At 62.7% G+C, this 230686-nt stretch carries 184 protein-coding genes and 1 pseudogene (2 of these 185 only partly in view); 84 read left to right on the top strand and 101 right to left on the bottom strand.

The annotated features are described in order from the left end of the window. The 5 genes from R4P64_RS22560 to R4P64_RS22540 form a co-directional block, all read left to right on the top strand. Positions 1-349: the 3' portion of an ABC transporter permease subunit gene (locus tag R4P64_RS22560; RefSeq protein WP_033231764.1), read on the top strand. It extends 1775 nt beyond the left edge of the window; the window shows 349 of its 2124 coding nt (coding positions 1776-2124); its start codon lies beyond the left edge, outside the window; the stop codon is at positions 347-349. After that, a complete protein-coding gene (locus R4P64_RS22555) occupies positions 327-1040 on the top strand; it encodes an ABC transporter ATP-binding protein (RefSeq protein WP_230590008.1) in 714 nt (237 codons plus the stop codon). Before R4P64_RS22560 ends, R4P64_RS22555 begins: the two co-directional genes overlap by 23 nt. Continuing rightward, the gene (locus R4P64_RS22550) at positions 1037-1744 is read left to right on the top strand and encodes an ABC transporter ATP-binding protein (protein ID WP_033231763.1); all 708 of its coding nucleotides are present in this window, start codon (positions 1037-1039) and stop codon (positions 1742-1744) included. Before R4P64_RS22555 ends, R4P64_RS22550 begins: the two co-directional genes overlap by 4 nt. Next, complete coding sequence (locus R4P64_RS22545; protein ID WP_317822794.1) at positions 1741-2094, top strand: hypothetical protein; 354 nt, start codon at positions 1741-1743, stop codon at positions 2092-2094. The genes R4P64_RS22550 and R4P64_RS22545 overlap by 4 nt, the downstream gene beginning before the upstream one ends. A gap of 152 nt (positions 2095-2246) precedes the next feature. Further along, positions 2247-2777 carry a hypothetical protein gene (locus tag R4P64_RS22540; protein ID WP_317822793.1) on the top strand — a complete coding sequence of 177 codons (531 nt, stop codon included), beginning with the start codon at positions 2247-2249 and terminating at the stop codon, positions 2775-2777. A gap of 74 nt (positions 2778-2851) precedes the next feature. Here R4P64_RS22540 and R4P64_RS22535 read toward each other — a convergent pair whose 3' ends face one another. From R4P64_RS22535 to R4P64_RS22515, 5 genes are read right to left on the bottom strand one after another with little or no spacing between them, the layout of a single operon-like run. Beyond that, positions 2852-3328 carry a MaoC family dehydratase gene (locus R4P64_RS22535; protein ID WP_033231760.1) on the bottom strand — a complete coding sequence of 159 codons (477 nt, stop codon included), beginning with the start codon at positions 3326-3328 and terminating at the stop codon, positions 2852-2854. Then, complete coding sequence (locus tag R4P64_RS22530) at positions 3325-3558, bottom strand: hypothetical protein (RefSeq protein WP_033231759.1); 234 nt, start codon at positions 3556-3558, stop codon at positions 3325-3327. Before R4P64_RS22530 ends, R4P64_RS22535 begins: the two co-directional genes overlap by 4 nt. A 32-nt stretch (positions 3559-3590) precedes the next feature. Beyond that, positions 3591-5018 carry a FadD3 family acyl-CoA ligase gene (locus R4P64_RS22525; RefSeq protein ID WP_317822792.1) on the bottom strand — a complete coding sequence of 476 codons (1428 nt, stop codon included), beginning with the start codon at positions 5016-5018 and terminating at the stop codon, positions 3591-3593. Then, complete coding sequence (locus R4P64_RS22520) at positions 5015-6196, bottom strand: amidohydrolase family protein (RefSeq protein WP_033231757.1); 1182 nt, start codon at positions 6194-6196, stop codon at positions 5015-5017. The genes R4P64_RS22525 and R4P64_RS22520 overlap by 4 nt, the downstream gene beginning before the upstream one ends. Before the next feature lie 41 nt (positions 6197-6237). Next, positions 6238-7770, bottom strand: coding sequence for an AMP-binding protein (locus R4P64_RS22515; RefSeq protein ID WP_033231756.1), 1533 nt, complete (start codon positions 7768-7770; stop codon positions 6238-6240). Positions 7771-7860: 90 nt separating this feature from the next. Here R4P64_RS22515 and R4P64_RS22510 point away from each other — a divergent pair, with 90 nt between their 5' ends. Then, positions 7861-8625, top strand: a complete 765-nt coding sequence (locus tag R4P64_RS22510; RefSeq protein WP_045064706.1) for an enoyl-CoA hydratase/isomerase family protein — start codon at positions 7861-7863, stop codon at positions 8623-8625. A gap of 62 nt (positions 8626-8687) precedes the next feature. Continuing rightward, positions 8688-10322, top strand: coding sequence for an FAD-dependent oxidoreductase (locus R4P64_RS22505; RefSeq protein ID WP_033231857.1), 1635 nt, complete (start codon positions 8688-8690; stop codon positions 10320-10322). A gap of 6 nt (positions 10323-10328) precedes the next feature. Here the strand turns inward: R4P64_RS22505 and R4P64_RS22500 are convergent, their stop codons facing one another. The 3 genes from R4P64_RS22500 to R4P64_RS22490 all read right to left on the bottom strand — a co-directional run bounded on the left by R4P64_RS22500 (position 10329) and on the right by R4P64_RS22490 (position 12458). Continuing rightward, on the bottom strand, positions 10329-10949 hold the full coding sequence (locus R4P64_RS22500) for a superoxide dismutase (protein ID WP_033231754.1): 621 nt from the start codon (positions 10947-10949) through the stop codon (positions 10329-10331). Beyond that, entirely contained in the window at positions 10946-11503 is a 558-nt protein-coding gene (locus R4P64_RS22495) for a flavin reductase family protein (RefSeq protein WP_317822790.1), read from the bottom strand. Before R4P64_RS22495 ends, R4P64_RS22500 begins: the two co-directional genes overlap by 4 nt. A 109-nt stretch (positions 11504-11612) precedes the next feature. Next, complete coding sequence (locus R4P64_RS22490) at positions 11613-12458, bottom strand: LLM class F420-dependent oxidoreductase (RefSeq protein ID WP_033231753.1); 846 nt, start codon at positions 12456-12458, stop codon at positions 11613-11615. A gap of 212 nt (positions 12459-12670) precedes the next feature. Between R4P64_RS22490 and R4P64_RS22485 the strand changes: the two genes are divergently transcribed. Then, positions 12671-12898, top strand: coding sequence for a hypothetical protein (locus R4P64_RS22485; RefSeq protein WP_033231855.1), 228 nt, complete (start codon positions 12671-12673; stop codon positions 12896-12898). A gap of 3 nt (positions 12899-12901) precedes the next feature. On the opposite strand, the gene R4P64_RS22480 is transcribed toward R4P64_RS22485, so the two are convergent. The 3 genes from R4P64_RS22480 to R4P64_RS22470 form a co-directional block, all read right to left on the bottom strand. Beyond that, positions 12902-13420, bottom strand: a complete 519-nt coding sequence (locus tag R4P64_RS22480) for an N-acetyltransferase (RefSeq protein ID WP_317822789.1) — start codon at positions 13418-13420, stop codon at positions 12902-12904. A 107-nt stretch (positions 13421-13527) separates the two neighbouring features. Next, positions 13528-14499 carry a hypothetical protein gene (locus tag R4P64_RS22475; protein WP_317822788.1) on the bottom strand — a complete coding sequence of 324 codons (972 nt, stop codon included), beginning with the start codon at positions 14497-14499 and terminating at the stop codon, positions 13528-13530. 2 nt (positions 14500-14501) lie between these two features. After that, on the bottom strand, positions 14502-15113 hold the full coding sequence (locus R4P64_RS22470) for a hypothetical protein (RefSeq protein WP_317822787.1): 612 nt from the start codon (positions 15111-15113) through the stop codon (positions 14502-14504). A gap of 110 nt (positions 15114-15223) precedes the next feature. Between R4P64_RS22470 and R4P64_RS22465 the strand changes: the two genes are divergently transcribed. Beyond that, positions 15224-15604 carry a DUF1801 domain-containing protein gene (locus R4P64_RS22465; RefSeq protein ID WP_033231749.1) on the top strand — a complete coding sequence of 127 codons (381 nt, stop codon included), beginning with the start codon at positions 15224-15226 and terminating at the stop codon, positions 15602-15604. 5 nt (positions 15605-15609) lie between these two features. On the opposite strand, the gene R4P64_RS22460 is transcribed toward R4P64_RS22465, so the two are convergent. Continuing rightward, entirely contained in the window at positions 15610-16677 is a 1068-nt protein-coding gene (locus R4P64_RS22460; protein WP_239654623.1) for an alpha/beta hydrolase, read from the bottom strand. Positions 16678-16696: 19 nt separating this feature from the next. On the opposite strand from R4P64_RS22460, the gene R4P64_RS22455 reads away from it, so the two are divergent. From R4P64_RS22455 to R4P64_RS22445, 3 genes are read left to right on the top strand one after another with little or no spacing between them, the layout of a single operon-like run. After that, positions 16697-17461: an MBL fold metallo-hydrolase gene (locus R4P64_RS22455; protein WP_045064689.1), complete on the top strand. Its 765-nt coding sequence runs from the start codon at positions 16697-16699 to the stop codon at positions 17459-17461. Beyond that, positions 17458-18114, top strand: coding sequence for an alpha/beta fold hydrolase (locus R4P64_RS22450; protein WP_172936598.1), 657 nt, complete (start codon positions 17458-17460; stop codon positions 18112-18114). The genes R4P64_RS22455 and R4P64_RS22450 overlap by 4 nt, the downstream gene beginning before the upstream one ends. Positions 18115-18155: 41 nt before the next feature. Further along, positions 18156-18707 carry an SRPBCC family protein gene (locus tag R4P64_RS22445; protein WP_033231745.1) on the top strand — a complete coding sequence of 184 codons (552 nt, stop codon included), beginning with the start codon at positions 18156-18158 and terminating at the stop codon, positions 18705-18707. On the opposite strand, the gene R4P64_RS22440 is transcribed toward R4P64_RS22445, so the two are convergent. Then, complete coding sequence (locus tag R4P64_RS22440) at positions 18674-19732, bottom strand: LacI family DNA-binding transcriptional regulator (RefSeq protein WP_317822785.1); 1059 nt, start codon at positions 19730-19732, stop codon at positions 18674-18676. The two genes, R4P64_RS22445 and R4P64_RS22440, sit on opposite strands and share 34 nt — an antisense overlap. A gap of 135 nt (positions 19733-19867) precedes the next feature. On the opposite strand from R4P64_RS22440, the gene R4P64_RS22435 reads away from it, so the two are divergent. Both R4P64_RS22435 and R4P64_RS22430 read left to right on the top strand, forming a co-directional pair. Continuing rightward, on the top strand, positions 19868-21040 hold the full coding sequence (locus tag R4P64_RS22435) for an acyl-CoA dehydrogenase family protein (protein ID WP_141485072.1): 1173 nt from the start codon (positions 19868-19870) through the stop codon (positions 21038-21040). Further along, positions 21037-22185 (top strand): CoA transferase, encoded by a 1149-nt coding sequence (locus R4P64_RS22430; RefSeq protein ID WP_317822783.1) that lies wholly within the window; start codon positions 21037-21039, stop codon positions 22183-22185. The genes R4P64_RS22435 and R4P64_RS22430 overlap by 4 nt, the downstream gene beginning before the upstream one ends. Here R4P64_RS22430 and R4P64_RS22425 read toward each other — a convergent pair. After that, positions 22154-23152: an NADP-dependent oxidoreductase gene (locus R4P64_RS22425; protein WP_317822782.1), complete on the bottom strand. Its 999-nt coding sequence runs from the start codon at positions 23150-23152 to the stop codon at positions 22154-22156. The two genes, R4P64_RS22430 and R4P64_RS22425, sit on opposite strands and share 32 nt — an antisense overlap. A gap of 112 nt (positions 23153-23264) precedes the next feature. Here R4P64_RS22425 and R4P64_RS22420 point away from each other — a divergent pair, with 112 nt between their 5' ends. Beyond that, entirely contained in the window at positions 23265-24167 is a 903-nt protein-coding gene (locus R4P64_RS22420; RefSeq protein WP_317822781.1) for an alpha/beta hydrolase, read from the top strand. Here the strand turns inward: R4P64_RS22420 and R4P64_RS22415 are convergent. Continuing rightward, the gene (locus R4P64_RS22415; RefSeq protein WP_317822780.1) at positions 24164-24760 is read right to left on the bottom strand and encodes a phosphoribosylanthranilate isomerase; all 597 of its coding nucleotides are present in this window, start codon (positions 24758-24760) and stop codon (positions 24164-24166) included. The two genes, R4P64_RS22420 and R4P64_RS22415, sit on opposite strands and share 4 nt — an antisense overlap. A 109-nt stretch (positions 24761-24869) precedes the next feature. Here R4P64_RS22415 and R4P64_RS22410 point away from each other — a divergent pair, with 109 nt between their 5' ends. Beyond that, on the top strand, positions 24870-26171 hold the full coding sequence (locus tag R4P64_RS22410; protein WP_317822779.1) for an alpha/beta hydrolase: 1302 nt from the start codon (positions 24870-24872) through the stop codon (positions 26169-26171). A gap of 103 nt (positions 26172-26274) precedes the next feature. Continuing rightward, positions 26275-27504, top strand: coding sequence for an acyl-CoA dehydrogenase family protein (locus R4P64_RS22405; RefSeq protein WP_317822778.1), 1230 nt, complete (start codon positions 26275-26277; stop codon positions 27502-27504). Here the strand turns inward: R4P64_RS22405 and R4P64_RS22400 are convergent. From R4P64_RS22400 to R4P64_RS22390, 3 genes are all read right to left on the bottom strand, one after another. After that, positions 27501-28292 carry an alpha/beta fold hydrolase gene (locus R4P64_RS22400; RefSeq protein WP_317822776.1) on the bottom strand — a complete coding sequence of 264 codons (792 nt, stop codon included), beginning with the start codon at positions 28290-28292 and terminating at the stop codon, positions 27501-27503. The genes R4P64_RS22405 and R4P64_RS22400 overlap by 4 nt on opposite strands. Before the next feature lie 30 nt (positions 28293-28322). After that, entirely contained in the window at positions 28323-29930 is a 1608-nt protein-coding gene (locus tag R4P64_RS22395; protein ID WP_317822775.1) for an ABC-F family ATP-binding cassette domain-containing protein, read from the bottom strand. Positions 29931-30111: 181 nt separating this feature from the next. Beyond that, positions 30112-30666, bottom strand: coding sequence for a hypothetical protein (locus R4P64_RS22390; RefSeq protein ID WP_033231734.1), 555 nt, complete (start codon positions 30664-30666; stop codon positions 30112-30114). An 86-nt stretch (positions 30667-30752) separates the two neighbouring features. Between R4P64_RS22390 and R4P64_RS22385 the strand changes: the two genes are divergently transcribed. From R4P64_RS22385 to R4P64_RS22365, 5 genes are all read left to right on the top strand, one after another. Then, positions 30753-32558, top strand: a complete 1806-nt coding sequence (locus R4P64_RS22385; RefSeq protein ID WP_317822774.1) for a penicillin-binding transpeptidase domain-containing protein — start codon at positions 30753-30755, stop codon at positions 32556-32558. A 107-nt stretch (positions 32559-32665) separates the two neighbouring features. Further along, a complete protein-coding gene (locus R4P64_RS22380) occupies positions 32666-34345 on the top strand; it encodes an NTF2-like N-terminal transpeptidase domain-containing protein (protein ID WP_317822773.1) in 1680 nt (559 codons plus the stop codon). 81 nt (positions 34346-34426) lie between these two features. Further along, positions 34427-35329, top strand: a complete 903-nt coding sequence (locus R4P64_RS22375; protein ID WP_172936662.1) for an LLM class F420-dependent oxidoreductase — start codon at positions 34427-34429, stop codon at positions 35327-35329. Beyond that, the gene (locus R4P64_RS22370; protein ID WP_233365091.1) at positions 35326-36186 is read left to right on the top strand and encodes an SDR family NAD(P)-dependent oxidoreductase; all 861 of its coding nucleotides are present in this window, start codon (positions 35326-35328) and stop codon (positions 36184-36186) included. The genes R4P64_RS22375 and R4P64_RS22370 overlap by 4 nt, the downstream gene beginning before the upstream one ends. Before the next feature lie 45 nt (positions 36187-36231). Next, a complete protein-coding gene (locus tag R4P64_RS22365; RefSeq protein ID WP_033231729.1) occupies positions 36232-36969 on the top strand; it encodes a sulfite exporter TauE/SafE family protein in 738 nt (245 codons plus the stop codon). Positions 36970-36989: 20 nt separating this feature from the next. Here the strand turns inward: R4P64_RS22365 and R4P64_RS22360 are convergent, their stop codons facing one another. From R4P64_RS22360 to R4P64_RS22345, 4 genes are all read right to left on the bottom strand, one after another. Next, positions 36990-38462, bottom strand: a complete 1473-nt coding sequence (locus tag R4P64_RS22360) for a peptide MFS transporter (protein WP_033231728.1) — start codon at positions 38460-38462, stop codon at positions 36990-36992. 57 nt (positions 38463-38519) lie between these two features. Next, positions 38520-38897: a DUF3054 domain-containing protein gene (locus tag R4P64_RS22355; RefSeq protein WP_317822772.1), complete on the bottom strand. Its 378-nt coding sequence runs from the start codon at positions 38895-38897 to the stop codon at positions 38520-38522. Between the two features lie 71 nt (positions 38898-38968). Beyond that, positions 38969-39523, bottom strand: a complete 555-nt coding sequence (locus tag R4P64_RS22350; RefSeq protein ID WP_033231726.1) for a YceI family protein — start codon at positions 39521-39523, stop codon at positions 38969-38971. Positions 39524-39551: 28 nt separating this feature from the next. Then, positions 39552-41348, bottom strand: coding sequence for a 2-isopropylmalate synthase (locus R4P64_RS22345; protein WP_317822771.1), 1797 nt, complete (start codon positions 41346-41348; stop codon positions 39552-39554). Between the two features lie 165 nt (positions 41349-41513). On the opposite strand from R4P64_RS22345, the gene R4P64_RS22340 reads away from it, so the two are divergent. Further along, the gene (locus tag R4P64_RS22340; RefSeq protein WP_172936586.1) at positions 41514-42194 is read left to right on the top strand and encodes a FadR/GntR family transcriptional regulator; all 681 of its coding nucleotides are present in this window, start codon (positions 41514-41516) and stop codon (positions 42192-42194) included. Here the strand turns inward: R4P64_RS22340 and R4P64_RS22335 are convergent. Beyond that, the gene (locus R4P64_RS22335; protein ID WP_051730285.1) at positions 42191-43297 is read right to left on the bottom strand and encodes a TIGR00374 family protein; all 1107 of its coding nucleotides are present in this window, start codon (positions 43295-43297) and stop codon (positions 42191-42193) included. The genes R4P64_RS22340 and R4P64_RS22335 overlap by 4 nt on opposite strands. A 9-nt stretch (positions 43298-43306) precedes the next feature. Then, a complete protein-coding gene (locus R4P64_RS22330; RefSeq protein ID WP_033231724.1) occupies positions 43307-44785 on the bottom strand; it encodes an adenylate/guanylate cyclase domain-containing protein in 1479 nt (492 codons plus the stop codon). A 224-nt stretch (positions 44786-45009) separates the two neighbouring features. On the opposite strand from R4P64_RS22330, the gene R4P64_RS22325 reads away from it, so the two are divergent. From R4P64_RS22325 to R4P64_RS22305, 5 genes are all read left to right on the top strand, one after another. Continuing rightward, complete coding sequence (locus R4P64_RS22325; protein ID WP_317822770.1) at positions 45010-46203, top strand: AI-2E family transporter; 1194 nt, start codon at positions 45010-45012, stop codon at positions 46201-46203. Continuing rightward, a complete protein-coding gene (gene macS / locus R4P64_RS22320) occupies positions 46196-47401 on the top strand; it encodes a MacS family sensor histidine kinase (RefSeq protein WP_033231722.1) in 1206 nt (401 codons plus the stop codon). The genes R4P64_RS22325 and macS overlap by 8 nt, the downstream gene beginning before the upstream one ends. A 28-nt stretch (positions 47402-47429) precedes the next feature. Next, a complete protein-coding gene (locus tag R4P64_RS22315) occupies positions 47430-48062 on the top strand; it encodes a response regulator (RefSeq protein ID WP_045066679.1) in 633 nt (210 codons plus the stop codon). Positions 48063-48101: 39 nt separating this feature from the next. Then, a complete protein-coding gene (locus R4P64_RS22310) occupies positions 48102-48833 on the top strand; it encodes a DUF1707 domain-containing protein (protein ID WP_287161345.1) in 732 nt (243 codons plus the stop codon). Between the two features lie 86 nt (positions 48834-48919). Then, a complete protein-coding gene (locus R4P64_RS22305) occupies positions 48920-50800 on the top strand; it encodes a DUF2339 domain-containing protein (RefSeq protein WP_317822769.1) in 1881 nt (626 codons plus the stop codon). Here the strand turns inward: R4P64_RS22305 and R4P64_RS22300 are convergent. From R4P64_RS22300 to trmB, 3 genes are read right to left on the bottom strand one after another with little or no spacing between them, the layout of a single operon-like run. Next, entirely contained in the window at positions 50775-53681 is a 2907-nt protein-coding gene (locus R4P64_RS22300) for an MMPL family transporter (RefSeq protein ID WP_317822768.1), read from the bottom strand. The two genes, R4P64_RS22305 and R4P64_RS22300, sit on opposite strands and share 26 nt — an antisense overlap. Positions 53682-53691: 10 nt before the next feature. Beyond that, positions 53692-54399, bottom strand: coding sequence for an NYN domain-containing protein (locus tag R4P64_RS22295; RefSeq protein WP_033231717.1), 708 nt, complete (start codon positions 54397-54399; stop codon positions 53692-53694). Further along, a complete protein-coding gene (trmB, locus tag R4P64_RS22290) occupies positions 54396-55154 on the bottom strand; it encodes a tRNA (guanosine(46)-N7)-methyltransferase TrmB (protein WP_394855571.1) in 759 nt (252 codons plus the stop codon). The genes R4P64_RS22295 and trmB overlap by 4 nt, the downstream gene beginning before the upstream one ends. 172 nt (positions 55155-55326) lie before the next feature. On the opposite strand from trmB, the gene R4P64_RS22285 reads away from it, so the two are divergent. From R4P64_RS22285 to R4P64_RS22270, 4 genes are all read left to right on the top strand, one after another. Beyond that, positions 55327-56271, top strand: coding sequence for a hypothetical protein (locus R4P64_RS22285; RefSeq protein ID WP_317541140.1), 945 nt, complete (start codon positions 55327-55329; stop codon positions 56269-56271). Positions 56272-56447: 176 nt separating this feature from the next. Continuing rightward, positions 56448-57623, top strand: coding sequence for a hypothetical protein (locus tag R4P64_RS22280; protein ID WP_317822766.1), 1176 nt, complete (start codon positions 56448-56450; stop codon positions 57621-57623). Between the two features lie 122 nt (positions 57624-57745). Then, positions 57746-58111 (top strand): DUF6802 family protein, encoded by a 366-nt coding sequence (locus tag R4P64_RS22275; RefSeq protein WP_051730283.1) that lies wholly within the window; start codon positions 57746-57748, stop codon positions 58109-58111. Positions 58112-58440: 329 nt separating this feature from the next. Next, entirely contained in the window at positions 58441-60270 is a 1830-nt protein-coding gene (locus tag R4P64_RS22270; RefSeq protein ID WP_033231714.1) for a phosphoenolpyruvate carboxykinase (GTP), read from the top strand. An 81-nt stretch (positions 60271-60351) separates the two neighbouring features. Here R4P64_RS22270 and R4P64_RS22265 read toward each other — a convergent pair whose 3' ends face one another. Beyond that, positions 60352-62139 carry an AAA family ATPase gene (locus R4P64_RS22265; protein ID WP_317822765.1) on the bottom strand — a complete coding sequence of 596 codons (1788 nt, stop codon included), beginning with the start codon at positions 62137-62139 and terminating at the stop codon, positions 60352-60354. 188 nt (positions 62140-62327) lie between these two features. Here R4P64_RS22265 and cysK point away from each other — a divergent pair, with 188 nt between their 5' ends. Continuing rightward, positions 62328-63263 (top strand): cysteine synthase A, encoded by a 936-nt coding sequence (cysK, locus tag R4P64_RS22260; protein ID WP_317822764.1) that lies wholly within the window; start codon positions 62328-62330, stop codon positions 63261-63263. A 5-nt stretch (positions 63264-63268) separates the two neighbouring features. Next, the gene (gene epsC, locus R4P64_RS22255; protein WP_095887015.1) at positions 63269-63847 is read left to right on the top strand and encodes a serine O-acetyltransferase EpsC; all 579 of its coding nucleotides are present in this window, start codon (positions 63269-63271) and stop codon (positions 63845-63847) included. Between the two features lie 58 nt (positions 63848-63905). Here epsC and R4P64_RS22250 read toward each other — a convergent pair whose 3' ends face one another. The 7 genes from R4P64_RS22250 to R4P64_RS22220 form a co-directional block, all read right to left on the bottom strand. After that, the gene (locus R4P64_RS22250; RefSeq protein ID WP_317822762.1) at positions 63906-64214 is read right to left on the bottom strand and encodes a hypothetical protein; all 309 of its coding nucleotides are present in this window, start codon (positions 64212-64214) and stop codon (positions 63906-63908) included. 16 nt (positions 64215-64230) lie between these two features. Next, positions 64231-65178 (bottom strand): cation diffusion facilitator family transporter, encoded by a 948-nt coding sequence (locus R4P64_RS22245; RefSeq protein ID WP_317541136.1) that lies wholly within the window; start codon positions 65176-65178, stop codon positions 64231-64233. Positions 65179-65297: 119 nt separating this feature from the next. Then, the gene (locus R4P64_RS22240; RefSeq protein WP_033231709.1) at positions 65298-66746 is read right to left on the bottom strand and encodes an aldehyde dehydrogenase; all 1449 of its coding nucleotides are present in this window, start codon (positions 66744-66746) and stop codon (positions 65298-65300) included. Further along, positions 66746-67903, bottom strand: coding sequence for a hypothetical protein (locus R4P64_RS22235; RefSeq protein WP_317822761.1), 1158 nt, complete (start codon positions 67901-67903; stop codon positions 66746-66748). The genes R4P64_RS22240 and R4P64_RS22235 overlap by 1 nt, the downstream gene beginning before the upstream one ends. 2 nt (positions 67904-67905) lie before the next feature. After that, positions 67906-69069, bottom strand: coding sequence for a phosphotransferase family protein (locus tag R4P64_RS22230; protein ID WP_045064638.1), 1164 nt, complete (start codon positions 69067-69069; stop codon positions 67906-67908). Positions 69070-69202: 133 nt separating this feature from the next. Next, positions 69203-70093, bottom strand: coding sequence for an ROK family protein (locus tag R4P64_RS22225; RefSeq protein WP_317822760.1), 891 nt, complete (start codon positions 70091-70093; stop codon positions 69203-69205). Then, on the bottom strand, positions 70090-70920 hold the full coding sequence (locus R4P64_RS22220) for a class I SAM-dependent methyltransferase (protein WP_317541194.1): 831 nt from the start codon (positions 70918-70920) through the stop codon (positions 70090-70092). Before R4P64_RS22220 ends, R4P64_RS22225 begins: the two co-directional genes overlap by 4 nt. Before the next feature lie 153 nt (positions 70921-71073). On the opposite strand from R4P64_RS22220, the gene R4P64_RS22215 reads away from it, so the two are divergent. Further along, a complete protein-coding gene (locus R4P64_RS22215) occupies positions 71074-72294 on the top strand; it encodes a glycosyltransferase family 4 protein (RefSeq protein ID WP_045064630.1) in 1221 nt (406 codons plus the stop codon). On the opposite strand, the gene R4P64_RS22210 is transcribed toward R4P64_RS22215, so the two are convergent. After that, positions 72235-73968 (bottom strand): hypothetical protein, encoded by a 1734-nt coding sequence (locus tag R4P64_RS22210; protein WP_317541133.1) that lies wholly within the window; start codon positions 73966-73968, stop codon positions 72235-72237. The two genes, R4P64_RS22215 and R4P64_RS22210, sit on opposite strands and share 60 nt — an antisense overlap. A 33-nt stretch (positions 73969-74001) precedes the next feature. Between R4P64_RS22210 and R4P64_RS22205 the strand changes: the two genes are divergently transcribed. Beyond that, positions 74002-75198, top strand: coding sequence for a polysaccharide biosynthesis protein (locus R4P64_RS22205; RefSeq protein WP_219112536.1), 1197 nt, complete (start codon positions 74002-74004; stop codon positions 75196-75198). Between the two features lie 120 nt (positions 75199-75318). Here R4P64_RS22205 and R4P64_RS22200 read toward each other — a convergent pair whose 3' ends face one another. Beyond that, positions 75319-76443 (bottom strand): DUF3068 domain-containing protein, encoded by a 1125-nt coding sequence (locus R4P64_RS22200; protein WP_172936575.1) that lies wholly within the window; start codon positions 76441-76443, stop codon positions 75319-75321. A 216-nt stretch (positions 76444-76659) separates the two neighbouring features. Here R4P64_RS22200 and R4P64_RS22195 point away from each other — a divergent pair. Beyond that, positions 76660-77709, top strand: a pseudogene (locus tag R4P64_RS22195) (acyltransferase family protein); the annotation flags it as partial. A 23-nt stretch (positions 77710-77732) separates the two neighbouring features. On the opposite strand, the gene R4P64_RS22190 reads toward R4P64_RS22195, so the two are convergent. From R4P64_RS22190 to R4P64_RS22175, 4 genes are all read right to left on the bottom strand, one after another. Continuing rightward, complete coding sequence (locus tag R4P64_RS22190; RefSeq protein WP_317541132.1) at positions 77733-82031, bottom strand: alpha-(1->3)-arabinofuranosyltransferase; 4299 nt, start codon at positions 82029-82031, stop codon at positions 77733-77735. Positions 82032-82077: 46 nt separating this feature from the next. After that, positions 82078-82251, bottom strand: a complete 174-nt coding sequence (locus R4P64_RS22185) for a DUF2613 domain-containing protein (protein WP_072782243.1) — start codon at positions 82249-82251, stop codon at positions 82078-82080. 118 nt (positions 82252-82369) lie between these two features. Beyond that, the gene (locus tag R4P64_RS22180) at positions 82370-83458 is read right to left on the bottom strand and encodes an isochorismate synthase (protein WP_317822756.1); all 1089 of its coding nucleotides are present in this window, start codon (positions 83456-83458) and stop codon (positions 82370-82372) included. A 34-nt stretch (positions 83459-83492) separates the two neighbouring features. Continuing rightward, the gene (locus R4P64_RS22175; protein WP_033231847.1) at positions 83493-83960 is read right to left on the bottom strand and encodes a universal stress protein; all 468 of its coding nucleotides are present in this window, start codon (positions 83958-83960) and stop codon (positions 83493-83495) included. A 102-nt stretch (positions 83961-84062) separates the two neighbouring features. Here R4P64_RS22175 and R4P64_RS22170 point away from each other — a divergent pair, with 102 nt between their 5' ends. Together R4P64_RS22170 and R4P64_RS22165 are read left to right on the top strand one after the other, a co-directional pair. Then, entirely contained in the window at positions 84063-85244 is a 1182-nt protein-coding gene (locus tag R4P64_RS22170; protein ID WP_045066676.1) for a glycoside hydrolase family 3 N-terminal domain-containing protein, read from the top strand. 71 nt (positions 85245-85315) lie between these two features. Beyond that, positions 85316-85915: a TetR/AcrR family transcriptional regulator gene (locus tag R4P64_RS22165; protein ID WP_033231699.1), complete on the top strand. Its 600-nt coding sequence runs from the start codon at positions 85316-85318 to the stop codon at positions 85913-85915. Positions 85916-86004: 89 nt separating this feature from the next. Here the strand turns inward: R4P64_RS22165 and R4P64_RS22160 are convergent, their stop codons facing one another. Together R4P64_RS22160 and R4P64_RS22155 are read right to left on the bottom strand one after the other, a co-directional pair. Beyond that, positions 86005-86868, bottom strand: coding sequence for a MaoC/PaaZ C-terminal domain-containing protein (locus R4P64_RS22160; RefSeq protein ID WP_317822754.1), 864 nt, complete (start codon positions 86866-86868; stop codon positions 86005-86007). Continuing rightward, positions 86868-88214, bottom strand: a complete 1347-nt coding sequence (locus R4P64_RS22155) for a 3-oxoacyl-ACP reductase (RefSeq protein WP_317822753.1) — start codon at positions 88212-88214, stop codon at positions 86868-86870. The genes R4P64_RS22160 and R4P64_RS22155 overlap by 1 nt, the downstream gene beginning before the upstream one ends. Before the next feature lie 131 nt (positions 88215-88345). On the opposite strand from R4P64_RS22155, the gene R4P64_RS22150 reads away from it, so the two are divergent. Together R4P64_RS22150 and R4P64_RS22145 are read left to right on the top strand one after the other, a co-directional pair. Continuing rightward, positions 88346-89689 carry an acetyl-CoA C-acetyltransferase gene (locus R4P64_RS22150; protein ID WP_219112526.1) on the top strand — a complete coding sequence of 448 codons (1344 nt, stop codon included), beginning with the start codon at positions 88346-88348 and terminating at the stop codon, positions 89687-89689. Positions 89690-89973: 284 nt separating this feature from the next. Further along, positions 89974-92034 carry a VanW family protein gene (locus tag R4P64_RS22145; RefSeq protein WP_317822752.1) on the top strand — a complete coding sequence of 687 codons (2061 nt, stop codon included), beginning with the start codon at positions 89974-89976 and terminating at the stop codon, positions 92032-92034. Between the two features lie 7 nt (positions 92035-92041). On the opposite strand, the gene R4P64_RS22140 is transcribed toward R4P64_RS22145, so the two are convergent. Continuing rightward, positions 92042-93025 carry an LLM class F420-dependent oxidoreductase gene (locus R4P64_RS22140; RefSeq protein ID WP_033231695.1) on the bottom strand — a complete coding sequence of 328 codons (984 nt, stop codon included), beginning with the start codon at positions 93023-93025 and terminating at the stop codon, positions 92042-92044. A gap of 93 nt (positions 93026-93118) precedes the next feature. Here R4P64_RS22140 and R4P64_RS22135 point away from each other — a divergent pair, with 93 nt between their 5' ends. The 3 genes from R4P64_RS22135 to R4P64_RS22125 are packed head-to-tail and all read left to right on the top strand — an operon-like array spanning position 93119 to position 97496. Further along, complete coding sequence (locus tag R4P64_RS22135; protein ID WP_317822751.1) at positions 93119-95677, top strand: AMP-binding protein; 2559 nt, start codon at positions 93119-93121, stop codon at positions 95675-95677. Beyond that, complete coding sequence (locus R4P64_RS22130; RefSeq protein WP_045064603.1) at positions 95674-96606, top strand: glycosyltransferase; 933 nt, start codon at positions 95674-95676, stop codon at positions 96604-96606. The genes R4P64_RS22135 and R4P64_RS22130 overlap by 4 nt, the downstream gene beginning before the upstream one ends. Then, positions 96603-97496, top strand: a complete 894-nt coding sequence (locus R4P64_RS22125; RefSeq protein ID WP_317822750.1) for a glycosyltransferase — start codon at positions 96603-96605, stop codon at positions 97494-97496. Before R4P64_RS22130 ends, R4P64_RS22125 begins: the two co-directional genes overlap by 4 nt. Before the next feature lies 1 nt (position 97497). Here the strand turns inward: R4P64_RS22125 and R4P64_RS22120 are convergent, their stop codons facing one another. Genes R4P64_RS22120 through R4P64_RS22110 form a run of 3 tightly spaced genes read right to left on the bottom strand, consistent with a single transcriptional unit; the run spans position 97498 to position 100143 of the window. Beyond that, positions 97498-98373 (bottom strand): ABC transporter permease, encoded by an 876-nt coding sequence (locus tag R4P64_RS22120; RefSeq protein WP_033231844.1) that lies wholly within the window; start codon positions 98371-98373, stop codon positions 97498-97500. After that, the gene (locus tag R4P64_RS22115) at positions 98370-99185 is read right to left on the bottom strand and encodes an ABC transporter permease (RefSeq protein ID WP_411742698.1); all 816 of its coding nucleotides are present in this window, start codon (positions 99183-99185) and stop codon (positions 98370-98372) included. The genes R4P64_RS22120 and R4P64_RS22115 overlap by 4 nt, the downstream gene beginning before the upstream one ends. After that, on the bottom strand, positions 99178-100143 hold the full coding sequence (locus tag R4P64_RS22110) for a daunorubicin resistance protein DrrA family ABC transporter ATP-binding protein (protein ID WP_045064598.1): 966 nt from the start codon (positions 100141-100143) through the stop codon (positions 99178-99180). The genes R4P64_RS22115 and R4P64_RS22110 overlap by 8 nt, the downstream gene beginning before the upstream one ends. Positions 100144-100401: 258 nt before the next feature. Here R4P64_RS22110 and R4P64_RS22105 point away from each other — a divergent pair, with 258 nt between their 5' ends. Then, a complete protein-coding gene (locus tag R4P64_RS22105; RefSeq protein ID WP_317822749.1) occupies positions 100402-117669 on the top strand; it encodes a non-ribosomal peptide synthetase in 17268 nt (5755 codons plus the stop codon). Then, positions 117666-118577 (top strand): glycosyltransferase family 2 protein, encoded by a 912-nt coding sequence (locus R4P64_RS22100; protein WP_317822748.1) that lies wholly within the window; start codon positions 117666-117668, stop codon positions 118575-118577. Before R4P64_RS22105 ends, R4P64_RS22100 begins: the two co-directional genes overlap by 4 nt. 3 nt (positions 118578-118580) lie before the next feature. Here R4P64_RS22100 and R4P64_RS22095 read toward each other — a convergent pair whose 3' ends face one another. The 9 genes from R4P64_RS22095 to R4P64_RS22055 form a co-directional block, all read right to left on the bottom strand. Further along, a complete protein-coding gene (locus R4P64_RS22095; protein ID WP_317822747.1) occupies positions 118581-119471 on the bottom strand; it encodes a glycosyltransferase in 891 nt (296 codons plus the stop codon). Between the two features lie 117 nt (positions 119472-119588). After that, a complete protein-coding gene (locus R4P64_RS22090; protein WP_317541122.1) occupies positions 119589-120077 on the bottom strand; it encodes a hypothetical protein in 489 nt (162 codons plus the stop codon). After that, positions 120074-120301, bottom strand: a complete 228-nt coding sequence (locus R4P64_RS22085) for a helix-turn-helix transcriptional regulator (RefSeq protein WP_095886997.1) — start codon at positions 120299-120301, stop codon at positions 120074-120076. Before R4P64_RS22085 ends, R4P64_RS22090 begins: the two co-directional genes overlap by 4 nt. 52 nt (positions 120302-120353) lie before the next feature. Then, complete coding sequence (locus R4P64_RS22080) at positions 120354-122366, bottom strand: YhgE/Pip domain-containing protein (RefSeq protein WP_317822746.1); 2013 nt, start codon at positions 122364-122366, stop codon at positions 120354-120356. Between the two features lie 5 nt (positions 122367-122371). Then, the gene (locus R4P64_RS22075) at positions 122372-123103 is read right to left on the bottom strand and encodes an ATP-binding cassette domain-containing protein (protein WP_411742697.1); all 732 of its coding nucleotides are present in this window, start codon (positions 123101-123103) and stop codon (positions 122372-122374) included. Between the two features lie 186 nt (positions 123104-123289). Continuing rightward, on the bottom strand, positions 123290-125125 hold the full coding sequence (locus tag R4P64_RS22070) for an acyl-CoA dehydrogenase (RefSeq protein ID WP_033231684.1): 1836 nt from the start codon (positions 125123-125125) through the stop codon (positions 123290-123292). Positions 125126-125223: 98 nt separating this feature from the next. Continuing rightward, complete coding sequence (locus R4P64_RS22065; protein ID WP_317822744.1) at positions 125224-125832, bottom strand: class I SAM-dependent methyltransferase; 609 nt, start codon at positions 125830-125832, stop codon at positions 125224-125226. 21 nt (positions 125833-125853) lie between these two features. Continuing rightward, complete coding sequence (locus R4P64_RS22060) at positions 125854-128310, bottom strand: ABC transporter permease (RefSeq protein ID WP_317822742.1); 2457 nt, start codon at positions 128308-128310, stop codon at positions 125854-125856. Positions 128311-128312: 2 nt separating this feature from the next. Then, complete coding sequence (locus R4P64_RS22055) at positions 128313-129095, bottom strand: ABC transporter ATP-binding protein (protein ID WP_317822740.1); 783 nt, start codon at positions 129093-129095, stop codon at positions 128313-128315. 109 nt (positions 129096-129204) lie between these two features. Between R4P64_RS22055 and R4P64_RS22050 the strand changes: the two genes are divergently transcribed. The 3 genes from R4P64_RS22050 (at position 129205) to R4P64_RS22040 (ending at position 132250) form a co-directional block, all read left to right on the top strand. Next, positions 129205-130431, top strand: a complete 1227-nt coding sequence (locus R4P64_RS22050) for a sensor histidine kinase (protein WP_317822738.1) — start codon at positions 129205-129207, stop codon at positions 130429-130431. Further along, entirely contained in the window at positions 130419-131060 is a 642-nt protein-coding gene (locus R4P64_RS22045; protein WP_141485034.1) for a response regulator transcription factor, read from the top strand. Before R4P64_RS22050 ends, R4P64_RS22045 begins: the two co-directional genes overlap by 13 nt. A gap of 161 nt (positions 131061-131221) precedes the next feature. Then, positions 131222-132250 (top strand): beta-ketoacyl-ACP synthase III, encoded by a 1029-nt coding sequence (locus tag R4P64_RS22040; protein WP_033231678.1) that lies wholly within the window; start codon positions 131222-131224, stop codon positions 132248-132250. 66 nt (positions 132251-132316) lie between these two features. On the opposite strand, the gene R4P64_RS22035 is transcribed toward R4P64_RS22040, so the two are convergent. The 3 genes from R4P64_RS22035 to R4P64_RS22025 all read right to left on the bottom strand — a co-directional run bounded on the left by R4P64_RS22035 (position 132317) and on the right by R4P64_RS22025 (position 135561). Further along, on the bottom strand, positions 132317-133471 hold the full coding sequence (locus R4P64_RS22035) for an alkaline phosphatase family protein (protein WP_033231677.1): 1155 nt from the start codon (positions 133469-133471) through the stop codon (positions 132317-132319). A gap of 129 nt (positions 133472-133600) precedes the next feature. Further along, on the bottom strand, positions 133601-134359 hold the full coding sequence (locus R4P64_RS22030) for a VOC family protein (RefSeq protein ID WP_033231841.1): 759 nt from the start codon (positions 134357-134359) through the stop codon (positions 133601-133603). A 47-nt stretch (positions 134360-134406) separates the two neighbouring features. After that, positions 134407-135561, bottom strand: coding sequence for a M20 family metallopeptidase (locus R4P64_RS22025; protein WP_033231676.1), 1155 nt, complete (start codon positions 135559-135561; stop codon positions 134407-134409). A gap of 70 nt (positions 135562-135631) precedes the next feature. On the opposite strand from R4P64_RS22025, the gene R4P64_RS22020 reads away from it, so the two are divergent. After that, positions 135632-136642, top strand: coding sequence for an Lrp/AsnC family transcriptional regulator (locus R4P64_RS22020; RefSeq protein WP_317822736.1), 1011 nt, complete (start codon positions 135632-135634; stop codon positions 136640-136642). On the opposite strand, the gene R4P64_RS22015 is transcribed toward R4P64_RS22020, so the two are convergent. Both R4P64_RS22015 and R4P64_RS22010 read right to left on the bottom strand, forming a co-directional pair. After that, on the bottom strand, positions 136632-137576 hold the full coding sequence (locus R4P64_RS22015) for an alpha/beta hydrolase (RefSeq protein WP_317822735.1): 945 nt from the start codon (positions 137574-137576) through the stop codon (positions 136632-136634). The genes R4P64_RS22020 and R4P64_RS22015 overlap by 11 nt on opposite strands. Before the next feature lie 365 nt (positions 137577-137941). Continuing rightward, positions 137942-138703, bottom strand: a complete 762-nt coding sequence (locus R4P64_RS22010) for an SDR family NAD(P)-dependent oxidoreductase (RefSeq protein WP_045064572.1) — start codon at positions 138701-138703, stop codon at positions 137942-137944. 205 nt (positions 138704-138908) lie between these two features. Here R4P64_RS22010 and R4P64_RS22005 point away from each other — a divergent pair, with 205 nt between their 5' ends. Beyond that, positions 138909-139055, top strand: coding sequence for a hypothetical protein (locus R4P64_RS22005; RefSeq protein ID WP_155276676.1), 147 nt, complete (start codon positions 138909-138911; stop codon positions 139053-139055). Between the two features lie 96 nt (positions 139056-139151). Here the strand turns inward: R4P64_RS22005 and R4P64_RS22000 are convergent, their stop codons facing one another. After that, a complete protein-coding gene (locus R4P64_RS22000) occupies positions 139152-139973 on the bottom strand; it encodes a glycosyltransferase family 92 protein (protein WP_317822734.1) in 822 nt (273 codons plus the stop codon). A 93-nt stretch (positions 139974-140066) separates the two neighbouring features. Between R4P64_RS22000 and R4P64_RS21995 the strand changes: the two genes are divergently transcribed. Both R4P64_RS21995 and R4P64_RS21990 read left to right on the top strand, forming a co-directional pair. Beyond that, positions 140067-141299, top strand: a complete 1233-nt coding sequence (locus R4P64_RS21995; RefSeq protein WP_219112499.1) for a cytochrome P450 — start codon at positions 140067-140069, stop codon at positions 141297-141299. Continuing rightward, positions 141296-141844: a TetR/AcrR family transcriptional regulator gene (locus tag R4P64_RS21990; RefSeq protein ID WP_317822733.1), complete on the top strand. Its 549-nt coding sequence runs from the start codon at positions 141296-141298 to the stop codon at positions 141842-141844. The genes R4P64_RS21995 and R4P64_RS21990 overlap by 4 nt, the downstream gene beginning before the upstream one ends. A gap of 10 nt (positions 141845-141854) precedes the next feature. Here R4P64_RS21990 and R4P64_RS21985 read toward each other — a convergent pair whose 3' ends face one another. The 4 genes from R4P64_RS21985 to R4P64_RS21970 are packed head-to-tail and all read right to left on the bottom strand — an operon-like array spanning position 141855 to position 144801. Then, a complete protein-coding gene (locus R4P64_RS21985; protein ID WP_317822731.1) occupies positions 141855-142235 on the bottom strand; it encodes an SdpI family protein in 381 nt (126 codons plus the stop codon). Positions 142236-142248: 13 nt separating this feature from the next. Beyond that, entirely contained in the window at positions 142249-142869 is a 621-nt protein-coding gene (locus R4P64_RS21980) for an L-threonylcarbamoyladenylate synthase (RefSeq protein WP_033231670.1), read from the bottom strand. 14 nt (positions 142870-142883) lie between these two features. Next, on the bottom strand, positions 142884-143282 hold the full coding sequence (locus tag R4P64_RS21975) for a MerR family transcriptional regulator (protein WP_033231837.1): 399 nt from the start codon (positions 143280-143282) through the stop codon (positions 142884-142886). Between the two features lie 16 nt (positions 143283-143298). Continuing rightward, positions 143299-144801 (bottom strand): SulP family inorganic anion transporter, encoded by a 1503-nt coding sequence (locus R4P64_RS21970; RefSeq protein WP_033231669.1) that lies wholly within the window; start codon positions 144799-144801, stop codon positions 143299-143301. A 100-nt stretch (positions 144802-144901) separates the two neighbouring features. On the opposite strand from R4P64_RS21970, the gene R4P64_RS21965 reads away from it, so the two are divergent. Beyond that, entirely contained in the window at positions 144902-145198 is a 297-nt protein-coding gene (locus R4P64_RS21965) for a hypothetical protein (RefSeq protein WP_317822730.1), read from the top strand. A 20-nt stretch (positions 145199-145218) separates the two neighbouring features. Here the strand turns inward: R4P64_RS21965 and R4P64_RS21960 are convergent, their stop codons facing one another. Both R4P64_RS21960 and R4P64_RS21955 read right to left on the bottom strand, forming a co-directional pair. Beyond that, entirely contained in the window at positions 145219-146169 is a 951-nt protein-coding gene (locus R4P64_RS21960) for a DUF1524 domain-containing protein (RefSeq protein WP_317822729.1), read from the bottom strand. Between the two features lie 229 nt (positions 146170-146398). Continuing rightward, complete coding sequence (locus tag R4P64_RS21955) at positions 146399-146767, bottom strand: hypothetical protein (RefSeq protein WP_204368951.1); 369 nt, start codon at positions 146765-146767, stop codon at positions 146399-146401. A gap of 636 nt (positions 146768-147403) precedes the next feature. Here R4P64_RS21955 and R4P64_RS21950 point away from each other — a divergent pair. Then, positions 147404-147793 carry a hypothetical protein gene (locus R4P64_RS21950; protein WP_317822727.1) on the top strand — a complete coding sequence of 130 codons (390 nt, stop codon included), beginning with the start codon at positions 147404-147406 and terminating at the stop codon, positions 147791-147793. Between the two features lie 20 nt (positions 147794-147813). Here R4P64_RS21950 and R4P64_RS21945 read toward each other — a convergent pair whose 3' ends face one another. Then, positions 147814-148737, bottom strand: coding sequence for a DUF2797 domain-containing protein (locus R4P64_RS21945; protein ID WP_317822726.1), 924 nt, complete (start codon positions 148735-148737; stop codon positions 147814-147816). Positions 148738-148808: 71 nt separating this feature from the next. Then, positions 148809-149573, bottom strand: a complete 765-nt coding sequence (locus R4P64_RS21940) for a glucose 1-dehydrogenase (protein ID WP_317822725.1) — start codon at positions 149571-149573, stop codon at positions 148809-148811. A gap of 115 nt (positions 149574-149688) precedes the next feature. Between R4P64_RS21940 and R4P64_RS21935 the strand changes: the two genes are divergently transcribed. Continuing rightward, positions 149689-150816, top strand: a complete 1128-nt coding sequence (locus tag R4P64_RS21935; RefSeq protein WP_095886984.1) for a GIY-YIG nuclease family protein — start codon at positions 149689-149691, stop codon at positions 150814-150816. Between the two features lie 43 nt (positions 150817-150859). Here R4P64_RS21935 and R4P64_RS21930 read toward each other — a convergent pair whose 3' ends face one another. From R4P64_RS21930 to R4P64_RS21915, 4 genes are all read right to left on the bottom strand, one after another. After that, positions 150860-152062: a Dyp-type peroxidase gene (locus tag R4P64_RS21930; protein WP_317822723.1), complete on the bottom strand. Its 1203-nt coding sequence runs from the start codon at positions 152060-152062 to the stop codon at positions 150860-150862. After that, positions 152055-152555 (bottom strand): copper chaperone PCu(A)C, encoded by a 501-nt coding sequence (locus R4P64_RS21925; RefSeq protein ID WP_317822721.1) that lies wholly within the window; start codon positions 152553-152555, stop codon positions 152055-152057. The genes R4P64_RS21930 and R4P64_RS21925 overlap by 8 nt, the downstream gene beginning before the upstream one ends. 22 nt (positions 152556-152577) lie before the next feature. Beyond that, positions 152578-154008: a PepSY domain-containing protein gene (locus tag R4P64_RS21920; RefSeq protein WP_317822719.1), complete on the bottom strand. Its 1431-nt coding sequence runs from the start codon at positions 154006-154008 to the stop codon at positions 152578-152580. A 114-nt stretch (positions 154009-154122) separates the two neighbouring features. After that, positions 154123-154653 carry a hypothetical protein gene (locus tag R4P64_RS21915; protein ID WP_317822717.1) on the bottom strand — a complete coding sequence of 177 codons (531 nt, stop codon included), beginning with the start codon at positions 154651-154653 and terminating at the stop codon, positions 154123-154125. 322 nt (positions 154654-154975) lie between these two features. On the opposite strand from R4P64_RS21915, the gene R4P64_RS21910 reads away from it, so the two are divergent. After that, a complete protein-coding gene (locus R4P64_RS21910; RefSeq protein ID WP_033231658.1) occupies positions 154976-156157 on the top strand; it encodes a MinD/ParA family protein in 1182 nt (393 codons plus the stop codon). Between the two features lie 9 nt (positions 156158-156166). Here the strand turns inward: R4P64_RS21910 and R4P64_RS21905 are convergent, their stop codons facing one another. Beyond that, a complete protein-coding gene (locus tag R4P64_RS21905) occupies positions 156167-157201 on the bottom strand; it encodes a hypothetical protein (protein WP_317822716.1) in 1035 nt (344 codons plus the stop codon). A 147-nt stretch (positions 157202-157348) separates the two neighbouring features. Here R4P64_RS21905 and R4P64_RS21900 point away from each other — a divergent pair, with 147 nt between their 5' ends. Next, positions 157349-157690, top strand: coding sequence for a hypothetical protein (locus R4P64_RS21900; protein ID WP_052683353.1), 342 nt, complete (start codon positions 157349-157351; stop codon positions 157688-157690). A gap of 174 nt (positions 157691-157864) precedes the next feature. Here the strand turns inward: R4P64_RS21900 and R4P64_RS21895 are convergent, their stop codons facing one another. Then, positions 157865-158068 (bottom strand): hypothetical protein, encoded by a 204-nt coding sequence (locus tag R4P64_RS21895; RefSeq protein ID WP_317822715.1) that lies wholly within the window; start codon positions 158066-158068, stop codon positions 157865-157867. A 151-nt stretch (positions 158069-158219) separates the two neighbouring features. Here R4P64_RS21895 and R4P64_RS21890 point away from each other — a divergent pair, with 151 nt between their 5' ends. After that, positions 158220-158375: a DUF6131 family protein gene (locus tag R4P64_RS21890; protein WP_092803415.1), complete on the top strand. Its 156-nt coding sequence runs from the start codon at positions 158220-158222 to the stop codon at positions 158373-158375. Between the two features lie 350 nt (positions 158376-158725). Continuing rightward, complete coding sequence (locus R4P64_RS21885) at positions 158726-159508, top strand: SDR family NAD(P)-dependent oxidoreductase (protein ID WP_317822714.1); 783 nt, start codon at positions 158726-158728, stop codon at positions 159506-159508. A 7-nt stretch (positions 159509-159515) separates the two neighbouring features. Here the strand turns inward: R4P64_RS21885 and R4P64_RS21880 are convergent, their stop codons facing one another. Then, on the bottom strand, positions 159516-160412 hold the full coding sequence (locus tag R4P64_RS21880; protein WP_317822713.1) for a class I SAM-dependent methyltransferase: 897 nt from the start codon (positions 160410-160412) through the stop codon (positions 159516-159518). Positions 160413-160615: 203 nt separating this feature from the next. Between R4P64_RS21880 and R4P64_RS21875 the strand changes: the two genes are divergently transcribed. Continuing rightward, the gene (locus tag R4P64_RS21875; RefSeq protein WP_317822712.1) at positions 160616-161086 is read left to right on the top strand and encodes a sigma factor-like helix-turn-helix DNA-binding protein; all 471 of its coding nucleotides are present in this window, start codon (positions 160616-160618) and stop codon (positions 161084-161086) included. 6 nt (positions 161087-161092) lie between these two features. Here the strand turns inward: R4P64_RS21875 and R4P64_RS21870 are convergent, their stop codons facing one another. Then, entirely contained in the window at positions 161093-162736 is a 1644-nt protein-coding gene (locus tag R4P64_RS21870; RefSeq protein ID WP_317822711.1) for a (2,3-dihydroxybenzoyl)adenylate synthase, read from the bottom strand. 62 nt (positions 162737-162798) lie between these two features. On the opposite strand from R4P64_RS21870, the gene R4P64_RS21865 reads away from it, so the two are divergent. The 3 genes from R4P64_RS21865 to panD are packed head-to-tail and all read left to right on the top strand — an operon-like array spanning position 162799 to position 164673. After that, the gene (locus tag R4P64_RS21865) at positions 162799-163554 is read left to right on the top strand and encodes an SDR family oxidoreductase (protein ID WP_095886982.1); all 756 of its coding nucleotides are present in this window, start codon (positions 162799-162801) and stop codon (positions 163552-163554) included. 41 nt (positions 163555-163595) lie between these two features. Further along, a complete protein-coding gene (locus R4P64_RS21860) occupies positions 163596-164261 on the top strand; it encodes an isochorismatase family protein (protein WP_092803024.1) in 666 nt (221 codons plus the stop codon). 4 nt (positions 164262-164265) lie between these two features. After that, positions 164266-164673, top strand: a complete 408-nt coding sequence (gene panD / locus R4P64_RS21855; protein ID WP_033231649.1) for an aspartate 1-decarboxylase — start codon at positions 164266-164268, stop codon at positions 164671-164673. A gap of 13 nt (positions 164674-164686) precedes the next feature. Here panD and R4P64_RS21850 read toward each other — a convergent pair whose 3' ends face one another. After that, positions 164687-165562: a siderophore-interacting protein gene (locus tag R4P64_RS21850; RefSeq protein ID WP_317541096.1), complete on the bottom strand. Its 876-nt coding sequence runs from the start codon at positions 165560-165562 to the stop codon at positions 164687-164689. Positions 165563-165706: 144 nt separating this feature from the next. On the opposite strand from R4P64_RS21850, the gene R4P64_RS21845 reads away from it, so the two are divergent. The 8 genes from R4P64_RS21845 to R4P64_RS21810 all read left to right on the top strand — a co-directional run bounded on the left by R4P64_RS21845 (position 165707) and on the right by R4P64_RS21810 (position 194059). Further along, complete coding sequence (locus R4P64_RS21845) at positions 165707-176371, top strand: non-ribosomal peptide synthetase (protein WP_317822709.1); 10665 nt, start codon at positions 165707-165709, stop codon at positions 176369-176371. A gap of 73 nt (positions 176372-176444) precedes the next feature. Beyond that, on the top strand, positions 176445-188534 hold the full coding sequence (locus tag R4P64_RS21840) for a non-ribosomal peptide synthetase (protein ID WP_317822708.1): 12090 nt from the start codon (positions 176445-176447) through the stop codon (positions 188532-188534). Then, positions 188531-189583 (top strand): ABC transporter substrate-binding protein, encoded by a 1053-nt coding sequence (locus R4P64_RS21835; RefSeq protein ID WP_317822707.1) that lies wholly within the window; start codon positions 188531-188533, stop codon positions 189581-189583. Before R4P64_RS21840 ends, R4P64_RS21835 begins: the two co-directional genes overlap by 4 nt. A 2-nt stretch (positions 189584-189585) precedes the next feature. Further along, positions 189586-190869, top strand: coding sequence for an enterobactin transporter EntS (entS, locus tag R4P64_RS21830; RefSeq protein WP_317822706.1), 1284 nt, complete (start codon positions 189586-189588; stop codon positions 190867-190869). Then, on the top strand, positions 190866-191096 hold the full coding sequence (locus R4P64_RS21825; RefSeq protein WP_317822705.1) for a phosphopantetheine-binding protein: 231 nt from the start codon (positions 190866-190868) through the stop codon (positions 191094-191096). Before entS ends, R4P64_RS21825 begins: the two co-directional genes overlap by 4 nt. Then, positions 191086-192108: an endonuclease/exonuclease/phosphatase family protein gene (locus R4P64_RS21820; RefSeq protein ID WP_317822704.1), complete on the top strand. Its 1023-nt coding sequence runs from the start codon at positions 191086-191088 to the stop codon at positions 192106-192108. The genes R4P64_RS21825 and R4P64_RS21820 overlap by 11 nt, the downstream gene beginning before the upstream one ends. A gap of 71 nt (positions 192109-192179) precedes the next feature. Then, positions 192180-193154 (top strand): glycosyltransferase family 2 protein, encoded by a 975-nt coding sequence (locus R4P64_RS21815; RefSeq protein WP_317822703.1) that lies wholly within the window; start codon positions 192180-192182, stop codon positions 193152-193154. Between the two features lie 8 nt (positions 193155-193162). Further along, the gene (locus R4P64_RS21810; protein WP_317822702.1) at positions 193163-194059 is read left to right on the top strand and encodes a glycosyltransferase family A protein; all 897 of its coding nucleotides are present in this window, start codon (positions 193163-193165) and stop codon (positions 194057-194059) included. On the opposite strand, the gene R4P64_RS21805 is transcribed toward R4P64_RS21810, so the two are convergent. The 6 genes from R4P64_RS21805 to R4P64_RS21780 all read right to left on the bottom strand — a co-directional run bounded on the left by R4P64_RS21805 (position 194056) and on the right by R4P64_RS21780 (position 202036). Beyond that, positions 194056-195396, bottom strand: coding sequence for a polysaccharide biosynthesis protein (locus R4P64_RS21805; RefSeq protein WP_317541091.1), 1341 nt, complete (start codon positions 195394-195396; stop codon positions 194056-194058). The two genes, R4P64_RS21810 and R4P64_RS21805, sit on opposite strands and share 4 nt — an antisense overlap. Continuing rightward, positions 195393-196283: a beta-1,6-N-acetylglucosaminyltransferase gene (locus R4P64_RS21800; RefSeq protein ID WP_317822701.1), complete on the bottom strand. Its 891-nt coding sequence runs from the start codon at positions 196281-196283 to the stop codon at positions 195393-195395. Before R4P64_RS21800 ends, R4P64_RS21805 begins: the two co-directional genes overlap by 4 nt. Further along, positions 196280-198808, bottom strand: a complete 2529-nt coding sequence (locus R4P64_RS21795) for a non-ribosomal peptide synthetase (protein ID WP_317822700.1) — start codon at positions 198806-198808, stop codon at positions 196280-196282. The genes R4P64_RS21800 and R4P64_RS21795 overlap by 4 nt, the downstream gene beginning before the upstream one ends. Then, positions 198801-199943 (bottom strand): LLM class flavin-dependent oxidoreductase, encoded by a 1143-nt coding sequence (locus R4P64_RS21790; protein ID WP_116103552.1) that lies wholly within the window; start codon positions 199941-199943, stop codon positions 198801-198803. The genes R4P64_RS21795 and R4P64_RS21790 overlap by 8 nt, the downstream gene beginning before the upstream one ends. 5 nt (positions 199944-199948) lie before the next feature. Further along, positions 199949-201133 carry a 3-dehydroquinate synthase II family protein gene (locus R4P64_RS21785; protein WP_317822699.1) on the bottom strand — a complete coding sequence of 395 codons (1185 nt, stop codon included), beginning with the start codon at positions 201131-201133 and terminating at the stop codon, positions 199949-199951. A gap of 66 nt (positions 201134-201199) precedes the next feature. Beyond that, on the bottom strand, positions 201200-202036 hold the full coding sequence (locus R4P64_RS21780) for a 2-amino-3,7-dideoxy-D-threo-hept-6-ulosonate synthase (RefSeq protein ID WP_033231827.1): 837 nt from the start codon (positions 202034-202036) through the stop codon (positions 201200-201202). A gap of 77 nt (positions 202037-202113) precedes the next feature. Between R4P64_RS21780 and R4P64_RS21775 the strand changes: the two genes are divergently transcribed. Then, positions 202114-202956, top strand: a complete 843-nt coding sequence (locus R4P64_RS21775) for an arylamine N-acetyltransferase family protein (protein WP_317822698.1) — start codon at positions 202114-202116, stop codon at positions 202954-202956. Positions 202957-202997: 41 nt separating this feature from the next. On the opposite strand, the gene R4P64_RS21770 is transcribed toward R4P64_RS21775, so the two are convergent. Beyond that, positions 202998-204185 (bottom strand): 4-hydroxybenzoate 3-monooxygenase, encoded by a 1188-nt coding sequence (locus tag R4P64_RS21770; RefSeq protein ID WP_033231640.1) that lies wholly within the window; start codon positions 204183-204185, stop codon positions 202998-203000. A gap of 309 nt (positions 204186-204494) precedes the next feature. Between R4P64_RS21770 and R4P64_RS21765 the strand changes: the two genes are divergently transcribed. Both R4P64_RS21765 and R4P64_RS21760 read left to right on the top strand, forming a co-directional pair. Then, positions 204495-205301 (top strand): glycosyltransferase family 2 protein, encoded by an 807-nt coding sequence (locus R4P64_RS21765; protein ID WP_230590013.1) that lies wholly within the window; start codon positions 204495-204497, stop codon positions 205299-205301. Further along, on the top strand, positions 205298-206641 hold the full coding sequence (locus R4P64_RS21760) for a lipopolysaccharide biosynthesis protein (RefSeq protein WP_317822697.1): 1344 nt from the start codon (positions 205298-205300) through the stop codon (positions 206639-206641). The genes R4P64_RS21765 and R4P64_RS21760 overlap by 4 nt, the downstream gene beginning before the upstream one ends. Here the strand turns inward: R4P64_RS21760 and R4P64_RS21755 are convergent. From R4P64_RS21755 to R4P64_RS21720, 8 genes are all read right to left on the bottom strand, one after another. Then, positions 206626-207531, bottom strand: a complete 906-nt coding sequence (locus tag R4P64_RS21755) for a glycoside hydrolase family 16 protein (protein WP_317822696.1) — start codon at positions 207529-207531, stop codon at positions 206626-206628. The genes R4P64_RS21760 and R4P64_RS21755 overlap by 16 nt on opposite strands. Next, positions 207528-207725 (bottom strand): hypothetical protein, encoded by a 198-nt coding sequence (locus R4P64_RS21750; protein ID WP_033231638.1) that lies wholly within the window; start codon positions 207723-207725, stop codon positions 207528-207530. The genes R4P64_RS21755 and R4P64_RS21750 overlap by 4 nt, the downstream gene beginning before the upstream one ends. Beyond that, a complete protein-coding gene (locus R4P64_RS21745; protein WP_317822695.1) occupies positions 207722-210007 on the bottom strand; it encodes a hypothetical protein in 2286 nt (761 codons plus the stop codon). Before R4P64_RS21745 ends, R4P64_RS21750 begins: the two co-directional genes overlap by 4 nt. Continuing rightward, the gene (locus R4P64_RS21740; protein WP_317822694.1) at positions 210004-212019 is read right to left on the bottom strand and encodes a glycosyltransferase family 2 protein; all 2016 of its coding nucleotides are present in this window, start codon (positions 212017-212019) and stop codon (positions 210004-210006) included. The genes R4P64_RS21745 and R4P64_RS21740 overlap by 4 nt, the downstream gene beginning before the upstream one ends. Positions 212020-212117: 98 nt before the next feature. Then, a complete protein-coding gene (locus tag R4P64_RS21735; protein WP_317822692.1) occupies positions 212118-213359 on the bottom strand; it encodes a hypothetical protein in 1242 nt (413 codons plus the stop codon). 3 nt (positions 213360-213362) lie between these two features. Continuing rightward, positions 213363-214355, bottom strand: coding sequence for an NAD-dependent epimerase/dehydratase family protein (locus R4P64_RS21730; RefSeq protein WP_317822690.1), 993 nt, complete (start codon positions 214353-214355; stop codon positions 213363-213365). A gap of 125 nt (positions 214356-214480) precedes the next feature. Beyond that, positions 214481-215377, bottom strand: a complete 897-nt coding sequence (locus R4P64_RS21725) for a glycoside hydrolase family 16 protein (protein ID WP_080711608.1) — start codon at positions 215375-215377, stop codon at positions 214481-214483. 322 nt (positions 215378-215699) lie between these two features. Next, positions 215700-217160, bottom strand: coding sequence for an MFS transporter (locus R4P64_RS21720; protein WP_317822687.1), 1461 nt, complete (start codon positions 217158-217160; stop codon positions 215700-215702). A gap of 160 nt (positions 217161-217320) precedes the next feature. Here R4P64_RS21720 and R4P64_RS21715 point away from each other — a divergent pair, with 160 nt between their 5' ends. The 3 genes from R4P64_RS21715 (at position 217321) to R4P64_RS21705 (ending at position 220486) form a co-directional block, all read left to right on the top strand. Continuing rightward, positions 217321-217995, top strand: coding sequence for a TetR/AcrR family transcriptional regulator (locus tag R4P64_RS21715; protein ID WP_317822685.1), 675 nt, complete (start codon positions 217321-217323; stop codon positions 217993-217995). A 164-nt stretch (positions 217996-218159) separates the two neighbouring features. Continuing rightward, positions 218160-219548 (top strand): HNH endonuclease signature motif containing protein, encoded by a 1389-nt coding sequence (locus R4P64_RS21710; protein WP_317822684.1) that lies wholly within the window; start codon positions 218160-218162, stop codon positions 219546-219548. Positions 219549-219712: 164 nt separating this feature from the next. Beyond that, positions 219713-220486: a class I SAM-dependent methyltransferase gene (locus R4P64_RS21705; protein WP_317822682.1), complete on the top strand. Its 774-nt coding sequence runs from the start codon at positions 219713-219715 to the stop codon at positions 220484-220486. A gap of 4 nt (positions 220487-220490) precedes the next feature. Here the strand turns inward: R4P64_RS21705 and R4P64_RS21700 are convergent, their stop codons facing one another. Continuing rightward, positions 220491-220817, bottom strand: a complete 327-nt coding sequence (locus R4P64_RS21700; RefSeq protein WP_317822680.1) for a gas vesicle protein K — start codon at positions 220815-220817, stop codon at positions 220491-220493. Between the two features lie 119 nt (positions 220818-220936). Here R4P64_RS21700 and R4P64_RS21695 point away from each other — a divergent pair, with 119 nt between their 5' ends. Then, positions 220937-222550 (top strand): amidohydrolase, encoded by a 1614-nt coding sequence (locus R4P64_RS21695; RefSeq protein ID WP_317822679.1) that lies wholly within the window; start codon positions 220937-220939, stop codon positions 222548-222550. A 42-nt stretch (positions 222551-222592) separates the two neighbouring features. Here the strand turns inward: R4P64_RS21695 and R4P64_RS21690 are convergent, their stop codons facing one another. Beyond that, complete coding sequence (locus tag R4P64_RS21690; protein ID WP_116103540.1) at positions 222593-223240, bottom strand: TetR/AcrR family transcriptional regulator; 648 nt, start codon at positions 223238-223240, stop codon at positions 222593-222595. 158 nt (positions 223241-223398) lie between these two features. Here R4P64_RS21690 and R4P64_RS21685 point away from each other — a divergent pair, with 158 nt between their 5' ends. The 5 genes from R4P64_RS21685 to R4P64_RS21665 all read left to right on the top strand — a co-directional run bounded on the left by R4P64_RS21685 (position 223399) and on the right by R4P64_RS21665 (position 228060). Further along, positions 223399-224898 carry an APC family permease gene (locus tag R4P64_RS21685; protein WP_317822676.1) on the top strand — a complete coding sequence of 500 codons (1500 nt, stop codon included), beginning with the start codon at positions 223399-223401 and terminating at the stop codon, positions 224896-224898. Positions 224899-225034: 136 nt separating this feature from the next. Beyond that, entirely contained in the window at positions 225035-225544 is a 510-nt protein-coding gene (locus R4P64_RS21680; RefSeq protein ID WP_317822674.1) for a putative immunity protein, read from the top strand. A gap of 85 nt (positions 225545-225629) precedes the next feature. Further along, entirely contained in the window at positions 225630-226826 is a 1197-nt protein-coding gene (locus tag R4P64_RS21675) for a DUF6745 domain-containing protein (protein ID WP_317822672.1), read from the top strand. Between the two features lie 70 nt (positions 226827-226896). Beyond that, on the top strand, positions 226897-227352 hold the full coding sequence (locus tag R4P64_RS21670) for a hypothetical protein (protein WP_317822670.1): 456 nt from the start codon (positions 226897-226899) through the stop codon (positions 227350-227352). Positions 227353-227385: 33 nt separating this feature from the next. Next, a complete protein-coding gene (locus tag R4P64_RS21665; protein WP_317822669.1) occupies positions 227386-228060 on the top strand; it encodes a dihydrofolate reductase family protein in 675 nt (224 codons plus the stop codon). 25 nt (positions 228061-228085) lie between these two features. On the opposite strand, the gene R4P64_RS21660 is transcribed toward R4P64_RS21665, so the two are convergent. From R4P64_RS21660 to R4P64_RS21640, 5 genes are all read right to left on the bottom strand, one after another. Beyond that, the gene (locus tag R4P64_RS21660; RefSeq protein WP_317822667.1) at positions 228086-228703 is read right to left on the bottom strand and encodes a maleylpyruvate isomerase family mycothiol-dependent enzyme; all 618 of its coding nucleotides are present in this window, start codon (positions 228701-228703) and stop codon (positions 228086-228088) included. 104 nt (positions 228704-228807) lie between these two features. Next, complete coding sequence (locus R4P64_RS21655; RefSeq protein WP_233364604.1) at positions 228808-229470, bottom strand: isochorismatase family protein; 663 nt, start codon at positions 229468-229470, stop codon at positions 228808-228810. Beyond that, positions 229467-229772, bottom strand: coding sequence for a Dabb family protein (locus R4P64_RS21650; RefSeq protein WP_045064484.1), 306 nt, complete (start codon positions 229770-229772; stop codon positions 229467-229469). Before R4P64_RS21650 ends, R4P64_RS21655 begins: the two co-directional genes overlap by 4 nt. A 35-nt stretch (positions 229773-229807) precedes the next feature. Further along, positions 229808-230569, bottom strand: a complete 762-nt coding sequence (locus tag R4P64_RS21645; RefSeq protein WP_116103535.1) for an aspartate/glutamate racemase family protein — start codon at positions 230567-230569, stop codon at positions 229808-229810. Beyond that, positions 230566-230686, bottom strand: partial view of an FAD-dependent monooxygenase gene (locus tag R4P64_RS21640; protein ID WP_317822664.1) — the 3' end only. 2033 nt of this gene lie beyond the right edge of the window; the window shows 121 of its 2154 coding nt (coding positions 2034-2154); its start codon lies off the right edge, out of view; the stop codon is at positions 230566-230568. Before R4P64_RS21640 ends, R4P64_RS21645 begins: the two co-directional genes overlap by 4 nt.

The raw sequence follows: 230686 nt of genomic DNA, 5'->3' as shown, positions 1-230686 counted from the left end.
GCTGCCCGCTGCTGCCGGCCTCGCTTACAGTTCCGGAGCGGTCGACGACGGAGTTGTGCCGAGCTTGCGCCGGCGCTGGGAATCGGCTCTCCGGGACCGCCTTGTAATGGCGGTCTTGCTGGGTTGGATTGCAGCGCTGTGGGTTTTGCGTGTCAATGACGTCGTCAACGGGTACGTACTCGTGGTGGGCGTAGTGATCGGGGCATTGGCCGCCCGCAGTTGGGCCGAAGCGCGGCATCGTCAGGTTCCGGCGGAGCCGGAAATTCCGGTGGAGTTGTGGGGCATATCGCGCCCATGGACCGCCGAAGACGGGGAGGTGCTCAGTCGTGAAGTCGCAGCTCGAAGTTGAGGACATCACGGTGATGTTCGGCGGTCAACGCGCGCTCTCCGGGGTCTCGCTGAAGGCGGAGCGTGGTCACGTGACCGGACTGATCGGACCGAACGGGGCAGGCAAGAGCACGCTGTTCGACGTCATTTCCGGGCTCCGCAAGCCGGCCACGGGAAAGGTGTTTCTCGGTGGCCGCGACGTGACCAGAGCCGGGCCGTCCCGGCGTGCGAAACACGGTCTGGCGCGGACGTTTCAACGACTGGAACTCTTCGGCCGACTCAGCGTCCGCGACAACCTCCTGGTTGCCGCGGAACTGGGGTCGCAGCGACGCAAGGCCGGATCCGTCGCCGACGACATCATCGATCGACTCGGATTAGGACTGGTTGCCACGACAACCGCGGACTCCTTGTCCACCGGCATGGGTCGCCTCGTCGAGGTGGCCAGAGCAATGGCCGTGAATCCCACCACCCTTTTGCTCGACGAGCCCGCCGCAGGTCAGGACCGCGAAGAAACAGAGCGGTTCTCGCTGATTTTGCGCTCTCTGGCGGAGGAGGGGATGGCTGTCCTGCTTGTCGAACATGACATGGAATTGGTGATGAACGTGTGCGACCAGGTGTATGTACTCGATCTCGGGAAGATCATCTCCGTCGGCCCGCCCGAACTGATCCGCCGCGACGACGCTGTTCTGGCAGCGTATCTGGGGGGATCATGAATCCGATCCTCGAATTGCGGCGTGTACGAGCGCGTTACGACGAGATCACGGTTCTGCACGGGATCGACCTCAGTGTGGCGCCAGGTCAGATAACTGCCTTGCTGGGGCCCAACGGTGCCGGGAAGACGACGACTCTCCGAGTCGCTGCCGGAGTTCATCCGATCACCTCGGGGCAACTCGTGGTTGGAGGGCGCGATGTCAGTGGGATTCGTCCTCGGGATCTGGCCAGATCCGGTGTCTGCCTGATCCCGGAAGGCCGTGGTGTGTTTCCCAACCTGAGCGTCCGGGACAACTTGCTCATGATGACGTTCACCGGTCGCACGCGCGAGGAAATCGAGGAGATCGCGTTTGCTCGGTTTCCGATCCTCGCCCAGCGCGCATCGCAGACGGCAGGCACACTGTCCGGCGGTGAGCAGCAGATGCTCGCGCTCGCCCGCGGTCTCGCGACGGACCCCGCTGTCCTTCTCCTCGACGAGTTGTCGATGGGGCTCGCGCCGTTGATCGTCGGCCAACTCTACGAGCAGGTCGCCCTGATTGCCAGAGCGGGTGTCGCCGTACTGGTGGTCGAGCAGTTCGCGAACACCGTGCTCGAATTTGCCGATCACGCAGCAGTTCTGGTGCGTGGCCGGATCCAGAAGCAGGGCAGCCCAGATGGCTCACTGCGTTCCGAACTAGCTGCCCTCTACCTTGGGAGTGTCACATGACCGCGACTGAAACCCGCGCCGACCGCTTCACTCGCGAGTTGGCCGAACAGAAAATTCCCGATCCCTCCGCCGGCCGATCCGCCCTTTGGCTCAGGTTGGGACTGGTGCTGATGGTGATCGGTCCGGCCTTGGGTATCGCGTCGTACTTTCTCTCGCACAACACTTCCGATCCCTTGGTGCAGCGCGACGCGATCATTCTTGCCCTCGTCGGGATTTCACTCGGCGTGAGCGGGTCGGCACTGTACATCCGCTATTCCATTACCGGATTCCTCAGGTTCTGGATGGCCAGGCAGTCATACGACCTGAGCCTGGTGGGAGATCGACTCTCCGAGAACGATATTCAACCCTGACAGCCGCAGCTGCCGATGTTCCTCGCGGCGGTTCGGTGCGGACGGGCGCGTCCGTGAGCTGGTGAAAGTTTTTGCAACCACGGTGTTCCGAAACATCGTGGTGGAAAGCCCATGGTGGGTGGAACCCGTCCGCCCATCGGAGAGGATCCGTCATGCGCAATTCGGTAATTCGTCGAGTCGTGGCCGCAGCCGGTTTTGTTGCCGTCGTGGCCGCCACGGTCACAGGCTGCAGCAGTGATTCCGACAGCGACACCACAGACACCACAACAACATCGGCGGCCTCGAAGGCTTCGGGCACGTCGTCTGCGGGGACCACCGCGGCGGCTGCGGCCGACGACGCGACGACAAAGGAGATCACGGACGTCTTTGTCACCTTCTTCAACGGAACTACTCCGCCCGCGGATCGTGCCGCACTGGTCGAAAACGGTGACGTGTTCCTGCCGACTCTCGAAGCGCTGACGGCCAATCCGCAGGCCACGGCAACCACTGCAACGGTGCAAGGCGTCGAGGCCACCGGTACGAACGCTGCCGTCAAGTGGACGCTTCTGATGAACGGGGCTCCGGTTCTGCCGGACCAGTCCGGTGAAGCGCTAGAGCAGGCCGGTGAGTGGAAGGTGTCGGCCGCGACGTTCTGCACGCTGTTGGCGATTCAGGGCGGCGGGGCGCCGGTTCCCGGTTGCTGATCGCCCACAACGATGCGACGTCGACGCCGGTAGCACCGGCGCCGACGTCGCATGCACGTGCACGCCAACAGATGTCAGCTCAAGTATCGAACCAGATTTTGTGCGACACAGGCGGGCCGCTCGGACCCTTCGGCGGTGATCGTGACGGTGCGCTCCACTTGGATTCCGCCGTCGATGTCGGTGACGGAAGTGAGCTCCACTGTTCCCCGCACCCGGCTGTCCACCAAGACCGGGCTGATGAACCGCACTTTCCCCAGTCCGTAGTTGAGCGCCATGCGGGCGCAACTGACGGCCATCACTGTCTGAACTATCGGTGCCAGCAACGACAGTGTCAGGAATCCATGTGCGATGGTGGCGCCGTACGGTCCGTCTGCAGCACGGTCCGTATCGACATGTATCCACTGGTCGTCGTCGGTGGCTGCCGCGAAGAGATCGATCCGTTTCTGATCGATCGTGATCCAATCGCTGGTGCCGATCGTTGTCCCGACAGCGGCTCGGATATCGTCGAAGGTGGTGAAATCAGTCTGGTCCAAACCACTCTGGGTGCTCAACCGGCCAGCCTGAGTTCAACGGGGTTCAGTCGCAGATCGCAGATGTACGCGAGTTCTGCCGCGATCTCGGGTGAGAGGTCGCTCTGCTCTCCGACCTCCAGGATGCTGTGGAGGCGACGGAAGAATTGATCAGGCGTGATCCCGAATTGGACAAAAATGTCTTCGGCGGGTCCGCCGTTCCAATGTCGCCACTTCAGGGCGAACGTCAATATCGCATCATGGTCGTTCATTACACGCCTCCTCAATTCAAACGTGAGTTCGGTTATCTCAATTGGTCTTTCATGACTTTGCCAGTCGCATTGAGTGGCAGTGCGTCGAGGAACTCGACAGTGCGAGGAGCTTTGAACCCGGCCATCCGCTCGCGGCTCCAGGAGAGTAGGTCTTGTTCTGTCACTGTATGTTTGGTGACCACAAACGCTTTGCCGACCTGCCCCATTCGTTCGTCGGGAACGCCGATCACGGCAACCTGATCGACCGCCGGGTGTTCGAGGAGGAAACCTTCGATCTCGGCTGGATATGCGTTGAACCCGCCGACGATGAACATGTCCTTCTTGCGGCCGACGATACTGAGCCGTCCCTCGTCGTCAAGCTTTCCGAGATCGCCGGTGTGCAGCCAACCGTCCGTGTCGATCGCTTCGGCGGTTGCCTGCGGATCGTCAAGGTATCCCTGCATGACGTTGTATCCGCGAATCAGTACCTCGGAATCATCTGCGATTCGCAATTCGATTCCGTCACATGGTGTACCGACGGTAGTTGCTATCTGCTCGAACGAGTCGCCGGGGCGCGACGCGGTTGCCGTTCCCCCTTCGCTCAAGCCGTAACCCGTCATGATGGTCTGGAACGGAAGTTCCTTTGCGACCTGGCGGATGAGTTCTACCGGAATGTCCGCCGATCCGGTGACCGCAGCACGTAGTGACGACAGATCTCGGGTGTTGGGAGCGGACAGCAGTGACTGGTAGAGCGTCGGCGGTCCCGGGAGCATGGTGATCTTCTCGGTCTCGACCAGTTCCAGTACCTGATCCACGTCGAGAACGGCTACGGGCAGAATGGTGGCGCCGCGAATCAACGACGCGACAACGCCTGCTTTGTAGCCGAACATGTGGAAGAACGGGTTGACGACCAGGTAGCGATCGCCTTCCCTCAGGTCTGCGAGATCGCACCACTCCGAGAACATTCGCAGTGTCTGGTGATGGTTCATCATGACGCCCTTGGGGCGGCCGGTCGTTCCCGACGTGTACATGATGTCGGCGATGTCGTCGCCGCTGATCTCGCATTCGAAAGGTGCACCGCTGGAAAGGAAATCCGACTTCAAGTCGATGACCGGTACGTCATCGGGTGCACTGTACTCGAGGCCCAGGAACCCCTTCTGGACGAGTACGGCTTTGGCGCCGCTCCGTCGGATGATGTCGGCGGCCTCGTCGGCCTTGTACCGCGTGTTGACGGGAACCAGCACTCCGCCGGCGGTCAAGATGCCGAATGCGGCGATGATCCATTCGGCGGAGTTGGGCGCCCAGATCGCCACTCGATCGCCCTTGTCCACGCCGATCGCGGCCAGAGCGCCAGCGGCCCGGCGGACCCGATCAGCGAGTTCGACGAAGGTGATCCGGACGGGCCCGTCGACGACCGCTTCGGCAGTGCCGAAGCGGTCGGCCGCACTCAGGACCATCTCAGGGATGGTCTGCCACTTCACAGCGAAAGGAGCCCTGCAAGGTTGCCGCCCATGATCTTTGCCTGATCCTTCTCGTCCAGGTGCCCGAGCATGTCCGCGAAGTGCCGCGGCTCTGCCAAGCCCTCCGGATGCGGGTAGTCCGAGCCGAAGAGCACTCGGTCGACTCCGACGAGATCGATCAGATCGGTCACGCCCTCCTCGTAGAACGGGCTGACGTGGACCTGGCGCTTGATCGCAGCGACGGGATCCTGCATACCGAAGCCTTCAGGTGCCTTCTTGAAGGTGTCGGCGAGGCTGTCCAGAAGTGGCCGCAGCCAGGCAGATCCACTTTCGATGACCGCAAGCTTGAGGTCAGGGAAGCGGAACAGTGCGCCGTGGCAGACCCACGATGCCACGGTGTCCTGTACGGGACGCCACTCGTTGACCATGCGGAACGTGTTGGTCTGGAACGGCAGCATCTCGCCGTCCGTGCCTTCCCACTCGGCGTCGAAGCGCGCGTATCCGCTGTCCGACGAGTGCATCGCGACGAGGAGGTCGAGCTCAACGACGCGCTTCCAGAAGGGGTCGAACTCCGGCATGGCAAACGAACGAGGGCCCTTGAATCCGGGGACGGGTGCTGGGCGCACGAGAATAGCCCTTGCGCCGCGCTCGGCAACCCACTCGAGTTCTTCGAGTGCCTTGTCGAGGATCGGCAGGCTGATCACCGGGGTGGTGAAGATGCGGTCCTTGTAGTTGAACTGCCATGTCTCGTACAGCCACTCGTTGAGTGCGTGCACAACAGCGTGAATCAGGTCCGGATCGTCACGCATCCGCTCTTCGACCAGGCTGGCGAGGGTCGGGAACATCAGCGTGCGGTCGACGCCCAACTCGTCCATGAGTTCCAGGCGCGGGCCCGGCTCGCTGAAGGCGGGGATTGCCTTCATGGACTTACCGAAGATCTCGCGACGGCTCTTGCCTTCGGGGTTTCCGTTCTTGAAGTACTCCTCCATGGAACCCGGGCGTGCAACGACGCTGAACGTGGGGTTGGGGATGTACTCACTGATCTGTCCGCGAATGGCGATCTTGGTGCGTCCGTCGACCTCGACGTACTTGATGGCGTCCTTGTACTTCGCCGGGAGGTACTTGGTGAGGGCCTCGGCAGTCTCGTACAGATGGTTGTCTGCGTCGAACAGCGGGTAAGGCAGGTCCTTCGGGGGCATGAGATTCTCCTTTGCGTTTGATGAGAACACTATTCTCTTTTTTAAACGGTCGCAATATCCTGGCGGACCAAAAACTTCTGAATCTTGCCGCTGGCCGTCCGGTGGAAGTCGTCCACCTGGTGCAATTCCTCCGGCCACTTCTGTTTTGCGACGCCGGCTCGGTCGAAGTGAGCGCGGAGTTCGTCCATCGTCGGCAAGCTGTGGCCGGGCAGCAGGCGCAGCACCGCGGCAACGTGTTCGCCGAGGCGCTCGTCCGGGGCGGATACCGCTGCGGCTTCGGCGACTCCCGGCATCGAGAGAAGGATTTCCTCGACCTCGAGTGCGCTCACGTTCTCGCCGCCGCGAATGATGATGTCGGACTTGCGGTCCGTGATCGTCAGGTAGCCGTCCTCGTCGATTTCACCGATGTCCCCGGTGTGGTACCAACCGTCGGCGTCGAATGTCGCGTCGGTGAGCGCCTGGTCGGTGTACCCGATGCAGAGATCGGGTCCACGGCTGAGGATTTCTCCGTCATCGGCAAGCCGGATCTCCGCGCCCTCCATGACATTTCCGTCGGTGAACAACCGCTTGTCTTCCGGGGCAAGGTGGCTCGATCCCGTGATCGACGGATGTTCGGTGCTCCCGTACGAGCGGAAGACGGTGATGCCGAAGTCGGCCAGTCTTCTCGTGACCGCCGCGGGGACGGACGAGCCGCCGAGTCCCGCATATTTCATGCACGCGAGATGTTCCGGCGTGAACTTCGGATGATCGAGCAGGCTGGTGAGGAAGTAGGTTGCGCCGCCGCCGACGGTGAGTTGATCGCTGGTCATCAACTCCAGTGCCTGTTCCGGATCCCACGCATCGGTGAGGTTGATCGGGGAGCCGTCGACGACTGGAATGAGGAAGGCATTGACCATGCCGATGAAGTGACCGACCGGGGCCGACGTGAGTTGCTTGCCACGGTCTTTCGGGTACAGACCCAAGAGCTGACGGGTTTCGTGCCCGAGTGTCTGATGACTGTGGATGACGCCCTTGGGGGCGCGCGTCGTGCCGGAGGTGAAAGCGATGAGCACGGCGGAAGTGGGGTCTGTGTCGATGTTCTCCGCCAGTGGTACGTCGCTGAGCAGATCTTCGAAATCACGTCCGACAACTCCGACGACGGGGATGTTCGCGCACAGATCCGGCTGGTACTCGGTGCGTCCGAACTTCTCGGCCGTGATGAAGACCTTCGGCTTCGTCTCGTCGAGGATGTAGGCAACTTCCTTGCGGCCGTAGAAGTGAACGATGGGAACAACCGTTGCGCCGAGGAAGGTCGAGGCCCAGAAGACCGCTGCTGCTTCCATCCAGTTCGGAAGCTGGAACGCGACGACATCACCCGCGCCGACGCCCCGTTCGCGCAGGCCGCCGGCCAACCTGCGTGCCACCAGGTCCACGTCGGCAAAAGTTCCGGTCCACGGACGGATCTTCGAGTGGATACGAAATTCGGTGTCGGGGGCGGCAGCGAGGCCTCGGGTGAGCATCGTGCCGATCGTGTCCTGAGTCCACCAACCCTCTTCGAGGTACCGGGTGGCAAGCGTGGTGGGAATGTGCCGCATATGAGCTCCAATGCAGGTAACCGGGCCGCTCCTAGGCCGAACTGCGGCACGAGACGGGAGCGGTCGAACTGGCTTCTGCCAGTCGTGAATATGTTATTCTCACAAAACAAGAATGCCAATATCGTAACGGAGAACATCTTGGTTATCGTTGAAATGGACGGCGAGTTGGCGATCATCACCATCGACCGTCCACAAGCACGCAATGCCATCGCGCCGGAAACGATGGACCAATTGGACGAGGCACTCGACTCGGTTCGCGGGGCCCGCGCCCTGGTGATCACCGGCGCTGGTGATCGTGCGTTTGTCTCCGGTGGCGATCTCAAGGAACTGGCCAAACTTCGGACGCTGGAACAGGCGGCGGACATGGCCCGGCGGATGCGGTCGATCTGTGACCGCATCGCACAATTCCCCGGACCCGTCATCGCTGCCTTGAACGGGCATGCGCTCGGCGGCGGCGCCGAAGTTGCCGTGGCGGCAGATATTCGAATTGCCGCGCACGACATCAAGATCGGCTTCAATCAGGTGAGTCTCGGAATCATGCCCGCGTGGGGTGGAGCCGAGCGGCTTGCCGCACTTGTCGGGCGCGGTCGGGCATTGATGCTGGCCGGTTCCGGAACGATCATGGGTGCTGCTGACGCGGAATCGCTCGGACTCGTCGATCGCGTCCTGCCCCGAGAATCCTTCGACGAGGGCTGGCGCTCACTGGCGAAGTCTCTTGCCAACGCTCCGGCCGAGAGCATCAAACGGGTGATGTCCGGGGTTGCTCCTCCCGAAGCCATCGACGCTTTTGCGCGCTTGTGGATTACCGACGAACACTGGGCAGCAGCAGACCGGGTTATGAACCGCAACAAGTGAACTGAAATCCTACGAGTGCGTGCGAATCGGTGCCGCACTTTCCGACCAGTTACGGACTCCACATGACTTTTGTGATCACTCAACGATGCTGCAACGACACCAGTTGCGTAGCGGTGTGCCCGGTCGACTGCATCCGTCCGCGGCCCGGAGACCCCGGATACACCACCGCTGAGATGCTGTACATCGATCCGGACACCTGCATCGACTGCGGGGCATGCGTCGACGCGTGTCCGGTGGATGCGATCTACTCCGAATACGATCTCAGTGAGTCGATGAGTCGGTACACGGAGATCAATGCGGCGTACTTCGAGCAGAATCCATTGGACACCGATGACGTTGCATTCCCCACTCCGCCGAAACGCCCGTCAGCGGATCTGCCTCGAATACGTGTTGCGATAGTCGGATCCGGTCCGGCAGCGTGCTACTGCGCTGCCGAACTGCTGGCGCGGGGATCAGTGGAGGTCGAGATGTTCGACCGCTTGCCCTCGCCTTGGGGGTTGGTGCGCAGTGGAGTTGCGCCGGATCATCAGGAAACCAAAGGCGTCGTGAGTGTCTTCGGGTCTTCGTTCAAATCGGAGTCGTTTCAGTTCTACCTCGACGTCGAAGTGGGCAAGCATATTTCGCACGACGAGCTACTGCGGCACCATGATGCCGTGATCTATGCCGTTGGCGCCGCAACCGATCGCAAACTGGGCATCCCCGGAGAATCATTGCCCGGCAGTCATTCCGCGACGGAATTCGTGTCCTGGTACAACGGGCATCCGGACTTTTCGGATCGTGAATTCGACCTTTCGGGGGAGCGCGCGGTTATCGTCGGAAACGGCAACGTGGCACTCGATGTCGCGCGTGTTCTCACGTGCGATGTCGACGAACTCGCAAGAACCGACATTGCTGACCACACGTTGGACGCCCTGCGCAACAGCAATATCCGTGAGGTTGTTGTTCTCGGACGACGGGGCCCACTCCAGGCCGCGTACTCCGCCCCGGAGTTTCTCGCGCTGGGTCACCTGAACGGTGTCGACGTCGTGATCGACCAACAGGACGTCGTGCTGGACGCGGCAAGCGCAGCAGCCCTGGATGATCCCGATGCGCTGCTGTCCGACAAACTCAAAGTTGACCTTGCACGTGAGTACGCACAGAAGCCGGCGGACGGAGGCAACAAGCGAATCGTCTTCCGGTATCTCGTCGCGCCCACCGAACTGCAGGGCACCGACCGCGTCGAATCGGTGACGTTGGTGCACAACACACTTGACGACGACCTTGCGGCATCGGCGACCGAGAAGGTCGAGACACTGGAAGCGTCGCTTGTTCTGCGGTCGGTGGGTTATCGCGGCGAACCAGTCGCTGACGTTCCGTTCGACGAAGCACGGGGAATCATTCCCAACCATCAGGGCCGGGTGGACGGCGCGGTCGGCGTCTACACCAGCGGCTGGATCAAGCGGGGCCCGCGCGGTGTGATCGGCACCAACCGAGTCGACGCGAAGGAAACCGTCGCGCAACTACTGGCAGACTTCGACGCCGGATTGCTGACCGCGCCTGAACTCGACCGGACATCCTTGGTCGAACTGGTGACGGAACGTCAACCCGACATGATCGACAAGGCGGGGTGGGCGGCCCGGGACGCACAAGAGAAGGCGGCCGGTAAAGCTGCCGGCCGCCCTCGCATCAAGATCACTGCACGGACTGTAAGTCGTTAAGGGGGGTTACTTTCCGGAACCCAGGACCGACGTGGCGTCGGCGTAGCGCTGCGCCACGTCGTCCCAGTTGATGACATTCCAGTATGCCTTCACGTAGTCGGCCTTGACGTTCTTGTACTGAAGATAGAAGGCGTGCTCCCACATGTCGAGCATCAGGAGCGGGACAATGCCGATGCTGATGTTTCCCTGCTGATCTGTGAGCTGCTCGATGATCAGACGCTGACCGATCGTGTCGTAGGCCAGTACGGCCCAGCCGGAGCCCTGCAAAGTGGTTGCGACCGCGGAGAAGTGCGTCACGAACGCGTCGAATGACCCGAAATGTTCGTCGATGGCAGCAGCCAGTTCTCCTTCAGGTCGCTCACCACCGTTGGGGGAGAGATTCTTCCAGAAGATCGAGTGATTGGTGTGGCCGCCGAGGTGGAAGGCGAGGTTCTTACTGAGTTGCGGAGCCTTGGCTGCGATCGTGCCGTCTTCTCGTGCGGCGGCCAACTGCTCGATTGCACTGTTTGCGCCGGCGACGTAGGTCGCGTGATGCTTGCTGTGGTGCAGCTCCATAATCTCGCCTGAGATGTGAGGTTCGAGGGCTGCGTAATCGTAATCGAGCTGGGGCAAGACGTATTCGGTCATTGTGGTGTGCCTTTCGATCGGTGATGAGTCGCTGGGGTGAGATGGTGGTACGCCCGGTTGTGGTAGACGAGTGGGGAGAGAACACGCGTCGGCGCGATGACCTCGACAACTTCTGCCATGACAACGAGCGCCGAACCACAAGCGGTGGCGCCGAGTGGGACCGCGCGGAGAGCATGCGCCGTTCCGTGGAGGAACGGTTCACCGGTCGACAGAAACGACCAGTCCATGTCCGCGCCGAAGCGGACGGCGCCACGCGTGGCAAATGTTTCTGCCAGCTCGACATTGTCGGAATGCGCAAGGTGAACAAGGAAACTGGACGCGGCCGCGATCGCTGCAGCAGATCCTCGTAGGGATTGTAGTGAGAACGCGAGTACAGCGGGGTCGGCACTGATCGACATCACCGACGACGACGTTATCCCGACCGGGCCGTCTTCGCCGGCGGCAGTGATAATGGCGACGCCCGCAGGATGTCGACGGAAGGCATCGACAAAAGATTCACGGATCGACGGTTCCGGTATCGAATCGGTATGCGGTCCACTTAGTTCCGTCGTCACGTGAGAGTTCACCTTCCGCTACTCGGGTAATTCCGCCGATGCACGTGGCCTGTGCTGTATTGACGGTAAAACCTCGAGCGCGCTTGAGATCAAGGTGATGTGACGGGGTTCACCGTCCTAGCTTGGCGGCCAATCTCTTGATGTATTCCACAACGTCGGTGGGAGCGGCGTCCGGCGTGCCGAACATTGCCTCGGTAACTCCGATGCTCTCCCAGTGAGCGAGCTTGTCCGCCTCGGGCTTTCCGGCGAGGACGGTGATTTCAGGTTCGCCGACTCGACCGGCTTCGGACCAGATCTTGCGAAACAGCTCTACGTTTTCCTCGATCTCTTGCTGGATCGGCGTCGTGATCCAGCCGTCGGCGGACTGTGCGATCCACTTGAAGGTCTTTTCGCTCGCACCGGCGCCGAGGAGGATGGGTGGACGCGGTTTCTGTACGGGCTTGGGCCATGCCCAACTGGCCCCGTACTTCACGAACTGGCCCTCGTAGGATGCCTCGTCCTTCGACCAGAGTTCACCCATTGCTTCGAGGTATTCGCGCAGAGCCGTACGACGTTTGTTCGGGGGTACCCCGTGATCGGCGAGTTCCTCTGCATTCCAGCCGAATCCGACACCGAAGACAACACGTCCATCGGACAGGTGATCCAGCGAGGCGATGGTTTTTGCCAGAGTAATCGGATCATGTTCGAGGGGGAGTGCCACCGACGTGCCCAGGCGAATGGTGCTGGTGACCGATGCGGCAGTGCCGAGCGCAACCCAGGGGTCGAGGGTGCGCATGTAGCGGTCGTCCGGAAGTTCCGCGGATTTGGTCCCCGGATGATCCGACGCCCGTGATGCCGGGATGTGCGTGTGCTCGGGAACGTAGAAGGCGTCGAACCCGGCAGCTTCGGCGGCAACGGCCGCATCAGCAGGGCGAATGCCGCGGTCGCTGGTGAACAAGCTGACTCCGTAGCGCACAGGCTTCTCCTTCGATGGTCCGTCGAAAAACTGTAACTTGTTGCAGGTTCGTTCGGGGTGGTTTTGGGCCTTCGGACCTGTGCGCCTTTCTGGCAGTCGGCGCTACCGAAAAGGCGCACGGGGCGAAGCCCTACCCTGCGCGTCTGCCGCTACATGGTCACGTCGATAATGTGAAGGAGAACGTGCAGGACACGAGGAACTAAGGAGTGGTCATGGCAACTGAGGTGGAGTCCGGTGACCTCGTACAGGCGGCCGACCATGCGGGTCCGTGGACGGTAGTCGAAGTCCGGCAGGGTATGGCGTTGCTCGAACACGGTGACGGGCACAGGCTGTCGCTACGGACGACCAGTCTGACTGTCGTGCGTAAGGGTGGCGGCAAGAAGATCGCCCCCGCCGAAGGTGCTTCCGACGAGGGCGTGTCACCGACACTGTTCGACTGACGGTCAGGGCATATTGAACGGTGCCGCGTATTTGAACGTGCCAACCTGATCTGGGGTGTGCGCAGACAGGGTGCGAATCTGGAAATGGGCACCCCATTCGGCTTCCGGTGATTCGACGCCCACTTTCGTGCTGGTCACAAACCCGAACCGTGGGTAGTACTCAGTGCTGCCCAGTAGTGCGAGCAACGGCACGTCCAGAGCGTCCGCCGCGCCGATGACCGCGTGCATCAACGCAGAGCCGACGCCGGACCGTTGGTTTTCGGGTGTCACTGCCAGCGGGCCTAGGCCCACAGCCTCCACCTCGCCGACCCATCCCCGGGTTCCGATGACGAAGCCGAGAATCTCGCCGTCTGCCTCGGCCACCAGGGACAACTTCGGCAGGTACTCGTCGGACGCAAAGAGTTGGCGCGTCAGTTCGATTTCGTACGGCGTTTCGCCCGGCGGTGCCTGATCCGCAAATGCAGCGTCGAGAAGTGAGTAGACGGCGTCACGGTCGGACGGGCATTCGCGGCGGATGTACATGGAGTACGAAGCTACCCGAGGTAGCTGCCGTCGTGCGACTCTATATTCCGCGTTCACCAACTCTTTGGCTCGAAATACTCAGTGATGCAATGGCTTTCTCAATGGCATCATCGCGACAGCAGTTCGGTGATCGATGTGGGTATCTGGCGGTATCCGCCGAATCTGATGCGTTGGCAACCGTCGAGTTCGGCAAGAACTTGGGTTCCCCCGGAGCCGTCAGCTCGACGGAGATCGATCGACGCCACCTGTTGCGCGATCTGATCGCAGGGTGGGGCGATGGGTGCTGTGGACGCTGCGTGCATCAGGTCAACACTGTCTGCCAATGTCAGGCGGATATGCGAGGACCCCTGGCCCAGGTTGTAGCGGCATACCTGCAGTCGGCCGACGTCGTCGACGGGTGTGGCCAACGGACTGTCGAGAGGTGAGTATCCGGTGTTCTCGGAACGCACTGATCGCTCGACGTCGTCGGGGGTGGTGAGATCGAACAACGATCCGATCGACGTTGTGCAGATTCCCGGTTCGTCCGCCGATATGGCGTCGATCGGGTGCTGCTGACGGCTGACCTCATGCAAGGTGTCCAGCGTTTCGAGAGGTGCGTCCTGGAATCCGCACGGCGCTGACGGCCAAGCTGGACGAAATGCGTTACCCGACGCGTCGACGAACCACAGGCCGACGGGGACGATTTCCCGTATCGCGCAGTCAGCAGAGATGTTGTCGCGGAACCGGTGCGAGTCGGTTCGGAATGCTTGGACTACTGCAGATACGTCGCCTTCAAGGTGAACCGCGTCGATAGTCAACCCGCCGGCGGCGTTTTCCCCGCGTTCGCACCGGATGAGCGCTACCGGTTCGAAATCCGATGGCGGATAGCCGGGTTCGGTTGTTGGCGGGAATTGTGAATCCATCTGAGCGAGCCCGCTGAGTGGTCCGGAGATATCGGGCGTAGTGCATTCCGCATGGTCGACTACGGACGCCACCGCAGGAGTGAACGAGACGCTATCGCCGCGCACGGAAAGGTACATCGCTGCCACTGCGAACACGCTCAGCGCGATGATGAACGTGACAGCCAGGAATTTGCGCATTCTCAGATCAGCCCGGCGCGTTCGAGGAATACCTTGGCCGCTGCGGCATTCGGAAAAACGGCACTCGAGGTGATGTGGAGCCCGCCGTCGGAGTTGGCGTACTCCGTGGTGCTGACGGCGTCTCGATACTCGATGCGGGCGGCTGCGGTACGCGAGCGGTTCTCTGTGATGAGTTCGGGCCGCTCGTTCTCGCGCCAGTCGACGAGTGTTTTACCAGCTTCGGTCTGGTTCACCCAGGTGATGAATGTGATGTTGTAGTCGGTCGAGACGCTCTGGGCGAGAGCTGACCCGGAGTCGACCGTGCAGAGTAGGTACAAGTCGCCGGTCGAGTTGAGCGAGCCCGGCGAGCAGATGCTCTCCTCGGCAAGGGCCGGCGGGAACGTCCCGACGATGGCTTCGGCGCTGTTGTGGGTTCCACCATTCGTAGCGGTGGGTGATCCTGATGCGGTGCCGGCTTCACGGTTGTCACCGCCGAGTGAGAGGACCGCGGAGATGACTACGCCGACGGTGGCGACTCCCATGAGTGTGGACCGGACCAACAACCCGCTTCGCGTTTCCGCCGACAGGGTAGTTGCTACTCGCGTTCCGAGTGATGCCATCGCTGCATTATTCATCACGAAATTCTGGATGCGGGCACACGCAACATATTTGCCGCACGGTGCAAAGACGATCGGGCATACTCGAGTGACTTGGAGCGAGTCGATCGTGGAGAGGGTGACCGACCATGAAGAAGGACGCAGCAGGGGGTACCCCCTCGGAATTGATCGACGCGAGGATCGAGGAACTCGGTGACTGGCGAGGGGAGATGCTCGCTCGGATCCGGACTTTGGTCAAGGAAGCCGACCCCGATGTGGTCGAAGAGTGGAAATGGCGTGGAGTTCCGGTGTGGGAACACGACGGCATTCTCTGCACCGGTGAGACGTACAAGAAGGCTGTGAAGGTGACGTTCTTCAAGGGGGCCGCATTGGATGACCCGACGGGAATGTTCAACTCCAGCCTCGAAGGCAACACCAGGCGCGCTATCGACTTCAACGAAGGCGACACCATCGACGAGAAAGCCTTCACGGCCCTCATTCACGCCGCGATTGCGCTCAATACGGCATAGGTGCTCTAGCTCAACAGTGCTCGGAGCATTCCGCCTATTTCGACAACCGCCGCACGCGATCGGGCACTGGGGCCGAGAACATTCACGAACCCGTGGATGAATCCGGGATAGCGCCGCGCGACAACGCGAACTCCGTTGTCGCGCAGCAGCTGTGCGTATGCTTCACCTTCGTCGCGCAGTGGATCGAATCCAGCTGTCACCACAATTGCCGGTGGAAGATCGTTGTGGCTTTGGGCACGCAATGGAGACACCCACGGGTCCAGCCGATCCGAGTTCTCGCCGAGGAAACTGCGCTCGTAGAAGTTCATATTTGCCTCGGTCAGAAAGAATCCTTCGCCGAACGTCGTTCGGGACGGCCTTCTCTCGTGAAAGTCGGTGGCCGGATAGATCAGCAACTGGGCTGCCGGTGACGGATATCCGTCATCGCGGGCGCGGAGTGAAACAACAGCCGACAGGTGCCCACCCGCGCTGTCGCCACCCACCGCAATGCGAGCAGGGTCGACGGCGAACTCGGTTGCCCGAGAAACAATGTCGAGGTACGACGCATAGGCATCGTGTACCGGTGTGGGGAAAGGGAATTCGGGTGCAAGTCGATATTCGACAGCGACGATTCTGGCCCCTGAGGTTTCAGCCAACAGTCGGCACGGTGCGTCATGTGATTCGAGATCGCCCTGAACCCAGCCGCCGCCGTGGAAGAACACCAGCAGTGCCCCGGACTCGTGGGTGGGCACGTAGAGGCGAGCGCGAAGTGGGCCGTCGGCGCCTTGTACGGAGATGTCTTCCGTGTGCGCCGACGCCGGTCGGCCGGCCATCAACATCGCCGTTCGCGTCAATTCGGCGCGCGCGGCGGAAAGTACATGTGGCTCCGACGACAGTGCGGGCCGTGGGCGTGCCTTGGCGAGAGTCAACAACATGTGCGCGTCGGCGTCGAGAGTGTGCCCGTCTCTGTGCACCGGCGGTCCGGTGATGCGGCGTTTTACCGCTGCAGGCAGCGCGAATGCTGCTGCAACCAGGCCTGCCTCGGCGAGGCCCCGAACTGTGCGATCACTGGCGCTGTTCCACGATTCCGGCACGTGGCGCACACTACCAATCATGAGTACAAAGGCACTGTCGATCACGCAGATCGACAACACACACCTCGTTCGATGTGGGCACGCAAATTGGGTTCTCGTCGAGGAAGGCTCCGATCTCACTCTGATCGACGGTGGGTATCCCGCCAACGGCGGTGACGTTGAACGGTCGATCGAGCAGATCGGTCACAGCATCGGCGATGTGCGCGCCGTGCTTGTCACTCACGCCCATATCGATCACATCGGCGGGATCGCGGACATACTGACCCGCCACGACCTACCGGTATTGATGGACCCGTTGGAAGTACCGCATGCGCGACGCGAATACCTGCAGCAACTCGGGCCGGTCAAAGTTCCGTTACTGCTGTGGCGCCGGGGCGCGCCGAAGTGGCTGTTCGACGTGATCGGCGCCGGCGCGCTGAAGGGAGCGAAACTGCCTCAGGCACAGGCTTTTGCGGAGGGTAGCGCCTTGGATGTTCCCGGCCGTATCGTGCCGATTCCCACGCATGGGCATACCGATGGACACAGTGCGTACCTGATTCCCGGTGCCGGCGTCGTTGCTTCGGGTGACGCTCTGGTGACTGGCCATGCCACGTCCCGGCAGACGGGGCCGCAGTTCCTGGTGTGCCCGTTCAATCACCACCGGGAAGCAACGGACGAGGCGTTGGACGCCATTGCGGAAACCCCGGCCGGTGTCATTTTCCCGGGGCACGGGCCCGCGTACGAGGGGACGATGACGGCGGCAGTCGAGCAGGCCCGCGCGGGCCGGACAAGGATGCGACCATGACCACCTTCGAGACCGTCGACCGCGGTGAGCTGCAAGGATTCCTGCATCGGCCGGATACGGACCCGATCGCGACCGTGGCTCTGACACACGGTGCCGGAAGCAACTGCGACACCGTGCTGCTTCGCGCTGTTGCCGAGGGTTTTGCCGAAGCCGGAGTACAGGTTCTACGATTTGATCTTGCCTACCGTGTTCGTCGGCCGAAGGGGCCACCGCACCCGTCCCGTGCCGCCGAAGACCGATCGGGAATCGCTGATGTTGTTGCGACACTGCGTAAGGACTACCCGAGCGATGGACCTCTACTTCTCGGTGGACATTCGTACGGTGGACGCCAGTCCTCGATGGCGGCGGCCGAGAACCCTGGTTTGGTGGATGGGCTGATCTTGCTGTCCTACCCATTGCATCCGCCGAAGAAGCCGGAGAAACTGCGCACCGAGCACCTTCCGGCACTGACCACCCCCACGGTGGTGGTCCACGGTTCGAAGGACGAATTCGCGACGACGGACGAGATGCAGTCGGCACTTGACTTGATCCCCGCAGCAACGACGTTGGTGGAGTTCGACGGCGCCAAACACGACCTCGGGGTAACCAAGTTTCCCGTGGTCGAACAGACTGTCGCGGCGGCATTCGGGCTCTTCGGAATCAGGCCACGCTGACGCCGGTTGCTCCTGTCGGTGGCACCTGGTGAGATCGAACTATGAGTGCCCAGCAATATCAGCCCAGTGCCCTGTCCGACGTGACGGTCACCGTCGACGGCGACGACACGGTTGTCACCTTCCCGAGAACGTTGCCTTATCCCGTGGATCAGGTGTGGGCGGCGGTGACCGATCCGGAAATGTTGGCCCAGTGGACTCCGTACACGGCTGATCGCAACTTGGGCAGCGTCGGCGAAGTGGTCATCGCCATGCTGTCTGAGGAAGGCGATCCGGAGATGTCGTTTCCGGCGTCCGTCCGCGTGGTCGACGAAGCTCGTCGACTCGAACACGAATGGGGCCCGGACGAATTGATCTGGGAGCTCACTCCGGTCGAGGGCGGAACCAGGGTGGTTCTGACGCAGCGTTCGCGCGCCGAGGGAATGGCATCCGCGTTGGCGGCGGGGTGGCACCTGTGTTTCGACGTTCTCGACGGGCTGCTTGCCGGTTCGCCGTTCGGCCCGATCGTGGGAGCAAAGGCACGCGAGTACGGCTGGGACGATCTCAACTCGCGCTACGCCCGTCAGTTGGGGATCGAGGAATCCGAAGTCTGGTAGCGCGTCGATGCCCGCACGATCAGTTCGATCGGCAGCTTTACAGATTCGACGCTCCGTCCTGCCATGAGGGCGAGCAGATTCTGCACCCCGGTTGCGCCGATCTTGCGGGCGGGTGAGCGAACCGTAGTCAGTGGAACCGGAAGTTGCGAGACCACGGGAATGTCGTTGTAGCCCACCAGCGCAAGGTCGTCCGGAATGCTCAGGCCCATATCGCGGGCAACACCGAGAACGCCGATGGCGATGGTGTCGCTGACTGTGAAGATGGCGTCGGGACGCGTCGGGGTGCTCAGCAGTTGTGTTGCTGCTCGAACGCCGCCCTCCACTTCGAAATCGGAGGCAACGATCCGGTGCGGCGGTAATTCCAGGCCTGCTTCGGCGAGTGCGTCGCGGAATCCGGCGACGCGTTCGCGCGAGGTGCTGGCGTGATCCGGCCCCGCGATCACGCCGAGGTCGCGGTAGCCGCAATCCAGCAGGTGTCTGCCTGCGAGGTATCCGCCGCGTCGGTCGTCGCCGCTGACATAGGGGAGCCCGACGTCGATGTGGCGGTTGAGGAGCAGAACCGGGAGCGAACGGATGGGGAGCGAACTGACAAAATCGGTGCCGGGCAGGTGGATGCTGCTGAGCATGAGGCCGTCGACCTGACGGCTGATCAGGAATTCGACGGCTTTGCGCTGGGCATCAAGATCGTCGGGCGGGCTGGACAGCAGAACCGAATAACCGGCTGCCGTCGCGGCTTCCTCGATGCCGCCGAACATGGTGGCGACGACGCCATCGGTGAGTCTCGGCATGACCACACCGATCGTTGTGGTCTTGCGCGTTCGTAGACTTGCTGCCCACAGATTTGGCTGGTAGCCGAGTTCTTCGGCGACCTGGCGCACACGCTGAGCCGAGTCCGACCAGCCGTCGACGGGTTCGGGTTGGCGCAGGACGCGCGATGCCGTCGAGATGTGGACGCCCGCCTTGTCTGCGATCTCACGCAGCGTCGGTGGGCGTCCGCTGCTGCGGGTCGACGGGTCCGGCGACATCAACTCGGGGGCTCCTGAGACTCATTTTGGGGATTGACGTGATGCTAGGTCGGTCCCTACTCTAGGTGATGCAAACGATTGCACAATCGTTCTCGCATACCTGATGAATCCCGTACGTACATCCTTGGAGGCAACGTGAACACGCCGCAGTCCCTGTCCGAACTGTTTTCCATCGACACGCTGCTCGACGCCGAGGAAATCGCGATCCGCGACACGGTGCGCGCGATGGTCGACAGCCGTATCCGCCCGAACATCGGTCAGTGGTTCGAGGACGCGGCACTGCCGGTGCGCGAGTTGGCTCAGGAACTCGGATCGTTGGGTGTGCTGGGAATGCACCTCGAGGGATATGGCTGCGCCGGAACGAGTGCAACCGCCTACGGTCTGGCGTGCCAAGAACTCGAAGCCGTCGATTCAGGTATCCGCAGTCTGGTTTCCGTTCAGGGTTCGCTGGCGATGTTCGCGATTCACCACAATGGCAGCGAAGAGCAAAAGGAAGAGTGGCTTCCGCGGATGGCGGCGGGCACGGCCCTCGGCTGCTTCGGTCTCACGGAACCCGACTTCGGTTCCAATCCCGGCGGTATGCGCACCAACGCCAAGCGCGACGGTGACGACTGGATTCTGAACGGCACCAAGATGTGGATCACCAACGGATCCGTCGCTGACGTCGCCGTGGTCTGGGCGCGAACCGAGGACGGTGTGCGCGGATTTGTAGTTCCGACAAACACTCCCGGGTTCTCGGCCCCCGAAATCAAGAACAAGATGTCGCTGCGTGCGTCCGTTACCTCCGAACTCGTGCTCGAGGATGTACGACTGCCCGCGTCTGCGATGCTACCCAAGGCCCGCGGACTGTCCGGGCCGCTCGGTTGCCTCAACGAGGCCAGGTTCGGCATCATCTTCGGCTCGATGGGCGCTGCCCGCGACTGCCTCGAAACTGCCATCGCCTACGCCCGTGATCGACAGGTTTTCGACAAGTCACTGGCGGCTTACCAGCTCACGCAGGCCAAGATCGCCGACATGGCAGTCGAATTGGGTAAGGGGCAGTTGCTCGCGATTCATCTCGGACGCCTCAAGGATGCCGACACGGTACGTCCCGAGCAGGTCAGTACCGGCAAACTGAACAACGTGCGTGAAGCCATCAAGATTGCCCGACAGTGCCGAACGATCTTGGGCGCCAACGGCATCACCTTGGAGTATCCGGTCATCCGTCACGCCAACAATCTCGAATCCGTGCTCACGTACGAAGGCACCTCCGAGGTTCACCAGTTGGTGATCGGCCGGGCACTGACGGGTGAGGAAGCATTCCGGTGACAACGCCTGGCGCACTGGACGGACTGGTGATCGCCGACTTCGGCCGGGTACTCGCCGGACCGTACGCCACCATGATCCTGGCGGATCTCGGCGCCGAGGTGATCAAGATCGAGCGTCCCGGTGTTGGTGACGACACCCGCAGTTGGGGTCCACCGTGGGTGGGTGAGGAGTCGAGTTACTTTCTCTCCGTAAACCGCAACAAGAAGTCGGTAACCTTGGACTTGCGCGACGCTCAGGACCTGGAGGTTGCACAGGATCTGGTGCGCACGGCGGATGTTGTGGTGCAGAACTTCCTTCCCGGGACCATGGACCGGCTCGGATTGGGTTACGACGCTGCGCGAGAGATGAATCCGTCGATCGTGTACTGCTCGATCAGCGGATTCGGTGGAAACAACTCACTACCGGGATACGATTTGTTGATTCAGGCGGTCGGTGGGCTGATGAGCATCACCGGGCCGGACCCGCGCTCGCCTACCAAGGTCGGTGTTGCGGTGGTGGACGTCATCACCGGACTGCATGCCAGTGTCGGAATCCTTGCCGCGCTGCGTCATCGGGACCGGACGGGTGAAGGTCAACACGTCGAGGTCAATCTGTTGTCCTCGTTGCTGTCGGCACTGGTCAATCAGTCGTCCGGCTACGTCGCTGCCGGGGTGGTTCCGCAGGCGATGGGTAACCGTCACCCCAGTATTGCGCCCTACGAACTGTTCGACACGGCCGATCGGCAGCTCGTCTTGGCGGTGGGAAACGATCGTCAATTCGCTTCTCTGGTAGACGTTCTGGGAATGCCTTCACTGGCGACCGACGCACGTTTCGCGACGAACCGTGAGCGGGTTGCGCATCGCGAGGAACTGTTCGACGCGTTGACACTCGCGTTGGCGTCTCACACCGCCGACTACTGGTTCGAGAAATTGACGGCGCGCGGTGTTCCGTGCGGTCCGCTCAACAACATCGCCGACGCGATGGCGCTGGCCGAACGCCTGAACCTCGATCCGGTTGCCACTATCGATGATCCGCGCCGTGCGGCACCGATCCGGCAGGTGGCCAATCCGATTCGGCTCAGCGCCACTCCGGCCACCTACCGCACCGCGCCGCCGCGCCTGGGGGAGGATTCGGCTACACCTGCAGAACCAGCTTTCCCGTGTTAGCCCCTGCGAAGAGGAGATTGAGGCTGTCACCAAATGCATCGATGCCGCCGTCGACGATGTGTTCGCGAGCCGTCAACTGACCGCTCTTGATCCACTTCCCGATCTGTTCCTGCGCTTCGGAGTACCGATCGAGATAATCGAAAACCACGAATCCGGCCATGGTTGCCCGGTTTACGAGAAGCGACAGATAGTGCGACGGGCCCGGCTGCGGCTCGGTGGCGTTGTAGCCGGCAATAGCGCCGCAGATGACAACGCGAGCGCCCAGGCGCAGGCGGGAGAGTGCGGCGTCGAGGATTTCACCGCCGACGTTGTCGAAGTACACGTCGATTCCGTCGGGCGCCGCAGCGCGTAGGGCCTTGTAGACGGATTCGTTCTTGTAGTCGATCGAGACGTCGAATCCGAGTTCGTCGGTGAGCCAGGCGCACTTCTCGGGGCCACCGGCGATGCCGATCACCTTGCAGCCGTGGATCTTTGCTATCTGACCGACGAGGCTGCCAACGGCACCAGCGGCGCCGGAAACGACCACGGTGTCGCCGTCTTTCAGCTTTCCGACCTCGAGGAGGCCGAAATAGGCTGTCACACCCGGGAATCCGAGTGCGCCGAGCCAGGTGGGCATGGGTGCGATCGATTCGTCGACCCGCGTGACGTCGGTACCGTCGGAGAGCCCGTACTCGGCTGCGCCGAAAGCTCCGGCGACAACATCTCCGACCTTGAACTCGGGATGCTGAGTTTGCGTGACGTGGCCGACGCCATGAGCGCGCATGACGGAACCGAGTTTCACCGGCGGAACATACGACTTGACGTCGTTGAGCCAACCACGCATAGCGGGGTCGAGCGAGAGGTATTCGACCTTGACGACAAACTCGCCCGGCCCGGCAACGGGGATGTCGGAATCGACGTATTCCCAGGTGGAAGCGTCAGGGAGTCCGGTCGGTCGGGCGGCGAGGCGTACTTGGCGGTTCGGCATGTGTCCCTCTCGGTTGAACAATTGAACTTGAGACCGGATTCAATATAGGCGATGTTGTGGTTACAGGGGAAGGGCTCCGAAGGGATCGAGACGGGTGGGTTATGTTCAGGAAATGAGCAACACGAGCGTCGAAGAGGCGCAGCAGGCGCCGGAGTGGTTCACGAAGGCGTTGTCGACGCCCGCCGAAACAGGCTTGGTTGATGTCGAGGGTGTAGCCGTACGATTCCGCGCCTGGGGGCCAGTCGGGCCGGGAATCGTGCTGGTTCACGGCGGCGCCGCCCACAGTCGGTGGTGGGATCACATCGGCCCGCAGCTGGCTGCCGATCGCCGAGTTGTCGCACTCGACCTGACCGGGCACGGAGACAGCGGTACTCGGGAGAGTTACGGACTGGCGATGTGGGCGCGCGAGATTGTCGAGGCTGCGCGAGCCGGCGGGATCGAGGGAAAGCCGATCCTGGTGGGGCACAGCATGGGCGGGATCATCTCGTTCGTGGCCGCGGACCTGAACGGCGACGAACTGGGTGGTGTCGTCATCATCGATTCGCCGGTGCGGGCATTGACCCCGGAAGAAGAAGCCAGCCGAAAAGAAAACGCCTTCGGTCCGAAGAAGGTTTATCCGACTCGTGAGGACGCGAAGGCGCGCTTCCGCTTTGTTCCGGCACAGGACACCGGATTGCCATGCATTCGAGACCACGTTGCCGAGACCTCGATGGAAGCCGTCGACGGTGGTTGGTCGTGGAAGTTCGATCCGAGAGTGTTTGTGCGCGAGGGTACGGGCAACGTCACCGATCACCGTCCACGTTGTCGCACAGCATATTTCCGAGCGGAGAACGGAATTGTCTCCGAGGAACTGATGGCCGACATCCGAATCCTGTTGGGACCGGAATCCATCGTCGCGGAGATTCCCGAGGCCGGCCACCATGTGATGATCGATCAGCCACTTCCGTTGGTAACCGGAGTGCGGACCGTGCTCGGTGCGTGGGCTGCGGCCGACAGATCGACAGCTCCGATCTAGGCCCGCGCGGCTGCTACGAATCTCTCGATCAACGCGTGGTCTTTGACCCCGCGCGAGGACTCGACGCCACTGGACACGTCGACACCCCAGGCTCCAGTGGCGTCCAGCGCGGCACGGACGTTGTCGGGGCCGAGACCGCCGGCCAGAATCCACTGACCAGCGGGCCTGGACTGCTGCTGCGCCCAATCCCAGGCCACTCCGGAACCGGCATCGGCTCCGTCGATGAGGAGTTCGTCCTCGCCCAGGTCGAGGCTGTAGCCGTCGCGAACCCGGCCGGAGACGACGGCACGAATCACGGTGAGCCCCGCGCCGTGTAGTTGCTTCACCTGCTCAGATGACTCGAGATCATGGACCTGGACAGCCTTCAGCCGCGTGGACTTGGCGATCTCGAGGATCTGGTCGAGCGGGTTACCGAGAAACACGCCGACAGCTCTGATGGTGTCGGGAACTCGGGCAATGAGGTCGGCGGCAAGCTCGGTGTCGACTTTGCGGACGCTCTCGGCAAAGACAAAACCAATGGCATCGACGCCGAGTCGGACGGCGAGGTCGACGGTATCGGCGTCGCGGAGGCCACAGATCTTGATGAAAGTCACCTGCTTCAGGGTACTAGCCGTACCCGAGAACCCCTCGATCGTGGCGAACCCTCGATTGCGGCTCTAGGCTTTCGACGGACAGGCGTAGCGGCATTACGAGAGGCGACACGTGGACTGGCTCTACCGGACGAGTGTGATCTCTGGACCCGTGCCTGTGGTCCTGACGATTCTGGGCGTACTCGGCGGAGTGTGGTTGCTCAGCGGGAAGCCTCGGTGGTTCTACCGCTACGCGATCCCGGTGTGCGGTGTTGCCGCGCTGGTGATCATGGTGGCGGCATGGATTCTGGTGGAGAAGGTGATCGTGCCTTTCCCTGATCCGATTGCGATGTCGATCTACGTGTGGATCGGTTTTGCCGTGTACGGGCTGTTGCTTCTCGGCCCGCGCATCAAAGCCGGGGGCAGTATCGCTAGCGCAGTGCTGTCCGTGGTGGCAGCGCTGCTGATGGTGCTTACGGCCGCGGTACAGATCAACCTCGAATTCTCCGCATATCCGACCGTGGGAATTGTGTTGGGCCACGACGATTTCGACCGGATCGAGCTCGCGGACGTACCCGGTCCGACCGATCCTGTTATCAGCGGTGATCCCACGGATTCGGTCTGGAAAGCCCCGGAAGACATGCCGAATCGTGGCCGGGTGACGACTCTGCCTGTCCCCGGCACGATTTCGGGATTCAGTGCGCGCGACGCCGAGGTGTATCTGCCACCGTCGTACTTCACGAATCCTCGTCCGCTGCTTCCCGTTCTGGTTCTGATGGCCGGGCAACCCGGAAGCCCGCAGGACTGGCTGCAAGGCGGGAAGATCACCGCCACAATGGATTCCTTTGCCCGCGAGCATTCCGGGCTGTCGCCGATCGTCGTGATGGCGGACGCCACCGGGACGCAGTTCGCCAATCCTTTGTGCACCGACTCGCCGGCAGGAAATGTGGCGACGTATCTCGCCAAGGATCTGCCCGCGGCAGTGACCTCGGCATTCCAGGTCGATACCGATCCCAAAGCCTGGGCCATCGGCGGACTCTCGTACGGCGGGACATGCTCGCTCCAGATGGCGACCAATTTCCCGGAAATCTACCCGACGTTCCTGGACTTCTCCGGGCAGGTCGAGCCATCGCTCGGTGATCGGCAAAGGACAGTCGATCAGATCTTCGGCGGCAACGAGGCCGCGTTCGAGAAGGTCAATCCGATGGACATCATGGCGAACCGGAAGTTCCCCGATTCTGCCGGGATCGTGGTGGTCGGAACCGACGACAACGACTTCAAGTCCGGGCAGCAGAAGATCTACGACGCGGCCAAGGCAGCGGGAATGAACGTCAAGTATCTGGAACTGCCCGGAGCCCACAGTTTTGTCGTGTGGTCGGCCGCTATGAAGCAGGAATTGGAGTGGCTATCGCAGCGGATGGGACTGATCGGCTGAGTTTCATCCACTCAGTTCTACCCCACCAATTGGAACGTGTTCTATATTCGGAGTGAGGCTGCTTTTCCGGCAGCCAACCGTTCAGCGAGTGGAGTGCACGCACATGTACGAGTGGTCCGACACCGACCTGATGTTCCGCGACGCCTTGCGGGGCTTTATCGACAAGGAGGTGCGGCCTCACGTCGACGAACTCGAAAGCGGAGCGCTCCCGCCCTTCGACATCATCCGCAAGCTGTACTCGACATTCGGTTTGGCCGATATGGCACGCGAGGGCCTCGAGAAATCACTTGCTCGCGAGCGCGGCGACGCACCAGCCGGTGACGGTGAGAAGGGCAGTGCCTTCAGCGGGGCCGGGAGCATGGGCGTCGTGCTCAACAGTGAACTGGCCGGGGTGAGCCTCGGCCTGGTCGCGTCGCTTGGCGTCAGCCTCGGGCTCGCGGCCGGAACGATCCGCAGCCGCGGCACCCTCGCTCAGAAGGAACGTTGGCTGCCCGGACTGGTCACCTTCGAGACCGTCGGCGCCTGGGCGATCACCGAACCCGACTCGGGATCCGACGCTTTCGGCGGCATGAAATCCTACGTTCGCCGCGATGGCGACGACTACATCCTCAACGGCAACAAGACGTTCATCACCAACGGACCGTACGCCGACGTCACCATCGTCTACGCCAAACTCGACGAAGGTGACGCCTCCGTCGACCGTCGTGACCGCAAGGTGCTCGCGTTCATCCTCGACAAGGGCATGGAAGGGTTCACCCAGAGCCCGCCCTTCAAGAAGATGGGCATGAACTCCTCACCCACCGGCGAGCTGTTCTTCGACAACGTCCGCATCACCAAGGACCGCCTGCTCGGCGAAACGGAAGACAGCGGAAAATCCGACGGAAAGTCCAGTGCCAAGGAAAGCTTTGCCGCCGAACGCATCGGCATTGCATCCCTGTCCCTCGGAATCATCAACGAATGCCACCGGCTCTGCATCGACTACGCGAAGTCCCGCAAACTGTGGGGCCGCGAAATCGGACAGTTCCAGCTCATCCAACTCAAGCTCGCCGAGATGGAAGTAGCTCGAATCAATGTGCAGAACATGGTCTTCAACGCGATCGAGCGCACCGCGGCCGGAGACAAAGTGAGCCTGGCGGAGGCGTCGGCGATGAAGCTGTACTCCTCGCGCGCGGCAACCGAAGTTGCCATGGAGGCCGTCCAGTTGTTCGGCGGAAACGGCTACATGGCCGAGTATCGCGTCGAGCAGTTGGCTCGCGACGCGAAGTCGCTCATGATCTACGCCGGCAGCAACGAAATCCAGGTAACGCACATCGCAAAGGGACTGCTCGGCTAGTGCAGGCGCAGAAACGGAATCAACGACGCTAGAACGGCGTCAGAGGCCACGACGGCGCTGGCGTGGTCGGTGCCGTCGATGACAGTCAACGAACAATCCGGAATCAGGGATGCGGCGTGCTCGGTATCGGGCCGCCGCTCCCGGTCTTTGGACCCGACGAACATCAATGTCGGAGTGATCATCTCGCGAAGCACGGTGTCGTCGATACCTGGTTCGACGTCGGACCGTCGCATGTACGCGGCCAAGGCGAGCGGATCGTTCCGACGAAATGCTGCCGCGGTCTGCGGATCAACCGGCTTGCCGCGCCTAGCGCCCCATCCGTCGAGAAAGCCCTCGATCCCGCCTTGCTCGAGGGCGTCGACGCAGCCTGGGAAGAACAGTGCGTCGAACGCGCCGGTCATGGGCCGGCTGCTCCCACCGCCGACGGTCAACGACCGCACCCGTTCGGAGTGCTCGATTGCCAACGACAGTGTCGCGCGCCCGCCGAACGAATACCCCAGGACGTGGGCGGGTTCGAACGGCGACTCGGTGTCGAGGATCTCGAGGAGATCGCCGACCACCAGATCCATCGCGTACGAATCGGGCGTGTGCGGCTTCTCGCTGCGACCGTGCCCGCGCATGTCGACCAGGATCATCCGGTACCGATCCTGCAGGGCTTTGACATAACCGAAGCCGCGCCAGATCGAATGTGACAGAGCACTGCCGTGAACCATCAGCAGGGGGATGCCCGTCCCCACAACCTGATACGCGATCCGGGTTCCGTCAACGGGGTTTCTCGCGTCCTGCATCACCGATCCATTATGGACGTGTGAATGGCGTCATTGCCATTCGGGATCGATTTCCTGAATTCCGTTCTCGTCCATCCTGATCCACCGGGTGATGTTGATCTCCCGCAGAAACGGCAGATCGTGACTGACAACAACGAGTGCACCCCGGAAATCGTGAAGCGCTTGCGTGAGATGGGCAAGGCTGGGGAGATCCAGATTGTTGGTCGGCTCGTCCAGGATCAGGAGTTTGGGTGCGGGCTGCGCGAGGAGGATGGTCGCCAGCGCTGCCCGGAGACGTTCGCCGCCGGACAGGGCGGAGGCTGTCACGTCGGAATCCGTTCCACGAAAAAGGAATCGAGCCAGTTGGCCACGAATTTCCTCGCTGGTTGCGTGTGGCGCCGCCAGTGCAACGTTGTCCGCCACCGACAGATTTTCGTCGAACACGTCCAACCGCTGACGCAGTGCGCGGCAGGGAACAAATGGCTTTTTCTCCACCAGGGCGTCGAGAAGGGTTGTCTTCCCAATTCCGTTGGGTCCCACAATCGCGATCCGTTCGGGACCGGTGACATGCAGCGACACAATCTGGCCGCTGCGCAGCACAACCTCCTCGAGCGTCACTACCTGCTGGCCCGGATGTACCTGTGTATCAGGAAGATCCAATCGTATTTCGCGATCGTCGCGAAGCAGCTTCTCCGCATCGGCAAGAGCGGACTTCGCGTCGTCGACCTTGCCGATATGGTTGACCGACAGTTTTCCCGCCGAAACTTCGGCTTTTCGCTTGCGGGTCTGCGCCAGGATCGGCGGTAGCCGCTTCTCGTCTTGAATCTTCTGGCCGTATCGCTTGCGCCGATCCAGTTTTGTTCGCGCCTCGATCAATTCGCGGTTCTGCTTTGCCAGATCGGTTTTGGCGTCGCGAACCGCAGCCAATGCGTTTTCCTGTTCCGCCGTTGTCGCCTCCTGGTACAGCGAGTAGTTGCCGCCGAATGTCCGAAGATTGCCGCGACGCAGTTCCACGGTGGATTCCATGCTGTTCAACAACTCCCGGTCGTGGCTCACCACCACGACGGTGCCGGGGAACTGTTGGACAGCGGCATGAACCCGGGCGCGCGCCAACCGGTCCAGATTGTTGGTCGGCTCGTCCAGTAGCAGTACCTGCGGATTTTTCAACAGGGTCGCGGTGAGGCCGAGTAGTACCGTCTCGCCACCGGACAGCGTGCCGACGGTGCGTCCCAAGGCTTCGATGTCGGGCACAACGCGTTCGAGTCCAAGGCGGTGCAGCGTCGAAATCGCGCGTTCCTCGATGTCCCAGTTGCCTTCGGCCACAGCGAAGTCTTTCTCTGTGCCGTCACCGGATTCTATGCGGTGCAAGGCAATACGTAGATCGCCGATCTCCAGGATGTCGTCGACTCGAACATTCGGGTCGAGGGTGATGTCCTGGCGCAGATAGCCGATCTCGCCGGAAGCGTGGACGGAACCGGCATCGGGTGTCAATCGACCGGCGATCAGGCGCAACAGCGTGGACTTCCCGGATCCGTTCAGTCCCACCAGACCGATTCGGCCGCTGGGGAACACAAAGCTCAGACCGGAGAAGACAGGCTCGCCGTCGGGCCAGGTGAACGTGAGGTCGGACAGAGACAGAGAGGAATGAGAGTGGGTCATGTGAACTCCAGAGGGTGCGGGGACCACCCGGCTCAGCCGCAACTGATGGGTGTGGATGCCTTCGCGTAATGAACCTCTAGATGAGCAACGGCCCGTTTCCTGTTCGTCGGGGATGATTCGACGTCGACGCTACTCGATGACCGTTGACGTAGGCAATCGAATTAACGTGTGATGTGCATCGTCAGATCTTCGGTCCCTCCGTCCGCAGATCGTCGACCTTCTTCATCGCGTCCCGCAGTTCCGCGAGCCACTGTTCGCTGTGCTGACCGGCCAGGCGGACTGTCCACTTGAGTGCGTCGGCCCGCGACCTGGCAACACCCGCATCCACCAACGTATCGAGTACCTTGCGCTCTGGTTGACGCAACCGCGTCATCACCGGAACCGCGAGATGTGTGAACAGGACCGTCTTTTCGTCGAGTTTCACACCCCATGCCACCTTCCGGCCGTATCGGGCCTCGGCCTCGTCGGCGATGCGCATGCGATCGGCGCGCGTGGTTTCACGAAAGCGTGAGATACGACCTTCCGCTGCCGCAGACCCACCCTCGACGGGTGGTAGTTCCCCGATGACAACGATCTCCTCGCGGTCCACCTGGACGTCGGCCGGGCCGGTGAACCAGGTGTCGGGGAGCCTGCCGGCAAACCAGTCGCCGGCATCACCCGCGTCGGGAACCGATGCTTGTTGCCAACCTCCGGGGCGTCCGAATCCGCGCTCGCCGGGGCCGTGTGAGTTTTTCATGACGTTCTCCTGAAAGTCGTCGGGAGCATTTATTGCTCTGATTACATGATTACACCGATATTCCGGCGTTCGCCACAATTTCGGGCATGATCGAGAAGGTGCGCCCATCGAGAGTTGATATTCGCCACCCGTTGATCCGAAGAATCACCGTGTTCACGGTGATGGGAGTAGCCGCCGCGAGCAGTATCGTCGCGTGCAGTAGTGGCCCTGACCAGCCGCGATCAGTGGCTGAGCAGTTCGCAACTGCCCTCACCGACGACGATGTGTCGGCGGCGGCAAACCTCACTACCGATCCCGCGGCGGCTTCCACCGCGATCACCGCCATGATCGACGGACTGGGGAAGGACGAGGGAACGTTCACGGTTTCCGAAGCCGAACAATCCGGCGATGACGCCGGCACCTTCACTCTCGATGCGGCCTGGAACTTCGGAGAAGGCCAGGACTGGACGTACTCGACACACGGGAACGCATCGGCCAGTGGTGATCAGTGGTTGATCGAGTGGGATCCGGCATTGCTCGCACCGGATCTGAGGGCGTCGACCACCCTGCGGTACACACCCACTACCGGTGCGCCGCCTGCGGTTCTCGATACGGCCGGGCAGCCCGTCATGGAGCAGCAGGTGGTGGCACTGGTCAATCTCGAGCCCACAGCTGATGCCGCTGCCGTGGCGGCGCTCATCTCCCCGGTTGCCCCGACAATTACGGCAGATTCGTTGCGCAGTGATCTCGCCGCGGCTGCCGGAAAGTCGATCACTGCCATCACGCTTCGTGCGGAAGACCTTGCGCCCATTGAAGATCGGTTGGCTTCCCTGTCCGGAGTGACGCTTGCGCCACAGGCCCGGTTGCTGTCCGTCGACAAGGCTTTGACGTCGCCGACCTTCACCGGACTGAGCGACCTGTGGCAGGAAGGGCAGGACAAATCCGCCGGATGGGCGGTGCAGATGGTGAAGGAGAACGGGTCGGCGACCACTATCGCCGGACAGGACGGCCCGGTTGCGCCGAATATCGCGACAACAATCGACCGCAACCTTCAACTGGGCGCGGAGAACGCACTCGCCGGGGTGACACAGCCTGCGGTGATCGTGGCGCTGCAACCGTCGTCCGGCGCTGTTCTGGCCGTGGCCCAGAACTCGGCCGCCGATGCTGAGGGGCCGATCGCGCTCACAGGTCTGTATCCGCCCGGTTCGACATTCAAAACCGTGACAACGTCGGCGGCGCTGCAAGCCGGGGTGGCGACCCCCGACACAATTCTGCCGTGTCCTGGCACCGAGAACGTCGAGGGACGACAGATCCCCAACGACGACGAATTCGATCTCGGCTCGGTGCCCCTGCACACCGCATTCGCGCATTCGTGCAACACGACGATGGCGCGCCTAGCCGTCGGTCTGCCTGCGGACGCACTGCACAATGCGGGACTGCAATTCGGATTGGGCGTGGACTACGTCACTCCGGGCCTGACGACGGTGACCGGAAACGTACCGGACGCGAACACTCCGGCCGAACGCGTCGAATCGGCGATCGGGCAGGGAACTGTCACTGCCACGCCGTTCGGGATGGCGTTGGTCGCGGCGTCGATCGCACACGGTGAAACGCCGACCCCGATGCTCGTGAAAGGGCAGCCAGGGGTTGCCGATCAGACCGCGGCGCCCACTCCCGCGGTGGTGACCGAACAGTTGCGGACCATGATGCGTGAGACCGTCACCGGTGGAACCGCGACGACTCTCGCTGACATCGACGGACTGTTGGGCAAGACCGGAACAGCCGAAGTTGACGGCGGTCCAGCGCATGGATGGTTTGTCGGAATCAAGGGAGATCTGGCGTTTGTGGTTTTTATCGCCGGGGCAGACAGCTCCGCTCCTGCAGTGCAGGTCGCGGGCACTTTTCTGCGGTGAAACCTGTTTTCGATTGCAGTTCGATGACACCGCCGTGGCTCAACCGTGACACGTTCGTAGGCATCCCGTGCTTGTTACGGCTGTGACAGAAGTGAAGAGTTGCACCAATGGGGCCCGGAGCACAGAAAAGCAGCCGTGGAAAATACGTCATTGCTTCGATAGCTGCTGTTGTCATGACAGTGGCACTCGCGTCGTGCGTCGTCGGGGGAGAAGAGGAAACTGACGCCGCGACGGTCGTCGAAGACTTTGTCACCGCACTCAACAATCACGACGTCGACGGAGCCGCCAACCTCACGTCGTACCCCAATGCCGCACGCGCATCCATTTCGCAGATGTTCGACGGATTGGAAGCACGTTCCACCGACTTCGACGTCGCCCAGGTCATCGACCTCGGTAGTGACTCCGGATTCTTCACTCTCGACGCGGCCTGGAACTTCGGCGAAGGCAAGGACTGGACATACCAGTCACAAGGTGAGGTCCGAGACCTCTCCGTCGGTTGGCGAGTGTCCTGGGATCCGTCGGTCATCGTCCCCGGCCTCGGCAGCGGACGCACCGTCGACTACTCCCGGACCGACGCCGCCCCGCCCAAGGTGGTCGATGCAGGCGGGACTCTGCTCATGAACGAGCAGACCATCAATGCCATCACTCTCGACCCGGCATCCATGCCCGATCCAGTCGACTCGACGCGCCGGCTCGCGAAAGTCATCGAACCCGTCGCTCCGCTGGTGACCAGCGAATCGATGCTCGCTGATCTCGCGGCGCACCCGGGGCAGTCGATTACAGCAGTTCTCCTGCGCGACCCCGACTATCTGTACCTCGAAAGCGACTTCGCCATCCCCGGAGTTGTTGTCGTGAAGACGCCCAAGCTCATTGCGTCGGATCGCCGGATCAATTCGCCGCTCCTGGACCCGTTGCGTACCGCGTGGCAGGCAAACCGCGACGCCACCGCAGGTTGGGCGGTCAATCTTGTCGACCAAAACGGAGCAGCAGTCAAACAAGCCGGTTTCCAGGGACCTTCAGGACCCGACGTTGCCGCGACCATGGACTCGCACACACAACTCGCGGCAATCGAAGCTGTGGTGAGCGCTGGAACGCCGGCGGCGATAGTCGCGATCCGACCCTCGGACGGCGCGATTCTTGCTGCTGCACAGAACAATCAGGCCATCGAGCAGGGGCCGATCGCCTTCACCGGGCTTCGTCCGGCAGGCGGCGCGCTGGACCTCGTGCGGTTGGCTTCGTCGATGCAGAACGGCGTCGAGCCGCGTGCCGTGTCCGGCGAACAGCTGGCCGACACGGCGCGGCAACTCGGTCTGGGCAACGGATTCCACATCCCCAGCCTCGAGCAGCAGACGGCCACGTTTGCGTCGGATGGTTCCGGCGGAAACGAGTCGGTGAACAATATCGTGGCTAATCGGACATCCTCCGGTGCCGGTGAACCTCAGGTCACGCCATTCGGTATGGCTATGCTCGCGGCGTCCATTGCCCGCGGCAGTGCGCCGACGCCGATGATGGTGTTCGGTCAGCCCGCGACCGCCGATACCGCGGCGTCAGCGCTGCCGGAGGACGTGACCAACCGACTCCGTGATTCCATGCGCGGCGCGGGCGGCTTGGTCGGATACCCGGATCTGATCGCTGCCGGTGCGGCAAGTGGTGACGATCGCTGGTTCTTCGGATCACGTGGTGACCTGGCCTTTGCGGTCTTCGTCGCTGATGCCGACGGCAATGATCGGGCACAGCAGATGACGGAGAAGTTGTTCCAGGAGCTGGCAAAGCCTGCCGACAAATAGATGAGAGCGTGACTTTCAAATATGTAATCGCTATTCTCATCTCTGGAAGAGTATCTGCCAGAGAGGGCGCACTCGGTGACAATGCGATTCATCTACCACTACCCGGAAATAAGTGGTCTGGACGGAGACGTCCTCGATCCAGGGCCGTTGCGGGACGTGGCCGTCGCCGCCGAGCGGGCAGGATTCGACACGCTGTCTCTCAGCGAACACCCGATACCCGGCGCAAAATGGCTGGCCTCCGGCGGGCACCAGACGCTCGATCCATTTGTTGCGCTCGGCTACGTCGCCGCCGCAACCGAACGGTTGCGGTTGCTCACGTATCTGGCGGTGGCGCCGTACCGAAACCCCTTCCTGCTGGCAAAATCCGCGTCGACCCTCGACAAACTGTCGGGTGGCCGCCTCACGCTCGGGCTCGGAACGGGATATCAGAAGAGTGAGTTCCATGCTCTCGGAATCGATTTCGACGAGCGCAACGAACTCTTCGACGAGGCGCTCGATGTGCTTCCACTGCATTGGAGCGGTGAACCGTTCACGTATCGCGGCAAGCACTTCAGTGCCCTCGACGTCATCGCCCGGCCGAGGCCGATCCAGAATCCGATCCCCATCTGGATTGGCGGCAACTCCAAGCTGACTCGTCGCCGAGTAGCCGAGCGCGCACAGGGCTGGATGCCGATGTCCGGTGGGGCAGAGTTGAGCGCTACCGCGCGAACACCCACGCTCGGATCGGTTGATCAGATCGGCGGCCACATCACCGAACTGCGAAATGCGGCGCTCGCCGCCGGACGCGCCGAGCCCATCGACGTTGTGTACTCCTATCACGGCGACGGGATACACACCCCGACAGTCGAATCTGACCGGCACCGCGAAGTATTCTCCGACCTCGAAAAATCAGGCGTCACCGCAGTGGTGGTTTCCGGTCCCATCGACGGTTTGGCCGCCACCGTCGAATTCCTCGAAGCGTTCGGGTCCACGTACCTGTCATGAGCACACGATGGTTCGAAGATCGGGCCGGGTTCGACGGATGCGTAGCCGTCATCACCGGCGGCGCCGGTGGGCTCGGCAGTGCGATTGCCGCTGATCTTGCCGCGAACGGAGTGCGGCTTGCCGTCGTCGACATCGATGCAGAGGCCGTCGAGCGTCTGCGTCGTGAGTTGGCGGAGGGCGGATGCGACGCCGTCGTACATCACGGTGACGCGCGTGATCCGGACGAGTTGAACGTGTTGTTCGAGGCTGCTCACGAGCGGTGGGGCAGGCTCGACATCCTGGTCAACGTTGTCGGTGGCACCTTCCGAACACCATTTGCGGAATCGACACCGAAAGGGTGGGACGCGCTTTTGCGCACGAACTTCCACCACGTCCTACACGCGTGCTCCCTCGCGGTGCCGATGATGAAAAGCGGTGGGCGAGGCGGCAGCATCATCAACGTGACAACCATCGAAGCGCACCGCGCGGCGCCCGGTTTTGCCGTCTACTCTGCGGCAAAGGCTGCCGTCGAGCAGTTTTCGCGGACACTGGCCGTCGAACTGGCCCCGGACCGGATTCGCGTGAACAACGTTGCACCGGACTTCGTCCCGACGCCAAATCTTGCCCGATTCGGCAGTGGGGACCATTCGATGGCAACCCCGGTGGGGGCTCGGGTGGCCATACCGATGGGACGAGTCGGGCATGTCTCCGATGTCTCGAACAGCGTCGTCTTTCTTGCTTCCGGACTATCCACCTTCATCACCGGGACAACACTCCATCCTGACGGCGGAACATTGGCGTCGTCCGGGTGGTTCAACTGGCCGGACACGGGTTGGGCGAACTACGCACCGACGCGGTTTCTGGAGGGGCACGCGTAGGCGCGTGGCGCGGGTGAGAATCCGCGCCCGGTAGGTTCATGAGCTGTGAACCTGCTCGATTTCCTCTTTCTTGTCGTAGCGGGATTCTTCAGCGGTCTAGTCGGCTTTGTCACCGGACTGGCGTCCATCGTGTCGTACCCGGCGCTGCTCAGTGTCGGGTTGTCGCCTGTCAGCGCCAATATGACCAACACCGTGGCACTGGTGGCCGTCGGAGTCGGCGCATTGGCGAACTCATCGCGCGAAGTTGCCGACACGGGACCCAAACTTGTTCGCTGGTCTCTGTATTCGGCCGCAGGCGGCATCATCGGTGCGTTGATTCTGTGGCTCGCACCGGAGGGTTCGTTCGAATCGGTTGTGCCGGCGATGGTTGCGTTTGCGGCGCTGGCACTGCTCCTTCAACCGAAGATTCGTGAACTCTCCGGCGGCGGCGACCGTCCGGGAATCTACTCGGCCGCCCTGTTTGCCGTGGCCGTGTACGGCGGGTATTTCGGCGCGGGTGCCGGCGTCATCTTTCTGGCGGCAACCCTCATCCTCACATCCGAAACGGTGTGGCGGGCCACAATTCTGAAGAGCTTCTTCCTCGGCATTGCGAATCTGGTTGCCGCCCTCATCTTCGCTTTTTCCGGGCAAGTGCACTGGGTGGCCGCGCTGGCCATGGCTCTCGGCGCATTGGTGGGTGGCTGGTGCGGGCCACCCGTCGTGAAGAAAATCCCGCCATCGGTACTGCGGGTGGCAGTAGCGATAGCGGGATTCGCTTTGGCGCTGTGGCTGTGGGTCAAATAGCGGGCTGGGTCAAATAGCGTTTACTGCACGCCTTGCATCAGCTTCTTGATCCACGGCGACGCGGCAGCAAGCACAACGCCGATTCCGATCGACGAGAATCCGATGATCAGGAAGAACGGCTTGCTGTCGTCGATGTCGAAATGACCGGCAAGGGTTCCGGCCATCGAGGATCCCAACGCGACGGACAGGAAGAACAACGCGACCATCTGCGTGTGGAAACGCTCCGGCGCCAGTTTGGTTGCGAGCGACAATCCGACGGGGGAGAGGAACAGCTCCGCAAACGTGAACAGCAGAAGGACTCCGGCCAGCCCGAGGAGCGGTGCACTGTTCGGACCGCCGCCGGTGATCGGAATGAAGGCGAGGAAAGCCAAGCCCATGATCCCGGTGCCGATGGCGAACTTGATGGGCGACGACGGCTGCCGTGGGCCGAGTTTGGTCCACATCGCCGCGAACACGCCTGCGAAGACGATGATGAACACGGGGTTGATGGACTGAACCCAGCTCGGCGGGAAGTCCCAGCCGAAGAGGTTGCGGTCCAGAAGCTTGTCCGAGATCAGCGGAACCGTCGTGAATTGCTGCTGGAACAGCGACCAGAAGGCAGCGCTGGCAATGAACATCGGGATGAACGCAAACACACGACTGCGTTCGACCTTCGTGATCTGCTTGCTGGTCAGCATCAGAAGGAAATATCCGACCGATGCAATGACAGTCAGACCGACCACAACGTCGGACATGTTGTCCGCGGTGATCAAACCGGTAATCGATGCGATGGCGACCACAACGATCGCAGCAACACCGATTCCGATGTAGAGGGTGCGCTTGTCCGCGGGAAGCGGGTTGCCCGGTGCGGCGCCGATTCCGTGAAGGTGCTTGCGGCCCAACGTGTACTGGATAAGGCCGAGCGCCATGCCGACGGCCGCCAGAGCAAATCCGGCATGGAATCCCCAGGCATCCTGCACTGCGCCGGTCAGCAGCGGACCGACCAAACCGCCGATGTTGATGCCCATGTAGAAGATCGAGAAACCGGCGTCGCGGCGCTCGTCCGTCGGCGAATACAGATCGCCGACCAACGACGTGGCGTTGGCCTTGAGGCCACCACTGCCGAAGGCCACCATGACAAGACCGATGCCAACGCCCCACAGACCGGGGAACACGGCCAACGCGATGTGGCCGGCCATGACCAGCGAAGCACTGTAGAAGAGCGTCCGTTCCGACCCGAGAAGGCGGTCGGCCACCCACGCACCGAGGATCGTGGACAGGTACACGGTGCCGCCGTACGCGCCGACAATGCTCGTCGCGGCGGCCTGGCTGATACCGAGACCACCGTCGGCGACGGTGTAGTACAAGTAATAAATCAGGATGCCTTGCATCCCGTAGAAGGAGAACCTCTCCCACATTTCCACGCCGAACAGATTGGCCAATGCAAACGGTTGGCCGAAGAAGCCCTTGTCTTCTTTCTCGGTCCGTTCGGCAGGCTCCGTAGTGTTACTCATCCGAGAAGTGTCCTACTTCGTAGCGCAATTCGGGTAGTTCCGGACCGCTCGACACGGTTACGACCTGGCACGGATTTTTGCGATGACCGGGACGAGTGCGCGCCACCCGAGTAGGAATGCGCCGAGGACAAGTGTGGCGACCACGATGAAACTGAACTGCGTACCTTGACCGCTGAGCACTCGCAGGACCATGCCGATGACGACGGTGGAGAGCCATGCGACTATGCCGGTGGGGAGTAGGAGAACGGCGTTGAACTTGTCGCGGTACAGCGCGAACGTGGCAGACCATCCGATTACCAGGCCGGTCAGGAACGGCCATGATGTCTTCGCCAGTCCGGCGAGCGCATTGGCTTCTTCGTGTGTACGGCGCCCTATCGCGCAAAAGATAATGACAAGAACGGCGTCGATCAGCAGGAATGGTGCGTACTTCTTCACCTGGTCACCATACGACTGTGCGCCTTTCCGGTAGTTGGCACTACCGGAAAGGCGCACGTGGCCGAAGGCCCTTATGCCTGCAGACCAGCCTCGATCTCGAGGGTGATGGTGATCTTGTCGCCGACAACTGCTCCGCCGCCTTCGAGGGGCATCTCGATGGAGATGTCGAAGTCCTTGCGGTTGATGACTGTGGTGGCTTCGAATCCGGCAACCGGGCCGTTGCCCATACCGGGGTTGACGCCGTTGAACTCGAGGTTCAGCTCGACCTCGCGGGTGACACCGTGGAGGGTGAAGTCGCCTGCGAGTACGAAGTCGCTGCCCTTGGCGCGCACTGCGGTGGACTTGAAGGTAGCCGTCGGGTACTTCTCGACGTCGAAGAAGTCAGCGGACTTGATGTGGCCGTCACGCTGCTCGTTCTTGGTGTTGATGGAGGCGACCGAGATTTCGGCTTCGACGGCCGGGGTTCCGTCCTCGGCAACCGTGATGGCGCCCGAGAACTCGTCGAACGTGCCGCGAACCTTGGACACCATGAGGTGGCGAACCGAGAAGCCGACGGTCGAGTGGACCGTGTCGATAACCCAGGTTCCGGCGGTCAATGCGGGCAATGTGGTGGTAGCGGCGGTCATCGAAGCTCCTTGATAAGTAGTTGAATGTTCAATTGCTTGTAGGTTCAACTATGAACCCTCGAGAATCCTTCCGCAAGTTCGTGTGACTGTCATCACATGTGCGGGATGCGGCCGCGTAGACGGCATGAAGCGCCGACGCCGTGACGGACTGATGAACAGCCACTCCCCAGTGCTGGACTCCGTTGACCAGGGCTTCTGTGATGGTGACTGCCGAAGTTGCACTGGCCGGAGAATCCGAGTGGCCGGGAAGTGAATGCTGCGTGAGTGACAGAACTTCGACGCCGGTGCCGTTCTCGGTCAGGATCCTGGCCAGCGCCTCGACGGGCCCGGACGCGCTGGCCTGTGCGGTAATTTCCTTGCCGTCGCGATCGAGGACGACAAACAGATGATCACCACCGGAGTCGTGTTCCACCGAATATCGGCGCATTCCTCCGTTGTACCCGTACTCGCGCAGCAGGAGGTTCCACAGCTGGTCGGCGGTTATCTCGAGTCCGGAGCCATCGGTTTCACGTTGAACGCGCGCCGCAAAATCGATTTGCAGGCGTCGAGGGAGTTCGATGCCGTATTCCGATGCCAGTAAGTAGGCGATGCCTCCCTTGCCGGACTGGCTGTTTACCCGGATCACGGCCTGGTAGTCACGACCGACGTCAGCGGGATCGATCGGCAGGTACGGCACTTCCCACGGTGCCTGCGACGGATCGATGCCAAGGATTTCGGCGCGCTCGTAATGATGGGCAAAGCCCTTCTTGATTGCGTCCTGGTGGGTTCCCGAGAACGCGGTGTACACCAGATCGCCGCCGTACGGGTGGCGCTCGTGCACCGGAATTCTGTTGCAGTACTCCACTGTTCGACGGATTTCGTCGATGTCGGTGAAGTCGATTCGCGGGTCGACGCCCTGCGCGTGGAGGTTCAGTCCGAGCGTCACCAGATCGACATTGCCGGTGCGCTCACCGTTACCGAACAGGCAGCCTTCGACCCGCTGAGCGCCGGCGAGTACTGCCAGTTCGGCGCACGCCACTCCGGTGCCACGATCGTTGTGCGGATGTACGGACAGGATTACCGAATCGCGTCGAGCGAGATTGTGGTGCATGTATTCGATCTGGTCCGCGTAGATGTTAGGAGTGGCGATTTCCACTGTGGCAGGCAGATTGTGGATGACCGGGCGATCTGGGCTCGCATCCCAGAGTTCGCTGAGGCTGTTGCAGATCTGCAGCACGTAGTCCGGTTCCGTCAGGTTGAAGACCTCGGGTGAGAACTCGAACCGCCACCCGTCGTGAGCGTCACCGCCGCGAGCGACATCCTCGGCGGCGCGAAAGATCATGCCGTGCAGTTCGTCTCGTTCCTTCCCCAGGACCACATCGCGCCATGTCGGTGCGGTAGCGGTGTACATGTGAACTACCGCGTTCGGCAGTCCGGCGATGGATTGGTAGGTTCGCTCGATCAAATCTGTTCGGGCTGCGGTGAATACAACGATCGTGACATCGTCGGGAACCAGGTCGAGGTGCACCAGGTCGCGAACGAAGTCGAAGTCCGTCGCACTGGCGGAAGGGTAGCCGACCTCGATTTCCTTGTAGCCGATCGCCACCATCAGTTCGAACATTCGGCGTTTGCGGGCCGGGTCCATCGGTTCGGCTAGGGCCTGGTTGCCGTCGCGCAGATCCACGGGAACCCACAGGGGTGCTTCGGTGGTGCGATTGGCCGGCCAGGTTCGATCGAATGCCGGAATGTCGACTCGATCCCACGCGGCGCGATAACGCGCGGACGGCATGGGGGAGGGTTTCTGGTTGTTCCAGGTGGTGCTCTGGTTGTTCCAGGTGGTGCTCATCGGGGGTTCTCCTGCGGGTCTTGGTGAGAGACCGGCCATGGCGGAACCCCGCGGAGGGGTGCCGGTCTTTTCAGGCCCCGCCGCGGCAGTCGAGAAGGAGTCCTCGGTAAGCCATGAGGGCTACACTAGAACGAAATCACTTATCAGACAACCTGAGGAGTTTCCGTGCCGCCGATGGTCGAACGCCGTCTACTCACCGATCAAGCCGCTGAGCTTCTTCGTGCTCGTATCATCGGTGGCGAATGGGCAGTCGGTGACAAACTTCCAGGTGAAACCACTCTGGCGGCGGAATTGGGTATCGGCCGTTCCACGATCCGCGAAGCCGTTCGCACCCTCGCCGGACTCGGCATGCTGGAATCGCGTCAGGGCGCCGGAGTGTTCTTGCGCAGTACAACTCCACCCGACCAGTGGCCTCGGGTCCTCGAATCAGAAGCCATTCTGCATGTAGTCGAAGTGCGCAACGCCGTCGAGGTGGAGGCAGCTGGATTGGCAGCCAAACGACGCGACGACACCGACATCGCAGAACTCAGGCGTGCGCTCGACGGTAGGGCCGCGGCCGCGAATTCCGGTGATGCCGCCTTTGTCGACGCCGACATCGCGGTGCACCGCGCGGTGGTCGAGGCGGCGCACAATCCGGTTCTGTCTGAGTTGTTCGAAACGTTTGTCCCACGACTTCGGACTGCGTTGATCGAGCTGATCGGCGTCCTCGATCTCAATCCGCACAGCCAACCCGACGCAGACGAGCATCGAATGTTGGTGGACGCCATCGAAGCCGGTGACTCGGAGGCTGCCGTGCGAATCAGCCGTGCCCATCTGGATGACATGGCAGCAGCGTTGCGACGCTAAACGCCGGGTTGTTCGCCGCGTTCGAAGTCGATGGTCATGTCGGCGTCGTCGCGATGCGTCGCTCGGAACGAGATGAGGAAGACGACCCACCCCACGAGCGCCACGAGTACAAGACTCACCATTCGGTAGACGAAGACCGCCGCGAGAGCTTGTGCGCCGGTCGCTCCGGCGATGGTGAGCGCAGTGATCAGTGCTGTGTCCACGTATCCCAAACCACCGGGCATCAGAGGAATACTCCCGACGGCCTTGGCTGCGGTGAACGCGATCAGCAAACCGGCAAACGAGGGGTGCGCACCTACAGCCCAACAGGCAAACCCGAGACAGGCGACGTCGGCAACACGATGGATCGCCGACCAGCCGAAAGCGATGACGGTATCGGTGCGCCCGAGTTCCACGGAATCGAGTTGAGTGAGAATCTCGGACCAGCGTGACACTCCACGGTCTGGATGATTACCGCGAAAGCTGTTGTACCGAGCAAGGACCCAGTGTCCTAGGCGTTCGAGGCTACCGGGGTTCTGGGCGATATATCGCAGGCCGACGAATAGAAGCGCCACGCAGATAATCGAGATGGTCAGCGTAACTGGACTGACCTTGGTGCCGAAAGCCAAAGCGCCGGTTGCGCCGAGAAGTGCCAGCGTTGCTGCGGCGATCACACCGCACATAGCCAATTGCCACGACGCGACAATGGGCGTCGCACCCCACTTGCGGGTCTGCTTGTATGTGAACGCAGTGGAGAACACCTGCCCCGCAGGCAATGTGAGCGCCATCGCGGTACTTGCGTAGATCACGGAGAGATTTTTCAGGTGGCCGGCCACCACACCGGCAGCATTGAGAAGCCGCTGCTGAACCGACGCGTATCCGCTGAGTGAGACGGCCTGGGCGGCGATGCAGGCCGCAACCCAACCCCAGTGGATTTCCGTCAGTGCCTGCCATGACTCATTGAGCTTTGGCCAAAGCAGTGTCCCCTCGACAACCAGCAGAGTGATCAGCGCGAGCCCGAGAACATACTTCAGCCACCAGAATCGCCCACGAACCCGACCGGGCTCGGCGACGGACGGCGGGGGCCGTCTCAGTCGCCACGGGGTCTTTCCAGGCAGTGCCATCGATTCAGACTAACCAATCTGTTCTGGATCTACCTCGGGATATTTCTGTGGCCAGGCTAGATGAGTGAGCCGCCTGCGCCCACGAAGTTGAACCTGCTCGCCCAGTTCCCACTCGGCCTGCTCCTCCTCGTCCGCAAAATACAGCGCACTCGTCGACGCGAGGACTCTGCTGGGACGGAACTTCGCGAGCTCCGTCAAACGCGAGGCCTCGTTGACCGGGTCGCCGATCACGGTGTACTCGAAACGTTCCGCCGCACCGATATTTCCCGCGACCGCCAAACCTGCGCTCACACCGATACCGATGTCGAGGCCGGTGATCGCGTCGAGCTTGAACCGCAACTCGCGCGCAGCAGCCAGCGCAGCCGTCGGTGCGTCGGGTCGATCGAGGGGAGCGCCAAAGATCGCGAGCGCCGCATCGCCCATGAACTTGTTGACAAAGCCGTGGTGACGGTCGATCACGTCCACGACGATGCGGAAGAATTCGTTGAGCAATTCGACGACCTCGCCAGGCGGACGTTCAGCCGCAGCGCCCGTCGACCCGACCATGTCCACGAACAGAACCGCGACAAAGCGTGTTTCACCGCCCAGTTCCGTACCGAACTGCAAAGCGCGTCGAGCGACGTCCTCGCCGACATGTTGGCCGAACAACTGGCGCAGCAGACGACGTTCGTCCGACTCCTTCATCATGCGGTTGAACCCGACCTGCAGACGCCCGATCTCACTGCCGTCGAACACCTCGACACGAACGTCCGTCGCACCGCGCTGGACCCGCTCGATGGCGCGTCGAAGTTGGCGGATGGGGTCGGAGATCTGGCTGGCCGTCAGCATCGACAGCGCAAATGCCTGCACGATCGCCATGATCGAGATCAACAAGATCGCCCACGCCAACGAGTTGGGTGAGAACTCGAGATCAGTGGTGAGTTGGGTGGCGCACAGCAAGATGATGCCGGCGACGGGCATGAGCGTGCCCAATCCCCACGTCATTGCCAAACGGGTGCCGACGCCTGGAGCCATGGTCCGATCGAATTCGCCCTCGCTCAGTGCGAGTGCAGCGACGGGACGCAGGATTCGCTCGCCGAGCATGTACGTGAACCCGAACGTCGTGGTCGCGGCCATGCAGACGGTGACAATCACCGCGATAGCCAACCCGGGCATCTCGTTGATCGTCAGAATGACGAAGATGATGCCGCCGAGGAACCATAGAACAAGGTGGACGATCGCTTGGCGCAGCGGCGCATGCAGCGCTGCCATCTGCTCACTGCGCGTCGGGGGACCGCCGCGCAATCTCCACCGGATGACCTTGCGGAGCATCATGGCTGCCGCCGTCAGACTGACAACACCGGCAAACGCGAGGTAGATGCCGAACACCGCGAAGTTCCGGACATGATCGGCAACGATCGCGTCGGATTCCTCGATGGGGACGCCGTACCGCACAAAGGCAAAGACCAGCACCGCGCCGATCAGGTTGGCTGCGAGCATCGAAACCATATAGATGGGCCATCGACTGCGGATCGTCACCGCTATCGCTCTGTATGAAGCCCGCACAGCGTTCAATTTAGCTGGCCAGGGTCGAAGTACTGGTATGCGCGTCCCATTTGCGTCTGCCCACGGTTGTCGGCTCCGGCGGTTAGGCTCCCGAAGGGAACGCAGGATAAGGGGAATGCGGAGGGGATTCGGCCCATGAATGAGTTCGAGAATGAGTTCGAGCGGGAATGAACAAGCCCATCACGTCCGACGCGAAGTCGGTTCATCTCGGCGTGCGGATCGCAGCCGAGTGGTCGTGGCGCCTGATCGTGATCTTTGCCGGCTTGGCGGTCCTCGGATACGTCGTGCTGCGGCTCGAGACGGTGCTGATTCCCGTCGGCTTGGCGCTCCTGGCGTCGGCGCTGCTCATTCCGTTCGTAGACCGGATGCAAACGTGGGGCGTGCCGCGATCAGCTGCCGTTGTAGTGGTGTTGCTCGGTGCCCTCGGCATCGTTGCCGGAATCATGACGTTTGTGGTCGAGCAGTTCATCGACGGTCTTCCAGAGCTCACCGATCAATTTGCTGCCAGCGTCACACAAATCCAGAACTGGTTGACCAGCGGCCCGTTCCATTTCAGTGAGGACCAGATTCGCCAAGCGGGCGATTCCGTCGTCAAATCGGTGCAGTCCAATCGCGAAGAACTGACCAGTGGCGCACTGACCACCGCGGCGGTTGTCACCGAGATCTTCACCGGCGCGCTGTTGACCTTCTTCACCCTGATCTTCTTCCTGTACGGCGGAGACCAGATCTGGGAGTTCGTCACCCGGATCGTTCCGCGCGATTCGAGGCGTCGGATCCGGATCGCGGGCGCCGCCGGCTTCGGTTCACTCATCGGATACGTACGTGCAACGGTTGCCGTCGCCGCAGCGGACGCCATCGGTATCGGCGCTGGCCTCGCGATTCTGGGAGTCCCGCTGGCGTTGCCCCTGGCATCGCTGGTGTTCATCGGCGCGTTCATCCCGATCGTCGGTGCTTTTCTCACGGGTTTTCTTGCAGTCCTCGTCGCCCTGGTCACCAAGGGATTCCTGACCGCCCTGATCGTGCTAGGCATCATCATCGGCGTCATGCAGCTCGAAGCGCACGTCATGCAGCCCCTGCTGCTCGGCCGCGCAGTCAGGCTTCACCCGCTGGCCGTGGTTCTCGCGATCACCGCGGGCATCGTCCTTGCCGGGATAGTCGGCGGGCTCCTCGCCGTACCGATCGTCGCGGTCCTCAACACGGCCATCCGCTCACTGCTCGCCGACGATCCCGACGCCGTGTACGCCCAACTGCACGTCGAAGATCCGGAGACACCGCTCTATCCGGCGGAACCCGACGAACCACGAACCGAACCGCGCATCGAAAATCCGATCCCACCCGACCAGGCCACCCACGATGACTGACCCGACCCGCCGACGCCGATTGCACTACCGGCCCACCGTCCGCGAAGCATCCGGAATAGACACCGACCCTGACGCACCGCTGTGGCGGGCCGCGCAGGCCTTTCGGCTGGTCACTCTGGTGTACGCGATCAGCTACCAGTTCGCTTCGGCGTCGGACTACACCAACGCACGTCTGAGTTGGTTCTTCGTCGCGCTCATGGCGGTGTGGTCCGGTGCCTCCGCAGTCATGTTGGCCGCTGAAACGGTCCCACGAAAATATGTCGTACTGGCAGATCAGCTGATCGTCATCGCGCTCATGGCGTCGACGAGGCTTGTGTCAGATCACGAGTGGTACCAAAATCACCAGACCCTACCGACGACGCTCTGGGCCACCAACGCCGTCATCTCGGCGGCGATCCTCGGCGGGCCGTGGCTCGGAATCGCATCAGGCGTTGTCATCTCCTCGGCCAGCGCGATCATCCGGGACCAGATCAATCTTGATCTCTGGCGCGACGCCACAGCCCCCGTCCTCGTATCAGTCGGCTTGGCGCTGGGCCTCGCCACCACCACCGCACGGCGCGCACATCGCCAACTCGAACAAGCCGTGCGCCTCGCCGCAGCCACCGAAGAACGCGAAAGACTCGCCCGTGAAGTCCACGACGGAGTACTCCAAGTTCTTGCGATGGTCCGAAGACGAGGCGCAGCCCTAGGCGGTGAAGCGGCCGAACTCGCAGAACTGGCCGGAGAGCAGGAAGTGGCACTGCGCATGCTCATCTCCGAACAGGGCTCAGGCGCAACCGCCGACACGGGAGGTCAGAGCGTCGACCTGTGCCCACTGCTGACCACTGGGGCGAGTGCGACGGTATCCGTCTCGACACCCGCCGACCCTGTCATCCTCGACCGAGACCGCGCCATCGAACTGGCCGCCATCGTCGACAACGCCCTGTCCAACGCAGCCCTCCACGCCGGCTCAGGCGCCAAGGTGTTCGTACTGCTCGAAGATCTACCGGGCGAGGTCATCGTCAGCATCCGCGACGACGGAGTCGGTATCCCCGACGGCCGGTTGGCCGAAGCCGAAGCCGAAGGCCGCATGGGAGTATCGAAGTCCATTCTCGGACGCGTCGCGCTGCTCGGCGGTACCGCGAGCCTGCACACCGGACCCGGAGAGGGCACAGAATGGGAAATCACGGTGCCGAAGGAAAGTAGTGGAAGTGACTGAGCAACAAGGTGTAGCAGGGGTGTCCGTCATGGTGGTCGACGATCACCCGATGTGGCGAGACGGAGTGTCCCGCGACCTCGAAGCAGCCGGATTCATCGTCGCAGCCACCGCAGACGGCGTCGAGCGTGCCCGAAACCGCGCCGCTGCAGTGACACCGGACGTTGTTCTCATGGACATGCACCTCCCCGACGGAAATGGCGCAGACGCAACCGCAGCCGTGCTCGAAGTTTCGCCCCACAGCAAGATCCTTGTGCTGTCGGCGTCGTCGGAACGCGACGACGTACTGGACGCGATCAAGGCGGGAGCGTCCGGTTACCTGGTCAAGAGTGCTTCCGTCGACGAACTCCTGGGAGCCGTACGCGCAACCTACGACGGGCAAGCCGTCTTCACCCCTGGCCTTGCCGGACTGGTACTCGGTGAATACCGACGCATGTCCACGGCTCCCGCCGACGACCGTGCACCCGAGGTCCCGAAGCTCACCGAACGGGAGACCGAAGTGCTGCGACTGGTCGCGAAAGGGCTCAGCGCCAAGCAGATTGCGACCAGGCTCTCGCTGAGCCACCGAACCGTCGAAAACCACGTACAAGCCACGCTACGCAAACTTCAATTGGCCAACCGCGTCGAGTTGACGCGTTACGCAATCGAGCAGGGTCTTGATTGATATCCGGGAAAGTCTCGATTAACGCTTATCCTGGAAACCATGGAGGCCAGGAATCTACGCGTATCGGATGCAGAACGAGAGCATGTCGGCGAATTGCTGCAGAAAGCCGTCGGTCAGGGGATGCTCTCACTCGGTGAGTTCACCGAACGTATGGACACCGCGCTGGCAGCAAAGACCAGGGGTGAACTCAACGTCGTACTCGCCGATCTCCCGGGCATCACCTTGATCTCGGACTACGAGCCTCCCGCGTATCCCGCGTCGGCCGGCCAGTCCGGTTATCAGTATCCGGCCCCGGGTTACCAGCAGCCGCCGGTTCATCAGCAGGTTCAGTATCCGCAGCCGCAGTCGCAGCCCTATACCGGACAGAGTGGGCCTCCGGCGGCCGGTGCCTACGGCGCAGCCAATGCCGCGATCATCCGCGGACGGATGTCGACAGTGACGCGTAACGGCGCGTGGATCGTCCCGCCGGCCGTTGTGATCGACACTCGAATGTCCAGTGTCACCGTAGATTTCACGCGTGCGGTCATGCAAACACAGATCGTGCATGTCTCGATCAACGACTATGCAAGCTCGATCTCGCTGATCGTCCCCGAAGAAGCCACGGTGGACATGAACGATGTCGAAGCCATCGGTGGCAGCGCTTCCAACAAGGTGCGGTCCGGGCCTCAGATGGGCCCGCTTCACGTAGTGGTGCACGGCAAGGTGCGCTTCGGTAGCGTCACCGCAAAGCATCCCTTCGGAACCACCTTTCGCAAGTTCCTTGGGTCCTAGATCGCCGGCGTGCTCACCGAAAGCCCCTATGCCGGTCGAGTAGTACTACTCATTCAATCGAGGATTGACTGAAGCAAGCTCGGTGTATGACCACACCAAGTTCTCCTGCCGTCGATCCGCGACTGGTGACCGCTCTGTCGGACGAATGCGAAAGCATCGGACGGCAGTTGCGCCACATGGGGCAGAACCTGTCGATTCTGCAGACGCAGCTGACCACGATGCGGCCTGCAGCGCCGGCTGCGGCGCCCGTTCAGGTTCCCGCGTACGTTCCACAGCCGGCCCCGCAGCACGTTGCCCCGCAACCGCAGTACCTGCGCCCGCCAAGTCCGCCGCAGCAACCCAGTGTGCCGTGGCAACCGAGTCCTCCGAAGCAGCCCAGTGTGCCGTGGTGGCAACGTGACGGCGTGATCAGCCGACTCCTCGCGATTGCCGGGGTGGCAGTCACCTTGATCGGTGTTGTCATGCTGTTGGTTCTGGCAGCCCAGGCCGGTTTCTTCGGACCGCCGCTTCGAGTGATCGGCGGAGCAGCCCTGTCCGGTGCCCTGATCTTCGCAGGGTTCCGGGTGTACGGACGCCCGGGCGGCCGGGTGGGAGCAATCGCGCTGGCGGCCACCGGATTTGCCGGTCTCTACCTCGATGTGATGGCAGCGTCGGTCCTGTACGGCTGGATCGTCTCGCCGCTGTCGATGGTGATTGCCTTCGGTATCGCTGCTGCCGGAGTCTCGGTGGCGGTCAGGTGGAACTCCGAACCTCTTGCGCTGCTGATCGTGCTCGGCGCGGCATTGGCAGCCCCCGCCTTGGCCGGCGCACTGACGTTGTCGCTCATCGGTTTTCTTGTTGCTCTCCAAGTGGCAGGGTTCTCCGCTCAACTCGGTCGCGACTGGAAATATCTTGGCATGGCTCGGACAGCGCCGGTTGTGATCGTATTGATCGCAGCAATCATCGGAGTGTCCCTCTTCGATGGAATGCAGGTTGATTCATCGGCATTGACGATCAGTGCTGTTGTTGTCTCCCTGATCGGACTGAGCGGCGCAGTTGCCTTGCAGTGGAAGGGATCACCGTCGCGTGACGGTGTTGGGGGCGCCTGGTCGAGTGCGACGTTCATTGTCGCAACGCTCCCACTGCTGGGAGTCGACGTACTCCTCGGCGATCAGATGGCCGCCCTGCTCTACGGAGTCATGGCTCTGGTCTTCCTGTCCGGTGCTGCAGTCGGCGCGGCATTGTCGACTCACCTGCGCATGGGTATCGCCGGTACCGGTGCAGTGGCTCTGCTGCTGTGCTGTGTTGCCGGGTCGCCGCAGTCGTTGACTGCTGCAGTTCTGCTTGCCATCGCCACCGTCTTCATCGTGATCGCAGGTTCGACCGGATCACGTTTCGTCTGTGCGCTCGGATCCGTCTTTGCCGCAATCGGATTGATCGGATTCCTGGAATCCGCGTCGCCGTCCATGTTGATGACGTCCCGTGCCGCGTCTGCCCATCTCGATGCGCTGACGGCACTCACGAGCCTGACGGCGATCGGAGTGCTCGTGGCATTCGTGTGGGTCATGAGTCGATTGGCATTGGTCTCGGAGAACAACATCGCCGTCGCCTGGGCCATCAGCGGAATGGGTATCCTCTACGCCGCTACCTGCGCACTGGTTGCTTCGGGCATCGAGATATGGGGCGGCACAACAGGGTTTGTGTTCGGCCACAGTGCAGCAACGGTCGTATGGATGCTGGCCGCCACATCCGCACTCGTATTCGGACTGAACAATCGCGAGCACGCACACACGATGCTGGGAACCGGTCTGACGCTGACCTGCGCAGCGCTGGCAAAACTCTTCCTGTTCGATCTCGCCACCTTGAGCGGACTGGTTCGCGGTGTCGCGTTCCTGGTGGTCGGGCTACTGCTCCTGCTTGTCGGGACGCGCTATGCACGCGCCTTCGGCAAGGCGGACCAGATCAACTCCGCTTCTGCCGCGCGATGAGCTCGCTGACGCTCACGGCATTACCGTCGTCGGGGCGGTGGCGTCCGCTGACTGCGTTGCCGGACGACGGACCGTTGGGAGTGGATTCAGACGCCGCGCCGGTGGTGGCCGCTCCGTTACTGCCCGCTCCGTTACTGCCTGCGCCGTTGGTTGAAGCACCATTGGTGCCGGCACCGTTTGTTGCTGCACCGTTTGTTGCTGCACCGTTTGTGGCTGCACCGTTTGTGGCTGCACCGTTGGTCGGTGCCGAAGTGCGGACGGCCGGCAATGGCCTCGATGCAGGTTGCGCCTCACCCGGGGTGCGCAGGTCCGACAACCAGCTTTCGATCGGTCGTTCAGTGGAAGCTGGTGTAGCGGGGGAGGTGCGGCGAGCGGTCGGAGCCGGTGTCGGTGTTGCCGTTGGTTCCGGCTTGGCCGCCTTGTACGTCGGGTTGGGGACCGGTGCTTCGATCAGGTCCTGCGGCGCACCGGCCGGTCGGTCGGTACTGCGGCGGCGGGGTGTCTCGCCGGGCGCGTATGTCCTGGGCGTTGGCGCCTTGACCGACATCTCGCTGAGGGGGATGGGCTCGGTGAGGGGATCGGGTTCGCGCTTGCCCCCGACCGTTGCTGGGGGCGGGAGTACCCGCGACGGCGTCGCAGCTTTTGCCTGCGCTGACTCGGTGATTTTTGCCTGGCCGGGTCCGGCGATCGCGCCGACGGGCGTGAGCTGGGGGACATCGACGAGCGCAAGTTCGTTGTCGAGGATCGGCTCGCCCAGTCCGATCTTCTCCTGGATTCGTTTCATCCAGGCCGGGGCCCACCAGCAGTCGTCGCCGAGCAGTTTCATCGTGGCGGGCACGAGGAACATGCGGATGAGCGTGGCGTCGATGACCAGGGCCGCGATCATGCCGTACGAGATGTACTTCATCATCACCAGTTCGGACAGGCCGAACGCGCCGGTCACCACGATGAGGATCAACGCCGCCGCGGTGATGATGCGGCCGGTGTGCGCTGTTCCGATGCGGATGGATTCGGTGGTGCTCGCACCCTGCGCGCGCGCTTCCACCATTCGTGAGAGCAGGAAGACTTCGTAGTCGGTGGAAAGCCCGTAGACGATCGCGATGATCAACACCAGAACTGGCGACATGATCGGGCCGGGTGTGAAGTTGAGCAGTTCGCTGCCGTGGCCGTCGATGAAGATCCACGTCAAAATGCCCAGCGTCGAACCCAGTCCGAGAGCGCTCATCAGAGCTGCCTTGATCGGCAGGACCAACGATCCGAAGGTCAGGAACATGAGCAGTGTGGTCAGCAAAATGACCGTGACGACCATCAGCGGTAGACGGTCGAGTAGAGCGTCGACGCTGTCCTGCTCGATGGCGGGGGTGCCGCCGACAAGGACCGTCGTGCCTTCCGGCCAGTCCGCGGCGCGGAGGTAGTCGATGGTGGGGCGAGCTTCGTTGCGCTCGGTCAGGCCGGCTTTGAGGACGTTGACGCCGTCCTTGGTGGCCACTTCGGGGGTGAACTTCTCGACCAGGCCCGGTGCGTTGTTGGCGGTCTTCGCTATCTGGCCGAGCGCGGTGTTGTCTGCGCCCTGGATGACCAGACGGACAGGTTCGGTGCGGTTACCCGGGAAGAGTTCGTCGAACTCGGCTTGAGCTACGCGCGTGGGGCTGTCGGGCGGCAGGTACGTCTCGTTGATGCCACCGAACTTGATGCCGGTGAGCGGAATGATCATCAGAAGCAGTGCGGCCACGATCGGAACGGCAACCTTGAGCGGATGCCGCATCACGAACCTGGTGAGGTTGCCCCAGAAGCCGTTTTCGATTTCCTCGTTGGTCTTGGTCTGGCGAAGCCTCTTGAACGTCAACGCATCGATCCGTTTGCCCAGGATTCCGAGGATGGCAGGCAGGATCGTGACGGACGAAATGGCCGCAAGCATGACGGCCGCGATTGCGCCGTACGCAACGGATTTCAGGAAGCCCTGGGGGAACAGCAGAAGGCCGCCGAGGCTGACGGCAACCATGGTCGCCGAGAACATGACAGTGCGGCCTGCGGTCATGACCGTTCTGCGGACCGCCGTCGGCGTCTCGTGCCCTTCGGCGATTTCTTCACGGAAACGACTGACGATGAACAGCCCGTAGTCGATGGCCAGACCCAGCCCGACCAAGGACACCACGGGCGCGACAAACGCGTTGACCTCGGTGAAATTGGTGATCAGACGGATGATGCCGTTGGCACCGATGACGGTCAGGCCGCCCACGATCAGGGGCAGGGCAGCAGCGACGACGCCACCGAACACGAAGAAGAGCAGCACACCGACAGCAGGAATTGCGAGCATTTCCATGCGCTTGATGTCGTTGGCCATCGTGTCGTTCAACGAGTTCGCGACCGGTTGCAGACCGGCCAACTGCACGTTGACACCGTCGATGTAGAACTCGCTCTCGACATCGCGGAAGTTGTTGGACACCGCGGTGTCGTTGTCGCCGGCAATGGCCACGCTGGCAACGGCATGTTGCTTCGTCGGGTCTGCCAAGGCGGCGACGGAAAGTCCGTCACCGACCTTGAAGTACGAACCGTTGATCTTCATGATCTGATCCGGATGGTCCGAGACCAGTCGTTGCAGGCTGTCGATGACCTTCGCTTGGAACTCCGGGTCGTCGACGGTTTTTCCTTCTGGCGCTGTGTACAGCGCCAGAACGTCGCCGGCGGTGCTACGTCCGAACGTGCCGTCGGCGAGCTTTGCAGCCTCGACCGATTGTGACCCCGGATCGTCCCAGCCGCTCTGGCTGAGATGGTCCTGCAGGCTCATGCCGTACGCGGCAAGCCCGAGGAGTCCCGCCACCATGACAGCGATGACGGTGAAGCGGGCACGATAGACGATGCTTCCCCAGCTGGCGAACACTGATCAACTCCTACTCGGCAACACTTTTTCGCCCGATGAGCAGGGCGGAAAGCGGTCGGAACGGCTGCAACCAGGCGCCCTCGTCGGGCAAAGTATCCAGGCTTACCCGCGGCAGAGGCTCGCGGAAGACACCGGGAATGTCCTCGAGATCGACGAAGTCCAGGATGTCGGACGACACAGCCCAGCTGGCGTGCTCGCGGAATCCGAGTACCTGAACCGGAATGCCGGTCGCTGCGATGTCTTCCAACGGTTCGCGGAATGCTTGACCGTCGGCGGACGCGACCATGATTCCGGCCAGTCCCTCGCCGTACCGCAGAGCGATGTGCTCGAGCATGTCTGAATCGACATCGCTGTCCTCATCGACCTTCGGCTTGGCGAACACCGCAAAACCCACGTTACGCAACGCTTCGACCCATGGGCGCACAACGTCGGCGCTGCCCGTGGCGATGTTGGTGAAGACCGTTGCTTCGGGTTCGAGGTTGCCGGATTCACGCGCGGACAGTTCAGCGGTCCGTGACAGCAACCAACGTCCGAGTGCGTCGAATCGTGGCCGGTAGGCAGCGGTAGGTCGGCCGCCGAGGATGGCGCCGAGGCCCATGTCCAGGTTGGGGGCGTCCCACACCAGGAGAACCCGCTTGGGGTGGCGGGAGTCACGACCGAGGTCGAGGGGAGATCCTGACGACTCGAGGTCGTCGGATAACTGTTCGCTGACGCTCATGCTCTGATCTTCCCCCATATAAGCTCGGTAATTGCGCTTCCGACCTTATGGGCCTTGTCTTCGAACTTCGTGACTGGGCGCTCGTGGGTCATCGGTGATTCCCAGTCGAGAGCGCTCAAGAGCGGTTCGGCGTTTCCGGTTTCCTCGATCCACTCCGCGTATTCGGCGTGGTCGGTGGCAACGTGGAGGACTCCGCCTGGCTTGAGGCGATTGGCGATCAACGAGAACGTCGGGGCCTGCAACAGGCGACGCTTGTGATGGCGAGCCTTGGGCCACGGATCCGGGAAGAACACCCGAACACCCGTCAGCGACTCCGGGGCAATCATGTTTTCCAGTACGTCCATCGCGTCACCGCGCAGGACGCGGACGTTCGGGATCTCTTCGCGTTCGACCTGCTGAAGGAGTTGCGCGAGCCCGGGACGGTAGACCTCGATGGCAATGAGATTGACGTGCGGTTCGGCTTTGGCCATCGCAGCGGTCGCGGTTCCGGTGCCCGATCCGATCTCGATGATCAGTGGGGCATCGCGTCCGAACCAGGCGGTCGCGTCGAGGGGAATGTCGGACACATCGGCGCCGATAAGGGGCCACTGGCGGTCCCAGGACTTCTGCTGTGCGTCGGTCAGCGCACCCCTGCGCGAACGGAAACTTGTCACGCGCGGATGGAGACGGGAACCCTTGGAGTCTTCCGTCTCGCCCGCGTTCGGGGTTGGCAGTGCGTGCTGATCGGCTTCGTTCACGCGTCCATTGTCACGCATGACTGCCGTATAGCGCAGACGGGTCTGAAGTTCGAGTTGAGACTTTCTGGGAAAATTCCGGAGAACAGCCCGCGAAATCGGACAGCTGAACGTGAGATGACCTGCCGGGAACAGCCGTGTCGTCGTAAACCTGACAGAATCTGCCCATCACGAAGGGGAACGTGGGGTGGGGATGAACACAGGGGAAAATGTGAAGGTGTGGGCTCGAATTGTGCCCGCAGTCTCACTCGACGACGCTTGCGCGCCGCCGATGGACGAGTTGCGACGGCTTGCCTACCGGTTGATGTCGATCGATCAGCACGCCGCGGAGGCGGTGCATTCGATAGTCGGATCGTTGACAGCACCGCTGCAGGTACTGGTTGCCGGTCGTAGCGGAGTCGGCCGGTCCGCGGTGACCGCGTTGCTCGAGAGTGATGTCTTCGCGAGCCATCGAGTGGGAGGCGCGCCGGTTATTCCGACGGAGACGAGGGCGTTCGACGTGCCCGGTGCGATAGATCCGGATCTGAGTAGTCACTGCGTTGTGGTCGTCGTGGTCGACGCACTCCGAGACGCAGATCGACGCGCGGTCGGCCGCACGTCCGATCACTGCCTTGCCGTTCTGAACAAAGCCGACCACATCGGTGACGGATGGGAGGATGCGCTCACGCGTGCAGCCGAGATTTCCGGTGAGCTCTCCGCCGTCACCGTTCCTCTGGTCGCGTTGACCGGACAAGGTCGAGAGGCGTTCTTCGGTGAGTTGTCGCCGCTACTCGAGATGTGGTGGTGGCGCAGAGTCGACGGAATTCGATCGATACTGGAGCGCGTTGCTGCCGGCGCCGAGGCGGCGGAGGTCGCCGGTGCCCGAGATGAGATCGAACAGTATCTACGGACCGATTCCGGTCTGATCTTTGCCGCGACGGGTGCGCTGGTGCGTCCGGAACTGCGTGGGTTTGTGGCAAGCGCACCGCCTGCGCCGACAACGGTCGAGGAAGCGCGCAGATGCGCTCAGTGGTGGGGCGGGCCGACGCAACGTGAACATCGCGCATGGGCCGACGCGATTTCGCTGGTCCACCGGGCGTACGTCAGGCGGTGGGTGCTTCTCGGCGGTGAGCGAGAGCGGTCGGAGATGAGCGCGTGAGCGATGTAGCTTCCGTGCTGCCGGCGGCGGTCCATCCTGTGGTTCGGAGATGGAACCCAGCTGGGCTCTCTGGTGATGTCGATGTCGCTTGGGCTGATGAATCATCAAGTAATGCAAGTGTTTTCGTTCTCGGTCTGCCGCGATGTGGTCGCGAAGAGGTCGAAAGGCTCCTGAGCGTGGCGGGCCGATACACGAGCGTCGATCATGCAAGCGACGCCATCATCGTGCTGCTGGTGGTCGACGCGGCAAGTGTGATCGGGCGGGAAGAGTTGGAACTGCTCGACGAGTCCGGAGTGGGAGGCTTGCCGTTTGTGGTTGTGATGACCAAGACGGATGTGAACCCGGACTGGGAATCGGTTCGCGACCGCGATCAGCGCATTCTTGCAGATCACAGTGATGTTTACGGTGGGGCGGCAATCATCGTCCTGTCCGAGCATGGCGGTGTCGCACCGTTGTTCCACGCCGTCGACGCAGTTCGTCGACGCGCCGTATCTCAGCCTGGCGGCGGTGTGATCGCGGAAACCCGACGGATGATCGACCTCGAGGTCCGAAACCTGCGCGAGAGCGATCCCGGCGGCGAACTGCGTGCGGAGCGCAGCGAATTACTCACCGACCGTGACGGTCGACGTAGTGAACGACTTGCTCAGATGAGGACCAGGCTCCAGCGCGCGCGAGCCGAACTTTCGCAGCAGATCGCGGACACCACTCGAACGACAGTGGCGTCGGCGCGCCTGTGGATCGACGAGTCCACCCGAAGCGAACTCGACAGTTTGCCGGCACGTCTGCAACACGAAGTCGAGAGCAACACAGTGGCTTTCGACGCTGCGATCACCACAGCAGTCGGAATCGGCGAAACGGGTGTAAGCGTCGCACTCCCACATTTTCCCGACGACCCCGCGACACGGCCGCGTGGTAACGAAGAGCGCATCACCGTGTTGGTCGGTGCCTCGGCGGGGCTCGGTTTGGGGCGGATCGCGGTCATTCCACTGGAGATGGTGCCGGCCCTGGACATCGCGAGCATTCCGGTAACTCTGGTGCTTGGCGCAACTGCGGCGTGGTGGTTGAGCCGCACGAGAGGAGTTGCGGCAGATCGGGCGCACGCTCGTGCGTGGCTGGCGGAAACGATGGCCACCGTCAGAGCGCAATGGGAGCAGCGCGTGCTGAACCGACTCCTTGACGCGGAAGTGGATCTCGGCAGCGCGATCCTGGCGGAGAGCCGAGAGCTGGTTGCGTCGGCGCAAGCGCGAATTGCGGAGATCGATGTCGAGCTCCGAGCACTGGGACAGGCACGTTCCGGACAATTGGCCGCCTGTGAACGTGACCTGGCAATTCTGAACGGTGCCGGGGCCTGAACGAGTTGTCCACAGGCCCGGATTTTTGTCGGTGACTGTCGACGGAAATCTGGTAGTACTGATGCATCTCGGTAGGGGTTGCCGGGAGAAGACACCAGCAAGATCAAGCACAGGGGGAAGTAATGGACGGATTTCTGATCACCGCCGACGTCGTCGACATGGGACGGTTCGACGTGCCGGCAGATCATCTACCGGCAGAGGGCATCGACCCGGCAACGTTCGGACCGGGTACGGGGACTGTCGACGTCGGTGATCTGACGACGACATTCGACGCATTCGATCTCGATGGCGACGGGATCGTCGACAGTCGCGTCGTGTCGCCGGACAACGATGCCGCTGCCATCGTCGTGGTGTCGGATTTCGATCGTGACGGCGCTGCCGACCGCGTGACGATGGTGGAGTCGGACGGAGACTTCGCGGCGTGGGAATGCCACCGAGACACGCACGGTGCGTTGGTGTGGGATCGCATCGATTCTGGCACTGTGTGACACCGAAAATAGGCACTGAGTGACGTACCTGGAGGACTGTTCGCCTTGCGATCCGGGACCGTTTGCCTCTATTCGAAGCCGGGTACGCGTTGTGGATACACCATCTGAATCGTTTCTGTGACATTTCTGACCGCACCCGATTACCTGCAGGTGAACAGCCAGCGTTAACCTCAGTACATAGGACACCCGGCGTCCGTGAAATCCACGTGAGTGGATGACGCGGCTGGACCCCGTCGAGAGGGGGACACCGGGATCAACTGGTATCGGGGAGCTGCAGTTTGCATCCGGTGTCACGAGAACCCGGTTCCGGCTCACCCCAGGAGAGTTTGATGACCTCAGCGACCATTCCCGGTCTCAACGGAACTGACGGCACGCCCCCCACGCAGCACAAGGAACTGCTTGCATGGGTGCAAGAGGTTGCCGAACTCACCCAGCCCGCTCGCGTCGTCTTTGCGGACGGCTCGGACGAAGAGTGGGACCGGCTGACCGACAAGCTGGTCGAGGCAGGCACGTTCACGCGCCTCAACGACGAGAAGAAGCCGAACTCGTTCCTCGGTAATTCCGATCCTTCCGATGTGGCTCGCGTCGAATCGCGCACCTACATCTGCTCGAAGGAAGAAATCGACGCAGGCCCCACCAACAACTGGATGGACCCGTCGGAGATGCGCACCCTCATGGGTGACCTGTACCGCGGTTCCATGCGTGGACGCACCATGTACGTCGTGCCGTTCTGCATGGGTCCCCTCGACGCCGAGGATCCGAAGCTGGGTGTCGAGCTCACGGACTCCGAGTACGTCGTCGTCTCCATGCGCGTCATGACCCGCATGGGCAGCAAGGTTCTCGACAAGCTCGGCACCGACGGATTCTTCGTCAAGGCGCTGCACTCGTTGGGCGCTCCGCTCGCCGATGGCGAAGCCGACGTCGCGTGGCCATGCAACGACACCAAGTACATCACTCACTTCCCCGAGGATCGTGAGATCTGGAGCTTCGGTTCCGGCTACGGCGGAAACGCTCTCCTCGGCAAGAAGTGCTACTCGCTGCGTATCGCTTCGGCAATGGCGCACGACGAGGGCTGGCTGGCCGAGCACATGCTCATCCTCAAGCTGATCTCCCCCGAGGACAAGGCCTACTACATCGCGGCGGCATTCCCGTCCGCCTGTGGCAAGACCAACCTCGCGATGATCCAGCCGACCATCCCCGGATGGCGTGCCGAGACTCTCGGTGACGACATCGCGTGGATGCGTTTCGGTGACGACGGACAGCTGTATGCCGTCAACCCCGAATTCGGTTTCTTCGGCGTGGCACCGGGCACCAACTGGTCCTCGAACCCCAACGCGATGCGCACCATCGACCAGGGCAACACGGTGTTCACCAACGTTGCACTGACCGACGACGGCGACGTCTGGTGGGAAGGCCTCGAAGGCGACCCGCAGCACCTCATCGACTGGAAGGGCAACGAGTGGACGCCTGAATCCGGTACACAGGCCGCTCACCCCAACTCGCGTTACTGCACCCCGATGTCGCAGTGCCCGATCATGGCTCCCGAGTGGGACGACCCGAAGGGCGTGCCGATCTCGGCAATCCTGTTCGGTGGGCGTCGTAAGACGACGGTTCCGCTGGTCACCGAGGCCCGCGACTGGCAGCACGGTGTCTTCATGGGTGCCACGGTCGGCTCTGAGCAGACCGCAGCAGCCGAAGGCCAGGTCGGTACGGTTCGCCGCGACCCGATGGCAATGCTTCCGTTCCTCGGCTACAACGTGGGCGACTACTTCCAGCACTGGATCGACCTCGGCAAGTCTGCCGACGAGTCCAAGCTGCCCAAGGTCTTCTACGTGAACTGGTTCCGCCGCGGCGACGACGGACGCTTCCTGTGGCCAGGCTTCGGCGAGAACTCTCGCGTCCTGAAGTGGATCGTCGAGCGTATCGAGCACAAGGCTGCCGGTATCGACACCCCGATCGGCGTCGTTCCCACGGGATCGGCTCTCGACATCGACGGCTTGGACGTGTCGGACGCCGACATCACCGAGGCCCTCGCCGTGAACATCGACGAGTGGAAGGCCGAGATCCCGCTGATCGAGGAGTGGTTCGACTTCGTCGGCGAGAAGCTGCCCACCGGTATCCGTGACGAGTTCGAAGCTCTGAAGCAGCGTCTGGGCTGATCGAAGACATTTGGACAAAGCGAGCCGCCAACCGGATTATCCGGTTGGCGGCTCGCTTTAATTGCGCGGCCTACAAGTCAGTCAGGCGATTTCGACAGGGATATACGGGTGACGCTCTGCGATGGTCAGCGCGACATCGTCTCGTTCGATCAACGCTCGCGCTGCAGCCGGGATCGCGCTGATGTCGCTCGTCGACGAGACAATCCGAAGGTCGCGTTCTTCGATGGCGCCTTCGATGAGGTTTCGCATGAAGCGGCCGTTGCCTTCCCGGTCGATCAGCGAGCGGGTAGTTCCGTCTGGTGCAGTTTCCGTCGCCGAGCACAGGTGAACTGCGGCTCGACCGAATTCTGTTGTGGCTCCTTGCGACAGTGTGGCGCGGTATTTGGTTCGGGCCATCTTCTCGGCTATCAGAACGAGTTCGTCAGGCGTATACGAGGGGAATCGAATCTGCTTGGCGAATCTGCTTCGTAGACCGGCATTTCGCTCGAGAAATGCATCCATTTCCGCTTCGTATCCGGCAACGATGACAACCAGTCGGTCGCGATGGTTTTCCATGGTTGCAAGTAGAGCGTTGATGACCTTGGTGCCATTCGCGTCGCCACCGATGATGCCATCGTGATAGAGGGAATACGCCTCGTCGATGAAGAGAACGCCGTCGAGCGCCCGTTCGAAGATGTCGCGGGAGCGTTCTTCCGGAGTGCCGTAGCCCGGGGCGAAGAAATCACCTGGTGCAACTTCCACGACCTTGTCGGTTTCGAGGATCCCCAGTCCGAAGTACATTCTGGCGAGGATGCGGGCCACTTCGGTTTTGCCGACCCCGGGTGGGCCGGTGAACACGAGGTGCCGAGATTTTGCGGTGGCAGAGCTCTCCGATTCTCCGGACGAGCGCGCCAGCACTGCTGCTGCCGTGAGTTTATCGACCTCGCGCTTGACTGACGTCAATCCGATCATCGCGTCGAGGTCACGCTTGGACGCTGCAAGTGCGGCCTCCCCGCGCTGTTGTCGGTCGGTGTTGCGCTTGGTGCTTGCGCTGGGTGCGCTCGACGGGTCCCACGGGTCCGTTCGGGCGTCGATCTGTTCGGCTGTGACACGCGTCAGGCGGTAGTCGTTCTTTTGGAGTGCGAGGTTGTTTCCGGCGTCGCCAGGTGATGCCACGTATACCCGTTCGAAAAGTGATCGCGCCGTTGCCTCGTCGCCGAGTTCGCGGGCAATGAGGCCACGAAGGTGACGTGCGTGCTGGGTGGCAACTGGAATAGGTCCGTGCTCGACCAGTCCGAGTTTGCGTTGCGCCTCGTCGAACAGTCCGAGATGCGCGCAGGCCCGCCCGGCCATCAGATTAGCGCCGGCTCTGAGAAAATTATCCGACCACTGTTCGGATCGGGACAGCGTCTGGAGAACCTGTGGCCAACGGTCAGTTGTCGTGAACAGTACGGCGCGAACGTAATTGGTCAGTTCTGTCGGAGTAGGCACGCTGTTCAAGATCGCCAGAGCAGAGTCGTACCTTTTCGCGGTGATGTGATCGGTTGCTGCGCCGGCCCAAATCTCGGTGCCGTTGGAGAGTACGTGGGTGACGTATGTGCCGACGCTGAAACGTGCCTTCAAGCTGCCGGGAGGCGCGCCCACTCGGCGCTGTTCCTGGAACAGACTGGTGTTCGCGGTGCGGAAGAGATTTGCGATCACATGAGAATCGACAAGTCCGGTCGCGGCCAGACCTAACCACCCGTCGCACATGTCCGGATCGATCTCGACTGCATTCTGGAACGCCGCTCGTGCTGCACGCGGATCGACGACTGCACCGCGGACCTGTGCGTATCCGAGCGCGATCATTCCCGCGTCGAACTGTTTACGCGCACGTGCCTGTTCGAACATGTAATTCCCACCCCGTACTCGTCGGTACCGATCTGCACGACGATGCTATCGGGCACCGAGCGAGGTCAATTCACCCCCGACAAGGGTCGGGTAACCAGGCCGGTTTCGGGTGAGATCGGCGACAGTGATGGAATTGCACCTGAGGAATGCGACATGTGAAGTATTTGCGCCCAGGAAGAGGACCAGAAATGACCGGAATTTACAACGACGTCACCGAATTGGTCGGGCGCACCCCGCTGGTGCGACTCAACCGCCTGACCGAGGGTCTGGACGCACAGGTTGTAGTGAAGCTCGAGTTCTACAATCCGGCCAACAGCGTCAAGGACCGGATCGGTGTTGCGATCATCGACGCTGCCGAGAAGTCCGGAGCACTCAAGCCCGGCGGAACCATCGTCGAGGGCACCAGTGGTAACACCGGTATCGCACTTGCCATGGTCGGTGCTGCTCGTGGCTACAAGGTCATCCTGACCATGCCGGAGACGATGTCCACCGAGCGTCGCGTCATGCTGCGTGCGTACGGCGCCGAGATCGTGCTGACCCCGGGCTCCGAGGGCATGGCCGGCGCAGTCGCCAAGGCCAAGGAAATTGTCGAGCAGACTGAAAACGCTGTCTCGGCCAGCCAGTTCGCAAACCCCGCCAACCCGGCCATCCACGAGGTGACGACCGGTGAAGAGGTCTGGGCCGACACTGACGGCGCCGTCGACATCTTCGTTTCCGGTATCGGCACCGGCGGCACCATCACCGGCGTCGGACGCACTCTCAAGAAGTACAAGCCCGAGGTCAAGATCGTTGGCGTCGAGCCCATCGATTCGCCGATCCTCAACGGTGGCCAGCCCGGCCCCCACAAAATCCAGGGAATCGGTGCGAACTTCGTACCCGAGATCCTCGATCGTGAAATCTACGACGAGATCATCGACGTCTCGTTCCCCGATTCCATCGAGGTCGCTCGCGCTCTCGGAACTCAGGAAGGCATTCTGGGTGGCATCTCGTCCGGCGCCATCGTGTGGGCCGCCCTCGAGTTGGCAAAGCGCCCCGAGAATGCGGGCAAGCTGATCGTGGCGGTTGTTTGCGACTTCGGTGAGCGTTACATCTCCACCCCACTGTTCGAACACATCCGGGACTGAGATACGTGAGTATCCTCGGCGTCATTCGCGAGGACCTACAGGCTGCGCGCGGTCAGGATCCTGCCGCGCGCAGCAATGTGGAGAATGCCCTCGTTTACTCAGGGCTGCATGCCATCTGGTCGCATCGGATCGCACACAAGTTGTGGGCTGTGCCCGCTCTGCGCGGTCCCGCTCGGGTGTTGTCGCAGCTGACACGTTTTGCCACGGGCATCGAGATTCATCCCGGCGCGACCATCGGTCGACGGTTTTTCATCGACCACGGCATGGGCGTCGTGATCGGTGAGACGGCTGAGATCGGCAACGACGTCATGCTTTATCACGGTGTCACGCTCGGCGGCCGTTCGCTCGAGCAGGTCAAGCGCCATCCGACGCTCGGCGATCGGGTCACCGTGGGTGCGGGTGCCAAGATCCTGGGGCCTGTTCTCATCGGCGAAGGTAGCGCTATCGGCGCCAATGCTGTTGTGACGCGTGATGTTCCGGCCGATTCCATTGCAACGGGTATTCCGGCAGTGGCGCGGCCGCGGACCGCCAAGGAGAAGTTGGTGGATCCGAACAGCTACATCGATCCTGCGATGTACATCTGACTCTGTTCTGACGGTGGCCGCCCCTCGTTTCGACGGTGGGGCGGCCACCGGCGTCTTTTCAGGCTCGCGTCAGGTGCCACCCGCGGCGCCCCATCAGCGCAGCCGTCAGAGCGCCCAAACCTGCTCCGAGGAATGGGAAACTGGCGAGGATGAACCAATTCCTCGACGCATTGGATCGAGAATCGAAGTAGAGGTTCAGCGACGATTCGTAATCCCGGCTCATCTGCACGCCCGTTAGCGGTGCGTACCCTCCCTGGTACACGATCTCCCGGTCCGAACTGGTCATCACGTCGATCAAAACGCCCAACAAGGGAATTCCCCCGACGACAAGACCTAGGACCATCAGTACAACGACCAGAGCGCGCATCAAATGAGCGTATCGCTCAGGCGGTGATCGACGGTTCTTCTGGTGTCGAGAGCGTCAGGATCGCCCGTACGACGCGTGGGCTCTGCTCGATTGTGCGCTCGAGGTCGCGCAGTGTGTGGGCTACTCGAGATTCGGCGTAGTCCCCGACGACATCGATGCTGGCAACCAGGTAGACCTGCCGTGGCCCGAGGTATTCCATGCGCAGGAACGTGATTCGGTTGACGTCGGGTAGCTGTGTCAGTGCTTCGATGCCGGCGGCGCGCAGGGTCGGGGACGCTTCCTCGCCGACCAGAAATCGTCGGTTGCGGTCGATCAGAATCACCGCGATGACACCGAGCAGGATGCCCACGCAGATGGATCCGAGGGCGTCGGGGATCGGTGAACCAGTGATCTGGTGAAGCAGGACGCCCGCGAACGCGATGATTAAACCGATCAGTGCCGCAGCATCTTCGGCGAACACAGCCCGCGTGGTGGGGTCGGAAGTATTGAGAGCTTGCGTGAGAACATCGCTGTTGACGGCCGAAGCTTCTGCCCGCAATTGTTTGTAGGCCTGGCGGAACGAGATGCCTTCGAGGATGAAGGAGACGCCGAGGACTGCGTAGGCAACTCCGAAATCGGTGGCCGGTTCCGAATGGAACAGTTCCTGGATTCCGTGGGTGATCGACACTCCGGCACCAAGCGCAAAGAGTCCGAGGGCCGCGAACATCGACCAGATGTAGGCTTCGCGGCCGTAGCCGAGGGGTTGATCGCGATCGGGCACGCGCTTGGATCGTCGGTTGGCGATGAGGAGCAGGATCTCGTTGCCGGTGTCGGCCCACGAGTGTGTGGCTTCGGCAACCATCGACGCCGATCCGGTGACGATCGCGGCCGCTGTTTTTGCTCCGGCGATCAGCGCGTTTGCGGCAAAGGCCAGGACAACGGTGGTGGTGCTCTCGTCAGCCGATGCTTCCGTTTCGGTGGTCACGGAGCTAAGGCTAAGCCCGCTCGGACGGTTATGTCTGGGGAGTGAGCACAGCTTCTGTGAAGTGAGCACCCCTTCCGTCGGGCTGGAAGGGGTGCTCACTGTGCACAACGGGTGCTAACTCAGCTCGTGTATCCGGGTGGCATGAGCACGGACTTGGTCTCGCAGAAGGCTTCGAGGCCCTCAGGTCCGTTCTCGCGACCGATTCCGGAGTTCTTGTAACCGCCGAACGGTGAACCGGCGTCGAAGGCGTACCAGTTGATCGCGTAGGTGCCGGTGCGGATCTGCGCCGCGATCTCGAGGCCGTGATCGATATCGGTGGTCCAGACGGATCCGGCGAGGCCGTAGTCGGAATCGTTGGCGATCTTGACCGCCTCGTCCTCGGAGTCGTACGGAATCACCGACAGCACGGGTCCGAAGATCTCTTCGCGGGCAATGGTCATGGAGTTGTCGACGTCGGCGAAGATGGTCGGCTCGACGTACCAGCCCTTGTCGAGTCCGGCGGGACGACCGCCGCCGAGGACCAGTCGAGCGCCCTCTTCCTTGCCCTTGGCGATGTAGCCCTCGACGCGCTCGCGCTGCTTCTCGGAGATCAGCGGGCCGAGCTGCGCGGCCGGATCGGACGGATCGCCGACGGTCATGTAACCGGCCGCGGTCTTGAGTCCCTCGATGACCTCGTCGTAACGTGAACGGGGAGCGAGGATTCGGGTCTGCGCGACGCACGCCTGACCGGTGTTCATCAGGCCCGACATGACAAGCATCGGCATTCCGGCAGCGAGATCGGCGTCCTCGAGGATGATGGCGGCGGACTTGCCACCGAGTTCGAGAGAGCAGCGCTTGAGGTTCTGGGCGGCGATGGCGCCGATCTTGCGCCCGACCGCACTCGAGCCGGTGAAGGTGATCTTGTCGATGTCAGGATGCGAGACCAGGTATTCGCCGGTCTCGGCGCCGCCGGGGAGCACGGAGATGACGCCGGCGGGAACGCCTGCCTCAGCGAAGATCTCCGCGATCACATGGACCGAGAGCGGTGACTCGGGGGCCGGCTTGAGCAGGACGGTGCAGCCGGCGAGCAGGGCGGGAGCCAGCTTGTTGATCGCGAGGAACAGCGGAACATTCCACGCGAGAACGGCAGCGACAACGCCGACGGGCTCGCGGGTGACCTTGGTCTGCCCGAAGACGCCGGTGCGCTTCTCTTCCCACGCGAACTTGTCGGCCAGTTCGGAGTAGAAACCGAGCGTCGCCATCGACGGGGTCTGCTGCATCATGCCGACCATGGCGGGCGGCTGGCCCATCTCGTTGGAGATGAGCTGGTTGAGATCTGCGCTGCGCTCTTCGAGGAGCTTGGCGGCCTTCGCGAGGATCGCACCGCGCTCGGAAGGGGTCGTCTTGGCCCATGGTCCGTTGTCGAAAGCGTTGCGCGCAGCGGAGACTGCGGCGTCGATGTCTGCCGGAGCGGCGACGGGACAGCTTCCGACGCGCTCCTCCGTTGCCGGTGAGAACACCTCGAGTACCTGGTCGGTGGCGGGGGCTACCCACTCGCCGCCGATGTAGAGCTTGTCGTAGTTCGTCATCACAATCTTTCCTCGGTGTTGTCGGTCTCGCGCTCTGGTGCCATATCGATGAAACTGGTGAAGCCGTAACGCTCGTGGGGTCCGATGGCAGCGACTTCGAAAAGGCCGGTGCCGTCGAAGGTCTGATCACCCTCGGTGAGATGGAATTTGCTGAGATTGTCCACGGGGGAGAACATGCGCTGCATGGGTTCGAATTCGTGGACCTTGTGCCGCAGGCCTTGGACAACCAGCTCGCCTTGCCACATGCCGTGGCGCCAGTCCTGTTCGAGCCCGTACCCGGTGCCGATGCCGATGTGGTTGGCCAGCAACAGTTCACAGTCGACGGTCAGAACCTCACCGCTGGGCCGGTGGAAGGTGAGGGTAGCTCCGGTGACGTCGCGGGTGGCGGGGCAGAAGATCAGGTCGTGCTCGGGCCGGCCGAGCCATTCCGGATCGCGTCCTTCTTCCGGCCAGATTCGCATCGCTTCCTCGACGATGCGACGGCCTTGCTCGTCTTCCTGCATGATGACCGAGATGGTGAACTCGTCGAACTGCATGACGGAGTAGATCCAGAAGAAGTTCTGGATACCGTCGACGGCGCGTCGGCCGGGTGGCTCGGCTTCACCGACCGGCCGTACGCCCCAGGAGCGGTCACGATTTCCGCGCCAGGTATCGGGGTCGATCGAGATTTTTTCCCCGTCGACGGTGAGGTTGCCGGTCCACGTTCCGGTCTGCAGGAAGCGGGACGTGTCGAAGGTGACGCGTTCGAGTTGGCGTCGAAAGTGCTTGGGCTCGAGCGCTGCCGGGATGGTGGCGTCGAAGGTGATGTCGAAGGAGAGATCGTATTCGCTGTTGGGTTCGAGGACGACACGAAGTTTCTGCAGGCCCTCCAGCACTTCGATGCGCAGTGGTCCGACCGTGGTGTCGGTGCGATCGGCGCCCAGGGCTTTCGACATGCGGGCCACGATGTGGTGATCCCCGTGGCGTAGGACGGCAAAACCGTCCATGACACCGAGATTGGGGTACTGGCCCAGACCGACGATGAGGAAGGTGTCGTTGTTGCCGGTGGGGTAGCAGTTGAAGTAGTAGCGGTCGTAGAAGTTTCGGTCCGAGGTGGCGACGTGGCGGACCGGTTCCGCGATCTGGTGAATGGGGTAATCGTCCATCGGCGACAACATGGTCAGTTCAACCTCTCCCAGTAGGTGCCGTCGAGCATCGCGGTGAGCGATGCGCGGTGCATGATCATGTCGTCGGGGTCTGCGGGTTGCTCAGCTTGACCGAAAGCTATGGCACGGGCCTGAATTCGCCACATGATGACGGCCTGGCGCAGCGCTGCGTACGTAACGTAGAACTCCAGATCGTGTGGTGTGTGACCGGTGATGTCAGCGTAGGTTGCAGCGATGTCCGGCAGTCGCAGGAAGTCGGGAAGACCGGGCAGGTTTGCCAACCCGGCAATGTCCTCGAAGAACCTGTGCAGGAAGGCCATCCAGCCCAGGTCCATCTCACGCGGGCCGAGAGTTGCCATTTCCCAGTCGAGTACGGCAACTGGTGCAAAGTCCTGGTACATGACGTTGCCGATGCGTGAGTCGCCCCAACAGAGCACGGCCGGTGAATCGTCGGCGGGATTGTGTGCTTCGACCCAGTCGAGTGCCCGCTCGATGAGTGGCGATCGGACGCCATCCTTGACGACCCACTCGTAGTATGCGCGCTGCTCGGCGATGTGCGCCGAGAATGCCTCTCGCGCAGTCGGTCCCGAACCAGGCAGTTGGAGGAAATCGAAGCGCTCGATCGGATTGTCGATGGCGTGCAATTGCGCCAGGACGTCGACCGAGTTCTGCTGGAGGGTCTTTCGCTGCGCCGGGGACGCTTCGGTGACCCACGATCCGAAGTTGTACGGCATGACGTCGGGAGGTACGTCACCGGAGATGCGCTCCATGACGAAGAACGGCGCACCCAACGCATCCGGGTCGGATTCGGACCAGTACACCGTCGGCACGGGCACCGCGGAGTGCTCGTGCACCTGCGCCATGGTGCGGAACTGGGATTCGAGGTCGTAGGTCGGAAACACCGGCATGGTGGTCTCTGCCGGGGCGACACGGGCGACCAGCGGATGATGATCGCCGTCCCAGGTCGCGTCGAAGAGGATGGTTTCGCTGGACATGCCGTTGGCTGCGGGCAGGGTGACATCGGCGACGGTCACGGTGGATCCGGCCGGCACCTTCCCGGCCATCCAGCGTTCCAGGCGTTCGCGGAGGTCTTCGGTGTCGCGGAGGGAATCACTTGGTCGGGCGACCTGTGCGTGATGCTCGGCTTCTGTCGAGGAAACATCGGGGCTCACGGTCACCTCCTTCCCGCTTGTGTCACGCGCAATGCCCGTAACGGTGTGAGTCAGAACACTAAAACACGTTACAGAAATTGGGAACAGGTGGCACCCGTTTAGTGGGACTCCCTGCGGATTTCTCGGAGAAGAACGCGTGTCAGATGGCGGCGACGAGCGACAGGAGCCCCGCGCCGGTCAGAGTTCCACGCTCACCCAACTCGGCGGAGACGATTCGTAGGTCCTTGATGAACGACAAACGGGCATGTCGGGCAGCCGATTCGCGGAGAGGTTCCCACAAGGCTGAGCCGGACTGGGAAAATCCGCCGCCCACCACCGCAAGATTTACATCCAGGAGTGCCGCAGCCGACGCGATGGCAACACCCAGCGCGGTTCCGGCACGGTGAAGGGCTGCCCGGGCGAGGGCGTCGCCGCGGTGGGCGTCGTCGGCAAGCTCGAGGCCGGTGGTGCCGGTCCACCCCTGACTGCGAGCCCAACGAACTGCTGTCGGACCACTCGCGACCGTCTCGAGGCAGCCGACGCCACCGCAGGAGCAGGGGTCGTCGGCTCCAGGGACAACAAGGTGCCCGATGTGGCCGGCATTTCCCGTACGACCAGGTGCGATGCGACCGCCAAGGACAACTCCGCCGCCGACGCCGGTGGAGACGACCAGACTCAACAGGTCCAGGGTTCCGCGTCCGGCGCCGTGGTGATGTTCGGCCAGTGCGGCGGCAGCCCCGTCCATGGCCAGAGCGGTTCGAGCGCCCGGGAAAACCCTGCGTACCGCGTCCTGCAGGGGGAAGCCGCCAGCCCACTCGGAGATGTTGATGGGTGCCACAACACCGCCGACGGTATCGACCGGGCCGGAGCAGGCGATTCCGACGGCGTCAACCGCGCATCCGTCGGCAACGTTCTGAAGTAATGCCGCGCAGGCTGCCCACGTATCCGTTTTCGGTGTGGGAACCGTGCGGAATTCGGGAACGCGCCCGTCCTCGGAAGCCAAACCGGCAGCCATCTTGGTGCCGCCGATGTCGAGGGCGAGGCGAATCATGTCAACGCTTCTCGAGGACCACAACGCTTCTCCAGAACCACTACGAGGTTGCTCACGAGGAATTCGCGAAGGCCGGGAACCCGAACCATCCACCACGCCCAGGACGGGTGATATCGGGGGATCGCGGCGAGTAGTTCACCTTGGTCTGTTCCGCGGGCCCAGCGCAAACCGTCGGTGGCACCCACTTTGAACAGGGACTCTCCGTACTTGTTCTTCGGTTCGCGGCCGGTTGTGCGGCGGTACCGCTTGGCTGCGTATTCACCACCGAAAGCGTGCCACGGACCGGTCTCGTGCCCTCCGAACGGACCCCACCACAGGGTGTACGAGAGGACCATCAGTCCGCCGGGTTTGGTGACGCGCAGCATTTCCTCCGCCATGAGCCACGGCTCGCTGACGTGTTCCGCCACGTTCGAGGAGAAGCAGATATCGACCGACGAATCCCGAAAGGGCAACGCCAGGCCTGATCCGCGCACCGCGCCGCCGACGGTCAGGCCCGCGGCATGCATTTCCGACGGATCGGGTTCGACCGGGATGTAGCGGGCACCGGCAGCTTGGAATACTTCCGCGAAGTAGCCCGGTCCGCCGCCGACGTCGAGGACGGTGAGGCCGTCGAGCGTGTGACCGGTGTGACCTTCATGCAGGTCGGAGATCAATTCGACGGAATCGCGAGCGAGCGCGCCGTAGAAGATGTCAGGCGCGGTCTGCTCGTGGCGGAAGTCGCTGAGCAAGCCGACGGATCGTTTGAGGGTTGCCCGTCGGCCGAAAATGCGGGTCACTGCGGGCTTGGTCACGAGAATCAACTTTAGCGACTGCGACTTCTGCTCCATGAACACCGTCAATTTCACTGTGAGGAGCGCGGCAATACGGACGCGGAAACAGTTAGGGTGTTCCGCAGGGTTACCGACCGGTCAGGGTGGGCATCCCCCGCAGGACCACTCGCATCCGCGCCGGTCACCGACGAGCTCTAGGGAGTAACGCACGTGCACGAGGTTCTGTTGCTCTGTTGGCGTGACACCGGGCATCCGCAGGGCGGCGGAAGTGAGCGGTACCTCGAGCAGGTCGGAACCCAGTTGGCGGCGCGCGGCATCAAGGTGACTCTGCGGACGGCGTCGTACCCGGGTGCGCCCGCCACCGAGTATCGAGACGGCATCACCATCAGTCGTTCCGGCGGACGTTTCAGCGTGTACCCGCGGGCACTGGCCGCGATTGCGGCCGGACGCCTCGGGTTCGGTTCCCTGAAAGGCCTTCACCCCGACGCCGTGGTCGACACGCAGAACGGGATTCCCTTCTTCTCGAAGATGGTGGCCGGTGCGCCGGTCACGCTGCTCGTGCACCATTGCCACCGCGAACAGTGGCCGGTGGCAGGCACACTCGTCGGACGGATCGGGTGGTGGGTGGAATCGCGCCTGTCGCCGAAGCGTCACAGCGACAACCAGTACTTGACGGTGTCACTACCCTCGGCAGAGGAACTGGTGGATCTGGGCGTCGACCGCGATCGAATTGCCGTGGTGCGCAACGGAGCTGATCGTCTTCCGATGGGCGTCGACGCGGGTGGTTCGATCACCCGGGCGATCCGGCCTACCATGTCGGTGCTCTCGCGGTTGGTGCCGCACAAGCAGATCGAAGACGCGCTCGAAGCGGTTGCGACACTTCGCCCGACGCAGCCCGAACTTCACCTCGACGTCATCGGCGGCGGTTGGTGGGAGCAGAACCTGCGTGATCGCGCTGCCGAACTCGGGATCGGCGACGCGGTGACATTCCACGGGCACGTCGACGAGTCCCGCAAACATGAACTGTTGGCGCAGTCCTGGATTCACCTCATGCCGTCCCGCAAGGAAGGGTGGGGCCTCGCCGTCATCGAGGCCGCGCAACACGGAGTTCCGACTGTTGGTTACCGCAGTTCCAAGGGGTTGACCGATTCCATCGTCGACGGCGTGACGGGTCTTCTGGTAGGCGGCGAAAGTGTCGGCGACGGCGATGTGGCGGAATTGACGCAGGCTGCAGGCACCCTGTTGCAGGATCACGAACTGCGGACGGTGCTCGGTGAGAAAGCTCGGGTGTGGTCGAGCGAATTCTCGTGGGAACAAACGGGAACCGGTGTTTTCGAGGTTTTGTCGGCGACGACGGTCGGACAGCGCGTTTCAGGTCTTGTCACGTCGCGCGAGTCGAATCCGGTTCTGGTTCAGTCCGAGCACGAGTAGAGCCGCAACGCCCGTCATCACCCAGGCGATGTGGGCGAGCGCGACGATGATCCGGGCAGATGCCGAAGCCTGGTGCAGTGCAACATCTCCGGGCACCTGGTACAGCTCGAGATAGTTGTCTGCGAACACTCTCTCGAGGTTGCGCAGCGCCGCGTCGTCGGATCGGCCAGGAGTGTCGAGTTCCACCAGCACCCAGCCGACGCCAAGGGCCGCGAGTTCGATGCTGCTTCCGCCCGTGAGGAGGAGTTCCTCGACCTGGGCGGCGCGTGTTCCCTCGCCGCCGACAGAGCCACCGGCCACGATCAGTTCGCCGGTCTGCAGTACATCGAGCGGGAGAAATCGCGGAGCCGGATCGAGAACCGGAGCGTCACCGGTGTAGGAGAAGGCTCGGAACATTCCGGTGGGAAGCACTGCCACATCACCGGTTTCGCCTCGCAACTGCTCGGCGACAACGGTCCAGGACTGCGGATACTGCACCGGTTTCAGAGCCCCGCCGACGCCCCAAGCGAGGTCGGGCAGAGCCATGACCGTCACGACAACAGCGGCGATCGACCACGTAGGGCGCGGAAGAGTGAAGCGTCGCTGTGCCCACATCACGCCCGCTGCCGCGGACAGTGCGTAGAACGGCGCCGCCAGCGCCACCCATTTCTGGGAATCGCGGAGCAGGCCTGCGCCGGAGAAGTATTCGACCGACCAGCGACCAACAACCAGGCCCCACGGTGTCGCGCCGAGTGCCGGGGCCAGGACCGCGACGAGTGCCAGCACTCCCAGGGCGGTGACCACAGGATTGCGACGCCGTCGCCACAGCGCGGGGATACCGCTGAGCACCACGATCAGCAGAAGTAGCGTCCCTACCGCCGCGAAGAGTGTTGTGCGAGAGTCCGGAACGGCAGCGGAGTTCCAGACGCCGCCCAGTCCGGCGAGGCTGCCGAGCGTTCCGAGGCCCGGTTCCGCGCGGGCGGCAAAGGCTGCCACACCGGCGGGATCGGAACCGTCGGCGGCGCCGCTCGACAGAAGTGTTGCCGCGAGCCACGGCGAGGCAGTGATCAGGAAGAGTGCGAAGACGCCGCTGACGCGTCGTAGAACCGACGTTCGCCCGCCTGGGGAGGCTACGGCCACCAACGCGATGGTCAATCCCAGGAGCGCGCCGGTAGGTGTCAGACCCGCGAATGCCAGCGATGCGGCCAATGCCCACCAGGCGCCGGGCTGAGCGCGTCGAACCCCGATGCCCGCGATCACGATCCACGGCAAAGCGCCGTACCCGGCCAACAGGCTCCAATGTCCTTGCAGCAGACGCTCGGCCACGTACGGGTTCCACAGCATGACCGTTGACGCCACCAACTGCGGCCCGAGCCCGGCTGTCGGCAGCAGGGCTCGGACCAAGCGGGCAGCGCCCAACCCCGCCAGCCACAGTGCGGCGAGGAGTAGCGCCTTCACCACCAACCCACCGTCGACAACCGTGCTCACTGCCGCGATCAGCGCATCCTGCGGCACGGCCCGGGCGGCGGCGTCGGTGAGTCCGAGGGCGGAGTCGGTGAGGTACGACCGGGGAGTGCTGACAGCGTCGCGCAGCAGTAGATAACCGGGACCGAGCAGTGGTCCGAGGATCAACAATGTCAACGCCAGGCTGTACACCGCGGCCACGACGCTGTGGTGTTTCGGCCGCACTGTCATGACGGGCACGATACGTGGTGCATCATTGGTCGCATGGCCCGCCAACCTCTTGATCGTTCCGCTGCGGCCGGGGTCAGTATGGTGTTGGCCGGTTCGATGACGGCAAATGTTGCGTCCTATCTGCTGGCCTGGTTGGCAAGTCGCTGGTTGGGTCCGGCGGGCTACGGAGAATTCGCCAGTCTTCTCGCCGCGCAGTTGGTGCTGGCCGTGCCGGCGTTGGCGCTGCAAACAGTGGTCGCCCGAGAGGCTGTGCGCGGCAAGAGCGCTGACACATTGCGATCGCTCGGGTACAGATGCGCAGCGATCGTGGCTGTTCTGGCGGTGGTGCTGACCCCGGCGATGGCGTGGCTACTCGACACCGGAATAGTCGCAGCGTTCTCGGCTCTTGTGACGGCGCCGATGCTGGTGCTGCTGGCGACGGAGCAGGGATTGTTGCAGGGGCACGGCCGGTTTGGCGTGCTCAGCGCAGTCCTGGCCGGTGCGGGTGTGATGAAAGTTCTTCCCGCAGTGGCAGTCCTGGCGCTGGGCGGAGGTGCGGCCGCAGCGTTGGTGGCGAGCGCGGCCGGAACGGCGGTTCTGGTCGCGGTTGTCCGGGTGCTGGACCGCACGGCGCCGGTGAGCGAGAACAAAGCAGTGCGGATCGGTGTTGTATCCGTGCTCGCCGCCTCCCAGGTTCAGCTCGCCCTGATTGCGTTGTCGTCGCTGGACCTGCTTGTCGTGCGCGTGGTTCTGAGCGAATACGACGCGGGTGTGTACGCACTGGGCGCCGTCGCGACCAAAGCCGCGTTCTGGCTGCCACAAGCGGTTGGTGTTGTCCTGTACCCGAAGATGGCCAATCCAGCCCAATCGGCGCAGGCCGTTCGCACAGCTTTGGCTGTGTTGGTGGGAATCGGGGCTGTGCTGGTGCTCGGCGCGGCCCTCGCCGGTCCGTTGGTACCGATCCTGGTGGGCGACGCCTACGCTGCCGTGGCACCGATGCTGTGGGCCTTTGCATTGCACGGTGCCGTCCTTGCAGTGCTGCAGTGCGCCCTGCTGTCCGCAATCGCGTCGGAACGCACGAGAGTCGCCGTGCTGGCCTGGATCGGATTGGCCGTCGAGGCCGTCGTGATGCTCCTGTGGGCAACGACGCCGGGGCAGTTGATCGGGACAGCGGTTGTCGTGGCGTCGGTGACGGCGGTGGCGGTCTCTGTTGCTGCTGTGCGCAGTGCGGACCGGGCAAGCGCGAGCTAGCAACCCCTGTAGCTAGCAACCCCTGTAGCTAGCAACCCCTGTATGAAGCGAGCACCCCTTCCGACTAGCTGGAAGGGGTGCTCGCTTCACAAAACCTGTGCCAGGTTCACTGGCGACGTGCTATTCCTTGCGCAGATCCGGGCGCGGGATCACCTGGGTGTCGTCGTTGGTCCAGTCGTGTTCGCCGGGAGCAGGGGTACCTGCTCCGCTCGGAGACTGGCCACCGCCGCCGTGTGCAGGCGCCGGGGTTCCGCCCTTGCCTCCGCGTACACCGAGGAAGATGCCGGCGATCAGAGCGATCACGCCGAGGACGCCGGCGACGATCGGAACGGTGCGGCCGACAAGGTTGAGCGTGTCCATGCCGTCCTGCGCCTGTTGGATCTGGTACTCGATGGTCTCTTCGTCGAACGGCAGCGTGACGTTGAGGACGTCGACGTCGACGGAGTTCTTGTTGCGGCCGTAGTACTGGTGCAGCTGCTCCTGGCCCTTGATGACAACACCGGTCTTGGGCTCGACCCACAGGTCACGGACGTTGGTGTACCAGCGTGTCATCGTGACGGGGGTGGTGCCGCCGGGAACGCCCCAGGTGTCGGCAGGCAAGGTGAGCTTGTTCGTGGGGGAGTTGACGACCTTGGACAGGTCGACGGGCTCGATGGTCTGGTTGAAGTGGTAGACCTTCATGCCGTTGATCTCGGTCTCTTCGACGAAGTTGATGTCGTAGTTCGCGCGAGCGTTGAGATCGAAGTAGGGGTAGGTCTGCTGCTCCGTGTTGAACGGGAACTTGTACTGCAGACCCTCGCGGGAAACTTCTTCCGCCGGCTGATCAGCTGACGTCTGGATCGTTCCGACCGGATCGTTGGTCGGCATCGAGCTGACGCGGTCCAGGGTGACGGTGTCGACGGTTGCCGTCAGCAGGCCGCTCTCACCCTGCTTGTCGGTGCGGATGACAGTCTGGCCGGCCTGGACGGTGATGTCGTCGGCGTTGGACGGTTCCTGCGTCGTGACGTAGCGCTGAGCAACGATCGGGACGTTCTTGTCGACCTGAGCTTTGCCGGCAAGTAGCGCGGCAGAGTTGAGGACGCTGCCGTTGCCCGTGGCGATCGTGGTGACCTCGAGGTCGAGCGGCGTCTTCTCCAACTTGCCGACCATGTAGGTGGGAATGAGAACAGCGATGGCCAAGAGGAAGGCGCCGAGACCTACCAGAATGCAAGGAAGTATCCGGCTCGACCCTGAGCGTTCCGCCATGCTGGGACTCCTACCCGTTAGTAGTTTAGACGTGGTGCAACCTGCACAATATGAGTTGCGCTGGCCGTATGGGGTCACAGTAGAACCCATGTGTGGCAGAACACTAACAGTCCAGCGGCCCGGTTTGTCGCATGAGGTGGCGATTTGGCCTCGCATTTTTTTACAGGGCGTCCGGATGGTTTAAGGCGAACGTGCCCCGGTGCACACTTATCCGTGATGATGAGTCCCGTGAATTCTTCCGCAGCCGTCCCGCCGCAGGCCCGTGGCTTCGTTCCGGCCTTGGACGGTATGCGAGGTTTGGCAGCGCTCGGGGTTCTGGTGACCCACGTCGCGTTCCAGACGGGCGAGGCTCAGTCGGGCGCGATCGGTCGGGCTTTCGGGCGGCTCGACCTGGCCGTTGCAGTGTTCTTTGCGCTGTCCGGGTTTCTGTTGTGGCGTCCGCATGCGGCCGCTGCCCGCGGAATCGGTCGGCCACAGGCCACCGTGCGGTACTGGATATCCCGAGCGACGCGCATTCTTCCCGCGTACTGGGTGGCAGTGACGCTGATTCTCCTGTTCCTGCCAGGTGCCGGCGGTGGTTATCAGGTGTGGCTGGCGAACCTCGGCCTGGTGCAGGTCTTTGTTCCGCTCACCCTCACCGAGGGGCTCACTCAGATGTGGAGCCTGTCGGTCGAGGTGATGTTCTATCTGTTGCTGCCGTTGTTCGCGGTTCTCCTGGTACGCCTGCGCGGGAGCAGTGCCCGGTTCCGGATCCCACTTCTCACCGTTGTCTCGCTGATTGCTCTCAGTTGGGCGTTCCTGCCGATTCCCGCGCCGGATTTCATCCACCACGACAATTGGTTGCCGGGATACCTGCCGTGGTTCGGGGTCGGCATGGTGTTGGCCGAACTCGCCGTCGGAGATTCGACGTGGGTTCACCGTCTGGCGCATCGCCGGCTTCTGCTGACCGGTGTGGCGTTGGTGGCGTTTGTTCTCTCGTGCACCGACCTCGCCGGCCCGGAAGGTCTGGTACGCCCAGAGCCTTGGCAGTTCGCCGTCAAGATCGCGCTCGGAGCAATCATCAGCTTTTCGCTGATCGCACCGTTGGTTCTGCGGGACGAGGCGCAGCACCGATTCCTGGCAAGTCCGTTTGCCTTGGCGATCGGTCGCTGGTCGTACGGAATCTTCATCTGGCATCTGGCGGTGCTCAATGCGGTGTTCCCGGTGTTCGGCATCGCGCCGTTCTCCGGCAGCTTCTTCTACGTGCTTGCCTTGACGCTTGTTCTGAGTGTGGCTGTCGCGTCGGCCAGCTACGCCTTGGTGGAGGAACCTGCTCGTTTGGCAGTCAAGCGCTGGGAGAACCGTCGCCACATCGGTGAACCCGCAAATGGCAACGCCGCCAACCCCGTGACCACCAATGCCAGCAACATCACGAACTGAATCAGGAACGAATCGCCCACGTATCCACCGGGTGCTCGCCATGGTCCTGTGGAAAGAAGCGTGATTCCGGCAATTGCTGCCACGCCGGCGGTGCCGACCAGAATTCGGGCTGTGCGATCCGGGCCGACTGCTCGCACGAGCGCAAGCGCGACGAGTGAGCACGCCACGAAGATCCCGGTTCCCACGACGCCGCCGATCACGGTGGCAGCCACAGCCACACCCAGCCACCCCGCTACGACGCTGTGCCACGGGCGCGGCGGCTCGGTGGGCTTCGGTACACGCCGCACCGGAATCAGGGCAGCGAGGAACAGAGGGATCAGCAGCACCAGGCCGCCGAAGATGCCCAGGCGGTACCAGCGGTCACTGGGGAAATCGAGGGTGATCGTTCCGGACGTGCCTGCGGGCACTATCCAGCCTTGCTGCCAACCGTTCACCACTATCGGAGTCAGCTCGGAACCGTCGGGCGCGGTAGCGATCCAGCCGATGCTGGTGCTTTCGGGGTTCACGATCAACTGATCGGTCGCCGATGCGGTGACGGCAAGTTCGCGATGGTTTTCTGTCCATGCTGTCGAGGTGAGAGTGCTCTGGCTCTGTAGTGGGAGCGGACCGGAGCCAACTGTCGTGAGATCCAGGTTGTCGACGGAGAACGCCGCTCCCGGCTCGACCGAGACCTCCGGCTGACCCGCTGGTAACAGTGCCGTTCCGGTGGGGCCGCACACGCTCACCACGATGGGAGCGCCGGTACGGAGCTCATGCGCCGTGGTCTCGATCGACGTCGGGAACTGTTGCCCGGCAATGGTGATCGTGGGACCGATACCGCAGGGGACGGTGATCTGACGGTTATCGAGCCTGTTGTCGGTCTGTACGCCGGAATCGGCGACGACTGTGCCGTCCGCACCGATCACGCCGACTTCCGCAAACCCGGTGGGCTGTACCTGAGCGAAGCCGAGCGCGTTCTGATCGAGAACGGGATCCCAATCGGTGATGCTCAGGACGATTGTGTCGGTGACAAAGGGGGACAGGGGCACTCGCGTGTCGCCCTCCGGCAACTCGCGAACCTGAGGCCCGTTCCCGAGGTTGACGGCAACACTGGTGGGCGGTGACGGCAGGATTCCGACGCTGGGGGTGATATCCAGTGCTGTCACCAGTGTCGGTTCCGGAAGAGTCAGCGTGAGAGTCGGTTTCGGGCCACCCGGCTCGGTGGTGCTCTGCGGTGCCGACCACGTTGTCCGCGCGTCGCCGTCGGTGGCGGCAAAGGCTGAACCACGGGTGTCGCCGATGTCGCTCGAGCCTGATGCGGTGATGCGGCCGGGGACGGTGAGAAGTGAGTCCAGCTCGCTGCCCTGTCGGGACCGAACCGTCAGTTCGGCTGTGACAGAAGTATTTTCCGGGACACTCAGAGTGCGCTGGAATCGACTCGGCTCCTCGGCAATCGCCATGAAGGCGTTGCTGCAGCGCACTCGATCGGCGCTGTCGGCGCAGGAATCTCGGCCCGGGAACTCCTGCGTCAGATTCCAGGACGTCACCGACGCGTCGTTGGGAACCGCTGGCAGCACGGTGTCGAACGTGATGGGCACGAATGTGGGCGCACTGCGGTCGGAGAAGTCCTCCACCGACAGTTCGCTGATGCCGAACTGTGTTCCCGCCGAGCCATTTTCGGTGTGCGTCGCTGTTACTCGCACCCAAGGTGTGGTGCCGCCCGGAATCGATACCGCGACGGGTTCACCCGGCCGGTCGACCTTGACAGCCTTGGTTCCGTTGGGAGTGGATATCTCGAGCCACTTGACCGGAGCGCCGATCGCAGCTGCACTGGTGGTCAGATGCAGTAGACCGCTCGAGATGGGAGTGTCGAAGTCGATCTGCAGCCACTGCCCCAACGCGCGCTCGATTCCGTTGCTGAACCATCCGGTGCCCGGATCGCCGTCAACCGTTGCGGCAGGGCTACTCGACGGCGAGGTCCCGCCAAGCTGGGTGGCGTCGGAGGCGCTACTGGAGACTGTGATCTCGGCGCCGTTCCAACGGCCTTGCACCAGCGGCGTATCGGTGACGGGGTAGTCGGGAACCAGGTTGTACGTGCGTCGCTCGCTGTCCGGTGTCCGCAGAGCCGAACTGTGATTGTCGACCTGTCCGAAATCGGTTTCACGGTCACGCGGTGTGTCGGTGACGGTGAGCGCATCGACCGGTAGTCCGGCCGCCGCGGCGTCGGCGGCAAAAACGACGGGACCGGTGCCGGGAAGTGTTCCACTTTCATGAAGGCGGAGAACGGCTTCCGGTCCGCCCTGAACCACGGGAACCTGATCGAGATCCACCGAGTACGGGCCGCTGAGCGCAGTGCTTCCGTCAGGCGGCGTGACCGCGAAGATCTCGATCGGTGAGTAGTCGGGTCGCAGGTCGCTGTCGGCCACCAGCCCGTCGATGGGCTCCGGGTGGACGTTCTCACCGAACTCGGCGACCTTCGTGATGCCGGGGGAACCGTCGACGGCTTGGTGAACGAGGAGCGGGCGGGCTGAGCGTGAGGTGTCGCCGTCGAGGTCGTTGCGCATCACGAGGTAGTGAATGCCCTGGCCGAGCAGAGTCTGCGCGAGACCGTCGGAGGGGCGACCGTCGGCGATCAGGCGCTGTACCGAATCGAGGGCGCGGATGGCGCCGGGCGGTGTCAGCGGGACGGAGTCTCGCACGGCCCACGGTGTGGTGGCCAGTGCTTGCAGCGGCTCGTCTCGGGTCAGTCCCCACACCTGGCTGCCGAACGGTGCTCCCGGGATGACAAGGGCGCGCTCGGCTTCGGAGCCGGGTGCGGTGTTGTCCTCGAGCCACTGCGCGGCTTCGGTCCAGTACGACGGCACCTCGGGGTACGCGCCGCGCGGTGCGAGTTTTCCGGTCCACGCCAAGGCGGTCGAGAGGGTGAGAGCAACCAGGATCAGGGACGTCAGCGCCACCATCGGTTCGCGCTCGGGATGAGCGAAGGCGCGTCGCCACCGCGGGATCGGAACCGAACCCGGCAAGGGAACTTTGGCCAGGAGATGCGCGAGGCCGAGAACCAACGGGAGACGCACGAGTGGTTCGAGTTTGTGGACGTTGCGCAGCGGTGCGCCCGCGGAGTCCAGGAACAGGCGCACTTGATCGGAGATCGGGGAGCTGAGTTCGCCGACGTATCCCGCAGCCAAACCGGTGATGCCGACAAACAAGATGAGCGTCAGGCGTCCGCGGGCGGGCATCGACCGCATGCAGAGTCCGGCGAGTCCGGCGGCGGCAACCAGTCCGGTGGCGACAACGGCCGCCGGTTGGGTTACGAGGACCGCGCCTGCGATGCGTTCGGGTGAGACGAAGGGCGTCCAACTGTCCGTGCCGCGCAGGATCTCCGCGAGTGACGCCCATTGCGTCGTGACGCCGGCCGATTCGATGTAGTCGAGGAACGGTGGGCTGACCTTGCCGAGCAGCAGGAGCGGGACGATCCACCACAGGGTGCCCATCGCAACAAACAGGGCCCACCACGCGGTGAAGGTCAGCCACGCCCGGTTGGGTTTGTGCGAGAGCCACCAGATGACGGCTACGAGGCAGGCCGCTGCGGTAGCGATGGCATTGATCGAACCCATGAGCGCAACGGCGAGGCCGGACTGGGCGGCCAATTTCCACTGTGCGCGTTTGTGGTAGTCCGGGCTACCGGAAAGGCGCACAGGGCGGAACGCCCAAATCACCGGCAACAGCACCCACGGCGCCAACATCATCGGCAGGGTTTCCGAGGAAATCGATCCGAGAGTTGTCAGAACGCGCGGAGAGAGCGCAAACGCAACTGCGGCGATGACACGAGAACTGCGGCTACCGACACCCAGCGCCTCGGCGACGCGGACGATGCCCCAGAACCCGGCAATCAGCAGCAGCGCCCACCAGATGCGCTGCGTGATCCACGGCGGAATGTGGGCGAGTTCGCCCAACGCAAAAAACGGCCCGTGCGGGAAAAAGTAACCGTAGGCCTGATTTTGCACCTGGCCAAGCGGGGCCTGACTACTCCACTGATGCGAAGCACGTTCGAGGAAGCCGAACGGATTCTGCGTCAGGTCGTACTTTGTATCAGCGGTGATCAGCCCTGGCGACTGGAAAAAGGTGAGAAGAAACGCTACGACGGAGGCGCCGAACAGCCACCGCTTCGACAGAGGCTCTGCCGAAGGCACAATGGTGCCTTCGGCGGAAGAACGGGAACTCGCGAGGCCTGCGCTCTCAGCGGCTGCCGTACTCAACCTGGTTCAGGACGGAAGAATCGGCATTTCCGCTGCGGTCGATGTCGGGACGAGTGTTGTCCGCAGCTACAGCCGTGGCACCGAAGATTGCAGCAGCGCCCAGAACGACGCCGACGACAGCGCTGGCCACACCGGGGACAAGGAACTTCGTCATCGTGGATCTCCCAATAGGTCGTGTCGGTCGGCCGGGACTTACCGGTCCGTACGAACTGTTCGCGTCAAGGTATCACTCGCCGCCGAGAATTCGGACGATTGGCCCCGCAGCGGACTGATTAGTTTGTGTCAGAGACGCCCAGTGCTGTGAGCAATGTCCGTAATTTGGTGGTTGTCTCGTCCAATTCATCCTGTGGGTCCGAATCTGCGACGATCCCGCCCCCTGCGCTTGCCCAGGCAGTTCGACCGTCGGCGCTGATTTCGGCGCAGCGAATCGCGACCACCCAGTCGCCGTCGCCGACGTTGTTGCACCACCCCACTGCGCCGCCGTAGAAGCGCCGCGGCTCCTCGGTGTCGCGGATGACGTTCAAAGCCGCGATAGTGGGTGTTCCGCACAGCGCGGGCGTCGGGTGGAGCGCGATTGCCAACTCGAGGGCAGTGGTGGGGTCACGCAGAATGCCGCGGATCGGGCTGGCCAGGTGCCAGACCTCATGGGTACTGGTCAATTCTGGCGTCGACGGGATCGACAACTCACTGCACAGCGGGCCGAGGACGTCCCGAATCCAGTCGGTGACAAAGGCATGCTCGGCAAGATTCTTCGTCGAACTCAGAAGGCTGTCGCCCGCAACCCGATCCGCCTCGGTCTCAGCTGTCCGACGCGCGGATCCCGCGAGCGGACGGCAGGTCACGACATTTCCGCGTCGGCTCACCAGAACCTCGGGTGTCGCGCCGACCAGAGAGTGGCCGACGAAATCGGTTCCGGCAGCGCTGAGGTCGACGGCAAATGTATTTGCCGCGGGATTGAGCGTAGCCATCCGAGCCGCGAGTGCTGTTGGTGAGATGGGAGATTCGGCGCGAAGTTCGACGGTCCGAGCCGAGACCACCTTGCCCAGGTCGCCGTCACGCAGACGGGTGACCAGTTTTTCTACTCGTCGAAGATGATCTGCCGGTGACGGAATTTCTCGCACTGCATGCGTGTGCGGCAAGTCCACGGAAGTGTCCGAACGCCACACGCTGCCGGTAACGGTTACTTCGGCCGGTTCGTACAACGCCGTCGCTCCAGACGGGTCGAAGGGGAGAGCACCGACGATCAGAGTCGCCGAACCTTCCGACAATGCATGCGTCGCCGCGCCCGCGTCGTCGAAACTGCGTCGTACGCCGCGGGTGAGCACGCTGTGATCAGGCCGAGAGAGAACAAAACCGTCCATGGTGACTAGAACACTAGTCGCCTGGGACCGACGCTCACTTGCCAGGAGGGACGATCAACACCGGCCGATGACTGTGACGCAGAACATGATCCGCCACGCTGCTCTGCAACAACGAACGCAAACCGGTTGTGCCGCGAGTGCCGGTGACGATGATGTCGACGTCCAATTCGTCAGCAGTCTCCACGATCGCGGACCAGATGGCCGACCGGCATTCGGCACTACGGCCTTCGACGGTCAAACCGGCGGCCTCGGCCAATGCGACGCCTTCCGCGAGAGTTGCCTTGGCATCGGTGTACGCGATGTCCTCGACATCGTCGTCGGGAATCCACTCGGGCTGCATGACACCGGAGAGCCCGGACATCCGGGCGGCTTGGCGAACCATCGGCTCCCAGGCGGTGACAAGAATCGCGCGATTGGCGGACAGGAAACGTCCTGCGTACTCGACGGCACGCCGGGCGTTCTCGGAACCGTCGTACGCGATGAGCATCAGTCCTTGTGGCATCACGACCTCCTCGTCAGCGGGGAATCGGTTCACGTCCAGGTTACCTTCCTGCCGTGCCGGTGAGGGGAGTGTATGGGTACGGAGTCCGATACCGTCGTAGGAATGCGGATCAAGTTTGTGAAAACGGCAACCACTCTTGCCCTGTGTGGCGGATTGGTGGCGGGATGCTCGGGCGACGGAGGGGACGTGGCAGCGCCATCGACGTCAGCTGCGGCGAGTGTCACGTCCGACATCACGACAACATCGGAGACGTCCACCGCCCTCCCCGCACCTACCGTCTGCGGCAGCGATCTCCTGGCGTCGTTGTCCACCAGGCAGAAACTTGCCCAGCTCCTCAACGTCGGCGTGACCGGTACCGACGACGCGTTGGCGATTGTTGCGAGCGAGCAGATCGGTGGCATCTTTGTCGGCAGCTGGACCGATCAGTCGATGCTGACCAATCGTGAAGTGCCGCAAGTGGCTTCGGCGTCGAAGATTCCGTTGATGGTGACAATCGACGAGGAAGGTGGCCGGGTGTCCCGCGTCGAGGACATTCTCGGGCCCGATCCGTCGGCGCGTGAGACTGCCGAGACGATGACAGTGGAACAGACGTACCAGATGGCGCTCGAGCGGGGCCGGGGTCTGAAGGACCTCGGGATCACGGTCAACTACGCACCGGACGTCGATGTCAGCTCGCAGCCTGATAATTCGGTAATCGGTGACCGCTCGTACTCGGATGATCCTGCAACAGTGATCGCCTATGCCGGCGCCTATGCCCAGGGAATGCGCGACGCCGGAATCTTCCCGGTGATCAAACATTTCCCCGGACACGGGAGCGCGTCCGGAGACTCGCACACCGGGGCGGTGACGACGCCTCCTCTGGAAGACCTGATGAACTCGGATCTTGTTCCCTTCCGGGAGTTGGTGAACACCGGTGTCGGCGTCATGATCGGTCACCTCGAGGTTCCTGGCCTGACAGAACCGGGTGTCCCGGCAAGTATCAGTCCGGCCGCGGTGTCGCTGCTTCGCGACGGAGTAGGTTACGGCGCAGCGCCGTTCACGGGGCCGATCTTCACCGACGACCTCAGCGGTATGCAGGCGATTACCGACCGCTACGATATTGCCGACGCGGTGCAGGCTGCACTGGTGGCAGGCGTGGACCAGGCTTTGTGGCTCACAACCGATGACGTACCGCGGGTGCTCGATCAGCTCGAAGGTGCCGTTGCGTCCGGTGCTTTGCCCCAGGCCCGCGTGGACCAGGCGGTAGTGACGGTCGCGCAGGCGAAGGGTGCTCTCACCTGCTGAGTCGAAGTGCGATTCGACGCCGGATCTTACCGTAGAGTAAGATAGATACTTACCCTGTGGTTGGAGGATACATGGCCGGTGGCACGAAGAGACTGCCACGCGCGGTACGCGAGCAGCAGATGCTCGACGCGGCCGTGGACGTGTTCTCCGACAGAGGTTTTCACGAAACCTCGATGGACGCCATTGCGGCAAAAGCAGAGATTTCCAAGCCGATGCTGTACCTGTACTACGGCTCCAAGGAAGAACTGTTTGCCGCGTGCATTCATCGTGAAGGTCTGCGTTTTGTCGAAGCCTTGGCTCCTGCAGGCGCACCTGATCTGTCGCCTCGTGAGCAATTGCGTGCTGCTCTGGAAGGTTTTCTCGGATTTGTGGGGGCCAACCGAAAGTCGTGGATGGTGCTCTACCGTCAGGCCGTCGGGCAGCAGGCTTTTGCGGGCACCGTGCAGACAAGTCGCGACCGGTTGATCGAACTGACAGCGCATCTGCTCGAGTCCAGCACCAAGGATCCGGATGCGTCTCACGACTTCGGGATCATCGCAATCGCCTTGGTCGGTGCCGGTGAGGCCGTGGCCGATCGCGTGGCCGGTGGAGAAATCGAAGTGGACGAGGCAGCCGATCTTCTCGAGTCCTTGGCGTGGCGCGGATTGTCGGGCAAGAAGAAGTCGGAATAGTCCCCAGCCACATCGAGCGAACGTACCTTTCAGCGCCTTGGATGCGCCGAAAGGTACGTTCGCTCAAATGGGGTGGGTGAAAACCAGGCTCAGCGCAGCGTCGCTGTAACGTGCGGGTAGCCCTTCTTCGGGTGCAGTAGCGCCAGATCCCAACCGTCGCCGACGCGATCGGCGTACGCGTTCAGTGTTGCCGGCAGCAGAATCGGCTTACCGAATCGCACGCTGTACGTGACCGTGTCGGCCACATCGCCTTCGACGGTCCGCAGCAGTGCCGCGGCGCTCCACATTCCGTGAGCGATGGTTTTCGGGAATCCGAAAGCCTTGGCGCCCAGGGACGAGACGTGGATGGGGTTGCGGTCCCCGGAAATGGATGCGTACTTGCTGATCGTGGTCTGGTCGACGCGGATGGTGGTCATCGGTACCGGCGGAACCTCGTCGGCTTTCGGTTCCGGTCGGGCTTCGCCGGACAGTGAGGTCTTCTGCTGATTGAGGAACGACGACGTCTGACGCCACACCAGTTCCCGCCCCACCCGAATTTCGGTGATCACGTCGATCAGCAGACCCTTGCGATGCTCGCGCAGGTTCTCGGCGTGCACCGAGAGATCAAGCGGTTCGCTCACGGAGATGGGGCGCAGTGATTCGATGACGTTCTCGGCGTGCACGGAACCGACTGCGGGGAAGGGGAATTCCTTCGACACCATCAGTTTCATCACCGTCGGGAATGCCAAGGTGAATGGGTAGGTGATCGGCAGTGAATCGCCGAATCTCAGACCCGTGACTCGGCAGTACGCGGCCAGATTGTCGGTGTCGACCTTCAACCCGGTGAGGGTGATTCTCTGCTGCGGCACCGAGCGCGAGTCCGACTTGTTCCACGGCATCAACCCGAGCACTGCGCGGGAGTAGATGTCGAGGGTTTTGGGTTGCTCGGTGAGTGCGACGGTCTTGGCTGCCATCATGCTCCCAGGAGGCTCTGGCCGCACACGCGAACAACCTGTCCCGTAACGGCATTGGATGCCGGGCTGGCGAAGTAGGCGACCGTCTCGGCGACGTCGACGGTTTCGCCGCCCTGCAGCAGGGAGCTCATGCGGCGGCCGGCTTCGCGGGTCGCGAAGGGGATGGCTGCGGTCATGGCGGTTTCGATGAAGCCGGGTGCTACCGCGTTGATGGTGATGTTCTTCTGTGCCAGGACCGGAGCTTCGGCGTGGACGAGGCCGATGACGCCGGCCTTGGAGGTTCCGTAGTTGGTCTGGCCGCGGTTGCCGGCGATACCGGCGATGGAGGACACGTCGACGACGCGTCCGCCTTCCTTGAGTGCGCCCTTCGCGACAAGGTGCTCGGTGATCTTCTGCGGTGCAAGAAGATTGACGCCGATAACCATGTTCCAGCGGCCTTCGTCCATGTTGGCGAGGGTTTTGTCGCGGGTGATTCCGGCGTTGTGGACGATGATGTCGGCGCCGCCGTGACGCTCCAGCAGATGCGCCGCGAGGACCTCGGCTGCGTCGTCTGCCGTGACGTCGAGTGCGAGGGAGGTTCCGCCGACCTTGTTGGCGGTGGCCGAAAGTGCTTCTCCCGCAGCGGGGATGTCGGCGCAGATCACGTGCGCGCCGTCGCGGGCGAGGACCTCGGCGATGGTGGCGCCGATGCCGCGGGCCGCGCCGGTGACAACGGCTACCTTGCCGTCGAGCGGCTTGTCCCAGTCGGCCGGCGCAACGGAATCTTCATCTCCGACGACGATGACCTGGCCGTCGACAAATGCGGACTTGGCCGAAAGCAGAAAGCGCAGAGTCGATTCGACGCCCGAAAGGCCGGTGGATGCCTTGGGGGAGACGTAGACGAGCTGCGCGGTGGAGCCGCGCTTGATCTCCTTGCCGACGCTGCGGGTGAAGCCTTCGAGAGCTCGCTGCGCGACATGCTCGTCGACGCTCGACGTCTCTTCGGGCGTCGTGCCCAGTACAACAACGCGAGCGCATGATGCGAGATTGCGGATCACTGGCTGGAAGAACTCGAACAGCTGCTCGAGTTCGGTGACCTGCGTGATGCCGGTGGCGTCGAATACCAGCGCGCCGAAGGTGGTGTCGTGGGCCTGCGCGGCGGGGTAATCGGAGAGCAAGACGCGCAGAGGTTCTACGAGTCGGCCTTTACCGCCGATGAGGACCGGTCCGGCCAACGGCGGTTCCCCGGCTTTGTAGCGGCGCAGGTTCTCGGGCCTTGGCAGGCCTGCCTTCGACGCGATGAACGCGCCGGGGCCGGACGAGAGGAACTGTGAATAGAGGTCGGGAGCTCCCTTGCTGGCTGCCACGGTCCTACCTTCTGTCGTGTTTCGGTGTGCCTTGCGCCGTGTATCCGAATCGGATGTGGCGATAGACAAGTAACTTACTACTGAGTAAGAATAGTCTTCAACAGGTAATCGCACCATCCTTGGAGACGCAAGTGACCAGCAAAGCCCGTTCGAACGCACAATCCGCAGCCAAAACGACGCCGGCCGCAAAGCCTGCAGGTCAGCGCCGCCGCGTTGCCATCGTCGGTGGCAATCGCATTCCTTTCGCCCGTTCGGACAAGGCCTACGCGCAGGCGTCCAATCAGGACATGTTCACCGCCACGCTCGACGGACTGGTGAGCCGTTTCAGCCTGCAGGGTGAGCAACTCGGCATGGTCGTCGGCGGCGCGGTCCTCAAGCACAGCCGTGATTTCAATCTCATCCGTGAGTCGGTTCTCGGGAGTGCGCTGAGCCCGTACACACCCGCGTACGACCTTCAGCAGGCCTGTGGCACCGGCCTGCAGTCGATCGTCGCAGTCGGCGACGCCATCTCGGCCGGGCGTATCGACTCCGGCATCGGCGGCGGTACTGACACCACGTCCGACGCTCCGATCGGCGTCAACGATCAGGCTCGAGAGTTCCTGCTGTCCCTCAACCGCGCGAAGTCGACGGGCGACCGCATCAAGCTTCTCGGCAACGTACGCGCCGGCATGCTCGGTCTCGAGATCCCGCGTAACGGCGAGCCGCGCACCGGAAAGTCGATGGGCGACCACGCTGCCATCACCGCCAAGGAATTCGGCGTAAAGCGCGAGGACCAGGACGAACTGGCCGCCGCCAGCCACAAGAACATGGCAGCCGCATACGACCGCGGATTCTTCGACGACCTTGTCACCCCGTTCCTGGGTCTGACCCGCGACGACAACCTCCGTCCCGGTTCGACCGTCGAGAAGCTGTCGACGCTCAAGCCCGTATTCGGCACCAAGCTCGGCGACGCCACCATGACGGCAGGCAACTCCACGCCGCTCACCGACGGCGCGTCGGCTGTGCTCCTCTCCACCGACGAGTGGGCAGCCGAGCGCAACCTCCCCGTCCTCGCGCATCTCGTCGACTCCGAGACAGCAGCCGTCGATTACGTCCACGGCAAGGACGGCCTGCTGATGGCGCCGACGTACGCGATCCCGCGACTGTTGGCCCGCAACGGACTCACCTTGCAGGACTTCGACTACTACGAAATCCACGAGGCATTTGCCTCTGTTGTTCTCGCGACCCTGCAGGCTTTCGAGTCCGACGAGTACTGCAAGGAACGCCTGGGCCTCGACGGCGCATTGGGCTCGATCGATCGCAGCAAACTCAACGTCAACGGTTCGTCTTTGGCCGCCGGACACCCGTTTGCTGCGACTGGCGGACGCATTGTGGCGACTCTCGCAAAAATGCTTGCGGAGAAGGGTTCAGGGCGCGGTCTTATCTCGATTTGTGCAGCGGGCGGACAGGGCGTCACCGCAATCATCGAGCGGTAGTCCCGTGACTGGCAATTGCTGCGCTCACCTGCGGTAACAGCCGGTCTGGGGTGGTGGAGAAGGAGATCCGGTCGCGAGGGGTGACCGGATCTCCTTTTCTTTTTCGGACAAATTTCCGTGGCCTTGTAACGCTGACGGATAGCTACCGATATTCAAGACAGCCCCGTGCTGCTGCCTGACCCCCGACCTGGCAGCAACGCGGGGCTCTTGTATGTCCAGATACCCTGTTGAGTAGTGCTGGGTACGCGCCGCAGCCCCGGTCGATGCAGCGAGGAGTCAAACGAGTGAGTGACGCAGACGGTTCACCCCCGGAGAAAAACAACGGTGTGGACGGCTCCGACACTCCCGAGCGCTCCGCGTCGGATTCGGAAGGATCAACGCCCGACCAAACAGCGCCCGACCAAACAGCGTCGGATCAACCAGCTTCGGATCAAGCACCTCAGGATCAATCGGTTCCAGAGGAGCAAGCCCTAGACGAGCCGGCTCCGGATGAATCGGCCAACGAGATCACGACCGTCATTCCGGTAGTTCCAGCTAACTCCGAGATTCCGACTGGCCCGGCTGTTCCAACCAATGCAGGGGTTCCGGCCGGCGCAGCGGAGCCGACCCAACAGTTCGAACCGGTTCTTCCGGCAGTAGCGCCCGAGCCTGTGGCAGTTGATCAGCCGCCCGCGTCGAAGAAGTGGGTCAAGCCCGCTCTGATTGTCGGCGGGATTTTTGCGGTCGCAGTTCTTGCATACGGAGTGGACGTGTTCACGTCGTCCGGAAACACGCCGCGGGGAACTCAGGTTGCCGGGATCGACATCGGTAACCGCTCGCCGGCTGACGCGGAGACAGTCCTGCGCGCGGAGTTGGCTCCGAAGCTTGTCGAACCCGTCACGGTGAGGGCGGACGATGTGGAATCCACGATCATTCCCGCGTCAGCCGGTATCGATGTGGACTGGTCGGCGACGTTGGCGGGCGTGAATGAGCAACCGCTCAATCCGATCACCCGGATCACCTCGTTCTTCAGCTCGCGTGAGGTGCCGGTGGTGTCGACGGTAGATCAGGCGGCATTGGACGCGTCGATGACGGTTGTCGCGGCCACCAGTGATCGCGCGCCGGTCGAAGGTGCTGTTGTCATTTCCGGTGGTGAAGCGTCTGGTGTGTCGCCGGTGGTTGGCCGCGCCCTCGATCTGCCCGGTGCGGCAGCAACATTCAGTGACGAGTGGTCCTCGGGCGACGTTGTCGACTTGCCTGTGGAAGACACCCCCGTGACGGTGACGCAGGCCGGTGTCGATCGTGCGTTTCAGGACGTTGCGCAGCCCGCTGTGTCCGGTGAGGTTGTAGTCAACGGCCGCGACGGCAAGGAAGCGACCATCGGCGTCGACCAGATCGGTGAGATTCTGACGTTTGCTCCCGACGGTTCGGGCGGATTGGCGCCGCAGTACAACACAGAAGCTGCAGTGAAGATCTTGGCACCGCAATTGGTGTCGACGGAGGTTCAGGCCAAGGACGCGTCGATCACGTTGGCCGGCGGCGCACCGACTGTGGTTCCGGGTGTGGTCGGCGACCTGATCAACTGGCCGGAAACTGTGAAGGATCTGCCGGTTCTGCTGACTAGCACGGGTTCTCGGGCAACTCCGGCGGTGTATGCGCCGGTTCCACCGGCACTCACCACCGAGGGGGCCGAGGCTCTCGGCATCAAGGAAGTGATCGGTGAGTTCACCACCGGCGGCTTCGAGTACGCGTCCGGTGTGAACATCGCGTTGGCGGCGTCGGTGCTCGACGGTGCGATAGTCAAACCGGGAGAAACGTTCTCGTTCAACGAGTACACCGGACCTCGGGGCGCTGCCCAGGGGTATGTGGAATCGGGAATCATCAACAACGGTCGACCGGACAAAGCCGTCGGCGGCGGCATCAGCCAGCTGGCGACGACGCTCTACAACGCAACGTACTTCGCGGGGATGGAAGACGTCGCGCACACCGAGCACAGTTATTACATCTCGCGGTACCCGGAGGCCCGTGAGGCCACGATCTTCGACGGGGCGATCGACCTGCAGTTCCGCAACCCGTCGAAGACCGGTGTGATGATCCAGACGATCACGACGTCATCGAATGTGACAGTGAAGATCTGGGGAACGAAGACCGTCGACGTGGAGTCGATCACCGGTCCGCGTACGTCTCCTACATCGCCTAATACCGTGGTCCTCCCCAAGGGCGACGGATGTATCGCGTCCAGTGGCGCGCCCGGCTTCACGGCGAGTGATACCCGCGTGATCACCGATCACGCCACCGGCGCGCAGGTTTCCTCGAATACTCGCACCGTGAAATACGATCCGGTTCCGATCGTGAAGTGCGAGTAGGAAACTACTACTTACCGACCAGCGGGCCGAGTGTCCGCCCGGCCAGGTCGACGATTCCTGGCTCGTTGCCGTTGGTGATGAGGTTGATGACTACGCCGTCGATCCCGTGGTCGAGGATGCGCGTCTGAACCTGCTCGGCGACGTCGTCTGGGTTGCCGACGAAGTGACGCTCGGTGGCCTTGGCGACCACGTCGTCCGGCGCCGTGGTGATGTCGAGCCCGCGCTCGGCAAGGAATGTTCGCTGATGCGCGCGAGCCTTGTCGCCGTCCTCGTCGATCATCATGAACGTGAGGAAGCTGGTTTCGAGTGTGGTGCGGTCGCGTCCTTCTTCATCGCATCGGGCCGCAATGGCATCCATCTTGCGCGGCAGTTCGGACGGGTCGCAGATGATGTTGAGGTGGTCGGCGAAGCGCGCGGCGAGGGCAAACGTCTTTTTCTCGCCGCCGCCACCGAGCAGGATCGGCAGGTCGTCGCGGACGCGGGGTTCATTGATGGCTTCCTTGACGTGGTACCAGGTGCCGTCGAAGGTGGGGCGTTTGCCGCGGAGCATCGGTTCGATGATCTGCAGAGCCTCGTCGAGTTTCTGGAACCGTTCCGTGAAGGTGCCGAACTCGTAGCCGAAAGAATCGTGTTCGAGTTCGAACCAACCCGCTCCGATACCGAGGATGGCGCGACCACCACTCACTACATCGAGTGTGGTGACGGTCTTGGCGAGCATCGGCGGGTTTCGGTACGTATTGCCGGTAACGAGGGCGGACAGCTGAATGGTGTCGGTGGCTGTCGCCAGCCCGGAGAGCGCTGAATACGCCTCGAGCATGGGCGCATCGGGGTCTCCGATGCCGGGCAGTTGGTAGAAGTGATCCATCACGAACGCGGTGTCGAAGCCGGCGGCTTCGGCTTCACGAGCTTGCGCGATGACGGTGGGGAAGAGGTCCTTGACCGGGCCACCGTAGCTGAAATTGGGCATTTGGTATCCGAGGCGAGTACTCACTCCTGCGACGCTACTCGCTGGGCCGCCGACATGAACTGCGAAAATGCTGTGAAAATTTCAGTAGGTTAGCCTTGCCTGGTGCATGCCGAGACGATGACTGCCAGATGGAACGCCGTCTGTGGCGATACCCCCGAGGCGGTTGCTGTGCGTACCCGTGATCGTGAGTTCACGTTTGCGCAGGCGCACGCGCTCTCGACAGCATGGGCACGCGCGTTGGTCGATTGTGAACCGGACACATCGCGTGCGATAGCGCTCGAGCCCGGCGCCGGCGCGGAATCTGTTGTCGCTGCGCTAGCGGTCATCGCTTCCGGACACCCGCTGATCATGCTCGATCCTCTACTGCCCGAGCAACGACGCACACATATCCTCTCGCTGACCGGCGCACTGCGCGTTGACGTGCCGATGCTGACCGAACTCCCGCAGGCTTCGCACGTCACACTGCCCGAGTCGAATGCGCAGGACACAGCGATTATCGTGTTCACGTCCGGTTCGACGGGGCAGCCGAAGGGCGTTCTGCACAGTCACGAGAATTGGATAAACCAGGCCTTCGAAGCGAAGGAAGCACTCGAGATCGGACCGGGTGATCGCGTCGGAATGCTGTTGCCGATGAGTTTCGGTGCCGGACTGGACGTGATCGTGATGTCGCTACTCAACGGCGCCGGCCTGTACTACTGGGATCCGCGCACCGAGTCGACAACCGGGCTGGCCGAGTGGTTGTCCGAGTGCGGCGTCAGCACCGCACATTGCACTCCGTCGTTCCTGAGATCCTGGCTACCGGAGCTCACCTCCGTAGACGCTCCGGCGCTGTCCTCGCTACGCGTTCTGACAACGTGCGGCGAGTCGATTCACAGCTCTGACGTGTCAGCTCTGCGGCCACACTTACGGCCGGATGCGTTGTACTGCAGCTGGTCCGGATCTTCCGAGACCGGGCACCTCGCGTTCAATCCGTACCCGAGTGATCGAGAGCTTCCAGGCGGTGTGGTCCCGGTCGGCCGTCCTGCGGCCAACAAGGACGTTCTGATTCTCGATGCGGATCAGAACCCCGTCGAGGTCGGGTGTATTGGCGAAATTTACGTTGTATCAAGGTATTTGGCTAACGGATACTACGGCGAAGACCAGTCTGGGGTGTCGAAATTTGCGGTGCAGGCCGACGGTTCGACGCGCTACCGGATGGGAGATCTCGGACGCTTCGACGAACACGGTGATCTGCATCTGTCCGGTCGCAGCGACGACGCGGTGAAGATCCGTGGCTACCTCGTCGAACCTGCCGAAGTGGAAGCGGCGTTGCGCTCCCTCGAATGGGTGTCCGACGCAGTCGTTGTCGCAGACAAGACTGTGCCACAACCGATTCTGATCGGCTACGTGGCAGTCGGTGGATCGGAGTGGACGCCGTCTGCCGCCGAGGTGCGCAGCGCGCTTGGGCAGCGAATCCCGACGTGGATGGTGCCACGCGATATCGTGATTCTTGCGGCGTTGCCTCGCAACGAACGGGGAAAGGTGGATCGCGCCGGCCTTCCTCCCGTTCCGGTGCGCGGCGAACCGGTCCCGTTGCGCGGCCCCACCGAGACGCTCCTCTCGTTCATCTGGCAACCGATTCTCGGCATCGAAGCGGTTGGACGAGACGAGGATTTCACGGCGCTCGGTGGTGATTCGCTTGCTGCGGCAAAGATGCTCGGGGAAGTGGCTGAACAGTTCTACATTCAGATCTCGTCGGCTGAGTTCTCGCAGGCGCCGACCATCGAGGGTTTGGCAAAACTGGTCGATTCCGCAGGCCGTCGCCGTTCGCCGGTTTCGGATTCCTCGTTGGTGCCGCTGCGAACCGACGGCAGCGAGCCGGCGCTCTTCCTTGTTGCCGGTGGTGGAGCACCCGCTGCGGTCTTTTCTCACCTTGTGCGGGAAATGCGCAGTGGCGTACAGGTATACGGAATCCAATCTCACGGACTCGAGCACCGTGGTCGCGCGGATCGGACGATTGCTGCCGCTGCCGCCCGAGCCCTGCGTTCGATTCGGACGGTTCAACCACACGGTCCGTATCGGCTGGGGGGATACTCATTCGGTGGATTTGTCGCTCTCGAAATTGCGTCGTTACTCGAGCGCGCGGGCGAGCACGTCGAAATAGTTGTGCTGCTGGATGCGGTGCTCGACGGCGACGTGGCAGCGAAGGTGGGAGCACTCGGTAGCGCGCGCCTGCCGATCAGCAAGAGAGCGAAGTCCCGCACTGCGGCCGAACTGCCGCAGCGTGAGACACCGCAGGAGTACGTGCCGCAGAACGTGTTTGCTCGACTGTGGAGCAAGGTGTTGATGAATTCGTTGGTCGCGACTGCAGGCTTGTTCCGACTGCGAGCGTCGGCGCAATGGATCGTCTACTACGAGCTGAGCCGGCGCATGCTGGCGAAATACGAGCCGAGTCGGCACGTGGGCCGCGTTCAGGTGATCACCGCATCCGAACCGGGTGACATCGGGGACAGAGACGTGGCCGCCGAGTCGAAGCTATGGGCAGTCCTCGCGCCGGACGACCTGCACATCGAGAGTGTTCCCGGTGATCATCAGTCAATTCTGCGGCAGCCGTTTGTCATTCGCACGGCGGCAGTGGTGGACGCAGCTGTGTCCGGCCGGCAAGGCGCGAGCAATCTGGGGAACGAGAGGTCATGACAACAGCGGCTGTGGTCAGCAGTTTCAATCCGGCGGAAGGTTTGCTCGATACGTGCAGGGCTGTGCGTGAGCAAGTTGATGTTGTTGTCGTCGTGGACGACGGGTCCACAAAGGACGTGTCCGGTGTTCTCGGGCAGTGCCGCGCAGCGGGCTACGAAGTGATCGAGTTGGGCACCAATCGTGGGATTGCGCACGCCCTCAATCGTGGCATCGAGCGGGCTTTGGCCGGTGGCGCCGACCACGTGTTGACGCTGGATCAGGACACCGTTCTTTCGGACGGATATCTGCGTCGCATGTCCGAGCATCTCGAGTTGGCTCGGTCTCTCGGTCTGGATCGAACGATACTGGCTACCAGCACGATCAACGGCGAGGTGGCTCCGTTCTGGCATGCGGAACGGGGACTGACGCTGGCCTTCGAGCCCATCCAGTCCGGCATGCTGTTGCCCCGGGAAGTGCTCGAGCACGTCGGACTGTTCGAAGAAGAACTGTTCATCGATTGTGTCGAGACCGAGTTCTATTTGCGGGCGCGCGCCAAGGGCGTCCATTCCTTGATCACGCCGGGCACCGACATCGAGCACGGCTTCGGGTCGCCGACCACCTGGGTTCCACCACGACCACTGCGCTTGGTGCTCGGTTCGGGACGTGGCGGGTTTACGTTCACGGAGGATGCGCCGTTCCGGCACTACTACATCGCGCGAAACCGCGCGATCATGTACGCGCGGTACTGGCGAACGGAACCGCTGTGGTGCATGGTTTCTGTGGCCAAGGACGTTCTCAGCCGTGGACGGGCAATGCTGTTCGGTACCGAGAGAATGGCCCGTACGTATCTGACTGTGCGCGGATTCTGGGGCGCCGCTCGCGGTGAACGAGGAAAGGTCCCCGGCGCTGTGTTGCGCCGTGCGGCAGTTCTGTCGAGATCTCGCTCGTGAGTGCACCGAAGAAACCCGAGTCGGTGGCCGTGATCATTCCGGTCCGCAACGGACGCGCGATGATCGACGTTCAACTCGATGCGTTGGCGGCACAGGATTACTCGGGTTCCTTCGAGGTGATCGTTGCCGACAACGGTTCCACCGACGGGCTTGCCGAGTATCTCACCGGGCATCCGAGAACCGAGGAGTTGGCACTGCGGCGGGTTGATGCCTCGGATCGCCCTGGCGCCGCGCACGCCCGCAATGTCGGCGCGCGTAGCACCTCTGCACAGTTTCTGGCGTTCTGCGACGGCGACGACCGGGTGCATTCGAACTGGCTGTCGGAGTTGGTCAGGGTAGCGGCCGAACATGACGCGGTAACCGGCACTGCCGAGATCGAGTCCATCAACAGCGAATTGGTGCAGTCCTGGCGGCAGATGCCGGATCGTCACGAGGGTTATTCGTTGTACCGATTCCTGCCGGTTGGCCTCAGCGGAAGCTTCGGGATCTGGCGAGAAGCCTTCGAAGAGGTCGGCGGCTGGGATGAAACCTTCACCAGAGGCGGCGAAGACAGCGACATGTGCCTGCGGATCCAGTTGGCGGGCATGTCCTTCGGTCATTCCCCCGACGCGCAGATTGCCTATCGCCAGCGCGACACGTTGGCCGGGATCTGGCAGCAATCGGTGATGTGCGGTGAGGGCGATGTTCGGTTGTACGCCGAGTACCGCGGTTACGGGATGCCCAGGCGCAGTCAGCTCGCGCTGGCAGACACCGTTGCCTATCTGATCCTGCGTAACCCGCTACTGCCACAGTTCATCTCGCGGGTACCCACCGGCCGTTGGCTCTTCCATGCCGGGAATCTGTGGGGGCGGGTTGTCGGAAGTGTGCGCCACCGCGTGTACTACCTCTGAACTACTTGCGGGACGCTTTGCGGTAACCGATGACGGCAGGACGCAGAAACACCGCGAGGATACCGACGGACCACGCGCAGGTCAGGAACATCGGGCGGGCGATCTCGCCGTTCAGCGCGAGGCCACGGATGGCATCGACTGCGCAGCTGAGTGGTTGGTACTCCACGACGGGCTGGAGCCACGTCGGGTAGGCGTCCACCGGAACGAATCCCGAGTTGAAGAACATCAGCAGATTGGTCGTGATCGCGATCCATTCGGTGATGGTCGACTTGTTCGTCAGCAGCGTGATCGCGGTGACCATGATCGAGAACGAGATACCGAAGAGCACCGCGACGCCCAGCATTCCGAGCAGACCGGGTATCCCGGTCTCGATGCGGAAGCCGATGAACGTTCCGACGACGAAGATCAGCACGGTGGTGACGAGGATCCGCACGACCTCGGCGCACAGACGCCCGAGCAGTGCCGACGACCGATGCACCGGCATCGTCCAGAACTTGTGGAGCATTCCGCCCGCCAGCTCGCGGCGCAGGCCGATTCCGCTGACGGAGGCACCGGCCATGGCTCCCACCAACGCAACCATCGGGACCATTCCGTACGAGCTGCTCACTCCGGTTCGTTCGGAGATCGATTCGCCCAGTACGAGTCGGAACATCAACACCATGAGCGCGGGATACAACAGCGACTGCGCCAAGGTGACCGGATCGCGTGACCACTTGATCAGGATCCGCTTGCACTGTTGTCCGCTCTGGACCGACAACGCTCGCAATGAGGTCTCGTGATGGGCTTGATCACGCGGGCGAAAACCGAAGGGCGTCGCCGCGGTGTTCGACGGCGGTGCCGGTGGGGTGGAAGCTTCCGTCGCTGTGGAATCGGTCATGATCGACGTGCCCCTGCCCATAGTGCCAACGGAACGAATACGGCAGCCAACCCTGCGGCCCACAGCAACGCGGGCGCCAGAGTCGGCCAGGTGAGTGTTCCGGTTGCCATGTCACGCATGGCAGCAGAGAAGTGCGAGATCGGCTGGTTGCGAGCGAATGGTCGGGCCCATTCGGGAAAACCGGATTCGGGAACAAAGCCGGTGGACAGCATTCCGAGGATCATCTGTGGCAGAACCAACGCCTGCCCTGATGCCTCCGGACTTTTCGAGAGCAATCCGATGGCGTCGGTGCCGAGCGAGAGAACGAGGCTGAACACCAAGGCAAACGCGCAGAAGTACAGGATATTTGCGCTTGGACCGACAAATCGGAAGCCGAGTACGTAGCCGTAGACGATCGAGGCGAACAGCGAGACTGCCGAGCGCACCAGAGCGACGCTCATTCGTGCAGCCAGGGGGGTAAGAGGTCCGACCGGCATGGTCTGCAGTCGCTTACTCATACCTCGAACTGAGTCCATCGCCGAGCGTTGTGCCGCTGAGAGCGCGGTGAACGTCATTGCCTGCAGAACAATGATCGGCATGAGGAACTGTGCGTAGTCGAGACCGCGGTCCTCCATCACGATCCGCAGGGGCAGGTAGAAACCCAGTGCGAACACCAAAGGCGCGACGACAGCCGAGACGAATTCGCCTTCCGCCACCATCGATCGCAGTGATCGCTCGGTCAGGGTGAGCCATTGGGGGAGAAACGCCGGCCGGATGGGTGTGCGGGCGGCGAATTCGGTTTCGGGAACTCGCAGTTCGGATCGGTCAACCACGGCTGCTGTTTTCGTGATCGGTGAGCGTCATGAACACATCGTCGAGTGACGGCTTTCGCAATCCGATGTCGGCGAGTCGTATACCGGCGTGGCGAGTGCGAGCGATGACTTCGGCCATCAGGTCGACTCCGGACTCGGCAGGAATGGACAGCGTGCCGGCAGCCGTCGACGGATCGAACTCGTAAGACGGGGGAAGTAGATCGCCCAGCAGTTCGATGATGGCGGGTATCGCGCCCGGATCGACCGGCACGATTTCGCAATAGCGATCACCGATCTCGGCTTTGAGGCTGTCCGAGGTGCCTTCGGCGATGACGCGTCCCTTGTCGATCACGATGATGTTGTCGCTGAGAACGTCGGCTTCTTCGAGATACTGGGTGGTGAGGAGAGTGGTGATCCCAAGATCTTTGAGTGAGCCGATGAGCGACCACAGACCTTGTCGGCTGCGCGGATCGAGGCCTGTGGTGGGCTCGTCGAGAAAGACCACCAGGGGTTCTACGACAAGTCCGCAGGCGATGTCGAGTCGTCGGCGCATGCCACCCGAGTAGCCGTCGACCGTGCGCACGCCGGCTTCGGTCAGTTCGAATCGCTCGAGTAGATCGTCCGCACGTAGTTTTGCGGTGCGGCGACCGAGCCCCATCATCCTGCCGAAGAACATCAGGTTCTCGCGGCCGGTGAGAGTGGGGTCGATGGCTGCGTACTGGCCGGTCATCATGATCAGCCCGCGCACCTGAGCGGCATCTGCCACGACGTCGAAGCCGGCGACAGTGGCGCGTCCGGAATCCGGAGTGAGCAGTGTGGACAGGACGTCGACGGTTGTGGTCTTGCCTGCGCCGTTGGGGCCCAGTATCCCGAGGATGCTGCCTCGTTCGACTTCGAAGGAGATTCCACGGAGTGCTTCGACGTCGCCGAATGACTTGGTGATGCCCTCGACGACGACGGCTTTGGGCTCTTCGGGCATTTGCTCTCCATGCGCTGTCGGTGGATCGAACCGACCTAGCACTTTGTCGATATCGGGTAAGTCCGGTGGCGTGCCGGCTCGCCGTGAACGAGCGTACAGACCAGGTTTCGCGCGGGATCCATCGAGTTGAGAGGATGTCACCTGATCTGTGCCGATCGCCACCGGGTCGATTCGCGAACGAAGCTATAGGTTAGCCTAAGCTTTTCTGCTTGCGTGTACAGCGTGGTTCGTGGATGTGTGAATTGGGGATGACGAGCGATGTCGGTAGTTGTTGGTGGCGCTCGGGATTTCTCGAATCTGCCGGCCGGGGCGTTCGAGCTGTCCGCAGCGCAGAAGAGTATCTGGTTCGCACAACATGCGGCCGGCTCCGTTCCGATCACGATTGCTCAGTACGTCGCGATCGACGGGGATCTCGACGCCGATCTGCTCACCGAGGCAGCCAGACACACCGCCCGTGAACTCGGAACGGCGATGATTCGTTTTGTCGCGGCTGAGCCGGTGCCGTATCAAGTCGTCGACGACACTCAGCGTGACGAACTGATCAGACTCGACTTGCGTTCCGAATTCGATCCCGAGGCCGCCGCTCAGGAGTGGATGCAGGACGAGTACAGCACGCCCATCGACATCGTTCGGGATCGATCGATCGAGGTGGCGCTGATTCGTGTCGCCGATCGCAGGCACTTCCTGTACGCCCGCATCCATCACATCGCGCTCGACGGTTTCGGCGCGAAGACACTTGTCGACAGAGTTGCCGAGCGCTACACAGCGGCGGTGGCCGGTCGTGAACCCAGGCCGAGCAAGGCGGTGCCGTTGCCGGAAATTGTCTCCGATGAACAGAAGTATCGACAGTCGAGCAGATTCCAGCTGGACGCGAAGCACTGGGCAGAGCGGCTACGCGACCTACCCGATCCGATCAGTCTGGCCGATCGAAGCGGGACGCTCGACACCCACTCGAAGGTGGTCAGCGGAGCATTGCCCGCGCAGACGGCCACCGCGATCGACAGCGCAGCAGTGCGTCTGACGGCCACGTTTTCATCGATAGCCGTCGCATCCACAGCGCTCTACTTCGCAAAGATGACCGGCAGCTCCGATGTAGTACTGAGCTTGCCGGTCTCGTCGCGAGTGAATGCTCTGTTGCGCAACTCGGGCGGGATGGTCTCCAACGTCGTTCCGATCCGATTGTCGGTCACCGCAACAACAACGGTTGCCGATCTGGTGGCGGATGCGTCGTTGGAGCTGACCGGTGCACTCCGTCATCAGCGGTACCGATTCGAAGATATGAGGCGGGACGCAGCCGATCGCGGGGAGATTCAATCCTCCGGCCGGCGTGGGCTTTTCGGACCGGCCGTCAACATCATGATGTTCGGTAACGAACTCACTTTCGGATCGATGACCGGACGATTGCACATTCTGTCGACCGGGCCGGTCGAGGACCTGTCGATCAACGTTTATCCCAGCGTCGCGGACCAGGAATCGCGCGTGGACCTCGAGGCCAACCCATCGTTGTACAGCCGCGCTGAGCTCGCGAATCACCACAGTCGCTTCCTGCAGTTACTGGATCGATTTGTCAACGCGCCCAGTGATCGGCGCGTCGCCGAGATTTCGCTTGTCGGAGAAGACGATCGGCGTGACCTGGTGCCTGCGTACGGTCGACCCGCCCCGGAGCCCACTCTGATGCAGAACGTCCTCACGGGCGCCGTCAGCCGTCATCCGGACAGCCCCGCGATAGTTCACGGGGACGAGGTTCTGACCTACCGCGAAGTCGGCGCCCGCGCGAACAAGCTCACCCGGATGTTGCTGGCCCGCGGTGTCGGACCGGGAAGTTTTGTGCCAGTGGTGCTGCCGAGAGGGCCGCGACTGGTTGTCGCAGAACTGGCAGTGCTCCAGTCCGGAAGCGCATTCGTCCCCATCGATCCGGACCTTCCGGCGGCCAGGATCGAAGCGACGATCGCCGATTGTGGCGCTGCCGTGGTGATCGCAGCCGGTCGGAACTGGCCGTATCACCCGATCACTGTGGATTTCGACGACGAGCTCGCGCGATCCGAATTCGCTTCCACCTCTGCGGCTCCGATCACCGACGCTGAGCGTCCTCGCATTCGGATCAGCGATGTGGCATACCTGATCTACACCTCCGGTTCGACCGGAAAGCCCAAAGGTGTGGCGATTACCCATTCCGGGATCGCGTCGTTCGCGGCCGAGCAACAGCATCGCTACGGTGTGAAACCGCACTCTCGCACATTGCAATTCGCGTCTCCCGGATTCGACGCGTCCATCCTCGAGCTGATTCTCGCATTTGGAGCCGGGGCGGCAATGGTGATTGCACCCCCGTATCTCTACGGCGGTGAACAGCTCACCGATTTCCTGCGTGCCGAGCGAATCACGCACGCGTTCTTGACGCCTTCAGCGCTGGCCTCGGTGGAGCCCGAACAACTCCCGGACCTTGCTGTGGTCATTGTCGGTGGTGAAGCGTGTCCGCCGGAACTGGCAGCAAAATGGGCGCGCGGGCGCGCGATGTTCAACGCGTACGGACCGACCGAGTCGACAATCATGGCGACGGTTGCGGGACCGTTGGATCCTGGTGCACCCGTAGATATCGGTTATCCGATCACCGGTACGTCAGTGGTGGTGCTTGACAAGTTCCTGCAGCCGGTTCCTCGGGGCGTCACCGGCGAGCTGTATGTCAGTGGCAGGGGACTCGCCCGTGGTTACCATCGGAGACTATCCCTGACTGCCGCAACTTTTGTAGCAAACCCACTGGCGGCCAACGGTTCCCGGATCTATCGGACCGGAGACCTGGTGCAGTGGACACCCGAGGGTATGTTGCGTTATCTCGGGCGCGCCGACTTCCAGGTGAAAATCCGTGGTTTTCGCATCGAGTTGGGTGAGATCGACGCGGCGCTTACCAGCCACCGCGACGTGGAGTCGGCAATCACGATCACCTACGAAGGTGGGCCGTCCGGTGATTCCGCGTCGCTGGTCTCGTATCTGCTTCCGGTCTCCGGTCGGGCGATCGACACTGCCGGTGTCCTCGCACACGTGCAACCGCTCCTGGCGTCGCACATGATTCCCTCTGCGCTCATGGTGATCGATCGGATACCGCTCACCTCCGCCGGCAAGCTCGATCGGACGGCTCTGCCGGCGCCGGTGTGGAACCGGGCCCCGTATATCGAACCCGCACCTGGTTTGGAATCACTGGTTGCTGCAACCTATTCCGAGTCAACCGGAGCAGACACCGTCGGAGCGCACGACGAATTTTTTGCGTTGGGTGGAAACTCACTGACAGCTACTCGGGTGGCGAGTGTGCTCGGGCGAGCGCTTGGCACCACAGTGGCTGTGCGATCGATTTTCGAAGCACCGTCGGTGCGTGCGCTTGCCGACAAGCTCGCCGGTCTCACGCCGGAGGCCGGCCGACCCGCACTACGGCCCATGCCTCGAACCAGCCCGATCGGTGTTTCGCCCGCACAACACCGCATGTGGTTTCTCAATCAATTCGACACCGGCTCAGCTGCATACAACATTCCGGTGGCAGTTCGACTGTCGGGTGAACTCGATCATGTGGCTCTTGCCGGCGCATTCGGCGACGTGGTCGATCGACACGAGGTGCTGCGCACGAGCTATCCGGATTCACCGGACGGACCGATTCAGCGCATCGCTCCGATCAGCGACCAGGCGACGGGGCTACCGTTGCGGGAGGTCTCACGGGAAGATCTGGCTGGCGAACTCGAACGCTTCGCGCGCCAAGGGTTTGACGTATCTTCCGAGATTCCCTTTCGCGCCGCCTTGTTCAAGGTCGGGCCGAGCGAACATGTGCTGATCCTCGTCATCCACCACATCAGTGCCGACGGGTCCTCGACGGCGCCCCTGGCGCGCGATATCGCTCAGGCGTACCTGGCTCGGCTCGAGAACCGAGATCCAGGCTTTGAACCCTTGCCGGTTCAGTACGCGGATTACACTCTCTGGCATCGAGAGTTGATGGGCAGCGAACTCGATCCGCATTCGTTGTCGAGGACACAGACCGAGTACTGGTCACGGCAACTGGGCGGCCTTCCGGTTCGGTTGGATCTGCCAAGCGACCGTGCTCGCCCAGCGCTTGTGTCGACCAGCGGGCAGGCGTTCTCCGGCTCGATCGACGCCGATCTGTTCGCACGGGTCTCGGCGCTGGCAGTACGCTCCGGTGCAACGGCTTTCATGGTCATGCACGCGGCGTTGGCCGTGCTGCTGGCCAGACTCAGTGCCACGTCCGACATCTCGGTGGGCACTCCCGTTGCAGGACGCGGCGATCCGGCTCTCGACGATCTTGTCGGCATGTTCGTCGGCACGGTGGTCTTACGTACCAAGGTGCATGCGCACGAGACGTTCTCGGCACTCCTCGACCAGGTTCGAGACGTAGACCTCGGGGCGTTCGCGAATGCCGACATACCGTTCGAGCGTTTGGTGGAACTACTCAACCCGGAGCGTTCGGCCGCACATCATCCACTTTTCCAAGTTGGATTCTCCTATCAGAATCTCAATTCCGGATCGTTGGTGCTCGACGGTCTCGAGGCCGAGATCATCGATCTGCAGCTGGGTATTTCGAAGTTCGACCTGCACTTGACGTTGTCCGAGAAGACCAGCCCGACTGCGCCGACCGAGGTGCACATGCAGTGGGACTATGCCGACGCACTCTTCGACGAAGAAACTGTCGCCCGGTTCGCTCACAAGTTCGTGCACATCCTGGAAGCCGTAGTCGCGCAGTCGGATCGGGTGATCGGCGATATCGATCTGACCACCGATCGATCGACGACCGTGATCGGTGCGCTCAACAACACGCGCCATGCTCTGCCGCCCGCGACCCTTGCCGACCTGCTGTCCGCTCAGGCAGGCGCCACCCCCGACGCGATTGCTCTTGTCACGGACACGATGTCGATGTCCTACGGCGAGTTCGCTTGCCAGGTCGGAGATCTGGCCAGGACGCTGATCTCGAAGGGGATCGGAACCGAGGATCGTGTTGCCGTCGCCATCGAGCGTTCGCCGGCCATGATGGTGGCACTGTGCGCGGTACTGCAAGCGGGTGCCGCGTACGTACCCGTCGACCCGAGTGCTCCCACCGAACGGATTGCGCGGATTCTGTCCTCCGCGTCGCCCGTCTTGATGCTGACCGTAGAAGCGGTCCGTACCCAGTGTGAGGCTGCGGCCCGAGTCAGCCCGGTTGACGTGTTTGTGGTGGATCGCCAAGGCGTGCCGGCCGAGTTGTCGGGTCCGATCACGGACCGAGACAGGATTCGCCCCCTGCGACCGGACAACGCGGCGTACGTGATCTACACGTCGGGATCGACGGGAATACCGAAGGGCGTCGCGGTTTCGCATTCGGCGGTAGTGAATCAACTGCTCTGGAAGCAGGATCGGTACCCGCTCGGCGGCACAGACACCGTGCTTCAGAAGACGCCGATCACGTTCGACCTGTCGGTGTGGGAACTGTTCTGGCCGTTGATCAGCGGCGCGCGGTTGGCGCTCGCCCGGCCGGACGGACATCGTGATCCGGAGTATGTCGCCACGGCGATGCGTGACTTCGAGGTCACGACAGCACATTTTGTTCCCTCGCTCCTCGACGCGTTTCTCGAATCCGGTGGCGGAGTGGATCAGCCGTCGCTGCGCCGTGTTCTGTGCATCGGTGAAGCGTTGCGTCCGCACACTGTTGCAGAACTTCGACGCAATCTCGACGTAGAGATTCACAACCTCTACGGACCGACCGAGGCAGCGGTGAGCGTCACTGCGTTCGACTGCGACGACGTGCAGGACGCCACCGTCCCGATCGGCACACCGGTGTGGAATACACAGCTGCTGGTGCTGGATTCGCGTCTGAAGCAGGTCCCGCTCGGCGTTCCCGGCGAGTTGTATCTCGGTGGTGCGCAGTTGGCGTCGTGGTACGAGGGTCGGGCGGATCTGACCGCCGAACGATTTGTGGCGGGACCGTGGTCCGGAGAAGGACGACGGATGTACCGCACCGGTGACCTGGTTCGCCATCGCAAGAACGGTGTGCTGGAGTACCTGGGCCGTAATGATTCCCAGATCAAACTGCGGGGCCAGCGCATCGAACTGGGGGAGATCGAAGCGGCGCTCGGCCGAGATCGGCGTGTGCGTGCGTGCGCGGTCATCGTCCACGAGTGGCGGTCGGCTCCGGAATCGGCGTCCTTGGTGGCGTACATAGTTCCCGCAGAGGGCGCCACCTTCGACGGATCAGCCGTTCTTGCCGATCTCAAGGGCGTGCTGCCCGGCTACATGGTGCCCACTGTTCTCGAGGTTCTCGACTCGATCCCACTGAATGCGAACGGCAAAATCGATCGGCGGACTTTGCCGGAACCGACTCCGGTGCTTCGTGAATACCGCTCGCCGCAAGGGCACGTCGAACAGCAGGTTGCCGACATCATCGAGGAGATCCTCGGGATCGAGAACGTCGGACGAGCCGACAATTTCTTCGAGATCGGTGGAAACTCACTGGTCGCAACGAGGGTGACACACAAGCTGACGGGAGTGTTCTCCCGGGAGGTTCCGATCCGGGCGCTTTTCGACGCTCCGACCGTTGCCGAGTTGGCCCATTGGATCGAGAGTGCGCCCCGCAGCTCGGCCGCCTTCGGTGTTCCGCCGCTGCCGCCACCGCCGCGTCCGGACATTGTGCCGCTGTCCGTAGCGCAGGAACGTATGTGGTTTCTCGGCCGGCTCGATCCGCAGTCGCCGGTGTACAACCTTCCGGTTGCCCTCGGTCTGGACGGCGATCTCGACCCCTCGGCCTTGGCGACGGCGATGTCGGACATCATCGACCGGCACGAGGTACTGCGGACCTACTACCCGGAGTTCGATGGTGTTGCCCGCCAGTATGTTCTCGATGCGCCGTCGTGGATTTTGCAGCCGGCAGCCGACGTCGAACCGGAGAACGTGGGCGAGCTGATCGCGAAACTCGCCGGTCGGGGCTTCGATCTGACCCGCGAGGTACCGCTCCGCGGGGTCCTGCTCCGGATCGGTGACCATGCGCACGTTCTGGTGCTTGTGGTGCATCATATTGCGGCGGACGGTCTGTCGATGGGCCCCTTGATCCGTGATCTGATGATCGCGTACTCGGCACGGGCCAACGGCAACGCGCCGGCTTGGTCGCCGCTTCCGTTGCAGTATGCAGATTTTGCACTATGGCAGCGGAGTCTTGTATCCGATACCGCGACCGCTACCGGGCGCTTCGACGGACAACTCGAATACTGGCAGTCGACGTTGGCCGACCTACCAGCGGTGCTTGATCTGCCAACAGATAGGCCCCGCGGTCAGGTGCGCTCTGCCGAGGGCGCCACAGTGCGGTTCCAGGTGAGCGGCGACGTGCACCAACTGTTGCGAGGGTTTGCTCGTTCGCGCCGCACAACTCTGTTTGCCGTAGTCCACTCTGTCGTCGCGGTTCTGTTGGCACGGTTGTCCGGTCAGGGCGACGTCGCGGTCGGTACGCCCGTTGCCGGACGTACCCATGAGTCGGTGGACAACCTCGTCGGAATGTTTGTCGGCACAGTGGTTCTGCGTACTGCCGTCGATCCGGACCTCTCGTTCGACGACCTCGTGGCGCAGGTGAGTCGCTCGGACATCGAGGCGATGAGTAACAGCGATGTTCCGTTCGAACAGGTTGTGGCCGCACTCGATCCACCGCGCTCGGGTTCATTTCACCCGCTTTTCCAGGTGATGCTGGCTTTTCAGGATGCGGTTCCCACAGAGATCGAATTGGCCGGGGTGAGAGCGCGTCCCATCCCGATCGATCTACCGGTGTCGCGTTTCGATCTGCATCTGACTGTTGCGACAGATCCGGATCCGGAGCAGGCGCTCGACGTCCTGCTGACCTACGCCGTTGATATCTTCGACCGGGCGACGGCAGTGTCCATTGCGCAGCGATTCACCGGGTTGCTTGCGACGTTGGTCGCTGATCCCGCCGCCGGGATCGGCTCGGCGGATATTCTCGGGCGCACCGAGCGAGAGCTGATCCTCGACAATTGGGGCAGTGGTCCCAAAACTGTTGTCGGAGTGCCCTGCACGTACTCCGAGTTGCTCGCCGAGCGAGCTGCACCGAGCAGCGACGCCGTGGCGTTGAGATCGGCGGATCAGGTACTGACCGAAGACGAATTCCGATCTCGGGTGAACAGGTTGGCCAGGCTGCTGATCGATCACGGAATTGGTCCGGAAAAGATAGTGGCACTGGAACTTCCGCGCGGAATCGACCTTGTCGTGTCAGTGCACGCCGTGCTGGCCGCTGGTGGAGCCTATCTACCGGTGGATCCCGGCCTGCCTCGACCGAGGATCGACGCGATGATGTCAGCTGCCGGTGCGACGCTGACGATCACCGAGGCGGTACTGGCTGAATTCGACACTGCGCATTACTCGTCCGATCCGATCGAGGATTGCGACCGCATGCGCCCGCTGCTCGGTGGACATCCGGCATACGTGATCTTCACGTCTGGTTCCACCGGTGAGCCGAAGGGCGTTGTGGTGTCGCATGAGAGTCTGGTCAACCGTCTGACGTGGATGAGAGATGATTACTCCCTCGACCGAGAAGACGTGTTCCTGCTCAAGACACCGGCGACGTTCGACGTGTCGGTGTGGGAGCTGTTACTGCCTGCGGTGATCGGGGCAATGCTGGTGATCGCCTCGCCGGACGGCCACCGCGATCCGCGATATCTGGGGGAGTTGATCGACCGGTCACAGGTGACGGTGGTTCACTTCGTTCCTTCGATGCTGGATGCATTTGTCGGCTCTCATGTCGAGAGCGCACCCATGTTCCAGAGCCTGCGCATCGTATTCACCAGTGGCGAGGCACTGTCACTGACGAGTGCTGCCGCGCTTCACCGTTTGGCGCAGGTCGAGATGCACAACCTCTACGGCCCCACCGAGGCCGCTGTGGACGTCACCGCAGTCGAGGTGCCTCGCTCGGTGGCTCTGGGCGGGCCGGAGATCTCGATAGGCTCCCCGGTAAGCGGCACCGCTGTTTACGTCCTGGATTCGCGATTGAATCCCGTCCCTGTCGGCGTGCGTGGAGAGTTGTATCTGGCGGGCGTTCAGTTGGCGCGGGGCTATGTCGGGCGGAGCGATCTGTCGGCCGGTCGCTTCCTCGCGAACCCGTTCGCCCCGGGCAGCCGGATGTACCGAACAGGCGACGTGGTCGCGTGGCGTGCTGACGGGACCCTCGAGTATCTGGGGCGCAGTGACTTCCAGGTGAAGCTGCGAGGTCAGCGACTGGAGCTGGGGGACATCGAGGCAGCCTTCGTCGGACTGCCGGGTGTTGCCGGTGCGGTGGCAACGGTCTACGAAAATCCGGCGACCGGTGCCGAAATCGCAACCTACGTGGTGCTTACGGATGACATCGTTCCCGACACGGCACAACTACTGTCGGATGTGCGGCAGACTTTGCCTGCGTACATGGTGCCCAGCTCGGTCACAGTGCTGAGCGAACTCCCGCTCGGTTCTACCGGCAAGCTCGATCGCCGAGCCCTGCCGACGCCGGAACGGCCGATCGACCGAGTGGTTCTCGCACCGCGAAACGCGGCCGAAGCCGAGATCGCCGAGGTGTTCCGCGCGGTGCTGGGCCACGACGAGGTGAGCGTCGACCGGGACTTCTTCGATCTCGGCGGAAATTCGCTGGTGGCCAATCGCATAATCGGTGAGGTCAACGCGCGGATGGGCGCAGACCTCCGATTGCGCGATATTTTCGACAATCCGACAGTGGCCGGGCTGGCAGATGCACTCGCGCAGTTGCCTCGCCGCGTCGAGGAGTCCGCGCGTCTGGGGGAGCTGGCTCGGCCGGAGCGGCTGCCGCTCTCGCCGGCTCAACAGAGAATGTGGGTTCTGAACCGACTCGATCCCTCGTCGGCTGCCTACAACATCGCTGGGGCAGTAACGGTGAACAACGACCTGAACGCCGCGGCACTTGTTGCGGCGGTAGGGGATCTGGTGATCCGGCACGAGGTTTTGCGCACGGTGTATGTCGAGAGCGGCGACGGCGTCGCACAGGTCGTCCAGGAAGCGGACGCGCCAGGTACCGACAGTGCGGCAGTCACTTTCGAGGACTTGAGCGGTACCGGTTCCGAACAGCGCACCGCGCGGATGCGTGAGTTGATCTCGGGCAGCTTCGATATCACCGCTCGTGGGCCATTGCGGGTGCACTGCCTCCGTGTCGGTGCAGACCGCCACACGCTGGTTCTGGTGCTGCACCATATTGCCGGAGACGGCGCATCGATACCGATCCTGTTGCGGGAACTGGTGCAGGCGTACGTTGCTCGAGTTTCGGGAGGTAGACCGCAGTGGGTTCCACTGGTGTACCAGTACGTCGACTACGTGTTGTGGAATCGTGCTGCTGTCGGCGACCCGGGGGATCCGCAGTCTGTTGCGGGGCAGCAGCTTGCATACTGGCGAGAAGAGCTTGCCGACGCTCCGGCCCTGCTCGAACTTCCGTGGGACAGGCCACGAACCGATCAGCCCACTCAGCGCGGAGCGCGGGTCAGTTGCCCCCTGACGCCGGCTGTCCGTCAAGGCTTGGCAGATCTCGCCCGAGCGCAGCAGGTTTCGATGTTCATGGTCGTGCACGCCGGTGTGGTGGCCTTGCTGTCCCAACTGGGCGCGGGGTCGGACATCGTTGTGGGGACACCGGTTTCGGGCCGAAACGACCCGCGTTTGGCCGATACGATCGGCATGTTCGTGGGAACGGTGGCGTTGCGTACGGCAGTTGATCCCGTTGCCTCGTTCGGCGAGCTTCTTGCCGTGGTGCGCGCACAAGATCTCGCGGCGCTGGCAAATGCAGACGTCGCGTTCGAGCACGTCGTGGAGGCCGTCGGGGTGTTGCCGATGCGAAGCCACCACCCGGTGTTCCAGAGCACGGTCACGGTCGCCGAATCGGCTGCAGACCTGGTGCAGATTGCGGCCGGCGATCTCGGCGGCGTCGAGGTGGAACCAATCGACACCGGTTCGGTGCGCTTCGACCTCGAGTGGAGCGCAACGTCAACGCTGGGTGTTTCGGGTGAACCTTCCGGGCTGGATCTGGAATTGGCCTATGCCACAGACCTGTTCGACGAGTCGACGGCTCAGAGCCTGGTAGATCGGCTCGCCCGCGTGTTGAACGTGGTTGCGGCCGATGCAACGATTGCCGTGCGTTCGATCGATCTGCGACTTGCCACGGATCAATTTCCGGAGGCTGTGCCGTTCGACGGAACGAGGCTGACGTTGCCCGAGATCCTGGAGGGTGGGGTTTCGCTCGGCACGACGGCACTGATCGATCCTGACCGCGGCGACCAGTTGTCCTACGTCGAGTTGGACCGAGCGTCGAATATTCTGGCGCGCACATTGATTCGACGCGGTTTCGGGCCGGAATCCGTTGTCGCGATTTGTGTACCCCGCTCGTTCGACTACGTGATTGCGGTGTGGGCAGTAGCAAAGTCCGGGGCCGCGTTCCTTCCCGTCGATCCGAATTACCCGGCCGATCGCATCGTGCACATGCTCGAGGATTCAGGTACGACGCTAGTTATAGGGTCTGACGTGGAACGGGTTCTGCCGGCGAATCTTTCTGCTCGGATCGAGGTGTTGGACCTCGGTGATCTGCGGAGCCGGAGTGAGCCGGATGGTGCCCCGATCGTGGACAGCGACCGAGGCTCCCCGATCCGTTTGTCCAACGTCGCATATCTGATCTACACGTCAGGCTCGACCGGCACGCCGAAAGCAGTAGCGGTCACTCACGGCGGCCTGTCCGCATTTGTGGAGGCGCAGAAGCACTACGGAGTCGATGCCCGTTCACGCACTATGCAATTCGCGTCGACGAGCTTCGATGCCTCGGTACTCGAGTTGCTCTTGGCGTTCGGTGTGGGTGCGGCGATGGTTGTCGTCCCCGACGACGTGTACGGCGGCACAGAGCTGACGCAGCTCCTTCGTGAACAGCACGTCACTCATGCTTTTGTAACCCCGTCGGCGTTGGAGTCGATGGATGCGCAACACCTACCGGAACTGTCGGTGGTCATCGTCGGCGGTGACCAATGCTCCGAGGCTCTGGTTCGGACGTGGGGCGACGGTCGACGGATGTACAACGCGTACGGACCCACCGAATCCACGGTGATGGCAACACAATGCGGTCCGATGGATCCGTCAGTGCCGGTGTCGATCGGCACTCCCGTAGTAGGTACAACGGCCGTGGTGCGTGGGGACGGGCTTGTGCCGGTTCCCCCGGGTATCGAGGGTGAGCTGTATCTGTCGGGCGCTGCGTTGGCTAGGGGTTATCACGAAAAACCCGGCCTGACGGCGTCGCGCTTCGTCGCGGACCCGGACGGCGCTCCGGGTTCTCGCACCTATCGAACGGGCGACCGGGTACGTCTGACGGGTCCGAACGCCGCTACTCGAGAGCTCCGCTATTGCGGGCGCGGCGACGATCAGGTGAAGATCCGGGGTTACCGGATCGAATTGGGTGAGGTGGAGTCGGCCGTAGCGACTTATCCGAATGTCGCTGCTGCGGTGGCGATCGCCTACCGTGGTCCGCAATCGTCCGAGCCGGTGCTGGTGGCGTATGTGCTCGCTCACCGAGGTGTCGAGATTGAACGTGCAGGATTGCGCGCACACCTCGCGTCACATCTGCCGACGTACATGCGTCCGGCATCAATCACGTTCATCGATTCGCTGCCTGTGACGCCGGCCGGAAAACTGGATCGAAAAGCCCTGCCTGAACCTGTTTTCGAGCAACGTGTGTACGTGGCGCCGCGAACCGATGACGAAGTGGCGCTGGCCGGCATCTTCGAAACAGTGACCGGCTCGGAAACTGTGGGTATTCACGACGGATTCTTCGAGATCGGCGGCAATTCCTTGCTTGCCACTCGATTGGTAGCCCGTGCAAACGAGGCATTCGACGCAGGGTTGAGTGTGCGTGATCTTTTCGACGCACCCACAGTGGCGGAGTTGGCACCACGAATCACTCGAGGTGCTTCGACGCGTCCACCGCTGCGCGCGCTTGCACGTCCCGAACGCGTCCCGTTGTCGCTTGCGCAGCAGAGGATGTGGTTCCTCAATCGTTTCGATCCGACGTCGGCTACGGAGAACATTCCGATTGTGCTGCGTGTGACGGGTGACCTTGACGTGGTAGCGCTCGGGTCGGCGATCACAGATGTCGTAACACGGCACGAGGTGCTGCGGACGGTGTACCCGGATGCAGTGGCCGGTCCGTATCAGGACGTGCTGCCGCCGTCATCGCTCGACGCGGAGTTGCAAGCCGAGTGGACTCCGGAAACTTCCCTGCACGAGCGTATTCTGGCGTCGGCGAGAACACCCTTCGACGTCACCGCGAGGGTTCCGATCCATGTCGACCTGCTCCGGGTGGGTGGCCGAGTTGCGGATGCAGTTCCCGTCCATGTACTGGTGCTGGTGGTTCACCACATCAGTGCCGACGGCTATTCGATGGCGCAGCTGGCGGCAGACACGATGACTGCGTACGCGGCTCGCATCAGCGGCTTCGCACCTACGTGGGCGCCACTCGAGATCCAGTACGCCGACTTCGCGATCTGGCAGCGAACGGTGCTCGGTGACGAGAAGGAATCGGGTTCGGTTGCTGCGCAACAACTCGGCTACTGGCGCGGGCAACTGAGCGGTGCCCCAGAAGTGCTCGATCTTCCCTGTGATCGTCCTCGGCCTGCACGGCAGTCGTTTGTGGGTGCCAGATATCAGTTCGAGGTGAACGCAGAACTGCACACTTCGCTGCGCGATCTTGCCGCTGCTCGAGGCGTTACGGTATTCATGCTCATGCACACCGCTTTGGCGGTGCTCCTCGGGCGACTTGCCGGCACCGATGACGTCACGATCGGAACTCCCGTCGCCGGCCGCGGCGAGCAGGCTCTTGATCCGGTGGTCGGTATGTTCGTCAATACCCTTGCGCTGCGGACGGTTTTGCCGCCGTCAACGAGTTTTTCCGATGCGGTCGACATGGTGCGAGAAGTGGATCTCGGTGCATTTGCCAACGCGGATATCCCCTTCGAACGGCTGGTGGAGGTACTGGAGCCGACAAGGACACAGGCTCATCATCCCCTGTTCCAGGTCGCACTCTCGTTCCAGAACCTTGGCGATATGACCTTTGCCTTGCCGGGACTGGAGGTGTCCGTCGTCGATCCGGATATCGAACTGGCGGAATTCGATCTCCATCTGACCCTGGTTCCCGGCGCAGACGGCGAATCGGGACCCATGGCGGCGCAAATTGTCTACGCCACCGACCTTTTCGATTCCGATACCATCGCCGACTTTGCCGATCGCTACCTCCGGATCATCGATTCCGCAATCGATTCTGTGGACCTCCCTTGTGGAGATATCCCGCTGCTGTCGAGTGCGGATCATCGCCGCATCGACGGGATTGCCAGTGGTGGAACCGGGTTGGTGCACGGAGCTGTGACACTTGCTTCCGAGTTTCACGCACAGGTCAGGATCAGTCCGGACGCACCCGCGATCACCTCTGGCGATGAGACGCTGAGTTACGCGCAGATGCAGCAACGGGTGTGCGCGCTGGCGCGGTATCTCGTCGAGCTCGGAGTTGGGCCGGAAACTCAGGTGGCAGTTGCTGTTCGGCGTTCGATCGACCAGGTGATCGCGATGTACGCGGTGGTCGAGGCGGGCGGCGCCTACGTGCCGGTGGAACTCACGCAGCCCACAGAGCGAATTGCGCTCGTGTTGGACACGGCTGCACCCAGCGTGGTGGTGACCGCAGGTGGTGCGGACGGAGTGGGCAGTGGAAGTTGGGTGGAGGTCGACCTTCATACACTCGATCTGAGCGGTCATTCCAAAGGTGCGATGACCGATGTCGAGCGCCGCGCGCCGCTGCGTGGTGATCACCCGGCATACGTGATTTTCACGTCCGGGTCGACGGGTGTGCCCAAGGGCGTCGTGGTACCTCATGCCGCGGTGGTCAATCAGTTGCGCGGGATGCAGCAGGAATACCCGATGGACGCGTCGAGTGCTGTGCTCGTCAAGACGTCGGCAGGCTTCGATCTGTCGATCTGGGAGTACTGGTGGGCGCTGCACGTGGGTGCCAGACTCGTGCTGGCACCGCAGGACTCGCAATTCGAACCCGAGGTGTTGCTGTCGGTCATCGAGAAGGAGTCGATCACCGACGTACATCTTGTTCCTTCGATGTTGCTGATGCTTACCGCAGCGGCCGACACCGGATTCCCTGAATGCGTGCGGAATGTGCTGTGCATCGGTGAGGAATTGCCGGTATCACTTGCAGCGAGGTTCGGCGCTATATCCCCTGCGAGCCTGCATAATCTCTACGGTCCCACCGAGGTAGCGGTCAGCGCCACTCGGCATCGGGTGTCCGGCGCCGACACCCGCGCGATACCTATCGGACTGCCCGAACCGGGTGTGTCTGCGTACGTTCTGGACTCTCGTTTGCACCACGTTCCGGACGGAGTAGCGGGCGAGCTCTACTTGTCGGGAATTCAGTTGGCACGTGGATACCTGGGTCGTTCGGCGCTCACTGCCGAGCGCTTCGTGGCGGATCCGTTCGGTGCCCCGGGCGGTCGGCTCTACCGCACAGGCGACCTTGTCAGTCGTCGCCGCGACGGCTCGCTGACTTATCTGGGCCGGATCGACCTGCAGCTCAAGCTCCGTGGATTCCGCATCGAGTTGGGAGAGATCGAGTCCGCACTGGCCGGCTATCCCGGTGTAGGAGAAGCAGTGGTGAGCGTCTACTCGCCGAACGGTGCCGCCGCGCGACTCGTCGCCTACGTGAGCGCACCGAGTTCGGATCTGTTCGATCTCGAGGAACTGGACAAACACCTTCGATTCCGGCTGCCGGGATACATGGTGCCTTCCGTCGTCGAGGTGCTCGAGCAGTTGCCGCACAATGCAAACGGCAAAATCGACCGCGGCCGTCTGCCCGAGCCTCGAATCCCGCAGCGGGAGTTTGTTGCGCCCACGAATGCAACGGAACGATTGGTTGCTGCCACGGTTGCCGACGTGCTCGAACTCGAGAGCGTCAGCATGAATGACAACTTCTTCCAGGTCGGCGGAAACTCTTTGCTGGCAACACGAGTGGTTGCACGGCTGCGAGAGTCCGGTTCGGCAGAGATCGCGGTCCGGTCTGTCTTCGACGCGCAGACCGTCGCCGAACTGGCGGTTCTCGTCGGCGCCGCGGCGAGCAGTGCCGACCGTGGACCCGATTTGGTGAGGCGTCCGGCGGGCGCGGTAGTACCCCTGGCGCCTGCGCAGGAGCGGATCTGGGCGGCAAATCGCGCCCAGCAGGGCAGTGATTGGAATGTGCCGATTGCGTTGCGTCTACGGGGCAAGATCGACCACACGGTGCTGGCTGCTGCCGCTACCGATCTCTTGACCCGCCACGAATCGCTCCGCACGATCTATCCGCCGACGCCGGACGGACCCGTTCAGGTTGTCGTGCCGGTGGCCGACGTCCCCCTGGATCTGCAGCCGAAGCAGGTGTCGGAGGCGGAGTTGGCTGCGGTGCTGCACGGGTTCCTCTGGTCCGACTTCGACGTGACCACCGACCTTCCGTTCCGAATGCAAGTGCTGCAGTTGGGAACCGAGGAGTTTGTTCTCGCCATCGTTGTGCACCACATTTCCGCGGACGGGTATTCAATGGGGCCGCTGACGCGTGATGTTCTGATCGCGTATGCCTCACGTAGCGCCGGCCTCGAACCCTCGTGGCAGGAATTGCCGGTTCAATTCGGTGACTACTCGGTCTGGAAGCACAAGATTCTGGGTTCGGCGCTCGATCCGGACAGTGAACTGAATCGACAGGTTCGTCACTGGCAGAACGTTATCGGCCGGGAACCGCGTCCGATGCTTCGACTCGATCATCCCAGGCCGGCGGTGTGGCAGACGGCAGGCGAGACCGTCGAGTTCGACATCGATTCGCAGTTGCATGCTGATTTGACGGCGTATGCGCACGACCGGGGCGTCAGTCTGTTCATGATTCTCCAAGCCGCGTTTGCCGTTCAACTGAGCGCCCTCGCCGAGAATCCCGACGTTCGGGTAGCGACGGCAAACGCCGGTCGTGGCGATCGGCTTCTCGACGACATGGTGGGTAACTTCGCCGAAGACGTACTCATGCGGATACACGTCGAAAAGGGGATCGCGTTCGATGATGTTGTCGAGCAGGTTCGTTCGTCGTTGCTCGACGGTTTGGCTCATCCCGACATCTCGGGCCCGCGGTTGATCGAGGCGCTGGGCTTGCCGGAGTCGGAGTCGATGAATGTGCTCTTCCCTGCGACGCTGATTCTTCAACGTGCCGAAGCCGGAATCGACATCGACGCCCATGGCCTGTCGGTTCGATCCGAGCCCTTCTCGAACTGTGTGGCGAAGCATGAATTGGAATACGCGATTACCGAACACTTCTCGGATAACGTGCCGAGTGGGCTGACCGGAGCGTTGGTCTATCCGGTGGCACTACTGCGTCGCAGTAGTGCCGAACAGATAGTGCGGGACTACATCCGGATAGTGGAGTCGGTACTCTCGGCCGAAGGTCGTACTGTCGAGGAATTGGGGAGACAACTCACATGAGTAGCCATGTGGGGAGAAATTCGGCAAGGTCGGCAGGCTCAGCGGAATCTATCTCGGTAGTGATCGCAGCCTTCCACGCGCTGCCGCTCCTCGACGAGCAGTTGCACGCACTGGCAGGTCAGGACTTCGACGGCCGTTTCGAAGTGGTGATCAGCGACAACGCGGGCGAGCCTGCGCTGCGTACGCATGTGGAGGAGCATCCGCTTCGCGACCAACTGGCACTTCGCGTGGTCGATTCCTCGTCGGTGCCGGGAACGTCGTCCGCGCGTAACGTCGGTACGCGGGCGAGCCGGTATCCGTTTGTGGCGTACTGCGATCAGGACGATCGCGTTCATCCGGGGTGGCTCACCGCTATGGCGTCGGCGTCGGCGTCCTACGATCTTGTTGGTGGCCCACTGGAGAAACACACCCTGAACGACCCGGTTGTGGCACGTTGGCGTGCGTTACCGGAACCCGACGAACTTCAAGTGCTCGGTCGTTTCCTACCGATCACCTTCGGCTGCAACCTCGGCATCTGGCGCGAGGTATTCGACGATATCGGTGGCTGGGACGAGAGCTATCCGGCAGCCGGCAGCGATGTCGAGTTCTGTTGGCGCGCACAGATAAAGGGCTACACCTTGGGTAACAGCCCCGAAGCGATTGTCGCCTACCGCTTTCGGACGGGTATGCGCGAGTCGTGGCGTCAGGTGGTGAGTTACGCCGAGGAAGAAGCCAGAGTGGCGCGGCAGTACGACGCTCCTGGCCGCGCCTGGTACTGGCCGCTCGTGCATGCCGGTGTCGTGGTGGCATTGCTGCCGGTGTGGCCTTGGGCATGGTCACGTAGTCGTCGGGGCGAATGGGTATGGACCACCGGTAATCTGGTGGGCCGGATCAAAGGCAGTATCAAGTACCGCATCGTCTATCTCTGACTTTCAGAGGTAGTAGACACGGTTTTCGATGCTGCCACGGATGCGTCCGTACAGATTGGCGAGGTGGAAGAGCCACATTCCCGTGGTGTTTCTCCGGACCTTCCTCGGAATCAAGGGATTTCGGAAGACAATGTAGGCAATCGTGTCAGCCAGGGCAATGGGCGACCGACGAGGCATACCGTGGTCGCGGAAACTCGCGTAGAGCTTGGCATCGGCACGTCCGCCCGCCACGTTCTGCCGCCAGTGTTCTAAGTACGAGTCACGCAGGCGGTAAGCGGTCACGGCGTCGGTGGCCTGTCCGAGAGTAAAGCCTCGCAATTGAAGTCGCACGCAGAACTCGAAGTCTTCGCCGGAACCGGTGTATTCCTCGTTCCATCCACCAAGTTCGTCGATGAGCGATCGGGGTGCGGCAAAACTGCAGCTCGGCGTGACCGGGAGGTATCCGTGGATGATCGGTAGAGTACCGCGTGCCGGAAGTGGCCGCCAGGAGGCAACGTCGGCAGAGTTGATCGACGCCGTTTCGAGAGTGCCGCCCACTGCGTCGTAGCGCGTGCATGCTTCCACCATCGCGCTGAGCCACCCGGAGTGGACGCGGTCGTCGGCGTCGGCGAATGCGATCAGCTCGCCCTTGGACTGTGCCACACCGGCATTGCGGGCGTGCGCCGCACCGGGCTTGTCGCTGCTGTCGATCAGCCGTAGCGCGAGCGCGGCCGCGTGGGGATAGTTCTCCAGGTGCCGCCGAAGACCGTCGGTAGAACCGTTGTCGCTGACGATTACTTCGAAGCGGCCTACGTAATCCTGTGCGGCCAGCGCGTCCAGCTGTTCGTCGATCAGTTCGGTGGCGTTGTACGCGGGTATGACAACCGACACCAAGTCCGGGAGTGGGCTGGGCATCTGACCTCCGAATAGTGGGGACCCGAGCAGGTAGAGCCCGAGCGCGCCTCCACTCTATTCGGTTGCCGCGAACTTCTGGGCCGTCAGAAAAGATGGGCTGTCAGAAAAGATGGGCGCTCAGAGAAGCTCGTCCGCCTCGTCGCGTAGGGCGGCGCGCCTCTGGTGGCGCTTGACGACCAGGACGGCAGCAGTGAGTCCGATGAGCGCACCGACTCCACGGCCGGCCCAGGTTGCGATTCCCTCGCCCGGCCGAGCCATCAGTTGTGCGACGACGCCGATCAGTGCGATCACGTAGACGGACCCGGCCACGAGAACTCGGGGGTCGAGACCCTTCATGCTTGCGTAGACATCGACATCATGGACCTGTGCGTAGCGCAGCACCGCCATCGAACAGACAAACCATCCGATGATCAGTCCGAATGAGATCCACGCGCCGGTTCGTCCGGCAACCCACGGAAGAATTGCCGCCGCGATCAAGGCGATCCAGTACGCCAGTTGGAACCCGACCGCTGAGGCTTCGTTCCACACGTCGCGTTGGCGCTCGTCCTTGTAGAAGTCGTCGTCCAGATCGCCGACGAACCGCAGTGCCTTCATCATCGTGCTCATACTGTCTCCTCGGCATGTTCCGGTAGCGGGAAGAGTGTTTCGACGGTGGTTCCCAGCGCTCCTGCCAGCCGTATTGCCAGGTAGACACTGGGCGCGTAGTCACCGCGTTCGATGGAGACGATGCTCTGCCGGCTCACTTGCCCAGCTGTGGCCAGCTGCGCCTGGGTGAGCCCAATGAGGCGTCGGTGCTCACGCACTCGGTTGTCTCCGGCTCTTTCGACCATAGGAAAAGTAAAGGACACTTGTCATTCAATGTCAAGTAGACTTGTCACAGCGCTAGACCTCGATCGGCGGATGCAATCTATCCATCGTCCATTGCCGATTGCGCCGGGCGGCAAGCGAACTGGCGGTCAGTGATGCGATCAGCACGCCGCTGAGGACTGCGATGGACACCCAGAGCCTCGAGTCGATTCCGCCTACCGTGAGCTGGCGTAAACCGTTGACGGCGTACGTCATCGGATCGAACGGATGAATGATCTGGAAGGGTTTGGCTGTGGTTTCGACGGGATAGATTCCGCCGGCCGAAACCAGCTGCAACATCAGGAACGCCAGGGTGACAACGCGTCCGACGGACACACCGAATATCGCGTTGAAGGCTTGGATGAGTGCCATGTAGGTGGCCGTGATGAGAATGAGGAATCCGACGGTGCCCGCGATATGGGTGGCATGCAGTCCCACTCCGAAGTGCACCACCACGTACATGACGATTACCTGGCAGACGCCGATCAGCAGTGCCGGCCAGTACGACGCCAACACAACGCGCAGCGCTCCCAGTCCGTTGGCGATCGGGCGGTTCTGTAGTGGCTTGAGCAACATCCACGTGATGATGCCGCCCACGAACAATGCGAGAGGCAGGAAGAACGGAGCGAAACCGGTGCCGAAGGTGGCGGCTCGGTTCTTGTAGGTTTCCTGCAGTTCGACCGGACTGGAGAGCGTTTGCGCTGCCGCGGTGCGCTGCTCGTCAGTCCAACTCGGCACCTGCCCGGAGCCTTCGGTGAGCTTGGTGGCAAGTTCGGACGCGCCGGCCTGCAACTTCGGGGTTCCCTCGGCGAGTTGAGCGGCGCCGTCGGAGAGTTCGATACTGCCGTCGGTGAGCTGTACGAGACCACTGCTCAGTGTTTGGGCGCCGGCATTGACCTGTTGGCCTCCGTCGCGTAGCTGGACGAGTCCGCTGCGCAGTTCGCCGCCGCCGCCGACTGCCGCGCTCAGGCCGGCACGGAAGGTGCTCGACGGATCTCCGAGTTGATACGCGAGTTGCTGTGCGCCGCTTTTGAGCTCGGCCAGTTGTCCCATGGTGGATTCGCCGAACCCTTGGGTGCGCAGGATGTCCTGGGCGGGTGCCAACGCGTTGGCGATTTGCTGCGAAACGGGATCGGGATTCAGGCGCAGTGCTGCCACGGCTTGGCCCACCAACTGTGTTGCCTGAGCTTGCGTGTCGCCCAGAACATCGAGGGTGTCGACAACTTGGGTGACGCCGCCGCTGAGTTCTGTTGCGCCGTTGCCCAGTTGACCGGCACCCACATCGAGTTGTCCCAATCCGTCGGTGAGCGCCAGGATTCCACCGGTTGCGGTGTCGATTCCCGCCGATAGTTGCGCGGTACCGTCGGCAAGGGTGGCGGCGCCGTCGCGGGCGGTCACCATGTTGTCCGCCAAAGTCTTCGAGCCACTGGCAAGTTGGGCTGCGCCGTCGTTTGCGGTTGTCATGCCGGCGGAGAGTTGTTGTGCTCCGTCAGCGGCCTGTTTCAGCCCGGCGCCCGCGTCGGTGAGTCCCAGCAACACGGTCTCGACGGATTGTGCGCCGATCGTGGCGCCCACCTGGTTGAGAATCTGCTGGGCGGCATTTTGGCCGATGATCGTGGCCAGGTAGTTGTTCACGTCGTTGAAGGCGAACTGCAACTGGGCTTTACGTGGGTTGTCGGACGTGGGCGAGGCGACCGCTTCACTGAAATTCTCGGGCAGTGTCAACGAGAAGTAGTACGTGCCGTCCGAAACGCCCTGCGCTGCTTCGGCGGGGGAGACGAGGTGTAGGTCCAGTTCGCCGGAGTCGAGGAGGGCTTGGCTCACCTGGTCACCCGCGTTGAGTTCTTTCCCTTGAACCATGGCGCCGCGATCGATGTTGACCAGCGCGACCGGAACCTTGTTGACCTCGCCGAACGGATTCCAGAACGCCCACAAGTACATTGCGCCGTACAACAGTGGCATGAGGATGATGGTGACGAGTGCGATTCGGGGCATGACTCCCCGGGAGAACCGCTTCAGCTCGGTTCCGAGTGACATTCCTGCAAGCATCGCCGCTACCTCGCGCCTTCTTGATCGGGATAGGTGACATCGTCGCGCAGAGTGAGCACGTCGACCGGTGTTCCTTCGGGCAGCGGATTCACCGTGGAGCAGATGACGGTCTGATATCGGCCCAGGTCGGCGAGTCGCTCCACCAGGTAGGCGCGCTCGTAATCGCGTCGTACCTGCTCGAGGTCGTCGATGACGAGCACCGCGGTCTTCTTGGTGTTCGCGACGGCGATCCGCAGCAGGGTGGCTTCGAGTTCACCGAGATCGCTGACGTACTGACCGAGGCGCGGTAGTGGGTGATCGCCGAACACCGGCCCGCAGACGGCGGCGAGTTGCTCGTCACCGGCGCGGCCGATCAATTTGTACCATGGTGCATCCCAACGGATCTGCTCCGTGACGAGGTCGCGAACGGTGACCGACTGTGCCAGTTCGTCGATGTCCTCGAAACCGGCGATGGAGCAGATGTCGAAGATGTCGCGCGGGCGGGTACGTCCGAATACGTTCAGTGACCCGGAACTGGGCTTCAATCGCCCGCTCAGTGCCAGGAGCAGTGAGGTGCGTCCGGATCCGGCCGAGCCTTCGATGACGGTGACGCCGCCGGCTCCGATGTCGAGGTCTACCGGGCCGAATACCGGGCCCCACGGTCCGTCGAGGCGTAGTCCCCGCGCTGTTACTGCTGTCTCGCGCGTGTACTCGGGCTGAGATTCGTACGCCTCGTGCGGAGCGGCCACGGCGATCACCTTTTCGGGTTGGAGTCGGCAGTGCTGGTTCAGCCAACCACAGACAACCCGAACTGGTGCCCCGAGTGGGCGGCCGATCGTGAAGGTTTCTGCTCGCTGCGCGAGTAAAAACCTTCACGATCAGCGAACTGAAACGGGTCCGGCCGCCGAGGGAAAACCCTCAGCGGCCGGACCCGTTTCAGTCGATCAGAATGCAGCTTCGTCGATCTCCATGATGTCGTTCTCCGTGTTGGCGATGATCTCGCGTGACGCGGTGAGTTCCGGCAGTACGTTCTTGGCGAAGAAGGACGCGATGGCGACCTTGCCCTCGTAGAACGCCTTGTCCTTGTCGGAAGCGCCGTTGTCCAGCGCTGCGATAGCGATCTCCGACTGGCGCAGCAGCTGCCAGCCGATGATCAGGTCGCCGACAGCCATCAGGAAGCGCACCGAGCCGAGTCCGACCTTGTACAGCTCGGAAGGCTGCTCCTGGGCGCCCATGAGGAACCCGGTGAGGGTTGCCGCCATGGTCTGGACGTCTTCGAGGGCGGTAGCAAGCAGTGCGCGTTCCGCCTTGAGGCGACCGTTGCCTGCTTCGCTGTCGATGAACGTCTTGATCTGTCCGGCGATGTGAGCGAGGGCGACACCGCGGTCACGAGCGATCTTGCGGAAGAAGAAGTCCTGAGCCTGGATGGCGGTGGTTCCTTCGTACAGCGAGTCGATCTTGGAGTCGCGGATGTACTGCTCGATCGGGTAGTCCTGCAGGAATCCCGAGCCGCCGAGGGTCTGGAGGCTGTCGGTCAGGTACTGGTACGCGCGCTCGGAGCCGACGCCCTTGACGATGGGGAGCATGAGGTCGTTGACGCGGAACGCGGTGTCCTTGTCGGCGCCCGAGACATGCTTGGCGACGATCTCGTCCTGGTGCGCCGCGGTGTAGAGGTACACCGCACGCAGGCCTTCGGCGTATGCCTTCTGCATCGCGAGGCTACGACGCACGTCGGGGTGGTGCGTGATGGTGACGCGCGGTGCGGCCTTGTTGGTCATCTGGGTGAGATCGGCACCCTGGACGCGCTGCTTTGCGTAGTCGAGAGCGTTGAGGTAGCCGGTGGAAAGGGTGGAGATAGCCTTGGTGCCCACCATCATTCGAGCGTGCTCGATGACGTCGAACATCTGCGCGATGCCGTTGTGAACCTCGCCGACCAGCCAGCCCTGGGCGGGGACGCCGTGGCCACCGAAGGTGAGCTCACACGTGGTGGATGCCTTGAGGCCCATCTTGTGCTCGACGTTGGTGACGAAGACGCCGTTGCGCTCGCCGAGTTCGTTGGTCTCGAAGTTGAAGTGCGTCTTCGGGACGAAGAACAGGCTCAGACCCTTGGTGCCGGGGCCGGCGCCTTCGGGGCGAGCGAGGACGAGGTGGAAGATGTTCTCGAACAGATCATCCGAGGTTGCGGACGTGATGAAGCGCTTGACACCTTCGATGTGCCAGGAGCCGTCGTCCTGCTTGATCGCCTTGGTGCGGCCGGCGCCGACGTCGGAGCCTGCGTCGGGCTCGGTGAGGACCATGGTGGCGCCCCAGCCGCGTTCGACAGCAGTGGCTGCCCAGCTCTTCTGCTCTTCGGTGCCGTTGTTGAACAGCACGTCGGCGAAGGAGGGGCCGGCCTGGTACATGAATGCGGCCGGCTGCGCGCCGAGGAGCATTTCGGCGATCGCCCACACGACCGTGCGGGGGACGGGTACGCCGCCGACCTCTTCGCTCAGGCCCATGCGGAACCACTCGGCGTCCCACATGGTGCGGAAGGACTTCTTGAAGGATTCGGGAAGCTTCGCCTCGTGGGTCTCCGGGTCGAAGACAGGCGGGTTACGGTCGGCGTCGGCGAAGGACTCGGCGAGCGGTCCCTCTGCCAGTCGTGCGACCTCGGCCAGCATGCTGCGGACGGTGTCGGCATCGAGATCGCCCCAAGCGCCTTCGCTCAGTGGCTTTTCCAGTCCGAGTACCTCGAAGAGGTTGAACTCGAGGTCCCTGACGTTGCTCTTGTAATGGCCCATGTCTGCTTCTCCCAGTGAGGTGGTGCGGTCCAGCACTCCTAGTACCGCCCGAAGTTTATTACTCGTCGGTAACTTAATACATGTTACTAGTCGTTCTTTCAACTGCCAACATCGAATTTCCGTCCGATGACAAGTGCGTCGATCGCGATTCCCGTTTCGGTGTGTCTGTGCGGATTTCCGGCGATCTCGAAACTGAGCTGGTTTCCGAATTCTTCCATCAAATCCTCTGGCGTGTAGAGGATTTCGCGATCTTGTGGTCCGCCGACGCCGTAATCGACGTTGCTTCGGTCGTGACCCAAAATCATGAGGATTCCGTCAGGTTTCAGAGAATTTATGGCACGGTTCACAACCAACGTGCGCTGTGGTGCCGGCAGATGGAGGTACAGAACGAGCGCAAGATCGTAATTGTGGCCGTACTCGACCGTGGTGACGTCACCGCAGCGGTAGTCCAGTCGATCGACCACGGAGCGTGGGGATCGGGAGGCGATCGTGCGGGCCTTGTCGATCGCGACGGCCGAGTAGTCGATGCCGGTCACTTCCCAGCCTCGTGTTGCCAGCCACAACGCGTTGCGGCCCTCGCCGCAGGCCAGGTCCAATGCCTTGCCGTGGGGGAGGGCCGTCGCGTATTCCACCAGAAGCTCGTTCGGGGGAGCGCCCCAGACGAGTTCCGATCGTTCGTACTTCTTGTCCCAGTCGGCCGCGTCCATAAGTGACGACGGTAGTGGTACTCAGTGCTTGTGCAGTGCCGCCCGCGTCGGGACGGCGATCGACAGGAATCCCAAGGCGGCAGTGACGGCAACGATCGATCCGTAGACCGCCGGCGAGACGGTGGGTACCGGCGCGCCGGAGACGGCTATCGCGATCCCCACCAGCGGAGGTATGGCGATCAGTGTCCCGACCACAATGGCGATACCGACCACCATGACGGATTCGATCCGCATCATGGCGCGAACCTGATTGGTTCTGGCGGCCACGAGTTGCAGTAGGGCAAACTCTCTCGCGCGTTCCGCCGTGGCCGCGACCAAGGTGTTCACAACAGCGACAGCCAGATAACCGAGCAGAACAAGGACCGCGAGGATGCTCACCCAGGACTGCATCCGACGCTCGTCGGCGCCGGCGGCCCCGAACTGGTCCTGGTTCATTGCAGAGATAGAGGAGAAGGACTGCAGTGACTGCTGCACCTCATTGATGCGTCCAGGTTCGGCGCGCACCAGAACCGTGTCGATCAGCGCGTCGGTGGAGTGTGTCCGCAGCGTATCGACTGGCAGAGTGACGTCGCCGAAACCGAGTCCACGACCGTACTTCGCGACAACCAACGGATGTATCACCGTGCCGTCGCCGAGATGGAGATCGATGCGACCACCGACGCGGGCACCGAGGGCGAAGGCACCGTCGCTGCTCACGGCAACGGTGTCGTCGGTCAGATCGGCCAAATCTCCCTCGATGACATCGAGGTCGAGAGTGGACGCGGCGTGAGCGGCGTCGATTCCTTGCGCGGAGATCGGGGTGACCGCTGCGCCGGCCTCGTCACCACTCGTCACCGGCAGGACCTGACTGCGGACGACGGGGTTGGCGGCGCTCACTCCCGGAATTGCCCTGACGGAATCGACGAGCGCGGGTGCGATGCCGGCCGGAGCGCCCACGATCAGATCTGCGGTCACTCCCTTGATCGACTGATCGGTTGCCTCCGCGGCGACGGTTGACTGGCTGAAGAACTGCACGGAGCCCAGGGCGATGGCCAGAGCGAGCGGCACGATGGCGGAGGAGAGCCGACACGAGTGAGATTCGGCATTTGCGGCAGCCAGAACTCGCGGCGCTCGGGTGCTACGACGCAGTGGTCCGCCGACGGCCCGGATGATGGCGCGCACGAGCAGTGGGCCAAGCAAGGCGACGGAGAAGATCAGCAACAGCGCGCTGCTGCCCGCTCCGGCAGCTGCAGCCTCGCCGGGCAGGAACGCCGGGAGTGCGGACATACTCAGACCGAGGACGCCGAGCACGGCTCCGGTGACAATCCTGGGCCTACTCAATTCGGCTGGGCCGCGCTCGGATTCGCGCAGCGCCTCGGTAGGTTCGAGTTTTGCCGGGCGGCGGGCAGCCACCGCCGCTGCGCCCCGCGCGGTCAGAACGCAGATGACAAACGCGCCCAAAGCGGGAATCGGGCTGTATACCAAGGCAAAATCGGGAGGGATGACGCCGGCGCTCGCGAACTGTGCGCCCAGAACTTTCGCGAGCAGGAAGCCGGGGATCAGCCCGAGGGCGGCTGCGGCGGTAGCGACGAGGAGCACCTCGCGTCCGATCATCGTGTGAATCTGGCGCGTGGTCGCGCCGATTGCGCGCAGCAGAGCAAATTCTCGACGGCGTGCGTTGATCGAGAGTGACAGCGTGCTGGACACGACAAACATGGCGACCATCAAAGCGAGACCCGCAAACGACGCGCAGAGCGCGATCAACTGGGTCCGCGCAGCACCGGCGTCGAGGAATTCGATGCCGCCACGCGCGGTGCCGGCCGAGATCTCAGCGTCGGTGCCGGACAGGGCCTCGCGGGCGAGAGCGGCCGCGTTCACGCCTTCGGGTGCGATCACACCGACGGCGGTGACCGAGCCGTGATGCGGCCACAACTGTTCGGCCTCCTGGTCTTCGAGGAAGACGAGTGCCGGACGGTCCGGTGATGCTTCCGAATCCGAATCGGCTGTGCCGACAACGGTGTACTCGTCCACTATCCCGCCGTGCGCCAGCGTGATTCGCTCACCGACGGCAGCGCCGGTGGTGGAGACAACTTCATTGCTGTTCTGCGGTGCGCGTCCTCCGGTCAGCGAATACGGTGCCAATTGCGCTGTACGCCAAGGATGTGCGTCGAGTACGACGCCGTCGGCGGTGCTGACGGGGACGGAGATATCGGGAACGACGGTGGCATCGAGTGCATCGAGCTTGTGAACCACATCGCTATCGAGCAGAACCCGCTCGGCAAAGGGCTGATCGGCGTCTTCCTTGACCGCCAATGCCTGCGGCGCACTGACGACGGCATCGGCTCCGGCGTAGAGGTGCGGCGAGACTCCGCCTCGCACTCCCGATTCCAGCAGAATGCCCAACGCGCAGGTGAGGAGGGCGGCGCAGAACACGGATACGAATACGGCGATGAAGCCGGAGCGGTGTGCCTTCAGGTGGGCAACGGTATGAGCTTTCACGGTCACCAGTCCCCGAGGTGCGTCATGCGCTCGGCGACCTGCGCCGGAGTGGGCCGGTCGATGTGCCCGACCAGTTTTCCGTCGGCCAGAAACAGCACCCGGTCGGCATACGACGCGGCAACGGGATCGTGGGTGACCATGACAACGGTCTGATCGAACTCGGCAGCGGTGTGGCGCAGAAGTTCCAAAACCTGCTTCGCGCTGCGTGAGTCGAGCGCGCCGGTGGGTTCGTCGGCAAAAAGCGCGTCGGGTCGGGTGATGAGTGCCCTGGCGATGGCAACTCGTTGTTGTTGTCCGCCGGACAGTTCGGCGGGTGCGCGATTGCGCAACGCACCGAGTCCGACGGCCTCCAGAACGAAGGTCAGATAGTTTTTGTCGGCGGTGCGTCCGGCGAGGAGTAGGGGGAGTGTGACGTTCTGTTGCACGGTCAGCGCGCCGAGCAGGTTGTACGCCTGGAAGACAAAACCGACATGATCGCGCCGGAAGATGCTGCGGGCCTTCGGCTTCAGTCGTGACATGTCGGTGCCGCCCAGCCAGGTCGATCCGCTGGTCGGGCTGTCGAGACCGGCAGCGCAGTGCAGGAAGGTGCTCTTGCCGGAACCGGACGGGCCCATGACCGCGGTGAACGTGCTGCGGGGCAGGGTGAGGCTGACATTGTCGAGAGCAGTGACGCCGCCGCCCTTGCCGTAGACCTTGCCGTAGACCTTGCTGACTCCCTCGAGACGAACAGCCGCAGTGGTCGCCGTCGGCGCGGGGGAATTGAGGACCGCGTGTCGATTCTTCATGAACTCAACGCTATGGAGATTCGGCGCGTCCCGACATCCTGCAGAGTCCCGAATCAATGGTGTAGCCAGCTGTAGTGGATCTGCGCGGTGAGTGCGGCATGCTGGGACGGTGAAGCAGAGGTTTCGGGCAGTGCGCTACGTGCTTGTCGAGGGTTGCGCCGGCGTGGTGTCCCTGGCTTTGGTGATAGCGGGCATGGTCCTGCTCTCGTTGTCGGTGCTGATCGTGGGGTGGGCGCTGGTTCCGTCGTACGTGCGTGTGTTGCGGTGGTGGGCGGATCTTGCCCGTGCTCGTTCGGCTCGCTACTCGGGTTCTGCTGTTCCCCATCGCTATCCGCCCATGCCGGCCAACCCTGGGATCGGGGATCTGCGTCGGTTGCTCACCGAACGGTCGACGCGACGCGACGGCGGCTGGTTGGTTCTCCATGCGATGGGAGCACCCGTTGCCGGACTTCTCACCGTCGCGTTGCCACTGGGCGCGCTCAATACCTTTGCGGTTCCGTTCTATTGGCAGGCGATGCCCGCCGACGAGCCGGTGTCCAATCCCTATCCCGTGACGTCGTGGTGGGGCGCGGCGGGCATGCCCGTCATCGGTGCCCTGTATTTGTTGTTGGCGTGGTGGCTGATTCCGGCGATGGCGCGGTGGCTCGCTCTGTTGGCGTCGTCTCTCCTTGCGGATGATGCCCGGGCGGATCTGTCGCGGCGGGTGAGCGAATTGACCGCAAGTCGTGCGGCGGCGTTGGACGCACACTCGGCAGAACTCAAACGTATCGAGCGGGATCTGCATGACGGTGCCCAGAATCGTCTGGTGGCGGTGGTGATGATGCTGGGAATGGCCGAGCGGGCCCTGTCGAACAATCCGGATCAGGCGCTTCCGCAGGTGCATCGGGCACAGGCAGCGGCCACGGAAGCGCTGAGCGAGCTACGGGCGCTTGTTCACGACATCTACCCGCCGATTCTCGACGAACTCGGACTGGACGGTGCGGTGTCCGCTCTTGCTGGACGTTCAACCGTGCCCTGTGTGCTCGAGATCGAGAACCTACGACGCGCTCCGGCCGCGGTGGAGGCCGCTGCCTACTTCGTGGTGGCCGAGGCGCTGACCAACGTCGCCAAACACAGTGGAGCACACGCCGTCACTGTGCGAGCGGCCACGAAATCCGATCCTGAGACCATGACAATCGATGTTCTCGACAACGGACACGGCGGCGCGAGCGAGCGCCTCGGGGGCGGTCTCGCCGGCATCAGGCGTCGGGTCGAAGCATTCGAGGGAACTGTGGTCCTGGACAGTCCGGCCGGTGGGCCGACAACGATGAGGGTGGAACTGCCGTGCGGATACTGATTGCCGAGGACGATGCTTTGCTGCGTGAGGGACTGGCGCTGCTGTTGCGCGGGGAGGGCTACGAGGTCGTCGCGGTGCCGGACGCGGACCAGTTCCTGTCGGTGTTCGAGGAAACGGCCCCCGACGCCGGTGTCCTGGACGTGCGGATGCCGCCCACGTTCACCAACGAGGGTCTGCGGGCCGCGATAGAGGTTCGCAAGGCACGGCCAGGCTTCCCCGTTCTGGTCCTCTCGGCGTACGTGGAGGACCGCTACGCCGGTGAGCTGCTCGCGGGTGGCGCAGGCGGTGTGGGATACCTCCTGAAGGAACGTGTCGGCAAGGTCGCCGAATTTGTCGACGCTCTCGAGCGGGTGATCGGCGGCGGAACCGTCATGGATCCCGAGGTGGTATCCCAACTGATGAGCCGTCGTCGCGCCGACGATCCCATTCGCGCACTCACTCCGAGGGAATCGGAAGTGCTCGGTTTAATGGCAGAAGGGTTGGGAAATCAGGAAATCGCGCACAAACTGGTTGTCAGCGACACTGCTGTGAGCAAGCACATAGGAAATATCTTCGCGAAGCTCGGCCTGTCGACTTCCCAAAGCGGACATCGTCGGGTTCTAGCTGTTCTAGCCCATTTGCGGGCTTGACCGAACATCTGGACGGCGGACGCGCCGCAAGCGTAATGTGAGCCAGCCTCATGTTGTTGTCGTAACCTAACGGTGACCTGAGAGGCGTGGGCGTATGTCCGCTACGTAACGTGTGATCTCGGAAACGAGTCAAGCACCTGAAGCAACGAGGAGATCGATCAATGGGTAAGCCGATTGCCAGTGTGGCCGGAGGTCGGCAGTCCGTCCTTCTCGGGCTCGGCGTTCACCGCCCTGAGCGGGTTGTGACCAACGACGAGATCTGCGAGACGATCGATTCCACGGACGAGTGGATTCAGACCCGCACAGGCATCAAGTCGCGCCGCTTTGCCGGCGACGGCGAAGGCGTCGTCGCGATGTCTCTCGGTGCCGCACGTGGCGCCCTGGCTGCCAGTGGCATCGCTCCCGAGCAGATCGGCGCTGTCATCATCGCCACCTCCACCTACGACCTGCAGACGCCGCAGGCCGCATCGGTGATCGCTCACGAACTCGGTATGAACGGTCCGGCCGCATTCGACCTGGCTGCCGGCTGTGCCGGATTCAGCACCGCACTCGGTGTTGCCAACGACCTGATCCGCGGCGGAACTGCCGACTACGCACTTGTCGTCGGCGTCGACCGCATGAGTGACACCACCGAGCCGACCGACCGCAGTGTGCGCTTCATCTTCGGCGACGGCGCCGGCGCCGTCATCGTCGGTGTCAGTGACACCGTGGGAATCGGCCCCGTCGAGTGGGGTTCGGACGGAAGTCAGTCCGACGCCATCAAGCAGGAGCCGAGCTGGCTCGAGTTCATCGAGAAGCCCGAAGGCGCTCGGCCGTGGATCAAGATGGCCGGCACGGCCGTATTCCGTTGGGCTGCTTTCGAAATGGGCAAGGTTGCCACGCGCACGCTCGAGAAGTCGGGTCTGACCATCGATGACATCGACGCGTTTGTGCCGCACCAGGCCAACCAGCGCATCAACGAGGTCATCGCGCGCAGCATGAAGCTGCCCGAGGGATTCCCGGTCTCCAACGACATTGCCGAGACGGGCAACACGTCCGCCGCTTCGGTGCCGCTGGCCATGGAGCAGATGCTCCGCGACGGCCAGGTCAAGCCGGGCGACAAGGCCCTGTTGGTCGGCTTCGGTGCCGGACTGTCCTACGCCGGCCAGGTTGTCATCCTGCCGCCGCTCGGAACTGATCCGAACGCCTGATCTTCCTCACAGACGAGAGCCCGCGAACCGAACAGGTTCGCGGGCTCTCGTTATGTTTGGTTCGGCTCAGCGGGTCGGCGACGACAGTAGTGGGATCAGTAGTTCGTCCGGTGTGAGGGCGCCGTGCTGACCGGGCAGCCCGGCCAGGCCTGATTCCACCGAGCGGCGCACCACGGCAACATCGTCGGTAGCGATGGCGATGACGTCGCCGATTCGCCCGTGAAACGCGGAATGTACTGAGGGGCCGAATAATCCGGCGACAATGCCCTCGGCCCGTGTGCCGATCCACATCCGGTCGCCGAGTTCGGCTCGCCACCGCGCAGCCACGTCGGCTGCCGCACCTTCTCGGGTGTGGATGTGCCGGCAGCGTGGTTCGCCGGCGAGCGCGAGGACGTCTTTGGACAGGACCGGCGAGTTGTCGTAGTCGATTTTGTTCGCGTCGGTGATCTCGACCATTCCGTGGTCGGCGGTCACGATCAGAGTCACGTCCGGACCGAGAGCAGCGGCGAGTTGTTCGACAACACGATCGACCAGTGACAGTTGCTGGAGCCACGGCTCCGATTCAGGTCCGTACACATGCCCGAGGGCGTCGATCTCGCTGATATAGCAATACGTGAACGTGCGCTCCGCGGATTTTGCGACGGCAACCGTGCGAGCCACCAGATCGCCGTACGCCTGAATGCCGGCAAAAGCTGCCCCGCGCATGCCCGCGCGAGTAAGTCCGCTGCCGTCGAACTTGGACGGGACAACCGTCGTCACAGTGATGCCTGCGGCCTGGGCCCGGTCGAACGTCGTGGCTTCCGGTTGAAGAACCTCGGGGACGATCGAATCGGCGTACGACTCTTTTTTCCCGGTGGGATGCCATCCGAGCCAGTTGAACACCGCATCGGCTTCCTCGACGTACGACTGGTAGCCGGTAATGCCGTGCGCGCCTGACGGGAGGCCGGTTCCCAGGGACACGATGCTGGTGGCCGTCGTCGTGGGAAATCCGGCGCGGATGGGGGAGCCCACCCAAGAGTTCAGGTACGGGGCATGCTCGGCATTGCGCGCCAGGAGATTGGCTCCCATACCGTCGACCAGCAAGATCACCGTTCTCTTGCTGGGTGGCAGATTCAGTCGATTGGCCTCGCCGGCAACTCCCAGCGAGGCGAGAATTGACGGCGCAAGGGTCGACAGTGTCGGTTGTGAGTACACATCGAGGAGAGGTGCGGGGGCGGGCATCCCATGAGATTAGGCGGTGAACGCCGAAAACTGCATACCTTCTGGGCATGCGTTCAAATTGGGGGCGAAGCCCCCGTGCGCCTTTTTGGTAGTCGGCGCTACCGGAAAGGCGCACAGGGCCGCAGGCCCTCAGCCCACGATGGTCGAAATACGGAACGCCGCCCCTAGTGGATCTGCGACACCCGCCAGGCGTCCGAACGGGGTGTCCTCAGGGGCCGCGATGACGCTGCCACCGAACTCGACGACCTTTGCGACCGCGGCATCGGTGTCGTCGGCGCCGAAGTACACCTGCCAGAACGACGGCACCTCCGTCGGCAGGAACGAACTGGCATCCATGACGCCGGCAATCGCGGGGCCGCCCAGCTTGGCCTGTGAATAGCGGAACTCGTCCGTGTCACCCATCGACTCGAACTGCCAGCCGAACACATCCGCGTAGAACGGCAGAGCCGCCGTGTAATTCTTCGACATCGTCTCGTGCCATACCGGAGCGCCGGGAACTCCGACCACACCGAATCCCTCATGCTGATCGGGCTGCCAGATTCCGATCACCGCACCGGCCGGATCGCCGACAATCGCCATGCTCCCCTGATCGCCGACCTGCATGGACGGCATCATGATCGTGCCGCCGGCAGCCTCCGCTTTGGCGGCCGAGGCAGCCGCGTCGGAGGACGAGATATAGGTGGTCCAGATGTTGCCGTACGGATTGCCCTCCTGCTGGGGGCCGAGACCGGCAATGGGCTGCCCGTCCTTGCTGAAGATGGCGTATCCGCCGTACTGCGGATCGTCGTTGCCGTCGACCTGCCAGCCGAACACGTTGGTGTAGAAGTTCTTCGCGACCTCGGTGTCCGAACTGGTGAGGTCGATCCAACAGGGAGTTCCGTCGAGCATGAGTTCCTCCTGGGCGTCGTTGTGGTGGTTGACGCTACCGAAAAGGCTCACGGGGCGGCAGGTCCTTCAAGGAGCCGGGCACGCACCTCCGCATCAGTTGCACAGTCGATCGCCGTCCACGCCAGTCCCAGCGCGCCGTCCAGGACGGCTTTGTCGCCGGTCTCGGAGCGGCAGTACGCAGTGAACTCGGGCTGGTGATTGCCGGCGCCGTTGCATTCGATTCCGATGATGGGATGGATGGTCGGGATGCGGTGCGAGACATTGCCCATGTCCGTCGATCCGGCTGCCGGACCGTTGTAATCGAAGAACGTGCGACCGAGAGCCTCGAGATTCTCCTGGTACAGAACGCTCAACTGCTGATCCCACCGTGACTCCGCGTATGCGGGCGACGGTGACGTCATCGCGATGTCGCAACCCGTCGCGATGGCACCGGCGGTGAAGCACTGCTCCACCTTGGGCTGGGCTGCTTCGACGCCGCCCAGCGTTTCGGCTCGGACGGCGTACGTCCCGTGTGAACTACCGGGAATGACATTGGGTGCGACACCGGCGTCGCTGACGTAGCCGTGAACTTGAACGTCCTTCGGAAGATGCTGTCGCAGTAGACCGATGCTCACCTGGGCGACGGTGAACGCGTCGGCCGCGTTGACGGCGCCGACGGCAAACGACGCGTGTGAGGACACTCCGGTGTACTCGACGTCGAGGTGCGAGATGGCAAGCATGTTGGGGGCGCGCAGGTCTCCCGCGCCGGGGTGCACCATCATGGCGCAGTGCAGTGAATCGAAGATGCCTTCCTCGAGCATGACGACCTTTCCGCCGCCACCCTCTTCGGCGGGAGTTCCGAAGACGGCCACGGTGATTCCCAATTCGTCGGCCAACGGTGCGAGGAGCAATCCCGCGGTCACAGCGGCAGAGGCGATGATGTTGTGCCCGCAAGCATGTCCGATGTCCGGGAGCGCGTCGTACTCGGCAAACAGTCCGATCACGAGTTCGCCGTTGCCGTACGTAGCGGCGAGTGCGGTCGGGAGTCCGGCAACACCGCGCTCGACCGCAAAACCGGCACCCTCGAGCATGTCCGCGACGGCGGCCGACGCGTTGTATTCGGCAAACGCGAGTTCGGGATCTTCATGGATCTGGTGACTCAGTGCCAGTGCGGCATCGGAGATGGTGTCGAGGTGCTTGGCCGCGCGATCTTTTGTCGTCATCGTCTGAGACTGCGTTCGCGCTGGGATCTGCGGACCAAAATGCAGTATTTGTGTACTAATTTATTTCTTCATGCAGGATTCGATAGTTTTGGACGAGATCGATCTGCGAATCGTCCACGCGATGCAGGTACAGCCGCGCGCACCGTGGGCGTTGATCGGCAGCGTTGTCGGGGTTGATCCGGTGACCGCTGCGCGTCGGTGGAGATCTCTCACCGACTCGGGCACTGCCTGGATAGCGGCGTACCCGGCCGCCGACGCGGGATCGGTGTTGGCATTCCTCGACATCCGGTGCGAACCTCGATCACGCAAACGGATCGTCGACGAACTCGTGGCGCACGCGCATGTGATGAGCGTGAACGTTCACTCGGGTGGTTGCGCAGTCATGGCGGAAGCGTTGTTTGTCGGCACAGATGCGCTGGCTCGATACATACTCGACGATCTGCAACTTCAGGACGGGGTGACCGACGTCGTGGTGCATCCTGTCACCAGGGTATTCACCGAGGGAAGCCGTTGGCGGCTGGGCACTCTCGAACCGTCCGGTGTTCGGACGCTGCGTGAATCAGGGGTGGCACCACCGCCACTCGGCCGCCGACATCCGTTGGACCGGGCAACGGTCGCCGTGATCGACGTTCTCGGACGCAGACCGCGCGTGTCGGTGACCGAACTGGCTCATGAACTCGAGATCAGCACCTCGACGGCTCGTCGACGGCTGGGCCGCGCCCTGTCGCAGCACACCCTGTTGCGTTGTGAATTGGCGAGATTCGCGACGGGGCGGCCGATCCGGGTACTGTTCACGGCTCGGATTCCAGTGCTCGATGCGGAGCGTGCGGCGCGAATCCTGCGGGCCCGGACGGAGATTCGTCTTGTTGCCGCCGTTGCCGGATCGAACAACCTTTTCTTTGCCGGGTGGTTTCGCGCACTGCCTGACCTCGCGGCACTCGAAGCGGACTTGGCTGCCCGGGCGCCGACGCTCGAAGTGGTGGACCGGCGAGTTGTTCTGGACACGCCAAAACTGATGGGGCACTTGCTCGATCGGGACGGCCGATCCATCGGTGTGGTTCCGGTGAGTGTCAGGTCGTGATCAGGCTCGTGTGCGAGAGCCATGCCAGGACATGACGGTTGAACTCGTCGGGCAGTTCAAGCTGGGGAGTGTGCCCGGTGTCGCCGAGGATGATCGTGGTCCAGTGAGGATGTGCTGCGGCGGCAGATCGTGCCGCCGCTACCGAGACGAGGCGATCGCGCTCGCCGTGCAGCAGGAGGGTGGGAGCACTGATGTCGCGCAATGCTTTTCGATACTTCTGTGGACGGGCCAACACGGTGAGCAGTGATCGTGCGGCTTGTAGGAAGTCTGCGTCCTGAGTGGCAAAGCCACGCCGGATCTTCGACAGGGCCGCGCCTGCTGCAACCACCTCGGAGTCGGCGCGGGTGGGGTCCACGAAGCAGAGGTTGGTCATCTGCGTGGCCAACTGCTCGTCCGTCATCGTCCGTCGGCCAAGGCTCATGGCCTGTTCCCCTACATAGGGCAGCGCGTACACGAGGAATTGGGCAGCGATCACGGGGTCGGGGATCCGAATCGGAAGAGGCAGTGCCGGGTCGACCAATACCAGGCCGGCCACCGAATCAGGGCGGGCGGCGGTAGCGAGGGCAGATACCATTCCGCCCATCGAGTTGCCGAACAGAATGACCGGTTTCCCGACAACCGTGTCGATAAACCGGTTCAGGAGTGCGGCATTTGCCTGAATGTGTGTAGTGCGACCGTGAGCCTGGGTGAGGCCGAAGCCAGGCAGATCCACCGCGTAGACACGTGTGTGCTTCGCCAGGGTCGGCGCCACCCGGACCCAGTTCAAATGCGAGCCGCCAAGTCCGTGGACCAGGACGATAGGTGTCGAGTCTTCCGGTCCGCCGAAATCGACCCAGTGCATGTCCCCGTCGAGGTCGGCGATGTTGCTGATTCCGCCCCACGGGGCACTGAGCGCAGTGTCGACGGCTTCCACGGCGGAACGGGGCAAAGTCATCCCTCCAGAATGCCCTGTATTTGTTGATCGCGTGAACGCCCTGTGCTGTCGATCACGCAGTGTGTTGTAGCGGTGCCGAACACTACTGGTCTATTGGACTGTGGCAGAAACGGTTTCGCAGTTGTCCGGTTTGTACGATCTCATTCGGGTGCTTGTCACCGCAGGCGCACGGTCGGGCATACTGGCAGCCATGTGGTGGATGGTCGGGTTAATCATTCTGACTGTTCTGAGCCTGTCGTCCGCTTTGGTGGCATTTGTATTTCACCGATCAACGGCTGAGGACAGGACATCGCTGGGTGATCGTAGTAAAAGCACAGTCGAACGGCCCTGAATCGGTAATCGATCCAGGGCCGTCGAAAGTTCTGTCACCCCCAGCGGGACTGTCCACCGTCGAGCGGGATTGTGGCACCGGTCAGGTAGCCGGCGTCGGGTCCGACGAGGAACGCGACGGCAGTGCCGATGTCGTTTTCACAGTCACCGATGCGGCGCATCGGAATGCTGGCAACGAAGGCCGCTGCTTCCTCGGGGCGAGCGTCGGCCCACCGCTGCAAGCCGGGCGACGACGCGTGTGGGGCGACAGCAAGGACACGAATCCCGTCCACACCCCACTCGCAGGCTGCTGCTCGCGTGAGTGCACGCACGGACTCCTTGACGGCCGCGTACCCGCCGTAGCCGCTGGCGTCCCACCGAACGGCCACCGAGCTGACCATGTTGATGATCGCGCCGCCGCCACGGGCCTTCATCGACGGGTAGCACGCCTGCATCGTGCGCAGAGTTGCCACGGGCCCGGACTCGAGTCCGGCGGCCAGCTTCTCGGGCGTCAGATCCAGAATGTTGCCCAAGGGGTTCAGGCTCGCGTTGTTGACGAGGATGTCGACGCCGCCGAATAGTTCGACGGTTCGGTCAACAGCAGCGGTGATGGAGTCTCCGTCGCTGACATCGGCCAGCACGGGCTCGGCGCGGCCACCACGGTCGGCGATTTCCTTGCACGTGTCCACGAGCTTCGATTCGGTGCGACCGACAACTGCAATGGACGCACCTTCCTTGGCCAGGGCAAATGCGACTCCCTGCCCAACGCCTTGGCCGGCGCCTGTGATAAGCGCCACTTTTCCGTCCAATTTGCCCACTGTTGTTCTCCTGCTCGTCATTTAGCGGTCCCCGAATGGTTGCCTCCTCCGCGCAGTATTTCTCCTGGCTTCTTACTGGTCGGGATGTGATTTGCATCCCACTCAGTGGAACCGCTTTTAAAATCGGTCGTCTTACAGCTAGTGTGAGCGCCGTTACATACCCGGCGTGGGGCACACGCACACATTCCATGATGAGGAGATTGAAATGCCAACCACAGGTAGCATTGACGCCGATACCGCTAAGTTGCTCGGCGACCTGGCTAAGTACGCTTCGCCCATCGCAGGCCTCATTGGCGGCGTCGGCGCGATCCTCGGCCTCGCCGGACTGATCAACGCCGGCACCGGCTCCTGATCTGTTTCTGATCTGAATCTCCGGCCCGCGAACTGGCAACAGGTCGCGGGCCGGAGGTCTGTCTGTAGTGCCAATATCTGTGTCTTGCAGACACATTCATTGGACGTGAGCCTGCGGAACTCTCAGGCTCTCGGCAGTGTCCGGCCTCGTGTAGTTCTTCTTCGGTATGAGATCGAGTACGGCCTCACTACCGCGGTGGTGACGGAACCAGAAGAGCGAGCGGTCCGGTGTGATGCGGGTGTCTTCCCCCGTGGTTTTCCAGTACCAGTGAATGTCGGCCTCGAGAACTTCCGACAGGCGAACGATGTTCTTGCAGCCGTACTCTTGCAGCCCTTGGCATGTGAGGCTTCGCAGTTCGCGTGGTTCGCCGCGGCTGGTCCAGCGTGATTCGTAGACCAGTGCGTCGAGTTGGATGCGGTGGCAGTCCTGTTCCGATGCAGCGTGCAGTAGGTCGTCCCAGTTCAATCCCGGTGCGTGCTGGAGGTATTCGTCGGCGTCGATGAAGGCGCTCCAGGCGACAGTTGTGCGAAATCTCGTGATGTAGTCGACGTATGCCTCGACCTGGCCGTGCACTATCCGGCCTTCCGTATTCCGGGGTTGCCATTCGATGAGCGTTATCGGGAGGCCCTGCAGTTCGCGGCGAAATGCTGCTTGAACGTCACTGTCGGACAGTGTTTCGGTGTACGCGCCGTATGAGTTTCCGCGCTTGTCGACGCTTCCTCCGTGCCACCGGTTCAGGCTGAATGCGCTGCTGCGCCGCGACGATCCAACGGAGCCGGTGTTGTCGTACAACACGATGTCCCATCCCTGTTCGATGTGGTGCACGCACCAATCACGGATGAAGGGCAGGTGTTCGCGGGGGAGGAGGACTGCGACAACGGTGCGGGTCTTGCTGCTGGAACTGGGCTCCGTGCTCATGGCAACACGATAATGCGGCGGGCGCATCCCATGAGCACCAAGCATTGAACACCAAGCATTGACATAATCGTGATTCTGTCTCATAGTCGAGGCATGACGTCATCTGTGTCACACTTGCCACGGTTTGTTCCGTCGACCGGGGAATCCTGGCGATCGCCCTGGGCGATGTACGACGCCTTGCGTGAGTACGACCCCGTTCATCATGTGGTCCCCGAGGCGCCCGGCGATGACTATTGGGTTTTCACGCGCCATGAGGACGTCTACAACGCAGCGCGGGATTACCAGACGTACTCGTCCGCCAAGGGTCTGACCACCGTCTACGGCGAGCTGGAACAGATAGGTATGCAGGACAATCCGCCTTTTGTGATGCAGGATCCGCCGGCTCAGTCGGAGTTCCGCCGCATGGTCTCCAAGGGATTCACGCCCCGCCAGGTGTCTGCCGTCGAGCCGATGGTTCGGGAGTTTGTCGTCGAGCGCATCGAGGCGCTGAAAGCTCGCGGCGGCGGTGACATCGTCGTCGAACTTTTCAAGCCACTGCCGTCGATGGTTGTTGCGCACTACCTGGGGGTTCCGGAATCCGATCGCGACCAGTTCGACGGGTGGACGGAGGCGATCGTTGCGGCCAATTCTGCCGGGGGTGCGCTCGCCGCAGCAACAACGGCGCAGGCCGCGACCGGTGAGTTGATGATGTACTTCGCGTCGTTGGTCGAGCGACGCAAGGTGGAACCGGGCGACGATACGATTTCACACCTTCTGGCGGCAGGACTCGGCGAGGAGGGGGACATCAGTGGTTTGCTGTCGATCCTGGGATTTGCGTTCACCATGGTGGCAGGCGGAAACGACACCACAACAGGGATGTTGGGTGGTTCGGTGGCGATGCTGACCGAGCGAGTCGACCAGCGTCAGCTTCTGATCGACGATCCGGAACTGATCACCGACGCGGTCGAGGAACTGTTGCGACTCACGTCGCCGGTGCAGGGTCTCGCTCGAACCGTCACCCGCGATGTGAGCTTGGGCGGCAAGACTATTCCGGCCGGGCGCAAGGTGCTGTTGATGTACGGAGCAGCTAATCGTGACCCGTCGAAGTACGGCCCCGATGCCGGTGAACTCGATGTGCTGCGCAAACCGCAGAAGATCTTGACGTTCAGTCACGGAGCACATCACTGTCTGGGTGCGTCGGCGGCTCGTATGCAAGCACGAGTTGCGTTGGAAGAGTTGCTGGCTCGCATTCCCGACTTCCACGTCGATATCGACGCGATGACCTACGCACCGGGAAACTACGTCCGCCGTCCGCTGACGGCTCCGCTGTCGGTGAACGCGTCGTGAGTAACGACTGGCTGGGGGACGGCCGGGCCCTTGCTGCTGCCGAGAAGATCCTCGACAGCGCGGCATTATTGTTTGTCGAGAAGGGCGTAGGCGCGGTGGGAATGGCTGAGATAGCCTCTGCTGCAGGTTGTTCCCGTGCCACTCTGTACCGCTATTTCGAGAATCGGCAGGCCCTGCACGTTGCGTTTGTTCACCGTGAGGCTCGCACACTGGGTGCTGCCATTGCCGCGACTGTTGCGCCGATCGCCGATCCGCAGGAGCGACTCGAAACGGCGATCCTCGCGGCGGTGTCCGCGGTGCGCAGTACCCCGATCCTGGCGGTGTGGTTCTTGCCGGGCGACGCGAGTCTTGCCGGTGAGCTTGCGAATTCGTCCGAGGTCATCAACGGATTGGGTGCCGCGTTTCTCGGCAGCAGTGCCGACGCGGCTCAGGCGAAGTGGACGGTACGAGTCATTCTCTCGCTCCTCATGGTGCCTGGCGTCGACGCGCGTGACGAGCGGGCTCTGGTGAAGGCGTTTGTTGCCGGTGTCCTGATTCCCACCTAGGAAAGCGGATTCAGTTGCGGCACTGAATTTCTCGCGCGACCCTGTTGCCGGTCAGTGCGGCAGCCAGGATCGCGACCGTCACCGCGGCAAACACGACTGCGGCCGCCGTCGCAGAAGCAGCAGTCCCGACGCCGATCGTGACGGCGATGCCAAGCTGAACAGCAAAGCCGGCCAGCGCAATCCATGTTGCCCGCCGCAGCCCTGGGCGGGCGGCTTGATGGGCCTGCTGCCAAGCTTCGGGGCTCGACATTGTTGCTTTGGTGCGTATTCCCATCACGGAGCTCGGCTCGTCGCCGGGAAACTTCGCGATCAGCGATGCAACGGCCACCAGGGTTATGGTGCCGATCGACAATCCGAGTACAGCGCCGACCAGATCCTGAGATTGCGACATGAAATCGAAGCTCTTACTCGAAACGTGACGGGTCGCCGCCGCCGACGCGGACAACCTCCGGTGCACCGGACGAGAAGTCGACGACAGTTGTCGGTTCTGTGCCACAATCGCCCGAGTCGATAACGGCGTCGAGCTGGTTGTCGAGTTCTTCCTTGATCAGCCAACCATCCGTCATGGGTTCTTCTGCACCGGGCAATATCAGGGTGCTCGAGAGCAGCGGTTCGCCGAGTTCGTGCAAAAGGGCACGCACTACCGGATGGTTCGGGATTCGCACGCCGACGGTTTTCTTCTTCGGATGTGCAAGGCGCCGCGGCACTTCCTTGGTTGCGGGCAGGATGAACGTGTATTGCCCTGGCGTGGCAGCTTTTACAGCGCGAAACGCGGCGTTGTTCACATGCACGAAGTGGCCGAGCTGTGAGAAGTCCGCGCACACCAAGGTGAAATGGTGATCGGAGCGCAGCGCCCTGATGTCGCGAATCCGATCGACGCCACCGTGGTTGTCCATCCGGCTGCCCAAGGCGTAGCAGGAATCTGTCGGGTACGCGATGAGGGCATCGTCCCGAAGCATTGCGACGATCTGGCTGATCGCACGCGGCTGCGGGTCGTGCGGGTGGACATCGAAGTATCTGGCCATGTGTCCAGCCTAGTTCAGGGACGCAGTTGTGCCGGGAACTCTGCCGAAATCGGTGCTGCGAGCACTGCCGTCAACTCCTCGGCGTAGGCGAGCTGTTTGCGCAGGTGGTTGCAGCTGTCCTCGGCGCGCGTATGGCAGGCCGAGATGAATTCGGTTGCCGTGGTCCGCGATAGGGGATCAGCGGCGTCGTCGGCCAGGATCGACAAGGATTCGAGCAGCTGTTTCATCTCGTCCAGGGTGAATCCGAGTGGCTTCATCCGCCGAATCACGAGCAGGCGTTCGACGTCGGATTCGGTGTAGAGCCGGAAACCCCCGCCGCTGCGCTCGGATGGCGTCACCAGCCCGACATCGTCGTAGTGGCGAATGGTTTTGATCGACAATTCGGTGCGCTCGGCAACCTGGCCGATCCTCATGGGCTTGTTTTCCATGTCAGTGACCTGCTCCCATCCGGCCGGACAAGTGGACGTGACGTTCCGCGGATGCCGCGTCCAGGCCGACGATCTCGACGTTCTTGCCACGAGCTGCATATTTTGTGGTGATCGCGTCCAGCGTAGCGACGGTGGACGCATCCCAGATATGGGCGCCGGAGAGATCGATGATCACGTTCTGCGGGTCGCCGGCGTAGTCGAACTGGTAGATCAGGTCATTGCTCGACGCGAAGAACAGTTCGCCGCGCACCGCGTAGACCCGCGTGTTCTCGTCGGGATGCGCAATGTCGACCACCTCGGTCAGATGAGCGACGCGACGGGCAAATATCACCATGGCTGTGATGACTCCGACGATGACGCCGTACGCGAGGTTTTCCGTCGCTACCGTGACGGCGACGGTCACGAGCATGACGATGGTCTCGCCAAGGGGCATGCGCCGCAGAGTTTTAGGATTGATGCTGTGCCAATCGAGGGTGCCGACGGACACCATGATCATCACTGCGACCAGAACAGCCATGGGGATCAAGGCCACCACATCGCCGAGGCCGACCACCAGGATCAGCAGGAACACTCCGGCCAGAAAGGTGGAAATCCGGGTTCGCGCTCCCGAGACCTTGACGTTGATCATCGTCTGTCCGATCATTGCGCAACCGCCCATGCCGCCGAAGATTCCGGTGACGATGTTGGCAACTCCCTGCCCCCAGCCCTCGCGAGTCTTGTTCGAGTGAGTGTCGGTGATGTCGTCGACAAGCTTTGCAGTCATCAATGATTCGAGAAGTCCGACCAATGCCATGGCCAGCGCAAACGGCGCGATGATCGAGAGCGTGTGCATCGTCAGTGGGACGTCGGGGAACATCAAAGTCGGCAAGCTCGACGGAAGTTCGCCCTCGTCACCGACATTGGGCACGTCGAACGAGAAGACGGCGGTTACCGCGGTCAGCACGACGATGGCCACCAGCGGCGCCGGGACAGCGGTGGTCAGCTTGGGGAGGAATATCAGAATCAGCATGGCGCACACAAGAAGTGGATAGACCAGCCACGGCACACCGATTAAGTGAGGGATTTGGGTGATGAAGATCAGGATCGCGAGTGCGTTGACAAATCCCACCATCACACTGCGCGGAATGAACCGCATCAGTTTTGCCACCCCGAGCAGACTCAGCACGATTTGCAGGACTCCGGCCAGTAGGACAGTGGCAATGAGGTAGTCGATGCCGTAATCCCGCGTCAGGGGCGCTACAACCAGTGCAACTGCGCCCGTGGCTGCCGAGATCATCGCCGGTCGGCCACCGACAATCGCGATGGTGACGGCCATGGTGAACGACGCGAACAGACCCACCCGCGGATCCACACCGGCGATGATCGAGAACGAAATCGCCTCGGGGATAAGTGCCAGGGCAACAACGAGGCCGCCGAGCACTTCGGTTTTGAGGCGCCGGGGCGAGCGCAGCGCAGACCGTACGGTGCCGTCGTCGGCGGTGGTGTCGAGTGTGGTTGCAGCCATCAGGGTTCCGTCCTTACGAGATCGTCAGACCCTACCCTCCCGGGAGGGGAGAGTGTGAATCTGCTCGTCAGGAGGCAGGCTGCCGTGCGAGTATCGAACGATGAGCAAGGGAACCGTCTCGATCTGGAACGGCGAGCAAGGTTGGGGCGTTATCGAATCCGCTGATACGCCCGGCGGCTGCTGGGCCTTCTACTCCCATCTGTGGGCCGATGCGATGCCTGAACTGAAGCCCGGCCATTCGCGGATGATCCGTGGCGGATACAGGGAACTGTTTGTCGGTGAAACCGTCGACTTCACCTGGGAGATCACGCAGCAGGACGGCTACTCCTACCGCGCGATCAGCGTCACGCCGCAGCGGGAGCATCCTCAGTGGACGATCGAGGACACCCCTGGCTGAGCGTTACTTCTCGCAGGCGGTTACTTCTCACAGGCCACGCCGTCGCCGTCGCCGTCGAGGTGGGCACCGTAGCCGGGGTCACCGATACGTACGGGAGCTGCGCCCGCAGCTTTGGCCGCTGCGCAGTTCTTGAACGGCGTGGTCACCGCCGCTGCCGGAGCCGAGGTGACAATCGGCTTGGACGTTACAAGTGGCGGGGATGTGGCGGGTTGCACCGGAGCAGTTCCCGTGCAGTCCTGGAGGATTCCGGCGATGGTGTCGTGTTCGGCCTGGGTCACCCACAATCCGTACGCGGCTTTTACTTCGACCTGCGCAGCGACGTACTGGCAGCGGTATCCCCGGTTGGGCGGCAGCCACGACGAGGCGTCGGAATCGGATTTTTGTTGGTTGGCGGGACCGTCGACGGCTCGCAGGTTGCGTGGGTCGTTAGCGAGGTTGGTGCGCGTCTGCGTGTCGAGTTGTTGAGCGCCCTTCTGCCAGGCGTCGGACAGCGCTACGACGTGGTCGATCTGGACTGCTGACGACGTGTCCTGACCACGGGTGAAGGCAATCGTGGTGTTGGTGTACTGATCCTCGAGCGTTCCGGTCTGCACCGAGCACCGGTTACCGTCCTTGTATGTGAGGGCAGTCAGGTCGCGGGCCAGGATGTCGTTACGGGTGTCGCAGCCGTTGTGGCCGAATTCGACGTCGACATCGTCGGTCCAGGCCGTGCCGAACAACGCGCGGTCGTATCCGGTTTTGGGGGCGCGTCCCTTGATCGGAATTTGCGCCAACAGTGCGGAAGCGGCGGATACAGCAGCATTGTCGCTCGTGAGCGCCGACGAGCTGGTGGTGACACCGGAGCCGATACCTGAACCGAGACTGCCGGTTTCGGCGGCTGACGAGCTGGAACACCCTCCGAGGATCAGTGCGGCAACAAAGCCGATCGAAACAGCAGCTGCGCTGCGCCTGCTGATTGCCGTGCGTGACATGTGTCGAGAGCTCATTTCTGTTTAGAGACGAACTACAAGTATGTCATTCGCGACATTTCGGTCTGAAGCGGACGAAGTGGACCGAAACAGACCGAGCGAACGTACCTTTCGTCGCCTTGGATGCGCCGAGAGGTACGTTCGCTCTGAAACAGGGAGTCGGGCGGAGCGCCGAAGCAACACAAAGGCCCGGAAGTCGGTATCGACTTCCGGGCCTGTGGAACGAGTTTGTTCAGATCTCGATCTTGGGAGTCTGCTCACCCAGCTTGTGGCGAGCCAGTGCCAGGTTCGCGCGTGTGCGTTCGAGGACGAGATACACGAAGAGTGTGGACATTCCGGGCGTCTCGATCACGCGGATGAGATGGTACTGGGTGGTCAGGGTGATCAGGATGTCTTCGAGGGTGTCGGTAATTCCCAGGTTACTCATCGTGCGGAGCTTTGCGCGCACAACTTCGGAGTTTCCGGCACCGGCGTATTCGAGGCTGAAGGACGGGTTTCCGGCCATGCCGAGAACCATGCCGCTGTCGGCGTCGACGACGGCTGCACCTGTGGCGCCGTCGATACGCATCAGTTCGCCGAGGACCTTGTCGATGTTGCTCATTGCTTCTCCTTTGTGGGGTGCGGGGTAGGGCGCAGGCGAGCGCTGCGACTCCAGTTGATGCTTCGGCGGCGAAGTCATCGGTACATTCTTCGGCGGGGATTGAGGGCGGGTGGGGTCCAGCGCGCGAGGGGTTTGTCCTGCTTGCGAGTTTTGCGAAATAGGTCCGTAATGCGCAGATAGAGACACATTTATTGTTTCGGCCTCACCGATACGATCGGCGGTCAGCCACTCGCCGGCGGAACCGGAAAGGGGTGGCGGAACCACTGTCGGTGGGTCGAGCGGGGGCGGCTGAAGTTGCGGATAAACCGGGGACGTCAGTGGCCGTTTGTACGGGATGGGTTGGCCCTCCGAATCGGATACGTTCGAGAACCACACGGCATACCCTGGGTCTTCGCGATCGAGGCTCGCCTCACGATCGTCGTCTTCTTCTCGGGATCCGCGCTTACGAAAGAGTCCCACAAGCCTCTACCCCTTTTGAGACGAATCTCTTCTACGGTACATCCCGCTCGAATCGAGTAGGAGACTGCGGAAACCCGCCCCTAGTTACCTTGCAGCTATGTAAGACTATCACGGTGTCGCGATCGGGGCCGGGGCTCTGCGGCTCGGCTGCCCAGTCAGCTCTGGCATTCTGAAGAGATGAAGAAAACGATTGTCGGGTTCATCGGAGCCTGTTCATTGATAGCGCTGGTGGCCTGCGGTTCCGACGGCGGGACGCCGACCGAAGTGGGGACTCTGACGTCCACCGCGCCGGCGACCGATACAGATGGCGTTACCGCGACCGATGGCACCGCGGTAGCGGGGCTTCCGCGCACGTACGAGCAAGCCTGCAACGACGTCCTCAAGTTTCTCGACGGATATCAGCAGGCGATCGACGAATCAGGCGACGACATCGGACTGACCCGTGAGTCGCTGGCGAACGACATGCTGACGTCGATCCAGGCTTACCCGGAATGGTCGACTCTGTCCGCCGACGAGCAGGCCGAGGTAACGCGCGGATTCGACGCAGCGGTCGCCGGAAGCTGCTGAAGGCAACCTTCACACGACCGTCAGAACAGTGATTCCTGAATTGCGACGCCTGGCGAGTCGAAGTTGCCCACCGTGACGGTACGTCCGACCAGTGCCGAGATGTCTGCGACAAAGTGAGGGGATTCCGGGTCGGTATCGGTACGGAACAGTGCCGCCGGCCCGGTCAGGCCTTCGAGGTATAGAGAGTGCTCGCCCGATTCGAAGGAATGGGGATACATCAGCGCCGGGGTGGCGTCGAAAACGATCTGCGAGCAGGCCGGTGGTGTCCAGACCTCGGGCTGTTCGAAAATCTCGATGCCCTCGATCCCGGATCCGATGTAGGACAACTCTTCTCGGTTCGAGACAATGAACTGTTGCAACTCGTTGCGCAACGCAGCGGTGTCGATTCTGTTTGTCAGTGCCTCGAGTTTGCGGGATGTGCGGATCGCCTGGCTCAGGTGAAACTGCCTCGACACGTCAGCTTCGAGAGTTCGAATGTTGTAACCGTCCGTCGAACCGGCGACGTACAGGGCGGCTGCGGCGCCTTGCTCCGCGACGCGCGGGTACTTGCGGAACTGCGACGCCGTCCCCACCTTCATCCGGCCACCGGCGAAGATGTCGATATACAGCCATTGTGGCTGGGTGAGGTAGGTGCGCACATTCGGGTGAATGTGCGCACCGTTCACGTGAGCCTGGTGGACGCTTGTGAATCCTTCGCGATTTCTGCACCGGTCACATTGGCGTCCGCTGGTCACCTTCGCGCCTCGATCGCACGGGAGGTAACCGGGTCCGTCGGCCGTCATGTCGCGCCACCCGAGGCACCGCCGTCCCTGTCGCTCGTCCACAGAAAACCGGAATACCGACGTGTGCGTGAAGAACGTGGTGTCGCCGGTTGTGTCGTCGACGAGGCGGATACGAGGAGCTGCCGGATCCGACCATTCGATACCGCGCACGAGCAAGGTCATGATGGAAGTGCCGGTTCCTTTTTTCGGATGTACGAGGAACCACTGATGTTAGTGCGTCGGATATCAGTGCGTCAGCTGCCGGGCAACCCAGGGTAGTAGGTGCCTGCCGACCAACCGCCGTCGACGGCCAGCTCGGCTCCTGACATGTAACTTGCGTCGTCGCTGGCAGCGAAGGCCGTTACCCGGGCGACCTCGTCGGGGAGCCCGATTCGCCGTAGCGGAACCTGACCGTACGGCTTCTGCAGGTCGTCGCCCGTGCGGCCCATCGGGTTGCCCAGCTGGGTATCGACGCCACCGGGATGCACCGAGCAGACGCGGATGCCCGACGGTCCGAGTTCGAGTGCCTGAGTTTTGGTGAGTCCACGGACCGCCCATTTGCTGGCGGTGTAGGCGCTCAGGCCGTTCACTCCGCGCAAGCCGTCAACGGACGAAATGTTGACGATCACGCCGCGCGCGGCCTTCTTCATCACGGGAACAACAGCCTTCGCGCCCAACATTGCGCCGATGACGTTGACGGAGAACAACTTTTCGACGGCCGCGACGTCGATGTCCTCGACAGCGGCAAAGGCAAGCATGCCCGCATTGTTGATCAGGACGTCCACACTGCCGAACTGGGAAGTCGTGTCTTCGACGAGGCTCACCCAATCGGATTCGCTGCTGACATCAAGATGGTGGAAGACGCCGCCGATGTCGGCAGCGACTGCGGCGCCCTTCTCGTCGAGCACGTCGCCGATGACAACCGTCGCGCCTTCTGCTGCGAGGAGTCGGGCGGTTGCTTCTCCCATTCCCTGCGAACCGCCGGTGACGATCGCTACCTTGCCTACAAATCTGTTCATGCACCGATTCTGTGGCGGTAGCGCCGGGTCCGTATCGGGCAGTCCCGCTGGCCGGAAATGTCCCGATGACGTGCGACTGACCTCGGGCCTGCTTGTGATCGCCTAGGCTCGTGGCATGGCTATTGTCTGGACAGTTCCGCGTGGTATCAGCCCCACCCTGCTCGTAGCACCGTTGATCAAGGAGTTTCTCGCCGAGGGCGAAGGCACCCTCGACTCGAGGCTGAGCGCGGTCGGCATTGTGTGTGCCTCGCTCGAGAAGCAGGTCGGTCGCACGTTCACGTCGATCAGTTCGGCGTCGGCAGCCATCTTCTCGGGCGCCGCAGCATCGTCGAGTGTGCCCGATGCGCTCCGGCTCGCGGTGATGCGGACGCTGTCCACCGAGGTGCTCGTCCGTAAGCCGGCTCCACAACCGTTCTCCGAGAAGGTCGGAAAGCGCTTGGGAGAGTATGTGTTCGCGTTGCGTGACCCGCGTAACAACCAGGTGTTCCATGTCGGCCACGGCACCGGAAACCAGGTATTCGCTTCGGTTTTTGAGGCACTCGGTGAACTCGACAACCTCGAAGGAGCCTCCGGGGCAGCGGATACACCCGGAGTGACCGCTGCAAAAATTTCACGTATTCGCGAGATCTACGACGCCGGTTCGGCAGTCGAGCACTACGTTCTCATCCGCAGCGTATCCGGGGCGGATGCAAGCGGCACGGCAGACGCCGTGGTCAGCGGCATCGTGGAGACGCTGCGGATCAGTGAGGCGGGCGAGAACCTGACCAACCTTGCGGGTGAGGTCACTGACAAGGATCTGCGGGCAACCCGCGTCGAGGAAATCGCCCTTCGCTATTCGGCAGACCCGGCACCGGAATTGCCGACACCCAGTGTGGTGCTGCACGTTCCGGGTTCTGCTCGCGCCGGCGCCACCGCAGAAGAGATCTACGAACTCGCCCGCCAGGAATGGGCGGCCGGCGCCGCAGTGCGTGCCGAAGCCGGGATTCCTGTACTCGTCTTCGCGGACAGCATCATTCGTGGCGCTTTCCGAGCGCAGTCGTGGGAGGTGTCCACTCGTAACGCCGACGGCAGCATGCTGTGGCGCTTCACCGGCGACGTCGACGAGGAGCTGGCGGCCAAGTACGTCGGCACCGAAATCACACCGCACAACGTCGGACTCAAGAAGTGGCCGGTCAGCGGTTGGGTTACCCGACTGACCACCGCTCGCCCCGGTGCGGCAATGCCGGGTCCGCGTAAGAAGTAAGACGAGGGGTTGGGCTCCGGAGTTTTCGGAGCCCAACCCCTGTCTATTTCAGTAGTCCACTGCCGAGGTAGTCGTTTTCCTCGCATCCGGGCGGAATGAGATAGACGGCCGAACCGATCGGCGTTGTCCACTCGTTGAGTGCGTCGAAGTCACTCAGTCGCTGCTGAACGGGCAGATACTGCGCCGCGATGTCCCGCTGGAACGCCGCGAAGATCAGCCCGGAGTTGGAAGTTTCCTCGCCTTCCGGTGGGTCGTCGTAGTTGTAGGCACGACGGAAGAACTGCTCTCCCTCGTGCATTCGATGCGAGCGTGCGATGTGTGATCCCGGCGGAATGACCGGGATACCGAACCTGTCGGTAGCGGTGAAATCAGCCTCGTCGAACTCGTCGGTGCCGGTCAACGGAGCGCCGTTCGACAACGTGCGACCCATCGTGAGTTCACGCGCCGGTCGATCCAGTTCGTCCCACGTATCCATTTCCATGCGAATTCTCCGAAGCACCAACGACGTTCCCCCGGCTAACCACGGCTGATCGGCGCCGTCGCTCCATACGAGGGAGTCGAAATCCGTGGTTCCCGGCGCCGGGTTGACGGTACCGTCGACCTGGCCCATGAGGTTACGCATAGTTGTTCCCTCGGGCGCGGTTCCCCGTGCGCTGCGAAACCCTTTCTGCGTCCACCGAATTGAGGTCAGTGAGCGGGCGTTCTTGGTCAGTACCCGTACCGCATGCGCGACGGTGACGGGATCGTCGCTGCAGATCTGAAGGAGAAGATCCGTTGCGCCCCAGCGATCTTCGAGTCGGTCGATCGGGTAGCTCGGTAGCGGAGCGCACCACGCTGGTGCCCGATCCTGTAACCCCAGAGCGATGAACAGTCCGGGCCCGTAGCCGACGGTGATCGTCAGCCTCGACGGATCAACCGCCAGTTCCTTCTCGGTATCGGCCAGAGCGGGCATGCCCGCAGTGAGGCGAGCAGCGTCGGCTGTCCACATCTTCATGATTCCGATGACGGCGGCCCGGTCGACTCCTGGTCGCAGATCGAAGCCGACAAAGGTGGCGTGTGCTTGCGGCGGGGTGCTGACGCCTCCCTGATGAACGCCATGGAACGGAACGACGGCTTTACCCGGAGACGGTTCATCGGCCTGTGCCAGAGTTGCTGCACCCCACGTTGTTCCCGCGACCGCAAGCGCGGCGGCGCCACCTCCGAGGAGACGCCGCCGGCTCAGTCGCAGGTTGCTGTTCTCAGCCACCGTGATTGGGGTCGTAGTTCTCCTGGTTACCGGAGAAGTCGCGGATCTGGGCTGTGAAGGTGGAACTGGACCCGTCGTCGTAGATCAGGGTGACGTCGGTTTCGGCGCCGGGGAGGAGCGGGCCGGCGAGTTCCATGAACATCAGATGATCGCCGCCTGGCGCAAGGCTGGCGGAACTGTTCGCGGGAACCCGGAACCCACCGTCCTTGGGGCGCATGGTCATTGTTCCGCCGTCGCCGGTCACAACTTCGTGCAGTTCGACGCGAGCGGACGCCGGACTGGTCGCCGAGACGACGCGTACGTCTGTGTCGCTGGAATTAACGAGCTCGGCAAAGGCCGCGCTCATGCCGTCCGGGGCGGCCTTGACCCATTGATCCTCGATCGTGATGGATTGTGCCGCTTCGGTTTCCTTGCCGGACTCCGATGAACAACCGGTCAGCGTCAGGGCTGCTGCCAACGCGGCGGCGGTGAACAGTGTGGTGGGAACAGACATGTGTATCTCCGTAGTTCGAGTATCAGGTGGTTGCGCGGCGTCGGAGTGCCGCGACGGAAAGGTCGATCAGGAGGAATGCGATCAGACTGAGGCCGAGCAGCGGAACGAACCAGCCGATCAGGGCGGTGCAGGCGATCAGTGCAACAACGCTGATCGGAGCGAGTTTTCGGATGCCACCGCGTGTGGGTGCTCGGCCTACAGCCCACTCGGATCCTCGGATGGGTCGTCGACGCCACCACATGATGTAGCCGCGAATGACGATGCTCGCCAACGCAACGGCGAGTGCGGCGAGCGCGATCTGATTGGCGAGACCGAAGAGGAGTCCCATGTGCAGCTGGATTCCCCAGGCCGAGAGTTTTGCCGCGATAGGCCAATCCGCGAACCACAGCTCGTCGGTGACCTTCTGTGTTGCTCCGTCGATTGCAATGGTGTTGTTGCTCATAACCCAGGGCTGACGCGTCTGGGCGACGGTGAAAGCGGTGTGTGCATCAGCTGGGATCGACACCTCGACGGGGCCGGTGATGCCGTGATACCTGGCGATGCCGAGGACCGCGTCGACCCGTCCGACGTTCGTGTCCGTCAGAGTCCCGGTGGCGATTGGGGCCATGTCGTGACCGTCGTGTCCGCCGGACGGCTGCGCGGGAGCGCCGCCAAGTGTCTTGACCACCGAAGGGGTGGTCCAACTCAGTGCGGTTCTCATGTTGCTGACGTTCTCACCGGCGTATGTCGACCACGTGAGCCCGGTTGCCGAGAGAAACACCAGTGCCACTGCGATCCAGATGCCGACAACTCCGTGCCAGTTCAGGGTTCGGTTACGCCCGGCGGACGTTCGATCCAGGGTGAGCAGACGGGCGTTGCGAGAGGTTCGGTACCGGCGGAACCACAGGTAGACACCGCCGAGGGCAACCACCCACATCCACGACGCGGCCAGCTCGCTGTACAGGCGTCCCGGTTCGCCGAGATGAAGGTTGCGGTGGAGCTGGGAAATCCAGGTTCGGACCGGCAGCGAGCCGCTACTGCCGTACACGGTCAACTCGCCGACCGGTTGAGCGAGCACCGGGTCGACAAATACCGCGAGTCTCTCGGACTCGCCGAGAGACGGATCGGTGAACAGAACTCGGGTGGTTTCGCCGGCGGCAGGAGACGGGCGGACCGCTGAGACCGTCAAGTCCGGGCGGTACTGCTGAGCGGAGCGGATCTGATCGTTCAGTGATGCGAGCTGTCCTGTGCTGTCGGTTTGCAGGTAGTCGCTGTAGACAAATTTCTCGATGGTGGGTGCCACCGCGTAGAGGCCACCGCTCAACGCCGCGATGAGGATGAACGGTCCGATGAGAATTCCGGCGTAGAAATGCAGGCGCAGGATCAGGGGTCTGGCGCCGCCGGCATTCTTCTTCGGAGGGGAACTGTCGTTGGAAGCGTGCGGCTGCGCGCGCTCCATTTCGGGTGCGGACATGCGTGTACTCGATCCCGCTGTGCGCCTTTCTTAACCGTCGGCGGTTGATAAAGGCGCACAGCAATGGGGCGCACCGGATTTCGTGCGCAGAAAGGAAAGGGAATGGAAAGTGAGTTACACGAATGCCGGCGGGCCGCGAGTGCTCAGACCGGAGGTGAGAAGTTGCCGGAGAACAACTTTGGCGCGGTAGCGAGTGTGGGCGGTGAGGGGTGAGTGCTGCGGCGCCCAGGGGCGCAGCAGGACTGCAACGATTGTTGCCAGCGTGGACGCCGCAACGACGTAGCCGCGTTCGGCGCCGCGGATCGCCACCGCGCAGACTCCGATCGCAGCGATATGAGCCGCGAGCATCGGGAGCGACGGAACAACGCCGTGCTGGTGGTCCGAGGCAATGGTCAGTGTTGTGTGGCCGATTGCCTGCCCGGCAGCAAGCATGAGAGCCAAGGCCACGGTGGGCGAGCGACGAGTATCGATGGACGCAACGACAGCGCCGACGCTCGCGCAGGCGAGGATCAACAGGACCACCGCACTTTGCGACGGCGCCATGCCTCCGCCGCCGAGTGCGTGGGCGGCGAGGGATACCGCTCCGGACGTGCCGCCGACAAATCCGCCGCGCAACTGCGCGACATCAGCGAGGCGGGAGGTCATAGGTGCAAAGGATACAGGCACCTACTACCACGGTTAGTAGGTGCGCCGAAGTTGGACATTTGTTCGGTTGAGTGCCCGTCTTCTTTGCCCACACATTGCGGCAGGCGATTTCGGATGCGTTCTGTCGCAATACGTACCGGACAACTGGTATGCCGGTTGATTTGCTGGCGGATCGGGAGTTTTGAGGACCAAAGTCATCGAACTGTGTTGTGTAACAAATCGGCCCGCATTTGCGGTATCACCGACAGGCCGATGCGGCCCGGCAGTGATAGCGTCCCGACATGTGATGTCCGAATTGATTCGACCTTGACCTAGGAAAACGGTGCACAGCGATAACAACGGTTCGAATGGTGGATTCAAACAGAACGGTTCCGGAACAGCCGACACGGATGATCTGCTGAGCGGCTCTGACGATACCTACGCGAATTCGGTTCGAACCGTTACCTTTACGCCGCAGTTCGATCTACCGCAGAGTGACGAGGTTCCGGTCAAACCGCTTCCGAGTCAACGGATGCGGCAAGTGCGACGCGACGAGCCGGCCGATTTCCGAACCTCGACGCCACAAGCGATGACCTCCGTCGACGACCTGGACATCATCAAGCGCGCCAAACGTCCGCCCGAACACGGTTTCGGTGCTCTGCTGTTCAAGCTTTCGGGTGGGCGGATCAACACCGGGCAGTCGGCGGTGGAACTCGAACATCAGGCGCTGGTCCGTCGTGCTAATCGGACGGTGCGCGGCGTGTACAAGATCGCCTTCATCTCGCTCAAGGGTGGGGTTGGGAAGACGACGGCGGCAAAGACCGTCGGCTCCACGTTTGCGTCGATCCGTGGTGATCGGATTGTTGCGATCGACGCCAATCCTGATCTCGGTACCCTCGCCGATCGAGAACATCGCGAGCATCACTTGACGGTTCGTGATCTGTTGGCAGACAGTAATATTCGTACGTACAGTGATGTGCGGTACTACACGTCGCAAGGTGACAGCCGGTTGGAAATCCTTGCCAGCGAAGCGGATCCGGAAACATCGGAGTCGTTCAACGAGCAGGACTACCTCGACACACTGCGCATCCTCGAGGTGCACTACAACATTCTCATCACCGACTGTGGCACCGGCATCATGCACTCGGCGATGTACGGAATCCTCGACGAGGCTGACGCCTTGGTAGTAGTCAGTCCGACGGCTCAGGACGGAGCGCGCAGCGCAGCCGCCACGTTGAGCTGGCTGACCAAACACGGTTACGGCGACCTCGTGAGCCGGTCGGTGGTTGCGATCAACGCAACGCGGCCTGGATCGTCGTCGCTCGATCTGGACCAGCTCGAGGAAGTGTTTTCCCAGCGCGGAGTTCGGGCGGTCTGCACCCTCCCGTACGACGACCATCTCGGGGAGGGCGGGCCCATAGATCTGAAGTTGTTGAACAAACGCACTGCGCGTGCCTATCTCGAGTTGGTCGCCGCTATCGCCGATGGCTTCCCGGATTCGCAGGGGCGCCACGCGTCACGGTGACGGAGTACTTCACGGATGCCTCAATATCGCTCCGTATCCGTCTGCGAGAGTAAGGCGTTCGTCTACCTGAAGCAGTTCGGCCCCGGTTCGGATCGCTAGATAGGGTAGTAGTCGATTCGCGGGTGCAAAGTGTGAATTACTGGATACTTCCTTGTCATCGGGATCTGTGAAGAGCAGAGTCTCGACCTTGCCCTGTTCCAGCGCATCGAGCACACGGGCAGTGCCGTCGACCGACAGTTCGGTGTCGCGGCCCTGACCGGCCATGAAGCGCTCGGTTTCGGTGTCCATACGCCTCAACCGCTCGGTATCGATGAGTTCGCGTATCGCCTTGGCTACTTCGGTCGGAGAAGAACCTGCTGCACGTGATCCGCGTTCGATCTCGACAGTGCGCAGTGACGCCGGAAGATACTGCGCGAATGCTGTGCGCGACTGAACTTCGCCGATGATCAGCACCAATTGCACCTTGTGTTCGCGGGCCAGTTCGGCGGTGCGAGTTGCGGCTTGGGTCAAGTTCTTTCGCACGTTCTCTTGCGCCAGGGATTGAGTGTCGATATAGCGGTCGGGGCCACCCACTCGAGCTTTGTGTACCGGGAACCCGTCTCCGTCCACGGATTCGCCGTAGACATCTCGCCCGCGCGCATCGCGCACACACAGATCCGCGCCGGTGTGATCGACCTTGGCGAGGACAAACGGCTCGGTGTCGTGTCCGTGTGCAACGAGCGGAATCAGGTAGGGCAATGAACCAACCGTCACGACGGTCGAGGCCGTGGGTTCGAGCATGATGTCGTCGACCAGAACGGCATCGGGCGTGATCACCAGTGCGCGTCCGGCCCGGCCGGAAATTCCGTGATGATTGTCTTTCACGCTGTCGAACTGTTCGATCAATGCATCTGGTGCTCCCTGTTTCGACAATTGATTGTGCATCGAACGCCACTCCAACTCGAAGCGCTCACGTGAGTTTTCACGATTGCGGACGTCCTCGAAGTACACCGAGGCAAACGGTCCTTCGCTCGAACCGACCTTCTTCAGTCGCGCAGCATGCATGGCGACTCCTCTCTGTAGTAGTCGTCGAATCTTGTTGCTCGTCTCTCCGCACGCGTACCCGCTCGAGGTTGATTCGACACGAGAGCTGGGTATCCAATGCGATTGGCCGCAGATTCACCCGAGAGATTCCAGTGAAGGGAGCAGGTCATGTCGGCCCGGCGCCGTAACGCAGCGATGGATACCGAGAAGCGGTGGTCGGATCCGGAGGAGTTCCGCAGGGCGGCGACCTTCACAGGTGTGGTGATCGGGCTCGCGCTTGCGGTTCTGTGTTCGCTGCTGCTGTTCGACCGGTCGTCAGGGCTCGGCACCCTGGCCTTCGCGCCGGCCGCTGTCTTCCTGATCGGTGGGCTGATTGCCTTTGTCCAGACGTATCGGGTGTGGAAACGGGGTGGGGTGTGGCCCATTTGGCAGGGGGCAGGGTGGGGCCTGATGGTGTTGATGCTGATCAGTTCCGGTTTCGGTGCGGGTGCTTATGGCCCGCCGCAATAAACTCCCCATTGGACTCGCACATTTGTTCGATTCTTGCTAGTGTTGCTCCCCGTGGGGATGGTGCAGTGGGAAGCCTGCATCACCCCCACGCCAGAACCCGGTGCCTGGCGCTGACTGCCTTCAGCGTCAGGCACCGCCTTTGGGTTGGCTGGCTTTGGGCGGGTGCGGCACTCGTCAGGAACTAGGTTGCGGCAGAGTGCAATCCGTAACCTTGGGGTTGACGCCGAAGTAGTTCAGGGGCCCCGCCACTACGGTCACGGCGATGGTGCCCACGCCGGCGCAGTTGGATGGAGAGTTGCTGTAGTAGCCTCGCTGGCCGGCCGCGATGGCACCGACAACAAGCCAGATCAAAACGATAAAAGTCACGATCCGTCGCATGGAACCGCTCGATTCCTCAGCTGTGTGGCGCGGGGACTATCGAAATACCCGGTCAGGAGGGGTATGAAACGCAAGTGAGCGGGGTATTCGAAGGTAGAGTGCCGTCACTTCGCGTGTATGTGTGTCGGGCTTGTCGTCGAAAGAGACTGCCATGATTATTCTCGGAATTATCCTGCTGCTGATCGGATTTCTCTTGAATATTCCGATCTTGTGGACGATCGGTGTTGTCCTCTTGGTGATCGGGCTGATCTTGTTCGTGCTGGGCTCGACGGGGCGCGCGGTCGGTGGCCGACGGCACTGGTACTGAGCTGATTTGATCTGATTTGCGCGACTTGATCGATCTTAGCTGGGATATTCGCCAGATCGAGGACAGGCCCCACACCCTGTGGGAGTGCAGGACCTGCCTCCGATTGGTCTTGCCAACATCTCCATGAGCGTCAACGAGTCCCAGCACGCCGGAGCATGCGTCGAAAACAATACGGCGCATCGGACGTGTTTGCCAACGATTTACGGAGAAAATATTTCTGAGTTCATACTTTGGGATTTTGGTCCCGAAAGTGAGGATTGCCCCTTACGGGCGCAAGGTTTATCCGCCGATCGCAGTGGAGACTCTACGGCCGAAGCCGGATTTCGACCGGTCGGACGGGAGCCGGTTCGATGGATCTACTGCTCAACGGGAAGACCGCGATTGTCACCGGTGCCGGCAAGGGCATCGGTCTCGCGATCACCCAGGCATTGGTCGAAGAAGGAGCCCATGTGATCGCGGGTTCACGAACTCGCACGGCAGAAATCGAGAAACTCGAGACCGGCGACGGTGTCACGTTCTTTGCCGTCGACTTGGCGAGTGCGGACGGTCCGCCGGCATTGGCTGCCGCAGCCGCAGAGCGCGGCAGTATCGACATCCTGATCAACAACGTGGGCGCCGTGACGCCGCGGACAGAGGGATTTCTCAGCGTCACGGACGGAGACTGGGATGCGTCGCTGCGCGTGACGTTCATGTCCGCGGTGAGGATGATCCGGGCTGCCCTGCCGTCGATGGCGGTCGGCGGTGGGAGCATCGTGACGGTCAGTTCGGTGAATGCGTTCCTTCCGGACCCAGCGGTGATCGACTACAGCGCGGCAAAAGCCGCTTTGAGTAACCTGTGCAAATCGTTGTCGAAAGAGTTGGCTCCACAAGGTATTCGGGTGAACACCGTGAGCCCAGGACCTGTGCGGACGGCTTTGTGGCTCGGGTCGGGCGGGGTAGCGTCGACGCTCGCCGGGGTCTCCGGACTCAGCGCCCAAGACATTGTGGACAGTGCAGCCGCAGGCTCGGAGACGGGCAGATTCACGTACCCGGAAGAAGTCGCGGACCTGGTGGTGTTTCTTGCCGGAGGCCGCGCCGCAAACATCACAGGCGCGGATTTTGTCATAGACGGCGGCTTGATCAAGACGCTCTGAGTTCGAGCTACTTCGTGGCCGTCAGATAGCCCGAACGTTTCGACAAATCGGCAAGTTCCGGTGGAAGTTCCGGGATCGGTTGGCCGTACTCGTTTGCCAATTCAAGGGTGTCGCGGCACTGAACCGACCAACCGCGGTCGGTCAACCACTGTTTGGGGTCGGCACGCTGGTCGTCGTAGAACAATGCGGACAAGTCCAAGCCGCCGAATGGGTCTTTCTTGAAGTACTTTGCTCTGATGTCGGCGAATCGTTTGCCGTCCATTCCGGATGGGAAGTAGTTCAAGGCAAGTCGACTTCCGGGCGAGGAGAGTTCGTCGATTCTTTCGAACAGTGCGTCATGTGCGCTGCCGGGAAGATAGGCCAAAAGTCCCTCTGCCGACCATGCCGATGGCTTGGCGCGATCGAATCCTGACGCTTCGAGAGCGGCGGGCCAGTTTTCTCGCAGATCGACAGCCACCGTGTGACGGTCCGCTTTCGGTTCCGCTCTGTGTTCGGTGAGCACCTGATCTTTGAATTCCAGTACCCGCGGCTGATCGACTTCGAAAACCGCAGTGCCGATGGGCCAGTTCAGTCGATAGGCCCGTGCATCCAATCCTGCTGCCAGGATGACTGATTGGGTGACTCCTGATCTGGCGGCGTCGAGAAAGAACTCGTCGAAGAATTTACTTCTGATGCCCATGCCAATGCCCATGAACCCGGACAGTGGGAGGTCTTCCAGCGATGACGGGTTGTCCAGTAGCGCGGTGAAGTGTGGTTCGCCCGCGGCCGCGACAAACCACGGCGCGTAGGAATCTTCGATCAGGGCGTGGGGGCGACGTGATTCTATGGCGCGAAATGCGGCCACTCCCAGCGCAGTCAGGCCGACACTGCTGACAATGTCCCAGGTATCGCCGTCGCTGCGCACATTTTTGATCCTACGCTCGTGGTGGTTCCCAATTCGAGTGTCGGTATTTCCGTTGCAGTTCAAGGGGTTCGGTCTGCTTTGAGACTGCCAGGTGATTGGCAGACTCAGTGGAGCCGGCCGTCAGGGTTCGCGCTTTGACTAGGGAGTGTGGTCCGGGCGCAGTAGACGTAGGCCTAGCGCACAACAATCAGCAAGGAAAGGCGATGACGAAGTTGCAACGCCCTGATGCACTCGATGGTCTGGAGGTTGCCGCACGACACGGCGGCGCCGCGTCGAAGGCGAGGCTGTATTGCGCTGTCCGGCCGTTGGCGGTGCGACGTGCTCGCGTCGAACTCGAGCCTCACGCAGCAGAATTAGTAGCCGACGCCGTGTGCCGTTCCGTCGTGAATTCGGTGCCGGGCCGGGCAGCGTCAGATGGTTCGCTCGTGCGTCTGGTGCACTCGACAACTCGTCGACTGATCGACCGAACGGAATCGAAATCCAGGATAGGACTGCCCGCCGAGATCGAGGCTCTCCCAGAGCGGCTGCGGGAGGTGCTGATCATGAGGTTGATCGTTGGCCTCGATGTCGACGACACTGCAGTTGTGCTCGGGCGAACACGCGCTCAGGTTCTGGTGGAACAACATCGGGCGTTGGCGATGCTGTGCGCCGTTGCCGCGGCCGCAGCGAGTTGAGTTGGATCAGCGAGCGGCGAGCATTCGACGCAGATCCTTACGGCTGGTCTTGCCGACGCCGGTCTCCGGGAATTCTTCGAGTACCTGCACTCGGTCGGGGATCTTCCAACTCGCCAGGCCGCGCTCGCGAACAAAGGACCGGATCTGGGCTGTTTTCGGCGGACTCGACGGGTCGGCGGCAAGGAGGAAGGCACACGTGCGTTCGCCGAGGTATTCGTCGGGAATGGCAACAACGATCGCGTCGCGCACCGCGGGGTGCGCCAGGAGGTGTTCTTCGAGTTCTTCGGCAGATACCTTCTCGCCGCCGCGGTTGATTCGGTCGACCGCACGCCCGCAGACGGTGATGTTGCCGTTCGCATCAACTCGAACCACGTCGCCGGTGCGGTACCACCCGTCGTCGGTGAAGGAACGGGCATTGGCTGCGGGATTGTCGTAGTAGCCGCGAATTGTGTACGGGCCCTTGGTGAGCAGCTGACCTTCGGTGCCCGCGGGTACGTCGTTGTCGTTGTCGTCGACCACCCGGATCTGGTCGAAGGGGGACATGGGGCGGCCCTGCGTGGTGAGGACTATGTCGAGGGGATCTTCGTCGCGGGTGTAACACACCAGACCCTCGGCCATTCCGAATACTTGCTGGAGTCGTGCGCCCAACGCGGGGCCGATGCGGGCCGCCAACTCGTCGGGGCAGCGAGCGCCGCCGACCAGTACAGCTGTCAGTGTCGAGAGGTCGTGTGAGTGGCCACGTTCGGCTGTTTCGGTCCACAACCGGGCGAGCGGCGGAACGAGTCCCGTCATCGTCACTCCAGCGCGTTCGATCATCGCGAAGGCAGTAGTCGGACTCGGGGACGGGGTCAACGCCACAGTTCCACCGGCGGCGAGAGCTCCCAGGATTCCCGGCGAGCTCATCGGGAAGTTATGGGCTACCGGCAATGTCGCCAGATAGACCGTCGATGTTGTGACACCGCAGATTTCATTGCTGCGCAGCACGCTGTAGAGGTAGTCGTCGTGGGTGCGTGGGATCAGTTTGGGGATGCCGGTGCTGCCGCCGGACAGCTGCAGAAACGCCACGGATCCCGGGTCTGCGGCGGCAAATTCGCGCGGTACGGCGCTCACCGCGTCGAAGTTCACGGTGCCGGCCGGGGCGTCCGATCCGGGATCTGGCAGGCACACAACGGTATTCAAGCTCGGGGTCGATGAAGCGACCTCGAGTGCCAGAGCGCCGTGGTCGAATCCGTCGATGTGGTGCGAGGTGATGACGGCGACGGCGCGTGAGGCGGCGGCCAGTGCAGTCAATTCCGAGGAACGATGCGCGGGGAGGCAGAACACGGGTACTGCGCCGATCCGGAAAAGCGCGAAGACCACGGCGACGAACTCGGCCTGGTTGGGCAGTTGGACCATCACCGGATGCTGGGCGGTGATGCCGAGATCGGCGAGTCCGGCAGCGAGGGCGTCCACGCGGGCGTCGAGCTCGGCGTACGTCCATGTCTGCTCGGCGTCGACGACTGCGATGGAGTGGGCACGGGCGGCTACGCTCTCGCGCAGAATCTGGTCGAAAGTCTTTCCGGCCCAGATTCCTTCACTGCGGTATCGGGCGGCGTCGTCTGCAGGCCACGGGGTGAAGGAGAGCTGAGGTGGTGACACTTCGGAAAGCATGTCTTCCTTCACTGGTGGTGGCCCGGCGGCGTGAACAATTTCGATAAGGATAGCCTAGGCTCATGGATGTGAAGGGTGTGACTGGGCGATCTGTCGTGATTACCGGTGCCGGCGGCGGCATCGGCGCGGCAACGGCGGCACTGTTCGAAGAGGCCGGAGCCACGGTCGCTCGGTGGGACCTTGCAGCTCCGACGGTACCCGTTGGCGGATTCGCGCTCGCGGTCGACGTGACGGATCGTCAGTCCGTCGAGCAGGCGTTTGCCGCGACAACCGATGCAATCGGAACGGTGTCGGTGCTCGTGCACACTGCGGGCGTGTTGCGGGCGGGTTCTGCGCTGACCGAGGACAACAACGACTGGGATGCGTGCATGGCCGTCAATGCGACGGGAACCATGAACGTCGCCCGCGAAGCGGCTCGCCGCTTTGTTGCCGCCGGTGCTGGCGTGATCACGGCAGTGGGGTCGAACGCGGCATCGACACCGCGCACGAACATGGCTGCCTACGGTGCGTCGAAGGCCGCGGCAACCGCCTACATGCGGAGCCTGGGTCTCGAGATCGCTCCGCACGGAATCCGCTGCAACATCATTTCTCCGGGATCGACGGACACTCCCATGCTTCGCGGAATGTGGGACGGTACAGACCAATCCGCCGGGGTGATCGCCGGTGACGCCGACGCCTATCGCCTCGGGATTCCGCTCGGCCGACTCGCGCAACCGGGTGACATCGCCGCCACGGCGTTGTTCCTCAGCTCGGACGCGGCCAGGCACATCACGATGCACGACCTCCGCGTCGACGGCGGCGCCACGCTCGACATGTGAAGTCCTCATACACAACCGATCGAACCGAATAGGAGCGCCCGATGGCCATCCCCCCCATTGCCGGCTACGTTCTGCCCCGCCGTGACGAGGTATCCGCGGACCGCGTCGACTGGCAACTCGACCCGTCGCGCTGCGCGCTCTTGATCCACGACATGCAGCGTTACTTCATCGACGCCTACAACGCCGGTGAGGAGCCCATCTCCACCGCGACCGCAAACATGGTGGCGATTCGTGACGCGTGTGTTCGGGCCGGGATTCCGGTTGTCTACACGATGCAGCCGGGTGATCAGCATCCGTCCAGGCGAGGCATCCTGGCCGATTTCTGGGGCGAAGGTATGACAACCGGCCGCGATACGGAGGTGATCGACGCGCTCACGCCCGGAGAGTCCGACATCGAGGTGACGAAGTGGCGATACTCGGCATTCCAGCGCACGGATTTGCGTCAGCTCCTCGCCCGTGTCGGCCGCGATCAGTTGATCGTGACCGGCGTGTACGCGCACATGGGCTGCATGCTTAGCGCGGCCGAGGCGTTCATGAGTGACGTCGAGCCGTTCATGGTCTCGGATGCCACAGCAGACTTCTCGCGCGACGAGCATCTGATGGGATTGGAATACGTCGCAAAGCGTTGTGGCCGGGTGTTCACCGCGGCCGACGTACTGGGCGCGATCAGCGTGGACGAATCCGTCGCAGAGCTCAGTGGAGTGTAAGACCGTGAACCGCATCATGCTCTCCGGGAAGATTCACCGTGCCACCGTCACGCAGGCGGATCTGCACTACGTCGGATCCGTGACCATCGACCAGGACCTGATGGAAGCTGCCGATCTGCTCGAAGGTGAGCAGGTGCACATCGTCGACATCGACAACGGTGCACGGCTCGAGACCTACGCCATCACCGGCGAACGAGGTTCCGGGGTGATCGGCATCAACGGCGCTGCGGCACATCTGATCTCGCCCGGGCACTTGGTGATCATCATGTCGTACCGCCACGTCGACGACCGTGAGGCGAAGTCGCTGGTACCGCGGGTCGTCCATGTCGATACGAAGAACATGATTGTGGAACTGGGCTCGGACCCGGCGCAGCCGGTGCCCGGAGCCCGGGACCAGCTCGCCTCACGCTGACCCCGGTAGCGGGTCAGGCGTGCTCGCGCCTGCGGTTTTCGAGCGACTCCACAGCTTTGTCGCGCAGCGTCCGAACTCGGGCGAGGGGACCGTCGCCGACCTGCACCCGCCAGTAGCCCGATGCGTCGAGGAGATCCTTCGTCACGCCGAGTTGTTTTGCCGTCGCGCGCAATTCGCGCACGATGGATGCCTCACCCGCGATCCACATCCAGCCGGCGCCCGTGCTCGGACCGAGAGTGCGGGCAGCATCGGCCAATAGACGGGCGTCCGAGATGCCGTCGCGACGGTGCACCCACGTGACGCCGGGGAGTTCGCGCTGTTCCTCGGCGGAACCGTCGACGAGCACGGCAACGTACAGCGGCACCGAACCGTCGTGTTCCTCGACGTAACGTGCGATCGCCGGTAGCGCAGTCTCGTCACCGGCAAGCAGCCACCAGTCGGCGCCGATGGGCGGAATGGTCGACACCTTCGGGCCGGCCAGGTGCAGGGTGTCGCCGGGCTGTGCGTTGCGCGCCCAGTTGCCGGCAATTCCGTGGCCGTGCAGCACGAAGTCGAGATCCAGTTCGCCGGCCTCGGCGTCGAAGCGGCGCACCGTGTAGGAGCGGGCAACCGGCGCCGGGCGCTTCGGCCAGTGCAGATGACCGTCATGCTGCTCGGGCAGCACCGGAGCTGCGGATCCCTCTTCAGGGAGGAAGATCTTCACGTAGTCGTCGGCACCCTCGGTGCGGAACTCGGCGACGGAGAATTCACCGGACTGGAAGGTTCCCAGTTGCTCGCCTCCGACCGTGATTCGGCGCATGCGCGGTGTGACCTCGACAGTTCGGAGGACCGTCAGCTCTCGCAGGACGATCGGCAGGTCGAGCCGTCGGGACGGGGTGGTAACCGGCATGAGCGAATTCCTCTCGCGAATGGACCTATCTATACCCAGGGTGTCAGACGGCGCCAACTCGCTCTCCAGTAGGGTAGGTAACCCTAACCCCTGGTGCGTTCGAGAGAGCGATCAGGGCTTGCAGGACTGCGAGGAGATCCAGTGGTGTCGAGGAAGCGTCTGGCGTTGACGGCTGCGCAGGCAGGGATGTGGTTCGCGCAACAACTCGACCCGCAGAACCCCACTTTTGTCACCGGTCAATGCATCGAGATCGTCGGCCCGCTCGACCCGACCGTCCTCGCACGCGCAGTGGATCGTGTGGTCGCGGAAACCCCGTCGCTCATGGCGAGGTTCGCCGTGGACTCCGGCGAGGTGTATCAGGAACTCGGCGCCTGGGAGTACCCCGGAACTGATGTTGTCGCACGTGAGAGCTTTGAGATCGCGCTCACGGAGATGCGTGAACAGCTCCGGATACCCCTCGATCCGAGCGCCGGACCGGGATGTGTGGTGACCGTTCTTACGTTCGGACCGTCGCACCACGCGTTGTTCTTTCGCGTCCACCACACGTTGATCGACGTCTACGGGTACAGCTTGCTCGGCCGCAGGATCGCCGCCGTTCACAATGCTGTGGCGCAGGGCAAGGAACCGCCGACCAGTCGCTTCGACCCACTCGAGTTGATCCTCGACCAGGACGCCGCTCGCGCCGATTCCGACGCTCAGAGCCTCGATCGGGAATTCTGGTCTTCCGAACTGCTCGGAGCCAAGGAATCGGTAAGCCTGTCCCGGATCGGGGGCCCGCCCGCGTCGTCGGTCGCACAGACGCTTCTGTCCCACACCACACTGATCTCCGCAGCATCGGCAGAGCGCATCACTGCCGCCGGACGCGTTGTCGAGGGAAGTTGGGCCGACGTCGTCACGGCTGCAGTGGCGGCGTACCTGGCACGTTCGAATGGCAGCCTCGACGTGACGCTCGGATTCCCGTCGATGAATCGTATGGGCACCGTTGCCGCAAAAGTTCTGACCACCGCAGTCAACGTCCTGCCATTGCGCATCGCGGTCGACCCGAATTCGAATCTCATCGACCTGGCTGCGGGCGTCCGCGCTGCGGTAAAGCGCACGGCCCCGCACGCCGCGTATCGCTCCGAGGCAATCCACCGGGACCTGCGACTGCCCGCGAGCAGCGCCGGCCCCGTCGGCCCGACGGTCAACATCAAGCCGTTCGGCGACACCCTGCGTTTCGACGGAGCCGGCGCGACAGTCCACTCTCTTGCCCGTGGACCCGTGCACGACATCGCTTTCATCGTGCGTCGTCTCGACGAGAGCGGCGAACTCGAGATTCAGATCGACGCCGACGCAGACCGCTACACGGGTGCGGAGCTCGCGCGCCATGCTTCGGCTCTCACCAAATTGCTCGAATCCGTCACCGCCGAGGGGACTGGCGCCGCGATTGCTCAGGTGTCGCTCCTCGAACCGGAAGCCCTGCAGGTCCTCGCCGAATGGGGCGGACGAGCAGCAGCTTTCGATGACTACTGCCCTGACGTCATGGACCTGTTCGACGCCCAGGTAGACGAGCGCGGTGACGATCTTGCTCTGGTTGCCGGCGCTGAACGGCTGAGCTATGCCGAATTGGCTGCGCGCGTCGACGCTTTGGCAGCCGAGCTGTCCTCTCGGGGCGCCGGCCCGGAGTCGCTGGTCGCGCTGGCTCTGCCACGATCTGCGTCGGCCGTGGTTGCGCTCCTCGCGGTGCTGCGCTGCGGCGGTGCGTACATTCCGCTCGACCCGCAGTTCCCCTCGTCGCGACTCGAGTACATGCTTGACGACGCTCGGCCGGCGATCCTGCTGACCACCGCGGGCTTCACCGATCGGATTTCGGTCCCAGAAGGTACTGCCGTCGCAACAATCGCCGGTGGCGAGATCAGTTGGTCGGCAGCAGCATCCAGCGCGGCGAGCGGGGCGCGTGTCGCGCCGGCCAACACCGCCTACGTCATCTACACCTCCGGTTCCACGGGAAACCCCAAGGGAGTGATGCTGGACCGCCGCGCCCTGGCACGGTTTGTCCGCTCGGCCACGGATCTCACGAGTATCGGCGCGCACACGCGGTTGCTCGCCCTGACTACTCTGTCCTTCGACATTGCGGTCCTCGAACTGTTTGTCCCGCTCACCGCGGGCGGATCGGTGATCCTCGCCGACGAGAATCAGGCCAAGGAACCGGCAGCCATTGCGGCACTGGTGAGTTCGGAGTCCGTCACGGCGGTGCAGGCGACTCCCTCGCAGTGGGGGACGGTGCTCGAACACGGCGTAACCGATCTGGCTGGAGTCGACGTCCTGGTGGGCGGTGAAGCCTTGCCCACCCGGACGGCGCAGCAGTTGAGTGAGCTGGCGCGTTCGGTGCAGAACATGTACGGACCCACCGAGGCCACGGTGTGGTGCACCAGTACCCCGGTTTTGCCGAACATCGAATGGACAGGCTCGATCGGCCGACCGTACGTGGGCACTGCCGCAGTGGTCCTGGATCGCTACCTGCAACCGGTCAATGTTGGCGCGATCGGCGAACTGTACGTTGCGGGAACGCAACTCGCGCGCGGCTACCGCGGTCGACCTGACCTGACGGCAACCCGATTTGTGGCCGACCCGTTCGGACGCGGCCGGATGTACCGAACCGGCGACCTGGTGCGGTGGACCGAATCCGGTCAGCTCGAATACCTCGGCCGCGGCGACGATCAGGTGAAGGTGCGTGGGCACCGTATCGAACTCGGCGAGATCGAGACTGTGGCAGGGGAGTTCGACACAGTCGGTGCCTGCGTCGCGGTCGCTCGAAGCGACGGCAGGGGCACCGTTCATCTGGTCGGCTACGTCACGGCCGTGGAGGGCGCTCACGTCGATGTTCCGGCACTGCGAGCATTCATAGCCGATCGTCTACCCGCGTACATGGTGCCGTCGGCGATTGTTGTCCTGGACGAGTTCCCGCTTACCCCCAACCTCAAGATCGACCGGAAGGCATTGCCGGCGCCGGACTTCGGGGATGCGGACACAGGGCGTTCGGCCGAGACGGCTGCGGAGATCGCACTGTCCGGCATGTTTGCCGACCTGCTGGGGCTCACCGTAGTGGGCGTCGATGCGGACTTCTTCACGCTCGGCGGCACGTCGCTCTCCGCGACGAGACTCGTGGCCCGTCTCAAATCCGCACTCGGAGTGGAACTGTCGCTGCGTGACGTCTTCGATACGCCGACGGTGGCCGGACTGGCGCTACGGGTGGAATCCGCTGCGCCGGCTCGTCCTGCCATTGTGGCGCACGAGCGGACCGACATTGTGCCGCTGTCGTCGGCGCAGCAGTCGTTGTGGTTCGTTCACCAGACGCAGGGTCCATCCGCTACCTACAACATTCCGTTTGCGCTGCACCTGAACGGCGCAGTGGACGCGACAGCGCTGAAAAATGCGGTTGCGGCAGTTGTCGCCCGGCATCGGGTACTGCGCACGGTTGTCGTCGACATCGACGGTGTGGGGTTCGGTCGGGTACTCGATGCGGAGCCGGAGTTCACGGACAGCGAGGTCTCCGAGGCGGACGTGCAGTCCGCGCTGCTGACGGCGGCCTGTGTGCCGTTCGATCTCGAACACGACATTCCGGTACGGGCTCACCTGGTGCGGTCCGGCACCGACACCGCAGTCCTGCTGTTGGTCATTCATCACATCGCGGGTGACGAGTGGTCGGCCGGACCGATGCTCACCGATCTTGCAGCGGTCTACAACGGGGAGCAGTTGCCGGCCGCGCAGCCTCGAATTCAATACTCGGACTTCGCTATCTGGCAGGGCGAGTGCGCCGCAGATCCTGACCTGAGCGCGTCCACCGACCGGCAACTCGGCTACTGGCGAGACCTCTTCTCCGGTGCCCCCGAAGAATTGCAACTGCCGTACGACCGTGCTCGCCCAGCAGTTCCGACGTGGCGCGGCGGTGAGGTCTGGACCCACACCGGCGCAGGCGTGGTGGCCGGACTGCGCTCGGTGACCGAGAAGTCGGGCACCACGATGTTCATGCTGGCGCAGGCAGCGGTCGCAGTTCTGCTGTCGAAACTCGGTGCCGGTGAGGACATCACGCTCGGTGCCCCGATCGCAGGCCGGATGGACGGCAGCTTCGAAGACACCGTCGGATTTTTTGTCACTACGGTGGCGCAGCGGATCGATCTGAGCGGACGCCCCTCGCTGACCGAGGTGCTCTCACGCGTGCGACGCGGCACCCTCGACGGGTTTGCGCACCAGGACGTCGCGTTCGAGCAGGTAGTCGACGCGGTGGGCGTGACACGATCTCTCGCCCGGCATCCCTTGTTCCAGACGATGGTTCAGCATCGCACACCGCACTCCGTACCCAGCTTCACCGGACTGGCGGTCAGCCCGTCGTACGTTTCCACGGGCACCGCGAAGTTCGACCTGACCTTCGAGTTCGTGGAACTTGCCGACGGACTCGACGTGCGGATCGAGTACGCGGAGGATCTTTTCGATCGGGTGACGGCAGAGACCATCGCGGTTCGCTTGCGCACGGTCCTCGAGCATTTTGCCACGGATACGGGCGCCGGCCTGCAGAGCGTGGACGTGCTGTTGCCGGCCGAACGAAATGCCCAGTCGGTCGAAGGTCACACAACCCGTCTGTTGCCCGAACTGCTGGACGACGCTGAACATGAGTTCGCCGATCACGTGGCCTTGATCTGTGGACCGGACGAGTACACGTACCGGGAGCTGGCTGATCGCTCGAACAGGTTGGCGCGGTTACTGATCCAGCGTGGTATCGGCACCGACGTGGTGGTGGGCATCGCCGTCGGGCGGAGCATCGAGTGTGTAGTTGCGCTCCGCGCCGTGATTGCCGCCGGCGCGGCGTACCTGCCGATCGATCCGTCGTATCCGCGTGCGCGCATCGAGTACATGCTCGCCGACGCCGATCCGGCGCTCGTGATCGTCGACGCCGATACCGCGCAGTGGATTCGGCCGGACTCGGAGGATGCGACCGTCGCAGAACTCGAGGCCGCCGCTGCTGCGCTGCGCGGCGACCGGGTGGGCAGAGTCGTGTCGCCCGCCGCCGCGGCGTACGTCGTCTACACCTCCGGCTCCACCGGTCAGCCCAAGGGTGTGATGGGAACTGCAGGCGCACTGGCTAATCGTCTGGTCTGGCAGCGTGATCTCGTGCGCGCCGACGGGTGGGCGGACGTTCGGTTGGCAAAGAGTTCGATGAGCTTCATCGACGGCTCCACCGAACTGCTGGCGGGGCTCCTGGCCGGTGCCCGGTTGGTTCTCGCAGATGACGCGGAGTCTCGTGATGCCGGCGCACTCGCAGATCTCATCGACCGGCACGGCGTGCGTCAGCTCACCGCGGTGCCGAGCCTGGCTGCGGCGCTGGCACAGTTCCGAGAAGAATCGGCACACCGGGTCTCGAGTTGGTTCCTCAGTGGTGAACCGCTCACTCGCGCAGTGATCGACTTGTTCGACGAGAAGAACACACGGGTGATCAACTCGTACGGATCCTCGGAGGTTGCCGGTGATGTGACCTTCTGGACGGCAACATCTTCCGCCAACCGAGTGCTGATCGGCGCTCCCGTTCCCGGAGTGGGTGCGCGGATACTCGACGCATACCTGCGCCCGGTGCCGGACGGGGTGACAGGTGAACTGTATGTCGAGGGCATCCAGGTTGCCCGCGGTTACCTCGGCCGACCGGAGTTGACCGCAACTCGGTTTGTCGCGGATCCGATGGGCAGCGGTGGACGGTTGTTCCGCACCGGAGATCTGGTGCGTCGCAATCGGTCCGGCGAACTCGACTTCGTTTCTCGCGCCGACGCTCAGATGAGTCTGCACGGATTCCGGATCGAACCCGGCGAGGTGGAGGCGGCGTTGGCTTCCCATCCATCCGTCGAACGAGCACTGGTTGTGGTGCGCGCGAGCGCGGCTGGGTCGGATCAGCTTGTCGGGTACGCGGTTCGGGCACCAGACACCGCCGTGCCGGACGATTCCCAGTTGCGGGCCCATCTTCGGGACCTGCTGCCCGACTACATGATTCCCGCGGTATTCGTCGTTCTCGACGGCCTTCCCGTGCTACCCAACGGCAAGGTAGACCGCGACGCGCTCCCGGCGCCGGTACGCAGCGAGGGACGGCGCGAGGCGGCATCCGAACTGGAGCGGATCTACTGCGAGCTCCTTGCCGAACTCCTCGGCATCACCACCGTCGGCCCCGACGAGGACTTCTTTGCTCTGGGCGGCAACTCGTTGCTCGCCACCCGATTGGCGTCGGCGATCCGCGCCCGCACCGGTCACGACGTGACGATCCGCGAGGTGTTCGACCTCCGTACCCCCGCCGAACTGGCTCGGGCAGCACAGATCGGGAAGGTCAGGCGGCCTGAACTGGTTCGCCGGGATCACGGGGCAATCGTGCCGATGTCTGCCGCGCAGGGACGCCTGTGGTTCCTGTTCCAGCTCGAGGGCCCCAGCTCCACCTACAACATCCCGTACACCATGCATCTGCAGGGTTCAGTGGATCTGGATGCGTTGCGCGGTGCGCTGGCGCACGTTCTGAGCCAACACGAAACACTGCGCACGGTATTCACCGCCGAGTCCGGTGACGGCGAGGCTGGGCACATCGGCTACCAGGTGGTTCGTCCGATCAGCGAGTGCAAACTGCCGTTGGACGTTCTCGACGTGCTTCCAGCCCAACTGGAGTCGACACTCGCGCGGGAAGCCGCCTACACCTTCGACATCGCGCACGAACTGCCTGTGCGTGCCGTTCTGCTTCGCACCGGTACCGACGACGCGCACCTGATGGTGCTGGTGCATCACATCGCGGCCGACGAATGGTCTGCGCGTCCATTGGTGTCCGATCTGACCCGGGCGTACTCACACCTCGTGTCCGGCACAGCGGCGATGCCCGAACCACTGCCGGTGCAGTACCGCGACTTCAGCGCGTGGCAACCCGAAGTCCTCGGCGAGGCAAGCGATCCCGAATCCGTGCTGGCCGGTCAGCTCGAGTATTGGACGGGTGCGCTTGCCGGGCAACCCGAAGAGCTTGCGCTACCCCGTGATCGGGCGCGCCCCGCGGTGTCGACGTACCGGGGATCAGCGGTTGCGTTCGATCTCGAGCCGCAAGTGCGGGCTTCTTTGGCGGCAATCGCCGCTGCCGGTGGGGCAACGATGTTCATGCTCACCCACGCCGCAGTTGCAGTCCTGTTGGCCGAACTCGGTGCCGGGGACGACATCGTCGTCGGTTCACCGGTTGCCGGGCGCTCCGATGCCGCGCTCGAACGGGTGGTGGGCTTTTTTGTCAACACCCTGGTGCTGCGCACCGATCTGTCGGGAGACCCGACCTTCGCGCAGTTCCTGGAGCGAGTTCGCGCTACGGACCTCGATGCCTATGCGCATCAGGATGTTCCGTTCGAGCAGTTGGTCGAGGCGATGGCCCCGGCCCGTTCCCTGTCCCGCCAGCCGCTGTTCCAGATCCTGGTGCAGTACCGCGATGCCGTGGATCGGATCGAGATGGCGGGACTCGACGCGAGTCCGGTATTCCTCGAAACCGGAACGGCCAAATTCGACTTGACGTTCGACCTCGCGGAAACTGCCGACGGCGGGATCCGTGGTCGCATCGAGTACGCCACTGATCTCTTCGATCGGGGCACGGTTGACGCATTTGCCGGGCGATTGGTTCAGGTGCTGCGGCAGTGTGCGGCAAACCCGGAACTGCGGTTGTCCCAGCTTGATTCGATGACTCGGATAGACCGGGCGGCGATCGAGTCTGCCGAGTCGGGCCGTATTGTGCCGCTTGACAGTTCGCTGACCTTGCCGGGCATGTTCGCTCGCCAGGTCGCGCTCACTCCGGGTGCCGTCGCCATGATCGTCGACGAGAGCGGGGAGTCGCTGACCTACACCGAATTGGATCGGCGAACCGAGCGTCTCGCCGCGACGCTTCGTGGTGTGGTGCCGGTCGGTGGCGTTGTCGCCGTGGCGGTACGACGCAGTGCCGCACTGGTAGTGACGCTGCTGGCCATCCACCGGGCCGGTGCCGCCTATCTTCCGCTCGACGACAGCTACCCCGTGGATCGACTCGAGTACATGCTCGCGGACGCACGGCCGTCGTTGCTGGTGGTGGGCCCGGGTATCGAACCGTTGGACTGCCCCGCTCCGATGCTGGAGGTAGACGAGGGCGGTACTGCAACAACGCAATCGGACACGGCTACGGCCGTGGACACGGTTGTACTTCCCGACAGCGCCGCGTACCTGCTCTACACGTCCGGATCAACCGGGCGGCCGAAGGGTGTTCTGGTCAGCCATCGTGCCGTGGTCAACCGGCTGTCGTGGATGCAAGACGAATACCACCTCGGGAGCGACGACCGTGTGTTGCAGAAGACGCCGGCCGGGTTCGACGTGTCCGTGTGGGAGTTCTTCTGGCCCTTGATCACCGGAGCAACACTGGTGGTGGCTGCGCCGGACGGGCATCGCGATCCGCGCTACCTGCGCGACGTCGTCAAACGGCGTGCCGTCACCACAGCACATTTTGTGCCGTCGATGCTTGCTGCTTTCCTCGATCACGTTGCCGTGGAACCGGATCCTCGCCCGGAGTTGTCTCGGGTGCTGTGCAGCGGCGAAGCGCTCACCCCTGATCATCGGGATCGGTTCCATGCGTTGGTCGATGCGGAATTGCACAACCTGTACGGACCCACCGAGGCAGCGGTGGACGTGACGGCGTCGCACATCGTTCCCGCTGTCGACACGAACTGGGTGACAATCGGGCGCCCACTGTGGAATACCCGCGTACTTGTTCTGGACGCCCGGTTGCGGCGCGTTGCACCGGGAGTCGCGGGGGAGTTGTACCTCGGCGGTGTGCAGTTGGCGCGTGGCTACCACGACCGGGCGTCATTGACGTCGGAGCGATTTGTTGCCGATCCGTTCGGAGAGGGCGGCGAAAGACTGTACCGCACCGGCGATCTGGTGCGGTGGCGTGATTACAACGACGATGGCCTCGCCCTCGAATACCTCGGCCGCACGGACGGTCAGGTCAAGTTGCGTGGGCTGCGTGTCGAACTGGGCGAAATCGAGAACGTGCTCACGTCGCATCCGACGCTGGCTCAATGCGCTGTTGTGGCGCGAGGCGGTCAGATCCACGCGTATGTCGTCCCGGTTCCGGATGCGACGATTGTCCCGGCCGAACTTGCCGCTTTTGCGTCGACGCTGCTGCCGGACTACATGGTTCCGACGGCAATGGTTGTGCTCGACGCGCTGCCGCTGACGCCGAACGGGAAACTGGATCGTCGGGCTCTGCCGGAGCCGGTTGCTCCCGACGAGTCGCAGCGGCGAGCGCCGGAGGGTCCCGAAGAGACCGCGATGTGCGAATTGTTCGCCGAGGCTCTGAGCGTCGACGCAGTGGGTGCCGATGACGATTTCTTCATGCTCGGCGGCGACAGCATCATCTCGATTCAGGTTGTGAACGCGGCCGGTCGGCGCGGAATTACGTTCGGGCCCAAGGAGATATTCCAATGGCGCACGCCCGCGGCGCTGGCCAAGGTCGTGGATTTCGGCGCGCCAGGCGACGCTGAGACCGCCCACAGCGGGCCGGTGGATCCGAGCGACGTGACGGGTTCGTTGGCATTGACACCGTTGGTGCATCGCGCCCGCGAATCCGGAATCTCGCCCGCAGGTCTGGGTATCGCGCTGTCTGTCTCGACTCCCGCAGGAACTACCGTGGGCGACGTCGAGCAAGCCATGTCGGCACTACTGCAAGCGCACGATGCGTTGCGGTTACGACTGACGCGGGTTGCGTCGGTTTTGTGGTCCCTCGAGACGGACGCTGATGTGGCTGCAGGCGTGCAGCATGTCGATTGCAGTGACCTCGGCGATTCCGATCTTGCCGTGCGTGCCGCGGCGGAGGCCACGGCGCTGATTGCCGAACTCGACCTGGAAAACGGCCGGACTGTGATGGCACGCTGGCTCGATGCCGGTGAATCCCGCAGTGGAACCCTGGTTGTTGCCGTGCATGGGTTGGCGGCAGATCCGGCGTCGGTGGCGAAGCTGCGAGAAGATCTCGAAACAATATGGCGTGAGGGCGGCAGCGTGATGTCGCTTCGTCGTCCCGCCGCGACCGCGCACGGGTTCGCGGAGCGATTCAACGAGTTGGCGCAGGATCCGGCGTTGATGGGTGAACTGACGCACTGGTCGCAGGTTCTGGCACCGGGAGCTGAGTTGCGCCCGGGAGCGCCCGCGATTCTCACGGGTGGCCCGAGGGGGACATATCGGGCGACGCTGGAGGCGCGACGGGAAGGCGATGTGGAAACGGCTGCGCTGGCTGCCCTCATCTACGGGTTGGCGAGGTGGCGAGCCGCGCCGGCCGAGTTGACCGTCGAACTCGAGCGTGACGCTCGCATTGCCGGTTCGGACGAACCGGATCCGTCGGCGACTGTGGGCCCCTTTGCTGTCGGGGTGCCGGTTCGGTTGCCGGCACTGCCCGTCTCGGTCACCCCAGAAGATGCGTTGGCGGCAGCGGCGGCCGCTCTGAGCGTCGTACCAGGCGGTATAGGCACGGGCTACGGCATGTTGCGGTATCTCAACGCGCAAACCGCGCCCGCCTTTGCGATGTGGGGACGGCCGGAAGTGAGTGTCAGGGTGATCCGAGATGTCGAAAGTCGGGGTGTGGGAAATTCCGGCGACGAGCGCCGCGTCGACCCGCGCGTTCTCGATGTGACGGCTTACGTCACCGACGACGGGAGACTCGTGGAAATCCGGTTCGATTTCGACGCGACTCTCTTCGGTGAAGACGATGCACGAGCGATTGCCGCAGCGTTCGGGCAGGTCGAATTGAGCGCCGTTCCGTAGTTTGGATAGGCTAACCAGCAGTTTGTCCACGCTGGCGAGCCAACAGTGGATCCTGAAGTTTTGGAGAAAAACAGTGCAGTCGGCATATCCGGTGACAGCGGCCCAACGCAGCATCTATTTCGGGCACCAGTTGGACTCGGTGGGTCACCTCTACAACACCGGTATCTACACCGAGACACTTGGTGAGGTCGACATCGATCGAGTGGTCGAGGCTTGCCGCTCTGTGCTGGATCAGGCCGAGACGCTGCATGTGAACTTCGACGTGGATGCTCGCGGCGCTCTGGTGCAGATTGCGCGCGAGAGCCGCGACTGGGACTTGCCCGTCATCGACTTCCGCGCCGAGGCCGACCCGCGAGAGGCATCACTGCGGTGGATGCGCGAGCGGATGGAATCGCCGGTGGACCTGGCGACCGACCTGCTGTTCACCTTTGCCGTGCACCTCATCGACGGTGACACGATGCGGCTGTACCAGCAGTACCACCACATCATCAACGACGGCTACGGCATCGCGCTGGTTCTGAACAAGATCATGCGTGCATACGTCGAGGGCACCGCACCGGATTTGAGCGCAGAATGGGCGCTGGCAAGGTTCGTCGAGACCGATGTCGAATACACCTCCGGCACCACGATCGACGACGATCGCGACTACTGGATTTCCGAGTTGGGCGATCTTCCGACGTCGCCCCGCTTGATCACCGTCGACCACCCACCGGCGCCCGGCGTCACGAGTGTGACCCTCACGCTCGACCTCGAACGCCGTCAGCGGCTCGAGGAGTACGGCAAAGCACACGGACTGCGCTTGTCCTGGTTGGTGATTGCGCTGCTCGGCGGCTATGTCGCGCGAGCGACCGGCACCACGGACGTAGTGTTGAGCTTGCCAACCACGGCTCGCGGAACGCGTGAATTGCGCGCCGTGCCCGGCATGGTGGCCAGCGTGCTTCCGATGCGCATCGACGTCGGAGAGCAGGCCCGACTCGCGGACATCGCAACGAGCGCCGAGCAGAAGATGTGGAAACTGCTCAAGCACGGCCGTTACCGGGGCGAGGCGATCGGCCGCGAGTTGGCTGCCAGGAACCCGGATTGGCGGCCGCCGGGCATCGGCATCAACATCATGCCCAACTCGACCTCCCGTTTCACCATCGGTCGAGAGTCCAACGTGGAGATGCTTGCGTCCGGGCCGGTCGGTGAACTCGAGTTCATCGTGTTGCTGCACAAGTCGGGCCAACCGATCGAGATCGGGCTTCGCAGTCACCCGGACAATGCGCAGCGCTGCAACGAGATTGCCTACAGTCTCGGAGATTTCATCGACTCGTTCTTCGAGGCAGTCGACGAGTCCGTGTGGTCGTACGACGTCGACGGGCTGGACGTCGCGGCTGCGGATCGTCCTCACGACGAGGACGGCGCAGGACCACTGACGTTGCTGCCGAGCCTCGCTGCCCGCCGTGACAACGGACAGCCTGTTGCCAGCACCCTGCGTGAGCACCGTATTGCCGCTCCTGCGAATTTGACCCGGGAGCAGTTGGTCGACACGGTCGAGGCGATTGTCACTCATCACCACGGGTTGCGAGCGACTCTTACTGCGCCCGTGCCGGTGTTGTGGATGCTTGCGATAGCGGAACCCGATGCGGTGAAGGCGGATTCACTGATCGGTGATGATGTTGTTCCGGACCCCGCATCCGGTCGAGGGCTGTGTGTTTCCTGCTCGGCCGATGGCGACCTGATCCTCACTGCCGCAGCAGGTTTGATCGACGATGTATCTTGGCAGGTTGTCACGGAGGACTTTGCCACCGCGCTCCGGGCGGTGTCCAGGGGGCGAAAGGTCATGCTGCCGCCGGTGCCCACGTCACTGAAGGCGCACGCCCGACGGTTTGCCGAGGAAGCGACATCGCCGAGCCGTCTGGCCGAGTTGGTCACCTGGACGTCGGTGCTGGCGCCGGGTGCAAATCTTGTGATGGCAACCGACACCGCAGGTGCACCGGCAGCCCGGACGGAGCTGTTGACACCCGCTGAATATGACACTGCAACAACGCGAGTGCCGAGCCTGGTCAAGGGTGAACCGGCTGATGTATGGGCTGCGGCCACAGCGCTCGCAGTGTCCCGTTGGACGAAGCGCGTCGCCGGTGCCGGCGAACTCACCGTCGACGTGTGGCGCGACGGCCGTCAACAGTGGGCAGCCGGCGACGATGTCGACCTGAGCCGTACCGTCGGGCCGCTCGGTTACACGTCTCCGATTCGGTTGGTGCTGAGCGACGATGCGCACAGCGCTCTACGGTCGGCCAAGGAACGAGCAAGGGCGGCAGGAGGTTCCGGTTGGCCGCTGCTGCGCTACGCCAACGTTCAGGCCGGACCTGCCTTGGCAGCCTTGCCGAAGCCTCAGGTACTGGTGCGCACGGGCGGTGACCGTATCGGTCGGTACGCCCTCGACATCGCTGTGCATGCCGACCAGCCCGGTGGTGCCACGGTTGAGTTTGCATCCGACTTCGGAATCGACGACGCGGAATTGGCAACCCTGGCGGGCTTGTGGCGAGATGCGCTGCGCGAGTTGGTGGCGCTGGCGGAAGGTGGTGCGACGTCCGGGCTCACCCCGTCCGATCTGCGTCACATAGCACTCACCCAGAGCGAGATCGAACTCGTCGAATCCGTCAGCGACGTGGTGATCGAGGACATCTGGCCGCTATCGCCGTTGCAGCGGGGATTGTTCTTCCAGTCGGTGTTCGATTCCGGCCAGGACATCTACACGGCACAGTTCTCACTGGACTTCGGCCATCGCATCGACGTGGCCAGGATGCGCGGCGCTGCAGCCTCGCTTCTGGACGAGAACCCCACGGTCCGAGCTGGATTCACCAACGACGGTCTGGGAGACCCGGTCCAGTTCATCGGAACCGGACTCGAAGTTCCTTTTATCGAAGCCGACCTGTCGATGCTCTCGCCCGCCGAGCAGAAGACCGGTGCCGAGGAGTTGGCAGCCGCCGACCGCGCACGTCCGTTCGACCTCACCGCACCACCGTTGTGGCGCATGCTGCTCATCCACCTGGGCGACGGCATCGACCGTCTGGTGATCAACCGTGAGTTCATCCTGTGGGACGGCTGGTCGGGCGCACTGTTTGTCGACCAATTGCTGGCCCGTTACGCCGGTGATGCCGTACCAGCCGCCGGCGCTCAGTTCACCGACTATCTGACGTGGCTCGACTCCCGCGACCCAGGCGTTGCAGCGCAGGCGTGGCGACGGAACTTCGAGGGTTTCGAGAACCCGACGCTGATCGCAGCCGGCGCCAAGGGCGGCGCCCCGGTTGTTCCGACCCGTATCGAGTCCTATGTGGACGCGGAACTGACTGCGGCACTGCGTGAGCAGGCCAGGCGCAGCGGAGTGACGTTGAACGCGTTGATGAATGCGGTCATGGGACTACTGCTGTCTGCGGAATCGGGCCGCACCGATGTGGTGTTCGGTTCGACGGTGGCAGGTAGGCCGACCGAGATTGCCGGACTCGAGAGTGTGCTCGGCATGTTCCTCAACACGGTGCCCGTGCGAGTGACGCTGGTGCCAGGGGAAACCGTGTCGCAGCTGCTGCGGCGGATGCAGGACGAGTACGTCGAGCGGATGGAATGCGAGTACCTCGGGCTCGGCGAAATTCAGCGTGCCACCGGGCATGCCGAACTGTTCGACACCTTGTTCGTGTTGCAGAACTTCAAGAACGCGACCGAGATGGCGGCGCAGTCGGCGCGGCACGACATCGTTGCCGAGGACAGCCTCGACCATACGCATTACCCGCTGGCCGTGGTGGTCTCGCCCGGTGAGCAACTGCACGTCAAGATCGACTACCGTCACGACATTGTGGATGCCGTGCGCGCTCACGCCTTGCACGATCGGTTCATTACGCTGCTGGAAACTGTTGCACACGACGGTGATCGGTTGGTCGCGGCCGTTCCTGCGCTTACCCCGACCGAATTGGGGCGTGCCGCGTTGTCCTGGGACGCGCCGCTACCCGCTGTCGAAGACGTCACGATCGCCGAGATGCTCATCGAGCGGGCCGCAACCATTCCGGACGAGGTTGCACTGGTATTCGGTGACGAGCGGGTCACCTATCAGGAACTCGCCGGCCGAGTCGAAGCACTTGCCCGCCAACTGATCATTCGCGGCGGCGGTCCGGAATCGGTAGTAGCGCTTGGCCTCCCGCGCACCGTCGACATGGTGGTTGCACTGTTTGCGGTGCTCCGCGCCGGTGCGGCGTACCTGCCGCTCGAACTCGACCAGCCGGACGACCGCCTCGTGACGGTGATCGAAGACGCCGAGCCGGTCCTGTTCGTGACCAATGCAGCTGCGGCGGCGCGATTGAGCCTCCCCGCTGATCGGTCGATTCTCCTTGGTGGAAGCAATGATTGGGATACCAGCCCGCTGACTGCGGCGGAGCTCGGTGCGTTTGCGCCGGGTCGCGTCGGGCGTCTCGATCACCCCGCCTACGTCATCTACACCTCCGGTTCGACCGGCAAGCCCAAGGGCGTTCTCACCCCGTACCGCGGCCTGACCAACATGCAGCGCAACCATCAGGAAAAGATCTTCGAGCCGGTTGTGGCCGCCGAGGGTGGGCGTCGACTTCGGGTGGCGCACACCGTCTCCTTCGCCTTCGACATGTCGTGGGAGGAGCTGCTCTGGCTCGTTGAGGGCCACGAGGTGCACATCTGCGACGAGGACCTGCGCCGCGATGCCAATGCGCTGGTCGACTACTGCGACCGGCAGCAGATCGACGTCGTCAACGTGACACCAACCTACGCAACGGCTCTGCTGGCAGAGGGCCTGCTCGACCGCGAACCGATCGACGGCAACCGCACCGGGCACCGCCCGCCGCTGGTGCTGCTCGGCGGCGAAGCGGTCCCGGACTCGGTCTGGAACCGCTTGCGCGAGAGCGAGGGAACGCTCGGGTACAACCTGTACGGGCCGACCGAGTACACGATCAACACCCTCGGCGCCGGCACTGACGACAGCGTCACACCCACCGTCGGAACTCCGATTCGTGCGACCAGGGGCTACATCCTCGACGCGTGGCTTCGTCCCGTCGTCGACGGAGTTGCCGGCGAGTTGTACATCGCCGGTGTCGGATTGGCGCGCGGCTACCTGGGGCGCACCGATCTGACCGCCGACCGGTTTGTTGCCGATCCGTTCGGCGGCGACCGCATGTACCGCACCGGCGACTTCGTCCGGTTGCGGCGCGACGGAAACCTCGACTACCTCGGTCGCATCGACGACCAGGTCAAGATTCGTGGTTACCGCGTCGAGCTGCACGAGATCGAATCGGCCGTCGAATCACATCCTCTGGCGGCGTCCGCAGCGGTTGTTGCGGTGGAAGACCCGTTGGTCCCCGGTATGAAGCGTCTTGCCGGATACATGGTGACGACGGATGATTCGGACCCGGACATCGTCGCCACCGTGCTCGCGTACCTGCGAGCAAAGCTGCCCGACTACATGGTGCCAAGCACTCTGCAGATCATCGACGCAATCCCCATGACGGTGAACGGCAAACTCGACGCCAAGGCGCTCCCGATGCCGGAGATTCGCACCGGGGCGTCGTCGCGGCCGCCGAAGAACGCAACAGAGCAGGCGCTGTGCGACGTCTTCGCAGACCTGTTGGAACTCGATTCGGTTGGTGCCGAGGACGACTTCTTCGAACTTGGTGGGCATTCGATGATCGCGATGCGGGTGGTCTCGCGGGTGCGTGCGGAGTTCGACGTGCAGTTGACGATTCGGGATCTGTTCGAGGCCCGCACGCCGGCGCTGATTGCCGAACTGTTGCCGAGCGCGGCAAGTGCACAACCGTCGATCGTCGTGGGCAACCGGCCCGAGTTCGTGCCGCTGTCTGCAGCGCAGGAACGACTCTGGATGCTCGCGCAGCTTCAGGACGACAGCCTCAGTTACCACTACGCGCACGTGGCCCGGTTGGACGGCGCGCTGGACGAGGCCGCGTTGGCAGCGGCTCTGCAGGACGTGGTGGGGCGCCACGAAAGTTTGCGCACCGTCATCGGAATCGTCGACGGAAATCCGTTCCAGCAGATCGTGGATGTCTCGGATGCGACCCGTCTCGAGATTGTCGGCGCCGATGCGGAGACTGCGCAGGGTTTGGTGATCGAGCGGCTGACGGCCAACTTCGATCTCCGCACCGATGTACCGCTGCGCGTCACGCTGGTGCGGATCACGCCCACCGAATACATCATTGTGTTGGTGCTCCATCACATCGCGACCGACGAATGGTCGGACGCACCGTTGCTCGGTGACCTCACCCGCGCCTACCTGTCCCGGACACAGGGACAGGCTCCGGCATGGGAACCCCTGCCCGTGCAGTACGCGGATTACTCACTGTGGCAACACGATCTACTGTCGGGTGACCTGTCGGATCGCCAGCTCGGATTCTGGCGTGAGAGCCTTGCCGGACTGCCGGACGAGATAGTCCTGCCGACCAACCGACTGCGCCCCGCTCAGCCCACTGGCACTGCAGGTAACGTCCAGATCACCCTGGGCTCTGAAGTCGTGCAGAAACTACGCGGCATTGCCGATGACCACCGCGGCACGATGTTCATGGTCCTGCACGCGGCTACAGCAGCGGTGCTCTCGCGACTGGGCGGTGGCAACGATATTGCGGTTGGTAGCCCGGTATCCGGTCGCTCCGACAGCGCGCTCGACAACCTGGTCGGGTTCTTTGTCAACACCGTTGTGCTGCGCACCGACCTGTCGGGAGATCCGACGTTCGGCGAGCTGGTGGACCGCACGCGCGACGCCGACCTCAGCGCGATGGACCACCAGGACATCCCGTTCCAGCGGGTGGTCGAGGAGTTGGCACCGCCACGCGTCGAAGGCCGTAATCCGCTGTTCCAGGTGATGGTGAGCTACCTCCAACGCGCCGGAGTCCTTCCGGACTTCCTCGGTGTGCCCACTCGTTGGGAGCAATTGACCAACGTGCGTGCGAAGTTCGATCTCAACGTCACCTTTGTCGACGCGCCGGATACCGGTGAAGTGACCGTCATCGCCGAGTATGCCGAAGACCTTTTCGATCGTGAGCGGGTGGCGATGATCCTGGCCGTCCTGTCGCGATTTGTCGATCAGGTTGCGGCCGCGCCGTCCGCACGAGTCGGGGCTGTCGAATTGGTGGACGCCGGTGAGCGGGCGCACCGACTCGCGGTGGGCGTCGGACCACGCGCCGCGGTCGAATCCGTGACGATCGGTGACCTTCTCTCGCGGCAGGCGGCGCTGTCGCCGACAGCCACGGCTCTGTCGGCCTTCGGCGATCAGATCGACTACGCCCAGCTCGAGGCACGCTCGAACCGCTTGGCCCGCCTACTGATCGAAGATGGTGCCGGTCCCGGTGACGTGGTGGCCGTTGCGGTACCGCGTTCGGCAGATCTGATCGTGGCAATCCACGCGGTTGTGAAATCCGGTGCGGCGTACCTGCCGATCGACACGGGATTGCCGCCGTCGCGGATCGAGTACATGCTCGATGACGCTCGGCCGGTGCGCGTCCTCGCAACCAGTGCCGTAACCCTGCCAGGTGGTGTTGCCCGGACCGATGTCGACGCACCGGCAGTGCAGACCCGGTTGCAGGCGCTCAGTGGTGACGCGGTGACCGAGCGTCGTAGCGCCCTGACCGCGGCTCACCCGGTGTATCTCATCTACACGTCCGGCTCCACCGGAAACCCCAAGGGCGTGTTGGTGTCCCACCAGTCCGTGGTCAACCGCTTGGCCTGGGTGCAGGCGGAGTCGCCGGTGCTGCAAACGGACCGCGTGGTCCTCAAGACGCCGACCACCTTCGACGTCTCCGTCTGGGAGTTGTTCTGGCCCAGTGTGAACGGTGCAACCACCGTGATCGCGGGACCGGATACCCACCGGGATCCGGTGGCGCTGGTGCAGTTGCTGCGCGAGAACGACGTGACCATCGCGCACTTCGTTCCGGCCATGCTCGAAGAGGCACTCACCGAGCAGATATCCGCCGTGACGTCGTTGCGACGTGTCGTGTGCAGCGGTGAGGCGCTGCAGAATCGAACCGTCGCACGATTTGCTGCGGCGCTACCAGGCGTGCGACTCGACAATCTGTACGGGCCGACAGAGGCCGCCGTCGAGGTCACCCTGGCAGCAGACCTTGCTCGTGATTTGGAAGTCGACCCCGCCGGATCCTCCTCGATCGGTGGCCCGGGATCGAACGTGGAACTCTACGTTCTGGATTCGAGCCTGCAGCCGACTCCTGCCGGTGTGGCAGGCGAGCTGTACATCGGCGGAGTGCAGGTGGCGTACGGCTACCTGGGCCGGTCCGCGCTCACCGCGGATCGTTTTGTGGCCGATCCGTACGGCGATGCTGGTTCACGGCTGTACCGGACCGGTGACTTGGTTCGTTGGACCGAGAACGGAACCATCGAATTCCTCGGCCGCTTGGACGATCAGGTCAAGATCCGCGGTTTGCGCATCGAACTCGGTGAGGTCGAGACGATCCTCGAGGGACATCCCGACGTGACTCGGGCGGTCGCCGCGGTGCATCGAAACCCCGAGGGCGAAGCCGTACTGGTCGGCTACGTCATGACGGCGGTCGGCGTCGTGGTTGACGCGACGACGTTGCGTAATGCTCTGAGCGGCTCGGTCCCCGATTACCTGATCCCGGCAATCGTGATTCCGGTCGACGAGTTCCCGGTCAGCTTCAACGGAAAGCTGGATCGAAAGGCACTGCCGCGGCCCAGTTTCGAGAGCGCTGTCTCCTCGCGGGAACCGCGGACGGACTTCGAACGCCAGGTGTGCGAGGTGTTCGCGTCGGCGCTCGGGCTGGAAACGGTGGGAATCGACGACGATTTCTTCTCGCTCGGCGGCCACTCGTTGACGGCCATTCGTCTGGTCAATGCATTGCGCAGTGAACTGGGTGTCGAGCTTGCCGTCCGTAGCGTGTTCGAGGCACCAACGGTCGCGCAGTTGGCCGTGCTGGCTGCCGACGCCGGAAGCAGCACTTCGTCGACGCTCGGACGTCGGGAGCGCCCGGAACGTGTGCCGGTCTCGTTTGCCCAGCGGCGGATGTGGATCCTCGACCAGTTGGGCGTGGACGGCGGCGCGTACAACGTGCCGATCTCGTGGCGGGTGCCGGCATCGGTGGATGTTGCCGCGCTGGCGGCGGCAGTCCAGGACGTCGTTCTTCGACACGAAGCGCTCCGCACGGTGTTCCACTCTGAGCACGGCGAGCCGTACCAGGTGGTTGTGCCGGAGAATGCCGTTGACGTGCCGGTGCACCGGCACATGGTGTCGGCCGACGACGTCACCGAAGAAGTTGCGCACGCCTCGCGGTACAGCTTCGACCTCGAACATGAGATTCCCGTGCGAGTGTCGGTGTTCGAGTTCGACAACGCGGGGGAGACACACACCGTCGTTCTCTTGCTGATCCATCACATCGCGACGGACGAATGGTCGACCCGCGCGTTGCTGGGTGACCTGATGTCGGCCTATGCGCTGCGCCAGCTCGGCCAGAGCCCGGACTGGGTGCCGTTACCGGTTCAGTACGCCGACTACACACTGTGGCAGCGGGAGATTCTCGGAGATCGCGAAGATCCGGAGAGTCTTGCCGCAGCACAGGAGATCTACTGGCGGAAGAACCTTGCGGGCTTGCCGGAAGAATTGTCACTGCCCTTCGACCGGACGCGGCCTGCCCGGACGAGCTACGCCGGGGGCTCTGTGTACCTGGCCTGGGAACCTGAAGTGGTTGTGGGACTGCGAGCGTTGGCCCGTGAGCACAACGTGAGCATGTTCATGCTGGCGCAGGCAGCAGTGGCAGTACTTCTGCACAAGTCCGGTGCGGGCGTGGATATTCCGCTGGGAACCCCGGTTTCCGGACGCGGGGATGCACAACTCGAGGATCTGGTCGGGTTCTTCCTCAACACGGTGGTGCTGCGTACCGACCTGTCGGGCAATCCGACGCTCGCAGAACTGTTGAATCGAATCCGCGACAGCGATCTCGGTGCTTTCGAGCATCAGGACTTGCCGTTCGAGCAGGTAGTCGACTCGGTGCTGGGCGGCGGCGAACGGTCTCGATCGATGCATCCGCTGTTCCAGACCATGATCGTCTACCTGACGGAGCCCAACCCGGCCGAAAGCCTGGGCGCGGCAATGACGCCGGAGCCGATCGAGGTAGCGACCGCCAAGTTCGACCTGTCGTTCGACTTTGTCGAGTACGCGGGTACCGACACCGTGGTCGGCATGATCGAGTACAGCTCGGAACTCTTCGACCGCAGCACAGTCCAGCGGTTGGCTGACGGGCTGGTGCAGGTGCTGAAGGAGTTCACGGCGCTGTCCGCCGAACGCAGGTTGTCCGAGATCGAGGCTGTTCCCGCTGCGGATCAGGAACTGATCGAGGCTGCGTGGGGTGTCAATCCGATTGTGGTGCCGACTCTTACGGCGGCGGATCTGTTCGACACGGCGGTGGCTCGCTACATCGACGAGACCGCATTGCTGGCCGCCGACGTGTCGTGGACGTTCGGAGAACTCGGTGCGCGGGTCAACCGATTGGCACGTGTGCTGATCGGGCATGGCGTCGGCCCCGAGACTGTGGTGGCGCTGATGCTGCCGCGCTCGGCGGAGAGCGTCGTAGCGATCCTTGCGGTACTTACTGCCGGTGGCGCGTATGTCGCGTGTGATCCCGACGCTCCGGCAGGGCGGTTGGACGCGATCTTCGAAACCGTCTCGCCAGCAGTGACTCTGACGGTGGGAGCCTTTGTCGACCGGATTCCTGCCTCGCTGGTGCTGGCGATGGACAGCCTGGAGTTCGACGAGCTGTCTTCCGCACCCGTGACCAACGCGGATCGACTCGCACCGCTGCAAGAGGATCATCCGGCGTACATCGTGTTCACCTCCGGATCGACCGGTGTACCGAAAGCCGTTGTCGCGCCGCATCGTGGCCTGGTGACGCTGTTCCACAGCCATCGGGTGGACTTGTACGTGCCGACACAGGAACGCGCGCAGCGAGATCGACTGCGAGTAGGACACGCGTGGTCGTTTGCGTTCGACGCGTCGTGGCAGCCTCAGCTGTGGCTGCTCGACGGCCATGCCCTGTGCGTTGTCGACGAGACGACACAGCGGGATCCGCGTCGCATGGTCGAACAAGCGCGAGAGCAGGAATGGGACTTCGTCGAAGTGACGCCGTCGCACCTGGCTCAGCTGATCGACAACGGTCTGCTTGACGGGACCCGCGTGCCCGCATCACTGGGCTTCGGCGGGGAGGCCGTCTCGCAGCCGCTGTGGAATCTGTTGCGCGAGAAAGACGGAGTTGAGGCGTACAACCTGTACGGACCGAGTGAGAGTACCGTCGACGCGCTGGTTGCGCGGGTGTCGGACAGCACGTCGCCCGTCGCGGGTCGGCCCGTCGGCAACACGCGTGCTCGTATTCTCGACGAGTGGTTGCGCCCCGTTCCGGTTGGCGTCGAAGGCGAGTTGTACCTGTCGGGCGACGGTGTGGTGCGCGGGTACCTCGGCGCACGCGCACGAACCGCGGAAAGGTTTGTGGCAGACCCATTTGCCGCCGACGGAACCCGGATGTATCGCACGGGCGACCGAGCCAAGTGGACGGCGTCGGGGCACATCCAGTATCGCGGTCGCACCGACGACCAGGTGAAGGTTCGTGGCTACCGCATCGAACCCGCGGAGATCGAGGCCGCGCTGCTCGCTACCGAAGGAATCGGTGCCGCACTGGTATTGGTCCGCGATGATATCGGTGCCCGGGCGCTCGTGGCGTACGTGGTGGCGGACGGGATCGAACCCGACAGCGCGGGCTTGCGGCGGTCCTTGAGCGCGGTGTTGCCGGACTACATGATCCCGTCTGCATTTGTGGTTCTCGACGAGATACCGACGTTGCCGAACGGCAAGATCGATCGAGCGGCCCTGCCCCGTCCGGAGATCGCGCCCATCGGGGAGTATCGCGAACCGGTGACGGAGATCGAGAAGATCCTGTGCCGGGTGGTGGCGGACCATGTCGGGCTCGATCAGGTGGGACTCGGCGACGACATTTTTGCGCTCGGCTGTGACAGCATCGGCGTGATGGCTGTGATGAGCAGGCTGCGTGAGGCGGGCTGCGAGGTGGAGGCCGCCCAGGTCTTTGCCGCCGGTTCGTTGGGCGAACTGGCAGAAGTACTAGCCCCAACTACGAAGGAAGCGGTATGAACTCTCGATGGAATCGCAGGATCGGTGCAGCGCTGGCCGCGGCAACCGTTCTGCTCGGTGTTACGGCGTGCGGGTCCGATTCAGGTACCGCCGACGCCGACAAGCCCACCTCGGCGAGCGCCGACGCCGGCCAGTACCCGGTGACGGTGTCCGGCAAGTTCGGTGAGACGACCATCGAGTCCGCCCCGACCCGCGCGATGCCGCTTTCCCCGCAGGACGCAGACATTCTGCTCTCGCTCGGCGTCACGCCGATCGCGATTCCGGTGGATGCACAGAACCGTGCCGCGACCGGCGGCTCCGGAGTGTGGCCGTGGCAGGTAGAGGCATTCGGCGGAAAGACACCCGAAACCCTCGACATGGAAACGGGTGCCGGATCCATCACCGAGCAGCTGGCTGTGCTCGAGCCCGACATCATTGTCTCCACCGGTTTCTGGGGACTCGACCAGGCTGCGTACGGCCAGCTGAGCAAGCAGTTCCCGGTGGTCCACTTCGACACCAAGGCCAACGGCGAGCCGTGGCAGGACTCGACTCGTAAAGTTGCTGCCGCACTCGGTATCCCGGCCAAGGCTGAAGAGGTGATCGCGGCTGCCGAATCGGATCTGGCCAAGGCACGCGCCGATAACCCGACGATCGCGGGCAAGACGTACAACGCGATCATCGGCGACACCGGCGGCCAGTTGTCGGTGCTGGCCTCCGACGAACGCGGTATCGGCCAGTTCCTCACCTCGCTCGGATTGGTCCTGAGCCCGTATGCCACGACGCTGCCCGTCGACGCGGACGGTCGCGGCATCCTGTCCTACGAGAATGTCGGAGACATGAACGCCGACGTGCTGTTTGTCGTCTCACCCACCGGAGACCTGGGTTACCTCACCAAGTTCGAGGGCTGGAACGCGTTGCCTGCCGTGCAGGACGGCGCCGTGGTGTCGCTGGCCCGTAACACCGGTCTGCCCAACGCCGTCGGATTCCCGTCGGCGCTCTCGCTCGGCTGGGCTACCGACCAGGTCATGCCGCTCATCTCCGACGCGGTCGCGAAGGGCGCAGCGGGCTAGCGATGAGCGAACGCGGAGTGCTACTCGACCTACGGCCGTTGCGCGAAAGCGCGCCGTTCCGGAGAGTTTTCATTGCCCGTACCATCTCGATCTTCGGTATCGGGATGCTGATGGTCGGTGTGCCGATCCAGATGTACGCGCTCACGGAATCGTCCTTCATGGTCGGTCTCGTGGCAGCCGTCGAAGGCGGTGCGTCCATCGGCGGCATGGTGGTCGGCGGAATACTTGCCGACAAATACGACCGGAAGACCCTGATTCTGTTTGCGCGCACAGTATCCGGATTGACGTTTGTCGGGTTGGCTCTCAACGCGATGCTCGAGAATCCGTCGACGGTGGCAATCTTTGTGCTCGCCGTTGTCAACGGGCTTATCGGTTCGATCAGTATCGCAGCGCTCTTTGCCGTCATCCCCAGTCTTATCCCCAAGGACCAATTGGTGGGTGTCGGCGCGCTCAACGTGCTCAGTGCGCGGGCGGGCGCCGTGATTTCCCCGGCACTCGGCGGATTGTTGATCGCGGCAACGTCGGTGGCCTGGAACTACTGGGTTGCGGCCGCCGGAACCGTGATCACCATCGTGCTTCTCGCGGGATTACCGTCCATGATGCCACCGGTCCACGACCACGAGTCCGGGCACGGCGAGCCGCCGGTGTCCGTGACGGGCTTCATCTTCGGGCACCGCGTGGTAGGCGGCGTCATGGCAGTTGGTGTGATCGCGATGCTCGGCAGCGGTGTCCTCGTTCTGGTTCCCGGGTTCGTCGACGAACGATTCACGGGTGACTCGCGCGCGGTGGGCATGTTGTACGCGGCCGGCGCCATCGGTGCGGTGCTGGCCACCGTCACCAGCGGTTGGCTTGGCCGCCTTGCACATCCCGGCCGAGTGCTGATGACGGCACTGGTTGCGGCCTTTGCCGTGCAAGCCGTGGTCGGATTGGCCACAGGACTGGTAGTGGCTGTTCTCCTGCTGGTCGTGGTGGGTGCCGTCACCTCCGTTCAGGAAGTGCTCCGGTATTCGATCATCCAGACCCACACGCCGACAGCACTGCTGGGGCGAGTCAACGGATTGTGGGCGGCACAGGAAGTTGCCGGACTCTCGGTCGGTGCATTGATTGCCGGCGCATTCGGAGCAGCCTTCCTGCCGTCGACGGCTGTTGTCGTTTACAGCCTGACCCTCGGCGGCGTCGCTTTACTGTCGACGGTGGTGCTCGGGTCACTACGGCGAGTAACCGGCGGGACCTCAGATCTGCAAACACCAGACCTTGAAACAGAACTCGAGAAGGAACACCGATGACCACTGCATTCACTCGCGATCGCATTATCTCCGATCTTGCCGAGGTCCTCGACCTCCCCGCTGACGAGTTGACCGAAGACGTGAGCCTGATCGACCTTGGCCTGGATTCGGTGCGGCTGATGTCGTTGGTCGAGCGCTGGCGATTCGAGGGAGCGGCAATCGATTTCGTGGATCTGGCATCGGACCCGCAGGTGGGTGCCTGGCTCGAGGTAATGGGTGCCGAATAGCGGCGAGGTCGACCCAGCGTCCACCACGAGTTCCGTGACCGGCGGCCGCCGGATAGTTCGGCGGGCGGTATATCTCGCCGGAGCGGCCGCGGTCGGTGTGGCAGCGCTGGGCGTGATTGTTTTCTATGTCGGGCCTGAGTCCAACACGTTGATCATCGCGTCGTCGTTTGTTCCGTTGATGCTCGGTGTCGGTCTGTTGGGTCTGTTGGTACTGGCAGCAACGCGATCGTGGCGGACTCTCGCCGTTGGGGTTGCAGTTGTGTTGGCGGGGGCGTTCACCCAGGCGCCGCTGTTTGTCTCGAACACGCCGGACACGGTTGCCGGAGAGGGAATCCGGGTGATGCAGGCGAATATTCGCCTGGGCGAGGCCGATCCGGATGCGTTGGTGGATCAGGTTCGCTCGGACTCGATCGACGTACTCACCATTCAGGAACTGACGGACTCAGCGGTGCAGCAGTTGGACACGCATGGTCTGGCTGCATTGCTGCCGTACCGGTTCGTCGAGCCGAAGGACGGCGGCGGTGGTACCGGAATCTACAGTCGGTTCCCGCTCACGGAGCAGGAGTCGTTGGGCCGCTTCGCGATGTCCAATCTCGTGGCAACAGCGGATATCGGTGACGGCCGCAGCGTGACGGTGGCCTCTGTGCACCCGATGCCGCCTTATCCGTCCCCTGCCTGGATGTGGGCGTCGGAGATGGGCAAGTTGAACGGATTGCTGCACGAGCAGGCGGCCGACGGCAAGCCGATGATTGTTGGCGGCGACTTCAATTCGACATACTCGCACAGCCGTTTTCGTGCGATCCTGACGGACGGTTTTACCGATGCCGCAGAGCAGACGGGCGCGGGGTTTGTGATGACTTTCCCCGCCGACACGTGGTATCCGGCGTTGATCGGGATCGACCACATCGTGACGAACAGGGCGACAGTGACGCACTTCGAGCGGATCGAGATCGAGGGTTCGGATCACCATGGTCTGGTGGCGACGGTGACACCCCATTTTGACGGAACCTAGGTTATCCTAACTTTCTGTTGGTGTTTTCTATCGAGAGACCTGAGTGATCGGTGAACCGTAACCCTGCCGGTGTGAGTGTGGTTGTGCCGGTGTATCGGTGCTTGCCGTACGTGGAGAATTGCCTTCGTTCGGTGCTCGAGCAGACTCGTCCGATTACGCAGATTGTTCTGGTGGACGATCGCGGTGGCGACGAGTCCATGGCGCGTGCAGAGTCGTACTTGCGTTCACGTGGTGTCGATTTCACGTCCGTGGTCCACGAGCGCAACGAGGGCTTGGGGCGCGCACGCAATTCCGGTCTGGGTGCTGTGACCGAGGATCTGGTGTGGTTCCTCGACAGTGACGACGAGGCGGCACCCGATTTTGTCGAGCGACTCGAGTCGGCATTGATCACTGCGTCGGCCGACTTCGCCTGCACCAGAACAACTCGCGTCGACGAATCCGGTACGGCAATCCAGATCGACGAGGCGCCGTTCGACGCGATGGTGGTGTCGGGCAAGGAGTTTGCGCGACGCCTGATTCTCGGGGACGCAAAAGCCTACGCATGCACCAAACTCTTCCGCCGCGAGTTACTGGGGGAGCGCCCATGGGACGAGGGGCAGGGGTACGAGGACATGGCGCCCGTGTTGCGAATGTCGTTGGCTGCCGAGCGAGTTGCCCTGGTTGAGGAGCCGTTGTACCGGTATCTCTACCGTGAGGGCTCGATCAGTACCTCACTCACCCCGCGTACGCTGGACTTGTTCAAAGTCGAACGCGACATCGACAGTGCACTGGGCGACCATTCTCTGAGCACGACGTGGGGCAATGAGATACGCGCCTTCCGCTACCGCGAGGTGCTGACGTCCGTGGCTCACGTGGCCATGCGCGCCCGCCACGCGTCGCCGACGCGGCCCGAACTCTACGACGAAGCGATAACCCGTGTGCGTCGGTCGATTTCGACGGACGACGTGATTCCGTTGGTACGCACCGGTCACCGCCGCGAGGCTGTGTTCGCGGTGATGGTGAAGTACACCCCAGGCCTGTACTCCGCGATTCTGAGGCACCGATGAGGGCACCGATGAGCGCACCGCTGGTCACCGTCCTGATCCCCGCCTACAACGCCGGCCCCTACCTGCGCGAGGCGCTGGATTCGGTTCTTACACAGGATTTCCGTGACTTCGAACTACTCGTGATCGACGACGGGTCCACCGACAACACTGGCGCGGTACTCGCGTCGGTGTCCGATCCGCGACTGCGAGTGGTGCGCCAAGACAACACCGGACTGGTCGGTGCTCTGAACCGAGGTCTCGCGGAAGCGCGGGGGCAGTTCCTGGCGCGGATGGACGCCGACGACAGGATGGGTGTCGGCCGGTTGTCCGCCCAATTGGCAGTGTTGACGGCTGATCCGTCGATAGTGTCGTGCGGTACCGATTACGAACTGTTCGGGGCAATGTCGGGCAGGGTTCGGATGCCGCGTTCGGATGCGGCCTGCCGGCAGAGGTTGTTGCTCGGCAGTTGTCACTGCGGCGCATCGGTCATGATCCGCAAGCCCATCCTGGACCGCAGTGGTCTCGAGTTCCGGACCGAGTTCGCTCACGCGGAGGACTACCGGATGTTCGCGGAACTCTCGGAGTTCGGTCGTCTCGCCAACGTGGCGATGATCGGATACGAGTACCGGATCTACCCCCACCAGGTCAGTGCCGTGCACGGGTCGCAGCAGCGGATTGCGCACCAGCGGATCGCTCGCGAGTACGCGGAGTCGATTGGCGTCCGGCCGCTTTCGGACGAGGCGCTGACTGCGCTGCTGTGGCCGCAGGTACCGGCGGGGCCGTTGCCCGTGGCGGCAGTGCGGGCGTTGGCGGACATCGCGCGCCCGGCTGCCGCTGTGGTGATACGACGCCCGGGCGTCGAGACCATCCGGTTCACCGGACGAAAAATAGTCGAGACGCTCGCGAAAGTGCGAGCAGCGCACTAGGTTCTTGCAGAATCCAGCACGTCAGGTTCCGGAATATCGAGGTCCTGAATGTTGAGGTGACGGGGGTCGGATTTCGCGACCACCGGGGTGGCCGAGAAGTCGACGACCGCACGGCGCAGTGGCACCGCGATCACTGCTATGGCGACCAACTGAGCACTCAGCGTTGCCAGTCCGGCCCCGATCAGGCCCAGCCGGGGAATCAAGACCAGTGCCAGCGACACTGTGGTGACGACGATGACGCACTGGACCGCCAACATGAGCCGGAGTCGTCGCAAGATCTGGGAGAGAAGGAAATAGACCACGACAACAGCTCCGGCTATCGAATCGAGCGCCATCACGAGGACGAGTGTTGTTGCCGCGTGGAAGTAGTCGGGACTGATCACGTACAAAACCAGTGGTCCACCGATCGCCAGCCCCGCAGCAGATACCGCGGTCACCACCGCGAGCATTCGCAACAACCGCCTCAGCAGGGCTTTCCGGTCGGCATCGGGCGAGGAGGCTTCGACGATGAACGACGAACCGACTCCGCTACGGAGTAATCCCACTGCCGAGCACATGGTCCAGGCCACGTTGAAATAGGCGTTCTGTTCGGTGCCCAACTGCGACACCACGATCAGTGGCAGCACAAGGGGAGTCACCGTGAGCACAAGCGTCATCGTGAAGAAGACGCCTTGGAATGCCCACAGTTCGCGCACCGGTGGCAGATCAGGCGCGATTGTCGTTCGTCCGCGCACACCGGTGCGCAGAATGTGAACCAGCGCAACCGCGGTGACGCCAAACGCCAGCACACCCCAAGACCCGGTGAGGGCCAGAGTAGATCCCGTGCCCGCCAGTGCAACGATCGGAACGATCTTGAGTACCGACAGTGCAATGTTCTTGGCCGCAACACTCTTCGCCAGCCGCAGACCCGTCAGGATCGGGTCGGTCAGAGCGTAGATCGCCAGTGTCATCACCAACATCGGGAAGGCGACGCGCTCGGTCGTGTTGGTGAAGAGGCGTTCGTTGGTCGGATTGACCAGCAGGAAACCGCAACCGAGAAGAACGGCCACGGTGGCTGTCAGTGCCAGCCCGCCCAGGACCAGACGCGTCGAGGCGCGTCCGGCGACGGGAAGGAAACGTTGGTATGCACCGCCGAGCGACAGGCAGGACACCGATGCGAGCATGGTTGCCGTGCTGATGACCGCCGACGCGCGACCGACTTCTGCCGTGCTGAAGAAGCGTTCTGCCACTGCCCAATACACGAGGCCGAGTGCACCTGTTGCCACGGACGAGAGCATCAGCGCCGCGGCATTGGACTCGAGTCCAGCGCTCAGGCGACGGGTCGGCAAGCGGCTCATGGGAGAGAATCCGAGTTCACGGCAAAAGCGTCGATCAGCGCCGTCGAGGTCGTGTCGACCTTGCGGGCGAACAGTGCCCGTGACGCACGCAGTGTCGGTTCGTCGTCGATTCCGAGTACCCGCGGGCTCAGCGCAGTTCGATCAGACCAGTCGATGTGATGAAGCGCATGAACCGGGTCGGCGATGAACTTGTCGACGTCGGCGCACTGCTCCACGTCCTGAACGATCCGACGCGCGTGCGGCGCGGCTTTGAGGATCGAATGGAAAACTATCTCGTCGGAACACAGTGTGTGCCGATGGAAGTCGAGCCATCGCGGATGTTCCGCGATGAATCCGGTGACCTGATCCACTGCGCCGGCTGTCAGTGCCCACCACGTTGATCCCTGGTACAGCTCGACAGTCGGATCCACCTTCCGCGGGATGCGCCCGGACAGTCGCGCGCGAAGCGGGGACCTGTCGTCCGGAAAGTGTCGACGGTCCACCAGATGGGCGCGCTGCGCACCGGGGCCGGTCAGTCGCCAGTCAACTCGGATGAACTCGGTGGAACTCTGCCAGGCCGCCAGCACTTCCTCGATCGGCGCGATCATCAGATCGGAACCCGATAACAAGGCGTACCGCTGATACTCGTTGCGGGAGGATCGCGCGTGCTCGATCAATCGAAGAATCACGTGCACGACGCTCAGCCCGCCCCAGTTCACGGAGCGACGGTCGCGCAGATAGGTCACCCCGTCACTTTCCGGCACCACGGCCTCGAACGATGCGAGATCGGCTTTGGCGTCGATGTGGACATAGACGTCGATAGACGGGTGGCGCAGTGAATCAACGAGTGCGGCAAAGACTTCTGGCTGGTGATGCGCGATGACCAGAACTGCGGCCCGGAAGCTCACTTCAGCGCCTCGCGCACGAGTGCGGCAGTGTGCGCGACATACGGCGGCCGGAGCATGCCGACATGATCGCCGGAGACACGCTCCACCGAAACAACGTGGGGTGCAACTCGAGTCCACCACGCGGGGTCATCCGGGTTGTCTTCTGCCATGACAACCGATACTGCGCCGTCCCACGGCCGCAAACGGTGCATGAGCGCGACGCGTCGACCCAGATCGTGGAATAGATCCCACTGCGTCTGCGCCGGGTACTGCCACAGTCCCGCCGTGAGTAACATGGCGCGAGTCTTCCACAGCGTGCGACGATCGGTGGGAGCAGGTTCGGACAAAGGGATCGACTGTTCACCCGAATCCGGCTCACTGCGAGACAGATCGAGAATTCCCGAACCCAGTGGTCCACTCAGGATCGTGTCGAGGCAGATCACCGCGTTGACGGTTTCGCCCTCGGCTTCGAGTAGACGCGCGACATCCATTGCGATCACACCACCGAGTGAGTGACCGACAAAGGTGTACGGGCCGTGCGGTTGTACCTGGCGGATCTCGCGCAGGTAGCGCTTCGCTGCTGAGCGCACCGTCCAATCGGGGAATCCGCGGCCTTCGAGTCCGTGGGCCTGGAGACCGTGCACCGTCCATTGAGGTCCGAGTTCCCTCGCCAGTGGCAGCAAGGCCAGCGCGGTGGAACCTGCTCCGGCAAAGGCGAATAACGGGTCTCCGGTGCCGCCGGTCTGCAACGGAACCAGCACACGGGTGCGCAGCGTCATACCTGTAGCGGCCTGCTCGAGATGTGCGGAAAACTGGTGCAGGGTAGGGAAGTTGGCCAAGGTTGCCGACGACAGTTCGGCGCCGAACTTCTGGCCGGCACGGGTGAGCATCTGCTGAGTCTGCAGGGAATCGCCCCCGAGAGAGACGAAGTCGTCGTCCCGGCCGATCTGCTCGATCCCGAGGATCTCAGACCACAGTGCTGCCAGTTCGGACTCGACACCCACGGCGGGGGGAATTACGGCGGGCCTGGGGGAGGGCGCTGGAAGAGCGCCGCGGTCCACCTTGCCGCGTTCGTTGCGCGGTAGCGCCGGAAGCAGCATCAGATTGGCAGGAATCATCCAGTCAGGCAGAGTCTTTCGAAGATCTCGTCGCAAGTCTGCCGCAGACGGCGCGCGGGTAGTGGGATCTACGGCAACGTATCCGACCAGCACGGCGCCTGAGTCTGTTTGCCGAGCCAGCACAACGGCATCTTCGACAGCAGGTAGGCGTCGCAGTGCCGACTCCACTTCCGACGGCTCAACCAGGTAGCCGCGCACCTTGACAGCGTCGTCGCTCCGGCCGACCAGGTGCAGCAGTCCGTGCTGGTCGAATCGGCCCAGATCGCCCATCCGGAACGATCGTGTGCCGTCTGCTGCCCGGCCGAACTTAGTGATCTCTGCCGTAGCGGTGCCGTCTCGCTCGACAAAATAACCTTCGGAAAGATAGGGCGATTCGACGACGATTTCGCCGACCTCACCCGGCGCCACATCGGCGCCGTCTGGGCCGAGCAACCGCACCACTTTGTTGGCGGCCACTACGCCGACGGGAAGTACCCGGTCGGGAACGTCGCGGCCAGGGGGGAATTCGTTGAACGCGAGATTGCCGGTCTCGGAGGAACCCGACAGATTGCAGTACGACGCAGTCGGACTGAGCAAGGTGCGAAGCCTGGCCACGTCGTCGCCGTGCACTGCCTCACCGCACGTGGTGACCAAGCGGAGACCGGTCAGTGTGGCGGTGCCGGCGCACACCTTCATGACTGCGCGCAGCAGTGAGGGGGTGGCGTGCAGCGTGGTCAGCATGTGGCTCGAAATCCACTGCGGGACTTCCTCGATACCTACTTCGCGGGGATCGAGAAAATGCAGTTCGCCACCGTTGAGTAGTGCGCTGAACACGACGTCGAGTCCGCCGCCGAAGCTGATCGGCAACGCCATTCCCAGCCGATCGCCTGAACCGATGCCGAGCGTGGCGTGAAAATCCGCCGCCTGGTTGAGCCACAGTCGGTGGCCCTGGCGGACTGCCTTCGGTGTACCGGTGGAACCGGATGTGAAAAGTAGTACTGCGCAGTCGCTCTCGCTGACAGCGGGCAGTGGCTGTTCGGGATGTCGGGGCAATGCAGCCAACTCTGCCGGGGAAATGCGTGCAGCACCCGAGCGCGTGAGAATGTTGTGGCGCCGATCCTCGGGCAGTTGCGAGTCGAGCAGCACCAGCGGATGTCCCGAGAGAAGCACGGAGACAAGCGCGACGACGCAGTCGAGGCTGCAGGTGGTGTCGAGCGCAACGGGGCGTCGATCGCTACCGAGATGACCCACCAAGGCCCGAGCGTGGGCATCTGCAAGCGAGTGGAGCTCCCGATAGCTCAGACTGCTACCGCGGCAGACCACCGCGATGTTGTCAGGCACTGCGGTTGCAACGGATTCGAACCGTTCCCGCACCGAGGACCACGGCACCGCGAACGGTTCGTGTCCACGAGGAGCGAGGAAAGACTCGAATGTCGAAATATCAGACACCGGCAGTTGCTCCGAATGCAGCTGTCACGCCGAGCCTGGGGAAAAGCAGTTCGGCCGTGATTTCGGCCTCGCGGATGAGTGGCCACCCGGACAGGATCCAGATGTCGATGCCCACCCTTTCGCTCATCTCGAGCATGCGCGCGGCCACGTTGTCGGCACTGCCCACGAGGTAATTGCCGGTGCCCTTACCGGCGACGTCGAATGGTGGTTCGGCGCCGGACCACGTGGTCAGTCCGGCAGCCATGTTCGGGGCAAACTCGAGTTCCGATCGGGTGGGCAGGCGGCCGGCTCGCAGAGCGTCGATCCGGGCCTGCACCTGTGCGTCGTCGGAGGTGAGTTCCGCCAACGGTGGGAACCCGAAGCTGGTCAGATTGCGGTCTGCGGTGCTGAGCACCGATTCCGGTGAGGTCTGGGACAGCTGCCATTCGAACCGCTCCCAGGCCTCCTCTTCCGTTTCCCGGACGATGACGCTGGCCAATACTCCGAACTTCAGTTCGCGGCCCTTGTCGGATGCTGCTGCCCTGACCTTCGTGAACAGCGTCGACATCGCTTCAGCCGGGCTCATGAACATGAGGTAGGCGTCGAGAACCTCTGCCGCGTGCGAGATTCCGGCAGGGGAGGCCCCGGTACCCCAGACCGGAACCCCGTCAGGCTGACGGGGTCCGGCGATGGCCGGCTTGTATCGCGGACCGAGCTCGAAGTGCTCACCCGAGAACGCCTGCGCCTCATCGAGATAGAGTCGCTTGAACAACGGCCAGTACTCCTCGGACACGCCGTAGCGTTCGTCCTTGGAGTGAAATCGTCCGTAACGCGCCAACACCGGATCGGCTCCGTTGACCTGGTTGTAGATCAACCGGCCGCCGGAGTACTGATCGAAGACCTGTGCCTCCTCGGCAAGCAGCGCCGGCGGTTTGACTCCGGGATACTCGGGTACGACAAAGCGCAGCCGTTCGGTATCTGCGACAAGCGAAATCGGCTCGCGGGCCGTTGTCAACGCGCCGTAGTAGCCGAGTCGGTCGAGAGTGCGCGCCTGCTCACGTAGAGCGGAAAACGACGGCTCGAACCGGTGCCGCGGATCCCACGGCACCTCTCCGTCGTTAGCTCCGATGTACCAGAGGATCTCGGGAACGGACATCTTTCCTAGCGCTCGTCGCAGAATTCGGTGATCGGCAGGCCGACGTGGCGCGCCTCGGTGGGAACGTAGCCGAGCAGCTTGTCGCCCGGTTCCAGTTCGGTGACGTTGTTGACGCTGCCACCGGGTCCGAGCAGGCGCACGTGCCAATCGTCCTGCGCAATGACGTTGACGTTCTTGCCGTTCGGGGCAACTGCGGTGATCGAGATCAGCGGGCGCTTCTCGATCTTGACGCGGCCGATGCGTACTTCGCGAACACTGCCGTCGGAACGGACCGCGAGGATCGGCTGGCCGGCCTGAAGTTCGCTCACGTAGCGCGTGCGGTTGTCCGGAGCGAGGACGTAGGAGTGCACCGCGCCGGCGTTCCAGCGGAAGGGACGCGTCGGCATGTACGGCAGCGGGTGGGTCTCGCTGCAGGAGAGGAACATTCCGGTAGAGAACGAACCGATCAGGCAGCCTTCGTCCTTCTCGAGCAACGAGCAGGTGTCGATGCAGGCACGATCGCCCATGCCGATGTGCTCGACCTTCGTGACGACAAGCTCGGAGAGCTCCATCGACTCGATCTGGTGATCGACGATGCGCGCGATGCGGACGACGTCGTCGGCGCTACGAGGTGCGAGCAAGAGCCCGTCGGAGCCGTGCTCGAGGACCAGCTTCACGATTTCGGCGTCTTCGACGTCGGTAACCGTGGTGACCGTGCGTCCGCCGGAGTTCTCGGCTGCGGCGATGACGATCTCGAGGGGGATCTTGGTCGGGTCGGTGAACGTGAGGAGCGTCCACGGCACCTCACGGACAACCTCGCACGCCAGCTGCAGGGTCGGTGCGTCGGAAACGACAACGTGGACGCCGCGGTCAGGAGTGTGGCCGATGTTGTGGGACAACGCGTCCGCGCGGTCGGCGACCACGACGAGGTCAACTCCGTCGTACGGGAAGTCCTCTGCCAGTGGAGCGTCGACGCTCAGGATGCGGCGCACGGTGGGGGGAAGGCCGTCGAAGGTCTCGATCTTGTCCGAGAGGATGCCGTCGATGCGATGGTGCAATGCGGCTTGCACAATTGCCGGCAGCAAGCTCTGCTCGACCGAACGGACGTCGAGCCAGGCGAAGTGGCCTTCGCGGCTGATCGGTGTCCGTCGACTGTCCGTGCCGGCCCCCGTCGCCGGGAGGATCTGGTCGGTGACGATAGTGCTGTCCATAGTTGGACACGTTCCCTTCGTTGGTTGAACAAGCGCGCGTGCGTGCGAGGTGGTGAAAACTGAAGATCAGGCAATCTCGAGTTCGGACCGGGATGCCGATTCCTGTGGGGAGTGCATCATCCGGGCCAGTGCAGAGGCCACCGCGTACGGATTGCGTGCCTCGAATACATTACGGCCGAAGCTCAACCCGGCAACACCTGAGCTCAGTATTTCGGCGCCGAGCGCGAGTGCGTGCGCGTCGACGTCTTCGAGGGGCGGGCCGCCCGCGACGCAGATGGGCAGCGGGCAGGACTCGGCAACCTCACGCATGGATTCGGGGGTGCCGCTGTAGTCGAGCTTGACCAGGTCTGCACCGAGATCGGTAGCGATAGCCGCCAGGTGCTTCAGTTCCGCCGCGTCCGACGGGAGATCACCACGTAGGGGACCGCGCGCATACATCATGGCCAGCAAGGGAACTCCGAGTGTTTCGCATTCGTGGGAGACCTTGCCGAAATCCTGGAGTTGCTCGCGTTCGGTGGACGATCCGATATTGACGTGCACGCTGACCGCGTCGGCACCGATGCGTAGCGCGTCCTCGACGCCGCCGACAAGAACCTTCGAGTCGAGGTCCATGCTTCGGGTGGTTCCTGCTGAGAGATGGACTATCAATCCCATGCGCGCGAAGTGGGCAGGGTCGACGTGTTTGGCGCGGCCGCGATGGAGAACTACGGCATTGGTTCCGGCCTGCGCAAGAGTGTGGACCAACGAGTTGGCGTGGTCGGCCATGCCGAGTGGACCGACGGTGACCGAGTGATCCAGCGGGACGACGAGAGTGCGCCCGGTAGCGTAGTCGCTGATCCGGGAGAGTCGGATGGACTTACCGCCCGAGGACTGCGACTTCGCATAGTTGGGTGATGTGAACACCGAGGTTCTCCAATCGGGCATCGAACGTGCGGCTGACGTTCTCGAGTGCCTCCGCAATATTAGGGTAGGCTACACAAATGGATTTCATCGGGGTAGAGGCAGTACTGCGATCTACACCACAAACACTGTCGTTAGCACCGCAAATGCGTCATATGCGCCGCGACGCCGACGTGATGTCGAGTGCGGAAATGCACTCGTATCTCCGCAGGGTCGCATTGCCCGACGATAGCCTGACGAGTCCCGTCGACGCGTCCTTGTTGCGACGCATCGCCGACGCTCAGTTGTCCCGAATCCCGTTCGAGAATCTCGACATTCACCGCAAACGCCCGGTCGAGGTCTCGGTAGCTGCGATCGAGGAGAAGCTGCTCCGGCGTGAGCGAGGTGGAATCTGCTACGAACTCAACGGCCTGCTCGCCCGCGCTCTCCGCACCGTCGGATTCGACGCACAGTTGGTCGGCGCAGCCGTCGTCACTCCGAACGGGCCGGGGCTTCCACTAGGCCACGTCGCAATCGTTGTCGGCTTCGCAGGCGAGACGTGGTTAGTCGACGTCGGGTTCGGCGGCGACGCGATAGTGCACCAGGTCGATGCCGGCGCAGTCGCCGGATGGGACGTGCGCTTTCCTTCCGGTGCGTCGTACCTGACGGACGCGACCACTAGGCCACTCGCAGATTTCGCGGCAATGGCGTGGTGGCACAGCACCTCCCCGCTGGCCCGCTTCACCAGCGGAATCGTGTGCTCCCTGACCGAGGGCAGTGTGCGAAAGACACTCTCCTGCAGGCCTGACGAGCAGTACCAGCTAGCCGTTACGGACGGGGCGCTACGCAGCGCCCGCGACCTGGACGGCGACGAAGCGCTTGCCGTACTGGCCGCGGAGTTCGGCATCCGGTTGCCCGAACTTCCGCGACCGGCTCGATTCTGAAATACCGGATCCGGTAACTGCTGTTATGCCGGATACTGCCGTTATGCCGGATACTGCCAGGGACTGGGGAATGGCAGGCCCAGGTAGACCTCGCCCAGTGCGGACTGCTCGTGCTCCGACTCCACCCACCTGGTCAGGCGAGCGCGTCGCAGCTGCCAATCCAACGGATCTGCGGACAGCGAGTGCAGTGTTTCGGTAAGCATTGCGGAGAAGTGCTGTGCCTTCCAGATACGTGGAAGGCAGGTGCTCGAGTATGCGTCGAGGTGCTCACTGCCGCCGGTCAGGTAAAACGCACCGAGTGCATAGGACAGCGTGACTGCGTCGGACACTGCAAGATTGAGACCCTTTGCGCCGGTGGGGGGAACAATGTGCGCGGCGTCGCCGAGTAGGAAGAGCCTTCCGTGTTGCATGGTTTCGCACACGTACGAGCGCAACGGGGCCAGTGATTTGTCGAAGATCTCGCCGCGCTCGAGTACCGGGAAATCGTCACTGGCGCTGCGGAGTGTCAGTTCGTCCCAGATGCGTTCGTCAGACCAGTCGCCCAGGTCGGTGTCCGCGGGAACCTGCAGGTACTGGCGGGTGATGTTCGGCCCGCGCATGCTGTGCACCGAGATGCCGTTCTCATGCGCGCAGTACATGCCCTCGGGGGTGGTGGGGGTGGTGTGCGCCAGGATGCCCAGCCACGCAACGGGATAGGTCCTCTCGAACTCTCGGACCGAGTCTGCGGGAAGGTGTGCGCGGCTCACCCCGTGGAACCCGTCGCAGCCGGCGACGAAGTCCGCGGTGATCTCGAGTAGTCCCTCTGGTGTCTGGACCTGCAGGCGGGCGCCGTCGGTGGTGGTGTCGATCGAACGTACCGAGGCCTCGAAGAGTAGAGGCTCGCCGCCCCCGACCCGGTCCGCAACGAGGTCGGCAACCAGCTTCTGCTGCGGATAGACGGTGGCGTGGCCGCCGACGAGCCTGGTGAAGTCGAGATGATGTGTGGTTCGGTCGAACCGAACATAGAACCCGTTGTGCACCATGCCTTCGCGAGTGATTCCGTCACCCACGCCGATTTCGTGCATGAGATCGACGGTGGGTTGCTCGAGGATTCCCGCTCGGGTTCGCGTCTCGATGTATGTGCGGTCGTGACGTTCGAGGACGATGGAGGAAATACCCTGTCGGTGAAGCAGAGCGGCGAGAGTCAGTCCGGCGGGTCCGGCACCGATGATCGCAACCTGAGTGTGCACGTGTAAGTTCCTTTGTTTGTCTTCGAGCGTATTCGTTGTTGCAATACCGGATCACCCGCACCTCGGCCACTGGATATTATGTGACTGTCGACACACAAGGCCTCTAGGGCTTTGCTAAGGCTTGCCTATCTTCTACTCTAAGGCATGCAGTTCGACGAACTGCATGACCTCCCGAATCCAGTTCTTGGAGAGGGACATTGTCTGGGTGTGAGCCAGTGGCCAACACATTCTCCAGGCATCGGACTGTCAATATGAGTGGAGACGATCGTCGTGAGTACTTCGATACCGACAGGTGGCCCGGCTGCCGACATCACCGGAGCGACACCGTCCGAACCGGCATCCGGTAAGGGTGGGAACCGTCCGACCGTCTCCGTCATCGTCCCGGCCATGAACGAGGCTAAAAATTTGCCGTTCGTTGCGTCGCGGATGCCTACGGATATCGATCAGATCGTCTTCGTCGACGGACATTCCACTGACGACACAGTAGCTGTGGCCCGTGAATTGTGGCCGGATGCAACATTTGTCGTGCAGACCCGTTCCGGTAAGGGCAACGCCCTGGCCTGTGGATTCGAGGCATCGACCGGCGACATCATCGTCACCATCGACGCCGACGGTTCGACCGACCCCGCTGAGATTCCCTTCTTCGTCGAGGCACTGGTCGGCGGGGCCGACCTCGCCAAGGGAAGCCGATTTGTCGGCCGCGGTGGAAGTTCCGACATCACCGGATTGCGCAACGTCGGTAACAAGGGCCTCAACGGTTTGGTCAACCTCATCTTCCGAACAAAGTTCTCCGATCTCTGCTACGGCTACAACGCCTTCTGGCGCAAGCACATCCCGCTGCTCGAACTGGCACCGGTCGAGTACCAGCGTGCGCAGTGGGGCGACGGGTTCGAGATCGAGACCGTCATCAACGTCCGTCTTGCCACGAGCGGCCTCAACATCGTCGAGGTCGGCAGCTTCGAGGGTCCCCGGATCCACGGACGCAGTAACCTCAACGCCTACAGCGACGGCATGCGAGTGCTGCGCACCATCGGTCAGGAATGGCAGCACTGGCGCGAGACCAAGACCATCCAGAAGAAGACCGCACAGGCTGACGTCCGCGAACTGACGCTGTGACCGCCCCCTCCGGCGACACCGTCGTATCGCCGGAGGCGGCAATCGCAGGTGACCCCAGCGCTGAGGGGCCCAGTACTGGGGGTTCCAGCACGAACGGCCACAGCCTCGAGCGAAACAGTCTGGCGCTCACTGTCTCAGCGCTCTTGACCGGTGTTGTGGGTCTTGTCTACTGGGCGATTCTCGGACGCCTTTACCCGGCGCGTGAGGTAGGTGCTGCCGCGGCGGTGATCACCACGGCAACCATGCTCTCGGCTTTTGGCAACTTCGGTATCGGTGGACTCTTCGAACGTTTTCTTCCGCTTGCCGGGCAGCGCTCCAAGTCGCTTGTCGGGGCGGGGTTTGCCGTCGGTGCGGTGGGCGGTCTTCTCCTGGGCGGCGGATTCCTGCTGCTTGGCCCGACGTCGGAGATGTTCCTCCATCCGTTCGAGTACTGGCTTTTCCCAGTGGTTGTGGTTGTGTTCTCCACGTTTGCCATGCTCGACCACACCGCGGTGGCATTGCGCGAAGCCGGTTGGGCCGCAGGGAAGAACGTCGCGCACGCGATTGTGAAGCTGGTGCTTGCCGCAGCATTGGCGTTTACCGCTTCACACCTCGCCATCATCTGGACGTGGACGGCACCGGCGCTGATCGCCGCACTTGTTCTGGGCGTGATGGTTGCCCGGCGGCTACGCACGCCCGACTACCAGAGCGCGGCGTCGCAGTTGCCGCCTCGGCGGGAGATCGGGAACTACCTCGCCGGTTCCTACGGCATCTACGTGGTCAGTGCGCTTGCGCCACTGCTACTCCCGTTGATCGTCGTATCGCGAATGGGTGCCGACGCCAACGCGTACTTTGCAATCTCCTGGTCCCTGGTCACCGCCGTACTGGTCTTGATGACCATGCTGCTGGGGCCGTACGTTGCCGCGTCGGCAAGTAGTGATCCGACGCGCCTGTACGGTCTGACCCTTCGATTCTTTGCGATACTCGGTGCTGTCGCGTCGAGTGGTGTGCTGCTGTTTGCCGTGATCGCGCCCGTGATGTTGGAGATTGTCGGTAAGCCGTACGCGGAGCAGGGAACTCCGCTGCTCCGCCTGGCTGCGATTGCGCTGGTTCCCGCGACAATAGTGGCCGCGTACACCGCGGTTGCCCGTGTGCGTCGCCGCTTACGCCTGGCGGTGGCAGTGCAGATCTGCAATGCGGCACTGATTCTCGGACTCAGTCTGGCATTGATCGACGAGCACGGACTTGTCGCGTTGGGCTGGGCGTACATCGTGGCTGAGTCTGTGTCTGCCGTGATCCTTGTTGTGCCACTTACCCGTGCTGTTCTTGTTATGCGGAGTGAATCTCAGTCTGTGAACTGAATGGCATCCGGTGACGGATCGTAGAAACCGGATTTCTGCATCTTCTCCAACTCGTCGAAGTCTGCCGCATACACAGTGACCCAGTCCACCTGTACGGCAACGTTGTCCGGGCGCTGCTCCGAGAAGTCGGAGCACTGTGTCATGCCCCAGTCCTCACGACGTTCACACGCTCCGGCCTCGGCTTGCAGGCCGAGCCACATGGGGACGTCCGGAACCATTGTCTCCGAATGTGCTTCGGCCCAGACTTTGCCGTCGAGCAGATAGCGGACGATGCCAGGTCCCCACTCGACCCCAACGGTGTGCCACTCGGAAAAATCTCCGCCCGTGGATACACCCTTTTTGTCGTTGCTGCCTTTGTCGTCGACCCAGTGCAGGAAGGCGGACATCTCGTCGCGGGTGCCGCTGACGCTTTCCGCGAAATCGATCTCCGGTGGCCACTTCTCGTTCTGTGGCCAGAGCAGCATGTGGTACGAGATGTCGTCGCTGTTGTCGGCGCGCATGCGGATCTCCCAGCGCCCGTACTGCTGGGTGACCGGATAATTCGACACCCCGCCGGTGATCCATCCCGAATCGGTTCGTTGCGAATTCAGGTTGAGCAGACCGTCGTCGACCTGAACCATCGACGCATCCCACGTGCTGTTCGGATTGCCGCCTGGCTGGCCGCTGTAGGTACCCCAGTCGGAACCGAGATCACAATCGTCGAAATCATCGCTGAAGATCTGCTTCCAACCTTGCAGGTCACCGCGAGGAAGTGACACGCCACCAGGTGAGGATTCCGGCGCGCACGGGTTTTCGGCCGGCGAATCGGTCGCGATCGTGCACGAGGTACAGGACGCGATGAGGGCGAGTGCCGCGATAGTTCCGGCAGCGCGCCGCCGTCGACGGCTCATACAGCCATTGCGATCAGTCGCACGAAAGTCAGAGTCGCAGCGGTGATCACACAGACGGCAAGCGCAAGGCTGATCAGTTGGGCCGCGTGTCCGCGGCCGATGCTGCCGGTGGCAGGAACCTCACGTTCACGCAGGATCACACCGGCGACCAGGAGAACGCCGGCGGCCAGGAAGAAGAAGATCGCAACACTCATGGGGACTCGAATTCGATAGCGGGTGCGTCGACACGGCGCAGGATCGTGATGCTCGGCTTTTCGATCATCGGGACGTAGAGACCGCTGTCGATGATAGCGGCCAGTTCGGCGTCGAGATATTCCTGCGTCATGCCCTGCTGCAGCAACGCCATTCCGATGCCCTGGCTCGTGACGTACACGTACATCGGGTTACGGGCCAACGCGCAACCGCTGAGGTCGTTGGCGCAGTCGTAGCTGTCCACGAACATCATTCGCGGCCCGAGCGGGTCCAGGGTCCGTCGTACACCGTTCGTGTGAGACGCATGGCTCCACGTCATGATCGTGGTCGACGGCGGAACCGCGGCGATAAACTGATCCGATACCGTGACCTGATCGGTTGTCGACGCTTCGAATGCGGTGTTCAGTCCGCGGTTTGTAGTCAAGAGCAATCCCAGCGAGACCAATGCCACGGTTGCAGCGGCCACCCGAACCCCGTGGGACGGTCGTGTCTTGCGCCTCCTCGTGTGATTTGCCGACGAGACCGGGTTGAGTGCCTTGCGGATTTGGTTGCCGGCATGCGCGAGGGCGACGGCGGCAAAGGGAGCCAGGACCGGGGAGGCGAGAACGAAGCAACGGATGATCATCTCGCCGCCGTAGCTTTGCAGCAGGACAAGCGAGAACGGTGCCGCGGCAACGGCTCCTGCCACGAGCCAGGTTCGTCGGTGGCGTGAGAGCACCCAACCTGCAAAGGCCACCACCGCGAGTATCCCGGACGCACCCATACGCAGGTACTGCATCTGCTGGTACGTCGGATCTCCGGTGATGCGCTCGCCCACACCGCGGCCCACCGAATTGCCGACCTGCCCGATCTCGCTGAAGATCGACTGGAGGTGGCCGATCCAGAAGTCGGTGGCGCCGTAGCTGAACCATGCCGCGAACACCAGACCCGCTGCCAGCCACATGGTCCGGTAGCGCGTTGCTCCGAACAGTGAGAATGATGCGAGGACCACGATGACCAGGATCGGGGTGATCTGGTGACTGACGGTGGTGGCGACGATGAGGAGCAGCAATACCGCGCCCACCGCGAGTGTGCGGAGTGAATCGAAACCGGGAACGAACCCGGGGGTGCGCCGAGGCGCCGAGACGATGAATCGGCCGATCCCGGAACCGATTACCGGAAGTGGTGAGCGTCGAAGCTGCCACAACAGGGTCGCCAGGATAGTGGTGTAGAAGATCGTCGCGACAGCCTGCGGGGCGAAGTAATCCTGCTGGTACCAGTTGAAGAGTTGGTAGATCACCACCGCCAGCCAGGCGAGCCGAACGCGGCCGGTGATGGCAATCGCGATGGCGTACAGCGGAAACGCCAGTAGCGCGCCCATGTACAGCGGCGCCCACAGAAGCAGTACGGTCGCATCGGGAACATCGGCGACAGTGATCAGATGTGCCCCGGCGGAGAAGAATCCGGCCCAACTGAATCGTGCGTCGATCGAGTTGGGGAGAGTGCCGCTCTGAGCCAGAATGTTGATGAAACCACGATGTACAAACGCGACCGGTACGGTGGTCTCGCCGGTGGCAACCGGCACGAGCATCGTGGTGTAGAGAATCAGCATGACGGTGTTTGCCGCCATCAACACGTGGTCGATCAGGCGTCGATGCAGGGTGTACACGATTGTGCCGCAGAGCGTTAGCAGTCCGAGCACGTAGATCGGCCCGATTTCGGTGATGATGCCGAAGTGGCCGGCAGCCGCGATGTCCAACCTTGCAGCGGCGACCAGGAACAGAATGAGGGCGATCAGCAGTGCACCGAAACCGATTGCCCGGCTCCGGTCGACATAGCGCAGGCGCTGGCGTTCGCCGTTCGGCAGTCGGAAGTCGGACGGCACAGTGCGCGAGGCGCCGGCGCAGAGTGCGAGTGCGAGGAGCACCAAGATGAACTGAGTGCGCAGCGGACTCCACCACGAGGCCACCATCGTCAGTTGACTGGCCAGGATAGTGACGGCCAACGACACCGACACGATCAGGGCAGCCGAGAGCGCGCGGCCTGGAATGCGCAGCGCAACAACGACGGGCAGTCCGGGAACCAGGGTCATACCGGCAAGCGCGATCAGCAGGCGGATCGGCGCGGGCACGAAGTCGGCGATGTCGGTTGCCACGGCGAGGTTGAGCACGAACATGGCAACCGCAATTGCCACGCCGATTCTCAGGCAGATACGGGGATTCCACCCGTAGTGGGGGAGCGATGCCACGGACTTACCCGGCCGGAGATCGATGATGTCTGTGTCGGTGTCTATTTCGGTGCTCACCGCCCGGCACCGACCCGGCGCGCGTTCAGGTGGCTACGAACGAAGAGGACCGGTCCTGCAAGGTAACCCAGGGCTTCGAGGATTCGCAGGTGCAGCGGCCAGTCGGACGGGAAGTCGATGTTCTTCGTGGACGTCGGCGAGATCAGCATGTGGATACCCCGTGGGATACGCGTGAGGATCGGCCGCGGTGATCCGGACAGGACGAACTTGGTCAACGACGCGGCCATACCGGTGCCGTAGCCGTAACTTTGCACCCGAAGTTCCGGCATGTTGTCACGGTGGTAGTGCCGCACAACGGCGTTCGGATTGTAGGCAATAGCCCAACCGTCGAGGAGTGCGGCGCGGAAAGCGTCGAGGTCCTCACCGCCGTGGGTGGGGGTGCCGGTGCCGAGGCGCTCGTCGAATCCGCCGATCGAGTGCAGGGCAGTCGATCGGAACGCCATGTTGTTGCCCGATCCGCACTCGCCTGCTGTGTAGGGGAAGAACGGACCGTGGGGACCGTATTCGCCGAGTGTGCCGTCTGTGCCGAGCGCAGTCTCTTCGCGCGAGTTCATCGCCCAGAGCGTTGCTACCTCACCCTTGTCGAAGACCTTTGCTTCCTCGAACCAGGCTTGCTCCCTGGTGTTGGATTCTGTACCGAGCACTCGGCCGGTCACGACTCCGACTGAACTGGTGTTGTCGGCGTGGAAGCTGGTGACAATGCCCGAGATCCACCCGGGATCGGGGACTGCGTCGTCGTCGGTGAAGGCGACGATGCGGCCCTTGGCGCTCTGATGTCCTTTGTTTCGGGCCGCCGAGACACCGGGGATGGGCTGTTCCAGGATTGACAGGCGGGGGTCGTCGATGTCGGCCAGAATCCGCGCGGCCTCACTTCGGTGGGGACGGTTGTCGACTACCAGCAGTTCGATATTGCGGTGGTCCTGCGCCAGCACGGTACGCACGGTGTTGAGCAACGAATCGCGACCGACAGTGGGAATCACAACGGTGATCAACTCGTCGGCGGCGACGGGTGCTTCGGCCGGTTTTTCCACTGGCGCTTGTACTTCCGAACTGGTGGTGCGACGGCCTTGGCGAATGGCCGCGGCCGCAGTGGCTGATGCGGTGACAAACAATCCGAGGATCATGACAAGAATCCGGGACACCGCGCTGATGCCGTTGCCCGTTACCGCGCCGCGGAGATAGCGGAGAACCCCGGTGGTCAGAGTACGAATGACAAAACTTCGTTCGGCTGCGAGCCCGGCCTTGCCGCCCACCATGTCGGACAGCACGGCCTTGGAGCGGCCCTCGTGGCGGCAGCGACTGATGAAGTAGCGCAGGGTACTACGGGTGCGGGGAACAAAGTGGTCGACGGCAAACTCCTCGATCCGCACAACCTTGGATCCCGGGAATTGCTGTCGTAGTTCAATTCCCATGAGGGTTTCCTCGCAGCCGGCCGGCACTGTTCCGACGCGGCCCAGGCGGTCGGAGAAACCGCCGATCTTCTGCAATTCGGCACGGCGGACAGCCATGGCGGCGCCGATCGGATTGCGGATCTCTGCGCCGTCGGCGGCAAGCCCGCGGTAGTCGCAGCCCACGACCCAGCCGAACTCGTCCGGGAACCACGACGGTGGTGCTCCCGCTTCCCATTTGGCGTGTACTGCACCGCCGACGGCGATAACGGAAGCGTCAGAGAAGGCGCTGCGAACGCTGTCCAGTGCCCCGGGTCGGAGCACCGCGTCGTCGTCGACGAACGCGACCAACTCAGTCCGCGCTGCCGCGACACCGGTGTTGCGGGCGCCGGACAGGCCACGGGTCGCCGCGTTCGGAATCACGGTGATGCCACTCGGGAAGGCGGAAATCAGATCTGCGCGGAGTGCGTCGTTGTGGTCCACGATCACAATCAGTTCGTCCGAGTCCGGGCGAAGCTGCGTCTGGGCGCTGCGGATGCCGGTGGACAGCTGATCCAGACGGTCGTGGGTGTAGCAGCAGATCAATACGGTGATCCCGGGGACCAGGTGGGTCTGCGCTGTCAAGACGTACTCCGACGGGGTCTAGGCGGGGTGCAACACCACCCCTGGAAGGGCAGCCTTACCTATGTTATCGGACGCCCATGGTATCGGGGCACATCGGGTCAGTTAACAGAAGACAAATAGGCAATCGGATCGGTGGCAGCGCACTCCAGGGCCGACGTCACCAGGGCCTGCGGAAACACGTTTCCGTGGAACGACGCCGTCGTCGCGAGCGCACCTTCCACGATTGCCCACGTGAGCGTTATGCCCTCTGGGCCGACAGGGTCGTTGTGCGCCGAGTAGAACGGTGACGCGTCGGTGAGCCACGGAACCTGACCTTGTCGCGGCACCGGGCCGATGCTCGAAAACAGCAGCTGGGCCTGGGGATCTCGAGGGCGACTGATCGGATATGCGCCGGAATTGTTGATTCGCAAGCCGATTCGGGTCCGCATCATGTTCAGGGCGAGGTTCGCAACGGGCCGGCCCGTTGCCACCGCCTCGGACGTGGCCTCGTGGATGCGGCCGGGCGTCGGGTTCGCCCCCAGATCGAATTCGAGTCCGGAGACGAAGTTTCCCAACGGAACTCGACCTGCCGCAAGGTAGCGTCTGGCATCGAGGGTCACAGTTGCAACGGGATTGATGGCGAGCCCGGCGTCGGCCAGCGCGCGGTGCAGCACCGAAGCGGTCAGGGCGTACATCGACACCGACGGAAGATTCTGGTCCCGCCACATGCGCAACGACCGAACGGTGTCGGGATCAGTGGTGACCACGGCAGCAGTGCGGGCGGGAATCCACGGTTCCACCGGCCCGGACTGTGCGGGACGCGGCGTCCGATCGAGTGATCGACGCAGCGCCCAGCCGCGCCGTGGATCCGAACCGTAGGTGCGTAGCGCGGCAGTGGTGATCCCCGAGCGCGAGGCACGCGACGGTTGCCACACTCGAGGATCGGCGGGGTCGATCATGCCGAGGATGACTTCGTTCATCATGAGCGTCAGAGCGACTTCGCCGAGACCGTGGTTGTGGTCGGTGCGGAGATAGTTCCCGGCCACTGTGACGGTCGTGGGGCGGTCCTCTCGCGAGACGTTCGACGCCGTATCGAGCAGGTCCATCGGGGAGGTCGGCGGATCGAGCCGAACTACTTCGGGGGCACACGATTCGGGATCGAATGTCCACCGATTGCCGTGCGCTGACGGTCTGAGTCCGAGGCGTGTGTGTGGCCCTGCTTCGGCCATCGTGCGAAGTCGAGCGGCAATGGTGGCGTCGTCAGGGAGATGTACGGGGCCGATGACGGACGTGATCCGCGTCCGGCTGTGCATCACGTCCAGATGGCTGACGCGAAGAGATGCTTTGGGGGATGGCGGCATTTTTCAGACGAGCGTCGAGGGTGCTGTATCGGAAGACGGTGCTGTATCGGACGACGTTGTATCAAGTTTCCGGAAGAAGTCGACGGTGCGGGCGATCCCCTCCGACAGTGACGTCGACGGTGTCCATCCCAATTCCGTGCGTGCCAGTGCGGCGTCGAGCGCGGACCGGCGAACATCCCCGAGTCGCGCCGGCATCCACGTGGGTTCTGCCGCGACGCCGGTGGCGTGCGCAAGCAATGCGTGTAGTTCGCGGTCGGACGTCTCCACTCCGGTTCCGATATTGAAGCGTTGTCCCGAGCCCGCGGTGCTCGATGCTGCGATCAGCGCCGTCACCACGTCCTCGACGAAGACGTAGTCCCGCGTATTTCCACCGTCGCCGAACAGGAAAGTGTTTCCGCCGGAAAGCATTTCGCGCGCGAAGATTGCGACGACGCCAGCCTCGCCGTGTGGATCCTGGCGGGGTCCGTACACGTTGGCCGGGGCGATGTGTGAGCAATCCAGACCGTGGAGTTGCCGGAAGCAGTTGAGGTAGTTCTCGGCGCTGATCTTGCTGCATGCGTAGGGCGAGAGCGGGTTGACCGGAGCGTGCTCGGAGACGGGCAGGTGTTCCGGTGATCCGTAGATGGAACCGCCGGAAGACATGAACACGATCTTGCGAGCTTGTGCCGCGATCGCCGCAGATCCGATTTTCACAGTGCCGAGGATATTGGCGTCGGCGTCGTTGATCGGGTCGGCGACGCTGTGCCGCACGTCGATTTGCGCTGCGAGATGGAAAACCACTTCGGGAGCGAACGTCTCGAACAGCGGACCGATCTTGTCGTCCCGAATGTCGAGAACTTCGAGGTCGACATCTGCGGTCGCGAGCGCCGCGTCGAGGTTGTCTACCCGGCCGCGGCTCAAGTCGTCTATGACGAGCACTTGGTGACCGTCCTTGCGCAGGCGATCCACTAGCGTCGAGCCGATGAATCCGGCTCCTCCGGTAACCGCGGTGCGCACAGGTTTGCCTTCCCTTACTTTCGATGACTTTTGGGAGTCTAGGCAATCGGGTCCGAAAACGGGAATCTACGCCCATTGGGCTGGTCGAGGCACAGCTTTGTGCCTCGACCAGCTGTCAGGAATTGTTACGCGCCGTCCCACGCGTGCACTGTCACCCAGTCGACGAGGAAATTGCCGCCGCCAAGAGCCGGGTAGAGGCTGGACTCGAGCTGGAGCTGCCAACGCATCGCGGTATCGGGGATTCCCCGCGTGGACTCGAGCAAGACCTTGTCGTCGAGCATGAATCGAACAACAGACGGAGTCCATTCGATCGTGACAACACGCCAATCCGCGTAGGTAGAGGTGTCGACATCGGAGAGCGCCTGGGAGTTCGCGTCCGCGCCGTCCTCGGCGTAGTGGTGGAAGCCGTAGATGGGTCCCGTCAGTGGGCCCTCCGGGAAGTTGATTTCGCCTTCTTCCGGCCATCCTTCGGAGTCCGGCCACAGCAGCATCGCCAACCGGTAACCGGTGATCGCCGGATGACTGACCTTGATGCGCGCCGAGTAGCGCCCGTACACCTGGGCCTGGCTGCTGCCATTGATGACGGGGGACATGTTGGCTCCGGCACGGCGGCCGTCGACGTCGTGGAGGTAGTAGTCGAGTACGCCGTCGTGTGCGCTCACTACTTCGTCTGCGCGGTAAGGGTTCTTGTTGTACGTGTCGAGGTAGCACTCGGGGTACGTCCGCCAGCGTGTGTTCTCGGTTCCGGTGTAGACGATCTTGCCGGGGTTGTTGCACTCGTCGTTTGCGAAGCTACCGATCGGAGCATCGGTCGTGAAGTCGTCGACAAAGATTTCACGCCAACCGGGCAACGCTGCTCGGGGCGCTGCCTGCGTCCCGCTGACGCCACCACCGGACGAGCCGGCCGATCCGGTGAGTTGCGCTTGAGCGGTCGAGGGCAAGAGGATCCCGAGCACAGTCGCGGCGACCAGCGCCGCTGCGGCAGTGCTGCGGCGGCGAGACCGCTGGGTGGGCAAACGCATCTGACTTCTCCAAAGGGTTGAATGAGCGGCACGACGCACGGGTCGAACGACCAGTTTGCCGATCGCAGACCGTGGGTACTTTACTTACTCTTGGTCAGGAATGGGCACCTACCTCGAGCGCCTGCGTGTTCTGGGAAATACCGAGACAGCCCCGGCTGCACTCAGAAGACTCTCAGAAACCCTGCGTAGGTTGGGTTTCGGCTCGTTGACGCCTCTGGGATGTTGACGTGACGGATGCTGCAGATATATCGCAGCGAAGAAATACGAAAGCCGCCGCTACCCCATGGGGTACCGGCGGCTTTCGCACTGTGTCGGTGTCGGTTCAGTGAGCCGCTGCGGGTTCCGCGGGTACGTAGTCGGGAACGTCGCGGGCCGGGTTACGGAACTTCGGCAGGAATGCTGCCAGGAAAAGCGCGATGAGGGCCGATCCCGCGGCCAGGGCCATGATGACGCGGAACGCGTTCTCGGTCGGCAGCGTGGTGTCGCCGAGAGTCATTGTCATCTGAGCCAGGACGACGCCGGCGATTGCGCTGGCGAACGATGTGCCGAGTGCGCGCATCAGGGTGTTCAAGCTGTTGGCCGCACCGGTTTCCGAGGCGGGAACCGCACCCATGATGAGGGCTGGCATCGCGCCGTAAGCCATGCCCGTTCCTGCGCCGATGATGAGGGCGATCATGACGAGTTGCCAGATGGAGTGCAGCGCGAAGATGCCGATGAGATATCCGATCGCAACGACGACTGCACCGATCATGAGTGTGATCTTGGGGCCGTGGGTGTTGGTGATCTTGGAGGAGACCGGCGCGATGAGCATCATGATGATGCCGGATGGGGCCATGACCAGACCGGCGATGAGCATCGACCCGCCGAGTCCGAAGCCGGTGGCTTCCGGCAGTTGGACAACCTGGGGGAACACCATGCTGGAGGCGAACATCGCGAATCCGAAGACGGCGGAAGCGAGATTGGTCAGTAGTACTTGGCGACGCGCTGACACGCGCAGGTTGACCAGTGGCTTCGGGTTGCGCAGTTCCCACCAGGCGAAGATGGCGAATGCGATGACGGCGGCAGCGAGCATCGAGACTGTGAGTGCGCTCGCCCATCCCCAGGAATTGCCCTTGGAAATCGCCAGAAGCAGGGTGATGAGTGCGACCGAGAGTGTGAGGGCTCCGACGAAGTCGAATTTGCCGCCGGTGCGGACAGTCGATTCAGGCACGATGACCAGGATCAGACCCGTCACGATGGCGCCGAGGACTGCCGATGCCCAGAACAGAACGTGCCAGTTGGCGTATTCGGCGATCATAGCTGCGATCGGAAGTCCCAGTGCGCCACCGACTCCCATGGCTGCGCTCATCATCGCGACGGCGCCGGCCAGCTTCTTGGGCGGAAGCACGTCACGCATGATGCTGATACCTAGAGGGATGACACCAGCGGCGAGTCCCTGGAGGACGCGCCCAAAGACGAGTGGGACAACGCTCGAACTCATGGCACCCACAATCGAGCCGACCACCAGAAGTGCCAAGCTGATCAGGAGTAGGCGGCGTTTGCCGAACATGTCGCCCAACCGGCCCATCGTCGGGACGGCAACGGCTGAAGCGAGGAGGGTGGCGGTCACTACCCAGGCTGTGTCCGAGGCGGACGCGTTCAGGTATTCCGGAAGGTGCGGAATGATCGGGATGACCAGCGTTTGCATCAGCGAGACCACGATGCCGGCAAACGCCAGAATTGCTACTACGGCAGTAGTTGACGGCGGTGCGGCTTTACTGGGTTCAGAAGTGGATATCGACATTGGAAAGCTCCATCAGAGAAAAGTAAAGAAGTCTTGAATTAAGTCAACTGATTGAATAAAGTTAAAGCAGCTGACTGACTTCGCGCAAGCGCTGCGAGGTCGATGGTGATCAACGTCTCGGTGCGCACATAGTGCCGAGCACCTGACTGTGGCGGTAGATGTGGCAGCAAGAACTGAAGATGCGATCAGCGATTCGGGTACCCCAGCGGGCTCTCTTCGTTCCGTTGCAACCCGTGAGCGGATACTCGAAGTCGCGGAGCGGTTGTTTGCCGAGCACGGGATCTTTGCCGTCTCGAATCGTCAGGTGAGCGAGGCCGCTGGGCAGGGCAACAACGCCGCCGTCGGATATCACTTCGGTACAAAAATCGATCTACTCCGTGCAATCGTGAACAAACATGCCGCGCCGATCGAGCAGAAGCGCAAGGAGTTGCTGGCCGACGTCAAAGGTTCGACAGATCTCCGTGACTGGATCACATGTCTGGTTCGAGCGTCCACTGATCATTACAACGAATTGACCGGACCCGCGTGGTATGCGCGGTTCAGTGTTCAGCTGATGGCCGATCCCACGCTGCGGGCCGTTGTCTACGAAGATGTTTCGTCATCGGAGCTCTTGCAAAAGATGCTCGGCGCGCTCGCCGCTTGTCTGCCCGACATGCCGGACGATGTTCGGCGCGCCCGCGGTGAAATGGCGCGGTATGTGATGCTGCACATGTGTGCCGAACGCGAAAGGCTCCTTGCCGGCGACGAATCGGTAGAGGTCTCGAGCTGGGATGATTTCACGACGGATATCGTCGACGCGCTCGTCGGGCTCTGGAGTGCGCCGGTGACGCGCTGAAAGTTGTTGTCCCGGATCCGGTTGATCAATGTCACTGGCTGAGAATCTCTTTCGCCAGAGGTGGCCGTTGTGATTGTTCGTGTCTACGCGTGAAATGTGCCCGAAATATCCCTTGAATCGAATGTTTGTTCGAGTATACTTGTGTCAAGGGTGGGGAGGCCTTGATGACGACGGTTTGTGATTCAACTTTGGTGGGGGATGTTGTTGCTGGTTCGGCTGTGGGTGTGCGCGGCAGGTTGTGGCGGTTACGCCCAGCCGAGGTTCGGGACGTTGCAGTCTGTGTATCTGCGGAAATTCTTCGGTTGGAAGCGATTCGGGTTGCCGCAGTGGATGAGTTGGCGCTCAATCCGGACGAGCAGGTGCTCTGCTACCGCGGTGTGGGGCGCTGGTTGGCGGCGAACACGATGCTGCAGAACGCGGCGGGTAACAAGATCGCCGCTCTCGGTGCCGCGCTGCGAGGGTTTCCGGACATTAATGCTCAATTCGAGGCCGGTGACCTCTCGTTCGATCATGCGGCGATAATCGTGGCATTCTGCGAATCACCACCAAAAGGTATGCCTGAGAACGCGTTACCGTCCTGCATGGCAACCCTTCTCGCTGCCGCGTCGGGTGTCGAGGCGACCACCATCAAACTGCGGTATGCGATTGCGGTTCTCGAGCGGATCTTCGAATCCGACGACACCCCACCCGGTGAGGACGACGACCTCAATGTCTTGCGGATTTCGCCGACGTTGAACGGGCGGGTCGCTATCAAGGGCGATTTCGACGCGTTGACCGGCGAAATGTTGTTGTCGGCTCTCTCGGGTTTGTCGATGCCGAAACCGGCTGCTGACGGGACCCCGGATCAGCGATCAGCTGCCAAACGCACCGCGGATGCCTTCACGGAACTGATCCGTCGGTACCTCGACAATGCCATGACCGGTGTTGACGGTGGTCAGCGTCCGCATGTGAATGTGCATATCACCGCGAAAGACCTTGCCGAGCATCGGGAATGCGCCACCACGCGCAGCGATACCGCATCAGGTAGCGATGCCAATTTCGGCGATGCCGAGTTCTACGGCAGTGCATTCGATGACGACGAGCCTGATTTCGAAGATCTTGACGTCGGATACATGCCCTGGATGGGACCACTCAGCGTTAGCCTCACCCGGATGCTCGCCTGCGATTGCATGCTCTCGACCGTGTTGATGGACGGCAATGGCGCACCGTTGGATGCGACTCCACATAAGCGTCTCGTCACAGCAGAACAACGAACGGCGCTGATCGCCCGGGACAAAGGTTGCGCCTTCCCGAACTGCGATGCGGTACCCGCCTGGTGCGACGCCCACCACATAAATCCGTGGTCAACCGGAGGCTTGACGGTGATGGACAACCTCGCCCTCCTCTGCCGGAATCATCACCGATTGATCCACAGCACCAGTGGGTTCCGCAGCATCTGGGAAATCAAAATGGGCGATGATCACAAACCATGGTTCATCCCACCAGTTGCGATCGACCCGAAACAACGACCCCGCCGCTCCACAACCCGCCAAGGCCCGGTCCACCGAGGCTGAATCCGGCTGCGCCGGAACTAAATACCGCGCCTAAGCTTCGCATCACCAGTCAAGACGATGCGAAGCCCCCCACGCATGTGCCAAGAATCCGAGCAAGGGTTTAGGGCTGGATGAGCAGGGCTACCCGTAAAGCTCAGGTTGCCAACGCGTAGGAGGAGCAGGTTGTGACCGCCGACGGACCCCAATCGCCTCGCCAACCGAGTTCAGCCGATTTTGATGCGCTGTATCGCGGCGACTTCGATGCCTTTGCGCGCAATACGGAGTTGCCTGACGCTGCACAGCGCAACGAACTCGACTTCGACCGAGTGCCATGGGATATCGGTGAAGCACAACCGGTGGTTCGGAAACTCGAAGCCGACGGCCAGTTAGCGAGTGAAGTCCTTGATATTGGTTGTGGTTTGGGTGAAAACGCTCTGTTTCTTGCCGACCGTGGGTACCAGGTGTGTGCACTCGACGCCTCACCTACGGCGATTGGGATCGCACGCGAACGCGCCGGTCTGCGGGGACTCGAGAAGGCAGTGGATTTTGATGTTGCCGACGCCATGACGCTTGATGGGTACGAGAATCGGTTCACCACTGTTCTCGACAGCGCGCTGTACCACTGCTTCCCGGAAGATCAGCGCCAACCGTATGCCGAGGCAGTACTACGAGCCTGCCGACCCCAAGCCCGGCTTCACCTGGTGTGCTTCTCGGACGAGGTTCCAGAGGAATTTCCTGGTCCTTATCGAATCAGTGAGGACAATCTGCGTCGAACGCTGGCCGACGCTGGTTGGATCGTCCGGCACCTCGAACGTACCACTTACACCACGGCGTTCACCCGCGGAGAGTTTGCACGCCAAGCTAACTCACCCTTGGCTGCTATCGTCGAAGGGCTGGGTTTCGATTCCCGCGACAGGCTTCTGGCTCCGGCGTGGCTGGCGACAGCCGAACATCCCTGAAAACTTATTCGTCGGCAAGAAATGGTCCGAGGGGGCCGAGATCGATGTTGAGGTCTTCGGGCGTCGGATCAAAATGCTCGCGCAACTCTTCCATCTTCTCCTCGAGTAACATCAGTGTGGTGCCGATGCGTTCGACCTGCGCGTCGGACAGGTCGCCGACATCTTCTGGTGACACTGCTTGTGTTGCAAACAAATCCGACCGCACCGCGTCGTAGGGGCGGTCGGGGTGTGGTGTGAATTTGCGGCGCCGGTAGATCACGGCAAGGAAGGCCGTACCGGACGGTTGTCTGAGTGGCGTTGACGCATTGCCTCGCGTTTGACCCACACCCATCTATAGAAGAAATCGCCGTAAAGCACTCAAATCGCAACGTGGAAACTGCTATTGACGTCGATGAATCTGCCGTCTAAATTAATCGAATCAAATTCGATTAATGCATGGAGGTGCGGTAGGTGGAGGCCGAACTACTTTTTGTCGGAGGCACGATACGCACGGGGGATTCGGTGCAGACGGTCAGCGACGCGCTCGCTGTGGTCGGCGGTCGCGTGGTTGGACTGGGGGAGCAGGCTCGTGCATTGAAGTCGACGCGAACCGAAGTCATCGATTTGGAGGGTGGGGCACTACTGCCCTCGTTCGGCGACGGCCATGTTCACCCGTTGATGGGTGGCCTGGAAATGCGTGGTGCCAAGATTCGCGACTGCAACAGCGTCGATGAGGTCTTGCAGGAGGTGCGTCGCTGGGCGGATGAGAACCCCGACGCCGAGTGCATATTCGGTGAGGGCGTGTCGCCTACCCTCGCTCCGGGCGGTCGGTTCGATGCTCGCTGGCTCGACAGCGTGGTCGAGGACAGGCCCGTCGTCCTGCGCACGATGGACTATCACACCGCGTGGGTCAACAGCGCTGCACTGCGAAGCGCCGGGTTGACGCGCGATACGCCGGATCCGGTCGGCGGAGAGATCGTGCGAACGTCGGACGGTGAGTTGCTCGGGACCCTACGTGAATGGGGAGCGATCAACCCGGTACTGGCATTATTGCCCGCCGTAACCCTCGATGTGGGAGTTGATTCGCTTGCGGCAGCATCGAAAATGCTTGCCGCAGCAGGTATCACCTGGGTGCAGGACGCGTGGACCGAACCAGGCGATGTCGAGATCTGGCTGGCCACCGCTGAAAGTGGGCGCCTGTCCACCCGGGTAAATCTTGCATTCCGAGCGACACCTGAGAGTTGGCAGGGCGACCTGCCGGCGTTTGTCGAAGCCCGGCAGAAGGTCGCAGAACGGGGTGGCGACGCAGTCAAGGCAGGAACGGTGAAGTACTTTGCCGACGGTGTCATCGAGGCCGGAACGGCAGCGCTCCTCGCGCCGTACACGGATTGCCCGCATTCCCACGGAATCAGCAATTGGACAACCGATGAACTCGGTCGAGCTGCCGCTGAAGTGGACCGGTTGGGTTTTCAGATTCATATCCATGCCATCGGCGATGCAGGTGTACGCATGGCCCTCGATGCAATCGAATACGTCGATCGATGTAATGGCCCGCGTGATCGACGCGCCACTATCGCGCATCTCCAATTGGTTGATGGCAACGACCTGGACCGATTCACGTCATTGGGAGTGATCGCCAACTTTCAGCCGCTATGGGCCCAGCTCGACCCGCTGATGACGGAGCTGACCATTCCGCGGATCGGCGCCGACCGTGGTGACCGCCAATATCGCATCGGAACCCTCGCTGAGCGCGGCGCGCGGGTGGCATTCGGCAGCGATTGGCCCATCACCGCCTTCGAGCCGATCAAGGGAATTGCCACTGCGATTCACCGCCAGACGCCGGCTGGTATCCCGAGTGAAGGATGGCTACCTCGCGAACGCGTCGGCCTCGATTGGGCCCTGGCAACATACTCGGCGGGCGTCGCCTATCAGGGATTCGAAGAGGACATGTGGGGTTGCCTTCGGCCGGGAATGCGAGCCGACATGATCCAGCTTCCCGTCGATCCCGGCCAACTTGGCTCCGCCAAGGAGCTCAGCGACTTGGTTGTCTCCCGAACGTGGTTGGGAGGTAGGCAAGTTCACTGAGCGCTGCTTGTCATGGCGCATGCCTGGATCTGCCACAGCTGCTCACGAGGAGGACGCTGGGCGCGCCGATGTCTCGTGCACTTCCTCGAGGAGGCGTCGAAAGCCTGACAGCAGAGCCATCCAACCGAGTTCGAAGGCTTGCTCGGCTCTGGCTGGACCCCGCGGCGCCGCAGCAAGCGCCAGAGTCAGAGCGTCGTCGGGTGTTGTCGAGTCCGCTTCGATCATGACTTCCGGTGCCGCTGCATCCAGTGCGGCGCCGAGGAGAAAGTTCTCGGCAGCGGTGATGACCGCCAAGATGTGGTCGTCCGGGAATCCGGCTTTCCGGAGGCCTTCTGCGGGAGCGTAGTAGACCGATAGCGACGTGGGATCACGCACCGTCTCCGTAGCGAGGAGGCGGATCGAGGTGGGGTGTCTACTGAACGCGGATCGATACGATCGAGCCCATGCAGTAAACGCGTCGTCCCAGGTTAGGCGCTCGAACGCCGACCCGTCGATTTCCCGTACGACGCGGTTTCGAACGAGTTCCACCACGGCCGCGCGACCCTTTGCATGGTGATAGATGGATGACACCTGCACATTCAGGTGTTTTGCAAGATCAGGCATTTTGAAGTCGCCGTCACGATCGACGAGCGCGAGCGCTGCCTCCGCAATTCGTTCGCGGTCCAGACGTGCGATGCGCGGTCTTCCCATCGTCCCCCCACCTCTCAAATCGAAGTTCATTCGATTATGCCCTTGTGGCGCCAGTCACAACGATCTACCATAATCGAAACTGATTCGATTAATTCTGGTTGCACCCATATCTGCCTGTTTCGGATAGTCGCCCCTCGCCCTGACTGGAGAAGTTGCTCATGAAGAAAACTGCACCCGAACCCGCTCTGAAGCTGGAAGGAGGCGTCCTCGGCACCGCCGGCATCGTCTTCTTTGTCGTGGCGGCGGCGGCGCCATTACTGGTGATGGCAGGGGTTGCGCCTCTGGCCTTGAACATTGCCGGCATCGGGGCCCCCGGCGGATACATTTTGGCCGGGCTCGCACTAGGAGTGTTTGCAATCGGCTTCACTGCGATGAGCAAGTACATCCACAATGCAGGCGCCTTCTACGCCTATATCTCCGTCGGGCTCGGCCCTCGGTGGGGCCTGGCCGCAGCGGTGCTTGCGCTGGTGTCCTACAACGCCCTCGAGATCGGAATCTTCGGGGCCCTAGGCTATTTCGCGCAGTCAACCATGGCGGACTTGGTTGGGCTGGATCTGCCGTGGGGAGTGTGGTCCTTAATCGGGGTTGCCTTGGTCTGGTTCCTCGGATCTCGATCGGTACATCTCGGCGCTCGGTTCCTGATCCTGTTGCTGACCGCGGAGACGGGGATTCTGGTGCTGCTCGCAGCCGCCGTTCTTTTTCAAGGCGGCGCCGTGGGAATTGATCTCGACTCCTTTGCGCCGTCTAACGTATTCAGCCCCGGTCTCGGTGGGGTGCTGACCCTGGCCTTTGCTGCGTTCATCGGATTCGAAGCGACTGCCCTGTACCGGGAAGAAGCAAAAGATCCCGCTCGGACGGTTCCGCGGGCGACCTACATCGCGGTGGCCTTCCTGGGTCTCTTCTACGCATTCATGGTGTGGATCATCATCCAGGCGTACGGACCGGATCAGGCTCTCGAGCTAGCGGCTAACGATCCCGCCGGTATGTACTTCAACGCCATCGAGCACTACGTCGGAGGTTGGGCGAGCACCCTCATGGAGCTGTTGATCATCACGAGCATTCTCGCCAGCCTGCTCGCGTTCCACAACGCAATCACCCGCTACGTCTTTGCGCTTTCGCGCGAACGTGTATTGCCCCAGTTCCTGGGCAAACTACACCCGGTCTACAAGTCCCCCTATGTGGCCAGCGCGGTACAGAGTCTCCTGGCGATGGTGGTAATCGTCGTGTTCGTAGTCGTCGGCGCCGACCCTTACCTCGAGCTCCTGCTGTGGGTGAACTCGCCCGGTATCGTCGGCATCGTCGTGCTTCAGGTCATGGCGGCCGCGGCAGTTATCGCATTCTTCTGGAACGATCGTCGCGGGCATTCGGTCTGGAGGGTGCTCGTAGCTCCCGTATCCGCTCTTCTGATGTTGACTTATGCAACGTATTTGATCGTGGACCAGATGGAGTTGATTACTGCCGCTGGAACCGCAGTGAACGTGGTGCTCGTCGCCGTCACGCCTGTGAGCCTGGCTGTCGGTTGGCTTCTCGGTATCCGGCTTTCACGACGCGACCCGGCGCAACTCTCGAGGCTGGGTACCACTGACGTCGACGCCGAACCGACGACGGAGTCTGACGGCGCGAGCAATTCATCCACCTCGCCTGGTCAAGTAACGTAGAGCCGTCCGAGCAATTGTCTCCGAGCAATTGTCTCCGAGCAATTGTCTCCGAGTAATTGTCAAGGGCGGCAAAGTCTCTGCCGAGTTCCCCAGGAAGCAGTGTTTGGCCGCCGCGAGCAGATGGAGCGTACGAACCATGATCCTCCCGAAGGTCCGGGATCCGCGCTTCGTGACGATCCGTCGTGGTGGGACCCTCACAGATTCCGATCACCATCTCCTCGCTCTCTGGGCGGCATCGTGCGCCGAGCACGTCCTTCACCTTTTCGAGTCGGTTCAGCCGCAGGATCCGCGGCCGCGTGAAGCGATCGAGGGTGCGCGAGCCTGGGTGCGGGGTGAGGTCACGATGATGCAAGCTCGCGCTGCGGGCGGTCATGCAATGGGCGCGGCTCGGGACCTGCGTGGGCCGGCGCGGCATGCTGCGTACGCTGCCGGACAGGCCGGAGCCGTCGCACACGTCGCCGCGCACGAACTTGGTGCTGCCGCCTACGCGATCAAGGCCGCACGTGCTGTTGCGACGGAAGACGATGAGGCTGCGGGCCGACTCGAGTGCCAGTGGCAGCGCGACCAGCTCCCGGTATCGATTCGTGAGTTGGTACTTGATGACCAGCGGCTACGGAATGACATCTGCTGGTCGGTGTTCGGCTGATGAGGTACCGGCCTTGCGTTCCGCGCTTCCTCGTGTCACCCTCGATAACTATGACTACACGAAAGGCCGACACCGCCACCATCGCGTGAGCGCCGCGCCGATGTACTCGGTGTCGCGACACCGAGCATCATTCACCAGCAACGTTGATGCTGTGCGGAACGAGTGGCTGGAACACGGTCTCTGCGCACGCCCCTCCGACCGCGACACTGCAGAATGGGCTGTCGCGCAACTGTATCGGCGATCAGGATTTCCGGAGCCGGAGTTCCTCTGGGTTCCTTCGCCCCCAGCTGGATCAGATCTGATTGTGGCCGAAGGCTTGTCGATGTCGTTGGACAGCAACCGACTTCGCTGCGCTTCCGCCCGCATTGCGAGCATGTTTTCGGACTTACGCAGCCGCATGGATGCGCACATCGAGCGTCGAAGATCAGACTGGCCGAACGAACGCTGGGGGATCGACACTGCACGTACTCAGTCTCCCGAGGATGCGGTTCGGCTGGGAATCAGCCCCGATCGGATCATGAGAGCAGCTGTCTGGGACTCGTTGCACACCACACTATTCGACGGGGTTGCGGCTGCGATACGGACGATGTCGACTCCCGTCCCGGGAAGCGTGACGTGGTACGGACAGCAGGAAGCTCATCGAATCGCCTACTACGACGCCTACCGTCGATGCGGTCTTACTTCTTTCCATTCCGACGATGACGAACTACTTGACATTCACACCGCTCTGGCTGGTGCAACCGGATGGTGGTGGGCGTTCGACACCATATGCGTCATGTCGGAAAGGCCCACCGTCCTGCATACCGAACCCACACCGGGCCGAGTGCACAACGAACGTCGGTTGCATCATTCGGATTCTCCAGCAATTGAATTCGACGACGGACACCGCGTCTACGTTCAGCATGGGACGATTGTTCCCAGCTGGGTAGTTCTCGATCCGACGGCCGAACGCATTGCGGACGAACGGAATATCGAGGTCCGCCGCTGTGCGATCGAGCGCATCGGATGGGACACCTACATCGATACGGCTGGACTCGCACTGGTCGACCAAGCTGATGATCCCGGCAATGCCGGGCACACGCTTCAACTCTATGCTTCGCCCGACGGCTGGGGACGTAGTGGTCGAATCCTGCTTGCAGTCAACGGCTCTCCTGAACGCGACGGGCGGCGTCGTCGTTACGGGCTCTACGTCCCCGGATGGTTCTCGTCAGCCCTGGACGCTGCAGGCTGGACCTACGGCATAGCCGGTGCCGATTACGCCCGACTCGTTCGTCGAACCTGACCCAGCCGCGAATACAAAATTCTGAACCGTAATTCCCGAACATCAAACTATGAACTCCCAGGTGATTCATATGAATTCGACCATGACTTTGTCCGCGCTCACTGCCCTCACGGGCCTCGATGTCTTCGACTATCTCGACCGAGAAGTATCCATACCCGTCGTTGACGGCTTGCAGGCACAAGGTGATCTCATCGTGGTCCCGTATTCGCTTGTCGCCAAGATCGTCTCGCCCGCAGCGTGGACGAGGTCGGTGAACGTACCACTCTCCGGAGTGGAGTTGCTACGCAGTGCGGCGGGCGGGAATCCGCACAGCCTGGTCGCCGACGAAGGTGTGTGCACGTGGTCGTCGCCGGTGAGAGATTCCCGGGGTCTTGCTTTAGGCATCCTTGATACCCACGTGACTGCTTATCTCATCCACCCAGAGCATGGCGCCACTGGTATCGCGCCAGGCCGCTATGTCATCGGACGGCAGCGAGAGCGGGGCGCCGGACGGGCGATCAATGGGATGCAACTCGTCGCAGATTGACGCCCTGGACCTCGTCCGAGCAAGCTTAGGTCAGTGATATTCGAGGATGCCCGTGAACACTCGATGGTGGAGAAGGGAATTGCGGCCATGAAACTGACGACCATCACTAATGTCTCCCTCGACGGCGTTATGCAGGGGCTCGGCGGGGCGGATGAAGACCGCAGAGGCGGATTCGAGCGTGGCGGATGGGCGCTGCCACTGTTCGGCAAAGACATCGAGGGTACGACGTTCGTCAAGGACGTCTACCAGCGCGCCGACGCCTTCCTGTTCGGACGGCGAACCTATGAGATCTTCGCCGGATACTGGGGAGTGATGGAAGATTCGGGTAACCCCATCGCAAAGGCATTGAACACGCGGCCCAAGTACGTGGCATCGACAACGCTCACCGGACCGGGTTGGGCGAATACGACCGTTCTCTCCGGCGACCTTGTGACGGCCATCCGCGAGCTGAAAGCCAAGCCTGGCGGTGAGTTGCAGGTACACGGCAGCGGCAACGTCGTTCGCTGGCTGTTCGACAACCGGCTCGTCGACGAGATCACCCTGCTCATCTATCCCATGATCATCGGCCAGGGCACGCGGCTATTCCCCGAGTCGGGACCGGATATCGCACTGGACCTGGTCGACTCGCGAGTCACGTCAAAGGGCGTGACAATTCAGGTTTACCGGCCCACCGGGCGACCGGAGTATGCCACCGCTGTCGCCGACTGAAGCACGCTCCATTGGTGTTGAAGCGTCAGTTGCCGTTGTGAGACATGCGGGCGCGGAGAACATCAACGCCGTCGCCTTCAAGATCGTCGAGCACCGATGCCCTCCCGACCATTGCGAGGGCCAGCGCCTCCGCTCGCCCGTGGACTTCTGGTCCGGTGCCGTGTTCCCAGGGGAGATCGGAAGCAGTGAACCGGAGGCCCTTGGTGAATCGACGCGGCTGTGCAAAGGGATCGGGTCGATCGAGTACAAGTCGTAGACGCTCCGGATCGATCGTTCGAGGTAACCCGAGCGGTCGCCTGATGTCCTGCTGGTGCACAACATGGTCGGAAAGGGTGAGGCGTGGGGCATATCTTGCGAACCAACTCGTGGTCGCGGAAGCTGCGAGACGATCGACGAGGATGTCTGTCGGCACGTCATTCTGTGCGGTGACGTAGCGTTCGTTGACACGGTTAGCGGATAGATTGTGCAGCGCTGCAAGGAAATAGCGAGGCATCGTAACGGAATCCATCGACACGTGTATCGCAACGTCGCGCACCGACCAGTGTCCGCAAAGTGACGGGACTGACCACTGGTCGGGGCTCAACGTCTCCAGTAACGAGACCAGTTCCCGACGTTCGGCGAGGATGTGAGCTTTGGTGTCCATACCGGCACGGTAGTGTGACCTCGCGGATTACGGCGCCGAACACTGGTGATGGCGAACGCTGCGATGCTGCTGCCGCGCTGACTGCACTTTCTTCTGTGACGACGTCAGGCTTCGCTGCGAGTACGAAGATAGGCGAGTACCTGATCGAGACTCCGCACTTCTCCGCACTTGGCCGCGATGTCTCGCAGGTTCGAATCGTGCGCTTCTCGATGGCGATCGCCGACAGCGTTGGAGACGACAACGGGCACGAAGCCGTGTTGCAGTGAATCGATAGTGGTGGCGCGAATGCATCCGCTGGTGGAGAACCCGGTGATCAGCACGGTGTCGATCTTGGTGGCTGTCAGGGCCGCGGCCAGTGAAGTGCCGTGGAAGGCGCTCGGGTAATGCTTGGTGATCACCATCTCGCCAGGTTGGGGTTCGAGTCCGTCGATGAAGTCCGAGAAGGGGTTACCCGCGACGAAGTGGCGCAATGCCGGAACCTTGGAGAAGAACAAGCCGCCGAGAACGCCCGCGTCGTCGTCGTAGAGCACCTGGGTCAGATAGACCGGTATTCCTGCAGCCGAGGCGGCAGCCCGGAGTGTCCGGATACGCGTAACCACTTCTTCGGCACCGACATACAGCGGTGATGACGGTTCGGAGTATGCCTTGGCAGGATCGACGATCACCAGCGCCGGGCGGGACCCGAGGGGGAGGGAGCCGCCGAATCCGGAGAAGGTGTAATCCCCGGAGAGATCGGCGCCGGCGATCGTGGTGATCTGGTCGGTCACGACTGAAAGTCTTCGTCAATCTGTACAAACGTCTTCGACGAGAGAACAGGTTTGATGTGGTCGGTCAGCACCGCGACGTGTGCGGCGTGCGTTCGGTATGCCTCCCATGAGGCCTTCGAATCGAAAGTCATCGTGAACATCAGGTCGGCATTGCCCTCGGTCAGACCGGCATCGATGGATACCTCTGCCTTCTGCAACCCGGGGATCTGGCCGGGTAACGCGCGCAGTGCCTCGGCGATGCCGTCGCGGTTGTTGGTAGTGGCCTCGTCGTTGAAGGTGAGAAGTCCGACGTGACGGAACATCGTGGTTGATCCTTTCAAGTGCCGGGCGGAGAGTGTCAGAAACGTTCGAGGAGTGAGCCGTGGCCCGCGATCTTGTCGTTGATGCCATTGGCGCGCAGCGCATGCCACACAGTGGCGAGATTGATGGCGATGACGGGCTTGCCGAGTTCCTTTTCGAGTTCGGCAGCAACCGCGATGGCTTCGAGGTTGGTACCCGCCTGGATGAGCGCGTCGACATCGGGTCCGTCGACAGCCAGGAACGCGGCCCGGATGTCCTCGGGTGTTTCGTCGGCGATGGACGTCGCAGATGCAGACTTCAGCCCGTGGATACCGGCAACGTCGAATCCGAGTTCGGTGAAGTATGCAACAACCTGCTCGTCGCCGACCGGCTGATAAGGGGTGACGATGCCGATCTTCTTGGCGCCGAATGCTTTCAGGGCCTCAGCAGCAGCCGTAGCGCCGGTGGTCACGTCGAGGCCGGTGAGTTCGCGGACGTTCTGTTCGAACGCAGCGTTGCCGGCGACGCCACCCCAGAAGGTTTCTGCGGACATTCCCATGACGATGTAGTCCGGGTTGGCAGTCATGACGATCTCGAGTGCCGACGGCAACGCAGCGTTGAGATCCTCACGGAACAGACCGAAGGCGTCCGCGGAATCGAGAGCCGCAGCCTTGATCATGATCCGGCCGGTGTGCCAGGAGCAGTCTTGCGGGCGGATGTGGTGGAACTCCCGCTCGACCGAGGTGTTGGTGGAGGGGACGATCAGCGCAAAACGCCTGCCTTTGCTGATGGATGCGACGCTGCCAGCGGTGGCGGTCATGCGAGACTCCTCGAGGGTGTGGGGTTGATGTGGGTCACTGCCGACGTAGCGAATCCGGCGCTCTGTGCAAGTTGCGCATCCTGCCCGGTCAGTGCAGTGAACCGATCCCAATCCCGT

This window comes from Rhodococcus sp. IEGM 1366 (assembly GCF_033142425.1).
Taxonomy (GTDB): domain Bacteria; phylum Actinomycetota; class Actinomycetes; order Mycobacteriales; family Mycobacteriaceae; genus Rhodococcus_F; species Rhodococcus_F globerula.
Note: the sequence above shows the minus strand (reverse complement) of the source record. Positions and strands in the feature narration are given on the sequence as shown.

Coding starts and splice junctions, on each gene's coding strand:
- R4P64_RS22275 (WP_051730283.1), top strand. CDS start 57,746: ATGGACGGATTTCTGATCACCGCCGACGTCGTCGACATGGGACGGTTC.
- R4P64_RS22400 (WP_317822776.1), bottom strand. CDS start 28,292: ATGCAGGACGCGAGAAACCCCGTTGACGGAACCCGGATCGCGTATCAG.
- R4P64_RS22445 (WP_033231745.1), top strand. CDS start 18,156: ATGAGTGCCCAGCAATATCAGCCCAGTGCCCTGTCCGACGTGACGGTC.
- R4P64_RS22520 (WP_033231757.1), bottom strand. CDS start 6,196: ATGCCCCCGAAGGACCTGCCTTACCCGCTGTTCGACGCAGACAACCAT.
- R4P64_RS22545 (WP_317822794.1), top strand. CDS start 1,741: ATGACCGCGACTGAAACCCGCGCCGACCGCTTCACTCGCGAGTTGGCC.
- R4P64_RS21865 (WP_095886982.1), top strand. CDS start 162,799: ATGGATGTGAAGGGTGTGACTGGGCGATCTGTCGTGATTACCGGTGCC.
- R4P64_RS22175 (WP_033231847.1), bottom strand. CDS start 83,960: ATGCCACAAGGACTGATGCTCATCGCGTACGACGGTTCCGAGAACGCC.
- R4P64_RS21700 (WP_317822680.1), bottom strand. CDS start 220,817: ATGGGTGTGGGTCAAACGCGAGGCAATGCGTCAACGCCACTCAGACAA.
- R4P64_RS22480 (WP_317822789.1), bottom strand. CDS start 13,420: ATGTACATCCGCCGCGAATGCCCGTCCGACCGTGACGCCGTCTACTCA.
- R4P64_RS21850 (WP_317541096.1), bottom strand. CDS start 165,562: ATGCCGGTTACCACCCCGTCCCGACGGCTCGACCTGCCGATCGTCCTG.
- R4P64_RS21890 (WP_092803415.1), top strand. CDS start 158,220: ATGATTATTCTCGGAATTATCCTGCTGCTGATCGGATTTCTCTTGAAT.
- R4P64_RS22110 (WP_045064598.1), bottom strand. CDS start 100,143: ATGCCCGAAGAGCCCAAAGCCGTCGTCGTCGAGGGCATCACCAAGTCA.
- R4P64_RS22080 (WP_317822746.1), bottom strand. CDS start 122,366: ATGCTTGCAGGAATGTCACTCGGAACCGAGCTGAAGCGGTTCTCCCGG.
- R4P64_RS21995 (WP_219112499.1), top strand. CDS start 140,067: ATGACGTCATCTGTGTCACACTTGCCACGGTTTGTTCCGTCGACCGGG.
- R4P64_RS22020 (WP_317822736.1), top strand. CDS start 135,632: ATGCAGGATTCGATAGTTTTGGACGAGATCGATCTGCGAATCGTCCAC.
- R4P64_RS21775 (WP_317822698.1), top strand. CDS start 202,114: ATGGATTTCATCGGGGTAGAGGCAGTACTGCGATCTACACCACAAACA.
- R4P64_RS21805 (WP_317541091.1), bottom strand. CDS start 195,396: ATGAGCCGCTTGCCGACCCGTCGCCTGAGCGCTGGACTCGAGTCCAAT.
- R4P64_RS21670 (WP_317822670.1), top strand. CDS start 226,897: ATGAATTCGACCATGACTTTGTCCGCGCTCACTGCCCTCACGGGCCTC.
- R4P64_RS22315 (WP_045066679.1), top strand. CDS start 47,430: ATGGTGGTCGACGATCACCCGATGTGGCGAGACGGAGTGTCCCGCGAC.
- R4P64_RS22135 (WP_317822751.1), top strand. CDS start 93,119: ATGACTGCCAGATGGAACGCCGTCTGTGGCGATACCCCCGAGGCGGTT.
- R4P64_RS22335 (WP_051730285.1), bottom strand. CDS start 43,297: ATGGCACTGCCTGGAAAGACCCCGTGGCGACTGAGACGGCCCCCGCCG.
- R4P64_RS22165 (WP_033231699.1), top strand. CDS start 85,316: ATGGCCGGTGGCACGAAGAGACTGCCACGCGCGGTACGCGAGCAGCAG.
- R4P64_RS21735 (WP_317822692.1), bottom strand. CDS start 213,359: ATGCCGCCATCCCCCAAAGCATCTCTTCGCGTCAGCCATCTGGACGTG.
- R4P64_RS22550 (WP_033231763.1), top strand. CDS start 1,037: ATGAATCCGATCCTCGAATTGCGGCGTGTACGAGCGCGTTACGACGAG.
- R4P64_RS22350 (WP_033231726.1), bottom strand. CDS start 39,523: ATGACCGCCGCTACCACCACATTGCCCGCATTGACCGCCGGAACCTGG.
- R4P64_RS22330 (WP_033231724.1), bottom strand. CDS start 44,785: ATGGTTTCGATGCTCGCAGCCAACCTGATCGGCGCGGTGCTGGTCTTT.
- R4P64_RS21720 (WP_317822687.1), bottom strand. CDS start 217,160: ATGTCGATATCCACTTCTGAACCCAGTAAAGCCGCACCGCCGTCAACT.
- R4P64_RS21980 (WP_033231670.1), bottom strand. CDS start 142,869: ATGGCCAGATACTTCGATGTCCACCCGCACGACCCGCAGCCGCGTGCG.
- R4P64_RS22515 (WP_033231756.1), bottom strand. CDS start 7,770: ATGCGGCACATTCCCACCACGCTTGCCACCCGGTACCTCGAAGAGGGT.
- R4P64_RS21935 (WP_095886984.1), top strand. CDS start 149,689: ATGGCTATTGTCTGGACAGTTCCGCGTGGTATCAGCCCCACCCTGCTC.
- R4P64_RS21710 (WP_317822684.1), top strand. CDS start 218,160: ATGACGACGGTTTGTGATTCAACTTTGGTGGGGGATGTTGTTGCTGGT.
- R4P64_RS21790 (WP_116103552.1), bottom strand. CDS start 199,943: ATGTCCGTTCCCGAGATCCTCTGGTACATCGGAGCTAACGACGGAGAG.
- R4P64_RS21835 (WP_317822707.1), top strand. CDS start 188,531: ATGAACTCTCGATGGAATCGCAGGATCGGTGCAGCGCTGGCCGCGGCA.
- R4P64_RS22450 (WP_172936598.1), top strand. CDS start 17,458: ATGACCACCTTCGAGACCGTCGACCGCGGTGAGCTGCAAGGATTCCTG.
- R4P64_RS21825 (WP_317822705.1), top strand. CDS start 190,866: ATGACCACTGCATTCACTCGCGATCGCATTATCTCCGATCTTGCCGAG.
- R4P64_RS22015 (WP_317822735.1), bottom strand. CDS start 137,576: ATGACTTTGCCCCGTTCCGCCGTGGAAGCCGTCGACACTGCGCTCAGT.
- R4P64_RS22185 (WP_072782243.1), bottom strand. CDS start 82,251: ATGACGAAGTTCCTTGTCCCCGGTGTGGCCAGCGCTGTCGTCGGCGTC.
- R4P64_RS22375 (WP_172936662.1), top strand. CDS start 34,427: ATGCGATTCATCTACCACTACCCGGAAATAAGTGGTCTGGACGGAGAC.
- R4P64_RS22095 (WP_317822747.1), bottom strand. CDS start 119,471: ATGCCCAGCCCACTCCCGGACTTGGTGTCGGTTGTCATACCCGCGTAC.
- R4P64_RS21945 (WP_317822726.1), bottom strand. CDS start 148,737: ATGACCTTGCTCGTGCGCGGTATCGAATGGTCGGATCCGGCAGCTCCT.
- R4P64_RS22235 (WP_317822761.1), bottom strand. CDS start 67,903: ATGTTGTCGCCGATGGACGATTACCCCATTCACCAGATCGCGGAACCG.
- R4P64_RS22040 (WP_033231678.1), top strand. CDS start 131,222: ATGGGTAAGCCGATTGCCAGTGTGGCCGGAGGTCGGCAGTCCGTCCTT.
- cysK (WP_317822764.1), top strand. CDS start 62,328: ATGACCGGAATTTACAACGACGTCACCGAATTGGTCGGGCGCACCCCG.
- R4P64_RS22210 (WP_317541133.1), bottom strand. CDS start 73,968: ATGACAGTGCGGCCGAAACACCACAGCGTCGTGGCCGCGGTGTACAGC.
- R4P64_RS22465 (WP_033231749.1), top strand. CDS start 15,224: ATGAAGAAGGACGCAGCAGGGGGTACCCCCTCGGAATTGATCGACGCG.
- R4P64_RS22170 (WP_045066676.1), top strand. CDS start 84,063: ATGCGGATCAAGTTTGTGAAAACGGCAACCACTCTTGCCCTGTGTGGC.
- R4P64_RS21975 (WP_033231837.1), bottom strand. CDS start 143,282: ATGAGGATCGGCCAGGTTGCCGAGCGCACCGAATTGTCGATCAAAACC.
- R4P64_RS22200 (WP_172936575.1), bottom strand. CDS start 76,443: ATGGCGGAACGCTCAGGGTCGAGCCGGATACTTCCTTGCATTCTGGTA.
- R4P64_RS22380 (WP_317822773.1), top strand. CDS start 32,666: ATGGGGCCCGGAGCACAGAAAAGCAGCCGTGGAAAATACGTCATTGCT.
- R4P64_RS22295 (WP_033231717.1), bottom strand. CDS start 54,399: ATGAGCGTCAGCGAACAGTTATCCGACGACCTCGAGTCGTCAGGATCT.
- R4P64_RS22265 (WP_317822765.1), bottom strand. CDS start 62,139: ATGTTCGAACAGGCACGTGCGCGTAAACAGTTCGACGCGGGAATGATC.
- R4P64_RS21895 (WP_317822715.1), bottom strand. CDS start 158,068: ATGCGACGGATCGTGACTTTTATCGTTTTGATCTGGCTTGTTGTCGGT.
- macS (WP_033231722.1), top strand. CDS start 46,196: ATGACTGACCCGACCCGCCGACGCCGATTGCACTACCGGCCCACCGTC.
- R4P64_RS21860 (WP_092803024.1), top strand. CDS start 163,596: ATGGCCATCCCCCCCATTGCCGGCTACGTTCTGCCCCGCCGTGACGAG.
- R4P64_RS22250 (WP_317822762.1), bottom strand. CDS start 64,214: ATGCGCGCTCTGGTCGTTGTACTGATGGTCCTAGGTCTTGTCGTCGGG.
- R4P64_RS22225 (WP_317822760.1), bottom strand. CDS start 70,093: ATGATTCGCCTCGCCCTCGACATCGGCGGCACCAAGATGGCTGCCGGT.
- R4P64_RS21685 (WP_317822676.1), top strand. CDS start 223,399: ATGAAGAAAACTGCACCCGAACCCGCTCTGAAGCTGGAAGGAGGCGTC.
- R4P64_RS21870 (WP_317822711.1), bottom strand. CDS start 162,736: ATGCTTTCCGAAGTGTCACCACCTCAGCTCTCCTTCACCCCGTGGCCT.
- R4P64_RS22440 (WP_317822785.1), bottom strand. CDS start 19,732: ATGTCGCCGGACCCGTCGACCCGCAGCAGCGGACGCCCACCGACGCTG.
- R4P64_RS22270 (WP_033231714.1), top strand. CDS start 58,441: ATGACCTCAGCGACCATTCCCGGTCTCAACGGAACTGACGGCACGCCC.
- R4P64_RS22385 (WP_317822774.1), top strand. CDS start 30,753: ATGATCGAGAAGGTGCGCCCATCGAGAGTTGATATTCGCCACCCGTTG.
- R4P64_RS22240 (WP_033231709.1), bottom strand. CDS start 66,746: ATGACGAACTACGACAAGCTCTACATCGGCGGCGAGTGGGTAGCCCCC.
- R4P64_RS21755 (WP_317822696.1), bottom strand. CDS start 207,531: ATGAGCCGTCGACGGCGGCGCGCTGCCGGAACTATCGCGGCACTCGCC.
- R4P64_RS22395 (WP_317822775.1), bottom strand. CDS start 29,930: ATGACCCACTCTCATTCCTCTCTGTCTCTGTCCGACCTCACGTTCACC.
- R4P64_RS22420 (WP_317822781.1), top strand. CDS start 23,265: ATGAGCAACACGAGCGTCGAAGAGGCGCAGCAGGCGCCGGAGTGGTTC.
- R4P64_RS21960 (WP_317822729.1), bottom strand. CDS start 146,169: ATGTCACGCACGGCAATCAGCAGGCGCAGCGCAGCTGCTGTTTCGATC.
- R4P64_RS22000 (WP_317822734.1), bottom strand. CDS start 139,973: ATGAGCACGGAGCCCAGTTCCAGCAGCAAGACCCGCACCGTTGTCGCA.
- R4P64_RS22325 (WP_317822770.1), top strand. CDS start 45,010: ATGAACAAGCCCATCACGTCCGACGCGAAGTCGGTTCATCTCGGCGTG.
- R4P64_RS22360 (WP_033231728.1), bottom strand. CDS start 38,462: ATGAGTAACACTACGGAGCCTGCCGAACGGACCGAGAAAGAAGACAAG.
- R4P64_RS22025 (WP_033231676.1), bottom strand. CDS start 135,561: ATGACGACAAAAGATCGCGCGGCCAAGCACCTCGACACCATCTCCGAT.
- R4P64_RS22505 (WP_033231857.1), top strand. CDS start 8,688: ATGACTTTTGTGATCACTCAACGATGCTGCAACGACACCAGTTGCGTA.
- R4P64_RS21810 (WP_317822702.1), top strand. CDS start 193,163: ATGAGCGCACCGCTGGTCACCGTCCTGATCCCCGCCTACAACGCCGGC.
- R4P64_RS21920 (WP_317822719.1), bottom strand. CDS start 154,008: ATGTCCGCACCCGAAATGGAGCGCGCGCAGCCGCACGCTTCCAACGAC.
- R4P64_RS21925 (WP_317822721.1), bottom strand. CDS start 152,555: ATGTCTGTTCCCACCACACTGTTCACCGCCGCCGCGTTGGCAGCAGCC.
- R4P64_RS22390 (WP_033231734.1), bottom strand. CDS start 30,666: ATGAAAAACTCACACGGCCCCGGCGAGCGCGGATTCGGACGCCCCGGA.
- R4P64_RS22345 (WP_317822771.1), bottom strand. CDS start 41,348: ATGAGCACCACCTGGAACAACCAGAGCACCACCTGGAACAACCAGAAA.
- R4P64_RS22485 (WP_033231855.1), top strand. CDS start 12,671: ATGGCAACTGAGGTGGAGTCCGGTGACCTCGTACAGGCGGCCGACCAT.
- R4P64_RS22085 (WP_095886997.1), bottom strand. CDS start 120,301: ATGGTCGAAAGAGCCGGAGACAACCGAGTGCGTGAGCACCGACGCCTC.
- R4P64_RS22090 (WP_317541122.1), bottom strand. CDS start 120,077: ATGAGCACGATGATGAAGGCACTGCGGTTCGTCGGCGATCTGGACGAC.
- R4P64_RS22530 (WP_033231759.1), bottom strand. CDS start 3,558: ATGAACGACCATGATGCGATATTGACGTTCGCCCTGAAGTGGCGACAT.
- R4P64_RS21650 (WP_045064484.1), bottom strand. CDS start 229,772: ATGTTCCGTCACGTCGGACTTCTCACCTTCAACGACGAGGCCACTACC.
- R4P64_RS22285 (WP_317541140.1), top strand. CDS start 55,327: ATGAACACAGGGGAAAATGTGAAGGTGTGGGCTCGAATTGTGCCCGCA.
- R4P64_RS21725 (WP_080711608.1), bottom strand. CDS start 215,377: ATGCGTTTGCCCACCCAGCGGTCTCGCCGCCGCAGCACTGCCGCAGCG.
- R4P64_RS22470 (WP_317822787.1), bottom strand. CDS start 15,113: ATGAATAATGCAGCGATGGCATCACTCGGAACGCGAGTAGCAACTACC.
- R4P64_RS21985 (WP_317822731.1), bottom strand. CDS start 142,235: ATGTCGCAATCTCAGGATCTGGTCGGCGCTGTACTCGGATTGTCGATC.
- R4P64_RS22475 (WP_317822788.1), bottom strand. CDS start 14,499: ATGCGCAAATTCCTGGCTGTCACGTTCATCATCGCGCTGAGCGTGTTC.
- R4P64_RS21915 (WP_317822717.1), bottom strand. CDS start 154,653: ATGACCTCCCGCCTCGCTGATGTCGCGCAGTTGCGCGGCGGATTTGTC.
- R4P64_RS22100 (WP_317822748.1), top strand. CDS start 117,666: ATGAGTAGCCATGTGGGGAGAAATTCGGCAAGGTCGGCAGGCTCAGCG.
- R4P64_RS22500 (WP_033231754.1), bottom strand. CDS start 10,949: ATGACCGAATACGTCTTGCCCCAGCTCGATTACGATTACGCAGCCCTC.
- R4P64_RS22405 (WP_317822778.1), top strand. CDS start 26,275: ATGTACGAGTGGTCCGACACCGACCTGATGTTCCGCGACGCCTTGCGG.
- R4P64_RS21955 (WP_204368951.1), bottom strand. CDS start 146,767: ATGAGCAACATCGACAAGGTCCTCGGCGAACTGATGCGTATCGACGGC.
- R4P64_RS22005 (WP_155276676.1), top strand. CDS start 138,909: ATGCCAACCACAGGTAGCATTGACGCCGATACCGCTAAGTTGCTCGGC.
- R4P64_RS22030 (WP_033231841.1), bottom strand. CDS start 134,359: ATGCTCGACGGAACTCCCTGTTGGATCGACCTCACCAGTTCGGACACC.
- R4P64_RS22105 (WP_317822749.1), top strand. CDS start 100,402: ATGTCGGTAGTTGTTGGTGGCGCTCGGGATTTCTCGAATCTGCCGGCC.
- R4P64_RS21750 (WP_033231638.1), bottom strand. CDS start 207,725: ATGAGTGTTGCGATCTTCTTCTTCCTGGCCGCCGGCGTTCTCCTGGTC.
- R4P64_RS22510 (WP_045064706.1), top strand. CDS start 7,861: ATGTTATTCTCACAAAACAAGAATGCCAATATCGTAACGGAGAACATC.
- R4P64_RS22455 (WP_045064689.1), top strand. CDS start 16,697: ATGAGTACAAAGGCACTGTCGATCACGCAGATCGACAACACACACCTC.
- R4P64_RS22180 (WP_317822756.1), bottom strand. CDS start 83,458: ATGGACGGTTTTGTTCTCTCTCGGCCTGATCACAGCGTGCTCACCCGC.
- R4P64_RS22035 (WP_033231677.1), bottom strand. CDS start 133,471: ATGCCCGCCCCCGCACCTCTCCTCGATGTGTACTCACAACCGACACTG.
- R4P64_RS22425 (WP_317822782.1), bottom strand. CDS start 23,152: ATGCCGAACCGCCAAGTACGCCTCGCCGCCCGACCGACCGGACTCCCT.
- R4P64_RS22070 (WP_033231684.1), bottom strand. CDS start 125,125: ATGGGCCATTACAAGAGCAACGTCAGGGACCTCGAGTTCAACCTCTTC.
- R4P64_RS22130 (WP_045064603.1), top strand. CDS start 95,674: ATGACAACAGCGGCTGTGGTCAGCAGTTTCAATCCGGCGGAAGGTTTG.
- R4P64_RS21645 (WP_116103535.1), bottom strand. CDS start 230,569: ATGACCGCCACCGCTGGCAGCGTCGCATCCATCAGCAAAGGCAGGCGT.
- R4P64_RS21785 (WP_317822699.1), bottom strand. CDS start 201,133: ATGGACAGCACTATCGTCACCGACCAGATCCTCCCGGCGACGGGGGCC.
- R4P64_RS21940 (WP_317822725.1), bottom strand. CDS start 149,573: ATGAACAGATTTGTAGGCAAGGTAGCGATCGTCACCGGCGGTTCGCAG.
- R4P64_RS22205 (WP_219112536.1), top strand. CDS start 74,002: ATGGCCCGCCAACCTCTTGATCGTTCCGCTGCGGCCGGGGTCAGTATG.
- R4P64_RS22310 (WP_287161345.1), top strand. CDS start 48,102: ATGGAGGCCAGGAATCTACGCGTATCGGATGCAGAACGAGAGCATGTC.
- R4P64_RS21680 (WP_317822674.1), top strand. CDS start 225,035: ATGATCCTCCCGAAGGTCCGGGATCCGCGCTTCGTGACGATCCGTCGT.
- R4P64_RS22220 (WP_317541194.1), bottom strand. CDS start 70,920: ATGGAGCAGAAGTCGCAGTCGCTAAAGTTGATTCTCGTGACCAAGCCC.
- R4P64_RS21905 (WP_317822716.1), bottom strand. CDS start 157,201: ATGCATGCTGCGCGACTGAAGAAGGTCGGTTCGAGCGAAGGACCGTTT.
- R4P64_RS21965 (WP_317822730.1), top strand. CDS start 144,902: ATGAGCAAGGGAACCGTCTCGATCTGGAACGGCGAGCAAGGTTGGGGC.
- R4P64_RS22540 (WP_317822793.1), top strand. CDS start 2,247: ATGCGCAATTCGGTAATTCGTCGAGTCGTGGCCGCAGCCGGTTTTGTT.
- trmB (WP_394855571.1), bottom strand. CDS start 55,154: ATGCGTGACAATGGACGCGTGAACGAAGCCGATCAGCACGCACTGCCA.
- R4P64_RS21660 (WP_317822667.1), bottom strand. CDS start 228,703: ATGGACACCAAAGCTCACATCCTCGCCGAACGTCGGGAACTGGTCTCG.
- R4P64_RS22305 (WP_317822769.1), top strand. CDS start 48,920: ATGACCACACCAAGTTCTCCTGCCGTCGATCCGCGACTGGTGACCGCT.
- R4P64_RS22055 (WP_317822740.1), bottom strand. CDS start 129,095: ATGAAGAATCGACACGCGGTCCTCAATTCCCCCGCGCCGACGGCGACC.
- R4P64_RS22120 (WP_033231844.1), bottom strand. CDS start 98,373: ATGACCGATTCCACAGCGACGGAAGCTTCCACCCCACCGGCACCGCCG.
- entS (WP_317822706.1), top strand. CDS start 189,586: ATGAGCGAACGCGGAGTGCTACTCGACCTACGGCCGTTGCGCGAAAGC.
- R4P64_RS21885 (WP_317822714.1), top strand. CDS start 158,726: ATGGATCTACTGCTCAACGGGAAGACCGCGATTGTCACCGGTGCCGGC.
- R4P64_RS21900 (WP_052683353.1), top strand. CDS start 157,349: ATGTCGGCCCGGCGCCGTAACGCAGCGATGGATACCGAGAAGCGGTGG.
- R4P64_RS21690 (WP_116103540.1), bottom strand. CDS start 223,240: ATGGGAAGACCGCGCATCGCACGTCTGGACCGCGAACGAATTGCGGAG.
- R4P64_RS22160 (WP_317822754.1), bottom strand. CDS start 86,868: ATGGCAGCCAAGACCGTCGCACTCACCGAGCAACCCAAAACCCTCGAC.
- R4P64_RS22370 (WP_233365091.1), top strand. CDS start 35,326: ATGAGCACACGATGGTTCGAAGATCGGGCCGGGTTCGACGGATGCGTA.
- R4P64_RS21950 (WP_317822727.1), top strand. CDS start 147,404: ATGAAGAAAACGATTGTCGGGTTCATCGGAGCCTGTTCATTGATAGCG.
- R4P64_RS21970 (WP_033231669.1), bottom strand. CDS start 144,801: ATGGCTGCAACCACACTCGACACCACCGCCGACGACGGCACCGTACGG.
- R4P64_RS21875 (WP_317822712.1), top strand. CDS start 160,616: ATGACGAAGTTGCAACGCCCTGATGCACTCGATGGTCTGGAGGTTGCC.
- R4P64_RS22065 (WP_317822744.1), bottom strand. CDS start 125,832: ATGGACGCGGCCGACTGGGACAAGAAGTACGAACGATCGGAACTCGTC.